Consider the following 230,686-nt stretch of genomic DNA (forward strand, 5'->3'; position numbering starts at 1 on the left):
CGATAACGGTGACGGTACCCTGACGGCAACGGTCGACTACGGTGGCATCGAGCCCTTGTTCGAGAACGTCTACGGCGCCGATGCCGTTGACGCCGCGCTCGCCGGCACCAAGAAGCTCCAGGCTGCCGAGGGCCTGACCCCGGCAGACATCACGGGTAAGTTCACCTTTACCGTGGCCGCCGACGAGGCGGGTGCCCCGATGCCTGAGCGCACGACCGCAACCAACGACGCGGCCGGCAACGTGGACTTTGGCAAGATCCACTTTACGCTCGAGGATCTCAACCGCGCCCTGGGCGTGACGGACGATGCGACCGATAAGGCCGAGCCAGACGAGGCCGACGAGGTCGAGGCCGACGAAGCAGAGGCTGAAGAGGCCGACGCCGACGTTGATGCCAACGCCGACGAGCCTAGCGACGAGTCCAAGCCCGAGGCCCCCGCTGCTCCGCGCTCGCACACCTTTACCTATACGGTGACCGAGTCCGGTAGCGCCCCTGGCGTGACCAACGACACCAACGCCACGCGCAAGGTTTCCTACACCGTGACCGATGACAGCACCGGACATCTGCGCGTCGTGCGCAACGGCGATGACGGCGCTGCCTTCACGTTCACCAACACGTACGGTGTGGCACCCACCGATTCTTCCGTGACCGATCAGGTCAAGACCGTCAAGCGCCTGACCGGCCGCGACCTTGCAGCTGGCGAGTTCACGTTTGAGCTGCTCGAGGACGGCGTGACTGTCGCCAGTGGCACCAACGACGCCAACGGCACCGTTACGCTGAGCCCGATCCATTACGAGGCACCCGGCACGCACACGTACATGCTGCGCGAGGCTTGCCCCAACGCGCTCGGCCTGTACAAGGGCGTCACCTATGACGGCACGACCTACACCGTCGTGACCACCGTCTCCGACAATGGCGACGGCACGTTGACCGCGACGCACAAGCTCGAGGGAACCACCGAGTCGGCTGGCTTTACCAACAAGTATCACGCCATGCCCACGCAGGTTTCCATCGGCGCCATCAAGGTGCTCGAGGGACGCGAGCTCAAGAAGGACGAGTTTAGCTTTAAGCTCGTTGGCGAGGACATCGAGTCCACCGTCACCAACGATGCCGACGGCAAGATCAACTTCGACAAGTTCGAGTACGACGAGCCTGGTACGTACGTCTACACCATCAGCGAGGTCAAGGGCGACGAGGCCGGTATGACCTACGACAAGTCCGTCTTTACCGCGACCGTCAACGTGGTCGACGACGGCGAGGGCAACCTCAAGGCGAACGTCGCCTTTACCAAGGGCGACAAGAGCGTCGAGGGTATCGTGTTCAACAACACGTACAAGAAGCCCGAGACCCCTACGCCGACGCCCGACCCCGGCACGCCCAAGACCGTGACGAACATCGTCAAGACGGTCAAGGGTTTCCTGCCCACCACGGGTGACCAGCAGGCCGCTGCACTGCTCATGGCATTTGTTATTGCCATGGCTGGCGTCGGAGCCCTGGTCTGGGGTATCCGTAAGCGCTAGGCACGCTGGCAGCGCCCGGGGCCAAAAGGCCCCGGGCGGCCGGCGGGGAGCCAGAACATAGCCCCACCCCCCCCCACCCCCAGCCGCCACGGAGACGTCTCCCTTCTCCGTGGCGGCGCTTTTGTGCGTAGGCGAGGAAGGGCCGCTACGAAATCGGCTCATCTACTACGTTTAGTCCCTTACCCCCAACCATGCCAAAAAATGCGAAAACAAAACCGCAGGTAGAACGCCTGCGGTTTTCTGGAAAACGGGGGTATGGTCGGGGGTATCGAGTCAAACGTAGTAGATGGGCCGATTTCGTGGCGGGCGCCGTCAGCCGATCTCCGCGGGCGGAAGAAAACGGATCATTTTGGTCCCGCGAGGCTTGCGGAGGCGCTCGTGCAGGGCCGCCCGAACAAAACTATGCCGGTTTACTACGATGAATTCGACATTCCCGACCATGATTGCATTTTTCTAAATATCACAAACGTTCTACCTGCGGTTTTGCAAGCGCGCAATTTGCCGTGGTCGAAGGTGGGCGATTCATCGTAGTAAACCGGCATAGTTTTGAAATGGCATTAAATCGGTGGCAGCCATTTTGCTATGCCGGAGCGGTTGGTCGTCGGGCAACTACCCTCGCAGGTAGGCGATGGCGATTTGGGTGCGGTTGCGCAGGCCCATTTTTGCCAGAATCGAGCTGATGTGGTTGCGCACCGTGCCTTCGCCCATGTAGGCGGTGGCAGCGATCTCCTTGTTGTCGAGGCCGCGGGCGATGAGCTCGGCGACTTCGAACTCGCGGTCGGTCAGGCCGGCAAAGGCTGCGGGCCGGCGGGGCGTGCCCGCCTCGACGTCCTCCCCATCAAAATCGATGTCCTCGATCGCCTTGCCCTCGAGCACACGTTTACCTTCCATGACCTGCGCCAACGCCGGCGGAATAGCGGCGACATCGGTCTTGATCAGGTAGCCGCGGGCGCCCAGTTTGAGTGCCGACACAATGTACTCGTCATCCGAAAACGTCGTCAGAAACACCACGCGTGCTGCAGGATCACGCTCAAGGATCTCGCGTGCCGCCGATAGACCGTCGCGTCCCGGCATCTGGATGTCGAGCAGTGCGATATCGGGTGCGTGCTCGGCGTAGAGCGCGACCGCGTCGTCGCCATTGGCGCCGGTGCCCACCACCTCAATCTGCGGCTGGGCGCCCAGGATAATCTTGAGCGAATCGACCACCAAGCGGTCGTCGTCGACAACAATGAGCCTCATCGGGCCTCATCTCCTTGCTGTTTGGGAACGGTGGCAAACACACGCCAGCCGCCGGCGCCGGCGCGCGGGCCGGCGGTGAAAGTGCCGCCAAGCGCCTCGACGCGCTCGCGCATGGAGCCGAGCCCCATGCCCTCCGCGGCGCCGCGGCCGCTTGCTTGGACCCCGCCCGTGCCATTATCGGTGACGATGAGCTGGTAAAACGACGGATGCTCCATGCACCGTACGGCGACGGTCTGGGCGCAAGCGTGGCGCATGGTGTTGGAGAGCGCCTCGCGCAGGACCGCCGCAAAGCAGTTGGCGACGTTTGCGGGCGCATGTTCAGCCATAACTTCAAGCTCAATCTGCGGACCGCCGTCCGAACGCGCGCCTTCAACAATGCGTTCGAGCTGCACGGAAAGGTCGACGGCGTTGTCGTTGAGCGCGTGGACGCTGGTGCGCACAAGCTGGAGCGCCTCGTCAACCGTGTGCTTGACGTCGGCGAAATCGGCGGCGACGCCGGGCTCGTCGGCGTGGACCACGCGCAGGGCTTCGGTTTGAAGCGAAGCGCGCGTGAGCTGGTGGCCCACGTTATCGTGGATCTCGCGTGCGATGCGGGCGCGTTCGGCGAGCGTCGCGAGCTCGACTTCGTAGTCCTGGCGGTCGGCGAGGTCGCGGTCGCGTGCCTCGAGTGCCAGGGCGCGTTCTTGCAGCTTGTCGCGGGTGCGACGCATGCGTTCCTGTTCGCGCTCCAGCTGCGCGGTGCGCAGCGACAGCAACGTGGCGGCGACCGAAAGGATGGCGGTTAGCAACAGCGTTCGGGTGATGAGCGCGCCGCCGCGAAGGTCCGCGACGAGCGCAAAGACAAAGGCGACGCCAATGCCCAGCGCGACCCAGGCGTGCTCACGGCGCACCCGCCGCGCGATGTCATAGAGGGCGAGAGGCGCAAACGGCACAAACGGCGGCACGAAAACGGCCGCGATGATGTAAGCGTAACTCGCGGCCTCGCTGGCGCGACGGGCGCGCTCTCCCTGCGCGAGCTCGGCCAGCGAGGTGGTAATAACGCCAAGGCAAAACGCCGCGACCAGGCGAGCGTCCACAGCAAGGCCTGTAGCGGCTGCGATACAGCACGCCAGCACGATCGATTTGTCGAAAAGCCTGTTCATACGGGTATTGTACGCGAAGCTGCGCGTGGTGGAGGGGCCGCCTGGCGCAACTGTGACATTCCTCCCGCGCGGCAAAGCGGGGGGGCCGGCAGGCCGGCGACCAAGACCCCTCCGCACTCGTGACAAAGCTCACTGGTGCGCGCCGCCCGCTCCTGCGATGATGCAATCGTACCGGGCCACGACCAACAGAAGGGCCGCCTCATGACAGACATCGTCCACGTCGAAAACCTCGTTAAGCGCTACGACGACCTTATTGCGCTCGATCACTTTAACCTGAGTATCGCTCCCGGCGAGATCTTTGGCCTGCTGGGCCCCAACGGCTCGGGCAAGACCACGTCCATCAACTGCATCCTGCAGCTGCTCGCCTACGACAAGGGCACCATCGAGCTGTTCGGCGAGCGCATGACGCCCGCCCGCTACGACCTCAAGCGCCGCATCGGTGTGGTCCCGCAGCAAGTTGCGGTGTTCGACGAACTCACGGTGCGCGAGAACATCGACTATTTCTGCAGTCTTTACGTCAACGACCGCAAGCGCCGCCGTGCGCTCGTGGACGAGGCGATCGACTTTGTCGGCCTGGGCGACTTTACCAAGTTTCGTCCCGGCAAGCTCTCGGGCGGCCTGGCGCGTCGTCTCAACATTGCCTGCGGCATCGCGCACAAGCCCGAGCTCATCTTTTTTGACGAACCCACGGTGGCGGTCGACCCGCAAAGCCGCAACGCCATCCTGGAGGGCATCTGCCGCCTGCGCGACGAGGGCGCCACGGTGGTGTATACCAGCCATTACATGGAGGAAGTCGAGCAGATCTGCAGCCGCATCATGATCATGGACGGTGGGCGCGTGCTGGCGCAGGGCACTAACGACGAGCTCAAGCGCATGATTCAGATGGGCGAGAAGATTGTAATCGAGGTCGGCGAGGTTCCGAGTGCGGCGCTCGGTGCCGTCGCAAGCCTGCCGCACGTTCTGGACCTTTCGGCAACGGCGGGACAGCTCACGTTTTCGTGCGAAGCGAGCCCGCACAACCTGACGGACATTCTCGATGCGCTGCGCTCGCATGACGTGCCGCTCGGCCGCATCTATTCCGAACCGCCGACCCTCAACGACGTGTTCCTCGAGATCACCGGCCGCGAGCTGCGCGACTAGGGGGCGGCCATGTTCAACACCATCATCACCACGGTCAAGACGCTGCTGCGCCGGCCGAGCACGTGGGTCTGGGGCGCTCTCTTTCCTATTGCGCTTTCCACGATGTTCATGTTTATGTTTGCGAACCTCAGCTCCGACGGCACGGTCGACCCGGTGCCGGTTGCCGTCGTGGCGGACGAGGCCTGGGATGCCTCGACCTTTAAGGACGTGGCAGCTTCGCTTGCCAAGGCAGGCGACGGCCAGCTGCTCGATGTGAGCGAGTACGAAGACTTGGCTGCCGCGCGCAAAGCGCTCAAGGCCGGCGAGGTCGCGGGCATCTATATGGTCGATGCCGCGGGCACGCCCAGGCTCACGCTGCTATCGAGTTACGACAGCTCGCGCGCCTCGTCGGTGCTCACCGACCGCAGCATCCTTGAAACGGTGGCAAGCTCGTATACGCAAAATGCCGAGCTCATGTCCCAGATTGCCCAGGACAACCCGGCGGCGCTCGCCGATCCGGCGGCGGTTGCGCACGCCCTGTCGCTCGAGGGCGGAACCCGCCGCGTGAGCCTGACTCGTGCCACGCCCGATGGCACGGTCATCTACTATTACGCGCTTTTTGGCCTGGTCGCGATGATGTCTGCCGAGTTTGCCGCCTTGAGCGTCGTCGATTTGCAGCCTAATCTGTCGGGCCTTGGCGCGCGCCGCTGCGTGGGCGGTCTTTCCAAGACGGCGTCGCTGGCCGGCATTTTTGTCGGCTCGTGGCTGGTTTCCTTTGCATCGATGGCGGTTGCGATCGGCTACGTGCGCCTGGTCGTGGGCGTCGACTTTGGCGGGCGCGAGGGGTTGTGCCTGCTGGGCGGGGCTGCATCCGCGCTTGCCGCCACGGGCCTGGGGCTTTTTGTGGGCACGCTTCCCGTTAAGGGCGGCAAGGCGTCCAAGTCGGGCATTCTCACGGGCTTTGCCACCACGTGCGCCCTGTTTGCCGGCCTCTACGGCGAGCCGGCGATGGCGCTTGCCGACGACGTCGCCCGCGCCTGTCCGGTCGAGTGCTGGCTCAACCCCGTCAAGCTCATCTGCGACATGTTCAATCGCCTGTATTTCTTTGAGGACCTGGGGCCCTTCGCTGTTCGCGCCGGCGCGCTCGTCCTGATGGCCCTGGTGTTTGTCGCCGCCGCTACGCTGATCTTTGGAAGGAGCCGCTATGAGCACCTTTAAGACCGCGCTTCGCATGGCGCTGGCGCACCCGTTCTACCTGCTCATCTATACGGTGTTTATCTCGCTGATGGGCGTATTCATCGCGGCTTCGGTGAGCTGGAACTCGTCGCAGCTTACCGAGTACAAGCCCTACGACACCAACGTGATCGTGGTCGACCGCGACAATAGCGACCTTTCGCGGGCGCTTACCAAGCACCTGGGCTCACGCTTTGACCTGGTCACGGGCATCGGCGACGACGCGTACGACCTTGCGGACGCGCTCGCCAAGAGCAACAGCGCCAAGGGCAGTGCCGATTGCGTGTTCTTTATCCCGGAGGGGTTTGAGGACGATCTTGTTGCAGCCGCCCGTGCGGGGGAGGCCCTGCCCAAGCTCGACGTGACCTACGGTTCCGGCACCATGGCGGCGGCGCTCTCGTCTGCCGAGGCCTCGCGCTGGATCTCGCTCGCGGGCGCTGCGGCGGCGCTTGAACCCGCTGCCTCCAACGGTGACGTCGCAAGGGCCGCCGAGCACGCGGCCGCAAAGCGCGCGGAGGTCCAGATCGAGCAGGTCAAGGTCGACTCGACTGCTGCTACCACGCTCGAGTCGTACTTCAACTTTGGCGCGTACGCGATCATCTCGTCGGTCATCGTGTCGGTGGGGCTGGTGTTCTCGGGCATGAACGAGCCCGAGCGCGTGCGCCGCATGGATGCCGGCCCGGTCTCTGAGCGCCAGCGTTCGCTCGCTGTGTTCGCGGCCGCCGCCGTGCTCACCGTCTGCATCTGGCTCGTGTCGAGCATGATGGGCGTCGTGGGCTTTGCCAGCGCGGTTGCCGAGGTCGGCGTGGGTCGCGTGTGCCTGGCGCTGGCGGCAACGTTTGCCCTGGCGTGCACGCCGCTGGCCGTTGGCTTTACGCTGTCGAGCCTGGGCGCGCGCGAGGAGCTGCTCAACGGTGTGGGCAACTTACTCGGCATGCTCATGACGTTTTTGGGTGGCGCCTGGATGCCGCTGTCGCTGATGGGTTCGGCCGTGCAGACGGTGGCGCACTTTGTGCCGACATATTGGGTGAACGACGCGATCGGCAAGGCGCTCGCCGCGGACCTGACGTCCACCGTGCTGGGTGACATCGCCTGCGATCTGGGCGTCACGGTGCTCTTTGCCGCGGCCATCGCCGCCGTAGGCCTAGCCCTCGCCCACAACAAATCCCACGCCTAGCCACCTAGTCATTGGGGACAGTCTTTGCCGATTCGCCGGCAGGGCTGGCAGGGACTGTCCCAATATGTCGGCACTTGGGGACCACTCATTGGGGGCAGACTTAAATGAGCGATTTCACTCATTTAAGTCTGTCCCCAATGAGTAGAAAATAGTTCGCGCACGTCGCTTAAAAATAGTTCGCCGGGGTTTACTATTAGCCTAGAAAAGTAGCAGAAGGCTAACAACGGGGGATAGCATGGCGACAAAGCAAGCCTATGTCCAGGTCAAAGGGCTCAAGAAACACTATGGCGACGGTGATGCACGCCTGACGGTGCTCGACGGCATCGACGCGTCCATCAACCGCGGCGAGATCTGCGTCATGCTGGGGCCCTCGGGCTCGGGCAAGTCGACCTTTCTCAACCTGATCGGCGGCCTGGAGGATGCCGACGGCGGCTCCATCATGGTGGACGGCTGCGATCTCACGGCGCTCAAGCCCGCCGATCTGGGCGAGTACCGACGCCGCGAGCTGGGCTTTGTCTTCCAGTTCTACAACCTGGTGCCCGACCTTACCATCAAGGAAAACATCGAGGTCACGGCGCACCTGTCCAAAAACCCGCTCGACGTCGACGATCTGCTGCGTTCGCTGGGCCTCTACGAGCACCGCAACAAGTTTCCGCGCCAGGTCTCGGGCGGCCAGCAGCAGCGCTGCGCCATCGGCCGTGCGCTCGTCAAAAATCTGGGCCTGCTGCTGTGCGATGAGCCCACGGGTGCGCTCGACTACAAGACATCCAAGGAAATCTTGCGGCTCATGGAGGACGTCAACCGCACCTACGGCTGCACCATCATCATCGTCACCCACAACGCCGCCATCGCGCGCATGGCCAACCGCGTGCTGCGCCTGCGCGACGGCCGCATCGTCGAGGACGAGCTCAACGAGTCGCCCGTTACGGCCGCCGAGCTCGATTGGTAGGCGGCGCCATGACACCTCTCGTAAAACGACTCCCGCGCGAGCTGCGCCGCAATATCGGTAAGTACCTGGGCATCTTTTTGCTTATGTGCGGAAGTATCGCCCTCACGTCGGGCTTTTTGCTCGCGGCGCATTCCATCGGTTGCCTTATCGACGACATGCGCGACGAGTACACGATTGAGGACGGCCGCGTGACCACCTCCTTCGAGGCCACCAAAGACCAGCTCAAGGCAGCCGAGGATGCAGCCGACGACGTCGGCGGCGTCACGCTCTACAAGAATTTCTCCATCGACGCCATCATCAAAAAGACCGCCGGCGACGACGGCACCAAGCGCACGCTGCGCACCTATGCGCACCGCACCAAGGTCGATATCGCGTCCTACTGTGAGGGCAGGCAGCCTAAGGCGGACGATGAGGTGGCAATCGACCGTGTCTTCGCCACCAACAACGACCTTTCCGTGGACGATAAGGTCGAGCTCGAGGGCCGCACCTACACCATCTGCGGCATCATGACCCAGCCCGATAGCCAGGCGCTGTTCCTCAACAATTCGGACTTTACGGTGAACACCATCACCTATGGTGTTGCCGAGGTCACCGACGCCGGCTTTGCCGCGCTCGAGGGTGCCGGTGGCGCACCTGCCTACACCTACTCCTTCACCTTTGCCGATCGCGATCTCTCCACTGCAGATCGCATCGATGCCGAGCAGGATATGGTCGAGGCGCTGACCGACGCCGATGCGCGCGTGGATGACCTCATCGACGCCGATTCCAACCAGGGCATTGGCTACGCGCGCGACGACGTGGACGGCGACTCCATGATGTGGATGACGTTGCTCGACATCATCATCGTGATCATGGCGTTCGTCTTTGTGGTGCTCACCGACGCCACCATCGAGGAGGAGAGCGCCATCATCGGCACGCTGCTCGCCAGCGGCTATCGTCGTCGCGAGATCGTGCTGCACTACCTGGCACTTCCCGCCATCGTGGGCGTGCTCGCGGCGCTTTTGGGCACCGCGCTCGGCGTTGCGTTCTTTACCGAGCCCATGCGCGGTCTCTACTACGGCTCGTACAGCCTGCCGCCCTTCCAGGTGTACTGGAGCTGGGAGATCTTTGTGAAGTGTGCCGTGGTTCCCGCCGCCGCGCTCATTCTCATCACGCTGGTGGGCCTGCTTCGCAAGATGGGCAAGACGCCGTTGCAGTTCCTTCGTCACGAGGCGAGCGGCAAATCGGGCACCAAGCGTGGCCTGCAGCTGCCGGAGCGCATGGGCTTTGTCTCGCGCTTTCGCCTGCGCGTCTTCCTGCGCAACCTGGGTAACTTCGCCACGCTCTTCGTGGGCATTGCGTTTGCCTCGCTGCTGCTGCTCTTTGGCCTGGCGATCCTGCCCACGATGACGCACTATGCGGACAACCTCGAGACGAGCCTGGTCGCCGAGCACCAGTACACGCTCAAGGCGCCGCTGGAGCTCGGGGGCACTGCCGAGGAGCGCGAGCAGTGGTCGGCACTCGAGCGCTTGCAGTCGGTTGACGGCGCGCTGCTTTCTGCCGCCCAGGATGCCGATGACGAGCTTGACGACGCGGCCGATGCGGCGCAGACGGCAGCCGACGCCGCAGCCAGCTCTCCGTCTGCCGAGAGCCTGACCGCAGCGCAGGATGCGCTCGCCAAGGTCCAGGACAAGAAGGATGCGCTCTACGCGCGCCTTGACGATCTTGCCGATGCCCTCGGCTGCAACCGCGACGGGGCTATCGACCTGATCGACAAGGCGTCGAAAATCGACACTGACAACGACGACATTCACCCGGTCAACACGACCGACAACGGTGCGGGCACAATCGCGCAGGCCGAGAAATATGCCGTTTACCAGCTGCAATACGACCGCGGCGATGGTAATGGCGAGGAGACGATTTCCGTCTATGGCATTTCATCTGACTCGCGCTATTGGAAAGACCTCAACGTCGGCGATGGGCGCGTCGTCTTTGGCGGCGGTCTGCTCGATAAGTTTGGCTGGAGCGAGGGCCAGAAGGTCACGCTCAGCGACAAGTACGAGGGCGAGCATTATTCCTTTGAGTACGCGGGCAAGGACTGTGCCTGGGGCTCAAAGTCGGACATGAATATCTATATGAGTATCGATGACTTTAACGAACTGTTCGACAACGATGCCGCCTACTTTAACGGCTATGTGAGCGATGAAAAGCTCGACCTCGATGCGCGCTACTTTGCCGGCGACACCACGCCCGACGACATGCGCGCCGTGGGTGACCAGTTCATCGGCATGATGAGCAAAATGATCGGCATGATGGTTGGGCTCGCGGTGTTTATCTTCCTGCTGTTTATGTACCTGCTGACCAAGGCTGTGATCGACCACAGCGCCCGTTCGATCAGCTACATGAAAGTCTTTGGCTATCGCGATAGCGAGATCTCGCATCTGTACATTCGGTCGATCACGCTGTGCGTGGCGGCGTCGCTCGTGCTGAGCCTGCCGGTCATTATTGGCTCGCTCACGGCCATCTTCCGCTCGATGCTGCTTGCCTACAACGGCAATATCGAGATCTACGTGCCCGCTTGGTCCATGGCGGCGTGCGTGGGCATTGGCTTTGCGACCTACCTGGTCGTGGCGCTGCTACACACGCGCTCTATCAAGCGCGTCAGCCTGGCCGAGGCGCTGAAGGTGCAGGAGTAGTCGTTGGGGACGTCCCTAAAAGACTAGTCGCTGGGGACACTCTTTCGCCACCCGGCAGGAAAGGGGCGTCCCCAACGACTAGGCGCCGCGCTTGACTTCGACCCTACTTCAACGGGTACCATCTCCTATGTCTGTAACGCCATATAGACCGAGGGGATATATCTATGACCGCAACTGCACCCGCAGCGCCCGCTAAGGTGTACTTCACCAACCTGCGCACGCATGCTCGCGAGAGCCAGCTCGACAAGCTCAAGCGTCTCATCCGTCACGCCGGTATTGAGCAGATCGACTTTGAGAACAAGTTCGTCGCTATCAAGATTCACTTTGGCGAGCTGGGCAATCTGAGCTTTTTGCGCCCCAACTACGCCCGCGCCGTCGCGGATGTCGTGAAGGAGCTGGGCGGCAAGCCCTTCCTCACCGACTGCAACACGCTCTATGTGGGTAGCCGCAAAAACGCGCTCGAGCACATCGATACCGCCTACCAGAACGGCTTTACCCCGTATGCCACGGGTTGCCAGATCATCATCGCCGACGGTCTCAAGGGCACCGACGAGGCGCTCGTCCCGGTCGAGGGCGGCGAGTACGTGCGCGAGGCCAAGATCGGTCAGGCGCTCATGGACGCCGATATCGTGATCAGCCTCACCCACTTTAAGGGCCATGAGCAGGCCGGTTTTGGCGGCGCCATGAAGAATCTTGGCATGGGCGGCGGCAGCCGTGCCGGCAAGATGGAGCAACATGCCGCCGGCAAGCCGAACGTCGCGACCGAGCACTGCGTTGGCTGCCGTGCCTGCGAAAAAATCTGCGCGCACGACGCCATCTCGTTTGACGATACCCGCGAGCGCGAGCTTGCCAACGGCAACACCCGCACGGTCCACGTGGCCGCCATCGACCACGATCGCTGCGTGGGCTGCGGACGCTGCATTGCGGCATGCAATCAGGACTGCATCAAGCCCGGCTATGACGCCGCGGCCGACGTGCTCAATTGCAAGATCGCCGAGTACACCAAGGCCGTCGTCGACGGCCGCCCGAGCTTCCATATCTCGCTTGCCATGGATATCAGCCCCAACTGCGATTGCCATCCCGAAAACGACACGCCTATCGTCAACGATATCGGCATGTTCGCGAGCTTCGACCCGGTCGCCATCGACCAGGCCTGCGCCGATGCCGTCATGGCATCCGAACCGCTGCCCAACACCGAGCTCACCGATAGCGCGGCCAAGATGGAGCATAGCCACGAGCATCTGGAGGGCGAACAGGCCAAGGACCCCTTCTGCATCACGCATCCCGACACCGATTGGCGCACCTGCATTGCGCATGCCGAGAAGATCGGCCTAGGCACGAGCAAGTATGAGCTCATCGAGGTCAAATAGAGCCTAGCTATTGAACAAAACAAGCGTTTTTGTAGCGCAACGTTAGCAAAAGCCGCCCGCGAGCACAGCTCTCGCGGGCGGCTTTTTGGAAGTGCTAGGGGGTCAGATAGACCAGTAAACCGTGCTATTCGCCTAAAAATACTCGTCGAGGAAGTTGTTGACCGTATTCCAGTAGAGCTCGGGGTCAACTTGCGCACTCTTGGCGTGGGTGGCGCCATGTATGGTGAGCTTTTGCTTGACCTTGCTGGCGCACGCGTCGTAGTTTTGGTCGAGCATCTCGTACGGCACAAAGGTGTCCTGGTCGCCGTGGATAAACAGCATGGGAACCGTCGCGTGTTTGAGTTGCTCCACGCTGCTCGCCTTATGAAAGTCGTAGCCTGCGCGCACGTTGCACACCAAGTTTGCTACATCGAGCAAGGGAAAGCTGGGCAGGCCGAACACGTCCTTGAGCTGCAGAGAAAACTCGTCCCAAACACTCGTATAGCCGCAGTCCTCGATAATGCATTTCACGTTTGCGGGCAGAGATTCCCCCGCGACGTTCATGGCGGTTGCCGCGCCCATCGACTCGCCAAAGACCAGGATGCGCGCCTCGGGGTCAGCCTGAACGATTCGCTCGATCCATGCGACGATGTCGAGGCGCTCGGGCCAGCCCATGCCGATATAGTCGCCGCCGGAGCGTTCGTGGGCGCGGGCGGCAGGCGCGAGCACGTTCATGCCGCGGTCGTGGAATCGCTTGACGTATCGGGCCATACCGATGGGCTCGTTGGTATATCCATGCAGGCAGACGGCGTAGTCGTGCGTGCTCTCCGAAGCAGCAAAATACCAAGCGGCAAGCTCGGTTCCGTCATCTGCGGTGAGGCTGCTGCTCTCGCGATTCTCTTTAAACCACGCCCGCGCCTCGGTTTCCTCGGCATCCGGCTGCTCACCTTTTTTGTCGTTCTTGCTATCCTGCATCATCTTCATGGTGTACGGCGCTTGGGGGTTCAGGGCAAAGTCAAACAAAAAGTTGCCGGCAAACCCCAGCAGCGCAACGACAACCACCAGTGCAACGATGCCGACTATCTTGAGCTTTCGATGGGAACGTGCGTTTTGAGCCATGCGGTATTCTCCTATAAGATGTTAATACATCAACATTTAATGCAAGCGCATTATGGACGTTCGCCGTTGATGCGTCAACAAGCAAGGAATGGGTAAACAAAGGGTCACATATGGTGCAAATTTCGCACGCACCCAGACGCTTTGATATAGTGTTGAGAACTCTTTACGTTGGAGGATGTAACCGGCATGTCCGATTCGAGCGACAGTTCTAAGCCGCGACCCAAGACCGCGGCCGTTCCACACTACACGGTGGGCGAGGAGATCATGAACTCCGTCACCCATGGTGTCGGCTGCCTGCTGGGTATCGCCGGCCTGGTACTCCTGATCGTATTCGCTGCCCTGCGCGGCGGAGGCCCGGCCCACATGGCCGCGGCAATTGTCTATGGCGTCAGCATTATCCTCGAATATCTGGCCTCCACGCTCTATCACGCGATTCAGCCCGCTCGCGCCAAGCGCGTGTTTCGCATCATCGACCACAGCTGCATCTACCTGCTCATAGCCGGCAGCTATACGCCGTTTTGCCTCATCACGCTCGCAAACGACGGCGGCCCTATGCTGTTCTTTGCCGTGTGGGCCATCGCCATCATCGGCATCGCCCTCGAGTGCTTTATGCGCGAGCGTCAACCGCACTGGGTAAGCGGCCTGGTCTACCTGCTGATGGGCTGGCTCGTCGTCTTTAAGCTGCCCGAGCTCGTGGCGCTGCTGAACCCCGTCGCGCTTGCCCTGCTCGCCGTCGGCGGCGTGTGCTATACCGTGGGCGTGCCGTTCTATATCGCCAAAAACGTGCGCTATCTGCACAGTGTTTTCCACTTGTGGGTGCTCGCCGGCAGCATCTTCCAGTTCATGGCGGTGATCCTCTTCGTAATCTAGCGACCATGCCCACGGCCCCGCTCGTACGGGCGCCGGTGCAATTGCCGTATCCGCCATCAACGTTTTACCCTGACGTCCCGAATCTTGGAGGTTCGAGAAACTCCCGATGGACATAACCATCTCCCTTATTACCACGCTCGTCCTGACGCTTATCAACGGCTACTTCTCCATGTCCGAGATGGCTCTCACCACGGCCAAGCGCGCCGTGTTGGAGCACGATGCCGAGGAGGGCGATAAGCGCGCCGAGCGCGCCGTTCAGCTCGCCGCCGACTCCGATCAGCTGTTGGCCACCATCCAGGTCGCCATCACGCTCGTGGGCTTCGCCTCATCCGCCGTTGCCTCGACGAGCCTGTCCGACCCGCTCGCCACGTGGCTCATGAGCTTTGGCATCGCGCCGCTCTCCGCCATCGCGCGCGGCCTGGCGCCGGTCATCATCACCGTCGCGGTCGCCTTCGTGTCCATCGTGATCGGCGAGCTTGTGCCCAAGCGCATCGGCCTGGCCAATGCCGAGGGCGTGTCCAAGCAGGTCGTGGGACCGTTGTCGTTTTTCCAAAAGATCGCCCGTCCGCTCGTGTGGCTGACTGGCGCTTGCTCCGATGGCCTGGCCCGCCTTCTGCGCATCAAGAGTGCCGACGACCGTCAGAACGTCTCGGAGGAAGAGATCAAGTACATGGTCTCGGAGCAGGACGACCTGCTCGACGAGGAAAAGCGCATGATCCACGAGATCTTCGACCTAGGCGACACCGTTGCCCGCGAGGTCATGGTGCCGCGCGTGGACACCACCATGTGCGAGGACGACGAGACGGTCGCCAGCGTGCTATCCACCATGCGCCAGACCGGCTTCAGCCGCATCCCCGTCTATCACGAGGACCCCGACAACGTCGCGGGCATCGCGCACATCAAGGACCTGATCCAGCCCGCGCTCGACGGTAAGGGCGACCAGCCCATCGCCGGCTTTTTGCGCGACGCCACCTTTGTGCCCGACACCAAGGACATCCTGCCGCTGCTGTCCGAGATGCAGACCTCGCACGACCAGATCGTGGTGGTCGTGGACGAGTACGGCGGCACGGCCGGCATCATCACCATCGAGGACATCGTCGAGGAGATCGTCGGCGAGATCGAGGACGAGTTCGACCCTGACAACAAGTACCTCACGCGCCTCTCGCGCCGTGAGTGGCTCGTCGATGGGCGTTTTTCGTGCGATGACGCGATTGAGCTTGGTTGGCCGCTCGAGGAAAGCGATGATTATGAGACCATCGCCGGCTGGATTTTGGAGCTTTGCGACTCGGTGCCCGACATCGGAGAGGTGTTTGAGGTCGCGGGGTACAAGTTTAAAGTGCAGTCGATGCGTGGCCAGCGCATCTCGCTCATTCGCGTGATCGCTCCGGCCGAAACCGATAAGAAGGATTCCGAGTCTTCGGTAGACGAGCCGACGACGTCGGGTGCGGGTTCCGCGAATCCGCACGACGGCGACGAGTAGGACAAGGAAGAGTAGGGGAGAGTTATGGCAGGCCTGTTCAACATCCTTAAGGTCACCGTCAGTGAGGACAAGATCTGCGCGCATGTGCTGGTGAACCCCGGCATGCCGCTCATGACCTCGGAGGACATCGAGGCCACGGCGCGCGTGTACTACCTGGTGCCCGCGATTGCCAAGCACCTGTGCCTGGGCGATTCCGGCCGCGAGTTCCAGGACTGCATGGGTCAGACCGAGCTCTGCCACCTGCTGGAGCACGTGACGGTCGAGCTCATGAACGAGACCGGTCTTGCCGGTAGCATCTCGTGCGGCCGCACGCGCGTAAGCGAGCATGACGAGCGTGTCTTTGAGGTCGAGCTTTCGTGCCCCGATGACGCACTGGCCATCGGTGCGCTGTCGTCGGCCACCTTTATGATGGACTGGGCGTACCTGCACGCCGACCAGCCGGCTCCCGATGTGGACGGTACGGTCGCGGGCCTGCGCAACCTGGTGCTGGGCATGCGCGCCGAGGCCGAGGGCAAGGATCCTCACGAGGCCGTCGCCGCTGCGAACGGCGAAGATGCTGCCGAGGACGAGGGCGCTGACGAGGGCGCTGACGAGGGCGATGTGCCGGTCGACGCCGAGCCCGTTGCCGATGCGACCGCCGAGCCCGTTCCCACCGAGCCCCAGGGCGTCCCCAACTTTGACGACGAGCCCCAGGTGGCGATTGATACCGAGGGCGCGGTTGCCGAGAACCACGAGGCCTCCGCGGCCGTCTTTGGCGGTGCGGCGACGGTTCCGGCAGGACCTGCGCATGAGGGCGGCCTGCCGCTCGTGGACGGCGCCGGCGAGGACCCGGGTGCCACGGTGGCCATGCCGGCTATGCCTCAGGAGTAGGCCTACGCGTTTATCACCATCACGTACCTGCGTCTTTGCCGTACGCAGATGAGCGGAGCGGCAAGTGATGCGCTGCGGGTATAATGGACAGCATTCAAACGGTGGGCACCGACGTGCCCGCAGGAGAGGAATGATCATGGGTAAGACTTTCAGCTTTGTCTCCGGCGCACTTTTTGGTGCCGCTGCCGGCGCTATTATCGGTGTTGCTCTGGCCCCGCGCTCGGGCGCCGAGACCCGCGCCATGGCTGCCGATATCGCCAACGACGCTTGGGACAATATGCGCGACACCTACGAGCACAGCGCCGAGGAGGCCCGTGCTGCGGTGAATGACTTTGGCCCGATGGTCGACGCCAAGACTGACGACCTGCGCGCCAAGGTCGACCTGGCCCGCGAGCGCATGGACCAGCTGCGCGAGCAGCTCAACGACGCCATTTCGGGTGGCAACGTGACGCCTGCCGCCGACGTCGTGGTCGAAAACGCCGTCGAGGCTGATACCGAGGCTGCGGAGCCCTCGACCGAGGCATAATGCGCGCCGGGGATTTTGTCGGCGCCAAGATCTATCGCAAGCCTACCGAGGACAAGCGCACCAAAAAGGACGGCACGCCGCGCAGCCCTAAAAAGCTCGGAAAGATTCACTTTCCGGTCTTTACCCCGGGCGGTACGCGCGTGGTCGGCTTTATGGTCCGCCAGTCCGATATCGCGGGCATGATCGAGCGTCCCGACCGATTCGTAGCGCTCGACGCCATTGGTGTCTACGAGGGCGCCATTGCGGTCGATGACGTTAAGGACACGTACGATGCCGCCGCCGCCAAGCGCCTCGACATCAACCTGGACGATTGCATCATCTGGGTCGGTATGGACGTGCGCACGGAATCGGGCGACGTCGTGGGCTATTGCTCGGACGTCGAGTTCAAGCCACGCTCGGGCATCGTGCAGGCATTCTATGTGACCGCCGGTGCTGCTTCGAGTGTTTTGGTTGGTGACACGCAGGTGCCGCCGACGATGCTGCGCGGCTACGAGAACGGCGCGATGGTCGTCTCAGACGAGGTCAAGTCGCTCGGGTATTCGGGCGGTGCGGCTGCCAAGGCCGCCGAGGCCAGCGTCGTGGTGGGCGACAAGGTCAAGAAGGGCGCCAAGGTGCTCGACGACAAGGGATCGGTTGCCGTGGACAAGGGCAGTCGCGCACTGGGCAAGCAGCTCGGCAAGACGCGCGGCATGTTCAAGGCCTTTAAGGACGAATACCAAAAGGCGAGCGGAGGCTCGTCAAAAGCTACAAAATAGCGACGTACCAAATGATGGGAGGCAAGCCGGAGACCTGTTGCTCCGGCTTGCTGTGTTTATGGGGGAGGGCACATGCGCCAAAACGGATCCAACTTAAACGGGCGTTCGGGTGCGCGTCCGACGGCGCGCCGCGACCTGGGGCAGCTGCCCAGCGGTCAGCGCCGCCGTCGCCGTAAGCCCGGCGCGATGTACCTCAACCATAGCCGCGGGTTTAGCGACCGCAGCGCGCGCATCGGCAACGGGCGCTCGCCGCGCCGACCGTCCCGTCTGCCCTATGCGCTCATCGCCGTGGGTTGCGCACTCGTACTGTTTATCGCTGCCGTCGTGGGCTACGTCAACCGCAGCGTGGACGTGGAGCTCAACGGCCAGAAGACCGCGGTGCGCGTGGGCTCTACGCTGCAGAATCTCATCGACGACCAGGAGTTGACTGACACCTACGACGCAGGCGACCTGCTGGCCGTCGATGACAGCGTGCTCAAGCGCCATGGCGGCGAAAAGCTGTCGGTTAAGGTGGACGGCAAGCGCATAAAACAGGGCAAATGGGATAGCCGCGAACTTGAGGGTGGCGAGAAGGTGACGGTCAAGGATGGCCGTAACACCTACGAGAAGCATGAGGTTCAGGCTACGGTTATCGAGCCCAAGCTCAAGGTCGAGGGCACGGGCGCTATCGAGTATGTGCAGACGTGGGGCGTTCAGGGCCGCTCCGAGGTGTGGGTTGGTGAGCAGTCGGGCAAGACGCAGGACCGCGGCGAGGTTGTGCCCGCCACCGATTGCGTCGTTGCGTGCGCCAGCGTGGCGCCCAAGGGCAACGAAAAGTACGTGGCGCTGACGTTTGACGAGGGTCCGAGCGGTGCGACCAAGCAGATTTTGCAGGTACTCAAGGAAAAGGGCGTCACCGCGACGTTCTTCCTTTCGGGCGATGCGGCCGAGGCCTCGTCCGCCACGGCCAAGGCGATTGTCGATGCCGGGTGCGAAATCGGATCCAACAGCTACAGCGACGATTCGCTCAAGGGTCAGGACCGTGAGGCGGTACGCGAGCAGATCACGAAAGGCACCGATGCGATTAAGTCGGCGACCGGCGTGAAGACGATGCTGCTGCGTGCTCCCTACGCTGCCTTTGACGAGCAAAACTGGATTGATGCGATGGACCTGGTTTCCGCCGTGGTCTCGTGGAATATTGACTCGGGCGACTGGCTGCTCAACGGTGCCGACGAGCAGGTCTCGACGGTGCTCGATTCGGTGACGCCGGGCAATATTGTGTTGCTGACCGATAACGATGAATGCGCCGAGCAGACGCTTGAGGCACTGCCGCAGATCATCGACGGCCTTGTCGCCGACGGCTACAAGATCGTGACGCTCAGCGACCTGATTAAGACGGACACGTCGCTGAGCAAAAAGCTCACCTCGCTGACGAAGGTCACCATGCCCAAGGACGCCGTGTTCCCCCAACTTGCCGAGGACGATGATACTACAGAGTAGTCATTGGGTAGTCGTTTAAGAACGTCCCCAATGGCTATGTCACGGATGCGTCAGCGTTTGGTATGCCTGCAATGTGCAGCGCATAAATTCGATGCCGCAGGGCGATGCTGATGCTATAGTTACTGCGGTTAATGAGGGTCAAGAGAAAGGTTACAGGTGAAATCCAAACCTCGACCATACAGTCGATGACCCCATGCAGGTGCTTTTTGCGCATGCACGGGGTGTAAGCGTCGAGCGGCGTGCCGCCCGCGCATGCGTATACATATCCAGAAGCCCCCGGACGCCGCACGCGCGGCCGCGTCCGGAGGAATAATGATGGGGAGCACCATTGAATTATCTGAGTGAGATGCTCAAATTGCCAGTCTTGGACGTCGACGGCGAAAAGCTCGGCGTGGTCAACGATTTTGGCATTGCAACCGGCGAAGTTTTTCCGCACGTGACGTCGCTCGCGTTCCGCGGTCCCGGCAAGACGCCGTTCATGATCAGCTGGCGCAAATGGGTCGACCGTATCGACGAGACGGGCGTGTATCTCAATACGTCTGCCACCAATATTCGCTTCTCGTACCTGCAACCGACCGAGCTGTTGCTGGCGCGCGATGTTCTCAATAAGCAGATCGTCGACACGCAGGGCATGAAGGTCGTGCGCGTCAACGACATCAAGTTTTCCATGTCGGGCGAAAATCAGCTGCGTCTGCTGGGTGCCGAGGTCGGCGCCCGCGGTCTGCTACGCGCCATCAGCCCCGCGCTCGAGCACGTCGTCGAGGGCTTTATGAAGCACCTGGGCAAGCCGCTCAGCGAGGATATCATCGCTTGGTCCTACATGGACCTGCTCGACCGCTCGACCAAGAACATTCAACTCTCGGTGTCGCACAAGACGCTCGGCGAGCTGCACCCTGCCGACATCGCCGACATTATCGAGCAGCTCGACCCGCGCCTACGTGCGCAGGTGTTTGCGCAGCTCGATACTGCCCAGGCCGCCGAGGCCATCTCGGAGTTCGATGACGACGAGCTTATGACCGAGATGCTCGAGGGCCTGTCCGACACGGACGCATCGTCGATGCTGGCCATGATGGACCCGGACGACGCTGCCGACCTGATCGACGAGCTCGATTACGAGAAGGCCGAGAAGCTCCTGCGCCTGATGGGTGTCAAGGAGGAGAAGGCGATTCGTAACCTGCTGGGGTATGAGGACAACACCGCCGGCCGCATCATGACCTCGGAGTTTGTCTCCCTGCCCGCCACGGCAACGGTCGGTGACGCCATCGAGGCGATTCGCGAGCTCGACGAAGACTTCGAGAGCGTCTACTACGTCTATACCGAGGATCCGAGCGGCATGCTGACCGGTGTGCTTTCGCTGCGCACGCTGATCGTAGCCGATCGCGACGCCACGCTGGGTCAGCTGGCCTATCGCGACCTGGTCTATGTGTCGCCCGACGAGGACCAGGAAGACGTAACGGACGAGATGACCAAGTATGACCTGGTCGCTATCCCCGTCTGCGACGAGAACCGTCACATCCTGGGTATTGTAACCTTCGACGACGCCATGGACGTTATCGCCGAGGAGCATCAGGAGGACCTGCAGATCGCCGGTGTCGGCTCGGGCGATAGCGCGTCCGACGACTCGACGAACGTGCTCAGCTGGTTCGTGCATCGCCAGTACTGGGTTGTTGTATGGGGCATCGCGTCGTGCATCATGGCGACCGTGCTGGGAACGGCGCTCGGCTCCGCGCATCTGGTGGTGTTTCCCATGTGCGCCATGCCGCTCGTGCTGCTGGCGGCCTCGCGCATGGTGTCGTTCGTCAAGAACTACTTCCTGGAGTATGACGGTCACGACGACGAGCCCAAGCCGTATCTGGGGTTCTTCTTCCAGAGCACGGGCATGGGCCTGATTCTGTCACTCGTGACCTACCTGTGCGCCCAGCTGGTGCGCACCGCTGCGTTCCCCGATGCGTCCATGTTTGAGGAGCAACTCTTTACCGGGTGTTTTAATATCGCTGCCATCATTTGCCTGGTTGGCAACATGAGTGCCGTGATTTACCTGATGGTGCTGTTCTGGCGTGACGAGCATGACCTCAACACGTCGGGCACCGCCATGAACGTCATTGCCGTCATGATCTCGTGTGTGGCGTATTGCATCGCCGCGGTGCTGCTCGCCATGTCAGTCATGGGTTAGGTGGTCGCGTGCAAAATACCAAGCAAAAGTCGGGCACCAAGCAAAAGCTGACCATCGCGGCCATCTTTGGCGCTATGGGTCCCGGTCTGCTGGCGGCGCTTTCGGGCAATGACGCCGGCGGCATTGCAACGTATTCCAGTGCGGGCGCCAGCTATGGCTACAAGATGCTCTGGATGCTTCCCGTCATGACTGTGCTGCTCATCGTGACGCAGGAGACTGCGGCGCGCTGCGGCTGCGTCACGGGTAAGGGCCTGGCATCGCTCATTCGCGAGCGTTTTGGCGTGCGCAAGAGCGTGTTGGCCATGGCAGCGCTGCTGATCGCCAACACGGCTGTGACCATTTCGGAGTTTGCGGGCATCGCCAGCGGCCTTGCTCTCTTTGGCGTGCCGGCGAGCATCTCGGTACCGTTGGTGGCGCTGCTGGTATGGATGCTTACAATGTCGGGTAGTTTCCAGCGCATCGAGAAGATTCTGCTGCTGGTGAGCTGCGTGTTCGTGACCTATATCGTCGCCGCGTTTATGGCTGGCCCCAACTGGGGTGAGGTCGCGGTCGACCTGGTCGTGCCTAACATTCAAAATGACCCCAGCTACGTGTCGCTCGTGGTCGCAACGATCGGTACCACCATCGCGCCATGGATGATTTTCTTGGCGCAGAACAACGTGGTCGATAAGAACGCGGGCGAGGACGATATCGTGCTGCAGCGCATCGATACCGTGAGCGGCTCGCTTGCCGCCGATGTCATTGCCGGCTTTATTATCATCACGACCGGTACGGTGTTGTTCCCGGCGGGTATTCAGATTAGCGATGCCGCCGATGCCGCCCGCGCGCTGGAGCCCATCGCGGGCCAGTGGTCCACGGTGTTGTTTGCCTCGGGCCTGGTCGCAGCGAGCTTTTTGGCTGCCTGCGTGCTGCCGGGCGTTACGTCGAGTGCCATCTGCGAGGCTTTTGGTTGGGAGCGCGGCGCCGATCGCAGCTGGGACGAGGCTCCGGTTTACCGCGGCATCATTACGGCCATCATCGGCATTTCTGCCGTGCTGGTGCTTATGCCCGGTGTCGATCTGTTCCAGATTATGATGACCTCGCAGGTCATCAATGGCGTGCTACTGCCCGTGGTTCTGGTGTTCCAGGTGGTTATCGCCGCCGACCGTCACATTATGGGTGCAAACCGCAACGGTCGCGTGTGGAACGTGCTCACTTGGGCGACTATCGCCGTGATTACGGTGCTGACGGTTGTCATGTTTGTCCTGCAAGCGATGGGCTACAGCGCTTAGCGCCTCTTTTGGACTCCAAACAGGCCGCTGCCATGGGTTACGGCCTGTATTTTGCCTGTTATAGGGGGTTAGTTATATGGCAGTGGACAAAAAATGCCAAATATGAGTACTGTTGCTAAGTGAATAGCATTTACATCCAAGAAGATAATGAACATAGCCGATAGTATGTTCATTAAAATTGGCTCCAATATGCCTTAAACCAGTCAGGTTGGCTGCTTTAGGGGGTTGTAGGGGTCGCTCGGACGTCATTTTGGGTTGTTTTGCCTGCTACTAAAATGGTAACAGTACTCATATTTGCCACTTTTTGTCCACGACCTCTTGGAGTCGGCTCGAAAAGAGTGATTTTGGGTTGTTTGCTGCGGGTGTGGGCTTGGAAACAACGCTCGGGGTGGCGAGGCGCCCAGAATTCGGTCGCAAGGAGGGCGTTCCTCGGCTGTGCCAGGAGTGTCCCTAGGTGCCGGCACATAAGGAACGTCCCTAACTGCCGGAGGGGGTGCCTGCCGTGGCAGGCGCCCCCTCCGGATGTGGGAAGTTTGCGCTGCAGGTTACTTGTCGGTGCCCAGCTTGTGCGGCTTGAGAGCGAGCGCATTGACGAGTGCGTCGGTGGCAGACTTGACGGTCGCCGGCTGCGGATCGTTGACGTGATCCTCGGGATGCACAGGCAGGTCCTTCTTGACTGCATCGTGGATCAAGTTGAGGTACTCAGTCACGCCAGTGGTCGACAGGTGCGTGCCATCGCCATCGAACAGGTCGTTGCGATTGGCACTGTATCCGTACCAGTCGATAACGCGCACGTTCTTGTAGCGCGTAGCGGCGTTGGCGATGGCCTGGTTGGTAGAGCCAACCCACGGCTGCGGGCTGCGCGTGTTCACAAACACCACAATACGCTTATTTCCTGCATCGGCCATGATGGCGTCGATCTGGTCGTCGGTTACCAAGCCATTGGTTCCCAGCGCAAAGACCACGATCTTGCCGGCAAGGTTCTGTTGGAGATAGCCCTCAAATGTCGCGCGGCCCGCATCGAACTGGCGGCCCTTTTCGGCATCGATGTGACTGTGGGGGAACACGCCGTCAAAGGAATCGACGGCGCGCAGCGACACGGAGTCACCGATCATCAGCAGGTCGTAGGAGCCATCGGGGAAGCCGTCGTTGTCCTTGTCGGTGTCGTCGGCTGCCTGTTGGTCCGTTGGCGCGGTGTTCTTGGCTTCCTTGTTGAGGACTTCGGCGCCCTCACCGCTCAGTGCGGAGGTCTCCGGCACAAAGATCAGGCCGCCCAGCGCGATAACAAGCACGATGCCGCAAGTGGCGCACACGGGAATATGCGCGCGCACCCAGTTGGCGGGCGTGGTGGTGCCATCGCGGAATTCGGATACGGTGCGCCCAAAGGCGCCCTTTCTAAACGGCGTCTCGATAAAGCGATATGAGCATTCGGCTACGGCGACCACCAACAACACCTGCAAAATGTACTGCCACCACGGCGTATCGTTGATGTTGGCGACCGGGTTCATGAGCAACAGTAGCGGATAGTGCCACAGGTAGATGCTGTACGAGCGCTTGCCAACCCACACGAGCGGCTCGGCGGACAGTGCACGGGCAACCATTCCCTGGGGCTGCACGCAGGCCGCGATGACCATGAGCGTGAGGATGGAGCATAGCAGCGTGCCGCCGCGATACTGGAACGCGGTGTAGCCGTTGGTGAGCGCGACCATGGCGGCAAGGCCAACCAGACCCACGATGCCCAACACATCGATGGATGCGGGCGAGGACCAAAAGCGCACGAGGGCGCTCGGCTGTGCCGGGACGGTCTCGACTGCGTTGTCGGCCTTCTCGCCAGGCTTGCCCTCGGCGTTCTTGCCGTGCTTGGCGGCCCCGACCAAGCGGTCGAGCCCCAGGCGATGAGCGAGACGCACCGGCGCCAGGTCGCGATCGGGGATAAAGGCCATCCAAGCGCCCAGTAGCAGCGAGAACACGCGGGTGTCGGTGCCGTAGTACACGCGGCTGGGGTCGGCGGCGGGGTTATAGAGCACCATCATGGCGATGGCGGAGACAGCAGCCAGGCCCAGAACCACGCGGCGTGTGTTGGGCTTGCTCATGTGCATGGATACCATAGCGAGCAGCAGCGGGGGCCAAACCAGGTAGAATTGTTCCTCGATGGCGAGCGACCAAAAGTGCGTAAGCGGCGAGGGGTCGCCCAGGGCGTTGAAGTACGAGACGTTTTGGGCAATTTGCCACCAGTTGTTGAAGAACAGCAGCGACGGCAGGATGTCGGGGCGCATCTTGGTGAGCATCACGTGGTTAAAGATGGTGCACAGCGCGCAGGTCACGAACACTACCGTTACCACGGCGGGGACCAGGCGACGGATGCGGCGAATCCAGAAGCTCTTAAGGTCGATGCGGCCGGTCTTAGCGACTTCGTTGAGCAGCAAGCGCGTGATCAGATAGCCCGAAAGCACAAAGAAGATCGTGACGCCAAGCAGGCCGCCCTGAGCCCACGTGAGGTTGAGGTGATAGAGCACCACCGCGACGACGGCAAGCGTGCGCAGACCGTCGAGCGCAGGGATGTAGCGGGACTTGGGGCGAGCAGGCGTCTGCTCCGCGGCGGGAGTGTTGGCGCGGCCCGCGTTGTTGGCAGAAGCGCGATGGGGGCTCGCGGTGCGTCGCGGCTCGTTGGCACGGCGCTCGCCCTTCACGCGTTCGTGCGGCGCCGGCTCGTTGCCCGTGCGGCGTCGACCGCGCGAGCCCGATTGCGAGAGTTGTTCCATAAAACATCATCCAATGACGAGAATAATCAGCACGTATTCATTGTAGCTGCCTGCCCCTGTGAATGCTTGCTGCTGGCGCAAGCTCAAGCGCGCGTCCACATCAAAGTGGACTAAAGTTATAGGGGGTGCGAGAGTGCACAATCGTTGGTCGACGGTGGGCGCAAAGCCTGAAGACGAGGAGGTTTCCATGGCGGATCACAGCATCGTTGCGGTGTTCGGCAGCATGAACATGGACCTTTCGGTGGCGTGCGAGCGCATGCCGCGCGCGGGCGAGACGGTCGATGGCAGCGGTTTTATCACCAACGCCGGCGGTAAGGGAGCCAATCAGGCCGTTGCCGCTGCGCGCATGGGTGCGCGCACGTGCATGATCGGCGCTGTTGGGCGCGATACCTTTGGCGATGCGCTCGTGGCAGGGCTCCAGGATGCCGGCGTGGGCGTTGAGTTTGTGGCGCGTCGCGATGACGTGGAGACCGGTACCGCGACTATCATTCGCTGCGAGAGCGACAACCGCATCGTGCTGTCGCCGGGCGCCAACCATGCGCTTGCGGGCGAGGACGTTGCCCGCGCACTGAGGCGCTTGGTGGCCGACGAGCTCGACGGCGATGCCAGCGAGATTGCCCCGGCTGCTGGCAGCGTCTTTATCGCCCAGGGCGAATGCGATCTGATGGCAACGGCCGCGGCGCTCTCTTGCGCTCACGAGCTGGGGTTCTATACGATCTTTAACCCGGCGCCCGCCTGCGACCTGCCGGCAGGAGCGTGGCCAGCGGTCGACCTGGTCTGCCCCAACGAGACCGAGTGCCAGGTGCTGACGGGCATTCTGCCTACGGATGATGCGAGTTGCGTCGCCGCGCTCAATGCGCTGCTCGACAAGGGCGCCGGGGCTGCGGTCATCACGCTGGGCGGCGCCGGCTCGGTTACGCTCGGCGATGGCGGTGAGCCGCTGCGCATGCCGGCGCTTTCGAGCGCGGTGGTCGATACGACGGCCGCGGGCGATACGTTTATCGGCGCGTTGGCGGCGGCTCGTCTGGAGGGCCTGCCGCTCTTTGAGTGCATGGCGGCGGGCGCTCGCGCCTCGGCGGTGACGGTGTCGCGCCTGGGCGCTCAGCAATCAATTCCCACGCGTGCGGAAGTCGAGCACAAGTTTGGTTTAGACGGTTTGGATGTAGACGGAGAAGCGGAGTAGAACAATGGCAACCAAGAAGCTGATCCTTGATCTGGATATGGGTGTGGATGATGCGATGGCGCTTGCCTATGCCATCGCGAGCCCCGAGGTGGAGCTCGTCGGCATCACCACGTGCTTTGGCAACGTGCGCGTCGAGCAGTCGGCGCACAACTGCTTGGCGGTGCTCGACCTGTTGGGTCGTCCCGAGGTGCCGGTGTACCTGGGCGCCGATCGTCCCATGAAGGCAACCGAACCCTACACGCCGCCGGCGTCCACCGCGCTTATCCACGGCAAGAACGGCATCGGCGGCGCAAGCGTGCCCGCCTCGCCGTACGAGCCGGTGGGCGCGACGTCGGCCGATGGCAATGCGGCGGTCGATTACCTGATTGATGCCGCGCGTACCTATGGGCTCGATCTGGTCTACGTTGCGACCGGCCCGCTCACCAATCTGGCGCTTGCCCTGGAGCGCGATGCGGCGGCGATGATGTCCATCGGCCGCGTGGTCGTGATGGGCGGTGCGCTTACCGTGCCCGGCAACGTGAGCGCGGGCGCCGAGGCCAATATGGCAAGTGATCCCGAGGCGGCCGATGCCGTGCTGCGTTCGGGTCGCAAGCTCACTATGGTGGGGCTGGATGTGACGCATCGCGTGGTGCTCACGCGTCGCGACATTGCCGGCTGGACGGGCTCGGGCACTATGGCTGGCTGCGCGTTTGCGAGCATGGTCGAGCACTATATCGGTTCGTACGAAATGAACGCGCCCTACCTGGGCGGCTGCGCGCTGCACGATCCGCTGGCGGTTGCCGTGGCGATTGATCCCACGCTCGTGGGCGCGCTCGGCTGTAACCTGCGCGTTGACTTGCTGGGCGAGTATCGCGGCCGCACCATCTGCGACGAGCACCGTCTGTCCGATCCGGATAAGAGCGCGCTCGTGGCGCTCACCGTGGACGCCCCACGTTTCCTCGTGGAGTTTAAGGCGCGCATGGCCCGCGTCCTGGGCTAAACGGTTTCTGTGCCCCGTTCCAGATTAGCTACCGAGTAAATACGCCCGTTGGGGGAATAGTCGCGTCGCTTCGCTTGACAACAGGCTAAACTAGCTATTAAACATTTACTATTCTGTTTAGATTGAATTTGCGGTCGTTTAGTTGTCGAGTCACGGGGCGGTCAGGCCACGATGCTCGACCGCGACCGTTACTAGGGGGAACAATGGCCAAAGCAAGTGTTCGCGAGATCAGCCGCATCACCGGTTTTTCGCCTGCGACCGTGTCCAACGCGCTTAACCGCAAGCGCAGCGTGAGCGAGGAGACCGCCAAGGTCATCCTGGAGTGCGCGCAGTCGCTCGGCTATCAGCAGTCGACGCAGCTCGAGAGCATCCAGTTTGTGCTCGCGCGCAAGACGGGCGCCATCCTGGACGAGAGCACCTTTCATCCCGCGGTTATTGAGGGCGTGGAGCGCCAGGCACGTCGCCACGGCATGAGCACGAGCTTTGTCTCGCTCGACTTTAGCGATCTTGACGCCGTGCGCCCGCAGGTCGAGGGCCTGATTGCCGATCCGTCTGCCGCCATCGTGCTGATGGGCACCGAGCTGGGCGAAGAAGACTACGCCCTGTTCGCTAACGCCGCCGCCCACCTGATTGTGCTCGATGGCTGGAGCGACCGCCAGTACTTCGATGCCGTGGTCATTGCCAATACCGATTCGGTGCTGCGTGCCGTGGACTACCTTATCGAGAAAGGTCACAAGCAAATCGGCTATCTGGCGGGCGACCTTCGTATCCGCAACTTTAAGGATCGCGAGCGCGGCTATCGTCAAGCGCTTGAGGACGCGGGCCTTGAGGCCAACCCGACATGGCGCGTCACGCTGGGCACCACGCTCGAGGGCGCTTATCGCGACATGGGCGCGTGGCTCGACAACGCCTCGCACGAAGATCTGCCAACGGCTTTCTTTGCCGAAAACGACGTGCTCGCCGTTGGTGCCATGCGCGCGTTCAACGAGCATGGCATTCGCGTGCCCGAGGATGTCTCGATCATCGGCTTTGACGACCTGTCGCTGGGCGCTTTTTCCAACCCGCCGCTCACCACGGTGCATGTTCCCAAACACGAGGTGGGCGAGATCGCGGTGCGCCGTCTGGTGGGCAACATCCGCAATCCCAAGAGCTATACCTGCAAGACGGCCGTATCGACCTATTTTGTCGAGCGCCAAAGCGTGCGCGAGATCTAGGCAGAACGGCGTTTGATAAGCGATGCCCCCAGCTCGATTTTGAGCGGGTGGTGCTCGGCCTCGTCGATGATCTCGACGAGGCGTCGTGCGGCGATGGCGCCCATATACTGCGAAGGAACGTTGAGCGTGGTCAGCTGCGGCTGCACGTAGGTGCCGCCGATGTTGTTGTCGAAGCCGACAATGCGTACGTCATCGGGCACGCGATAGCCGCGCTCGATGAAGGCTTTCATGGCTCCAATAGCCACATCGTCAAAGACGGCGACGTAGCTTTGGGCAAGGGACTCGCCCGAATCAATAATGTCGAGCATGCCCGAGTAGGCCTCGTCTAGATCGACGGCGAGCTCGTGGATGATGCCGCATTTTTCCGACCCGGCTAGCTGACCGATGGCGTGCTCGTAGGCGAAGCGTCGTTCGGTGAAGTTGCCCAAGGTAATGGGCGTCGTTAACAGGCCGGGGACCGATCCATACTTCGAATACAGGTACTGTACGGCAAGTGTCATACTGGCAGCGTTGTCGATCTTGACCGTGTCGACCCCAACGCTCATGCATGAGTCCAGCAGCAGCAGAGGGCAGTCCAGCGATGCAAACGGCAAAAAATCCGACTCGTACATCTCGGTTGCGAGGATGATGACGCCGTCATATCGTGCCTCGGCGATGTCGGCGATCTGTTGGTGAATGTTTTCGAATGGCGAGTAGTTCACCAGCGAAAACGAGAATCCCGCATGCCTAAGGGCGCCCTCGACTCCGGCGAGCATGTCGGCGAAAAAGGGGCTCGCAAAGATGCGGCGCCGGTTAAAGGCAACCAAGGCAACGGTTCCGCTTCTTTGTCGCTCGAACTTAATCTTGCTAAAGTCGTAACCTAGGGCTTCAGCGGTGCTGAGCACCAGCTGCCGTGTTTTTTCGCTTACGCCGCGTCGATTGTTAAGTGCAAGGGAGACGGCCGCTGCCGAGATTCCCAGCTGATCAGCAATTTGTTTTGCAGTAACGGCCATGGTGGTTCCTAACGATTGTTAACTTAAAACGAGCTTAACATTCGGCTGTTCATTAAGCTAAATATTTAGTAAGTCAACTTAAGAATCGATAGAAGTTAAGTTGCGTCCCCAGTAGAGTTTGTCTCAACAAACGCAACAGCAAGGGGGACGAGATGATCAGCGTTATTTCCGAAATGCCCGTTACGGATGAGAGCTATCCGTTTTCGAGCGCCGAGCGCTACTGTCATCTGAGCGCGCATGGCTACGTCGAGCGCGAATATCGCGTTGACGGCACCGCCAACGTGTATCGCACTGCCGACGAAGATGGCGGCGTAGAGGTCATGACCGCCGATGCCCCCTATTCCAATCGCATTGTTGTCCGCGCACCCAAAGATCCGGCGCAGGCGAGTGGCAACGTGGTGGTCGAGATTATCAACCCCACATCGTTCATGGAAATCGAGCGCATGTGGATTCTGGGCTACGGCGAGTTTGTGCGCTCTGGTGACATCTATGTAGGCATCACCAGCAAGCCCAATACCATCGCCAAGCTCAAGGAATTCAATCCCGATCGCTATGCCTTTATGAATTGGGCGAACCCGACTCCCGAGCGACCCTTCGACTATGATCCGGCCGAGCTCGAGCGCGGCGGCGCACTTCCCGACATGGACATCTCCTACGAGACGGGTCTGTTTTGGGATATGCTGACCGATCTTGCGTGGCTCCTGCGCGAGGACTCCGACCTCAACCCGATCCGCGATTATCCGCACCAGGCGATCTGCCTTACGGGATGGTCCCAGTCAGGCGCCTATCTGTTCCGCTACCTCAACAGCTTTGCCTATCGCGAGGAGGTGCGCCGCGACGGCCGCGTGTTTGACGGCTATCTGTCCGGCGGCGGCATCCATTCGCTGTGCACTCCCGTCAACCAGTATGAGTGCTGCCGGGACTATGCGCATCACCTGATGCGCGTGGAGCACGTCGAGGAGCCGTTCATCGCCCTTCAGACCGAAAGCGAGAACGGTCGCTTTGAGAGTTGGCGCACGCTTATGCCCGATAGCGATGCCCCCGATTTTAAGTACCGGCTGTACGAGGTGACGGGCGCCTCCCACGATACGCAGTGGAGCTATGTCGACTATTACCAGGACGACGAGGATCTTAAGCGTATCGACCACCTGCCGGTGTATGTCGGCAAGCATGCCGAGGCAAACGCCTATCCGTCGCAGTATCTCTTCCACGCTGCCTTCCGCAACCTGTTCCGTTGGGTCCGCACCGGCGCCGCGCCGGCAACGTGCCCGCGCATTGAGCTGGATGCAAACGGCGAGAACGTAAAGGATGCCCTGGGCAACACCAAGGGCGGTCTTCGCACCTGCCTGCTCGAGCATCCGTTTGCCCGTTACTCCAACACGAGCCTGGTCGAGCCGGGTCAGGGCACGGTCGATAAGACGAGCGACAAGGATGGGCTGTTTGGCCACATGGAGTCGTTCTCGGCATCGATGCTCAAGGAGCTGTACGGATCGCTCGAAAACTACCGCGCCCTGTGCGAGCGCGATACGGCGATTGAGGTGTCGCAAGGCTTTGTCTGTGCCGAAGACGCCCGGGCGATCGTTGACTTTGCCGTGAGGTCCGCGAGCGAGCGGGGACTGAACTAGTAGGTATTAAGACCGGAGAGGGGTCTGTAATGGATACTACGTTGAACCAAGACGCTGTCGCCGAGATCTGGCGTCCGGTCGTTCTGACGTTTGAGAGCGCCTGTTCGTTCGACAACCCGTTTTTGGATGTTGAGATTTGGGCGGAGTTTGTCGGTCCGAGCGGCAGGGTGATCCGCCGCGAGGCCTACTGGGACGGCGACCGCACCTACCGCGTCTCGTTTGCCCCGACCGAGCTCGGCGCTTGGAACTATGGTATCGAGGCTCCCGAGCAGACCGGTCTTAATGGCCGTGTGGGCAGCGTCGAGGCTGTACCGTACACGGGCGACCTCGACCTGTATCGCCACGGCTTTATCCGCGTCGCGGACAACCCGCACCTATTTGCCTATTCGGATGGCACGCCGTTTTTTTGGCTCGGCGACACCCACTGGGAGTTTGCCTACCGCGAGAGCTGGGACAAGTCGAACCACCCTGGCATGACGAGCCAGTTCCGCGGCATGGTCGACCTGCGTGCCAAGCAGGGATTTACCGTCTACCAGACCAACTTGCGCTCTGACATGGGCGCAGATGGTCGCTACTGGATTGACGGCGGTATGCCCAAGGGCGCAGAGGATCTGCCCAATGTTGCTTTCTACCGGCAGGAGCTTGATCGCCGCATGGCCTATGTCGCCGATGCCGGTTTGGTCAACGCGCTTGGCCAGGCATGGGCGTTTTCTATTCGCGGCGATCATGGCGTGGAGCATCAAAAGCACCTTGCCCGCTATCTGGTGGCGCGCTATGGCGCATATCCGATGGTTTGGACGCTTGCCGGCGAGGTTGCCGGGTATGGCAAAGAAGATCGAGCCGCTTTGATCGACGGATGGCGTGAGGTCGCCTTGGAGATCGAGGCCCGCGACGGCTATGGCCACCTGGCTACGGCGCACTATACCAACGAGCGCCCCTTTGCCGATTACTACCAGGACGAGGCTTGGATGGACTTTACGCTCAACCAGGCCGGTCATGGCGATTACCTGATCAAGGCGAGCGACTACTTTGACTATCTGGCAGCTCATGACGACAAGCCCTTCGTCGAGGGCGAGGCGCTCTACGAGTTTTGCTCGACGCTCGAGGAAATGGGTACGCGCCTGTGCACCGCAGACATGTTGCGTCGCGTGGCGTATATCTGCATGCAGGCGGGCGGCGCTGGCTATACCTACGGAGCCCAGGGCATCTGGGACAACGTGTGGGAAAGTCCCGAGGAGCTCGATCCCTTTATGGCGATCTTCAACCGCTTTGGCATTACGTGGGCCCAGGCGGTAGGCGGAGAGGGTGCAGTCCAGATGGGCTATATGCGCTCCTTCTACGAAGAAAATCACTTCTGGGAGCTCGCTCCCTACGAAACGACCGATGCGGGCAACCTGTTTGCCAACAAGGCTCCGCTGGCAACCGCCAACCGAGACCTTTCGCGCATCGTCGCGTACTTTGGCGATACCGTGCGCCGAAAGCTTGCTATCGAGGGCGTGCCGACGGGCGCTGCCTATGCAAGCCGATGGTTTAACCCCCGCACGGGCGCATACCGTGACGGCGAGAACGTCTCTGCCGTCACGGACAGCATCACACTGCCTGACAAACCCGAGGTTGGGGATTGGCTCCTCGTCCTCGAGCTCAAGGCATAACCATATTTCCCTTGGTCATAGGCGGGAAAGAGTCGGCCGCAATTTCCCGCTTGACAGCTAGATGAATCGTTTAGAGAGGATCAGTGAACACGAAATGAGCGTTCTCGATTCGATGCAGGGCTTCCTCGAGAAGCACGTGGGCCCCATTGCCCACAAAGTGAGCAGCTTTAAGGTCGTAAAGGGCCTTATGTCCGGCATGATGGCGACCATGCCCGTTACGCTGGGCGTGGCGCTGCTCTCCATCATCAACGGACTGCCGATCCCGCCGCTGCAGGCGTTCCTTACCGGCACTGGCATGTCGGCGACGATTGCCGATGTGTTGGTCGTCACCATGAACCTCGGTGCCATCTACATGTGCGCTTCGGTTTCGTACTCCTACGGCAAGGTGCTTGAGAACAAGGGCCTTACGACGACGGTTGCGTCCATTGGCGTTCTGCTCCTGCTGATCCCGCTGGGCCATGCCGAGGACGGCTCGACCTTCATCACCACCCGTTACCTGGGCAGCTCGGGTCTGTTCGTGGCCCTGCTCGTGGCGCTGATCGTGCCGAAGGCGCTCAACTTCCTTATGAAGCATATCGCCATTCCCATGCCCGATTCCGTCCCGCAGTTCGTCAACGACTCGCTGTCCCCAATGTTCTGCGCTATCGTTATCTTCACCTCGGCCGCCCTGATTAAGTGGGGCATGGGCCTGACGAGCTTCGGCGATGTCTTTACCCTCATCAACACCACCGTTGCTGCGCCCGTTATGTTCCTTGGTTCGAGCCCGTGGGCTGTCGTTATCTACTTTGTGCTGTGCAACCTGCTGTTCTTCTTTGGTATCCACCCCAGTGTCCTGATGAGCGTGTACATGCCGGTTATCAGCGCCTGCGCCTTGGCCAACACCGAGGCATATGTTGCCGGCCAGCCGCTGCCGTACTTGCCGTTCATCATTATGTTCTCCGTGGGTTCTGTTGACGCCTTGGGTATGGAGCTTGCGCTGCTCACGGCCAAGTCCGAGCGTTACAAGGCGCTCTCCAAGATCGCCCTGGTGCCCGCTATCTTCAATATCTCCGAGCCCATCATCTTTGGTACGCCCATTGCCATGAACCCCTATATGTTCATCCCCTACATCCTGCTCAAGCCGGTCGCATGCGCTGTTGCCGCTATTGGCCTGCTGCTGGGTCTTGGCAACGCTTTTAACCCGACGATCAGCATGCCGTTCGTGGTGCCGCTGCCCATCAGCAACTTCTTTTCCGGCGGTCTTGGCCTGGTCGCTATCGTCTGCGGTGCGATTCTCGCCGTTGCCCTGCTGTTTATCCCGTTTGTCAAGATGGCCGACAAGCAGGCCCTCGAGGAGGAGGCTGCTGCTGCAAAGGCTTCTGCCGAGTAGGACATGGTCCATTAGTTCGTAGGTTCGGTCGATCGCGTTGATTGCCGAAACATATAAGTCCCTGTGAGGGGTTACAGGAAAGGAACTGCAATGAAAAACATCGTTCTTATGTGCGCCGGTGGCATGTCCACGAGCATCATCATGAAGAACATCAAGAAGGCTGCCGACGCCGAGGGCTTGGAGTGCGAGGTCTCCGCCCACGCCGTCAGCGAGGCTGCCACCATCGGCCGCAATGCCGACTGCATCCTGCTTGGGCCGCAGGTTGGCTATGCCAAGGACGAGGTCTCTGCCGCGTGCCCCGAGGTACCGGTCGGCGTGATCCCCATGGCCATCTACGGCATGATGGACGGCGTCAAGGCTCTGGCCCAGGCCAAGGAACTGATGGGACTGTAGGTATGACGGCAGAAGAGATTCAGCTTCAGAGCTTTCAGATCATTGCGGGCGTCGGTTGCGCGCGCACCTGCTACATCGATGCGATTCACCTAGCTCGTGACGGCAAGTTCGAAGAGGCCGAGGCGAAGATCGCCGAGGGCCAGCAGCACTATGCCGAGGGTCACGCGGCTCACGGTGGCCTTGTCCAGCAGACTGCAGCTGGCGAGAACCTGAGCATCGATCTTTTGGTTGTCCATGCCGAGGATCAGCTTATGAGTGCCGAGGGCTTTGGCATCCTTGCCAAGGAGTTCGTGGACGTCTATCGCAAGATGGGCGCGTAACCACGGGCCTTGCAGCCAGATTACCCCCGCGGGCGGTGTGCTCGCGGGAATAGGGCGGTATTGATTTCGCGTACATACATATGCGGATAGAGAGGGTCCTTCGGGGCCCTCTTTTTGTTGCCCTTGTATGTTCAGATTGTTTACATACCGTTTAGGCTGATTTCTCTACCGTTTACGAGACTTTCGCGCTAAACTTTTAAACAAAAGAGTAAAATATTTAGTAAACAGAACAAAACGAAACACACATCTGTTTACTGAACATGTGATTAGGGGAGGACGTACATGGATAAGATCAAGCTCGGCTTTGTGCCCACGCGCCGCAGTATCTTTAGCGCGCCGGACGCGATCAAGTATCGCGGCCTGACGGCTGATCGCCTGCGCGAGATCGGCGTCGACATCGTGGATATCGACGACATCAACGACGAGGGCCTGCTATTCGACGACAGCCATATCGCGCCTATCGTCGAGAAGTTCCGCGCCGAGGGCGTCGACGGCATCATGCTCTGCCACGCCAACTTTGGTACCGAGTATGTCTGCGCCCGCCTTGCCCGCGAGCTCGGCTTGCCCGTGCTGCTGTGGGGCCCGCGCGACGAGCGCCCCGAGCCCGACGGCACTCGTCTGCGCGACAGCCAGTGCGGCCTGTTTGCGACCGGCAAGGTCCTGCGTCGCTTCCAGGTTCCCTTCACCTACATGACCAACTGCCGTCTGACCGATCCCGAGTTCGAGCGCGGTGTCTGGGACTTTTTGGCCGTGTGCAACGTGGTCAAGACTTTCAAGCACACCCGCATCCTGCAGATGGCCACCCGTCCGTTCGATTTCTGGTCCACCATGTGCAACGAGGGCGAGCTGCTCGAGAAGTTCAACATTCAGCTTTCGCCCATCCCCATGACCGAGCTTGTCCAGGCCGTGCGCGACGCCCAGGCCGACGAGCAGGCCATGGCAGCCATGCTCACCCACATTGCCGACAGCTTTGAGATCTGCATCCCCGAGGATAAGGTCCCCGCTGTGGCCGGTCTTGCCATTGCCATGAAGCGCTTGGTCGAGAAGTACGGCTGCAACGCCGGTGCCATCCAGTGCTGGAACGCCCTGCAGGACGAGCTGGGCATTATGCCCTGCGCCGCCAATGCCATCCTCAACGAGATGGGTATCCCCGTCGTCTGCGAGACCGATATCCACGGCGCCATCACCGCGCTGATGGTCGAGGCCGCCGACCTGGGCCGTCACCGCGGCATGTTTGCCGACTGGACCGTGCGTCATCCCGACAACGAGAACGGCGAGCTGCTGCAGCACTGCGGCCCCTGGCCCTGCAGCTGCGCGGCCGTCAAGCCCAAGCTCACTTACCCGCTGGCTTTCGATCACCCCGGCGCGCTGACGGCCGAGGCCAAGCACGGCGACCTCACCCTTGCCCGCTTTGACGGCGACAACGGCGAGTACTCGCTGCTGCTGGGCAACGCCCGCGGCATCGACGGCCCGGCCGGCATGGGCACCTACCTGTGGGTCGAGGTCGAAAACCTCAAGCGCCTCGAGGCCAAGATCGTCGAGGGTCCCTACATCCACCACTGTGTCGCCATCCACGCCAACGTGGTGCCGGTGCTCTACGAGGCGTGCAAGTACATCGGCATTGTCCCCGACCTGTACGATCCCATCGAAGAAGACGTCAAAGCTTACCTGCGAGGAGAGTAGAAATGGCAACTATCGAAGAGCTTGAATCCCTGCGTTGGGACCTTCGCCGCGATTGCGTCGATATCATCATGGCTGGCGCCGGCGGGCACATCGGCGGCGACATGTCGGTCATCGATGCCCTCATGACCCTCTACGCCAACCACCTCAACATTTCTCCCGAGACCGTCGACGATCCCAACCGCGATCGCTTCGTGCTCTCCAAGGGCCACGCCATGGAGGCCTACTACGCGGTGCTCTGCCACGAGGGCTATCTTGACCTCGATGACGTCAAGGCCCGCTTCTCCAAGTTCGGCAGCCCCTACATCGGCCACCCCAACAACAAGCTCAAGGGCATCGAGATGAACTCGGGCTCGCTGGGTCACGGCCTGCCCGTGGCCGTCGGGATGGCGCTTGCCGGCAAGATGGATGGCCGCGACTACCGCGTCTACACCATCATGGGCGACGGCGAGCTTGCCGAGGGCTCGGTCTGGGAGGGCGCCATGAGCGGCGGCAACTACCAGCTCGATAACCTGTGCGCGCTCGTGGACCGCAACCGCCTGCAGATCAGCGGCAGCACCGAGGACGTCATGAAGCAGGATTCGCAGGAGGAGCGCTGGGCCGCCTTCGGTTGGAACGTGCTGTCCATTCCGGGCAACGACGTCCAGGCCATCGACGCCGCGCTGACGCTGGCCGCCGAGACCAAGGGTAAGCCCACGGTCATCATCCTCAACACGGTGAAGGGCTACGGCTCGCCGGTTATGGAGGACAAGGCCGCCTGGCATCATCACCTGCCCAACGATGAGGAATATGCCCAGATCATCGCCGATTTCGCTGCCCATAAGGAGGCTATCAATGGCTAACAAGATCGCCAACCGCAAGGTTATCTGCGACACGCTGCTCGAGGCCGCCGCAACCGATAAAGACATCGTCGTCCTGTGCTCCGACTCCCGCGGCTCCGCGTCGCTCACGCCGTTCTTCGATCAGTATCCCCAGCAGTCCATTGAGGTCGGCATTGCCGAGCAGGACCTGGTGAGCATCGCTGCCGGCATGGCCTCGTGCGGTAAGAAGGCCTGGGCCGCCTCGCCGGCGTCCTTTGTGACCACGCGTTCGTATGAGCAGTGCAAGGTCGATGTCTCGTACTCCAACACCAACGTCAAGCTCATCGGCATCTCGGGCGGCGTGTCCTATGGCGCCCTGGGTATGAGCCACCATTCTGCGCAGGATATCGCCGCTATGAGCGCGATTCCCAACATGCGCGTGTATTTGCCGAGCGACCGCTTCCAGACCGCCGAGCTTGTGCGCGCCCTGGTAGCCGACAACAAGCCGGCCTACATCCGCGTGGGGCGCAACCCGGTCGAGGACGTGTACACCGAGGACGAGTGTCCGTTCCAGATGGATCGCGCCACCTGGGTGCGTCGCGGCACCGATGTGACGCTCGTCGCCACCGGCGAGATGGTCCGCCACGCCGTGGACGCCGCCGATCTGCTGGCCGAGCAGGGAATCTCGGCAACGGTGCTCGACATGTACTGCGTCAAGCCGCTCGACGCCGAGGCCGTGATCGAGGCCGCCGGCGCCACGCGCGCCGTCGTGACCGTCGAGGAGCACAGCCCCTTCGGCGGCCTGGGTTCCATGGTCGCGCAGGTCGTGGGCGAGCATTGCCCGCGTCCGGTCAAGTGCCTCTCCCTGCCCGACGCGCCGGTCATCACCGGTACGAGCCCCGAGGTCTTTGCGCACTACGGCCTGACGGGTGCCGGAATCGCGCAGACCGTCGCCGAGTTCTTGCCCGCAGAGTAACTGGAATGTGACAAAGGGACCGCCCCTTTGTCACATTCGTTTTGAAAGGGGTGGCCATGGGCCGCTACATCATCGGAATCGATCAATCCACGCAGGGCACCAAGGCGCTGCTGGTGGACGAGGGCGGCCATTTGATTCATCGTGCCGATCGCTCGCATCGCCAGATTGTCAACGAGGCCGGCTGGGTGAGCCATGATCCAGCCGAGATCGCCGCCAACGTGCTGGCCGTGGCGCGCGCCGTGGTGGAGGAGACCGGGGTCGATCCGGCCGACGTCGCCGGCATCGGCATCTCCAACCAGCGCGAGACCACCGTTGCCTGGAACCGCACGACGGGCGAGCCGCTGTGCGACGCCGTGGTGTGGCAGTGCGCCCGCGCCCGCGAGCTGTGCGACGAGCTGGCCGCGCGCGAGGGCGTGGCCGAGCTGGTGCGCGACACGACGGGTCTAGTGCTCTCGCCCTACTACCCGGCGGGCAAGATGGCCTGGATCCTCGCGAACGTTCCCGCGGCTGCCGAGGCCGCTGCAGCGGGCGAGCTGTGCCTGGGCACCATCGATGCCTGGGTGGTCTGGACGCTCACGGGCGGCGCGGAGTTCCGCTGCGACTGGTCCAACGCCAGCCGCACGCAACTCTTTGACCTGCGCCGTGGCTGCTGGAGCGAGCCGGTGTGCGAGGCCTTTGGCGTTGACGTGGCCTGCCTGCCACAGGTGACCGATTCCGATGGCCTGTTCGGCATGACGGACCTGGGCGGCTTTTTGCCGGCACCCGTGCCCATTCACGGCGTGCTCGGCGACAGCCATGCCGCCTTGTTTGCGCAGGGCTGCCATAGCCGCGGCATGGCCAAGGCGACCTATGGCACCGGCAGCTCGGTCATGATGAACGTCGGCGACGAGTTCGTCGCCAGCTCGCACGGGCTTTCGAGCTCGCTCGCATGGCGCATGGACGGCGTGACCGAGTACGTGCTCGAGGGCAACGTGAGCTACGCCGGCGCCGTCAAGACGTGGCTGCGCGACGATCTGGAGCTCATCAACAATCCCGAGGAAGTCACCGACCTGTGCTACGCCGCCAATCCGGCGAGCCGCGTCTACTTTGTGCCGGCGTTCACTGGCCTGGGCGCGCCGCACTGGGCGAGCGATGCCGAGGGCTGCGTCTTTGGCATGACGCGCACCACGGGCCGTGCGGAGTTCGTAAAGGCCGCCGACGAGTCGATCGCCTATCAGATCTTCGACGTGATCGATGCGATGGTCGAGGATTCGGGCGCGGCACTGGCCGAGCTTCGTGTTGACGGCGGTCCCACGCGCGACGCGTACCTGATGCAGTTTGAGAGCGACCTGGTCGGCTCGCCCATCCGCATTGCGAGCAACGACGAGATGAGCGGTCTGGGTGCGGCTTGGGCCTGCGGCATTGCGCTGGGCATGTACACGCGCGACGTCGTTGACGTCTACGGCGCCCGCGGCATCGTGGAGCCTGCCATGTCTGCCGACGAACGAGCCAAAAAGATCGCCGGCTGGCGCCATGCTGTCGACGCCACAATTGCATACACTGCCTAGGCGGCTGCGCGGCGCCCAAGGATTTTTCTGGGACGGGGATTAAAAACTCATTGATCCCCGTCCTTGGCAGCTCATTTGGGACGGGGCTTTTTTGACTGGTATGATTGGTGCGACCATTCCAACCAGCTAAAAGAGCCCCGTCCTAAATTGACTATCGAGAGGATCTGCCATGGAGCGTATCGCGAGTTTTTCCGTTGACCATCTGCTGCTTGAGCCCGGCGTGTACGTGAGCCGCATCGACCGCGATCCGGCGACCGGCGCCGCCGTCACCACGTTTGACCTGCGCCTGACCACGCCCAACAAGGAGCCGGTCATGAACACGGCCGAGTGCCACACCATCGAGCACCTGGGCGCGACGTTCCTTCGCAATCATGCCGAGTGGTCGAGCCGCATTGTCTACTTTGGTCCCATGGGCTGCCGCACGGGCTTTTACCTGGTTGTTTTTGGTGAGCTGACGAGCGAGGAGATTCTGCCGCTCGTGCGTGAGCTGTTCGAGTTTGTCGCCAGCTTTGAGGGCGATGTCCCCGGAGCCGCTCCCGAAGAGTGCGGCAACTACCTGGACCAGAACCTTCCCATGGCTAACTGGCTCGCGCGTCGCTATCTCGACCGTGACCTGGCCGATATCGACGAGAAGCACCTGCATTATCAGCAGGCATAAGGGCCGCCCTCTGCCTCCAAACCGTTCACACGGAGATATCGACCGTTTAACTGTTTAGAAGTGTTTATTCGAGGTCATTAGCACTAGCTCGCTTAAACTAGTTCTCAGAGTGATATTCAGGCAAGGCTCCTGAAGCAGCATCTGTTGACATTGATTGTCGGATTCTGCTTCGGGAGCCTTGTTCTGTTTAGGGGGGCACATGGAAATTGTTAAACGAATTAATACCAGCGCTGTCCTCTGCGTCGATGGAAATGGCAGACAGTTGGTTGCATTCGGCCGTGGTCTGGGGTTTAAGAATGTCGGAGACGAGGTCCCTCTTTCGGAGATTCAACGAACGTTTTATAACGTTAGCTCTCGCTACATCGCTCTCGTTGACGAGGTCCCCGACGAGCTTCTCGAGCTTACCTCGGATGTTATTGATATGTCGACAGGTTTGCTGCCTTATGAGGTGAGCCCTAATTTGCCATTTATCCTTGCGGACCATATCGCGTATGCGGTTAAGCGCAAAGAGCAAAATATCGTTGTCCGCATGCCTTTATCGTTTGATGTCCGCCAACAATATCCCGTCGAATTTAAAATCGGCGAGTATGCACTTAGGATAATCAGGAAACGTCTTAACGTTAGGCTTCCAGCTCATGAGGCAGTTGGAATTGCCATGGCGTTTATCAATAACATGGCCGATTCGGACTCATGCGAAGTAGTTAAAGAGTTTAGCGCAGATATCTATGATCGTGTTCTGGAGGAGTCAACCGTTGCTGTTGAAAATCGGCTTGGCATTCAAGTTGATCGGGAAGGTTTCGATTACGCAAGGTTCGCAACCCATCTTCAGTACTTATTCAATAGGTTGAACTCTGGCGAAAGCATCGTGAGCGACAACCGCAAGATGTACCTCTCGCTCAAAAAAGAATATCCGGTGGCATCAATGTGCGCCGATGATATTGCTTCTGTTCTCAGCCGACTGACGGGGCGGGAACTTATAGACGAAGAAAGACTCTACCTCATGATGCACATCAATCGAATTGCATCGAAAACAAGGTAATTAGTTGGCAAAGGCGCGCGCTTTGCTGATGGTTACATATAAAACTCAACATGGGAGAAATGGTATTTATGGCAGATACAACCAAGCTCGCTGCCGAGATTCTCGAGATGGTGGGCGGCACAGACAACGTTACATTTGTAGCTCACTGCATGACTCGTTTAAGGTTCAACCTTAAGGACGAAAGCATCGTAGACGATGCAAAAGTCAAGGCGATTGATGGCGTGATCGACATTCGCCATTCCGCGGGGCAATATCAGGTGATTGTGGGACCTAAGGTCGATAAGGTCTATGAAATCGTTGCCAAGGAAACCGGGATTGATGCCGGAGATTCCGAGGCAAGCGAAGGAGAGACTAAGGGCTTTCTGGGAAAGCTAATGAAGTTCATCAGCGGCATCATGATGCCCGTTCTTCCTGCCTTGATCGCATGCGGAATGATAAACGCCATCCTTAGTATTCTGACGACGGCGGGTGCTGTTTCCGCCGAGAGCGGAATATACACTCTGCTGTACGGCATGGGAAATGCCTGCATGTATTTCATGCCCGTTCTTGTCGGATCATCTGCTGCTCAGTTCTTTGGAACCGATCGATATATCGGTGCGGTACTCGGCGCAATCCTGGTTTATCCGACTTTCGTTGCTGCGGCCGGAGCGGGCGATGCGCTGGATCTGCTCGGCATGAAGTTCACAATGGTGAGCTATTCCTCCACGGTGTTTCCTGCTATCGTGGCGGCTTGGTTCGCATCCGTTCTTAATAAGTGGCTGCGGGCGGTTCTTCCCGATGTTGTGGCATTTGCGCTCGTCCCGTTCCTGACGGTTGCTGTTGCCGCCCCCGTCTCGCTCCTTGTGATCGGTCCCGTTATTCAGCAGGCGAGCTCTTTGCTTGCGTCTGCAGTGCTGGCGGTCTATCAGTTCAGCCCCGTTCTTTGCGGCGTTATTCTCGGGCCGATATTCGGTCTCGTTATGATCCCCCTTGGACTCCATTGGGCCCTGATCGTGCTTTCCATCAACAATATTATGACCGTCGGCTCCGATCCTATCCTTGGACTTCTCTGCTGCAGCATGGGTGTTGTCGGCGCTTGTTTGGCGTTTGCTCTCCGCTCGAAGGACCCGAGTGAAAAGAGTCTTGGGTTCAGCTGTGCCATTACGGGCTTTTTCGGGATTACGGAACCGGCGCTGTACGGCATCATCTTGGAGCACAAGAAGATCATTATCGCTTCCATGGTCGCCGGAGCAATCAGTGCTGTTATTCCGGCGATTTTCAACACCTGTACGTTCGTTATGACGTCGAGCGGCATTTTTAGCTTTCCCGGTTATATGGATCCTTCTGGTGATATGAGCAGCCTCATCGGCGCAATTCTTTGCAATGTCGTCGGTTTAATTCTTAACTTCGTTCTCGTTTACATCCTGTATCGCCCTGATGAAGAGGCAGTAGTGGAGTAGACAATTATTCGGGATGTAAGCTGCCGAAAACCCCGCGGCAGATTGCATGTGGTGGGCTTGCCGTTGATTCACGCGAGCCCACCCTCATTTTTGGAGTGACTAGCTATGACAATTACTGCCGATATGACGTTTGGCGAAATCGCGCTCCTTCCTGAGTTCGCTGGCTTTGGCGAGCACCTTATGCTTTGCCGGCCTTTAACTTGGGAGCGCATGTGGAATAAACCCATTGTGTCTCATATGAATTCTGATGCTAATCCATATGAAACTGCTCGTGTTTTGCGTGGATTGAATCGAATTGTCGAGCTCGTGGATGACGGGAGGCAGGTTGCCTACGATATTTGGGATGAAGCCGACTGCATCCGTGATCCGACTCGGCGCAATACGAAACTGTTCTTCTTTCCCGGGAGACCTAGGGCTCCCTTTATCATTGCGGTTTCGGGCGGAGGTTATCAGAGCGTTTGTCATCAAGTGGAAGGCTTTCCCGTTGCCCCCGAGCTCAACGATGCGGGCTATAACGTGTTCGTGCTGTCATACAGGGTGAGGGTCGAGCCTTTGATGCCGCGCCCAATCGACGATTTAAATCGAGCCGTCCGTTTTGTCCTGGAGAATTCAGCGAAATTTAATGTCGCAAAAAGTTATGCAGTTATCGGCTTTTCTGCTGGTGCGCATTTAACTGCCGAGTGGGGGACGGACAACAAGGGATTTGCGTCCTACGGATGCGAGGCGCCAAAAGCCTTGGCCCTGTGTTATGCACCGATTGATCTTCATGGCTTTGAGAACGCATCAGACAATAGATTTCTTGATTCGGTGTGCGGCGGGGCTGGTCGCGACTCGCTCGATGATTTCTGTATTAATCAGCATGTGTGGGAGCAGTATCCTCCGACATATCTTTGGCAATGCGCTGACGATGATATTGTATCGCCCGACAATTATGAAAAGATGGTCGATGCTCTGGATGCAGCTGGAGTACACCATGAGGGAGTCATGTATTCAGAAGGGGGGCACGCATTGATGAAGCCCCATGCGCCGGAGACCGACTACTGGTGTATGAGCGTTATTGAGTTTCTTAAAGATTATCTCGACTAGGAAGCTGCATGTCGCTTTTTGAGCGGGTGATTTCGTCATGCAATGTTTTCGGTATTGATCGTGGTCGTGGATGAATGATGTTCTAGAATGTTCATACTGTCACATAAACGAACAGGAGCGAACATGCATATCTACTCTGTATCAGATCCCGAGTTCAAATCCTATGGTCGAGTGTGGGATGACGTGCCGTCCAACCTGACCGCCCCGCTTGTCGAGGCGCTTGCGGCCACGCCCATCCCCGAGGGCAGCAAGTACGTAGCAAGTGCGCCGGAGCTCGAGGGCGTCAAGGATGCCGGCAAACTGGGCTTTCTCATGTTTGGCGGCCGCCCCTTCCAGCTCGGCTGGTGCAACGGCCACAACACGCAGCTCAACTGCCTGGAGTATCACCGCGCCAGCGAGTTTAACCTGGGCGCCCGCGACTTTATCCTGCTCGTGGCGCATCGCTGGGAGATCGAGGACGGCAAGCTCGACACCGCGTGCGTCAAGGCGTTCCGCGTGCCGGCGGGCAAGGTCGTCGAAGTCTTCAACACCACGCTTCACTACACGCCCTGCATGGTCGACGACGGCGGCTTCCAAGTGATGGTTGCGCTGCCCGCCGGCACCAATGGTCCGCGCCCCGAGGCCGCAGCCGACATGCCCGCGGTCGGCGACAGCTACTGCTACTGGAAGGCCGACAAGTGGGTTCTCTGCCACGCCGACAGCCCCAAGGCTGCCGAGGGCGGCTACGTGGGTCTCGTCGGCAAGAACCTCGACATCACCTGCGACTAGGGGCTTCCTGTTTGTCTCGATCTGTAACATCTGACGGGCCAAATCGTCTCTTCCTGTTACAGATTGAGATAAACCGCAGAGGGTGCCCGAAAGATCTCGATCTGTAACACCAGGCCCGGTTTTGGCGGTCTACCTGTTACAGATCGAGACAAACCTGCCCAAACCACCACAAAGGTGCCTGTCCCCTTTGTGGTGGTTGGCGGTTTGGACGGGCAGGTATCAAAAAGTGTCAGACGGGGGCGGCTGCCGGGCGTCTGTGCGCGAAAAGAAGTGTCGACCTGCGCCGTTGCCGTTGAGTAGCGCGCTGCTTACGGGGATACTGAAGCCACGACAAGCAGCGTGTGAAAGGATTGATGCATGGCTTTCCGTAAAGACTTCCTGTGGGGCGGCGCGACGGCTGCCAACCAGTGCGAGGGCGCTTACGATGTGGATGGCCGCGGCCTGGCCAACGTGGACGTGGTCCCGCACGGCAAGGACCGCTTCCCGGTCTGCCTCGGTGACCTCAAGATGCTCGAATGCGATGCCGACCATTATTATCCGGCGCACGGAGCCATCGACTTCTATCACCACTACAAGGAGGACATCGCCCTCTTTGCCGAGATGGGCTTTAAGACCTTCCGCATGAGCCTGGCCTGGACCCGTATCTTCCCCAACGGTGACGAGACCGAGCCCAACGAGGCCGGTCTGGCCTTCTACGAGGACGTGTTCCGCGAGTGCAAGAAGTATGGCATCGAGCCGCTCGTGACCATCACGCACTTCGACTGCCCGATCCACCTCATCAAGGAGTACGGCGGCTGGCGCAACCGCAAGCTCATCGACTTCTACAAGAACCTCGCGACGGTGCTCTTCACCCGCTACAAGGGCCTGGTCAAGTATTGGCTCACCTTCAACGAGATCAATATGATTCTGCACCTGCCGTTTATGGGCGCCGGTCTGGTCTTTGAGGAGGGCGAGAACCGCGAGGAGGCCAAGTTCATCGCTGCGCACAACGAGCTCGTGGCGAGCGCCTGGGCCACCAAGATCGCCCGCGAGATCGACCCCGACGCGATGATCGGCTGCATGCTTGCCGCCGGCACCTACTACCCCTACAGCTGCCGTCCGGGCGACGTACGCGCCGCACAGCTCGATAACCAGCAGAACTACTTCTTTGTGGACGTTCAGAGCCGTGGCTACTATCCGGCGTGGGCACTCAAGAAGTTTGAGCGCGAGGGCATCGACGTGGGGATGACCGACGAGGACAAACAGATCCTTGCCGAGAACACGGTCGACTTTATCAGCTTTAGCTACTACAGCACCCGCTGCTCCGCCGGTGTCGACAACCCCGATGTCGAGAGGACCCAGGGCAACGCCTTCGCCGGTGCCAAGAACCCCTACCTGCAGGAGAGCCAGTGGGGCTGGGCAATCGACCCCATGGGCTTCCGCATCACGCTCAACGACATGTACGACCGCTATCAAAAGCCGCTGTTTGTGGTCGAGAATGGTTTGGGCGCCAAGGACGTTGTCGAAGAGGACGGCTCCATCAACGACGACTACCGCATCGATTACCTGCGCCAGCACATCCAGGCCATGCGTGATGCCGTGACCGAGGACGGCGTGGACCTGATGGGCTACACATCCTGGGGCTGCATCGACCTGGTGAGTGCCTCGACGGGCGAGATGTCCAAGCGCTACGGCTTTATCTACGTCGACCGCGACGACGCGGGCAACGGCACTCTCAAGCGTTCCAAAAAGAAGAGCTTCGATTGGTACAAGAAGGTTATTGCTTCTAATGGTGAGGACCTTTCCTAAGGAAGCTGAGACACTCGACTTCAGAGTCTCCTGATCAAGGCGCCCGGCGAGCAGTTAATGCTTGCCGGGCGCCTCGCCGTCGGCGGATTTTGGGACATGTGGCCCGCTTTTTGGGCCTGCCTGTCGGTACACTAAAAGCACTATGGGTACCCGCGAGCGACATATCGGCCACGCGGCCGCCCGATCCGCACCCGTGGCGGATCCCAGGGGCGGCAGGCTCTTCGCCATGCCGCGATTCCTTGTTGGTATAACACATCAGGTGTACCGTCACCGCGTCTTTGCTATCGCCGGCGCCATCACCGTGCTGTTCCTCATGCTTTTGGCAGTCTTGCCGGCGCTGTTTGCCTCCGACCCCAAGCTTTCCAACGCCGTGCCCGCCTATAGCGAGGTGTCCGAAGAGGTCGTGGATGCGCTCGTCCACTCGAGCTCTCTCCCGTTGCTTGTCGCCGCAATTATATTTTCGATCTGGGGTATATCGGTCTATCTACGCTGTTTGGACTATGTGTTGCGCCGCCGCCTTGTTGCCGTTGCCACCATCTGCGCCCTCTGGATGATTGAGGTCATCCTCAAATACAAGTCGTTCACACCGTTCTATGCCACCGTGCTGTGGTACCTGTACTACGTGCCCATGACGCTCATTCCGCTGCTCTACCAGCTGTGCGGCCTGCGCCTTGCGGGGCTGGAACAACACCGTGCGGGCCGTCGCTATCGCAGCATCCTGTGGGTCGTGGCCATCCTACTTATCGGTTTTGTGCTCACCAACGATTTCCACCGGCAGGTATTCCACTTTGACCGTGCAAGCGACACCTGGAGCAACGATTACACGTACGGCTGGGGCTATTTCGCCGTCTTAGTGTGGACGGCCTTTGACTTCGTGGCCTTTTTTATCCTGGTTGGTCGGTCCTCATCCTTTCGCATCCAGCGTTTCTCGGGCACGGCGGCGCTCGTACTGCTGGGTGGCGCATTCTTTGCCATCTCGTATGCTCTGCGCGTGCCCTGGGCATGGAGGCTCAACTTTTCGCTCGTCTATTGCGTCTTGTGCGTGGTGGCGATGGAAATCTGTCTCGATTGCGGTGTCATTCCGTCATATCACGACATTGCTGGCATCTTCGATACCTTGCCGCTCGACCTCAAAGTTCTAACGCGCGACCTGCAGGAAGTCTATGCCACACCGGTGTCGAAGCCAATGCCGGCGGGCGTGTGCGAAGAGCTTCGGGCCCAGGAACACGGGCATGCCCATGCCTTTGCCGTGGCGTCCGATCCCGATGTAATGTATCGCGCCTTTCCACTGCTGGGCGGATCGGCCCTGCTTGCCCAAGACGTGTCGGAGCTCAACGAGCTTAACCGTGAACTGGCACATCGTCGCATGGAGCTGCAGCGCCAAAATGAGCTGCTCACGGCCGACTACGATCTTAAGACGCATCTGGCAGATCAAGAGGCCGAGACCTTGCTAGTCCAAGACGTGGACCAGGCGCTTGCCCGCGCGTTCGAAGAGATGTACGACCTGCTGAGCTCGCTGCCACCGTTGACCGACGAGGCGTCTTCACACGAGCGTTACCGCATGCTGCAGCGCGCCAAGATGCTCGTCGCCTATTGCAAGCGCAAAGGGTCGCTCACGTTGGCGCAGCACGGGGAGAGCGGTTTTGATCGCGACCGCATTCAACTCATTGCCAATGAGCTCGCAAGCGACCTGCGCACCATCGATGTCGATTGCGCTTCGATTATCGCCATACGGCGCCCGATGCACGCCAGTACGGTAAGCGCCCTGTACGACTGCGTGTATGACTTTGCGTTTTTTGCCTACACCACCGACCATCCGGCGCTTATGTATCACTTGGGCGACCATGACCGGTGCAGTGTCGAGCTGCGCGCCACGCTTTTTTCCAACGATGATGAAGATCTTTCGCAGACGCCCGCTGCGCAAGAGCTCGAAAGCGCTCTGCAAGGGCGCAACGTGGCATACCGCCTTGAGGGCGAGTCCGGCCAGCTGCGCATGATCGTCTTGATGCCGAGGGCGGGTGAGTGACGATGCAGATTTCGTTCATCCTTCCCCAAATCGTTGCGCTCGATGTTGTCTTTGCCCTGGCTGCGTGTCTGCAGATGATCCACGTCCCGCTCATCGCATCGCGCCGCTCGTCCTATAACCGTAAGGTGATTTGCGCCTACGAGACGAGCCTTGTGCTTCACCTGATGATTTCGGCGCTCATCTTATTCGCGTCGTCTGGCTCGTATCTGGTGGCGCCGCTTGACGTTTGCGCCAGGGCAATGGGCGGAGTGCTGTGGCTCAATGCCGCGATCTTTGCCTATGGCGTGGTCCTTATGGTGCACTATCGTCGCCCTGTCATGCTGGCCGAGCTGCTGCTTGTTGGCGCCGTGACACCGCCGGTGGTTTTTGCCATGGGCTCGGTGTGGGCCGTTGTCCTTATCGCAGAGGGAGCGTTCTTCCTGTTCCGTTCCGTCGCGGCGCTCTTGATGGACGTCCGTAACCGCCAGGAGGATATCACCGCGTTCTCGACGATCGAAACCATCAACGTGATTCCCGTGGGCATCCTGTATCTGGACTCGAGGGGCCGTCCACTGCTCATGAACCGCTGCATGCGCAAAAACCTGGTGGAGCTTCATATGCCCACCGACCTAGGCGATATGAGCGGTACATGGAACGACCTGCGCAAGCTCAGCATGCAAATGCCCGAAAGCAGCCAGAGCCGCGTGCGCATCAATTTGGACCGCTTTGGTGAGGCGCGCGTTGTGGTCGAGGTTTCTCCCGCCGAGATTCGCTTGTTTGTGCACGATGACGTTATGGTTTCTGGCCGCCTCTTCGAGCGCATTATCGGTTTGGATGTAACAGAGTACGCGCATGCTCACGATCGTTTGGCGCAAGCCAACCACCTGCTTGAGCTCGCGGGTCAAGAGCTCCAGGCCCAGATCGAGGAAGTCAAAAAAGTTGCCGACAATGCGGCCTACCTGCGCATGCGCGCTCGCGTGCACGACGTGATCGGGCAGCGCCTGTCCATCCTCCATCGCTATCTGGAGGAGGGGCGCCTGGATGACGAGTCACTCGAGCAGATCGACCCGCTGCTGCGCTCAATCGCTGCCGATCTGCGCAGCGGGGGCGACACCGAACCGGCAGAGCAACTGGGCGATATCGTCCATGCCTTTGGCCTGGTGAGCGTGCAGATCGATGTGGAGGGCGAGCTGCCAAGCGACGTGCGTGTCGCGGCAGCCTTTTTGCAGATTATCCGCGAGGCCTCGACCAATGCCACCAAGCATGCGCAGGCGCATCGGGTCCATGTGCGCTTGTGGCAGGAGGGGACGGATGCTGACGCCGTCGCGCACATGACGATTTCTAACGACGGGTCCCCGGCCCCCGTATCGTATCGCGAGGGAACGGGTATCCCAGGTATGAGGCATGTCGCGCAAGATCTGGGTGGCAGCCTAGAGGTCCACGCCACCCCGCCCTTTACGCTTACGGTATCCATTCCGCTTAACGCCAACGACACGTCCCAAAGGAGAAACTCATGATCCGCGTGTTAATTGTCGAAGATCAGGCCATCCTGCGCGAGAGCCTGGCGCGCTCCGTTGGCGACCAGCCCGATATGACCGTCGTTGCCGCGATCGCCGATGCCTCCGAGGCCTTGGGTGTCGCGCTCAAGGAGCGCCCGGACATGATACTGATGGACGTGTGCACCGAACACGATTCAAACGGCATCGTGGCGGCGGCACGCATCAAGGAGCAGCTGCCCGAGTGTCGCATCATTATCATGACAGGCATGCCCGAGATCACCTTTGTCGATCAGGCCCGCGAGGCGGGCGTCGATAGCTTTGTGTACAAGAACGTCGGTATCGACGAGCTGTTCGCCGTGATGCGCTCCACGTTGGCTGGCTACTGCACGTTTCCCAAGCCGCCCGAGAGCATTTTTTCGGGCACGGCAGCCCTCGACGATGTCGAGCTATCGATTTTGCGCCTTGCCTGCGAGGGCAAAAGTCGTCGCGAGATCGCGGCCGAGCTGTTTATGAGTGAGGGCACCATCAAGCGCCGCATCTCGGAGATCCTGAGCAAGACCGGCTACGACAACATCATGCGCCTGGCCGTGCATGCGGTGACCGAGGGTAGCATCGTTCCCAACATGGAGCGCTAACGCTCGTTACGCATCGGCATAAAAGCGGCGGGGCCGCAGGATCATCTCCTGCGGCCCCGTCTGGTGTGCGCGGATGTGTCCGCCAATCCGCGGCTGTCGTGGTCTACCGCTACGCGATGGTTGCGCTGTAGGAGGCGACGTCCTCGTAGGAATCGGTCAGGTAGGCGTCGATGCCGATGGTCGTGTTGACCAGGTCGTCAAGGCTGTCAAGCTCGCCGCTCGAGAACGTGAATTCCTCGGTGGCGTTGGTGCCGGGCATCAGGTGAGCCGAGAACCAGGGTTCCTTCATGGTGCCGTTGACGTTGGTCTTGCCGGAAGGAGCGTAGAAGGTCAGGTCCTTGTCGCTCTTGTTGGTGATGTTGACGACAAAACCGATGTCGCCCCACTCGTCCTTGAACTTCTCGGTGATGGTTATGGTGCACAGGTCGTCATCGGCAACGGTGACGGCGGGGGAGATTTCAATCTTCTGGACGTCGTCGTCTTCGACGGCCTCGTCGATCTCTTCTTCCTTCTCGGCCGCCTCGCGATCCTTCTTCACCGTGCCGGACAGGTCCTTGTCGGACTTGGTAAAGACAAGATTGCCGTCATCCTCTTCGAGGATGAGCTTGCCGTCCTTGAGCTTCATGTCATGCGACTCGTCTTCGGCGGTGATGGTTACGGTGGTGGCGTCCTTTGCCTCCCATTTAAGGTCGACGACTTCAAGGAACAGGTCGAGGGCGCCTGTACCGTCCTCATCGAGAATCAGGACGCAGTGCACACCCCAATCCTCGAGCATCTTCATGTACTCATCGGTCAGTTCTTCGCCCTCCAGGGTTCCACCCGAGAGTTCCCAGCTGCCGACGAAGTTGGCCTTGGGGTCTTTGCCGCCGCCGCTGCAGCCCGTCAGGGCAAAGGCGAGCGCAAGGACGCATGTCAGAAATGCGAGTACGGACTTTTTGAACGTTGTCTTCATGGTGTCCTCCTTTATCGAACGAAACCCATAGAAGCAAATGCGGGGGTGGCGGATCCCCCGCCAATTACCAGATAGAGGGGCTAGGGCCTGGGCGTTCCGCAGTTGCTGCAGAACTTGCCGCCGTTTTCGCTGCCGCAGTTGGGGCAGAACCACTTGGCCGGTGCCGGGGCGGGTGCGGGACTGCCACACTCGGAGCAGAACTTGCCGGTGTTGGTGGCGCCGCAGCTGCAGGTCCATGTGCCGGCCGCGGGGGCAGCGGCAGGAGCCGGTGCGGGGGCGGGTGCCGGAGCCGGCTGCGGGGCGGCCTGCTGCTGTGCCTGGCCGGCGGCGAACAGCTGGCTGGCGTTCATGCCGCCCATGCCACCTGCCATGCCCATGCCCATAAAGCCTGCCATCGCGCCGTTGGGATTGGCGGCTGCCGCGCGCATTGCGTCGCTCTGGGCGCTGGCAATGTTGGCTGCCGCCATGGTGGGATCGCGCATGACCGCGGCTTTCTGCAGATCCTTGATCATCTGCTCGTCCTCTTGTGAGGCGGCGATGGAGTTGACGCCAAAGCTCACAATCTCGACGCCGCGCAGGTCACGCCAATCGGCAGAGAGGACCTCGTTGAGCGCGCGGGCGAGCTCGGTGGTGTGGCCGGGGATGGCGCTGTAGCGGATGCCCATTTCCGAGATCTTGGCAAAGGCGGGCTGCAGGGCGGTGAGCAGCTCGGACTTAAGCTGGCTGTCGATCTTGTCGCGCGTGTAGCTATCGGTCACGTTGCCGCACACGTTGGTGTAGAACAGCAGCGGGTTGGTGATGCGGTACGAGTACTCGCCGTTGCAGCGCACGGAGATGTCAACGTCCAGGCCAATGTTGTTATCGACCACGCGGAAGGGCACGGGCGAGGCGGTGCCGTACTTGTTGCCGATGATCTCCTTGGTGTTGATGAAGTAGACGCGCTGGTCCTTGCCCGCGTCGCCGCCAAAGGTAAAGCGGCTGCCGATATTGGCGAAGGTCTCCTTGATGGAATCGCCTAGGTTGCCGCTAAAGACGCTCGGCTCGCTGCCGGTATCGAAGACGAACTCACCGGGCTCCAGTGCGACTTCGATGATCTTGCCGTTTTGCACCACGAGCATGCCCTGGCCGTCGTTGACGGCGATGACGGAGCCGTTGGAGATGACGTTGTCCTCGCCGCGCGTGTTGGAGCTGCGGCCACCGGTGCGTTTGCTGCCCTTGCAGGCCAAGACGTCAGCAGGCATCGATTCGCAGTAGATAAATTCCTTCCACTGGTCGGCCATGACGCCGCCGGCAGCTCCCAATCCAGCTTTCAAGAGTCCCATGGTGATCTTCCTTTCTCGTCAAAGGCCGGGTGGTATTGGTTGGATTGCTTAGTCGTCCTTGTCGTCTTTCATGACAACGGTGGTCTCGGTGTGGCTGAAGGTGTCGTGCTTCTCGGTCAGGTCGAGCTCGCCGCAGTACTCGTCGGCGTGGGTGGCCTCGTTGGCCGTCTTGAGCTGGCCTACCAGTAGCACGTCTCCGATAATCACGATGATCAGCGGCGCGATGATGTTGATGAGGATGCCCTCGATATCAAAGGCGAGGTAATCCGGATCGAAGGCGTTCTCGCCCATAAAGAGAATCTGGGAGAGGACAAATCCGATCACAAAGAACAGCACCGAGGCGATGGCGAGCTTGGGCTTGGAGCAGGGGAGCTCGCCGACCAAGCGGCCGGTCTGGCCGTTCATGGCAAACAGGTAGCTCTTGCCGTTCCACGAGGTGGAGAGCATCCAGACGGGGAACAGGGCGTAGTCGCTGTCTTCCCAGGTGTAGTCGAGCTGCTTGCTTTCGACCGTGGCATCGTCGTATTCGTCGACGACGGTCTCGCGCAGGGCCGAGATCGTGCTCTCCTCCATGCGGCGCTCGGCGCGCGCCTTGCACGTCTCGCAATCCTCATCGTAACGGTTGGCGATGTAGCCGGGCATATAGGCGACCGAGAACGGGCGCAACGCGTCGTAGTCAAACGGCTCGATGGCGTCCATGTGGCCGTCGGGCATCTTGGACGATCCGTCGACGGGCACGCGCTTAAACGAGATATTGCCCTTGCGGTAGGCATCGTAGTGGTCGGTGGTCGTGACGGTGCGGTCGGATTCCTCGGTCACGGTCTCGTTGGTCGCGTCAAAGTACACTTCGCCGTCAACGCGGGCGCCGTAGAGCCAAAACGGCACGTAGACACCTTGGACCTCGTCGATGTGGTTGCCGGTGACAAAGCTCTTGGGCAGCAAGATTTTGCCCTTGTAGTGTTCCTTGAGTGCGGCCGTGACGTCGTCGCGCCCGAGCTTAAACGGAATCACCAGGTCGGGCGAGAAGTCGCCAGAGAGCTGGCCGGGCGCCACGGCGGAGTTACCGCAGTACGGGCAGGTGGTGACGGCGACGGTGCCGTCGGACACGAGCTCGGCGCCGCACGACGAGCAGATGTAGCCGGCGTTTTGGGCGAGCTCCTGCACCGCGTCGTCGGCAGCAGGTTTGGGAGCTGCGGCTGCGGCATCGGCTTTGGCATCTGACTTGTCCTGGCGCTCGCGATAGAGGGCCTCGACTTCTTCGACTTCAAAGCGTGAGTCACAGTAGTCGCAGACAAGCTTTTGCTCGGCGCTGGCAAAATGCAGGGGACCACCGCAGGCGGGGCACTGATAGTTAACGCTCTCGAAGGCCATGATCGGTCCTTTCCGTGCCGGAGGCTATGCGCCGATGGCGCCGCCGCAGTATTCGCAGCGCCCACTGGCATCGGGAATGGTGGTTGCACCGCAGAAGGGGCAGGTGACCGCGGTCTTGGGGGCCTTGGCGGCCACGACGCTGTCGCGCGTTTCCTGGCGCAGCTGCACCAGCGCATCGCGGACTTCGGTTGCCTGGCGCTTGGCCTCGCGGTACTCGATGGACCCGCGCTGATCGATGGTGGAGTCGTTCACGCACAGGTTGATCTCGGTAAAGTACGGCGTGTTGACGTGGATGGTCAGATTAAAGTCGTAATCCAGGTCGTAGCGCGGCGGGTTGTAGCTCTCGCGCTCGCCGTCCTTGGTCTCGCGATAGATCTCGGTCCGGTGCTCGTCGATATCCATATCGCAGCCGAGTACCTGTGAGAACTCGATGATGTCGGGATTGGCGTCGCGCCAGCGGCTCTGCGAAGTGATGATCAGCAGGCCCGCGTCCTCATCGAGCATAATGTTGGTGCGCCCGGCCGAGAGTGTGCGCGTGGGGTTGAACGACGCCAGGCGTTCGGCATTGGCCTCGCGGTAGGCGAGTTGCTCGCGGATATCGTCCGCGGTGCTGGAACGATAGCCGCCAAAGAAGGGGGAGAGCTTGCCGACGCACTCTTTGCACAGGTAGCCTTCGTTGATCTTGGTCTTTCCCAAAAGCCCCAGCTCGGTACCGCAAATCGCGCACTCTTTCTTCTCGAACATCTTGTCAAAGAAGCCCATGGCTGCCTCCCATCAACAGGTAGCGTGTGTCACTTTTGATGATGGGCGAGCGCGCGATCTTTCACGATACCCAGACGGCTCAACGAGTCTCCACAACTGGGACAGATGGCCCATTTTTGACCAGTCGCTGGGGACGTACTTAAATGAGTGAAACTACTCATTTAAGTACGTCCCCAATGAGTGCTCGCAGAATGAGAGTGGATAATCTCCCGTTTTTGGCCTGCTTGTGGGCTCAAAGTGGGAGATTATCCACTCTCGTCATTTGGACGTCCAAAAATCCCCGCTCGTTTGGCACTTGGGGACGTTCCTTTTGTGCCGGCACCTGGGGACACTCCTTGCCTGGGGGCTACCTCTAAACGGGAGGCGGCGTCGGCCGCGCAGGGGATCGACCGTTCACCGATTAATGCCGACCGTTCGCCAGGCGCGGCCACAATTCCGCTATTAAAGCGATTCAATGACGCTTAAATAACAGTCAGAGCTCAGCTTGAGTGCGACTCCCTTCGAGGCATGATCGGGCGGCTCGTCGATTTGCGCCCGCGCATGCACGCCATGCGCCGCCGTAGAACGCCGTTGCCGAAGGGAAGAACTGTGAAGGTCGTCAAGCGAATCAACAACAACGCAGTTATGTGCACCGACTCAAAGGGTCGAAGCGTCGTTGCGTTTGGCAAGGGCATCGCCTTCGCTATCGACAAGGAGACGGGCGACCTGCCGCTCGCCGCTATCGAGCGCACCTTCTACAACGTGGACGAACATTACCTGGCGCTTCTCGAAGAGCTATCGCCCCGCGTGCTCGCGGTCTCTGCCGAAATCATTCAGGCCGCCGACCTGGAGCTCCCCTACGAACTCAGTCACAACGCCGTGCTCGCCCTTGCAGACCACATTACTTTTGCCCTGCAGCGCGCCAAGCGCGGCATTACCGTGCAGATGCCGCTCGCCTATGACGTGGCGCAGATGTATCCCATCGAGTACAAGGTGGGCGTTTTTGCCCTCAGGCGCATCTTCGATGGCCTCAATGTGGAGCTTGCAGAGAGCGAGGGCGTGGGGATCGCCATGTGCCTGCTCAACGCGCGTCTGGCACCCGAGAACGAGGCCGAAACCGACGCCGAGGCCCGCGAGGATGAACGTCTCATTGGCGCTATCATCGCAAGGATCGAGAAAACCTACGGAATCGAGGTCGACCGCCACGGCTTTGAGTTTGCACGCTTCGCTACCCATATCCACTATTTGTTTGGGCGTATCCGTACCGGTGAGCCCATGAACACCGACGGCGCGGAGCTTTACGGAACCGTGCGCGGCGAGATGGGCCGTTCGGCTGAGGTTCTCGACTACGCCTGTGTCCTTATCGAGGAACATTTTGGATGCCAGATCAGCGACTCCGAGAAGCTATACGTGCTCATGCACATTCATCGTATCTCGCACCCCCGGGTGTAGATATACCGCAGCAGCGTCGGTTATCGCTGCAGGTAAACCGGCCTGAGGCCGCCGCGAAGCTCCCCATACCCCTTACAAATCGCGGCAGCCGGGCGACGGGTTGTTGAGGGCGCCGTAGAGGTGCCGGCGGGCGGGTCCCGCGAGAAAAGGAGGTCATTATGGCCGACAACAAGAAGATTGCCGAGGACGTGCTTGCAGCCGTCGGCGGCAAGGAGAACGTCTCGGGCGTGACGCACTGCATGACGCGTCTGCGTTTCACGCTCAAGGACAACGGTATCCCCGATACCAATAAGGTCAAGAAGATCAAGGGTGTCATCGGCGCCCAGGAGTCGGGCGGCCAGTACCAGGTCATCATCGGCCAGAACGTGCCCAAGGTCTATGACGAGGTGTGTGCAATGGGCGGCTTTGCCAAGAGCGCCGCAATCGACGAGAACCTCGATGCACCTAAGCAAAAGCTCACGCCCAAGGTGATCGGCAACAACATCCTCAACTACCTGTCCGGCTCCATGGTGGCGTTGATCCCCATCTTGATGGCCGGTGGCCTGTTCAAGTGTATCGGCACTCTCATCGGTCCGCAGGTCTTTAACCTGGTGCCCGAGACTGATCCCACCTACCTGCTGTTCTACACCTACCTGTTTGACGCGGCCATGTACCTGCTGCCGGTCTATCTGGGCTACAGCGCGGCCAAGAAGATCGGCGCCAGCCCCGTTCTCGGCATGTTCTGCGGCGGTATCCTCATCTGCCCCGACATCGTGGCGCTCGCCCAGAGCGGCGAGACCTCGCTCACGGTCTATGGCATCAGCGCTCCGCTGCAGAACTACCAGCAGACCGTCCTGCCGATCTTGCTTTCGGTCGCCGCACTCTACTGGGTCGAGAAGTTTTTTAAGAAGATTGTGCCGGACGTTCTGTCTACCGTCTTTACGCCGTTCTTTACGATGGTCGTTATGGTGCCCATCGAGCTTATCGTGCTTGGTCCTATCGGCAACGAGCTCGGTAACCTGCTCTCCGCCGTCCTCTTTGGTATGGCGGGCACCGGTATCGGCTTCTACATCGCCATGGCCATCGTCGGCGGCCTGTGGCAGCTGTTTGTCCTGACCGGTATGCACATCGCCGTGATCATGCCGGCTCTCGCCACCTTTATGGCGTTGGGCGAGGACAAGTTCATCTTTGTTGCGTCCAACTTTGCCATGATTGCTGTGTGGGGTGCTGTGTTTGGAGCCGCGTTGCGCATTCGCAATAAGGAGGAGAAGGCCCTGACCTTTGGTTATGTCATCTCGGCTATCCTCGGTGGCGTGACCGAGCCCGCGTTGTTTGGCTGCATCATGCGCTTTAAGCGTATGATTCCCTGCATGGTTATCGGCGGCGCCATCTCTGGTCTGCTCGCCGGCATTCTGGGCGTGACGCTGGGCATGCCTGGTGCTAACTCCAACTTCCTGGTGTTCCTGGGCTACCTCACCCCGGGCATGGGCAACCTCATCAACTTTGGCATCTGCTTTGCCGTGGCCTTTATCGTCTCCGCCGTGCTCGCCTTCTTCTTTGGCATCACCGAGGCCGACCAGGCCGAGCTTGACGAGGAGTAACGCTTCCTACAGGTATTTTTCTCCTCTGGGGGACAGTTCAGCGCAAGGGGCACCGCCGGGATATTCCGACGGCGCCCCTTTTTTGGCACTTGGGCGTTCTTGTCTGACTAGTCATTTAAGTACGTCCCCAATGAGTACCCGTAGAATGAGAGTGGATAATCTCCCGTTTTTGGCCTGCTTGTGGGCTCAAAGTGGGAGATTATCCACTCTCGTCATTTGGGTGTCCAAAAATCCCCGCTCGTTTGGCGCCTGGGGACACTCTTTGTCGAATGTGGGCGTCGCCCTTGCTATGCCACGGTCACGGCGACCTGAGCGTAGCGGGTGCAGGGGCGCTCGGCGTGCGTCTGCACGGTGAGGGCGAGCACAAAGCGGTCGCCGGGTCGTGCGTCGGCGGGCACGATGAAAGCGGTGTCTACCGTGCATTCTTGCCACATCGACAGATCCTGGACGCCTGCATAGCTCGACGGGTCTACGGCGACATCCCAATGCGCATCGAAGCCCCTGCCGTCGGGGTCGACGATGGTCGCCGCAAGGTCGATGCGCTCGCTGGCTGCGGCGCTGCGGTCGGCCGTGACCTCGACAACATGCGCCGGATGCGAGCAGATGGCCGGATCATGGGCGCACCATTGCGCGCGGGCGGCAAAGTCTTCCTGATAGGCACGCAGATAGGGATTGAGATTGTCGTCTGAGGGCGTGCCGATGGCGGCAAAACCGTCAGGTGCACTCGCGTCGGGGTGTCCATCAAGAAACATGCGGCCCAGCAGCGTATCGAAGTCGCGGTCGTCGATACCGCGCAGGCCAAACGGAAGCAGTGGAATATAGGTCATGCTGTCGCCTTCGGCCATAAAATCGCCGCGCTCAAACTGCACCGCGGGCATGCCTTCCAGGCCCCAATCCAGACGGGCATGCTTGCCAAACTGAAAGCGCTCGGGCTCGTTTTCGTAGACCTTACCATCGCCATAGAGCATATAGCGTGCCATGAGGGGTCCGTTGCCCTGCGTGAGATTCCGCTCAGGCCAAGGAGCCTTAAACAGCGGCAGCGTATCGGGCTGAGCTGTTTTGGCGTCGAAATAGTTGCCATACATATAGGGCGTACGCCAAAAGATGAGCTCGGGAAAGAGCTCGCGCCCATGGTCGAGCCACGAGTTGTCCTGTCCCACGCCATCGGCAACGCCCATCACGCGCACCTTCTGATAGACCCGCTGCTGTACGGCGGGCCACTCGGGTGTGGCGCGATAACGCTCGGCAATACTCATGAGGGCGCGAACGATCGTATTCATACCACCCCAGCTGAGCAGCCACAGCGTGCGCGGGTCATCGTCCATGATGGCATCGGCGATGACGTGAGACCCTTCAGTCTCCTCGCGCGCATCACCCTCAAAGGCAACATTTCCCACAAAGGTGCGCTCGATCATCTGGGCGGGCGTGGGAAACGGCGGCTCACCGGCAGCGGCCGCATTTGCCTGCAACTGCGGCCAAGCCTGGGCATATTCATTGCTCCAGAGGCTCTCAATCCAATGCTCGGGAAACGGACGATACTCACGAAGCTCCCCTGCCAGTGGATCGGGTTCATGAGGCACAACAGCCCACTCATAAGAGCGCCGCCCTTTGGTCCGCCAATGCGAATTCACCTCGCCGAGCGTATGAACCCCATCCCCAAGAAAGTGATACTGCGAAGCCGTATACACCACAGCCTGAACATCAAGCAAGTTGAGATACAGAGCCAAATGAACAAGCGAGTTCATATCATCGACTTCCATATCAGTGGTAACAATCACTCGAGTCAACTTCTGGGACATAGGAACAGCTCCAATCAAAATCAATTCAGCCAGTTACGCGCAAGGCAAGACGGGACCCACGCCCCCATCGCCCGCGACCCGGCGGCCCGCCGGAAGCGGCCGACCAGCGTTTCGAACAACGTTAACTTAGGGGGCTCTGACCTTTAGTTTTGTAAACATTCCGCAGCGCGAGCCCCGCTTATCCGATGCTCCGAAGGAGCAGGATAAGCGGGGCTCATGCGCGAGGACGTTTACAAAACTAAAGGTCAGAGCCGCCGATGGGATGGTTACCTCGAAACCCTGGCCGACCACTCCCAGCAGCCCACCGGCTCGCCGTCGATGAGTACGTTGCCCCCGTCGAAGTCTTGATAACACAGGTCGTTGAATTGGTGGATCCACACGCCGTGGTTGAACGTCTTTTTGGCCGAGCCGTCGGCTTCGCGATACACGCCGGTCAGGTCTTCGACATGGCTAAAGTAGGTGAGATGCACGTTGGCGCCGGCACCGCGCAGGCGCGCGAACAGCGGCAGCACGGTCTGTTGCGGGTGCACGAGCTCGTCGCCCTTGGAGTGCGTAAACCACAGCGGAGTCTTGGCGAGCGCGGCCACGTCCTCGTCCGTGGCGTTGTACCACGGGGCGCAGCAGGGAAGGCCCGCGGCGAAGAAATCGGGGTAGTCGGCGCACAGGCGCAGGGTCATAAAGCCGCCGTTGGAAAGACCGGCGACCACGATGCGGTCGGTGTCGATGCGGTCGGCATGCTCGGCGACAAACTCGTCGATAAGCGCCTTGAGCACGGAGGAGTAGATGCTCTGGTTGGAGCGACCGAGTTGCTCGACGCCGTTGTCCATCCAAAACGTGGGCGACTGCGGCACGAGCACCCAGGCAAAGCCGCCAAAGTAGCGCTGGATCTGCGCCTGGCTAATGGCCGTCACGCGGTTGCCGATATAGGCGCGCGTAGCGCCTTCGCCTTGCGTGGCGCCCTTGCCCTCGCCGGCGCCGTGCAGATACACCACGAGCGGTGCCTTTTGGGGCACGACCGTCGCCTCGGGCGCAAAGGGGTTGAAGCATGCCGAGTCTTCGGCCTTAAAGCTGGGCTCAAAGAAGCCGTATTCGAGCGCGATGCCGTCAACGGCGGTCTTTTGCGTGGCGTTGCTCCAGCCTTTGAGCGCGGGGCAGATATCGCCACGGCAGGTGTCGAAGACCAGGCCGCAGGTGGGATCGTCGCCGTCGTTGCCGGGAAGAGCTGTGAGCTGCGTGATGCGCAGCTGGTCATCGAGCATGCGCGAGCCCATGACGCCGCCTTCGATGGTCTTGGTCAGGCGCTGCTCGGCGACCTCGAGCGCCACATGGGTGCCCACGGCGAGCTTACGTCCGTTCTCGTCGCACGGATATGCGGCGAGAATGTCGATGTAACCCACGGAGGGCGCGGCATGGTCGGCGCCGCGCTCCTTGCGCATCAGAACCTCGCCCGAGCGCTCGTGACGCTCTACATATATATGGAAGGTGTTCGCGTCGATGTCGTTGGCGCGCACGGTGCAGGGCAGGTCGAGTACGACCTTGCTGATCCAGGGGCCAAAGTCGCCCAAGGTGGTGACGGTTGCGTAGGTACACAATTTGAGCTCCATGAGCTGCCTCCCTTACGCCGCGAATGCCTGGCATCTGCGGCAATACAAACTAAACATGTTTAGTGTAATCTAGAATTGAAGAATAACCAGATGAACTCGGTAAACGGCAAAATTGAACACGTCGTGAACCACTAAACATATGTTTACTAGCTTCTAGCAGGGATTCTGTTGATGAGTTAACAGATCAGTGAGGTGTTCATCAAAATAAAATCCCACGTAAATGGCTATATATCAATAGAGGGTCAAAGAGACCATTTCCCGCCATTCAAATACGTTCACCCCCGATTTCCTACCGTTCACCGGACTGTAGACGGCAAAATTGCCATAAATTCGGCGCTCCGTGTAAACTAAAGCCCGTAAACGTTCAGTAAACACCTTGTTTACAAAAGCGTATCCAAGGGTCCGGCAACCGTAAGGGGTTATAGTCGCCGGGCCAAAGGCGTGCCTAAGCCCAAGGGGGCTGGCACACGAAGATATGGGGAGGGGTCCCATGGCAGTAGATAACAAGCAGATTGCCACCGATGTCCTCGAGCTCGTGGGCGGTGCGGAGAATGTTTCCGTCGCCACCAACTGCATGACGCGCCTGCGTCTGACGCTCAAGGACAACAACAAGGCCGACGTGGAGAAGATCAAGAAGGTCAAGGGTGTTCTGGGATGCCAGTTCGCCGGCAGCCAGCTCCAGGTCATCATCGGCCAGAACGTGCCCAAGGTGCTCGCCGAGTTCGTCGCCATCTCTGGCGTCAAGCAGGGTGCCGCCGTCGACGAGAACCTCGATGCTTCCAAGCAGAAGTTCGAGCTCAAGAACCTGCCGAACATCATCCTTGACTATCTGTCGGGCTCCATGACCCAGCTCATCCCGCTGCTCATGGCCGGCGGTCTGTTCCGTACCATCGCGGCCGTCCTCGGCCCCACCATGCTCGGTGTGCTCTCGGCCGACGACCCGACCTATACGTTCCTCTACACCACGCTGTACGAGGCCACGTTCACCTTTATCCCCATCTACCTGGGTTATGCCGCGGCTAAGAAGCTCGGCGCCAGCCCCGTGCTCGGCATGCTGCTCGGTGGCGCCCTCATGGCTCCTTCCGTGGTGAGCGTCGCCACCCAGGAGGGCGGCGGAATCATCTCCGTCTACGGCATCCAGATCGCCGCTGCCAACTATCAGCAGTCCGTCCTGCCGATCATCCTTTCGGTGCCCGTCCTCTACTTCATCGAGAAGTTCTTTAAGAAGGTCATGCCCGACGTGCTGTCCACGGTCTTCACGCCGTTCTGCACCATGATCGTCACCATCCCCATCGCCTTCATCGTCCTCGCCCCGATCGGCAACGAGATCGGTACGCTGATCGCTAACGCCCTCTTCGGCCTTGCTGACCTTGGCGGCATCGGTATCCTGATCGTCATGGCCGTCCTCGGTGCCTTCTGGCAGCTCTTCGTGGTCTGCGGCATGCACATGCCCGTCATCCTGCTCGCTCAGGTTCAGATCATCGCCGCCGGCTACGATCCCTTCGTCTTCGTTTCCACCAACTGCGCTATGGCCGCTGTCTGGGGCTGCGCCTTCGGTGCCTTCCTCAAGATGAAGAACCCCGACGAGAAGTCCCTTGCCATCGGTTACGTCATCTCCGCCATCGCCGGCGGCGTTACCGAGCCTGCGCTCTTCGGTATCCTCATGCGCTTCCGTCGCACCATGCTCGGCATGTTCATCGGCGGTGCCATCGGCGCTGTGTTCTCCGGCCTCATGGGTGTTACCTACTACCTCGCAGGCGGTGCGTCCAACTTCCTGGTCTTCACCAACTACCTGCAGGGTGGCCAGATGAACACCGTCTGGGCTATCGTCGGTATGGCAATCTCCTTTGTCATCGCCGCTGCCGTCGTCTTTGTCTGCGGCTTCTCCAAGGAGGAACTCGCCGAGATGGAGGCCTAAGGCCAAACCGTTCGGTCACATATGACCTCACCTACACGACAGGGCCCCGTCAGGCGTAAGCCCGGCGGGGCCCTTCTTGCAAGGTAGACTGATGGGGCGGACGGGATTCGCCCGCGAGGGTTTGCCAAGCGGCGGGGGCTTTCGCACGGGGTTACCGCGAAAGCCCCCAGCGGTTCGCAAATCCTTTATCAAACGAAAGGACATGCAGATGAGTTTGGGAAAGCTGACCGTCAACGGTCGCCAGGACGGCTTTTTGTGCGAGGGCAAACCGTTCTTCTGGTTTGCCGATACGTGCTGGAGCGCATTTACGAGCATTGCCGAGGATGACTGGGACTACTACCTGACCCGCCGTGCCGAGCAGGGCATGAATGTGCTGCAGATCAACACGCTGCCGCAGTGGGATCGCTGCTGCCCCGACCTGGGCATTTGGCCCTATGCCAGCGAGGACGGCGTGCACTTTGATTGGTCCCGTCCCAACCAGGCATATTGGGACCGCGCCGCCGCCATGTGCCGTGCTGCCGTCGAGCACGGCATCCGTCCGGCGCTCGTGCTTATGTGGTGCAACTACGTGCCCGGTACCTGGGGTGCCAAGATCGCCGAGCGTTGCGGCGCCGAGGTTATGCCGCGTGAGGAGGTCCGTGCCCACGTTGCCCGCGTCGTCGAGAACCTGGGCGAGTTCAACCCCGTCTACGTGGTGACGGGCGATACCGACTTTGCCGGCGACGAGGCGATCGCCTATTACGAGGACGCGCTCGACGAGGTCGTCAAGCGCGCGCCCGAGGCGCTGCGCACCATGCATATCAACCGCGCCAATCGCACCATTCCGGCGCAGTATCTGGACCGTCTGGACTTTTATATGTTCCAGCCCGGCCACAACTACGAGGGCCAGCCCGAGGCATGGCGTCTGCCGCAGGACTTTATCGCCAACTACCCTAAAAAGCCGATGGTCAACTCTGAGCCTTGTTACGAGCAGATGGGTGCGTCGCGCAATGTGTACTGGCGCTTCACCGCGCAGGATTGCCGCGCGAGCGTATGGTCGTCGATTCTTGCCGGTGCCAGTGCCGGCGTAACTTACGGCGCGCACGGCGTTTGGAACTGGCAGACATCGCGCAGCCAAGGCTCGGTGCTGGGCGAGGGCTTCGACATGCCGTTCCGCTGGCAAGAGTGCCTGCAGTTTGCGGGCGTGTGGGACTTTGGCGCGATTGAGCATGTGCTTGCCGGCCTGGGTGCCACGGCTGCCGACGACGCGCTTGCCGTGGTTCCGGCGCAGGAGCTCCTCGATGACGCGCGCGAGGCCATTCGTGTGGCGCGCGTTGGCGATCGCGTGGTCACGTACCTGCCGCGCACCACGGCGCTCAAGTTTAAGCTCGACGGCGCGCGCGGCTGGACGGCGACGGTCCTCGACATGGAGGACAAGCGCATCGCCAAGCTGCCCGTCCGCGATAACGGTGACGGCACCGTGCGCGTGGCTCAGCATCCCTTTGAGCACGACGCTCTGGTGATCCTGACCCCCGGGCGCTAACGGCTCTTCTCCAACATTTACAACCCAGTCCCTTTCATTAGGCTGCGACGGAATGGTTGCTGCATGACGGCTTTAAGCTGCCAAGGGGAGCCATTCCGCCACGCTCATTGGGGACGTACTTAAATGAGTGGTCTCGTGAGTTTGAGGGCGAGTCGGGCGCTCGATACAAGGTGAGTGTCGTGGACACATGGGGCATGACGGAGGAGGAGCTTCCCGGAACCTTTGAGGGCAAGTTCCGCATCGATCTCCCAAGTAAGCAGTATATGATGCTTCGCCTGACCAAATTAGAGGCGTAAAACAGAGATAATCGGCACCGGGCGTGACTTGCTGCACGACCATCGCAGGGGGGTAGCCCCTGTGATGGTCGCGGCGATGCGCGTCCGGGGCTACGCTTGTAAGGAGTGAACATGCAGGAGTTTTTTGGAATCGATGTGGGCGGTACGGCCGTTAAATGGGCTGTGCTGGGCGAGGATTTTTCCATCCGCGAGCGCGGAAGCCTGCCGACGGGCTTTACCACGGCTGAGGAGACGGTCGCGGCGCTGATCTCGCTCGTCGAGCCGTATCGCGAGCGCGTGAGCGCCGTGGGCGTGAGTGCGCCCGGCGGCATCTACGAGGGAGATGTCACAGGAACGATCCATCGCGGTGGTGCGCTCACGTTTATGGATGGCTGTCCGCTCGGAAAGCTCATGCGCGAGGCACTGGGGGTGCCGATTGCCGTCAATAACGACGGTAAGTGCTGTGCACTCGGTGAGTATGCGGCTGGCGCTCTGCGCGGGACGCGTTTTGGCGTGGTGCTCGCTATCGGCACGGGCATCGGCGGCGGTATCGTCATCGACGGCAAGGTCCTGCGCGGCGCGCACTGCTTTGCAGGCGAGTTCAGCTTCTTGCGCAACGATGTCACGACTGCCGCGAACATGGGAAACTCCTTTGCCGATTCGGGCGGTTGGCGTGCGCTCCGCGATGCTGCCGTTGCCGAGAAGGGCCTGCCTGCGGGTTCTCCGGTGGACGGCCGCCGCGTCTTTGAGTGGATCGCGAGTGGTGACATGGCGGCGCAGCGCGCACTCGACCGCTACGCTCGCGCCTTTGACGGACAGCTCATCAACCTGCAGGCCGTGCTCGACCCCGAGGTCTTTGTGATCGCAGGCGGCATCTCGTGCCATCCCGAGCTCGTTGATGCCCTGCGTGCGCAGATGCCGCTGGCCCTCGCGAGTTACGAAGGGACCCTTGCCGGCATTCCTGTGCCGCAGATAAAGGCGGCCGAGCTCGGCAACGACGCCAACCTTTACGGTGCCGTCCAGGAGGCCATACGCCTGGTGTAGCGCATTGGACATAGTCATTGGGGACGTTCTTGTTTGACTAGTCGTTTAAGAACGTCCCCAATGACTACCCACAGAATGAGAGTGGATAATCTCCCGTTTTTGGCCTGCATGCGGGCTCAAAGTGGGAGATTATCCACTCTCGTCATTTGATTGGCACTTGCGGCACTTGCACTCATTGGGGACGTACTTAAATGAGTGGCAGTTGGGGACACTCTTTGTCGAGCTAGAGACCGCGCGCGCCCCTTCTGGGTCATGCGGCTCAAAATCGCGGCGTCATGCGGACGGCTGGGGTCGAATTTACAGTATTTCGAGCTCGGCTTCGATATTGAGATTGGTTCTTTATTAAAATGGTGTTCCGGACAACAAAGCGGGTGGGGGTTACCATGAGGGACCTGGGAGACACAACCGCATATTTGCGCCGGGGCATGCGGGAGATTCTGTGCCTAGCGCTGTTCTTCTTCACGTTTTTGGCGTGCGAGTATCTCTTTGATGCGCGCATGGTCGAGTTCGTGCCATCGAGTGAGGTCGTCATCTACGAGAGCATCGTTGTCGGCGCGAGCGTGATTGGCTTTTTCGTGCGTCCATTTCTGTACTATCGCTGTCCCCAGACGATCGATGCGACGAGCGATATTACGGGCGTGCTGTTGGTATCGGCGTTGCTGCTGATGATTATGGCAGTGCGGTTTGAGGTAGTAATTGCCGGCGGCCTGGTGGCGTGCTGCGCCCTGGGCTATTGCGGATCGACCGCCCATGCCAATCTTGCGCGGCGTTTTGCGCAGACGCCCTGCCTGGCGCGCGCCGTGGCGGTTTCCTATGCTGTGGGCATTTTGGTGCAGGTGCTCAACCATATGGTGATGCCTGCGGGCATTCCCCAGCAGTCTGTTCTCATTGCCTGTGCGATTGCGCTGGTGGGGCTGCTTCACGGTGTCCGCCGCGCTAAATTGCGTGATGAGCCTGCGCCCGAGTTCGAGGTCGAGATTGCCGAGCTATCGGTCGATGCGTCGGAGCGTGGCGCCAGGTGGCACGATGACCCCGAGGCAAAGGCGGCCTTTCAGGGTGCCGTGGTGCGTCTGACGGTGGCGACCGCTTGCCTCACCGGCGTGTTCGCGGCCCTCAATGCCGGCCTTACGACCTCGCATGCCGCTGGCGCTATCGACCTGGGCGACTGGCCGCGCTTGCTGCTGGTTGTGAGCGCCCTTGCCGCCGGCGTCCTGTATGACCTGCGTGGGCGTTCGTATATGAATATCATCATGACGTGCGCCGCCATGCTGTCCACGCTCTCGTTCTTTGTGCTTATCACCGATGGCAACGGTGGCAACACGCTCGCCGCCACGATTATCTTTTACCTTGGCACGGGCTTTTTCGTGGTGTTCTTCACCACGAAGTTCGCCGCGATTTCGATGTATGCCCGCTGGGCGTATCTGTGGCCGTGCATGGGCCGTGTTATCAACAACGTTTGCTCGATGCTCGTGACGGCTCCGGCGGTGGCGATTATCTCGAGTCAAAACGTGCTGGCGGCTGTGAGCGTCGTGCTCGTGCTGTTTGTCGGCATCGCGATTTCGCTGTTGGGACAGTTTGGACAAGACGGTGAGGGCGAGGCGACGCACGGCGGGCTGGCGCTTGCCACCGACGATCTTGGCGTGAGCTGTGAGCCCGGCCAGGCCGACACGGTGCCCCTGGAGGCGCCGGAGCTTTCGTTTGACGATCGGCTCGATGGCTTCGTTGCCGCCTTTGGGCTCACCAAGCGCGAGCGCGATGTTCTGGAGGCGCTGGTCGTTTCGGACGACAGCGTGCAGGACGTGGCGGCGGCACTCTTCCTTTCGCGCTCCACACTCTATCGCCACATCGCTTCGATCAACAAAAAGACCGGTGCCTCCTCGCGCGTAGCCCTCATCAACTTCTTCTGGTCCTGGACACCCCAAGACTAGCTAACCACCACAAAGGTGACAGGCACCTTTGTGGTGGTTTTTTACCTGCAAAAATATGAATATGAGACATTTGTCACCTGCCGTTTTGGTGCTCAAAGGCATATGAATGTGATGCTGAGCAGAGCAGAACGGAGGGGGTGCACCTATGGCGTCTCGGGATTGCGCGTCTAATAAAATTGCGGGCGCGCTTATCGCCGTGGTGGTCTTTGCCGCGGCGGTGACACTCTTGCGAGTTTACGTTGCCGGCGACCATGGCGCTCAGGGAAAGACTGCCGCGCAAGTGTCGCTCAACGATTGCGCTGCCGTTCCGGTGGCGGTCAAGCTTATCGAGGACGGGGAGGCGCGGACGGTCTATGAGACCGACGATGCCGAACTGGTCGCATCGACCTTTGCTGTGCTCGATGGCTGCACCGTGGGGGATGCGGTGGATGAGCGGACGAGCGATGCCGGCCGAACGCTCGTCTTTGTCTATACGGATGGCTCGGAGCAATCGGTGGAACTTGAGGGCAAAAACATCGTGCTCGATAAGACGGCGTACCGACTTAACGGTGCCGATGAGTTATGGCGGCAGCTTGCCGTGATCAAAAACAGCTAACGAAATTAGGGGTGTACGGGATGAGTGAGTTGAGATTCTGCCCAGCGTGTGGGGCGCAGCTGCTTCGGGTCGCCGGCGTGCCGGTACGATTTTGCCCGGGGTGCGGCGTCCGACTTGAGGGCGTTGTGGGCTGCTCGGGCGCCGTGGGGGCTACAGATGGGGCGACTGCCGATGACGATGCGGACGAAGGCGGCGACCCGAGTGTGGACGCGCCGGCCGATGCGCCGGTGGAGACTGCCGGCGTCGCGTCGTCGTCTCGTGACGCGGCCACGACGGATATGCCTCACATCGGTGACCTTGAGCTTCATGCCGCATGCGATACCTCCGACGGCCAGGCACTCGCGCAGGTGGCGCTGCCGCGGGGCTGGCATATCGAAGAGGCGCATCTTGAGCGCAGCGGCAGTTTCGACTGCCCGATTTCGGTTGGCGTGACGGCGGCGGGTCCGATGGGTGAGCGGATTATGTACCGCTCCGAGCTCTGCTACGTGGATGCGGGCGCCGTTGCCAAGCGTATCCCCACGCAAACCGAACGCAAGGTGTTTGTGCACGTGGAGGCAGCTTGCGACGAGCTGGCTCAGGCCTGTGCGGCACGGCTGGGTGCGCGGGCAGAGGTTGTTGCCGAGCAACCGTACCCATCGAGCGCGGCGGTCGATATCGAGCGCGAGCGTGCCCGCGTAAAGCGCGAGGCGGCAAACGACTTTGCGATCCAGGGCTTTTCGATGGAGCCGAGTGATGTGGTCTATGAGTGCCGCATGCGTCGATATCGGCTCACGGGCGCTCCGGTGCCCACCGAGCTCGCGGTGGCGGCCAAAGTCGAGGGCTATATGTTTTCAATCGGCGGCGTCGCGGGTTCTATGGGCAAAGGTGTTGCCGTTGGGGTCGAGGCGCTGCTGGGCGCGGGCCTTTCGAGTGGACTGATCGGCGGTGTTTTGGGCAAGCGCCTGCGCGAGCGCCAGGCGGCGACAGCGGCGGGACAGGGCGTCGCGCAAGAACAGCCCACGGGTCGAGGCGGTCGCCCGGACGGAGCGTCGTTCGAGCTGGGCGCGGCCGACCTGCTGCAGTGGCGTATCAGGGACAGCTTCTGTTTGGTTGCGCCAGAAGGTCGCCTGGACGAGGCGGCCTCCACGGCGCTTGCATCAATGGCGTCGACCCTGCGGCTCAATCCGGCGATTGCACGCGAAGCGTCAGCTCAAAAGCAACAGATGGTGCTTGAGCAGCGCCAACGCACGCAGATGAACATTGCCCAGCAGCAACAGCAGTTTGCAGCCTGGCAACAGATGCATGCCTCGCAACAGGCGGCGTTCGACAGCTACCAGCAGGCGTGGTTCGATCGCAGCGACCGTCAGCACGCCGCGAATATGGCTGCCAGCGCCGCCAATTTTTCCAGTGCGGGCGTGGGGACGGGCGCCGCCTCGTATTCCGATGCCATTCGCGGGGTCAACCATTACACCAGACCCGACGGCACCGATGTCGAGGTCTCGGTGATGGCCGACCAGGCCTGGGTCAACGGTTCGGGCGATGTGATCGGTACACGCGATGGTTTTGAACCCGGTTTTGGCTGGACGGAACTGCCTCGTCAATAGCGTGGGGTGGCTTATGTGTGAATCGATGCCGGGTGTGTTTCTCGGCATTGTGCTAAAGAACGGGAAAGGAACAATGATGAGGGAGACGGTACTTTCGCGCGCGGCATTTGTCGCGGCGGCGGGAACGGCGCTGCTGACGCTTGTGGGGTGCGGCGGACAGCGGGCGCAGGATGCGACGGGTTTTAACGACGACCGCCCGGTAAAGGACAAGATGGACGCGGGTGCGACGTCGGGCGATTCCGGCGACGCGGACAGCGGCTCGGCGGATGCGTTCGATACGTGGTCGGATGATTGCTGGGATGCGCACCGCAACATCAGCATCGCGGCGCTCCTCGAGCTTAAGGGCTGGCAGTTGCAGGAGTTTGCCTCGCAGCAGGGCTATACCTGGCAAGACGCGCTCGAGATGTACGAGGACGAGGCGGGACACGTGCTCAGCGTCTGCAATATCAGCAAGGACGGCGCGGCCGAATGGCTCGGCGAGGACGAAATCGGAAAGCTCGACAAGGGCGGCACCGGAAGCACCGTGATGTTCACGCTGCAACTTTCGGGCTATTCGAGCTGCGAGGATGTTATCGCGGGCTTTTCCGTGCCGGTCGAGGACCGGGCGCAGATTACTTCGGGCTCATGGATCGCGTGCGTATACGGTTCCAACATGGCGCGGCACGTTGCCATGACGAGCCCGATGGAAAACGGTGACTACCGCTTGGATCTCATTACCGAGGAGGCTATCAAGACCGGTAGGTTTACCCAGGGCGGCGGTGCTCCGACGATAGACGAATTTTGGCAGGAAAAGACTGGACGCGCGCTCGGCTAGGTGCGACGTGGCCAATACCATAGCGAGGAACGAACATGATGAATGAAGTGACGATGAACCGTGCGGCCTTTGTGGCAGGCGCGGGTGCGCTGGCTTGTGCGCTGGCTGGCTGCTCGGGCGGATTGGGCGGCGCGGGCGGTGCCAAGAAGGCGACCACGGCGGACGCCGCCTGTGTAGACGACAACGCCAACGTGACGGTCTATGCTGCGATCAACTTGGACGGCGCCGACCTGGTGCGCCTGCTCAAGCATCAAAACTATGAGTGGCAAGGCGAGAGCGTGGGCTACGGTGCCGCCGATGATGCGGGACTTTTCGCTTTTACCTTTTCTAAGATTTCGGATGACGTGGACGAACTTGCGAACAGCGCGATACCGCTTTCGGAGTCCGAGTACGAGGAACTTGAGCCGGGCGGCGGAGACGATAGCGTGGCGATTTTGCTCTCGGTAGGCGGCTATACGACGGGCGATCGTGCGCTCACCGGCGCAATCGGCGATGCGGCGATAGTGCAGGAGAAGTGCACAATCGACGATTCCGTGTATTGGCTGGTCAAGGCGCTCGACGGCAGCCGTTACGTGATTTCGGCCTACGACACCGAAGATGATGGCGACAGCGCGCATGACATCTATATCTATAGTGAGTCTTTTATTCACACCGGTTATCTGAGCGGCGGCGACCAAATCGATATTGACGAACTCTGGAGCCGCCTGACCAATGCCTCGTAGCGCACCAAAACCACCACAAAGGGGACAGTGAACTGCGCCCCGAAACTTGGACTGAATAAATAGCGACTACGCCGCAAGGGCCCGGTCCCGGAACTCCTCCGGCGTCAGGCCCTTCAATCTTACCTGCCTGCGCCGCGTGTTCCAATGGACTATGTACTCCTCCAGGTCGCGCTTGAAGTCCTCGAAGCTGCCCCACTCCCTGCCGCGGTAGAACTCGTCCTTCACGTGGCCGAAGAGCTGCTCGGTGGCGGCGTTGTCGACGCAGTTCCCCTTGCGCGACATGCTCTGGGTGATGCCCGCCCCCTCCAGCCTGGAGGTGTAGGACTCGTGCTGGTACTGCCAGCCCATGTCCGAGTGCATGGTCGGTGCCGCCCCGTCGGGCAGGGCCTCGAGGAGCCGGTCGAGCATCCTGTGCTGCTGGGCGAGGTCCGGCGAGGTCGATATGTCGCTCGCCACGATCTCCTTCGTGCAGAAGTCGAGCACCGGGGCCCAGTAGGCCTTGGCGCCGGCGACCTTGAACTCGGTGACGTCGGTGCCGAGCTTCTGCCACGGCCCCTCGGCGCCGAAGTCCCTCGCGATGACGTTCTCGAACGTGCTCCCCACGAGCCCCCTGTAGGAGCTGTACCGGCGGCGGGAGCCCCGGCGGCGTATCCCGCACCGGATGCCCATCTCGCGCATCATCTTGAGCACGGTCTTGTCGGCCACGACCGCGCCCAGCTCGGCGCGCAGGCACATGGCTATCTGCCGGTGCCCGCAGCCGTTGGCGGTGCGCGAGAATATCTCGGCCGCGGCGTCGCGCAGCTCGGGCCTGGTCGGCCTCCGCGGGTGCGCCAGCGCGTAGTAGTAGGTCGACCTCCTGAGCCCCGAGCACTCCAGCAGGTGGCGCAGGGAGTGCCCCTCCGCCCTCAGCGCCCCCACCGCCTCGGCCGCCGCCCTGGTCAGAGCCCGTCCCGCTCGACCAGGGCGCGCAATTTTTTTAGGTAGGCGACCTCGGCCTCGAGCCTGCGGCAGCGCTCCTCGAGCTCCTGCTCGCGGGTGCGGGCCCGGGGTTTCGACCTCGACCCCCTCGGCCTGCCCTTCGGTCCGGGCCGCAGCGCCTCGGCGCCGCCCTCGCGGTAGAGCCTGCACCAGCGCTCCAGCGGGGACTTCGACCTGATCCCGAACTCGGCCATGGCGTCGGTCTTCGCCATCCCGCCGTCGACCACGGCCGATGCCGCGGCGACCCTCTGCTCGAATGTGTACCTGGATTGTTTCCCGCCCATGGACAGCAGCGCCTCGCTTCCGAACGCCCGGTATACCCACTGCCATTCTCTCACGGTCTCGCGGGGGACGGACAGGGCCTCGGCCGCCGGTTTGCAGCCGACGCCGGCGTCGAAGAGCTCGACGGCCCGCCTCCTGGACTCCAGGTCGTGCTTCACCCTGAGGTCTATACTCATGGAAAACCTCCCATTTCCCGATGTCCAAGAAATGGGAGGCAGTTCACAGGCACCTTTGTGGTGGTTTTGCCCTTGGGCTGTCTACTGTGGCGGCTCACCGTGCTAAAGCAGCTCGCCGTGGCGGGCGATGTAGCGGCGCTTGGCCAGTTGGGTGAGCGCGATGTAGGCGGCGACAATGCCGATGAGCAGCGCGAAGAAGATTGGCGGCAGCGGCATGAGACCCAGCGCATCGGCGATGGGGCTTGCCGGCAGCCAGGTGACGAGCACCAGGCCCAGCACGGTGAGGAGGCACAGCGCGGGCGCGGCGTGGTCGCGCGGGCGTGGCAGGCGCGGGGAGCGCAGCATGTGGACCACGAGCGTCTGCGACCACATGGACTCGACAAACCAACCGCTCTGGAAGAGCGCCGTAAAGGCCGCCATGCCTGCGACGTCGCCTACAGCGGCAAGCTCTGCCCAGCTTGCGCCCACGGCGGCGGGGCACACCACAAAGAAGAGCGCGGCGAAGGTCACGATATCAAACAGCGAGCTCACGGGACCCAACTCGAGCATAAAGCCCTTAATGGACGCGGCATCCCAGGCGCGCGGACGGGCAGTCCAGGCGTCATCGACGGTGTCCCACGGCAGCGCGATGCATACGATCTCGTAGACGAGCGACAACAGCACCAACTGCAGGGCACTCATGGGCAAAAATGGCAAGAACAGGCTCGCGGCGGTTACGGACAGCACGTTGCCAAAGTTGGAGCTCACCGTGGTCTTGAGGTACTTGAGCAGGTTGCCGTAGGTGCGGCGGCCTTCGATGATGCCGCGCTCGAGCACGCCCAGGTCCTTTTGGAGCAAGATGATATCGGCGGATTCCTTGGCGATATCGACGGCGGAGTCGACCGAGATGCCGCAGTCGCTCGCACGCATCGCGGCGGCGTCGTTGATGCCGTCGCCCATAAAGCCCACGGTGTGGCCGAGTAGCTCGCGCATGACGCGCACCAGGCGCGCCTTCTGCAACGGCGAGAGCTTGGCGAAGAGGTGAGTTTTCTCGGCGCGCTCGGCAAGCTCGGCGTCGTCGAGCGCATCGATCTCGGAGCCGAGCAAGACGTTGCTCGCATCGATGCCGATCTGCGCGCAGACGGTGGCGGCGACGCGGTCGTTGTCGCCGGTCAGGACCTTGACCGCTACGCCCTTGGCCTCGAGGGTGGCGACGGCGCCCGCGGCACTTGCTTTGGGTGGATCGAGGAAGGCCAAAAAGCCCATCAGCACCATGTCGCATTCGTCGGCGATGCCAAACTCGCCCACGCAGCGCGGATTGGTTTTCTGCGCCACGGCAATCACGCGCAGGCCCTCGGCGTTGAGTCCAGCGACCTGCTTGCGAATCTGGGCGAGCTTGTCTTTGGTGAGCGGCTGGGCGATGCCATCGACCTCGACAAAGGAGCAGATCTCGAGCATTTCCTCGGCAGCTCCCTTGGTAACCATCTGGGTTTTGCCCTGGGCGTCGGCGACAACTACGCTCAGGCGACGGCGCGAGAAATCGAAGGGTACCTCGTCGACCTTGGTATAGCGGTCGCGCAGGCTCTGGCCCAGCATGGAATCGGGTGCGACGGTCGAGGGTGTCACATCGGCACGGTCGATTACGGCCAGGTCGATAAGGTTTTTGAGGCCGGTCTGGAAGAAGCTGTTCAAAAACGCATGGCGCAGAACGCGCGCGTCCTCGTTGCCATCGGTGTTGAGGTAGCGCTCGAGCACGATGCGGTCTTCGGTGAGAGTGCCGGTCTTGTCGCAGCACAGCACGTCCATGGCGCCCAGGTTTTGGATCGCTGGCAGCTCCTTGACGATAACCTGGCGACGAGCGAGGTCCTTGGCGCCCTGTGACAGGCTCGTGGTCACGATGACGGGAAGCATCTGCGGCGTGATGCCCACGGCCACGCTCGTGGCGAACAGCAGCGCGTCGATGACGTTGCCCTTGGTGGCGGCGTTGATGGCAAAGACGGCTGGCGCCATAACGAGCATGAGGCGTACGAGCAGCATGGAGACGCTCGACACGCCGCGGTCAAACGCGCTCTTCTCGCCGCGCCCGTTGAGCATCTTGGCGATGCCGCCCAGGTGGGTGTCCGAGCCAGTGGCAACGACAAGCGCCATGGCGGTGCCGTTTTGCACGGAGGTGCCGGTAAAGACGATGTTCTTGCAGGCGGAGAGTGGCAGCGCGGAGCCGTCGGCACCCTCGACGACGGTGATGGCAGTGGTCTTCTCGACGGCCTCGCTCTCGCCGGTGAGTGCGGACTCGATCACAAACAGATCGCGTGCGGTGATGATGCGGGCATCGGCCGGCACCATGTCGCCGGCAGAGAGGCGGATTACATCGCCGGGGACGAGCTCGTCGAAGGGGATCTCGATGCGCTCGCCGTCGCGCAGGGCGGTGCAGGTGTTGGAGACCAGGTCCTTGAGGGCCTCTGCCGCATTGCCGCTGCGGGCTTCTTGGATAAACTTCATGCCGCCCGATACCAGCAGCATGATGCCGATGACGATGACCGTGGAGGGGTCGCGCTGCGGCTCAGGCACGGCGAGCACGTCGATGTAGAGCGAGACCAGCGCGAGCGCGGCGAGGATGCCGGCGAAAGGATCGATGAACGCATCGGCGATGCGGCGGGCGAGCGTCTTGGTCGGTGCCTCGATGGTGTTGGGGCCGGAGGCGTCCAGGCGCTCGGTTGCCTGCTCGGCGGTGAGGCCGTTTGCCGTGGCGTCAAGCAGTACGAGAGCGTCCTCGGCACTATGGGTGGCGGCGAATATGGTGTTCTTGGACAGGCCGGTATGAGCGGCGGGGCGCGCCGTGCGGCGGCGCTTGGAGATGGCTTCGAGTACCGTGGCGGTTTTGAGCATCAGCATAGGGTCCTCCTTGTTGAAGGGAGTTAGCGTACGTGTCGTATTTGCTTCAAAAAACCTAGATGTCGCTCACGTCAAGCTCGCGAACCGCCACAAAGGGGACAGGCACCTTTGTGGTGGTTTTGGCGATTGGTTCGTGGCGCTTATGCGTGTGCGGAATCCTCGCGGCGTGCCGAGGGCGACATGCAGGTTTTTCGACTATGACTGCCTTCCATGGCACACCTCCTTAAGGCCGGGCGCTGCGCGCTTTGGGCATCTCGTACCCGTTTGAATCCGCCCGTATTCTTGATGAGGGGGTTTATCGTGTCAACCCCATTGTTCGGAAAACCATTGCCCCTGACAAAGCCTTTACAGAATGCCGTGGCCTGAAAGCGCACCCGCAACGCGCCCTGCCTGCGCTAAACTGGAAAGCACGTACGCAATTACGAGAGGAGCCCACATGGAGGCTTACAAGCAAGAGTTCATCAAGTTTATGGTCGAGTCCGACGTTCTTAAGTTCGGCAGCTTTACGCTCAAGAGCGGCCGTCAGTCCCCGTTCTTTATGAACGCCGGCGCTTACGTGACGGGCTACCAGCTCAAGAAGCTGGGCGAGTATTACGCCCAGGCCATCCACGATAACTTTGGCGACGACTTTGACGTGCTGTTTGGGCCGGCCTACAAGGGCATTCCCCTGGCCGTCGTGACCGCCATTGCCTACCACGAGCTGTACGGCAAGGAGGTCAAGTACTGCTGCGACCGCAAGGAGGCCAAGGACCACGGCGCCGACAAGGGCAACCTGCTGGGCTACGAGCCCCAGGATGGCGACCGCGTGGTCATGGTCGAGGACGTCACCACCAGCGGCAAGTCCATCGACGAGACCTATCCCAAGGTCAAGGCTGCTGCCGATGTCGAGATCAAGGGCCTCATCGTGTCCCTCAACCGCATGGAGGTCGGCAAGGGCGGCGTGACCACTGCGCAGAAGGAGATCGAGGCCAAGTACGGTTTTCCCGTCGCGAGCATCGTCTCCATGGCCGAGGTCGTCGAGACTCTCTACAACCACGAGATCGACGGCAAGGTCGTCATCGATGACGAGCTCAAGGCCGCCATCGATGCCTACTACGAGCAGTACGGAGCTCGTTAGTTACGCGGTTTTACCAAACCGCGTAACAGCTTGACGCTGCAAACCCGCCAGAACGGCAATCTGCCTTTCAACTTCGGCGGCATGACCAGAAGGTCAATGCCGCCTTGTTTCAAGGCACCTTGCTCGCTCTGGCGGGTTTTCGCTGTCGCTGCCGAAACATCGGCGTTGCCGTGGTAGTCATTGGGGATAGACATAAATGAGTAGTCATTGGGGACGTTCTTAAATGACTACTCAGGATGAGCGTCCAAAAATCCGCGCTCGTTCGATTGGCGCATGTCTACGCAGCGTAGGTTGTCGAGCCTGGCCTTCAAATGGATACTGACTGTCGAACCGGTTCACTCCATTTCTTCAATTTGATTGGACAGCCCATGAACCAGACACGGCAAACCAATGCCTCCCATACTTTTTTGGCAGCGCATGCCATCAAGCAGCTGCGCGAAGAGCGCGGCCTCACCCAGCGCGCCCTGGCGGAAAGCCTTGGCGTGACCGATAAAGCCGTCAGCAAGTGGGAATCCGGCCGCGGCCTTCCCGACATTTCCCTCGTTGAGCCTTTGGCCCAGAGACTCGGCATAAGCGTGGCCGAGCTTTTGGCTGGTGACATTCGGGCCAACGCCAACCGTGCAGGCAATATGCTCAAAGGCGTCTTTTACGTTTGCCCTATCTGCGGAAACGTTGTGCACGCGCTCGGAGAAGGCAGCTTTAGCTGCTGTGGCTCCACGATGTTTCCCCAGGAGGCCGAAGAGCCGGACGCGGACCACGCCTTTTCCATCGAGCGCATCGAGGACGATTGGTACGTCACGCTCGATCATCCCATGACCAAGGATCACTACATTAGCTTTGTGGCATATGCGACTATGGACGGCATCTGCTTTAAGAAGCTCTATCCAGAGCAATCGGTGCAGCCGCGCTTCCATATTACCGGGCGCGGCAGGATATATCTTTACTGCAACCAACACGGACTCTTTACGTCGCTGACGCCTCGCAAATAACGGCTGTCTATCCGCCCTCCTCATGCGTTCCCAGGGGACCCAAAATGAGCGTGGATAATCTCCCGGTTTTGGCCTGTGTGCGGGCTCAAAGTGGGAGATTATCCACGCTCGTTAGGTTAGTGTTCGAAAATCCACGCTCGTTATATTTGGCTGGGCTGCGATGCCTATCTAATCGGCTCGGCGTCTTCCCTGAGAATCGAAAGATACTCCTCATACCCGTACTGCCGGTATCTCTGTCTTGACTCGTCGAGCGGACGGAGGATACCCAATTCTTCAAATGATTTGACGAGCGAGCTCGCGGTACTCCTGCCGATATCGAGTTGGGCAGCGATAAATGCGGTGTCGATGATGGGATGCTCTTCAAGAATGCCCAACAGCCTTTGCCCGTTTGCAGCAGTCCTTCCGAGATTTTCTGTAATGGTTGCTGTGGAACGGTTATGGAGGTCAACAAGGTTTTTTAAAGACCCTACCGAGTCCTTCGCGCTCTCGAGAAGACTGGTGCAGAAAAACTCTATCCATTCCTCGTAAGTGCCTCGCTCCCTTACGGATGTGAGTTGCCGGTAGTACTCGCTTCGATTTTTCTTGAACTGGAACGATGGATAGAACAAGCAAGAATGAAGAACGCCATCATTGATGAGCATAAGTGTAATGAGAAGCCTGCCCAGGCGACCGTTTCCGTCTAGGAATGGATGGGCAGTTTCAAATTGGTAATGGACGAGCGCCGCCCGCACAATCGGATCCATTTCGATTTGAGGCTCATTGATAAAGCTTTCGAGGTCCTGGAGCGTGTTACTCAAATCTTCAATGTTTGGAGGGACAAACGATGCGGTTGCAATGGTGCAGCCTGAGGGGCCAATCCAGTTTTGTGAGGATCGCAGCTCGCCTGGATTCTTCTCCGTTCCGCGCACTCCGTCCAGCAGGACCGCATGAACCTGCCTGAGAAGTCTTGTGCACAAGGGCATCTTTTTGAGCAGTTCTACGCCGCGGTCGACAGCACGGACGTAATTCACGACGTCTGCGAGATCTTTATGATGGAGTTGTGTTTGCGATGGACTAAGTAGGTCGTCAAACGTGCACTGGGTCCCCTCAATTTGCGAAGAAAGGAGTGCTTCTTTGCGCACGTACATTGTCAGATACATGTCGGCGTTGGGAACAAAGTAGAGCATGCCTTCAAGCTCTCCAAGCTTTCGTGAGCATGCGGAAAGTGTGCGATAGGTTTCCTCGGTGAGGTTTAGCTGCCTCAATGATTGCAAGGGCGTTGGCAAAAACGAATAGTAAGCTAATTTCCCCGATAGATTATTGCGGAGCGTTCCCTGGCCGTTCTCCTCGATTTGCATCGCGCCCTCCATATCTTTAATGCCGGAAACTCGTCATTAGGCTAATCATATCAATTCTAATAACGAGTTTATGGCGAAAATAGTTATTAGAGTTGATTTGAATAATCTAATGACGAGAAGCCGTTATTACTTTGGTGCAAGGTGGTCGAGTGGTCCCTCGGGCACAGAGGAAGACGGATCATTCAACATGAGCGTGGATAATCTCCCGGTTTTGGCCTGTGTGCGGGCTCAAAGTGGGAGATTATCCACGCTCGTTATCTGAGTGTCCAAAAATCCACGCTCGTCGCTACTTAAGCCCGGGCAGGCGGGTGTAGGGGAACGAGCGCTCTAAGAACTCGGAGCAGCGGGCGTAATCTTTGGCAAAGTAGCTGCTATAGAGTGAATCGAGCACGTATTGCACGGCGATATGGCTGGCGAACTGCGTGATGCGGTGCGTCATGCTCTCGTGGTCGCTTACCATGAGATAGGCGGCAAAGCCGGGGTGAATGCGGGCACAGTACGGCGTGCCGATGACGATGACCGGGGCATGTCGACTGCTAAGGATCGGCAAGATCTCCCTGAGGTTGGGGGCAAGGCCGCTGTAGGAGATGACGATTGCCACATGGTCGGGACCCGAGGCGAGCGCCGTGCGCACCTGCGCCTCGACGCTGTCGTGGCACGTCGCGCTTTTGCCGGCGGAAAGCAGGCGATCGCGGAACATTCCCGCTGGATACAGGTTATGCGAGCCCGTGTAGATGTCCACGGTGCCGGCGCGCATGATGAGCTTGGCGGCGTGGTCGAGCTGTGCAGGGTCGAGCAGCTCCTGCGTTTCGGCCAAGGTGGTCTGGTAGAGCCCCTCCATGCGTTCCATCACCTGCGCAGGGGTGGAGGTGGCATCGAAGGGAAAGTTGATGTCCACGTCGCGCCGGTTGCCCGCCTCGGTCGCCTGGCGGATGAGCTCGACCTTGAGATCTTTGAAGCCCTCGAGGCCGAGCTTTTTGCAAAAACGGTGCACGCTCGCAACGGAAACGTTGGTGCGCGCGGCAAATTCCTTAATAGAGAGCCCGCGGACGTCTTCGCCCATGGCAAGGGCCGAGATGCCGAGTTGTTGCTCGGTAGGGGTAAGGCCCTGTGCCTCGGAAATCTTGCGTTTGATATCCATGCGAACTCCCACACTCAACAAACCTGCCAAAAAAGGACAGGCTTATTTTGGCAGGTTTTGCCCGCAAAGGGTAACGGGACCGAGGATGCCGCTCGGGGCAATGGGTTCGGTGAGGGCGAAGATGTCGGGAATCGCATGATCGAGCGTGTTGATGACGTCGACGGTGAGTTCGTGCGTGCCGGCAGCAAGCTGGTTGATGGCAAAGCGATAGGGCGGACAGATGCGTGTGCCGAGTGGGTGTCCATCGAGCGTAAGTGTCGCGACTTCGTAGACATCTCCCAGGTCGATTGTGGCATCGGCAAGGTCGTTCGCGAGCTCGAATAACGTGCGGTAGCGGAACGTCCCGCATGCATCGGGGAATCGCTCGGCGGTGAGATCGCACAAGTGCTCGAGTTCCTGCGGGGCGCCAAAGGTTCCGCCGCCGGCAGGGGAGAGGGCGACGGTCCAAGGGCCGTTGATGTCGAGGGCGAGCGCATCGCTCGAGCCCATGTCCGCGCCGTCCCTGGACTCAAGCTCGCCTTCCGTCTCCAAAGCAACGAGGCAGCTCTCGAAGGGTGCGAGCTCAAGCGTTCCGTCAAACGCAACGGGATCGGTGCCATTCAACAGGTCGAGGCGCGTGCCGCAAAGTCGCTCGCCCTGCGCGAGTTTAACTGTGCAGTCGATGCGCTCGTGCGGGTGCTCGTTGACCAGCATGACGTAGGTCTCGCCAGCGTGCTCGTAGCGAAGCGCGCGCAGCCAGGGCTGGGGCGTGTCGGTGGCAACCGTCTGCAGCCCAACGCTCGCCAGCACGCCCGCCATATCGGCAAGCGGAGTCGCTGCAAGTTCACCCAGTTCAACCACGCCATCCGCGTCGTAAAACGCACCAGGCACTTCATCGACGGCGAGAACCATGACGCCCGCCGCCATCATGCACCTTACGGCCTGCGCCGTCGCCGAGCCAATAAATGAAGCTCCTGGCATAACAAATGCCTGGTAGCGGCAGCCGTTAACGGCCAATATCCCGTCGACAATCGAAATCTCGTAACGGTCCTCATCTTCAAAAGCCTCGGCGGGCACAAAATCAAAGTCGATCTGCGCACGCGTGAGCTCGGCTGCCGCGCGCTCGATGGGCATGGCATCGCCCGCCCACTCGGCATCGGCGTGGTACAGGATGGCGACGGGACGCGCGGCGCTGCCTCCCGAAAGCAGCGTGGCAGTGCGGTTCATATAGCTCATGAGCTGGCCAAAGTGCGGCCATTGCGGATTGTTGCCGTGCGCGTAAAAGTGCGGCGGGCAGTCCCAATCGGGGAAGGGCGCCATGCTAAACGCGTGCGGCGTAAACCAGTTAATACCGCGGACGAGCATGTGGTCGGCGATCCATTTCATCTCGCGCAGGCCCTCGTGCCAACCGAAGGCGCCGAAGACCTCGGCCATGCAGCGCCCCTGCTTTTTTGGGTCGAGGCGCGCGGCCGAAGAGCCCAGCTTGGCAAGCGCGTAGGTAAAGAACTCCATGTTCCACGCGCCGCGGAAGTAGCTGTAGCGCCCGTGGTCGATGCCGGGGGCGAGCTGGTTGATGACAACGTCGATGCCCGCCATATCCTGCCCGGCGACCGCGCGGAAGTAGTGTCCGGCGCCCTGGCCCAGGCGCGTGTGGCAACTCTTGTCCTCAATCACATGTCCGATATGCATGACGCCGTGCTCGCGACACCAGTCGCCAATCTGCTCGTCAAAGCATGCACGGTAGAGTTGCGTGGCAATGTCCATGTAGGTGTGACGGACTCGGGCGCCATCTGCCTCGCGTGTCCAAAGGCCGTGTAGCTTGGTGAGCCAGCTCGCGCCCAACGCCTCGTGCAAACGGCGGGCAAGCTCGTCCGACCACGGCAGCGCCAGGTCGCCTCTTCCGATAAAGCTGCTGGTAGAGGCGTCATCGAGGGTGGTTCCCTTTTCGTTCATAAAGCCGGGCTCATCGGTAAAGAAGCCCAGGATGGTGCGGCCGAATTCGTCGCCCAGATGCTCAAACGTGAGCTCGTAGACGGCGTCGATCAGCACACGGCACGAATCGGCGTCGACCATGTTGATGTACTCATCGCGAAAGCTGGTTTTTTGGCTGGTGACGTAGAGCTCGACGGTGGCGATGCCGTCGGGCGCGTCAAAACGCAGGCGGGCGGGGGTGCCGTCGGCCTGCTCAACGGAGAGCTCAAGGTCGAGCGGTGCGCCGGCGGCGTCGAAAGTCGCCGCGCCCACAAAGCGCTCCGTGGGATCCATAAGATTGCCGAGCTTAATGACCGTGGACGGCTGGGGACCAACGACCGTAACCGTGCGATGTTTGAGCACGGTCTTCCTAAGCGCGGGGTCGACGTTCTCGCCCGCAAGCGCGCCGTTGGCGTAGCCCGTGGGGAAATGGGCGTCGTCGAGCAGCCAGATCTTCAACCCCAAGCGCTTGCACTCGCCGATGATAAAACGCAGGTCAGCCCACCAGCCGTCGCGACAAAACTCGGGGTGCGTGCGTGATTCGAGGCAGACCTCGCGGATGTCCGCACCGGCAATCTGCTCCAAGTATTCGGTAATCGTCTCGCGCGCCTCGCCCTTGAGCCACAAGAACGGAAGCACATGGTTGTCGTATGCCGTCATATCCACTCCCCTAAAACCAACCTTTTAAATCGATTGAAGTCAGAGTACGCCGAGCGCGCCGTCCTGCTAATATCAAAACCACAGCAGAATATGACCGAATCAACGATTGTGATGCCATGGATCTTACGCATTTAGACAGCCTTCTGCTCGAGCTGACCGACAGCGAGCGTGCTTACCACGCGGGCGCCCGCTATGACTGGAATGATGCGTTCAGCTGGGGTCATCAGCAGGGTATCGGTGAAAAACATATCCATAAAATCGGTGACCCGACGCAAGCCTTGCACCAAGAAGGCATGCCCGAGGGTCTATCAATCGTGCGCAACTCGCGCTTCAACCCTGTACCGGAGCATGTGCACGATTATGTCGAAATCAGCTATGTCTATCGCGGGCACGCGCCGCAGGTCGTCAACGGCGAACAGCTTACGCTTGCTCAAAACGAGGTGCTCTTGCTCGACGCAGCCTGTCCACATGCCGTGGGCGAGCTCGGCGAGCATGACATTATGCTGAGCATCGTCATCTCGCGGCCGATGTTGCACCGCAGCCTAGAGCAGAGCCTGTCGCCGTCAAGCACCGTCTCGCAGTTCCTCATTAATGCCCTCAATGACGAAACCGACCACCGCGGTCATGTGCATTTCCGCACGGTCAACAGCCGCCGCGTGCGCCGATATATGCAGGAGATGCTGTGTGAGCTTCTGGAGCCGACGGCGGCGAGTCCCCAGATCGTGTCGAGGCTGTTTGAGTTGCTGCTGGTCGAACTTATGCAAAGCTATGAGACATCGCTGCTGCAGGCGGACATGCCCAGGCTGCCTTCGGCGCAGGTCGCGGCCGCCGTGGGATACATCGAGCGCCATGCCTGCGATTGTACGCTCGAGGACGTAGCTCGCCACCTCCATCTGAGTCCCAACTACGCAAGCGCGCTGCTCAAACGGCAGTCGGGGCGCACGTTTATGCAGCTCGTGCAGGAGAGTCGCCTGACACGCGCGGCAACACTGCTCGACGCCGGCTCCACTGCGGAAGCCGCGGCGCGCGAGGCCGGCTACGCCAACATGAGCTTCTTCTACAAAAAGTTTGCCGAGCGCTATGGCTGCACGCCGGCAGCGTATCGCCAGCGTTTGCCCAGATAAAACCGACCAAAATAAACCTGTCCCTTTTTGGCAGGTATCAGGAAGTGTCAGGGGCGGGGTGGCGGCGGGGTGCCGCTGCGAAAAGAAGTGTCGGGTTTGGCACCCCTGCCCCTGCCTGTCGCGTGCGTGGGTAATACTCGGCTTATCGACCCGCGATGTAAAGGAGATGCTCATGGCAAACATCAAGTTCCCCGAGGGTTTCTATTGGGGCGGCGCCACGGCCGCCAATCAGTTTGAGGGCGCTTGGAACGTTGACGGCCGCGGTCCGTCGGTCGACGACCACTTCTTGGGCGGCAGCTACAAGGAGCCGCGCCAGATTACGATCGACATCGACCCCAACCGCTTCTACCCCAATCATGACGGTATCGACTTTTACCATCACTACGAGGAGGACATCGCGCTGTTCGCCGAGATGGGCTTCAACATGTTCCGCATGTCCATCTCTTGGAGCCGCATCTTCCCCAACGGCGACGACGCCGAGCCCAACGAGGCCGGCCTCGCCTTTTACGACCGCGTCTTCGACTGCCTGCGCGCTCACAATATCGAGCCGCTCGTGACCCTGTCGCACTACGAGATGCCCTATCACCTGGTCGAGAAATACAACGGCTGGGCGAGCCGCGAGCTCATCGGCTTCTTTGAGAAGTACTGCCAGACCGTCTTCGACCGCTATCAGGACAAGGTCAAGTTCTGGCTCACTTTCAACGAGATCAACTGCGGCACCCAGGACATGGGCAACCTCTTTGGGACCAGCATGATCCAGGGCTTTGAGGGCCCGGCTTCGGCGGTCCACACCACGCCGCAGGCCCGTATGCAGGCCCTGCATCACCAGTTTGTCGCCAGCGGCCGCGTCGTGCGCTATGCCCACGAGCACTATCCGCAGTTTAAGATGGGCAACATGGACTGCTTCATCCTCTCCTATGCTGCCACGTGCGATCCGGCCGACGTGTTCGCCACGCAGCAGGAGATGAATACCATGAACTGGTACTGCTCCGACGTGCAGGTGCGCGGCAAGTATCCGTTCTATGCCAAGCGCTTCTGGGCCGAGAACGATGTCGAGCTTGTGATGGAGGACGGTGACCTGCAGGATATCGCCGACGGCGAGGTCGATTTCTACACCTTTAGCTACTACATGTCCGGCACCGTGGGCACCCACAAGGATCACGAGATGACCGAGGGCAACATGACCTTTGGCGGCAAGAATCCCTATCTGGAGTCCACCGACTGGGGCTGGCAGATCGATCCGCTGGGTCTGCGCATCGCCCTCAACGAGATTTACGCCCGCTACGAGATTCCGCTGATGGTGGTCGAGAACGGCATGGGCGCCTACGATGAGGTCGAGGAGGACGGCTCCATCCACGACCCGTATCGTATCGCCTACTTGCAGAGCCACGTCAAGGCCATGGGCGAGGCCATTGCCGACGGCGTCGACCTGATCGCCTACACCTGGTGGGGCCCCATCGACCTGGTTTCCGCCGGTACCGGCGAGATGCGCAAGCGCTACGGCTTCATTCACGTCGATAAGTACGACGACGGCACCGGTACCTACGAGCGCCGCCGCAAGGACAGCTTCTACGCCTACCAGAAGATCATCAAGTCCAACGGTGCCGAGGGCCTGGATTAATCGACAATATGAGTGCCACCGGGGAAAAGCGTTGGGATGGGCTCGCGATTCGAGTCCCCACCTTAGCATTTGAACCATTTGGCACTATAATTACCGTAGGCATGCGCATAACGTTGCGCTTAATCAAGAGGAGAAAACGTATGGGTCTGTTTGATATGTTCAAGAAGAAGGCTGAGCCCGCGGCTGCCGCTGCTCCGGCCTCCATCTCTGCTTCTGCCGGCGCCGACGTGCTGTGCTCGCCCGTCAAGGGCAAGGTCATCAAGATGGCCGACGTGCCCGATCCCGTCTTTGGTGGCGAGGTTCTGGGCAAGGGCTGCGCCGTGTGGCCCGAGGACGACCTGGTCTACGCCCCCTGCGACGGCAAGGTGACCGTCACCATGGGTCATGCCGTGGGTCTGCAGTCCGATAGCGGCATCGAGGTTCTGGTGCACGTTGGCGTCGATACCGTCAACATGAACGGCGACGGCTTCGAGGGCTTCGTCAAGGCCGACGACGTCGTGAAGGCCGGTCAGCCCATGCTCAAGATCGACCGCGCCAAGATCGCTGCCGCCGGTTACAAGGACTGCGTCGTCGTAGCCGTGTCCAACACCGCCGAGTTTGCCGATGTCGAACTCGCCGTCGAGGCCGACTCCGCTGTCGCCGCCGGTGACGCCATCGTTAAGGTCGTCCGCAAGTAAACTGCGACATCCAAAGGATGTGCAAGGGTGGTCGGGTTTTCCGGCCACCTTTTTTATTGCACCGCGGGGAAGCGTTTTATTGCACGTTGGGCGGGCTTGCAAACCGTTCGGACGCTAAAACGAACCGACCGCGCCTTCGCGTTGCCGAGGGTGTTAATAAGTGGATAGTATGGGCTTACTTATTACAACGTGCGCCGCGTCTGGGAAGCGCGGTGCCGCTCATTGGGAGGAACAACATGAAAAAGAAGCTGCTGCTTGCGCCCCTCATGGCCGTTTTGGTTGCATGCGTGGTCGTGCTTTCCGGTTGTGGAGGCCCTTCGATCGAGGAACTCATCACCGAGGATCTTACGACTCAGTTTGACGAGGTCAAGAACGGTGGCGACGAGTTCCTTTCTGGTCTGGAGGAGGCTTCGGGCGACGAGTTCGAGCAGCTGGGTATCGATCCCAAGGAGTATGCCAAGACCTATCTCGAAGGCTTTGACTACGAGATCGGCGACGTGACGGTCGACGAGGACAAGGGTGTCGCGACCGCCGAGGTCTCCATCACCTGCAAGTCCATGAACAAGATCGTCGAGGACTTCTCCACCCAGTATCAGGAGAAGGTCGCCGCGCTTGATACGGTTCCCTCCGATGACGAGCTGTACAAGATGGCCGGTCAGGTTATGGTCGATGTGACCAAGGCCACCGAGCCCAGGAAGACCACGGTTATCTTCAAGTACACCTGCAACGACGACGGCGAGTGGTCTGCCGACGACTCCGTCAACTCCGAGATGATGGATGCAATGCTGAGCTAGTTCGTTGCGGCGTTTTACCAAACGCCGCAACTGCTCGACGCTGCAAGCCCGCCAGGGCGGCAATCTGCCTTTCAACTTCGGCGGCATGACCAGAAGGTCAATGCCGCCTCGTTTCAAGGCACCTTGCTCGCTCTGGCGGGCTTTCGCTGTCGTTGCCAAAACAACGGCGTTTCCTTGGCTGGCTTAGGTGGCACTTGTACCTGTGGCGTTGCCATCGCTGCCGAAGATGGCAGTTGGGGACGCTCCTTTTCTGCCGGCAGTTGGGGACACTTCTTTGGTGCAGGGGGCAGCTATAAGAGTCCCGTCCCACATTGGCTACCCGTGGGAGGGATGAGCGGTTACTCGCCCAGAATCAGCGCCGCGAGCTCTGCCTGGGTGTCCACTACGTAGTCGGCGCCGGCGGCTTCCAGCTCTGCACGGCCGCGGAAGCCCCAGCTGACGCCCGCACTCTTAAGGCCAGCGTTGTGGCCGGTCAAAACATCGACATTGGAATCGCCCACATAGAGTGTGGTTGCCGGGTCGGCGCCTAGCTCTTTCATCACATGCAGCGTAACAGGCGCCTCGGGCTTGGGAGGAAACGCATCGACGCGGCCCTGCACCAGCGCAAAGCGCTCGGAACCAAAGTATTTCTCGATAAGCGGAACCGCCGAGACGTGGTCCTTGTTGGTGAGCACGGCAAGCTGCACGCCCGCGGCGCGCAGGCGGTCGAGCATCTCGATAGTACCGGCATAGGGGGCAGTGTGGTCCTCCTTGTGCTCGCCGTAATAGGCCCTAAACTCGGCAAGCGTCTGCTCAAACATACGGCCGTCGCCTGCATACTCGGCGGGCATAAAGCGCTCGACCAGCTTGAGCATGCCGTTTCCCACCTTGTAGCGGTACTCGTCTACGGCAAACGTGGGCCAGCCGTGCATCTCGCAGGTATGGTTGCCGGCGGCCGCCAGGTCCTCGAGCGTGTTGAGAATGGTGCCGTCCAGGTCAAAGATCACATGGGAAAAAGCTGCTGCCATGGGTGCTCCTGCCGCTTGAGTTGTAAAACGCACCCCATGATACTGGGCATGCGTGCCGGGCATGTTTGGAATCTGAATATCTTTAATAGCCCTGAGCCTTTGTCGTTAGCAAATCCTCGGCAGCTGCTCTCCCACGAGCATGTCGAGGATGCGGGTCGAGCCCCAGCCGGTGCGTACGCGCACGGCGGGACGGGCGCCCTCGGCAAGCGGCAGCACGCGGCCGATAATGGCAGCGTTTTCGCCGTAGCAAGCGGCGCGCATGGCGGCCAGCGCGGCATCGGCCTGCTCAGCCGGCACCACGGCAACCATCTTGCCCTCGTTTGCCACCTGCAGCACATCGTAGCCGAGCATCTCGCAGGCTGCCTGCACGTCGGGGCGCACGGGCACGGCATCCTCGTCGACCTCCATGGCAACGCCGCTGGCCTGGGCAAACTCGTTGAGCGTGGATGCCAGGCCGCCGCGCGTGGGGTCGCGGAAGCAGCGGGTGCCGGGGGCAGCGGCGAGCACGTCGGCAATCAGATGGTTGAGCGGTGCGGCGTCGCTTTCGATGGCGCTCGAAAACGCCAGGCCCTCGCGTTGGCTCATGATGGCGATGCCGTGGTCGCCTAGCGTACCCGATACCAGGATGGCGTCGCCGGGCCGGCAGTTGGCACCGCTGAGCGTCACGCCTGCAGGCACCTCGCCCACGCCGGCGGTATTGATATAGACGCCGTCGGCACCGCCACGCTCGACCACCTTGGTGTCGCCGGTGATAATCTTCACGCCTGCCTCATGTGCCGTCTCGGCCATGGTCTGCACGATTTGACGCAGCTTGTCCATGGGGTAGCCCTCTTCGAGGATAAAGCCGCATGAGAGGTAGCGCACGTTGGCGCCCGAGGTCGCGACGTCGTTAACGGTTCCGCACACGGCGAGTCGGCCGATATTGCCGCCGGGGAAGAACTGCGGCGAGACTACAAAGCTGTCGGTCGACATGGCGATGCGCCCGCTCGCGGGCAGCGCAGCGACGCCGGCATCGTTGCCCTCGAGCAGTTCGGGCGACCCAAAGGCATCCAAAAAGACCTCATCGATGATGCGTTTCATCATCTGGCCGCCAGAGCCGTGGCCCAACAGGACAGTGCTATCGGTGGCAGTACGGGACATATCGAAAACTCCAATCGAGGACGGAATTATATGGGTGAGGTGCAGCGTCGACCGGCCCGCCGTTCGTTAGAGCGGCGGAACCCATTAGCCTCGGTAGCGGAAATATGCTGCACAGCTGCCCTCGGAACTCACCATGCAGGGGCCGACGGGATGCTCGGGTGTACAAGCTTGGCCGAACAGAGGGCAGTCGCTCGGCGTAATGGCCCCGCGCAGCACGTCGCCGCAGCGGCACCCACGCGGCTCGACCGTCGTCTCAACGGGCACATCAAAGCGAGTGCGGGCATCAAAGCGCGAGAACTCGGGGCGGATGGAAAGGCCCGAGTTGGCAATCGGCCCCAGCCCGCGCCACGTGGTGTCGCATGGCTCAAACACCTGCTCGACCAGCTGGCGCGCCACGGGGTTGCCGTCTGCGTTGACGCCACGGCGGTAGGCGTTGTCGATTGCGGGCTGCCCCTCAACAACCATCTGGACCAGCATGCAGATGCCCTGCAGAATATCGACCGGCTCAAATCCGGTGACTACGCCTGGGGTATTGAACTCGTCGACCAAAAAGTCAAAGGGGGCTAAGCCCGTGATGGTGGCGACGTGGCCCGGCAGGATAAAGCCGTCGATAGTGGTCTCGGGATCGTTGGCGATGGCGCGCAGCGCCGGCGGCGTGGTCTTATGGGCACAGTAGACCGAGAAGTTCTGCAGCCCGCGCGCGTCTGCCTCCAGGATGGCGGCGGCGATGGTAGGCGTCGTGGTCTCAAAGCCGACGCCCATAAAGATGACCGGGCGATCGGGGTTGTGTTCGGCGATATCGAGTGCATCGAGCGGGGAGTACACAATGCGAATATCGCGCCCCGTCGCCTTTTGCGCGGCGAGCGAGGTAGACGACCCGGGCACGCGCATCATGTCGCCAAAGGTGGTGATGATGGCGCCGTCCATCTTGGCGAGCGCGATTGCATGGTCGATATCGCGGTTGGCGGTAACACAGACGGGGCAACCCGGACCGCTCAGCAGTTTGAGCCCGGCAGGCATAATGGAGCGAAAGCCATAGCGACCGATGCTCACGGTGTGCGTGCCGCAGACTTCCATAAGGTTGATGGCGCGGTCACCGACGAGTTCACGGATGCGCTCGATGAGCTCGCGAGCCAGCTTGGGATCGCGGAATGCCGAAAAGCCGATACCGGAGCGAGCCGGCTGTCCGGCCGCCACTAGTAAGCCTCCGCCGGGTTGGTGGCCAGCTGGTCCTCTTTGGCCAGCTCGGTCATGGTGTTGACCAGGTCGAGCGTCTCCTGCGCCTCCTGCTCGTCGACAATCTGAATGCCAAAGCCGGCGTGCACGAGAATATAGTCGCCTACCTGTGCCGTCGGCACGAGGCGCAGCGAAACGGGGCGCTCGATGCCCATCATGTCGACGGTCGCCTTAAGGTCGTCGTCGCGTTTGACCACTTTACCGGGAACGGCAAGGCACATAATGTTCCCCTTTTATACGTTTTGCGCTGGATAGGCGCCTAATTACCCATCAGTTGATGGTAGCGCTCGCGGGAGTCACGAGCAAACGCGTTACACCTGTGAGACGGCGGCGCACAGACTGGCAAAACAGTCTATCGCGATGTTGTCTGCGCAAGACGAGCGTTTGCGACCGCCGCCTGACCGTAGGCGATGCAGCCGTCATTGACGGGTGCGGTGTGGGAGACAAGGACAGTAAGGCCTGTGCTTTTGAGCTCGCGGGTGAGGAACTGAAGCAGGAGTCGGTTCATGAACACGCCGCCCGAAAGCGCGACGGTGTCGATGCCTTCACGGACGCAGATCTCGCTTGCGATGCGGGCCGACGCGCGTGCGATGGTGACATGGAAGTCGAGCGCGAGCTTGCCGGCGGGCACGCCGGTCCTGATTCCCTCCAAAAGCGCCTCAAAAAGCGGTCTGGAGTTCAGAACATGGCAGTCGTCCGGACGGGATGATTCGGTTACGGAAAAGCTGGCCATATTGCCGGTGGGGCAGGCACTTTCACTACTGAGCGCGCGCCAGGCGGCGGCTTCGAATTCTATGGCGGGTTCGCCCTCGTAGGTTGCCTTGTCGCAGATGCCCAGAATTGCTGCCGCGGCATCAAAGAGACGCCCCATGCTGCTGGTACGCGGGCTGTTGATGCCGCGCTCGATCATGGTGGCTGTCACGCTGCGCGTTTGCTCGTCGAGGCTGTCCAAAAGCCGAGCGGCGCCTGGGTGCTCGAGTAGGCCGAGCTCACTGAGCAGGGCAAAGGCGTTGCGGCGGGCGTCGCGCACGGAGGCCGCCCCGCCGGGGAGCGCCCAGGTGCGCAAATGCGCGGCGCGCTCAAAGCCGCCAAGGCTGGCAACAAGAAACTCGCCGCCCCAAATGGTCCCATCGGTGCCGGCGCCGGTGCCGTCAAAGGCGATGCCAAGGACGCGCGCGTCGGTTGTAAGCTGGCCCGCGGCGATAGCCTCGGCCATTACGCTCGCGATATGCGCATGATGGTGCTGCACCTCGACGAGTGACAGATTGCATTTTCGCGCCTGCTCGCGCGCCCACTGGCTCGATAGATAGCTGGGATGTACATCGCAGGCCAAGGCGGCGGGCGCCAAGTCAAAGAGATCTTCCAAGCGCGTGCGCGCGGCGTTCCAGGCATCGAAGGTCCCGCCGTTTTCAACATCGCCGATATGCTGCGACACAAAACAGGTTGCCTCGCCGTTCGTCCCTTCACGCGTGAGCGCAATCGTGGCCTTTTGTTGTGGCCCGCAGGCGAGCACACAGGACGGAGCGCCGTCGAGCGCCGGCAACGGCAGCGGCTGGGGTGCATATCCGCGAGCGCGGCGAACGGGCATAACGGCGCCGTCGACCACGCGTACCACAGAGTCGTCGTAGCGCGACAGAATTGCGCGGTCGTTACCGAGCAACGCGTCGGCGATGCCGGCGGCAACGAGGTGTTCCCAGGCAAGGTCGTCGTCGGTCTCGATGGGTTCTTCGCTCAGGTTTCCGCTGGTCATGACGAGCGCGTGCATACCGCGGGCTTCTGCCTCGGCAAGCAACAGATGCTGAAGCGGGGTGTAGGGGAGCATAACACCGAGTTCGGGAAGGTCGTGCGCGACGGACGGCGCGAGCGCGAGGGCGTCGGGGGAGCCGCCGCTCTCGCAAACAGCACGTCGGCGCAGCAGCACAATGGGGCGAATGCTGCCGGCCAGCAAGCCGCGTTCAACGTCGTTGACATGGCACAGGCGTTCAACGTCGGCAAGGTCGCGTACCATAACGGCAAGCGGTTTGTTGCTGCGGCGTTTGCGGCGGCGAAGCTCGGCTACCGCCTGCTCGTTGGAGGCGTCGCATGCCAAGTGAAATCCGCCCAGGCCCTTGATGGCGACGATGCCACCAACGGCCAGCAGCTCAACGCAGCGGTCGATAATGGCGTCGCTGGTCTCGCGCGTGGTGCCGACGGCCAGCGGCGCGGCGGCTTCGCCCGGCTCATCGCCCACGCTCGCTTCGCGCCACGTAATGTGCGGCCCGCAATTAAAGCAGGCATCGGGCTGCGCGTGAAAGCGACGGTCGAGCGGATTGGCATACTCCGCGGCACACTCAGGGCACATGGGAAAACGGTCCATCGAGGTAGCCGCTCGGTCATAAGGCAGCGATCGGATGATGGTAAAGCGTGGGCCGCAGTTAGTGCAGTTGATAAAGGGGTAATGATAGCGTCGGTCGGCGGGATCGAACAGCTCGCGCAGGCAATCGTCGCAGGTGGCGATATCGGGCGAGACGAGCGTCGTGTGCGCGGTCTGGTTCTGCGATGCTACGATGCGAAAACCCTCTTCATTGGCGGCATCCCAACCGTTGGCTGCCAGGTCCACAACCTCGACATGCTCTACGCGGGCTGCCGCGGGCGCATGCTCAGAAAGCGCGGCAACAAAAGCATCGAGCGCACCGGCCAGAGCATGCGCTTCGATATGCACGCCGTCGCCCGCGTTGAGCACCCATCCGCAAATGCCATGCGCCATGGCCTCGCGATACACAAACGGCCGCATGCCAACGCCCTGCACAATGCCCGTTACATGAATATGCACATGCCGCATGCGACACCCCTCATCAAAACCGACCAAATAGGGACAGGTGCGCTACAGCCCCAGGCTCTGCTTGGTGGCGGCGCACGTGAGCTCGCCGTGCTTAACGCCGCGCAGGCCCAGCAGACGGTCGGCTAGTTCGTAGACGCGCTCGCCGCGACCCTTGAGCGCCAGAATCTCCAAGCAGTTGTGGTGATCCAGATGCACGTGCATGGTCGATACGATCTCGTCGGTGTAGTCGTGCTGCACTTCGTCCAGACGGCGCGTCAGGTCGCCGGTATGGTGGTCGTAGATCATGGTGAGCGACCCGATAACATGCTCATCGGGCGTGCGCATCTGCTCCTTGGCGATCGAGGCGCGAATCAGGTCGCGCACGGCCTCGGAGCGGTTGGCCACGTCGCCGCGGCGCGCGATCTGTTCGTCAAAACGGCGCAGCAGGTCGTCCGGTGCGGTAACCGAAAAGCGGACCAGCTCGGAGCCGGAACCACTACAGTGGCAGCCCGCGTCACCGTCCGCCCCGTGCGGATGCTCGTGCTCGTACCCGCAGCCGTGCTCGTGTTCGACCACGTTACACCAGCTTCACGGAGCCGACGGAGTTGTGGTCGGCCTCGATGACCTCTTCGTAGCCCTCGAGTGCGTCGTGGGCCTCGTGCAGCGCGGCCATGGTTGCCTCGAGCTTGGCGCCGATGCGCTCCATGTCAAAATTCTCGGTCGCATGCAGCAGCTGATGGCTCCACTCGTGAGCGAGCTCGATGGTGTCGTCGACCTGCTTGACGCTCATGGCAAGCTGGCTCATGTTCATTCCAACGTCATGCATGGGAAATCTCCTTTTGTATGGGGCAGTTCAGTGGTTCAGATTTTACTACGCCCACTCTGTGCGCAGCTGCATAAGAAAACGGGTGCGAGTCTGTGCGACTCGCACCCGTTCACTGGGGGCTGTTTGTAGCTACCATACTATCCGTGGTCGCACGCGCCGCACCCGGCAGTCCGGCGAGCGGTGCAAAACCGCTCATGGACGGCGGGTAAGTAACAAGCGTATTACAGATGCTTCTCCAACAGCGCCTGCAGCCTCGCCTTGGGCAGCGCGCCGACCGAGCGGTCAATCTCCTCGCCGTTCTTAAACACAATCAGCGTGGGGATGCTCATGACGCCATACTTCATGGCCAGGTCCTGGTTGTCGTCGACGTTGCATTTGGCAACGGCAAGCTTGCCCGCCAGCTCATCGGCAACCTCGTCAACGATGGGCGAGAGGGATCGACAGGGCCCGCACCACGGTGCCCAAAAATCGACCAGCACGGGCAGGCTGTCGTTAACGATGGAATCGAAGTTCTCGGGGGTAATCTGATTAATGTCAGCCATGGTGACCTCCATAATGCGACGCGGCTCGGCCGCGTAAAACTCAGTACGACCGTGCTTATACCCAGCCGCCCGCAAAGCAACCACTCGCGGGCGGCTCTTTTATATAATGGTGGGCACGCAAACGATTGGAGAGCGCATGTCCACGTCACAAAGCCAGAAAAAAGAAGCCATCGCCCAGGCGGCCGAGCAGGAGCTCACATCGCTTGCGGTCCGTGGCGTGCGCATCGTGGGCAACGCGTGCTCGCCGATCGTGCTGGTCAAAGGCGATTTGGACGAGGCCGAGCGTTCGGGCGGCGAGCTTGCCGCCGGCCCGGATGGCGCGGCGTTGCGCAAGGCGCTTGGGGCCATCGGCTACGCGCCCGAGGATTTTTGCGTGCTGGCAAGCGTCGCCGGCACAGGTGACGGAGCGGTCACGGTGGGCGAGACTCTGCCGTGCGAACTGTTCCGCGAGGCGCTTGAGGCCTTGGACCCCGAGGCGGTGCTACTGCTCGACAACAACGCGGCTGACGCCATGCGCGAGACCTACGCCGATATGCTCGTGGCGATCGATGACTTCGACACCGCCATGCTCAAGCCCGGCCTGGTCGCCCATGTGCAGGGCCGCCGCGTGCTCGCACTCGACGGCTTTGAGGCGGCACTCACCGACAAGGCCGCTAAGCAGCGCATGTGGGCCTACATCAAGCAGCTGACTCCGGCGGCCGCGCCGCTGTAGCGAGCCCGCGTCGACAAACGACCCCGAGCGGGCGAGCCGTACCCGCGGAACGCAAATCCGTCGCGCCCGCGCCCTTACATCACAGCGCGCAGCTCAAATCGATCGCCGTTAATGCGGAACTGGCAGTTGCCGTTCATGCGCTCCACGGCAAGTTTGATGCTCTTGGTGCCAAAGCCGTGGCCTGCATGCTGGGTCACGGGCATGCCGTCGACCATGCGCGGCGCGCGGTCAAACGTGTTGGAGACTAACAGCAACAGCTGGCCGTCCTCAAGTCGCAGGTCAAGGTCGACGAATCGCTTTCCTTGGGGTGCGGCGCTTGCGGCGGTGATAGCGTTTTCCAAGGCATTTGAGAGCACGCTAAACAGGTCGGCGTCACCTACGTGGATGGTTTCGGGTACGGCGGCGCGCAGGTTGGCGGTAATGTCGTTTCTATTGATATCCGAGTTAAATGACGAAAGCGCGATGTTTACGGTCTCGTTGGCGCAGAAGCGGCGTACGGCGGTGCGGTCGCCGGCTTCGCAGAGTTCGTCGATGCGTTTGAGCGCCTCGTCGGTGTGGCCCTCCTCAATTAAAGCGGCCAGGCCGCGTAGGAAGTGGCGCATATCGTGGCGAAGAACCGACAGCTCGCGTCCAGATTGACGCCAAGCCTCGAGCTCTTTGATGGCGGCGCTGTCGCGGGTTTCGAGCATCCAACGCTCTCGCTCGGCGGTTTCCTTTTCTTCGTATTCGCGCAGGTAAACGGCAAGAAACATAAGATAGAAGGCACAGAGCGCAAATGCCAAAAACTCAACCGTCACCACCGAGCCCGAGTGGAACAGCGTGGTGTAGACGTTGGTGGCGTAGTCAAAGATGTAATAGACGAGCGGCAGGATTAAAAGGATGCCCAGCTCGGTGGGGCTTTTAATCGCCAGGCGGGGTCCAATGTCGCCGGCCCAATGCAGCAGGACGGCAAAGACGCCGAGCGTGGTAGCGATGCGTGCCAGATAGTACGCGATCTGAGAATCGGTTGCGGCAAATGCGGCGATGCCCATCCAATTGCTGAACTGGCAGCTCAGATAGGCGCTGGTGACGCCCAACGTCGCGAGCAGCGGACTCAAGTGGTAGCGCGCGCATAGGTAGACGGTAAGCGGCAAGTGCACGACGAGCGGATAGACCTGACGGGCAAAAAGCTCTCCGCCAACGACATTGGCGATCGAAAAGGCAGCGCCGGTTGCGGCTCCGACCCCCACCAACTCGAGCGCATGGCGTCGATTGATTTCGATACCGCACAACGCCGCCGAAGCAAAGACGCCAAAGAGTAGCGTTGTGGCGTGGTGGATTGCCCAAAGGACCATTTCGACCGAGGAGACCATCAGTGTCTCCCACCCTCAAAGCGCACTGCAAAGTAGGCGTCTTGGAACCCCTGCTTGCTGCTGCGCGACAGCGGAATGCACACGCCGGAGCGCATGACGATGTCCGTGCGATTGAAGTGGTCGATGTTGCGCAAGTTGACCTGGTAGCTACGGTGGCATTTAAAGAAGGTGGCATTTTGCGCCAAACGGTCCTCGACGCTGCGGAACGACTCGAGTGCCTCGATATCGCGTCCGTCGCGCAGGTGGAAGACCACGTGCTTGTTGCGCGCCTCGGCATATTCGATGTCGGACAGGCGCAGGGCGTGGTAGCCAAAGGACGTTTTGATCACGAGCTCGTCGGTTGCCGCCGGGCGCATGCTCGAAAGCTCGTCGAGTAACTGCGTCAGGCGCTCGTAAGTCACGGGCTTGAGCAGATAGTCGAAGGCGCGGACCTCGTAGGACTCCAGTGCAAACTCGGGCGACGAGGTAAGGAACACCAGACGCACGGCGGTATCGGCCTGGCGCAATTCGCGCGCGGTGTCCATGCCGTTGACGAGCGGCATGATCATGTCGAGCAGGATGATGTCGGCGCGCGATGCGGCATGGCGAGCCAGCAGGTCCTCGCCGCGCGTGACGAGCGCAACATCGACCGCCGTGCCCGTCTCAGTCGACCAACGGTCGATCATCCGGTGCAGTCTATCTAGAAAAGCGACATCATCGTCGCAGGCAATAATCTTGAGCATTCTGAGCCCCCTTAGTAATTCGATTTTGCCACATTGGGCGCGTGCCGCTCGCGGGGAGCGCCCGTTCGTGCCTCATGGTGCGCAACTCGTGCCGAGCGGTATTGCGGTGACGAAAGATGCCTCCTGCGCTATCGAGAGCTCGGCTATCCTCAGCTTGCCAGTTCGAAAATGGGCCTGCCGCATGATTGAATCTTTATTTCAACTTTACACCTAGGTTTACAGCTGTCTTGTCAGCTGTAAACCTAGGTGTCATACTAAAGCCCCAAGATTCGCCAAAAGAGAGGGGCCTTGATGGCACAGAGCGCGAACATGGATGCGTCGGAGCTTGCACGCGACATTGCGGCCGGCCTGGCATCGGCAACGACGGCAACGGAGCGCGCGGCATTGGTGCCCGCAGAGCTCGTCGAGGCCATTCAGCAACTTAAAACCCAACGTGACGCGGTGATCCTGGCACACTATTACGTGGCGCCCGAGGTCCAGGCTGTGGCCGATTACGTCGGTGACAGCTTCTATCTGGCAAAGCTTGCCAAGAGCCTGCCGCAGCAGACCATCGTGCTGTGCGGCGTGGAGTTTATGGGCGAGAGCGCCAAGCTGCTCAATCCCACTAAGACCGTGCTGCTGCCCGAGCCGGGCGCGGACTGCCCCATGGCACACATGGTTAAGCGCGAGACGGTCGACGCGGCGCGCGCCGAGTACGGCGACGACCTGGCTGTCGTCTGCTACGTCAACTCCACGGTCGAGATCAAGAGCTGGAGCGACGTGTGCGTCACCAGTTCCAACGCCGTTAAGATCGTGTCCGAGCTGCCGCAGCAGCATGTCCTGTTCATTCCCGACCAAAACCTGGGCCGCTTTGTAGCCGAGCAGGTGCCGCAAAAGCACGTCATCCTCAACAACGGCTACTGCCCGCGCCATCACATCATCACCGTCGAGCAGATCGTCGACGCGACGGAGGCCCACCCCGACGCGCTCGTGCTGGCGCACCCCGAGTGCAAGGCCGACGTCCTGGCCGAGGCCGACTACATCGGCTCCACCGCCGGCATCATCAAGTATGCCGAGGAGTCCGACGCGAGCGAGTTCATTATCGTGACGGTCCGCGGCGTGCTCTACGAGCTCGAGCGCCGCTGCCAGGGCACCGGCAAGAAGTTCTACTTCCCCGCGGTGCAACCCACCTGCGTCAACATGGACCTCATCACGCTCGAAAAGCTCGTGCGCTGCCTGGAGACGGGCGAGGGCGAGGTGCAGATCGGCATGTCGGACGAGGCCACCGACCAGGCCAAACTCACGCTCGACCGCATGCTCGAGTACGCAGCGCGCTAGAACAATGTGGCATGAGGGACGGTCCCTTATGCCACATTACAAGGGAGAGGATTCCTGTGGAAACCAAACAATACCCCGACATGAAGTGCGACGTCGTTATTGCCGGCTGCGGCGTAGCGGGCCTGTATGCGGCTCTCAACCTGCCGACGAGCATGCGCGTGATCATGCTCTCCAAGGGCGCTGTCGACGAGTGCGATTCGATGCTCGCGCAGGGCGGCATTTGCGTGCTGCCCGAGGGCTCGGACTACGATGCCTTCTTTGAGGACACCATGCACGCCGGCCACTACGAGAACCGCCGCGAGAGCGTCGACATCATGATTCGCTCGAGCCGCTCGGTCATCAACGACCTGCTGGCGATGGGCGTGGACTTTGAGCGCAAGGCCGACGGCAGCCTCGACTTTACCCGCGAGGGTGCGCACAGCCGCCCCCGCATTGCCTTCCATGCCGACATTACGGGCAAGGAGATTACGACCAAGCTGCTCCAGGCTGTCCGCAAGCTGGACAACGTGCAGATTCTCGAACACGTTGCCATGACCGACATCCTGACGGGCGAGCGTGATGGCGCCACGGTGTGTGCCGGTGTCGTCGCCGTTCCCGTGGACGAGGACAACTCGGTTCGTCCCGCCGACGAGCTGATAAATGCCGCTGAGGGCGCGCATGCCGGCGAGCCGTTTAAGATCCATGCCCGTCACACGCTGTGGGCAACGGGCGGCATCGGCGGCGTATACGACCACTCGACCAACTATCCGCAGCTCACGGGCGATGCCTGCTACATCGCTCAGGAGCATGGCATTAAGATGGAGCACCTGGACTACGTGCAGATCCACCCCACGGGACTGTTCTCGCCGCAGCCGGGCCGCACCTTCCTGATCAGCGAGAGCTGCCGCGGCGAGGGCGCGATTTTGCTCAACGCCGCCGGTGAGCGCTTTACCGACGAGTTGCAGCCGCGCGATGTGGTCGCCGCCGCTATTCGCGAGCAGATGAAGCAGGACGGTACCGAGCACGAGTGGCTGAGCTTTGCCCCCGTCGAGCGCGATGTAGTGACCGGGCACTTTGCCAACATTCGCGCACGCTGCCTGGAGGACGGCCGTGACATCTTGGACGAGCCCATCCCCGTTACGCCTACGCAGCACTACTTTATGGGCGGCGTGTGGGTCGACAAGGACGGCCGCACCTCGATGCCCGAGCTCTACGCCGCCGGCGAGACGGCCTGCAACGGCGTGCACGGCAAGAATCGCCTGGCTTCCAACAGCCTGCTCGAGGCGCTGGTCTGGGGTCGTCGCTCCGCGTGGTACATGCGTACCGGCGAGTCGCTGGCCGTGGAGCAGGCGGGCGATCCCGCGCTCGATGGCCGTCATCGCGCCCTGAGTGCCGACACCCTGGCAATCGATGATTTGGCCCGTGCCGCCGGCACGCAGGCCGTGGAGGAGTAGACCATGAATCCCATTACCATGAAGCTCGTCGTCGATGATCTGATTCTGCAGGCTCTGCGCGAGGACATTACCTTTGAGGACGTGAGCACGGCGAGCGTGTGCCCCACGGCGCGTCCCGCCACGGTGGAGCTTATCGCCAAGGCCGATGGCATCATCGCGGGACTTGATGTGTTCGCTCGCACCTTCGAGCTGCTGGATTCGCAGAGCTCGGTGCTGTTTGATGTTGCCGACGGTGACGAGGTTCACGCCGGCGACCACGTGGGCCAGGTGCGCGGCGATGCGCGCGTGCTGCTTTCGGGCGAGCGCGTGGCGCTCAACTACCTGCAGCGCATGAGCGGTATCGCTACCTATACGCACAGAATGGCCGCGGTGCTCGAGGGCACCAAGACCGTGCTCGTCGATACGCGCAAGACCACGCCGGGCATGCGCGTTTTCGAGAAGGCCGCGGTCGAGATCGGCGGCGGCAGCAACCACCGTTACAACCTGTCGACGGCCGTCATGCTCAAGGACAACCACATCGACGCCGCCGGTGGTGTGATGCGTGCGATCGAAATGGCGCGCGCCCACGCGTCGTTTACCACGACGGTCGAGATCGAGTGTGAGAACCTGGACATGGTACGCGAGGCCGTGGAGGCCGGTGCCGACATTATCATGTTCGACAACATGACCCACGACGACATGGCTGCCGCGATTGAGCTTATCGCCGGCCGCGCCAAGACCGAGTGCTCGGGCAACGTGGACGCTAACAATATCCGCGCGCTCGCCGACCTAGGCGTTGACTTTATTAGCTCGGGGGCGTTGACGCACTCTGCGCCGATTCTCGACCTCTCGCTCAAGCACCTGCGTCTGTTGGACGGTAAATAATGGACGCCCGTGAGCGTCGCCGTGCCATCATGGGCGTGCTCGAGGGAGCCACGGAGCCCGTTTCGGGCAGCGCGCTTGCCCGCGAGGTTGGCGTGAGCCGTCAGGTCGTGGTTCAGGATATTGCCCTGTTACGTGCCGATGGGCACGATATCGTGGCGACCAACCGTGGTTATGTGCTGCAGGAGGCCCCCAGCAGCCCCGCCGTGCCCACGCGCTTGGTCAAGGTTCGCCACAGCGTGGAGCAGGCAGGCGATGAGCTCACGAGTATCGTCGACGCCGGTGGCGCCGTGCTCAACGTGATCGTCAATCACCGCGTGTACGGTAAGATCACGGCCGACCTGGACATCCGCAATCGTCGCGATGTTGAGCGCTACCTGCACGATATCGAGAGCGGCAAGAGCTTCCCACTGCTGACGGTGACGAGCGGCTATCACTTCCATCGCATTGCGGCGGAAGACGAGCAGACCCTCGACGAGATCGAGGCCATACTCAAGGAGAAGGGCTACCTTGCCGATTTAATGCCTTACGAGGACGATCTATCGTAGCCGACGTTGCAAACGCCCCTAAGCGGCAACCTGCGACGGTGCCTAATTGGTTATCCGCACAAAAAAGGAGGCCTCCGCGGCGATGCGGAGGCCTCCTTTTTGTGCACGGTGTACTTGTGAGTGTGCAAGTGGGGGAGTTATTACTCCTCGACGATCTCGGTGATCGCGCCAGCGGGGCAAGCGTCCTGGCAAGCGCCACAGGCGACGCAGGAGTCCTCGTCAGCGACGGTAGCGACGTCCTGGAGCTCCAGAACGCCAGCGGGGCAGGAGTCGACGCAAACGCCACAAGCGATGCACTCGTCGGCATCAATTACGGGATGAGCCATGGTAGTTTCCTCTCTGTTGACCGACGCTACAGACGATGCGCGCCGGTTTGATTCGGGCAAAAACATACCACGGGAGCGACCGTTTGCAATACCCTCTGGCCGGCATCTTCATACCGTTCGCCGAGTATGCCAAGGTTTACTAAAAAACACGCAGGTGGGGCCATTGAGCTGCGTAAATGTTAGCTATAGGTGACTTGAAATATTGAGCTATTAAGTGCGCCTGCGGAAAGGGCATCCCGTTATTTGGCCGAAAAACGGGTCGCAGCTTCCGGTTGGACCGCCCGGCGGAAACTGTGTCCCAGAATTCGCGCTCAGACCGGGATACCCTTTCCGCAAGGCAGCCCCAGGCACCTTCGGACCCAAACCTCAGCCATCTCTACATAGATCTCAATAGATCTGCCGAGAACTCAAACAGTGCATCTACCTGCGCATTTGAGAACCTAAACTCTCAGAGATAAGAAATCTTATATGAATTGACTTAGATTTTGTATATTCCGGCCCATAAGGGGATACACTACATCCTGAAAGACAAGCCGAAGCGCCGCGCGACAGACCGTCGAGGCGGCGCGAACGCAAAAGAGAGAGGGAATTTCTAATGAGTAAGATTCTTGGTATCGACCTTGGTACTACTAACTCCGCTATGGCCGTCCTCGAGGGCGGTTCTCCGACCATTATCGTGAACGCCGAGGGCGACCGCACCACCCCGTCCGTTGTTGGCTTCCGTGCTGACGGCGACCGCGTCGTGGGTAAGGCCGCTAAGAACCAGGCCGTCACCAACCCCAAGAACACCGTGTTCTCCATCAAGCGCTTCATGGGCCGCAAGTACTCCGAGTGCACCTCCGAGATCAAGACCGTGCCGTATGAGGTCAAGGAGGGCCAGGGTGGCCGTGCCGTCGTCGATATCGAGGGCAAGGACTACACCGCCGAGCAGGTGAGCGCCATGACGCTCGCAAAGATGAAGGCCGACGCCGAGAAGTATCTGGGCGAGACCGTCACCGACGCCGTCATCACCGTCCCGGCCTACTTCAACGACGCCCAGCGTCAGGCCACCAAGGATGCCGGTAAGATCGCCGGCCTCAACGTCAAGCGTATCGTCAACGAGCCGACCGCTGCCGCTTTGGCCTATGGCCTGGACAAGCAGGGTACCGACCAGCGCATTCTGGTCTTCGACCTGGGCGGCGGCACCTTCGACGTCTCCATCCTCGACCTCGCCGACGGCGTGTTTGAGGTTCTGTCCACCTCGGGCGACAACCACCTGGGCGGCGACGACTGGGATCAGCGCGTCATCGATTGGATGGCCGATAAGTTCCAGCAGGAGAACGGTGTCGACCTGCGTCAGGACCCCATGGCCCTGCAGCGTCTGAAGGAGGCCGCCGAGAACGCCAAGAAGGAGCTCTCCGCCGCCCAGCAGACCACCATCAACCTGCCGTTCATTACCATGAACCAGTCCGGCCCGCTGCACCTCAACTATACGCTGACCCGCGCCGAGTTCGAGAAGATCACCCGCGACCTGCTCGAGCGCTGCAAGCAGCCTGTCACCAACGCCCTGCGCGACGCCAAGCTTAAGCTCTCCGATCTGACCGAGGTCATCCTCGTCGGCGGCTCCACCCGTATGCCCGCCGTCCAGGAGCTCGTCAAGACCATGACCGGCAAGCAGCCCAACATGTCCGTGAACCCCGACGAGGTCGTTGCCGACGGTGCTGCCGTCCAGGGCGGCGTGCTCACCGGTGACGTCGAGGGCATCCTGCTGCTCGACGTAACCCCGCTGTCGCTGGGCGTCGAGACCATGGGCGGCATCATGACCAAGATGATCGACCGCAACACCACGATCCCGACCTCCAAGACCGAGGTCTACTCCACCGCTGCCGACAACCAGACCAGCGTCGAGATCAACGTGCTCCAGGGCGAGCGTGAGCTTGCCCGCGACAACAAGTCGCTCGGTAAGTTCCAGCTGACCGGTATCCCGGCTGCCCGCCGCGGCGTGCCGCAGATCGAGGTCACCTTCGACATCGACGCCAACGGCATCGTCAAGGTCTCCGCTAAGGACAAGGGCACCGGCAAGGAGCAGCAGATCACCATTTCCGGTTCCACCGCTCTGTCCGACGACGAAGTCGATCGTATGGTCAAGGACGCCGAGGCTCATGCCGAGGAGGACAAGAAGCAGAAGGAAGAGGTTGAGGTTCGCAACCAGACCGACAGCCTGTGCTACTCCACCGAGCAGACCCTCAACGAGCTGGGCGACAAGGTTTCCGCCGACGTGAAGTCCAAGGCCGAGGCCGCTATTGCCGACGCCAAGAAGGCGCTCGAGGGCTCTGACGTCGAGGCCATCAAGGCCGCTGGCGAGTCCCTGCAGTCCGTGGCCTACGAGCTGGCCCAGGTTGTCTACGCCGACGCTCAGCAGCAGACCGACGGTGCCGCCGGCACCCAGCCTGCCGACGATGACGTGGTCGACGCCGACTACGAGGTTGTGGACGACGAGGACAAGTAATCATGTCCGCCCGTAAAGCTCGCACGGAGGCGGCCGCCGCTGGAGCCGCCCCCGTTGACTCTGAGGAGAAGGACGTGAAGATTCCCGTAGAGGCCGTCGACGATACCGAGGCCAACGAGGCCGAGGCCGCCGAGGCTGCCGAGAACCAGGTAGAGGATTCCAACAAGGAGGCGACGATGACCGAGGACGAGATGGTGGAAGCCGCTATCCGCGCCGGTGAGGAAGCCGCCGACAACGACTTTAAGCTCAAGTTCGAGCAGGCCCAAAAGGAGCTTGCCGACGTGCGTCATGAGCTCGAAGCTGCGGCAGAGGCTCAGAAGGCTGCCGAGGACAAGGCGAAGGACGCCACCGAGCGCACCGCCCGTCTGCAGGCCGACTGGGAGAATTTCCGTCGCCGCACCGCCAACGAGCGCATCGCCGAGCGCGACCGCGCGACCGAGAAGCTTGTCACCGCGCTGTTGCCGGTGATCGACGATATCGAGCGCGCGATCGACCATGCCCGCAGCCAAGAGCTTTCCGACGACTTTAAGCAGTTCGTCGATGGCGTCGATGCGGTGCATGCCAAGCTGCTTGATGTGTTTGCGCACGAGGGCGTTGAGCCCATCGACCCCAAGGGCGAGGCGTTCGATCCGCTCGAGCACCAGGCCGTGGGGCGTGTCGAGGACGCATCGCAGTACGACGAGACCGTCAACGACGTGTACCAGAAGGGCTACCGCATGGCGGACCGCATCCTGCGCTCCGCGATGGTGACGGTGACCTACGGTGGCGAGAAGCGCCCCGCACCGGAGCCCGAAGCGGCGCCCGAGGATGCCGCGGCCGATACGGCCGAGAGCACCGAGGAGTAATTGAGAAGGGCCCCGGGGCAACACCCGGGGCCCTTTCTGGCCTAGTGCCATATGAAAGCATGAGCCGCCGTCTGCATGGACGGCGGACGTAACAGGAGAGGAGCTACGATGGCTGCAGGCAAAACCTTCTATGACATCCTGGGCGTATCCAAGAGCGCCTCCGACAAAGAGATCAAGAGCGCGTTTCGCAAGCTCGCGCAAAAATATCACCCCGATGCCGGCGGCGACGAGGCCAAGTTCAAGGAGATCAGCGAGGCCTACGAGACGCTTTCGGACGAGAAGAAGCGCAAAGAGTACGACCAGATGCTCATGTTTGGCGGCATGCCGGGCGCGGGCGGCGCGTATAGCGGCGGTTACGGTGCCGGCGCGGGCGCCAGCGGCTGGGGCGATATCTTCGACAGCATCTTTAGCGGCAACGGCGCCTGGGGCAGCGATTGGGGCTCGGGCTTTGCCGGGGCTGCGGGCGCTGCCGGTGCCGGCGCGGGTCGCAGCCGCGCGCGCAAGGGCGGCGACCTGTCGCTGACCGTCGATGTGACGGCCGAGGACGCGTTTCGCGGCGTGACGCACAAGGTCACCTATCGCATTCCCTCGACAGGCGAGCAGCAGACCATTACGGTCTCGGTGCCCGCGGGCGCGGTCGACGGCGGCAAGCTGCGCTACAAGCGTCGCGGCGAGTATGGCGTTGCGGGTGGCGAGCGCGGCGACCTGGTCGTGACCACGCATGTGGAGGAGCACCCGCTGTTTAAGCGCAAAGGCGCCGACGTGACCATGGAGGTACCGGTCTCGGTCTACGAGGCGGCGCTCGGCTGCACGGTGGACGTGCCCACGCCCGGCGGTGCGACGGTCCGTTTGAAAGTGCCCGCTGGCACCCAGACGGGCAAGAAGTTCCGCTTTAAGGAGATGGGTGCGCCCGACGTTAAGCACCGTGGCCGCACAGGCGCGCTGCTCGTCGAGATCAAGGTGCAGGTCCCCACGAACCTATCCGATGACGAGCGCGATGCCATGACCAAGCTGCGCGAGGCCGACACGCGCGATTATCGCGAGAAGGTCAACCGTTACAAGGCGACGTACTAGGGCGGTCGTGGCGCACACCCGCGCCCGCGGGCTTATGATGGACGATAACGAGACGGAAAGGGGTCAGGTAGCATGGCCGAGGACAATAGGAACAAACCGCTGTACATGATCAGCGTGGCGGCCGAGTTGACCGGCATGCACCCGCAGACTCTGCGCGTCTACGAGTCCAAGGGCCTGGTGAACCCCCAGCGCTCGGGCGGCAACACGCGCCTGTATTCGCGTGCCGATATCGAGCGCCTGGAGCTCATCAACCAGCTGACCGACGAGGGTATCAACCTTGCCGGCGTGGTGCGCATCCTCGATATGAAGGAGCGCGCCGAGGAGCGCGAGCGCGAGAACGAAAAACTCCGTGCTCGCGTGCGCCAGCTCGAGGACGAGCTGCACGAGTACAAGATGCAGAAGAAGATCACCGCCCTGGCCCCGCGTGACGGCTCGGTTAACCCCGAGCAAGTCATGCGCAAGCTGCTGGGCGCCGGCGGGGATTTGTAGTTACGCGGTTTTTCCAAACCGCGTAACGGCTCGACGCTGCAAGCCCGCCAGTGCGGCAATCTGACGTTCAATCGTCGGTCGCGTACCGAAGTACGCTTCCCTCCTCTTTCACGTCACCTTGCTCGCTCTGGCGGGCTTTCGCTGTCCGCGCCAAAACATCGGCGTTGCCGGAGTGCGGCACGGTAGTCATTGGGGACGTTCTTAAATGACTGGTCAAAGGGGACACTCTTGCGGCACTTGGCACTTGGGGACGTTCCTTTTGTGCCGGCACTTTGGGACACTCCTTGTCAAGAGAGTAGTGCAAGGGGCTCGTCCTGTGCTTTACTGAGATAAAGTGAACGTGCAGATTCGTAACCCACTCGCAACCGTTCTATGGCACGATATTGAACGAATGTATGCTATGCGCCCAAATCGTTTTGGGCAGAGTGGGAGACAGTATGGTCAAGCTGTACGAGGACGGCATCTACCTGCGCGGCGGTAGCGAGGTTGTGCCTGTGGCCGAGGCTGCTGAGCGCGGCATTACGCAGACGCCTGAGGATGCCAAGCGCGGAACCATCGCGTATTCGATCCTCCAGGCACACAATACGTCCGGCGACCCCGAGGCGCTCAAGATTCGCTTCGATGCCATGGCGAGCCATGACATCACCTTTGTCGGCATCATCCAGACGGCGCGCGCCTCGGGCATGGAGCAGTTCCCGCTGCCCTACGTGCTCACCAACTGCCATAACTCGCTGTGCGCCGTGGGCGGCACCATCAACGAGGACGACCACGTCTTTGGCCTCTCGGCTGCCAAGAAGTACGGCGGCATCTTCGTCCCGCCGCACATCGCCGTCATCCACTCCTTTATGCGCGAGAACTTTGCCGGTTGCGGCAAGATGATCCTGGGCTCCGACTCGCACACCCGCTACGGCGCCCTGGGCACCATGGCCGTGGGCGAGGGCGGCGGCGAGCTGGCCAAGCAGCTGCTGCGCGACACCTACGATGTCGCCTACCCCGGCGTCGTCGCCATCTACCTCACGGGTTCCCCGCGCCCCGGCGTTGGTCCGCACGACGTGGCGCTCGCCATCATCCGCGCCGTCTTTGCCAAGGGCTACGTCAAGAACAAGGTCATGGAGTTCGTGGGCCCCGGCATCTCGAGCATGACGACCGACTACCGCAACGGCGTCGACGTCATGACCACCGAGACCACCTGCCTTTCCTCCATCTGGGCAACCGACGAGGACACGCACGCGTTTTTGACCATGCACGGTCGCGGCGACGACTACCGCGAGCTCAAGCCCGCCGATGTCGCCTACTACGACGGCTGCGTCGAGGTCGATCTGTCGAGCATCAAGCCCATGATCGCCCTGCCGTTCCATCCTTCCAACGGCTTTGAGATCGACGAGCTCAATGAGAACCTCGAGGACATCCTTCACGAGGTGGAGCTCGAGGCCGCCAAGATCGGCGAGGGCAAGACGCACTTTAGCCTGCTCGACAAGATCGTCGACGGCAAGCTGCACGTGCAGCAGGGCGTTATCGCCGGCTGCTCGGGCGGCAACTACGACTCCGTGGTCCAGGCTGCCCGCGTACTCAAGGGTGCCAACACCGGCTGCGGCGAGTTCTCGCTGTCGGTCTATCCCACGAGCCAGCCCGTGGCGCTCGAGCTCACGCGTCGCGGCTATATCTACGACCTTATGGAGGCCGGCGCGATCGTGCGCACGGCGTTCTGCGGCCCGTGCTTTGGCGCTGGCGACACGCCCGCCAACAACGGCCTTTCGATCCGCCACACCACGCGCAACTTCCCCAACCGCGAGGGTTCCAAGCCGGGCAATGGCCAGCTGAGCGCCGTGGCCCTGATGGACGCCCGCTCCATTGCGGCGACGGCTGCCAACGGCGGCGTCCTGACGCCGGCGACCGACCTGCCCGAGGACACCTGGGACGAGGCCTGCGAGTACACCTTTGATGACGCGCCGTACAAAAAGCGCGTGTACTGGGGCTTTGGCAAGGCGGAGCCTGCCGACGAGTTGGTCGAGGGTCCCAATATCAAGCCGTGGCCCGCGATGGAGCCGCTCGGCGACGACATCCTGCTCAAGGTGTGCTCCAAGATCATGGACCCGGTCACCACGACTGACGAGCTCATTCCCTCGGGCGAGACGAGCTCCTTCCGCTCCAACCCGCTGGGCCTGGCCGAGTTTACGCTGAGCCGTCGCGATCCGGCCTACGTGGGCCGCTCCAAGGAGGTCGATGCGGTGGAAAAGCGCCGCGTTGCCGGTGAGTCCGCAGGCGACCTGGCGGCGCTCGATGCCGAGCTTGCTGGTGTGTTTGAGGCGCTGGCCGGCGCGGGTGTCGCGGCCGATGCCAAGGCGACCGAGTACGGCTCCATGCTCTACGCCAAGAAGCCGGGCGACGGTTCTGCCCGCGAGCAGGCTGCGAGCTGCCAGCGCGTGATCGGCGGCCTGGCCAACATCGTCCACGAGTACGCCACCAAGCGCTATCGCTCCAACGTGATGAATTGGGGCATGGTGCCCTTCCAGATGGAGGCCGAGCCCAACTTTGAGGTGGGCGACTACGTCTTTGTGCCGGGTATCCGTGCCGCGCTCGATGGCGACCTCAAGAACATTGCTGCCTACGTGGTGTGCGCCGACAGTGCGGTCGAGCAGATTGAGCTCTATATTGCCGATATGACGGCCGAAGAACGTGCCATCGTCAAGGCCGGCTGCCTGATCAACTACAACAAGTTCAAGGCCGCTGCCGAGTAACGCTGCTGTACGCCCCTGCCACACCTTTCCCTCGTGCTCACGCGCTTCGCGAGGGTCGCCCGAAGGAAAGGTGTGGCCGGGGCTACCGCGACGTTCTCGTTGGGTCTTGAGGGACGCTAATAAATAGACCTGCTTGATGCCGCCTCTGTTAATGGGGCGGCTTCTTTTTGTCGAAAACCACCATGAAGGGGGCGGGCACCTTTGTGGTGGTGGGGACGAGCTCGATGTTGTTGTGATCGGTGAGCGGCATGTTAATGGGCGGCTCTACAGAATTTCATCCGGGTTGGCGGGTTTGGTTGTTTTGGGGATGCCGAGTTTGGATGACGCGAAATCGTCAATATTGTCCCCGATTCCGTCTTTGGTGTAGACGGTGACCGTATAGGTGCTGTGCCCGAATTCGCTCTTGTCGCGTATTGCCCAGGCCTGCCAGTAGGCGGCCCCACTTCGACCTTTGATTTTTCCGACACGGCGGAGTTCTGTTCGCTTTAATTGCTGGTCGCTATCGATGGTTCGACCGGCCTCCTCGGTGAGCCCGCACTGCACAAGCAGCTTGTTGAGGACTTGGTTCATATGGCGTTCGTCGGCGTTTGGCATGTAGTCGTAGACGAGGGTGACGGAGGAAAGCGGCTGGTCGTCGATCAAATAATTCATCGTCTGAGGTTCAAGGCAGAAATAGGGAGACTGTCCGTCGATCTGACCGAGCAGCGGTAACTTTGACCGCCAAATTCCGGTGGGAATTCCATCTTCGTAGAACACGCCGCGACAGATAAAGGAGAGCGAGGTGGCACGCGAGCCGGCGTCGACCATTCCGCATAAATCGAAGGGCGAGGCGATACCAAGGGAAAAGGGCGTGGCGACGATAAGGAAGAGCATCACGATGGGTATGGCGAGAATGGCGATGACGTTGCGACCGGTGGAATGAGGCGGCTTCATATGCGCTCCTCGAGACAAAGAGCAGGCAAGCTCAATGACAAATGAATAATCTCAGCTAACAATTTAATTTTAATCTCATAACGTGTGACAGCTGGCCGTCGAAACCGAGAACCACCGCAAAGGTGCCTGCCCGGCGGGTCCTTATTTCGATGGGGCCCAGGTTATTTCATCGTCAAATAGCCAAGTGCGTGCTGAGCCACTGTCGCGCGCTGTCTGTGGATCGGGCTCGCAAGTTTGTTCGTAGGCATCCTCGGTACACCGATCCATAAAATCGACGACTGCCGTCTGGTCGCCTTCCATGACGTAGATCACGTTGCCATCCGAGATATAGACTCCCGGCCCTTCGTTGTCCACGTAGCCGGGGTCGTATGAGACGTTGCACAATCTGCTCCCGTTTGCCGCATCGAGCTCAAGGGTCGAATGATACCCGCCAACCATTTGGCCATTCTTGGCTCGATATGTTGCGGCACTGTACCACCGCTTAAACGTCTTGCCTTTGAGTAAACTGGTTGCCTCGCCGATAAGCTGCTCATCTTTGGTGTAGCGCCTGGCCCCAAGTTCGATACGGGGATAGTTGCTGACCCCAAGCGCTGCGGGCGTACCGTCAAAATCGACGGTGATCGAATCGGGTTTGACGATATCGGTGAGGAGCTCGATGGGATAGCTTACGGTCTCAACCGCCGCCTGCGTCGCAGAGGCGGGGAGAAATGCGAGATAGATAATTCCTACGCCGACTGCGGTAATCGCAAACGCTAAGACGAGCAGACCGATATAGGTGGAGCGTTTCACGGCGGGTACCTCGCAAACAGTATGCATTCATTAAGATAAGTGATACCAGCTTACGACAATATTCAAAAGAAAGCGATCGGTCGAAATGGAGGGGCGAAAAGGCCCTATTTGGCTTCGATTTGACCTCTAATAGGAATATTTGCCCCACTCATTCTAGGCGAGAGGTCAATAATTGAGTCCACGAGTCTTGAGCGATACTATTCTCACTAAACTCACTATTTTCACTATAAGCACTATAAATACGATAGGGAGGACGACGAGAACGTTGTGACGCGCGATAGCTAAGCCTTTTAAGCCGGACTCTGACCTTGAATCTCCGCCTCTATCTGTGCGAACGGGCTATTGTCGGTTCTCGATTCCATCGCTGCGTCCTCGTTGGGTTTTGGGTTCGCCAAACGTAGACTGGGCTTGATGCCTCCTCTTTTAATCGGGGCTGATTCTTCTCTGGACCGCCACAAAGGGGACAGGCACCTTTGTGGCGGCTCGATTCGTCTTAATCTGTAACATCTTGGCCGCTAAAAGTGGGCCTGGTGTTACAGATTGAGATTTTCGATTCGGGTGTCTTCTGTTTGTCTCGATCTGTAACAGTTAGACCCTAATTTGCCGAGTAGATGTTACAAATTGAGACAAACGGGCGCCGCTAGTCATTTCATCTCGATCTGTAACATCTAGGATCAAAAATGGCTGCTAGATGTTACAGATCGAGATGGAAGTGCGCCTGGGCAGCGGCGGGCTGACATCTCAGTACCCTATCCATCAATCACTCAGAAAATCTTATACATAGAGACTTAGATTTATGTATAAGATCGCGCAAAGCTGGCAACAATACTTCTCGAACAACGTGAAGCCGCCCCGTAGGGCGGCCGCCCCAAGAGAGGTGATTCCATGAGAATCGATAAGCTAGCAATGACGTCGCGCGAGGCGCTGCAGACCGCCATGAGCACGGCTGCCGACGCGCAGGCCGGCGCGGTGGAGCCGATTCACCTGCTGTCCGCCCTGCTCGGTGCCGGCGAGCGCAATATCTCCGTGATCATCGAGCGCATCGGCGCCGACCCGGCCCAGCTCGCACGCTCCACGCAGGATGCCATCGACCGCGCGCCCAAGGTTTCGGGCGAGGGCCAGCAGATGGGCCTTTCCAATGAGCTCGTCCGTGTCATCGAGAAGGCCGAGAAGAAGGCCACCAAGATGGGTGACAGCTTTGTGGTGACCGAGCATCTGCTGATGGCGCTTGCCGAGGACAAGGGCGAGGCTGGTCGTGTACTGCGCGACGCCGGCGTCACCAAGGAGCGTATCGAGCAGGTCTACGAGGAGCTGCGTGGCGATGACCGCGTGACGTCTGCCGAGGACAAGACTCAGTTTGAGGCGTTGGAGCAGTACGGTCGCAACATCTGCGATCTGGCCCGCGCCGGCAAGCTCGACCCGGTCATCGGCCGTACCGACGAGATCCGCCGTACCATTCAGGTCCTGTCCCGCCGCACCAAGAACAACCCCGTGCTCATCGGCGAGCCGGGCGTCGGTAAGACGGCCATCGTCGAGGGCATTGCCCAGCGTATCGTGGCCGGCGACGTGCCGAGTACCCTGCGCGATCGCGACCTCATCGAGCTCGACATGAGCGCGCTGGTCGCCGGCGCCAAGTACCGCGGCGAGTTCGAGGACCGCTTGAAGGCCGTGCTCAAGGAAGTACAAAAGTCCGAGGGCAAGGTCATCCTGTTCATCGATGAGCTCCACACCATCGTGGGCGCGGGTGCCACCGAGGGCTCCATGGACGCCGGCAACATCCTGAAGCCGGCGCTTGCCCGTGGCGACCTGCACGCGATCGGAGCGACTACGCTCGACGAGTACCGCAAGTACATCGAGAAGGACGCGGCACTCGCCCGTCGTTTCCAGACGGTGATGGTGAGCGAGCCCACCGTCGAGGACACCATCTCCATCCTGCGTGGCCTTAAGGAGAAGTACGAGATCTTCCACGGCGTGCATATCACCGATAGTGCGCTCGTGGCAGCTGCCGACCTCTCCGATCGCTATATCGCCGACCGCTTCCTGCCCGACAAGGCCATCGACCTGGTCGATGAGGCGGCAAGCCGCTTGCGCATGGAGCTCGACAGCATGCCGGTCGAGATCGACGCCACCACGCGTCAGCTCACCCAGCTGCAGATCGAGGAACAGGCGCTCATGAAGGAGACCGACGACGCCTCCAAGGAGCGTCTGGAGGCCCTGCGCCAAGAGATCGCTGAGGTCCAAGAAAAGCTCAACGTGCAAAAGGCCGGCTGGCTCAACCAAAAGAACGCCATCGACCACGTACAGGAGCTTAAGGGCCAGCTTGACGAGGCCAAGAGCGAAGAGGAGCGCGCGACGCGTAATGGCGATCTGGGCCGTGCGTCCGAGCTGCGCTACTCCGTGATTCCGGGCCTGCAGCAGCAGATTCAGGATTCCGAGGCTGCGCTCGAGGCACAAAAGCAGCAGGACGGCGAGGGCCTCAACGAGCAGGTGACCTCCGATGAGATCGCCGAGGTCGTGAGCGCCTGGACCGGCGTGCCCGTGTCCAAGATGATGCAGGGCGAGCTCGACAAGCTGAAGGGCCTGGAGGGCGAGCTGCATAAGCGTGTCATCGGCCAGGACGAGGCCGTGTCCGCTGTGGCCGCGGCCGTGCGCCGCAGCCGTGCGGGCCTCTCCGACCCGGACAAGCCCATCGGCAGCTTCTTCTTCCTGGGCCCCACCGGCGTAGGCAAGACCGAGCTCGCCAAGGCGCTTGCCGAGTGCCTGTTCGACGACGAGCGCGCGCTCGTGCGTATCGACATGTCCGAGTACATGGAGAAGTTCAGCGTCCAGCGTCTGATCGGTGCGCCCCCGGGATACGTGGGTTACGACGAGGGCGGCCAGCTCACCGAGGCCGTGCGCCGTCGTCCGTACTCCGTAATCTTGCTCGACGAGATGGAGAAGGCCCATCCGGATGTCTTTAACGTGCTGCTGCAGGTGCTCGACGACGGCCGCCTGACCGACGGCCAGGGTCGTCAGGTGTCCTTCAAGAACACGATCATCATCATGACGTCTAACGTGGGCTCCAAGGCTATCGCCGAGCTTTCCGGTAAGGACGAGGAGGAGATGCGCCATCAGGTCGACGCGGCCATGGCTCAGACCTTCCGCCCCGAGTTCCTCAACCGTATCGACGATATCGTGGTGTTCCATCCGCTCGGCATGGCGCAGATTGAGAAGATCGTCGATATCCAGCTCGCCGATGTCCGCGCACGCCTGGCCAAGGAGCGCATGACGCTTGCCATCACCCCGGCGGCCAAGCAGATGCTCGCCGTGGGCGGCCTGGACCCGGTCTTTGGCGCTCGTCCGCTCAAGCGTCTGGTCCAGCGCGAGGTCGTGGATGCCATCGCGGCCGCTATCATCGACGGCACGGTGCGCGAGGGCGATCAGGTGACGGTCGATGTCGACAAGGACGGTGCTTTTACCGTCGTGTGCGATAACACGCCGTCTGCCACCTACGAGGTGCCCGACGCCGAGTAGATTTTTGGGGCCGGCTTTAAACCGCCCCTCATCGCAAAACGCCAAGGGCGGCGGATCCAATCGGGTCCGCCGCCCTTTTTCGTGCGACAATCGATGGTGTTGAACGTGAGTACATGGCAAGGAGCTATGCAGATGACAGACAAGAACAAGACGAACACGCCGGCGACCGATGCCGCACCCGCCGCACCTAAGCCTGCGCCTAAACCGGCGCCCAAGCCGCGCGACCCCTATATCCGCGCCGAGAACGAGGACGATGACGGCTACGATCCCTACAGCGATCGCCGCCCCGAGCGCGAGCCGCTGTTCGAAGCCGACCCGTGGCGCTGAGTGCCACCCAAAAGGCCACTAATTAGTTGCGGTGAAATAGGGACTGTTTTGCGGTTTGACCAGCAAAAACAGTCCCTATTTCACCGCAACTGCGTTAGGGATGTGGGTGTTGGGCGGCTGTCTTCGGCCGGCTAGTCCTGGGCCTTGATGCTCGGCAGGAGAATCTGGGCGAGGTAGTCGGTCTCGAGTTTGGTCGCGGCGTCTGCCTTGCCGTCTTTGCCGACCAGTACGTTCTTGACCTGGCTATAGGTGTAGCGGTTACCGGTCGTGAGCTCGACAAGCTCAATGGCCGTGTCCATGGGGTAGGTTGACACGGGATTCTGCGTCCGTCCGTTGATGGTCTGGGGCACCACGTACGGATAGACGGGGCCGCTGGCGTAGACGGTATAACCGTTGCCTAGATTGGCCGCACCCAAAACCGTATCGCCCTCATCGGGCGTAAAGCTCTCGCCCTCGCGCACCGCGACGAGCGTCACAATCGGCGTATCGCTGTCGCCGGCAAGATAGATGCATAGCGTGCTGCCATTTTGCCAAGTCTCGACCTTGCCGTACCACTCGACGGGGATATCGAGCTGGTAGAGGTCGGTTGCCTTGTGGCGGGCGTCGGCATCACGGGCCGCCTGTGCCTTTTGCGCGCTCACGGCATTGACGGCGGCGTCGCGCCGCGCGGTTGCCGCCTGCTGGAGCACCTTGGCGGTGGCGGCGGAGCTCGCGCCTCCCTCCTCGGCATATTTGGCGGCGGCATCGATCTGGTCGTCGGTTACCGTGTCGGCCGAAGGCACCTTGAGCTTAAAGGCGGCCTGGGCACTTAAATCCTGTCCATCGCTCTTAACGGTGACCTGCGCCTTGGTGGTCGGGACGGTATAGATGGTGCCGTCGGCCGCGATGGGGGAGGCAGCGATGGAGAGCGTGTAATCGCCGGGCAGCAGTTTGATGCCACGGCCGTGCTCGTCAACATAGAGCGTTTCGCTCACGGAGGAGCCATCAGCGTCCTGACCGCTCACCTGTACGGGAATCCTGGAGCCGGTGGAACAGTCGAGGCCCGCGGCGTGCACGCCAATCTGCACCGACATCATCGTGTGTGCACTGGCGGCGACAGCGGCAGCCTGCTCTTGTTGATATCCGTTCCAGGCTGCGTAGCCTGCGCCGCCGGCGACGAGCGCGACGGCCACGACACCGGCAACCATCAGGTTGCAGCGCTTGGGCGACATCTTGCGATGGCGAACCTCGGCTTCGCGTGCCGAGGGAACGGACGGCAGGGGAATATCGCCCATGGCGATGGTCTCGTCCACGGCAGGTGCAGAGCCTAAGCCAGGGAGCTCGCGGGTCAGCGAATCTTCGGCCGGTAAGCTGTCGAGCAAGATGGTTTCCTCGCTCGTGTCGGATTCGGGCTGATTGCCGGCCTCGCTTTCGGTGTCTTCGTGACCTGCCTCATCTTCGGCAGGCTCAACGTCGTCTGCATCCTGATCATCGGGCTGTGCCTCGATTTCTGGCTTATCCTGCACATCAACGCCCGAATCGTCAAACGCAATCTCATCGAGTGAAATCCGGTCTAAGCTCTCCAAGGCCTCAGCGCAAGCTTCTGCATCTTGGGCCGCATCCTCTTGGCCCATCGTCTCATCTTTCATATATCCCCCAAGCTCAATATCGGGACAACAATGTACCCAAAAACGGGACCCCCTAGAGCCGCCACATGATTTGAAATCCGATTTTATATTTGCGCGTGTTTTTGAATAGAGGCGCAACAACAAAAAGCCCCCGGAAAGCGGACAAATCGCTTTCCGGGGGCATGCAATACGTTGCATTGCGCGGAGTCGGCCAGGCGGCTTCACATTCAAGCGGCGTTCGCGCTGGGCATGTTACTCGGCGTGAGCGTAATCCACCTTGGCGCGGCGGGCGGTAGCCTTCTCCCAGTCGCTGGTGCCCTCAAAGACATCCTGCTTGTAGGGGTTGCGGCCGAGCTTCTTGGCGCGGTAGGCGACATAGATGATCGCGGCGATGTTGGCGACCAGCGCGGCGATCGAGACCGCGGTGGCGGCGGCGGGGTCGAGCGTGGAGTGGGTCACAAAGATGGACTCCTCCTGGAAGTACGGGAACACCTGGGCAAACATGCACCAAATGGCCAGCGTAAAGGCGCGGTTCTGGATCCAGCCGCCCTTGTTCCAGATAAAGGCGGCGACGGTGGGCGCCAGCAGCAGCGCAAAGCCGCAGAACCAGGAGTGGGTGGGCAGGCAGTTGTAGGTGTAGCAGAAGTTCCAGATGTCGTAGGCGATGATGTAGACCCAGGTCATGTCGGGCCACAGCATGTCGGTCTTGTCCTCGGAGGCGTAGACGCTCCACCAACCGGTCATGCAGAAGATGTTGATGATACCGGCGATGCCGTTGAACACGTTGTTCCAGCCGGCCAGCTGCGTAGCACCTTCGGAGGTGACCCAGGTGGACTCGCCCAGGACAAAGAAGTGATAGGCGCTCTCAAAGTCGGATACGACGGCGATCATGATGTTGATGGCGACGATCACAAACGGCCACGCGCGGAACCAATGCGCCTTGCCGATCTTGCCCCACTGGTACTTAATGGCAATGAAGCCCCAGCAACCGGCCAGCGCCGCGTATACCTTGGCGTAGTGGAACCAGCTGTTCTGGTACACATGGGTGGGGTTGGTGAGCGCCCACTCGGCACCCTGCGAAACGCCGATGGCGATGGCGACGCAGTAGATGGTCATGGCCAGCGGAGCCACGCCAAAGATGATTGCCGCGCCGAGCTTAGTGCGGCGGCCGACCTCGTTGAGCACGATGAGGCCAATAAAGACCATGGCCCAGCCGGCCCAGTGGATAAGGGTATCGCTACCCCAAACATCGAACAGCATGCTGCTCTCCTTTCACACGCCCGCGGCCCCTCTTCTGATCGCGGGCAGTTTGGCCAAATGTCGTCAGTTCTGGGGCTTGCGCTCCGGATACTTGGCGGTATAGCCCTCGATGTGGAGTGTCGAGGCGATGATTTCCTTGACCGTCTCGTCGGGCACATCGGGGTGCGTGCGGATATACATCAACAACCCCATGATGAGGGTGTAGAACGTCTCGTAGACATGGTCGATGCGTAGCTCATGATGGGCGACAAAATCCACCACGGTGGTGTCGCAGATATACTGCGCCACGCGTTGGACCACGTTGTGCAAAAAGCCGCCGTAGAGCGCGCCGCTGCTGGAGGTCAGGGTGCTCGGCAGTTCGTGGCCGCTGGCGACCAGGCGCTTAAAGAGCGGGGCGACGGTGTCGAGCGCCCCCTCGATGTCGCCAACCGTGCGGCTGGCATTCCACTGCTCGAGCTCGGTAATGAAGCCGTCGATTGCCTCGTCCATGACAGCGGTGACGGCGGCGTCCATATCGGCAAAGTAGTGGTAGAACAATGAACGCGTGCAGCCGGCTCGCTTGGTCACAGCCGATACCGATAGGTGGGACACGCCCAGCTCGGAGCTTACGGTGCGCACGGCATCGAGAATCTCGCGACGGCGTTCGTCGCCCGTCAAGCGCTTTGCCGCGCTATCGGATGCGGGGACGGCATCGACCGCAGAGGTACCTGCTGCGTTGTTGCCCATGTTTTGCCGCCTTTCATCCTCTTTTGCCGGACCGTTCGCCTAACAGTCTTGAATATTGTTGACGGTTCGTCAATACTATTTTTGACACAATGTCAACAATGGCGGGTGAACGGCATGGGGGCATGCCCGGCCTGCAAAAAAAGAGGGGCGCTGCGGTCTCGTCGGGCTGCGGCAAGAGAAGGGACAACCATGATTCTCAACGGACCGGGGATTAGTTACACCGAGCCCGATATCGGCGCGGAGTTTGTGCCGCCGCTGCCGGAGCATCCGCGCGAGGCCATCGTCAAGCTGTGCGAGCACTGCACCAACCGTCTGCTGCATCGCGACGAGCTGCTGGGCTACGAGTACTGGTCGTTTGCCGAGGCCGCAACCGATGAGCAGGCCGAAGTGCTCTGCAAGATGAAGATGCGTCGTCCCTATACGCTGCCCGAGATGGTCAAGCTCACCGGCATGCCCGAGGCCGATATCGAGAAGATGCTCGACGACATGAGCTACACGGGTCTGCTCGAGTACAACTGGGAAAACCCCGAGCGCGCCAAGCAGTGGGTGCTGCCCATGCTGGTGCCGGGTTCCGCCGAGTTCCTCAACATGCGCGTGAGCCAGCTCGAGGAGCATCCGGTCTATGCCAAGTTCTTTGAGCAGGCGTCCAAGGGGCCGCTGTCCCGCGCCACGCCGATGGTGCCGCCCGGAGGCGCCGGTATCGGCATGCACGTCATTCCGGTCGAGAAGGCCATCGACGCCGCAAGCACCTCGGTGCCGATCGAGCATATCGAACATTGGCTCGACAAATACGAGGGTAAGTATGCCGCCAGCACCTGCAGCTGCCGCGCGAGCCGTCGCGTGATGGGTGAGGGCTGCGCCGACGACCCGGCCGATTGGTGCATCGCCGTGGGCGATATGGCCGACTACGTGGTCGAGACCGATCGTGGCCACTATGTGACGCGCGACGAGGTTTACGACATCTTGCGCCAGGCCGAGGACAACGGCTTTGTGCACCAGATCACCAACATTGACGGCGAGAACAAGATCTTCGCCATCTGCAACTGCAACGTCAACGTGTGCTACGCCCTGCGCACCTCGCAGCTGTTCAACACGCCCAACTTGTCGCGCTCGGCCTATGTCGCCAAGGTCGAGAAGGACAAGTGCGTGGCCTGCGGTCGCTGCGTTGAGGTGTGCCCGGCCGGCGCCGCCAAGCTGGGCCAGAAGCTCTGCAGCAAAAAGGCCGGCGGACAGGTGCCCGAGTATCCGCGCCAGGAGTTGCCCGATGCCACCAAGTGGGACCACACCAAGTGGTCGCCCAACTACCGCAACGACAACCGCATCGAGACGCATGAGTCCGGCACCGCTCCCTGCAAGACGGCCTGCCCCGCGCACGTTGCCGTTCAGGGCTATTTGAAGCTCGCGGCTCAGGGTCGCTATGACGAGGCCCTAGCGCTCATTAAGCGCGAGAACCCGCTGCCCGCTATCTGCGGCCGTGTGTGCAACCGCCGCTGCGAGGACGCCTGCACCCGTGGTCGCGTGGACGAGGCCGTGGCCATCGACGAGGTCAAGAAGTTTATCGCCCAACGCGATCTGGACGCCGCGACTCGCTATGTCCCGCCCGTGGTGACGCCGACGCGTGCCGGCGGCTTCGACCAGAAGGTCGCCATCATCGGTGCCGGTCCGGCTGGCCTGTCCTGCGCTTTCTACCTGGCCGAGAAGGGCTACAAGCCCGTCGTGTTCGAGAAAAATGAACGCCCGGGCGGCATGCTCACCTACGGCATTCCCAGCTTTAAGCTGCAGAAGGATGTTATCGAGGCCGAGGTCGAGGTTATTCGCCTGATGGGTGCCGAGTTCCGCTATGGCGTGGAAGTCGGTCGCGACGTGACGCTCGACGAGCTGCGCGCGCAGGGCTTTAAGGCCTTCTACGTTGCCATTGGCTGCCAGGGCGGCCGCCTTGCCGGCATTCCGGGCGAGGATGCCGAGGACGTGACCGTGGCCGTCGACTTCCTTCGCGAGGTTAACAGCGGCAAGATCGATACCCTGTCCGGCCGCACCATTGTGGTGGGCGGCGGCAACGTGGCCATCGACGTTGCCCGCAACGCCTGCCGTCTGGGCTCTGAGCACGTTGAGATGTTCTGCCTGGAGAGCGAGGCCCAGATGCCTGCCAGCGAGGAGGAGCGTCGCGAGGCCATCGAGGACGGTGCGCACATCAGCTGCGGTTGGGGCCCCAAGGAGGTCCATCTGGACGAGGCCGGCCGTGTGTGCGGCATTACCTTTAAGCGCTGCACGCGCGTCTACGATGACGAGGGCCGTTTTGCGCCCGAGTACGACGAGAACGATCTGCGTCGTGTCGATGCCGACCGTGTCGTCATGTCGATTGGCCAGTCCATTGTGTGGGGCGACCTGCTGGCTGGCTCCAAGGTGGAGCTTGGCCGCGGTCAGGGTGCCCTTGCCGATCCTCAGACCTACCAGACCGCCGAGCCAGACATCTTTGTGGGCGGCGACGTCTACACCGGTCCGAGTTTTGCCATCGATGCCATCGCCGCCGGCCACGAGGCCGCCGTGTCCATCCATCGCTTTGTGCAGCCGGGGTCCACGCTCACCATCGGCCGCAACCAGCGCCGCTACACCGCGCTCGACCGCGACGATGTCGTGATCGAGCGCTACGACAACGCGAGCCGCGAGGTTGCCCACGTGGACCGCGAGCGCGAGAAGGCCGCGCCGTTTAGCGAGTACGTCGAGACCTTTACCGAAGAGCAGGTGCGCGCCGAGACCGCCCGTTGCCTGGGCTGCGGTGCCTCGATCGTCGACCCCAACAAGTGCATCGGCTGCGGCCTGTGCACCACCAAGTGCGCGTTTGACGCCATCCATCTGGATCGCGACCGCCCCGAGTGCTCCACGATGGTCAAATACGAGCAAAAGCTCCCCAGCCTGGGCAAGTACGCACTCAAGCGTGCCATCAAGATCAAATTCGGTCATTAGGTTCCGCCGTTCTAACGAACGGCGGCACTGCCGACGCTGCGCGGCGCCCAGACACCCCATCTTGCCCCTCAACTTCGGCGCCGCGGGCAAAAGCCCAGCGGACGCCTTGTTTCGGGGCAACCTGGGGCACCTGGATCGCCGCTCGCTGACGTTTGGCTGACATCGCATCAACCATTGTTGAAAGGTATTCGCCTTGCATGAATTGGGAATCGTCTATCACATCATTCGCGATGTCGAGAATGTGGCTCGCGCCAATGGCGTGCGTCGCGTTTCGAGCGTGACGTTGCTGCTGGGCGAGGTCTCGGGCGTCGTTCCCGACTTGCTGCTCGACGCTTGGCGCTGGGCAGCAGATAAAAAGCCTATCACCGAGGGCTCGGAGCTTATCGTGGAGCCCGTTGAGGCCGTGACACATTGCGAGGCGTGCGGCCGCGACTACGCGACGGTCGAGCATGGCAAGACCTGCCCTTATTGCGGCAGCGGCGAGACATACCTGCTGCAGGGCCAGGAGGTCATGATCAAGCAGATCGAGACCCCCGACGAGAACCCGGCAGGCGCTGCCCCCGACGGCCTCTCCGACGCCCCCGATGCCGTCGACGCCGCCAACCCCCTCCACATCGCCTAGCCCCTAGTCGTTGGGGATGTCCCCAATGACTACTTGCGCTAGAGCATAAGTCACGCTAATAGTCAAGGTATGTCTGTTTAAACAAAATAGCGGCAGTACAAGCGCATTCGCACTTGCTTAAAATCGGTATCAATGAACAGCATGCTTGTATCTGTAAAATACATGACTTGATGAGCGACGCTTTAGTGGGAAATGAGTCGAAAAATAGCAACGTAATCAACTTGTAACAAACCTAGACGTTTAAACAAATAATCTAACCTTTTGCGGATTCAGCTATAATTCCACAATCCAAACAGGTATACTTCGTTCATGTCGTGTAGGAAATACGTAGACAAAAAGGAGGTTATGTGATGGTAAGTATTGTTCTTGCTAGCCATGGTGACTTGGCGGCTGGAATCAAGCAGACGGGCTCGATGGTCTTTGGCGATCAGCCGTCTGTAGCCGTGGTCTCGCTCGAGCCGAGCATGGGCCCCGACGACTTCCGTGCCAAGGTCGAGGAAGCAGTCGCTTCCTTCGAGGACCAGGAGCAGGTGCTCTTCCTCGTTGATCTGTGGGGCGGTACGCCGTTCAACCAGATCAGCGGGCTCATCGAGGGCCACGATTCCTGGGCTATCGTCACCGGTGTCAACCTGCCTATGCTCATCGAGGCATATTCGCAGCGCTTTGACGCAAAGAACACTGCACATGCGATCGCAAAACATCTCGTGACTGAGGCTAAGGCTGGCGTGCGCGTCAAGCCCGAGTCTCTGGAGCCCGAGGAGAAGAAGCCGGCTGCGGCCGCCGCTGCTCCTGCAGGCGCCATCCCTCCGGGAACGGTCATCGGCGACGGGCACATCAAGATCGCCCACGTCCGTATCGACACCCGTCTGCTTCATGGTCAGGTGGCCACCACGTGGACCAAGCAGATCAACCCCAACCGCATCATCGTGGTTTCCGACGGCGTTGCTCACGACGAGCTCCGCAAGACCATGATCGAGCAGGCTGCCCCTCCGGGAGTCCATGCCAACGTCGTGCCCATCAAGAAGATGGCCGAGGTCGTCAAGGACACGCGCTTTGGTGACACCAAGGCCATGCTGCTCTTCGAGAACCCGCAGGATCTGCTCAGGGCCATCGAGGCCGGCGTCGACATCAAGGAAGTCAACATCGGTTCTATGGCTCACTCCAAGGGTAAGGTCGTCGTCACCAACGCCGTCGCTATGGGCGATGACGACGTTAAGACTCTCGAGGCCCTCAAGGCCAAGGGCGTCAAGTTCGAGGTCCGCAAGGTTCCTTCGGATTCCTCCGAGGATCTCGACGCCATGTTGAAGAAAGCTAAGGCCGAACTGGCCGCTCAAGCATAGTAAAGGAGGGTCCGATACATGTCTGCAATCACTATTCTGCTTGTTGCGATTGTCGCGTTGCTTGCCGGTATGGAAGGCATTCTGGATGAGTTCCAGTTCCATCAGCCGCTCGTGGCATGCACGCTTATCGGTCTCGTAACCGGTCACCTTCAGGAGGGCATCCTCCTGGGCGGTTCGCTCCAGATGATGGCCCTTGGCTGGGCTAACGTCGGCGCCGCCGTCGCGCCTGACGCCGCTCTGGCCTCGGTCGCTTCTTCGATCATCATGGTGCTCGCCCTCAACGGCGGCGCCACCGATTCGGCCAAGGCCGTTACCGCCGCCATCGCCGTCGCCGTTCCGCTGTCGGTCGCTGGCCTGTTCCTGACCATGATCTGCCGTACCCTGGCAACCGCTATCGCTCACGCCATGGACGGTTGCGCCGAGAAGGGCGACTTCGCCGGCATCGAGCGCTGGCAGTATGCTGCCATCCTCATGCAGGGCCTTCGTATCGCCATCCCGGCAGTACTTCTGTGCATCATCCCGGCCGAGGCTGTTACCAACGCGCTTAACGCTATGCCCGACTGGCTGTCCGGCGGCATGGCTGTCGGCGGCGGCATGGTCGCTTCCGTCGGTTACGCCATGGTCATCAACATGATGGCCACCAAGGAGACCTGGCCGTTCTTCGTCCTCGGCTTTGTCCTTGCTGCCATCCCTCAGCTCACGCTGATCGCCCTTGGCCTCATCGGCATCTCCCTTGCCCTCATCTACCTTGGCCTTAAGGATCTGGCCAAGCAGGGTGGCGGCATGGGCGGTGGCTCCGGCGACCCGCTCGGCGACATTCTGAACGATTACGAGTAGGAGGGGAGTGATACATATGGCAGAGAACAAGATTCAGCTCACCAAGGCTGACCGCAAGAAGGTTTGCTTCCGTCATCAGTTCCTTCAGGGCTCGTGGAACTACGAGCGTATGCAGAACGGCGGCTGGTGCTTCGCAATGATCCCTGCGATCAAGAAGCTCTACACCAGCAAGGATGACCAGATTGCCGCTCTTAAGCGCCACCTGGAGTTCTATAACACCCACCCTTATGTTTCCGCCCCCGTCATTGGTGTTACCCTCGCTCTCGAGGAGGAGCGCGCCAACGGTGCTCCGATTGACGACGTCGCCATCCAGGGCGTCAAGGTCGGTATGATGGGCCCGCTCGCCGGCGTCGGCGACCCCGCCTTCTGGTTCACCCTTCGCCCGATTCTGGGCGCTCTGGGCGCTTCCCTGGCCCTGTCCGGCAGCATCGCCGGTCCGCTGCTGTTCTTCTTCGCGTGGAACATCATCCGTTACGCCTTCCTGTGGTACACGCAGGAGTTTGGCTACAAGGTCGGCTCCTCCATCGCCAAGGACCTCTCCGGCGGTCTGATGGGCAAGGTCACCGAGGGCGCTTCCATCCTGGGTATGTTCATCATCGGCGCCCTGGTCGAGCGCTGGGTGTCCATCTCCTTCACCCCGGTCGTCTCCAAGGTCACGCAGTCTGCTGGCGCCTTTATCGACTGGGCTAATCTGCCCTCCGGTTCTGAGGGTGTCAAGGAAGCACTGACGATGTATAACTCCATCGGTGCTAACGCCCTTGATCAGGTGAAGGTCACCACGCTTCAGGCTAACCTCGATCAGCTCATCCCCGGCCTTGCCGCCGTGTGCCTGACCCTGCTGGTCTGCAAGCTCCTCAAGAAGAAGGTCAGCCCGATCGTCATCATCCTGGCTCTCTTCGCCATCGGCATCATCGGTCGCGTCTGCGGCTTCATGTAAGCACGTTTCGGCTTAAGACCGAGAATTGCTATGCAAGGGCTTTTGAGCCATTGAAACGGACCGCACCCGGTGGGTACACTGGATGCGGTCCGATTGTTTTATTTGGAGGGCGAGGCGCGCATGGCGCAATCTCAGAACAGCACGGTCGATCTGGCAACGCCGGCAACCTGCCTGATGGGGCTTACCAGCCACGGTAACGTGATGGTGGGCAATAAGGCGTTCGAGTATTACAACGAGCGCAATCCCGAGGATTATATTCAAATCCCGTGGGACGAGGTCGACTATATCGCCGCCGAGGTTTTGCGCGGCACCAAGAAGATCACGCGTTTTGCCATCTTCACCAAGGACAACGGTCACTTTACGTTTTCGACGCGCGACGACAAAGAGACGTTGCGCGCGGTCCGCAAGTACGTCGACGAGGATAAGCTCGTGCGTTCGCCCGACTTTATCGATGTGACGGCCAAGGGCGCCAAGAGCATCCCCTCCGTTATCAAAAACCTCTTCCACAAAGGCAACTAGTCGTTGGGTAGTCGTCTGCGACGCTCTTAAACGACCAGTCATTAAAGAACGTCGCAGACGACTATCTCGAAGAGCGGCTATGCGCTGCATGGTAGTGGCGCAAATCTGCTACACTAGTACAACATGCCTCCGTAGCTCAGGGGATAGAGCACCGCTCTCCTAAAGCGGGTGTCGACGGTTCGAATCCGCCCGGGGGCACCAGAGATTTGCCGAGCCCGGTACCACCACGGTGCCGGGCTCTTCTGGTCTAAAGGCCGGATTCGGACCGTCGACACCCGCGTCACTTATTTCCCCGCGGGGGGGAGTTTTCGAATCCGCCCGGGGGCACCAGAGGAATATCGAGCCCGGTACCGCTACGGTGCCGGGCTCTTCTGGTTTAAGGCATGCCGTAGTATTCGCTGCTTCAGATAAAGAAAGCGCCCGCTTGCTGGGGGAGCAAGCGGGCGCCTGTGAGCGAATATGTTTGCGGCGAGAGCCGTAATGAGCGGTGGGGTGGCGACTAGTTGGTCGTACCGGAATCGTCGCCCGTGCCCGAGCCCGAACCCGAGCCCGAAAGTGCGACCGTCAGCGTAATCGTGCTGTCGGTGGACTGCTTGCCAGTGGGGGAGACGCCCGTAACGGTGGCATCCTCGTTACCGCTTACGGGATTGCCGTTCTGGTCGCAGAAGCCAATGTTATAGAAACCGGCGTTGTTGAGCGCGGTAACGGCGGCGGAAATGCTCTTGCCGTACAGGTTGCCCGGGACGGCGGCCTTGCCGGACTTCTTGGCAATGACGACGGTAATCGTGGCGCCGGGCTTCTGCTTGCCGCTGGGGTTCCAGCTGATCACGGTTCCCTCGGTAACTGAGTCGTTCTCCTGGTAGCTCACGTCGACGCCAAAGCCTGCCATATCGAGGGCGTTGCGCGCCTGGGCCTCGGTCATGTCGGTCAGGTCGGGGACGGACGTGGTATCCGGGCCGCCCGAGACCTTGTACGAGATGGTCGTGCCTTTCTCGACTTCCTTACCGGCTTCGGTGCCCTGCTCAAAGACCTGGCCCTCATCGGCCTCGTTGGCCTCCTCGGAGGCGTTGCCCTTCAGGCCAACGCTTGCCAGCGCGGCTTCTGCCTGGTCCTTGGTCAGGCCGACAAGCCGGGGAACCTCAACCTTCTCGGAGGGCTTGGGGCCCTTGGAGATTACCAGGTTCACCTTGGTGCCCTTGGCCTTCTTGGTGTTGCCGTTGGGCGTCTGCTCGGCGACCTTGCCCTCGTCGACATCGTCGTTGTAGCTTTGGTCGATGGTGCCGACTTCGAGGCCGGCTTCCTTGATCAGCTCGACGGCAGTCTGCTGGTCCTTGCCCAGCACATCGGGCACGGTGACCTGCTCGCCGCCAAAGAGTCCTGTGGCAAAGGCCACCACGATGCCGATGACGGCAACGGCTGCCACCACGGCGGCGATGATCTTGTTCTTGTTGGATTTGGGCTTTTCGACCTCGTAGGAGCCGGTGGAGCCCGAAACCGAGCTACGGGCGGTGTTCTGGCCGCTCACGCCCGAGACGGGACGCACCATGGCGCGCGTCTGATCGGAAAGCTCGCGAGTCTTGGTGGCGCCCAGCTCACCGGGGGCACCGATGATGCGTGTGGGCTCCGAGATGTTTACGGCACGGCCCGACAGGTAGCTGTTGAGCACCTGACGAAGCTCGTCGGCGGTCTGGAAGCGGTTTGCCGGGTCCTTCTCCATGCACTTGAGGATGATGCGCTCAAGGTCGGCGTCGACGCCGGAGTTGATCTGGCTCGGCGGAATAGGTAGCTCATTGACCTGCTTGAGTGCGACCGAGATGGCGTCATCACCGTCAAAGGGCACGCGGCCGGTGGCGCACTCATACATCACGACGCCCAGCGAGTAGATATCCGAGGTGGGGCCGAGGTCCTGACCACGGGTCTGCTCGGGGCTGACGTAGTGGGCGGTTCCCAGCACGTTGTTGTCTTGCGTGAGGTGGCTGTTCTTGGCGCGCGCGATGCCAAAGTCCATCACCTTGATGTTGCCGTCGGGCAGCACCATGATGTTCTGCGGCTTAATGTCGCGGTGGATGATCTCGTGCTTGTGGGCGACCGAAAGTGCAGAGCTGATCTGCGAGCCGATCTGGGCGACCTTCTTGGGGTCGAGGGCGCCGTGGCTCTTGATGCCGCTCTTAAGGTCGGTACCGCGCAGGTACTCCATGACGATGTAATAGGTGTCGCCGTCCTTGCCCCAATCGTAGACGCCCACGATATAGGGGGAGGAGAGACCGGCTGCTGCCTGGGCCTCCTGCTTAAAGCGTGCGGCGAAGGTTGCGTCGCCAGCATACTGCGGCAGCATGATCTTGACAGCAACCGTGCGGTCGAGGACCTGGTCCTGTGCACGGTAGACGGTCGCCATGCCGCCTGTCCCCACCTTATCCTTGAGGAGGTATCTTCCCCCGAGGACCCTCTGTTCCATTCCTGCTCCTAACATAACTATTCGCTCAACGATGTGTGTAGTACCTACGATGTGGCCGCTGGGGCCGTGTGGCGCGTTGCCGCTAACTCTTCGGCCGCGGCGCGCCTCGGGTGTCCGATTCGATCATGGGCATCACGCTCCCTGTGCGGCGAGCGCCGCGGTCAGGACGATGCCGGCGATCTTGGCCGCCTTGACGTCGTGTTTGTCGTAATCCTCCAAGGCCACCGAGATGGCGACCGTGGGTGAATCGTAAGGTGCAAAGCCAACGAACATCGAGTTGACGTTGGTGCCGCCGGTCTCGGCCGAGCCGGTCTTGCCGGCGACCTTGACGCCGGGGACCTGGGCATCGGTGCCGGTGCCGGACTGGACGACGGCAAGCATGGCCTGCTTGACCTGGTCGGCCGTGGCGGAGCTGACGGCCTGACCCAGCGAGCGGGACTGCGTGGTCTTGACCACGGTTCCGTCCGGGGCGAGTACCTGGGCTACAAAGTATGGGTCCATGACCACGCCACTGTTAGCGATGGCGGCGGCAATTACGGCGTTTTGCATGACGGTGGTCTGCGGGCCGGGCGTGTGGTCCATGCCGACAGGCTGGCCGGCGCCGGCCCAGGCGGTCTCCCACTCGGTCATGAGCGACGGGTCGGCCATGATGGAGGCCGCGGAGGTCAGGTCCTGGCCGAGCTTTTGGCCGTAGCCAAAGGCGTTGGCAAACTGCACGAGCGTGTTTGCGCCAACTTCGGTTGCCACCTGGCCAAAGACGACGTTGGAGGACACGGCAAAGGCCTGCTGCAGGCTGATGGTGCCGTAGCTCTCGTTGGCATAGTTGGTGACCGGTGCGTTGCCGATGTCCATGGAGCCGGGCGCCTGGTAGGTGCTGGTAAGGCTGGCGGTACCGGTCTCGAGTGCCGCGGAAAGCGTAACGACCTTAAACGTGGAGCCCGGCGTGTACAGCGCGTCCATGGCGCGATTGTACATAGAGCCGTCCTCGCCGCCGCCCGCCTGCAGCAGGGCGTCGATGTTGGTGTTGTCGTAGGTGGGCGAGCTGGCACATGCGAGCACCGCGCCGGTACGCGGGTCGATGACCACTACAGCGCCCTTAAAGCCCTTGAGCGCCTGCTCGGCCGCCGTCTGGATACGCGAGTCAATGGTGAGCTTGGCGGTGTTGCCCGGCTGGGTCTGGCCCGCGAGCGACGCGATGGCGTTGTTCCAGCTGGAGTAATCCTTAGAGCCGGTGAGCGTGTCGTTCATGACGCTCTCGATGGCAGTGGTGCCATACTGCTGGCTCACGTAGCCAACCACGTGCGCTGCCAGGTTACCGTTGGGGTAGGAGCGTACGTAGGTGCCGTCCTCCTGCTGCAGCGACTCGGCCAGCGTCACGCCATCGGACGTGATGATGGAACCGCGCTGGATGTACTTGGAGCGGGCGATGGTGTGGTTGTTGGTCGGCATGTCCTGATAGTCCTTGGCCTTGATGACCTGGACATAGGTGAGGTTGCCGATAAGGATGGCGAACAGCGCCGTAAAGGCGAGCACCGCACGGGTTAGACGGTTGGCGAGCGCAACGCGGCCGAGCACACCGGATTCAGGCGTGTCGAGCAGGCGACGGCGCATGCGCGAGCCGACGGAATGGCTGCCGCTGCCGTAGGAAGACGAGGTGGCAAAGCGCGTGCCCGTCGGGGCGGCGGCAGATGCGACCTGATCATCGGTGATGGCGGCCATGGTGCCGGTGCCGGTAAGCTCGGCCTCGCGTCCGGTCGCCTCGTCACCGGCGCGCAGCAGGAGCGCGACGATGATAAAGCTCGCCAGCAGAGAGGAGCCGCCCTGGCTCATAAAGGGCAGGGTGACGCCGGTCAGCGGGATCAGGCGGGTTACGCCGCCAACGATCAAGAAGGCCTGGAAGCTGATGGCGGCCGTAAGGCCCGTGGCGCTAAAGGCAGCGAGGTCGGATTTAGCGCGGGCAGCCGTGGTGAGGCCACGCACGGCAAAGAGCATAAACAGGATGAGCACGGCGCCGCCGCCCAAAAGGCCCATCTCCTCGCCGATAGCCGAGAAGATAAAGTCGGACTCGACGACAGGGATGTTGTTGGCCATACCGTTGCCGATGCCAACACCGACCAGGCCGCCATCGGCAAGCGAGAAGAGCGACTGGACGATCTGGTAGCCCTGGCCCTGGGCGTCCTTAAACGGATCGACCCAAACCTGGAAACGCACCTGAACGTGCGATAGGAACTTGTAGGCGCCCACGGCTCCGACGGCTAAGAGCGCAAGGCCGATAACGACATACGAAAAGCGCCCCGTGGCAACGTAGAGCATCAGCAAGAAGATGGTGTAGAACAGCACGGCCGAACCCAGATCGCGTTCGAAGACGACGACGAGCAGGCACACACCCCACACGGCAAACAGCGGCAGCAGCAGTCGCAGGCGAGGGATCTTAAAGCCCAGGATCTTGCGGTTGGAGATGGAGAGCAGCTCGCGGTTCTCGGCCAGGTACCCGGCCAGGAACAGCACGATAAAGACCTTGGCGAACTCGCCGGGCTGGATGGTAAAGCCCGCGATGCGAATCCACAGCTTGGAGCCCGAGATCGTGGTGCCGATAAAGATGGGCAGCATCAGCAGGATGATGCCAATAATGCCAAAGGTGTACTTGTAGCGCATGACCACGTCGAGGTTTTTGACCAGTGCGAGCGTTCCCACCATCAGGGCCACCGAGACAAACAGGATGATGAGCTGTGAGATGGCGAGAGCGGGGGCGAGACGCGTCACGAACGTGATGCCGATGCCCGAAAGCACAAAGACAATGGGCAGGATGGCGGGGTCGGCACCGGGCGCCAAGATGCGCACGGCAATGTGGGCCGCGGCAAAGGCGGCAAAGAGGCCGATCGGTACGGCGAGCGTCTCAAAGGAGATGGCAGCGCCCGCGGTGAGGACGTACATCGCATACAGCAGGATGACGGGGAACGCCGAGGCGATGAGCAAGAGCAGCTCGGTGTTGCGGCGACTCATAAGCGGCACTCCCTTTCTAGTTCTTATCGGAGGCTTCGGCCTCGGCGGACTGTTCGGCGGTTTTCTCGGAATCTGATTCGGAGGTCGATCCCTGATTGGTGTTGTCGCGAATCGTTTGCGCGTCGATCACCTGGCGGGTCTGTTCCTCGTCGATCTGGTGGCGGTACTTGGATATCGTGTCTTGCGCATCGTCGACACTTGTTTGCGGAATGCCCGCCTTGAGGCGGTTTTGCGTGTCTTCGGGCAGGTCGGACAGCTTAATGCTGGTTTCGCTTTCGAGCCAGTGGAGCTTGAGTCCGAGCGGCTTGCCGGGCAGGCCGCGCCAGACGGCGACATTGCCCTGGTAGGTACCCAGGTAGTACGAGCCGGTGACACCCGTGTAGGCCCAGATGCCAGCTGCCAGCACAAAGACGAGGGCCAGGATGGCGGCGATAGTAATGTTGCGGCGACGCACGCGTTGCGCTTCGCGCATAACGCCATCGTCAACCAGGTCAACGACTACTACGGTCACGTTGTCGTGGCCGCCGGCGGCAAGCGCCGCGTCCACTAGGTTGTCGACGCAGATTTGCGCGGTTGAGGACTGCGTGGCGATGTTCTCGATATCGCTATCGGGAATCATGCTCGAAAGGCCGTCGGAGCACAGGATCAGGCGGTCGCCTTCCTCGATATGCAGAGTGAAGTGGTCGGCATACATGGCGGGGTCCGAACCCAGCGCACGGGTGATGACCGAACGGTTGGGGTGGACGCGAGCCTCGTCTGCCGTAATCTCGCCGGCGTCCACGAGCTCCTCCACGTAGGAGTGGTCGCGGGTCACGCGGATGAGCGTGCCCTCGTGGAGCAGGTAGGCGCGAGAGTCACCCACGTGGGCGATGGCGAGCGTGTCGTTTTCGATATAGGCGCAAGTGGCTGTGCAGCCCATGCCGGGCTTGCCCAGGCCGTTCAGGGCCGCCTCGATTACGGCGGCGTTGGCTGCCTCGACGGCTGCGGCCAGGCGTGCTGCGTCGGCGGACTGCGGGGCCGTCTTGGCAATAGTCTCGACGGCGATGGAAGAGGCTACCTCGCCGGCGGCGTGACCGCCCATGCCGTCGCATACGCAAAAGAGCGGCGACTGCACCAGGTAGGAATCCTCATTGTGCGGGCGTACGCAGCCAACGTCGGAGCGGGCGCCCCACATGAGTTGCGTGGTGGTGCCGGCATCATAGGTCGAGTCGGTCTCGATGCGCTCCTCGGTCAGGGGCTCAAAGCTCATGGTCGAGCCGGGGTCTTTGAGCTTGGCCTCAACGGCGGCAACGTCGATCTCGGCTGTGTCACCGGGAGAGACGGTGTCGGTCTCGGCGTTTGATTCGGAATCGCCGGTGTCCGGGGAGCCGGGCTCCTCGGACACGCGGGCGGTCGACTCGTCGTCTTGCGGGCTGACGTCTATAGGCTCGGGCGTCGCAAAGTGCGACGGCGCGGGCATGCTTTGCGACTGGGCGGCGGGCTCGGTCACGGCATCGGACTCGCTTGCGGGCGCAGGCTGCGGGGTCTTGGGTGCAGGGCCGTCCTCGGGGGATGGCCCCGCTTCGGGCGCCGGCGTAGACACGGGCGCAACTTCGGATGCCGGAGCTATGGGAAACGCCGGCGCGGCGGGCTCGGGTGCCGCAAACACCGCAGCGCTCTCGTTGATTGCCGCGGCGACGGGCTCTGCAAAGTGAGCTGGCGCCGAGGTTGCTTCGGGCGCTGTGGGCTGTTCCGCAGCATGTGCGCCGATGGGCGCCGCTACGGCATCCTCTTCGTCCTCGTTATCGGCGAGATCCGAAATATCATGCGTTACATGCGAAAGAGGCAGGGAGAACACGGTGTCCTCGGGTTCCACGGGTGCGGAGCCCGCCGGAGCGGCGTGGGCCGGCGCAGCTGTGGCGGCAGCCGGTGCCTCGGTCATAGTCGCGGACTTGTTCTCCTCGTCGATCATCGACGGTTCACCTTCATGACCACATCGCCGATCTGGACTTCGTCGCCCTCGCGCAGCGTTGCGGGCTCCACAAGCTGGCGGCCGTTGACGAGCGTGCCGTTAAGCGAGTTGAGGTCCTCGATGATGAGCGCCGGGCCCTGCAGCGAAAAGCGCGCATGCGAGGCCGAGACGAATGGTTCGTTGATGCAGATGTCCGAAGATGGCGAGCGACCGACGATGACGGGGCCGAGCATATCTACGTGGATGCCGCGGATACCGCGCGGACCCTTGTCCACATCGATCGTCCAGATAGCCGAGTCGCGGCGCTGTCCGCGCACAAGCCCCACGCCGGTCTTCATGACGGCGAACAGGAAGATATAGAGCAGGGCGACCAGGACGATGCGGCCTGCAAAAAGGACGATATCGATGTTCATAAGCGACTATCCCCTAAATTCAAAGGTGCTCAGGCCAAACGTCAGCAGATCGCCGTTGCGCAGCGGGCAGCGCGTAATGCGGCGGTTGTTGACGAGTGTGCCGTTGGTGGAATTGAGGTCCTCGATCGACCAATCCGAGCCCGTAAAGGTGAGCTGGGCGTGGCGGCGCGACACGTTGGGGTCGCGCAGGGCAATGTCGGAAACTGAGCGCTCGCGACCGATGGTCACCTGTGCGGAGGTGATGCTATGGCTCTCGCCGCTCACGACGTCGACGAGCTGGGCGAGCGGGCGCTGCGGGGCGCGAGTGCTCGCCATGTTGGAGGCGATGCCGGTTGCGGCGCCTAGGCCCACGGCGGCACCGGTCGCGGCGGCTCCGCCCATGCCGGCAAGCGCGTCGCGCGAGATGGTCTGCGGCACCGGGATGGGTGCGGCGGCGGGGTCGGGGACGCTAGGCGCGAAGGGGTCTGCCGTGGCAAGCGGGTCAGGAGTGGCGGCGCGAGGCGTCGGCTGCTGCTGGGGCATGGCGGCGGGGCGCTGCTGCTGCGGGGCAGCAAACTGCTGCTGGCCGGCGCGCGGGGCGCTGGCGGCACGGCTTACCGCGGAGTTGTTCTGGCCCAGGCCGTTTTGATAGGCGCGCTCTTCTTCGTACAGGCGGCCGAGCGTGGGGGCATCGACGTTCTCGGCAAAGACCGAGAACTTGCCGGCGCGCAGCTGCGGATCGATCATAAAGCGCACGAGGGGCTCGCCGACAAAGACATAGCGGCGCTTTTCGGCCTGCGCCTTCACAAACTCGCGGACCTCGCGCGAAAGCTCGGGGTAGAACGGGGCGAGCATGGGATCGTCGTCGGCGGCGATCAGGATGGTATAGAGTGCCGGCGCCGTGTTGACGCCGTTAATCACCAGAGTCTGATCCTCCATGTCGCGAGCGGCCTGCTTGGCAAGCTTCTTAAAGGAGAACGGGGCACGGGTGGCACCGAAGATGCCGGCCACGTGGTCCTCGAAGATGTTCAGGAAGTTCACGAAAGATCACTCTCCGTATAGGTTCTTTGGTATCCGAGCAAATATAGGCATATCCCAACGATTATAGAGGATAGGGTTCCCGCAACTGCCGCCTTGGCGGCGACCGCGGCTGCAAGGCTGGCAATTTCCATATGGTGTGCAAGACAGGATGCCGCTGCGCAGCCGATGCCGGTGACGGCGATGGCGGCGATTGCGGCAAGGTTTGAGCCCCGGTCGGCACGCTTGGCATGGGCATTGAGCAGCGCAGATGACGCCGCGGCAGTTGTCGCGACCAGCACAAAGGCAGCCCAAAGGAGCGGGTCTCCCAGCGCCGCGGCGACATTGCTGAGCCCCAGCACGCCTCCGGCTGAAAGCGCGACCGTGGCCAGACGGGCAAAAAGCACGCCCATGCCCGTTGCCGCGGCGGCGCTTGCCGGGCCGAGCCAAAATGACGCGACGCCGGCGGCGACCCCAGCTGCCAGGAAGGTATTGCCAGTCAGACAGCCAAGCGCGAGTGCACAGGTGAGCGCGGCGCTCGCGGCAGCCTCGGTGCGACCCCAGGCGATCCACCAACCGGACATGGCAGCGGCAAAGATCACCGCGACGGGCAACATCGACAGGATGCCCTGCGCCTGCATGGTGGCGTTGGCCATGAGCACCAAAAAGCCCACGGCCGAGATGGCCGAGCCAATCTGCGGTGCCAAGCCAGCCGCCGCTCCGATCGCGATAGCCGCGACGACCAACCCGGGAAGCGCCGCGACCCCGGCCGTTTGCATCAGCAAAAAGCTAAAGGTGCCGCACGTTAGCGCCGAGATAGCGCGCATGGTGTAGTCGCGCGCATGGCTCCAGCGCGTGCCCGCCCAGCCGAGCGCGGGGTCGACCTCGATGGCGTCGTCCTCGTAGTGCGACGGCTCGATATCGTTGAGTTCCTGCTCGTCATCCGAAAGCTCGCCAACCATTTGCTCCAGACTGCGACGGCCCTCGCGCACGCTGCCCAGACCGGCAAGGAGTTGGTCGCAAAATGCCTCGATGCTGTTGGGGCGGTCCTGCGGCATGGGGGAGAGCGCGCTCATGAGCGCGGCCTCGGCTCCCGGGGGAAAGTGTGGTATCAGCTCGCTGGGATAGGTGGCGCCGCCGATGATGCGGTCGAGCGAGTCGGCGGGCGTGGCCGCCATAAAGGGAGCGCTGCCGCACAAGCCCTCATAGATAACGCAGGCAAGGGCAAAGACATCGGCGCGTTCGTCGACCGTGCCGGTCTCGATATCGAGCTGCTCGGGCGGCATGTAGCCGATGGTGCCGCCGCGCGAGCCGCCAAAGCCACCGGCGGACGACAGTCGCGCCATGCCAAAGTCGGTGAGCTTTACATTGCCCGAGTGGTCGATGAGCACGTTGGCGGGCTTAATGTCCAGGTGGAGTACGCCATTGCTATGGGCGAAGGCGAGCGCCTGACCCAGGGCATCGGCAATGGCTGCGGCCTCGTCAAAGGTGAGCGAGTGGCCGTCCACGCGATGCAAAAACTCGGCCAACGACATACCGTCGACATACTCCATGACCAAGTAGGCATAGGCGGTGTCGTGCGTAAAGTCGATGACCTGCACGATATTGGGATGTTGAAGCATGGCGGCAGTGTGCGCCTCGCGCAGGACATCCATGATGTCGCTGGCGGGCATGCCGGCGCCGTTGATAAGGGGGATGCGCTTAATGGCGACGCGGCGGCGCAGGTGCGTGTCGCGGCAGATCTCGATGGAGCCAAAACCGCCGGTCGCAAGTGTCTCGAGCGGCTGGTACCGCTTGAGCAGCTCGCGAGAGCTGGTGCCCTCCAAAGGAACGTCCGGCGAGAACCGGGCGGTATGTTGCGAGAAAAGCGGCATGGCCAACCCTCGTGCGTTTAAAGTTCGTTTGCGAGTGGCGGGCGCGGAGCCGAGCCGTTCGCGGTGGCATAGATGCTGCTAGTGTAGCACGCTCGGGTGCATGGGGAGGATAGCGGGATGCGAGGCTGCCTGTCTGGTTTGGCCTTAGCGCTTCTTCCTGTTCTTCTTCTGCTTGCGCTGCTTGCCTTTGGTCTCCTGGGGCTTGTCGCCCTGCTTGGCCTCGGCGGCGGCCTTCTCGGCCTTCATTTTCTTCTTCTTGGTCTCGATGCGGAGTTTTTTGTTGATGCGCGCCTTAAGGAAGGGACCGAACTGCTCGGCATCACCGCGGACAAAGGTGTCCTTAGGGATCGTCACGCCCTGGTCGGCGAACATGGCCACAAAGATGCGCTCGCCGTCGAGCACGTGGTCGAGCTTTTCAAACGGGAAGAACTGCGACTTGCCGCTCTTGCCCCATACCATCAGGCCGTCTTCGTTGGCAGCGACGCGGCGATAGCGGCCGCCCATGGACTCGTCGGCCTCGACGGCATCGATAAAGTCGCGGGCGAGCGTGTGGTGAAGGTTTTTGCTCCACCAGGCCAAAAAGGCGCCGAATACGATCAAGACGACGCCAAACTTGATCCAGCTGCCGCCGGCCACCAGCATGCCGATGCCGATGAGCGCGGCAATCGCAGCGGCGACATACAGCGAGCCGCGACGCCTGGGCGAGGCAACCAGGCGGGCGAAGTCGGTGACGAGGTCGTTTTCGTACTGATACTCGTTGAGGTACAGGATGCCGTCGTCGGCCGCGGCCTGCTCCTCGAGCGCGACCTCGACCTGGTCGGCTGCTTCGAAGGGAACGAGGTTGCTCTCTGCGTCTGCCATGCTCTTTGGACTCCTATCGCGGCGGGCTCGCCGTACGGGTTATTATGAATGCAGTATGCCGTGCGACCGCATGGCCGTCGCGGCAACAAGACTCAGTATACCCGGGGGAGCACCCATGGAATCGTTGTACCGAAAGTATCGCCCGCTCACCTTTGACTCCGTGGTGGGCCAGCAGCATATCGTCTCGACGCTCGAGCACGCCATCACCGAGGGGCGCCTGTCCCACGCCTACCTGTTCTGCGGACCGCGCGGCACGGGCAAGACCACCATGGCGCGCATTCTGGCCAAGGCGCTGCTGTGCCGCAATGCCGAGGCGGCGCGCGCCGAGGGTGCAAGCGGCTGCATACCCGACGGTACTTGCGAGGAGTGCGAGCTCATTGCCGAGGGTAACCACCCCGATGTTTACGAGCTCGATGCCGCAAGCCGTACCGGCGTGGACAACGTGCGCGAGGAGATCATCAACTCCGTCAACTTTGCCCCGGTGCGCGGCAAGTACAAGATTTATATCATCGACGAGGTCCACATGCTCACGACGGCGGCGTTCAACGCGCTGCTCAAGACGCTCGAGGAGCCGCCGGCACACGTGATCTTTGTGCTGTGCACCACCGACCCGCAAAAGATTCCGGAGACCATCCTCTCGCGCTGCCAGCGTTTCGATTTCCATCGCATCGGCAATGAGGATATTGAGCATCGCCTGGCATACGTGTGCGAGCAGGAGGGCTTCGATTACGACGACGAGGCGCTGGCCATCGTGGCGCGCCATGCCAAGGGCGGCATGCGCGACGCGCTCTCCACGCTGGAGCAGCTGAGCGTCTTTGGCAACGGTTCTGTGCATGCGGACGACGCCCGCTCGCTTTTAGGCGAGGTTTCGGACCAGATTCTGGGCGAGTTTTCCCGCGCCATTGCCGATCGCGATGTTGCCGAGCTCTATGGACTGATCCGTGCGCAGGTCGAGGAAGGAAACGACCTGCTGGAGCTGACGCGCGACCTGGTGGCGCATGTGCGTGACGTGTACGTTGCCTGCGTTGCCGGTGCCCGTGCCGAGCTGTTTGAGGGCGGCTCCGAGCAGGCCGAGGCGCTTGCTGCCGAGGCCGCTGCCTTTGGCGAGCATCCTGCCGACCGCCTGGCTCGTGTGCTGACAGTGCTCGACGATGCCGCACTGGAGATGAGGGGCGCGAGCGACGTGCGCCTGGTGCTCGAGATTGCCTGCACGCGTCTGGCACGTCCCGAGGCCGATTTGACGATTGAAGCTTTGGCTGAGCGCGTAGCTCGCTTGGAGGCCATGGTTGCCAACGCCGCCGTTCCGGCGAGCGTGGCTGCTGCTCAGGCCGCCGCGCCTGCAGCATCCGTACCCGCTGCTGCCCAGCAGCCGACGCTTATCTCGGGTGCCCGAGCTGCCGCTCCGGCGGCATCTGCTACCCCCGCTGATACGTCCGCGCGCCAGGGTGGTATGCCTTGGGACCGTGGTGCTGCCGCTCCGTCGGCTCAGCCGGCTGCTCAGCCGGCGTCTCGTGCTGCGTCCGCACCGGCGTCCAAGCCTGCGGCGTCCGCGCCCCAGCCCGCCGCTGCCCCGGCTCCCGCACCTGCCACCGCTCCGGCACCTAAGCCCCAGCCCAACACCGCCGCCCAGGTTGCCGCCACCGGTGCTGCCGAGACCCCCGCGGTCGAGGACGCCGGCGAGCTCCAGCGCAAATGGGCCGAGGTCGTCGAGCGCGTCAAGGCTCGTCAGGCCTCCTACGCAGGGCTTTTGCTCAACGCCCGCGCCACGGCCGACGACGGCTCCAAGCTCACGGTCTCGTTCCCTGCGGGCTCGACTTTTGCCATCAAGATGCTCGGTCGCGCCGACACGCAGTCGGTGGTCCTGCCGACGGTCTGCGCGGTCTTCGGTCGTCGCACCGTCGACTATGTTCTGGATGGGGGTGGCACGCCGGCTCCTCAACATGAGGAGCATTCTCCATCTGCACGGGCTGCGGTATCTGCGGACCCGCAACCCGTGTCCTCGGCGGCCCCTGTATCCTCGAGTGCCAGCGCGCCGCAGCAGCAAGCGACGCCGGTAGCGGCATCGACCCCGTCGGCGCCTAAGCCAGCCGCGGCCAAATCGGCTGCTTCGGTCCCCACGCCCAAGCCTGCCGCTGCGCCTGCGCCCAAGTCATCCGACCTGGGCAAGGCCCCCTGGCTGCGCTCGGACAACCCTGCCGGCGCTCCCGCCACGGGCAAGCTCCCGACTGAGCCTGCGCCCCGCGCGCCCGAGCGCGCGTCCGCTCCCAAGGCTCAGCCGTCCGCGCAGTCTGCACCGTGGGAATCCGAGCAGGTGCCCTACGATGACGCCATGGTCGGCGGCTTTGCAGGCGATGCGAGCGGGGACGATCTGCCTCCGTTCGACGTGCCGGCCACGGCGTCCGCGCCCAAGCCCGCTGCGGAGGCACCCGCGGCCCCCGCAAGCGACGACGCCCCCGCGGCTCCCTGGGAGTCCAACCCCGGTGCGGGCAGCCCCTTCGGCCATCAGGGCGCAGCCCCGAGCATCCCGCAGACCGAGGACGAGGCCAAAGACCTCATCCGCAGCGTCTTCGGTCAGGCCACCATCTTCAAACCGGTGGAGTAGCTGCGCAGGCGGGTATACTGCTCAAGAAGAGAACCCTTTGAACGGAGCGAGCTTATGATGTGGGAATATGTCCGCCTTGAGGACGATACGCAGGTTTCGTATTCCGAAGTCCGGGAGGACAACACGGTGAAGGTTGTTGTGGAGCGCCCGCGCGATTGGGGTTTTGACACGGCGGAGTGTATCTTGCCGGCATTCAATTGGGTGTCACACGAGGGCTTTAGCGAAGCAGACCTCAAAGAACTCGATGATTTCGTGCGTAACAATGCCCCGCTCATCCTGCGTTTTGCCTACGAAGGCGGACGAGTCTATGCCTAGCCTGTTTCGACTCGGGCCGTACATCATCTTCTTCTGGACGGGGGAGAACGGCGAACCTGTCCATGTTCACGTTGCGGTCAAGCGCCCCACTGCCGAGGCAACCAAGATATGGCTTACCCGCTCCGGCGGATGCAAGCTGGCCCATAACAAGGGCGATATTCCTGCTCGGGATTTACGCGATATCATGCAGTTTGTTTCATCTAACCATGCGCTGATTTGCAAACGTTGGAAAGAAACAACCGGTGGGCTATCGTTTTACTGCTGAGGGCCACTCATTGGACTTAGGGCCCCTAGCTCTTTAGGGGCGCCTCGTCCGGGCGCATCTGTATTTCGGACATGTGTAGTGTGGTGCCGCGTATGTCGCATTCGAGCAGGCAGGTACGCGATGGCCGGCCTAGGATACTGAGGTCGATACGATACGTCGCATGGCTGTCCGTGTACTCGACTTGCTCGGCGTTAACGGTTGCTCCGATTGCCAAATAAACGCCTGGCTCGGCATCGACAATCTTGAAGTCCTTTATCTTGACCTTGAACTCTTGGTAGAGGGACGGGCTGTTGTAGTAAACAGTTCGGGTTCCATCGGTGCACTCATCGGTCGCTTCCCATTTGACGACGGGCTGGTCCGAGCTGGCTATGAGCAGTTCTGCTCCAAAGGCTATAGCATGGGTGATGACAACCAACAATGCCCAGCCGACAAAGAGATAGAGAACCACATATGCAACGGGGTGTTTTGAGCGGATGTTTTGGAGCGCGTCGGGGGCATTCATGGGGCACCTCCAAATTGCTATCTATGACAATTAAATTATACCCCGTCGTCATGAGCGCCACCTCGAGTAGTGGCTCGGCATTTAGCCATTTAGTGGTACGCATTAAATGTCGGATTCCGGCTCTACGAGATTTAGCTTTCAATATTATGCAGATGCGAATTATTCAACTTTGCATAATCTTGGGGGCGCATCACGCTCCAGGACATGTATATCGACTGAGGTAACACGTCCGCCCCGCTCTCTCGCCGCGCGCCGTGGTACGATTTTTGAGTTTGAAAGTCCCGCCGTGCTCCGGCTGCCCTTGCAGCTCGGCGTGCGGCCGCACGTAAAGGAGCCATCATGGCCGGTATGAACATGCAGCAGATGATGAAGCAGGCTCGCAAGATGCAGGAGCAGCTTGCCGCCGCGCAGGAGAACCTCAAGTCCCAGACCGTCGACGCCTCTGCCGGCGGCGGCATGGTCAAGGTGACCGTTAACGGCGAGATGGAGCTCGTCAACCTCACCATCGATCCCGATGCGCTCGATCCCGAGGACGTCGACATGCTGCAGGACATGATTATGGCTGCCGTCAACGAGGCCGTTCGCGGCGTCAACGAGCTCGCCAACAAGCAGATGGGCGCCATCACCGGCGGCCTCAACATCCCGGGCATGCCGTTCTAAGACGCGCATATATATGAGTGCTAACCATAGCCTGCAAAAATTGCTCGATGAGCTGGGTCGCCTGCCGGGCATTGGTCCCAAGTCGGCCCAGCGCATCGCCTATTACCTGTTGGAGGCCGATGCCGAGGAGGCCCGCCGCCTGGCCGAGGCCATCCTGGAGGTCAAGCAGGAGGTCCACTTTTGCAGCCGTTGCTTTAACTACGCCACGGCCGACGAGTGCTCCATCTGTCAGGATTCGATGCGCGACACCACTCGCATTTGCGTGGTGGGCGAGCCGCGCGATGTCCAGGCGATCGAGCGCACGGGCAGCTACCACGGTCTCTACCACGTATTGGGCGGCGTGATCAGTCCCATGGACAAGATTGGCCCCGAGCAGCTGCACATTCGCGAGCTGCTGGCACGCTTGGGCCACGAGGATATCCATGAGGTCATCATCGCCACCAACCCCAACATCGAGGGCGAGACCACGGCGAGCTATCTGGCCCGTACCATCAAGCCGTTGGGCGTCGAGGTGTCGCGTCTGGCAAGCGGCCTTCCCGTGGGCGGCGACCTGGAGTATGCCGACGAGCTTACGCTTGGCCGCGCCATCGAGGCCCGTCGCGCGATTTAGGTGGCGAGCCTGCTCCTGCCGTATGTTTTCCTCGCGACGCACGGGGTAGCCATAATTTCCCCGTGCGACTGTAAGTTTGTTGTGCAACAAAGATGCTTTGTATCCGCTTATCGCATGGATGCTTCCACTCGCATCCTTAATTTGCCCATTCGTTGCGCAACCTTTTGGGTTCGCTGATACACTCAAATATGGATTCGAATGAATGCGCCGCTCCCGAGCGGCGTGTTTTTCTTGGAGGAGAACGCATGCGGCCCGGTGGCACTCAGACAAAGCGCGGCGCCGCGGTGCGCATACGACGCCGACTGGGCTTGGCGCCGCGGGCGTACGCACTGCTATCGTGCTCGCTGGTGCTGGTCATAGCTGGCGTTTCTGCCTATGGCATGACCGTGCCGTCCATGATACAGGCGCATGCCGCACGCGAACCGCGCGTGGGGCATGAGGTCAAAAGTGACCTGGGCACCACGACTGGATATGCTTGGGCAAGTGTGGTCGCGCATATTGTGTTTGGCACTGACGACGCGGACGGCGCCGAGGCCCCGGACAACGAAGTCACGCTTGCCAATGGCAAAACCATCGTGCTCACCAACACCAAGATCATCGATCGGTTGTCCAACAATAGCGTGGCGGCAACGGTGAATAAGGTCGAGCAGCAGAAGGAGCAGGACGCCCAGCAGTCCGGAAAGCCCGGTAGCTCGGATACTTCTGGCTCTGGCTCGGATTCATCGAGTTCGGGCGGCGGCTCTGGGTCGGGTTCCTCTACCGGAGGGTCTGGAAACGGCGGCTCGACGGGCGGCAACACTGACAACGATGCGAACTCCGGTGGCCTTTCCGCTGCTGAGGAAGAGAGCATTCACAGTTGGCTTGTGACCAAGTACAACATGCTCGACGGCTATGTTTCTCGTGCCAATGACGTGGTTTCGACCTATAACTCTACGGGAGATCCCAGGCCGTGCGACAGCTTGGTCGGGGAGATGTTTGTCATTCGAGCCGAGTTCGGTCGTCAGACATTCTCGCCCCGGTCAAAGTGGTATCAGCAGTATGCCAATCTGTGGGGCTGTTACACCAACCTATGTCAATGGGTCGGCCATTACGGCGATGATGACGTCGCGCTCGGTAACTTCAACAATAACGTGGCGGCGCTTGCCCTATGATGACCGATCTTGCATCCACCACACCACAATCGCTCGGTCGCGATCCCATGGTCGGCCTGCGCCTGGCGCGTGTCGACGGGTTTGAGCCGGCCATTGCGCTCGGTCAGGACGAACTGCCTGCCTATCTGCGTCGTTTTACGATGCTGTTTGCCGACGATGCCACCATGCGCCGTGGCGGTATCGGCCGCGTGACGCGTGCCGTCAACGCCCAAGGCGAGGCCGTGGCACTCAAGCAGCTCATCTTGCCGACGCGCGATGAGTTTGACGACGATGCCGCCCATGAGGCGCTGGTCGCCAAGTTCAAAGCGGCGTTTCGCGAGGAATATGAATGCCATCGCGCCCTTTCGGGTCTTAAGGGCTTTCCCCGCCTCTATGGCTGGGGCGAGGTTGACGGTGTGCCTGCAATTGTCATGGAATGGGTTGAGGGCGAGACGCTTGCCCGCTTGCGTTCGCGACTCGCCGTGGACGATGCCGGCCGCCTATCGCCGCTTGTGGCGGCGCGCTTGGGGCGCGACCTGTTCGACCTGCTCTGCCGCATGAGCCTGGTGGGGGAGGGCTTTGTCCATCGCGATATCTCGCCCGCTAATATTATGGTGTGTACGGCGCGTTTACCGCTTGACCGGCAGCTTGCCGAGGGCACCTTTGACCTGTGCCTGATCGACTTTGGCTCGTCGCTGGCGCTCGAGCCTGCGTCGGCCGTGGCCGGTACCGGCGGCAAGGCATCCTTTACCGAGCGCTATGCCACGCTGCGTCGCGCGACGGTTGCCTACGCTCCGCCCGAGATGCTCACCGATGATATTCCCGACCTGCGCGCTTTGCGTATGTCGCCGGCGATCGACGTCTATGCCGCGGCAAGCACGGTTTACGAGCTCATTGCCGGCGTCGCGCCATACGAAGCCGCGCCGAGCACTTCGGGTTCGCGCAAAAAGACGCGCGACATCGCCAGCCCCTACCGTCTCAAGATGGACACGCGGCCCGACTATCCCATTGGTGCCCATGCGCCCGGTTGCGATTTGACTCAGCTGCTTCGTCGTGAGCCCGATGTGGCGCTCGCCGCGGCCGAGCAGGCCCAGCAGCTAGGGCTTGAGCCGGATTCCGAAGAGCTACGCGATGCGCTGGCGTTTGTCGATGCCCAGCTGTTCGACGTGGTGATGGCCTGTCTGTCCAGCCATCAAAAAGATCGTCCCGAGCCGGCGGCGGTCGAGGCGGCGCTCTCGGCGTTTTGTGACCACTATGCGCAAAATGTCGGTCGTTCGCTCCGCGGCGAGCCGCTCACGCCGTGCCCCATGGATGCGTCTGGCCGCGCGGTTCGTCGCGCGCTGATGGTCGGCGCGACGGTCGTCTGCGGTGTGGTTTGGGCTGTGGTCGTGGTTTCGGCCGCGCTGCTGGCGTCGGGCGCTCGCGTGACGGCGACTTTGGGATCGCTCGTGTGGTCTGGGTCGCTACCGGGCATTATTGCCGCACTGGCGTTGGCGCTGCCAGGCATAGCCGGCGTTGCCGCGGGGGCACTTGCGCGCGATCGGCGCTCGGGCTTCCTGCAGGGTGTGCTTGCGCTTTCTGCCTGCGAGGTTCCGGTGCTGGTTGTGGCTGCATGTAGCGTATTTTCCCAACGCGCCGTGATGGGCGGCCTTGTTGCCGCTCTGGTTGCAACCTATACGCTTACGTGGTTTTTGCTTGCGACGGGCTTTGCCTTTGAACTTCCCGTTTCGGCACCGCGACGCACAAAAGCCCAGATGGCGACTCCGCTTGCCGGTGGAGCCGCAGCTGTCCGTACTTTTGGCGGACCTGTCGAAGTATCGTCCGATTCTATTTCTACGACCAAGGAGGCCTAGGTCATGGCATCTCAAGTTGAGCTCACCCCATGCGGGGCCATGTTTGACATCTTTAAGCGCGCGGCGCATCTGAGCCATATCGAGCTGTGCGGCTTGGTGCTTTCGTCCCGTCCGCTCGCCGACGGCCGCAGCCCGCAGAGCCGAGCCGCCGATCGCTCTTGGGTTTCCCGCTTTATCGTTCGCGCGCCGGTCGGCACGCTTCAGCAGCGCTACTTTGCCGAATACGGTACCTCGGCTGCGCGTATTATGTCGCAACTGGCCCTGCGCCAGCGCAATCCCATGGACTCCACGGCTGTGATCAATATGGTGTGCGGTCCTGCAGGTGAACCGATGGTACGCGCGCTCGAAGAGTGCCACCAGGACACGAATCTCTATCGCAACGCGCTCGATCGCCTGTCCCAGGCGGCGGAACTCATGCCCGCCGAGCGCGCCGAGGCCGTGCTGGTGCTGTTTGTCGCCGTCGGTTGTTCGGCGGATGTGCGGTCCTCGGTGAACTATGCCATCGACTACGCGCACGCGACCTGCGGCGGAGGCACATCCACGCCGCGTTCGCTTGGCATGTCGATGACCGCGGGCGAACGCGAACCCGCCCCGGCGCACCCCTTGGGCTTGCTGCGCGTACAAAACAGTTTTGTCGTGAGCGCCCCGCGCTGGATTCAGCCGAGCGAGCAGGGTGTTGAGATTGGCGCGCTGGCCACTGGTGAGGGCGATATTACCGACGTCGGCGACGATGTCTCGGCCCGCCATGCCCATATCTGGTGCGATGCTCAAAATATCTGGCACGTCGAGGACTTGTCGTCCACCAACGGAACCGTGGTGGTAAACGGGGCCACGCGCGTCTGCATTCAGGTCGAGCCCGGCCGTTCCGCCCAACTCAATCCCGGCGACGAGCTCAAGCTCGGCGAATCCACTACCTACGCCATCCTCTTCGGTGCCCTCTAGCCAGTCCCGCCAAATGGTCCCTCCGTCCCCAAGGGATTATTTTGCTCCCGGCAGTCACCCGAGGTAAACCTTTACCGCCCGCCTATATTTGCCGAAATTACACTTGACGGCGGGGTACAATAAACCCGCATGCGGATTTCCGTTGCGGGCGCTTCCCATCGCCGGGGCGTGCCCGGGAGCATCCGGCATGCGGCCTTTGCGGCGCTCGGTCATGTGCAAGACGGGCGGTCGGGTCTGTGGGGCGCATCAGTTGCCCCTCGCCTCGGCATGTCTTCTCTCCACGCCACGTACCTGCTGCTGAGCCTGCCTGCCAGATGATTGGAAGCAACAGCGTAAATCCCATCACGCCAATATCCCGGCAATCGCCGGGGCCTGTATACCTATATGAGAGGAGAGGGGTATATGGCGCGTAAGTTTAAGTCTATGGACGGCAACGAGGCGGCCGCATATGTTTCGTATGCGTACACCGAGGTAGCGGGAATCTATCCCATTACGCCGTCCAGCCCGATGGCCGACCATGTCGACCAGTGGGCGGCCCAGGGTCGCAAGAACATCTTCGGCACCCCGGTCAAGGTCGTCGAGATGGAGTCCGAGGCAGGTGCGGCCGGTACCGTTCACGGTTCGCTGGGTGCCGGTGCTCTGACCACCACCTACACGGCTTCTCAGGGTCTGCTCCTGATGATCCCGAACATGTACAAGATCGCGGGCGAGCAGCTCCCGGGCGTCTTCCACGTCTCCGCGCGTTGCGTCGCTTCCCACGCCCTGAACATTTTTGGCGATCACTCCGACGTCATGGCCTGTCGTCAGACCGGCTTCGCCATGCTCGCCGAGGGCAACGTCCAGGAGGTCATGGACCTCTCGCCGGTGGCTCACCTTGCCGCCATCGAGGGTAAGACCCCGTTCCTTAACTTCTTCGACGGCTTCCGCACCAGCCACGAGATCCAGAAGGTCGCCATGTGGGACTACAAGGATCTGGCCGAGATGTGCGACATGGACGCCGTCCAGGCTTTCCGCGACCACGCGCTCAACCCTGAGCACCCGCACACCCGCGGCAGCCACGAGAACGGCGATATCTTCTTCCAGAACCGTGAGGCCTGCAACAAGGTCTACGACGAGCTTCCCGCCGTCGTCGAGGGCTACATGAAGAAGATCAACGAGAAGCTCGGCACCGATTACGGCCTGTTCAACTACTACGGCGCTCCCGATGCTGATCGCGTCGTCGTGTGCATGGGCTCCTTCTGCGACGTGCTCGAGGAAGTCATCGACTACCTCAACGCTCACGGCGAGAAGGTCGGCCTGGTCAAGGTTCGCCTGTTCCGTCCGTTCTCCATCAAGCACTTTGTCGACGTTCTCCCCGAGACCGTCAAGAAGATCGCCGTCATGGATCGCACCAAGGAGCCGGGTTCCATTGGCGAGCCGCTCTACCAGGACGTCGTCTCCGCTCTCTACGAGGCCGGCAAGACGGGCATCAAGGTCGTCGGCGGCCGTTACGGCCTGGGCAGCAAGGATACGCCTCCCGCGTCCGCGTTCGCTGTCTTCGAGGAGCTTAAGAAGGACGAGCCCAAGCGCGAGTTCACCATCGGCATCGTCGATGACGTGACCAACCTGAGCCTGCCCGAGGCCGAGGATGCGCCCAACACCGCAGCCCCCGGCACCATCGAGTGCAAGTTCTGGGGTCTGGGTGGCGACGGTACCGTCGGCGCCAACAAGAACTCGATCAAGATCATCGGCGATCACACCGACAAGTACGTTCAGGCCTACTTCCAGTACGACTCTAAGAAGACCGGCGGCGTCACCGTCTCGCACCTGCGCTTTGGTGATTCCCCGATCCGTTCGCCGTACTACGTGACCAAGGCCGACTTTGTCGCTTGCCACAACCCCAGCTATATCGTCAAGGGCTTCAAGATGGTCCGCGACGTCAAGCCGGGCGGTACCTTCCTGGTCAACTGCCAGTGGAGCGACGAGGAGTTCGCCGAGCACATGCCCGCCGTGGCCAAGCGCTACATCGCGAACAACAACGTCAACGTCTACCTGATCGACGCTATCGACCTGGCCGCCAAGGTCGGCATGGGCAAGCGCACCAACACGGTGCTCCAGTCCGCCTTCTTCGCACTGGCCAAGGTCCTGCCCGCCGAGGACGCTCTGCAGTACATGAAGGACGCGGCCACCAAGTCTTACATGAAGAAGGGCCAGGCCATCGTCGACGCCAACCACAAGGCCATCGATGCCGGCGCTACCGCCTTCCGTAAGTTCGAGGTTCCGGTCGACTGGGCTACCGCCGAGGATGCTGCTCCCGTCGAGCTCTCCGAGGAGACCAAGTCCGCCATCGCCCAGCAGGTCAAGAACCTGCTCGAGCCCATCGATCGCATGGATGGCGACAGCCTGCCCGTTTCCGCCTTTGTCGATTGCGCCGACGGCCAGTTTGAGCTGGGCGCCTCCGCATACGAGAAGCGCGGCGTCGCCGTGGTCGTTCCCCACTGGGACGAGACCAAGTGCATCCAGTGCAACCAGTGCGCCTATGTGTGCCCGCATGCCACCATCCGTCCGTTCGCGATGACCGAGGACGAGGCTGCCGCCGCGCCCGAGGCTACCCGCACGCTCGACGCTATGGGCCCCAAGGCCAAGGGCATGAAGTTCACCATGGCTGTGTCCCCGCTCGACTGCATGGGCTGCACCAACTGCGTCAAGGTCTGCCCCAAGGGTGCCCTCGAGATGGTTCCCACCGAGCAGGAGATGGACCAGCAGCCCGTTTGGGACTACATGGTCGAGAACGTCTCCGAGAAGAAGGAGCTCATCGCGGCCAACGTCAAGGGCAGCCAGTTTAAGCAGCCCTACCTGGAGTTCTCCGGCTCCTGCGCCGGTTGCGCCGAGACCGCCTATGCACGTCTGGTGACCCAGGTCGCCGGCGACCGCATGTTCATCTCCAACGCCACCGGCTGCTCCTCCATTTGGGGCAACCCCGCTGCCACCGCTCCTTACTGCAAGGACAAGGACGGTCACGGCCCGGCGTGGAACAACTCCCTGTTCGAGGACAATGCCGAGCACGGTCTGGGCATGGCCGTGGGCTACGAGGCCGTCCAGCACAAGCTGATTGCCGCTACCCAGGACATCATCGCCGCCGATGGTCCGTCCGATGAGCTCAAGGCTGCCGGCCAGGCTTGGATCGACTCCGTCAACGACGCCGAGGCTTCCAAGACCGCTGCCGCTGCCTACGTTGCCGAGCTCGAGAAGTGCGGCTGCGACGCCTCCAAGGCGATCCTCGCCGACAAGGCTTACCTCACCAAGAAGTCCTTCTGGATCTTCGGCGGCGACGGTTGGGCCTACGACATCGGCTTCGGTGGCCTGGACCACGTCCTGGCTTCCGGCCACAATGTCAACGTCTTCGTCTTCGACACCGAGGTTTACTCCAACACCGGTGGTCAGGCCTCCAAGGCCTCGAACCTGGGCCAGGTCGCTCAGTTCGCCGCTGCCGGTAAGGTGACCAAGAAGAAGTCCCTGGCCGAGATTGCTATGAGCTACGGCTACGTCTACGTGGCGCAGGTCGCCATGGGCGCCAACCCGGCTCAGACCCTCAAGGCTATCCACGAGGCCGAGGCCTACGATGGCCCGTCTCTCATCATCGGCTACAGCCCCTGCGAGATGCACTCCATCAAGAAGGGCGGCATGCAGAACTGCCAGGCCGAGATGAAGAAGGCTGTCGAGTGCGGTTACTGGAACCTCTTCCGCTTCAACCCCGAGGCTGCTGCCGGCAAGAAGTTCTCGCTCGATTCCAAGGAGCCCGCGGGCGGCTATCAGGAGTTCCTGATGAACGAGGCCCGTTACGCTTCGCTGACGCGTTCCTTCCCCGAGCGCGCCGAGGAGCTCTTCAAGGAGAACGAGCAGGCCGCTATGGACCGCTACGCTCACCTGCTGAAGCTCAAGACGGTGTACAACGAGGCCTAGGTCTCTCACCGCAGGATCTGAGGGCTGACCTTCGCGGACGTCCTCGGACATGAAAGAACCCCCGCTGCGCACTACGTGCGGCGGGGGTTCTTTCGTCCTGCGGAGTGTCCGCGAAGGTCAGCCCTCAGATCCTGCTACGACTACGTCCTCGGATTGTGTGGGCGGATGAAGGACGTGGCTGAGGGGGCCTTTGGTCCCTTTCGCTGTTTCGCGGCTTTGCCGCGAAAACTCGCGTTACTTTGGGGATGGATGGAGGATTTGGCTGTTGCTGCCTTCTATCCCCGTGCTTTGGGGGTTGGCTGCCTTTTTGGAGCTCATCTATATTCCTTATGCTGGATGAAATGCCCCATGTTTTTGTAAGGGTGCATACTCGTCTTATTAATGCATAGAATCTCGTATAGTGCGAGTAAGATATTACGCTGCCCGTTTTGTGTTTAGCGGAGATATAGGTTGCATAATCTAGTCTAATCCCTGCTCTATTAAAATAAAGTTGCACGTAAATGGCGTAGATATGTCTAAGCTGGGCTTCTTTACGCTGAGCGGGTAAAAATGACCGTTCACCGTTCAACTGTTTTCAAAATGAATAAAATGAGCGATAAAGAGAATATAAACCTTAATAAACTCGCGTATTGCACGGACGCGGGTTATTAATGGGTTGTAGGCCTTTTACAGAAAGGATTCCAGCAATGTCTAAGCCTCTTGGCAAGCCCGATCGTATTGTCGTCGCCCTCGGCGGCAACGCCCTCGGCAACAACCCCGTCGAGCAGATCCAGGCCGTGAGCAACACCGCCCACGCTCTTCTTGGTCTTATCGAGCAGGGTAACGAGATCATCATCACCCATGGCAACGGCCCGCAGGTCGGCATGATCCAGAACGCCTTCGCCGCTGCCCACGACGCCATCGGCACCCCCGAGATGCCGCTGCCCGAGTGCGGCGCCATGTCCCAGGGCTACATTGGCTATCACCTGCAGCAGGGCATTGGCCGCGAGATGCACAAGCGCTATAAGCGTTGGCACGCCGCCACCGTCGTCACCCAGATCGAGTGCGACCCGGACGATCCCGCGTTCAAGAACCCGACCAAGCCGATCGGCCCCTTCTACACCGAGGAGCAGGCCAAGGAGTTCATGGCCGAGGATCCCTCCAAGGTCTTCGTCGAGGATTCCGGTCGCGGCTGGCGTCGCGTCGTCGCTTCTCCCGATCCCAAGAAGATCGTCGAGGCTGACTCCATCCTCAACCTGCTCGACAACGAGTTCATCGTCATCGCCTGCGGTGGCGGCGGCATCCCCGTCGTCCGCGACTACGAGAACAAGGGCTGCTACAAGGGCGTTCCCGCCGTCATCGACAAGGACCTGGGTGGCGAGCTGCTGGCCGAGGACTGCGACGCCGACGTTCTGTTCCTGCTGACCGCCGTTGAGCATGTCGCCATCAACTTTGGCAAGCCCAACCAGGAGGAGCTCGAGGACCTCACCGCCGACGAGGCCGAGCGCCTGGCCGACGAGGGCCAGTTCGGCAAGGGTTCCATGGAGCCCAAGGTCCGCGCCGCCATCAAGTTTGCCCGCTCCCGCAAGGGCCGCACCTGCATCATCGGTGCCCTGGACAAGGCCGCCGAGACCATGGCCGGTCTCTCCGGTACCCGCATTCACGAGTAGCCTCTACTCTGTTGTATCTCTCGTGGGCGCCAGGCAAGACGCCCACAAACTAGCCTCTCTTCATGAGCCCCGCAGTCCGCTCCGACTGCGGGGCTTTTGCTATTCACCTAGACATTGGGCAACCGGCACTTGGGGACGTTTCTTTCCTGCCGGCAGCTTGGGACAGTCCTTAAAGGCTGTCCCCAATGACTAGTAGTAGGCCCACATGGCTTCGACTTCGTTAAGGACCTCTACGACACCCCAGCGGCGGGCGCTGCGGCTGGCCGAGTTGGGATCGAAGACTTCAATCTGGTTGGCGTCGTCAATACCGTAAAGCACAATGTAGTGGCCCACGTTGGTAAAGGTGCCCGGCCGAACGGCGGCGATGACGGGCGCTCCCGAACGCAGCGCCTGAGTCATCGAGTCGCGATCGTTATGGAGTTCCGTTCCGTTAAGTCCCAACTGCCACGCGCCGCTCGTCATAAACGACCATTCGGTTGCACCGGTGGGGGCGTAATTGCCTGCCTCGGAAAGCGCGCACATATCGACGGGGGTCATATCGGTGCGTCCCGTCTTAAAGATATAGACCATGGTGAGGCACGTAGGCCCGCAGGCATTTTGGCGGATGGTGCCGCCGGCGTAAGACAACTCCGACCACGCAGGGTCGATCTGATAGATATGGGGCATCGTGCCGGCTTGCCATTGCGAGCGCGGGGTCGAAAAGGCGAAAGAATAACCGGGCGCGACGGGAGCCTTGAGCAGCTTGTCCTCGGCGGTGGGCTCGAGACCGGCCGAGCCGTGGGACATACAGGAGCTCATAAGCACAAAGACCAGACAGGTGAGGATAGAGCGCAGTGCGAGGCGAAGTCGACGAGCCGGCAGGGCGGGGGCATTCACGTGCGATGTCGAGCGGTAGGGCTTGCCGTCGCGTCCGCCTTGGGGATGCGAAAAGAAGCGGTTGATATGGATGCCAGGCTGACGTGCGCCGTTGCGGCGCAGTTGCGGAACCTCGGCTTGGCGCTGTCGAGTGCGCGCGCCCAAGCGGCTATCTTGCTGTGCGCTTGTGCCCGTGCTCGGACGGCCACTCTGCCGTGTTCTGCTTGTCTGCTGCCGAGACGAAGGCCTGGGTTGCTCTTGAGGGCGTTGCGGATTGCTGCTCGTGGCACTTCTGGGCGTCGGCGTGGTACGGCCAGCAAGGCGAACGCTTTGTCGCCGTTGATCACCGTCGTTGTATCCGTATGCCATTCGTACCGCCTTGTCTCATGTATAACCTGTCTATCCTACAAAAAAGATGTGCAACAAATGGGTCTGCGCGTCAAAAGCTCGGTAAACGGTACGAAAGGCGCAAAACACACGGCCTCAAAAACATCTCTATATGCGTCCGATGAGCGTACGCCCGTCGGACGGGCGGCAACAATGAGTGGCAAACCGTGCCGTTCGTCCCAAAAACGGCGCCGCTCGTTTTACAGTTCTGCCTTCGGTCGAGCCACAAGCGGCGCTGCTGTGCCAAGGCCGTATTGTAAAGCCACGAAATAAAAGCGCGCGGCAAAACAGACCGCGCAAGGGGTGACGTCAAAGAGGCGTCAATAAGGAAAGGAGGGGAACAATGGCGGACAAGAACGCAGAAGTTGCAGTCGAAGGTAACGGCGGCATGAAGAAAACGCTTTCGCTCTGGAACTTCTTCACCATCGGTTTCGGTGCCATCATCGGAACTGGCTGGGTTCTGCAGGTCGGCGACTGGATGGTCGTGGGCGGCGGTCCCGTTCCCGCTATGATCGCATTCCTCTTGGGTGCAATCTTCCTCGTGCCCGTCGGAGCTGTTTTCGGTGAGCTCACGGCTGCTATCCCCATCTCGGGCGGCATCGTCGAGTATGTCGATCGTAGCTTTGGCCGTACGCTGAGCTACATTACCGGTTGGCTCCTGGCCCTGGGCAACGGCATCCTGTGCCCGTGGGAGGCAATCGCCATCTCGACCCTCGTGTCCGAGATGTTCGGCAGCCTGCCCGGTCTTGAGTGGCTGCGTGCCGTCAAGCTCTACACCATCTTGGGCGCCGACGTTTACTTGTTCCCGACGCTAATCGCGCTCGGCTTTGCAGTCTACGTCATCTTCCTCAACTTCCGCGGTGCCAGCTCGGCCGCCAAGCTCCAGGCCTTCCTGACCAAGGCTCTGCTCTGCGGCATGCTGCTCGCCATGGGTGTCTCGCTGTTCACCGGTTCGCCGGAACACGCCATGCCCGTGTTCTCCCAGGTCATCGGTGCTGGCGGCGGCAAGCCCGCTACCGAGGGCACCAGCCTGTTCGCCGGCATCGTGTCGGTCCTGGTTCTGACCCCGTTCTTCTACGCCGGTTTCGACACCATTCCTCAGCAGGCTGAGGAAGCAGCCGAGGGCCTCAACTGGAACAAGTTCGGCAAGATCATCTCCCTGGCCCTGCTGGCCGCCGGCGGCTTCTACATGGTCTGCATCTACTCGTTCGGCACCATCCTCGACTGGCATGAGTTTGTTAAGAGCCCGGTTCCCGCGCTTGCCTGCCTCAAGGGCATCAACATGCTCCTGTACCTGGCCATGCTCGTCATCGCCACGCTTGGACCCATGGGCCCGATGAACTCCTTCTACGGCGCCACGAGCCGCATCATGCTCGCCATGGGCCGCAAGGGCCAGCTGCCCGAGAAGTTCGCCGAGGTCGATCCCAAGTCCGGCGCTCCCAAGCTCGCCTGCGCCGTTCTGGGCGTCATCACCGTCATCGGTCCGTTCCTGGGCAAGAACATGCTCATCCCTCTGACCAACGTGTCGGCTCTCGCCTTCATCTTCTCCTGCGGCATGGTCGCCCTCGCTTGCCTGCGCATGCGCTTCACCGAGCCCGACCTGCCTCGTCCCTACGAGGTGCCCGGCGGCAAGTTTGGCATCAGCCTCGCTGTCGCTGCCTGCGCTGTCATCATCGGCCTGCTCGTGGTCCCGTTCTCTCCCGCCTCCCTCAACATGGTGGAGTGGAGCATCGTGATCGGCTGGCTGGCCGTTGGCCTGGCCCTCATGGCCTTCACCAATTCCCGCAAAAAATAACGCCTAGCCGGGGCGGATCGGGTGCGCGGACCCCTCTCTTCCGCGCACTGAACCCGGCACCACTTGGGTAGCTTTGTGAGGCCATAACCCAACATGGCCTCGCCCACTATATGGATCCATAAGGAGGAACCATGTCCACTAAGTACGCAATCGTTGGCGGCAAGCTCATCGACGGTACCGGTGCCGAGCCGGTCGAGAACTCCCTCGTTCTCGTCGATGACAACGGCAAGATCGAGTACGCCGGCACTATGCAGGACCTTCCCGAGGGCGTTGAGGTTATCGACGCCGCCGGCAAGACCGTCCTTCCCGGCCTGATCGACACCCACCTGCACTTCTCGGGCAACCTGACCGACGATGACACCGACTGGGTCATGCAGCCGCTCCTCGAGAAGCAGGCCGTCGCCGTCAAGCAGGCCTACGACTGCCTCACCCACGGCCTCACCACCGTCTGCGAGATCGGCCGCTTTGGTATCCAGATTCGCGACTGCATCGACAAGGGCGTCTTTAAGGGCCCGCGCGTTCTGGCCACCGGCCTCGGCTTCTGCCGCGTTGCCGGCCACGGTGACTCCCACCACTGCACCCAGGAGCTCAACAAGGAATCCCATCCCTGGGGCGACCAGGTCGATGGTCCTTGGGATCTGCGCAAGGCCGTCCGTCGTCGCCTGCGCGAGAACCCCGATGCCATCAAGATCTGGGCTACCGGTGGCGGCATCTGGCGTTGGGATTCCGGTCGCGACCAGCACTATTGCTCCGAGGAGATCCAGGCCGTGGTCGAAGAGGCAAAGATGGTCGGCATCCCCGTGTGGAGTCACTGCTACAACAACCACGCCGCCGCCTACGATTCCGTTCGCTTTGGCTGCGAGCAGCTGATCCACGGCTTCGATATCGATGAGCGCACCATGGACCTCATGGCCGAGCAGGGCACCTTCTTCACCCCGACGATCGCCTTCCTGCCCACCTGGTACGCCACCTATCCGCCCGTCTACGTCCCCGAGCTGCACGACAAGTACGAGGGCACCCTGGTCGAGAAGGAGCTGCAGCGCAACTACGACTGCCTGCGCGAGGCCAAGAAGCGCGGCGTCGTCATGACGATCGGCTCCGACTCCTTCTCCTTCGTCACCCCGTACGGCACCTGCTCCATCGAGGAGATGTACGAGTTCGTCGACAAGATCGGCTTCACTCCGGTCGAGACCATCACCTGCGCCACCCTCAACGGTGCCAAGATGTGCCACATCGAGGACGAGACCGGTTCCATCGAGGCCGGCAAGTGCGCCGACCTGCTGGTTGTCAACGGTGACGTCGCCGCCGACATCCACGTGCTCAACACCGACAACATGGACGTCATCATGAAGGACGGCTGGATCGTCGAGGCTGGCACTTTTGGTGAGGCTAACAAATACAGCGCCTAAGATACCGTTTGTCGATGGCTTGATGTAAAACACAGTTTTTGATTGCATAATGCAATGGAGAGGGTCGCTTGCGGCCCTCTTTATTGCTATGGGTGCTACGGACAAGAGGGGATGACGGTGGATTTAAACAGGCTGATTCTGGGCAAGAGCTACAACTCTACCAAGGTCTTTCGTACGGCCCAGCATGTGGTTCAGGCCATCCTGCTCGGTGTTGTCGTTCCGGCGCTTATCCTGCTGCTTATCTGGGATTTAACCGATAATCCCAATCCCGTTCCGGGCGTTGTCGTTATTGCCGGCCTGGTCATGCTGTGCTTCTTTTTCTCGTATGTCTTTGTGGTCCCCGACGACCTCACATCGAGCGCAACCGACCGTACGCTCGCCATCGCATCAAAAATATTCGCCTACACGTCGCGCGGCCTTACGCCCGAAGCGGCCCTGGGCGCCTCTAAAATTATCCTGTCCGAGACCATCGCCTCTGCCATCTGCTTTACCGATGGCAAACAGGTGCTGGCAAGCTGGGGCGAGGACTCGGCAAAGTGCCCTGCCGGCACCCCGGTCGTGCTCAAGACCACGCTCAACGTGATCGAGTCCGGCGAACAGAGTGTATTTTCGCGCGACGCCTCCAATGAGACGGGCGGCTATTTTCCCCGTCTGCGCGCCGGCATTGTCGCGCCGCTGACCGTGCGCGGGCATTGCGTGGGCACGCTCGAGCTGTATTACCCCCGCCTGAGCAGCATCGATATGCGCCAGACGGCGTTGGCCTCGGGCTTTGCCGATCTCATTTCCACGCAGCTCGCCAGCTTTGAGCTCGAGCGCCAGGACGAGCTCACGGCCCGCGTGGAGCTTCGCGCCCTGCAGTCGCAGGTCGACCCGCATTTTCTATTCAATACCATCAGCACCATCGTGTCGCTCGTTCGAACCGAGCCCGACAAGGCGCGATCGCTGCTGATCGATTTTTCCAATTATTACCGTCAGACGCTTTCTGACTCCGATACGCTCACCACGCTCGAGCACGAGGTGGAACAGGGCACTCGTTATATCAATCTTATGCAGGCCCGGTATGGCGACGGCCGTCTGCGCGTCTCGGTCGACATCGACTTTGAGGTGCGCGACAGCCTGGTACCGCCGTTTATCTTGCAGCCGCTGCTCGAAAACTGCATCAAGCATGCGCAGCGCGAGACCGAGCCGCTTTCTATTCGTGTTAGGGCTTTTGAGACCGATGACGGCTTGGAGATCATCGTCGAAGATGACGGCATCGGGATGAGCGAAGAAGTCTGCGCGCATCTGTTTGAGCAGCATCGCCGAGAGGAGCCCGAGAGCATTACCGCCGACGGCTCCGTCAAGCGAGGTTGCGGCCTGGCGCTCTTCAACGTGCTTCAGCGCATCCATTTCTTTTACGGAGAAGATTCCGGCATGCGCGTGAAGTCCCAGGAGGGCGTGGGAACGCAGGTCATCGTTGAGTTGAACGGCGAGCCGCATGAGCCGGCGCCGTTGACGGTGTAGTACGCGGTTGGATTGAGAGAAAAAGAGGGGAAGCGCATATGTCCGAAGGCTGGAACATCTTGGTGGTTGATGACGAGCCTCCGATTAGGGCTGAGCTACGCTATCTGTTGGAAAAGGATACGCGTGTGGGTCAGATTGCCGAGGCGGGCAATGTCACCGAAGCCGTGGAGTCGATTCTGTCGAACAAGCCCGACGTGCTGTTTTTAGACATTACCATGCCCGGTCGCTCGGGAATTGAGCTTGCCGAGACGCTGCAGAACCTAAAGACGCCGCCGGTCGTGGTGTTTGTGACGGCATTTGCCGAGTATGCGGCCGATGCCTATAACCTCGATGCTGTCGATTACGTCGTCAAACCGGTCGAGGATGCCCGCTTGTCAAAGGCGCTCGACAAGATTGAGGCTGCCCTGGGTGCTCGCCGTGTCGTTCATGCTCCGCGCCAGCCCTTGCGCCTGACGGTGGATCGCGGGGGCAAAAAGGTGTTCATTCCCGTGGCGGATGTCTGCTACTTTGAGGCGCGCGCCGATTTTTGCAATGCGGTCTGTGCCGAGGCGACGTATCTGATCAATGAGTCGATTTCCTCGCTCGAGCGGCGTCTGGCCTCCGAGGGCTTTATTCGTGTCCACCGCAGCTATCTGGTCAATTTGGAAGACGTGCATAATGTCGAGATCGGCTCCACGGGCCTGATGGAGCTCAGGCTCGATCGCGTAGCCTCAGCAGTGCCTGTGTCGCGTCGTCGCGCTGCCGAGGTTAAGGCGCACCTGGGGCTTGCGTAGGCGGTTCGCATGCCAACGTTTACCGGCGTAGGTTTGGCATGGCCGTGCGGTGGGCATAATGGGTGGCATCGAATGAAATCGAAAGGAACAATATGCCCGCGCTCATTACGCATCATCTGTTTGGCGAGGAAAGCATCGACCGTCTCCCACAGGGCGTTATCACGTCCGACGAGGAGCGCATCGCCTTTATCCTGGGAAACCAAGGTCCCGACCCGTTCTTCTTCCACATCCTGACGCCGCGCGTTTCCGACTGCACGCTGCTGGCGCAGGTTATGCACCGCTCGCGCATGTCGCGTCAGTTCTCGTGCCTGCGCGATGGCGTGTCGCACCTGCTGCCGCGCGATGCCAACCTGGGTCGTGCGTTTGCGCTGGGCCTGCTGTCGCACTATGTGCTCGACCGCAATGCCCATCCCTTTGTCTACGAGCAGCAGTTTGGCATTGTCGAGTCCGCCCCCGAGCTCGAGGCTTCGGGCAGTCAAGTTCACGCCGTGCTCGAAAGCGACTTGGACGTGCTGATGCTGCAGCTCAAGCGCGATGGGGCAACGGTGGAGGATTATCCGCCGGCGGGCGAGATCGTCACTACCGACCGCATCAATCGTGTTGCCGGCGTGCTGATGAGCTACGTCGCCGGGCGCGTGTACGGCATCGATGTCCCGGCGGGGGAGTACGGCGGCGCCGTAGCCGACATGCAGCTGCTCTACCGCACTATCGAGCCGGCCGGTTCGGCCAAGACGCGCGCGATTGCCCTGCTCGAGGGCTTGGTACACGATTATTCGCTGCTCGACGGCCTTGCGCACCGCGTGACGACTGAGCTGCCCGAGCGTACCGGCAATCTGGGCCACTTGGCATGGAAGAACCCCTTTACCGATGAAGTCTCGACCGAGAGCTTCCCCGAGGTTTTTGACCGCGCACTGCTCGATTACGAGCTCACCGTCGCCCGCTTTATCGAGACCGGCGATATGGAAGCCGTGACCAACCACGTCAATTACAGCGGTCGCGTGCTCGGCGCCGACGAAGAGTTCGACCGCGAGGAGTAGGGCTCGTGCGTGCCCCTTTGCCGAATCCTTACCGGCGCCTCTGGACAATTGGGGTACGATGAACTAACTGCATATCGGGCGAATACGAAGGGGCCCTGTCCATGAAATACACCAAGCTCGAGCGTAACTGGGTTATGTACGATGTGGGCAACTCGGCCCTCGTGCTGCTCAATACCTCGGTGGTGCCCATCTACTTTAACGCCATCAATACCGGTGCTTCCTCGGCAGACCTGGTGGTCGCTTGGGGCAACGCGCAGACGATTGCCTCGCTGGTCATTGCCATGCTCATGCCCATTTTGGGCGCGCTTGCCGATTACGCCGGCAACAAGATCAAGTTCTTCCTGGGCTTCTTCCTCACGGGCCTGGTTCTTTGCCTGGCGCAGGCTATCCCCATGTCCGCCATGGCATTTTTGACCGTGTACGTGCTGTGCACCATCGGCCTTAACTCTTCTATGACGTTCTACGACGCCATGCTGCCCGACATTACCACCGACGAGCGCATGGACGCCGTGTCCAGCTCGGGCTATGCCTGGGGCTACATCGGTTCCACCGTACCGTTCATCATCTGCCTGGCGCTTATCATGGGTGGCCCCGCCCTTGGCGTCCCCACCATGCTGGCAACGCGTCTGTCGTTTATCATCACCGGTGCCTGGTGGCTCATCTTTACCCTGCCGCTCATTCGCACCTATAAGCAAAAGTACGGTCGCGAGCGCGGTCCCGAGGACACCATCGGCCACATCGCGGGCGGTGTGTTCTCCGAGGTCGGACACACCATGCGCGAGATCGCCCACAACAAGACCGTGCTGGTCTACATGATCGCGTTCTTCTTCTACATCGACGGTGTGCACACGGTCATCTCCATGGCAACCAGCTACGGATCGGCTCTGGGTATCGACTCGACCCAGCTGGTGCTGGCGCTGCTCGTTACGCAGTTTGTGGCCTTCCCGTCCGCCATTATCTACGGCAAGCTCGCCGGTCGCGTGGGCACACTCAATATGATCTTGGTGGCCGTCGCCGCCTACATGGGCATTGTGCTGTTCGCCGCGTTCTTCCTCAAGACCGCCTTTGAGTTCTGGGTGCTTGCCATTATGGTCGGCCTGTTCCAGGGCGGCGTGCAGGCGCTCAGCCGTAGCTACTTTGGCCGCATTATCCCTAAAGAAAAATCCAACGAGTACTACGGCTTCTTTGACATCTTTGGTCGTTATGCAAGCGTCATGGGCACCTTTCTAGTGTCGGTCGTCACCTCGCTGACCGGCAACCCGTCGCTGGGCGTCCTTTCCATTGGCGTTCTTCTGGTTGTTGGCTTTGTGCTGCTGGTCCGCCTGTCCCGCATGACTCAGGCGGCGGCGTAAGGCAACCGGGCTCAGTACGGCAATTGTGCCTATCTGCAGTACTCTTTTGGAAGTAGCCGCATAAATCATTCTGACTTCCGAGCAATGTTTAGCCCAAGTGGGTATGATGGAATCAGCTAGGTCGCGGGGCGTCGCCTGTGTTTGGCGGCGCCCCGTTTTTGTGTTGCAAGGAGGGTAAAGGTATGAACGCCACGGTTGTGATCCCAACATATTGGGCGGGCGATGATACCCAAGCAAACGCTCCCGGCACCTACGATCACTCGACGCCGCTCAATGCCGCCAACCCGGAGCTCGATCGCTGCCTGACTTCGCTCGAACAGGTGCGAGACATTCCGCGCATCATTCTCTTGGTGGTCTGTCCGGTTTCTGTCACGCCCGACGTATCCCATCGCGTGCGCGAAATCGTTAATGCGCATCCCACACTTAAGGTCACCGTCGTTACCAATACTCAGGCTTCGCGTGTTGCCGACCGCGTGGCGCAGATTGCGCCCAAAGGCTCGGGCGAGTGCGTGAGCCTGCGCGGCTACGGCGCCATCCGCAACATGGGTCTTGCCTGCGCGGCGGTGCTGGGGCACGACGCGGTTGTGTTTTTGGATGACGACGAGACCGTCATCGATGCCGACTTTATGAAGCGTGCGACCTATGCACTGGGCCAACAGACGCGTCAGGGCCTGCCGATTTTAGTCAAGAGCGGATACTTTTACGATCGCGACGGGTCGCCGCTGGCTCCCACGGACAAAGCGGGCATTTGCCATCGCTGGTGGACCAAGCGTATCGAGTTCAATCGCTGGATGAAAAAGGCGCTCTCGGGCACCCGCATCTCGCGTTCCAATTACGTGTGCGGCGGCCTGATGGCCCTGCACGCCCGCGCCTTTACGCGCGTGGCCTTCGACCCGTTTATCACCCGCGGCGAGGATCTGGACTACCTGTTTAACATGCGCATGTTCGGCTATGACGTGTGGTTCGATAACGAGTGGACCGTGCGTCACCTGCCGCCCGAGTCCGAGAAGCGCTCGCCGCGCTTTATGCAGGACGTGTACCGTTGGTACTACGAGCGGGCCAAGCTGACGTTCGCCGCACACCAAAAGGAGCTCATTCCGGTTACCGCCGCATCACTCATGCCCTATCCGGGTCCGTGGATCTCGCGCGAGCTCGACGACCGCGTGCGCAAGACTGCCATGGTTCGCAGCATGTTTACCCGCGAGCACGAGGGGTATCTGCGCATCTGGCGTTACGGTATTGACGAGGCCAAGACCTATGCCCGCCAAAACGCCGCAAGCTACCTGCGTTTTCAGAGTTTCTGGCCCAAGATCATGGACGAACTTTGGCGCGACGCACAACTGATTAGCATCCTGGAGGGGGCTGAATGATCGACCGCCGCGCCCAGCGCGATAATTCAATTTCAATCTTTCGCATCATCGCCGTTGTCTGTGCCGTTTGCGTGTTGGCGTACTTTATCTTTGCCCTGGCGACTGGCATTGAGCCGATTGCCACGGTGATCGCCTGTGCGCTGCTGTGCATCTTCCTGTGCATCTTTATCTATTTGACGCTCAATCCCGATTCGGTACGCTCCCAGTACACCGAGGAGACGCTCTCGGTTGCCTCGGCCATGCTCGAGGACATTAAGGGCGGTCTGACGCAGGAATCGGCGCTTTTGGTGTGCCGGCGTATCCTGCCCGAGACACGTGCCATGACCGTTGCCATCACCGATGAGAGCAACGTGTTGGCCTGCGCGGGCGAGTTCGAGGAAAAGCTGCTGCCCGATTCGCCCATCCACACGCTTGCCACGCGCTACGTCATTGAGCACGGCATCGTGCAGTCGTTCAACCGCGTGGTGGACGTGGTGGGTTCGGATGGCTCGCACAACCATGTTCCCGCCGGTATCATCGCGCCCATCAAGGTGGGCGACCGCACCGTCGGCACGCTCAAGTTCTACTACAAGACCCCGCGCGCCGTAGACCGCACCCAGTATGCGCTTGCCTCGGGTTTTGCCGAGATCCTGTCCACGCAGCTCGCCATCCACGAGCTCGAGGTGCAAAAGGAGCTCACGGCCCGTGCCGAGGTTCGTGCCCTGCAAGCGCAGATCAATCCGCACTTTCTGTTCAACACGCTCAACACCATCGCGTCGTTTACACGCACCGATCCGCTGCGTGCCCGCGAGCTGCTGCGCGAGTTCTCCTCGTTCTATCGCGCCACGCTCGACAACTCGGGGTCGCTTATCCCGGTCTCGCGCGAGGTTGCCCAGACCAAGCGCTACCTGACGTTTGAGAAGGCGCGCTTTGGCGAGGACCGCGTACTGGCGACCTTCGATGTCTCCGAGGATGTTGAGGACACGTTGGTCCCGGCCTTTGTAATCCAGCCCATCGTCGAGAACGCCGTGCGGCATGGTATGGGCGATGACGATGCCCTGCGGATCGATGTGACCGTTCATCAAGACGGCGACGACGCAATCCTGATTGCCGTGGCCGACAACGGCGTGGGCATGGACGAGGGCACCGCCGCCAGGCTGTTTGATGAGCGCTCCGCCCGCCCCGATGCCAGTTCCCCGCAAGGCGGCGGCGCCGGCGTGGCCATGCACAATATTTCTGAGCGCATCCATCGCTTTTATGGACCGCACTCTTATACGCGCGTCGAATCGGCGCCGGGCAAGGGCACCAAAGTGCTCCTGCACCTTGATTTGTCAGAGAGCATCTTTGACATTCAAGAGTAAAATAAAAGGCTATGGGCTCAACGCCAAGCGGCGGATGCCCAGCCTAGTTTGTTGACGAAAGGTTTAATCCCTATGCTGCGTGCGATGATTGTGGATGATGAGGCCCCGGCCCGTTCGGAACTTCGCTTCTTGCTCGAGCAGACGGGCAAGATCGGCACGATCACTGAGGCGTCGAGCGTCCGCTCCGCCATTGAGATGTTGATGGAAAGCCGCGTCGATGTCGTATTTCTCGATATCTCGATGCCCGGTGCTTCTGGTCTGCAGCTTGCCGAGGCACTGCATAAGCTTAAGAATCCGCCGGCGATTGTGTTTGTGACTGCGTATAGCGATCATGCCGTCGAGGCGTTCGACGTAGATGCCGTCGATTACCTAATGAAGCCGGTTGAGGAGGCACGCCTGGATCGCGCGATCGAGAAGGTCATGCAGCGCGCCAAGCCCGTCACGGACAGCAAGGCCACCATCGAGCGCATTCCGGTGGAAAAGGGCGGCCGTAAGGTCCTCATTCCCGTGGATGACATTCGCTTCATCATGGCCAAGGACGATTACTCCTGTATCTATACCGTCGATGATCGTTTTCTATCGACGACTTCGCTGGCGCAGTTCGAGGCCAAGCTTTGCGACTTTGGCTTCTTTCGCGTTCATCGCCGCTATATCGTCAACTTGGCGTGCGTCACGGATGTCGAGACGGTGCCCTCGGGCGCTATCCAACTGGGCATTACGGGCGTCGACGAACGCGTGCCGGTTTCGCGCCGCCGCGTTGTGCCGCTCAAGAAGGCCCTGAGCCTCTAGCACACTGGCCCCGCAGCCCTGTAGACCAATTGTCTGCGGAGCCGTGGGGCTTTTTGTATATACGTCGAATCGGTTTTGCAGAAGGGATCTCATGAACAGTGCAGGCGCCAAGCGCATCGACATCATCTCGGACACCCACGGCTATCTTTCGCCCGCGCTTCTGGACGAGCTCAAGGGCGCAGATCTGATCATCCACGCCGGAGACCTCACCTCAGAGATGGATTACGAGCATCTATGCACCATCGCCCCCGTGCGAGCGGTCCTAGGCAACAACGACTACTACCGCGACTACGGCCCGGATGTAGACCGTCTGGCCATCTTCACCTACGAAGGCCTCAAATTCGCCGTAGCTCACTACCGTGAAGACCTGCCCGTGGGATCCGTAGACGTAGCCATCAACGGTCACACCCACGTAACCAAAGAAGCCCAAGTGGGCCGCTGCCTGGTCCTCAATCCCGGTAGCGCCAGCTACCCCAGAGGCAGCCGAGGCCCCACCATGGCCAGAATGCTCGTCAAGGACGGCAAGATCCTCAGCACCAAGTTTATCGACTTGGACTAACCGCAACAAAAACGGGGGATGCAGATCGCGTCTCCCGTTTTTCTTTGAGCCAAAGGCAGAAGTTCAACAAGATCCATCAGACCAACCCCGCCGCGGAGCACGCGGGCTAGCCGCGCAGCGGCGCACGCCCGCAAAACTGGTTGAACAATGTGACGGCAGGGAGGGTCTCCGGGGCCGGCTGGCGCGGGTTAAGTTTGTCGCGAGTTCCGCACGCAAAGGAAAGCACTTAATGTGCTTTCCGTCTTGCGCAGGACTGTAGAGCAGCAAGCTTAACCCGCGCCAGCCGGCCCCGGAGACCCTCCCGGAGGGCCCACAAAAATATTTTCAAAAAAGTTGTTGCGCGGCGGACGGACTTCTGTGTATACTAATCCCCGCAGCGCACGCGAGCGGAAACAAACGCGAACGACTGCCTGGGGAGTTAGCTCAGTTTGGTTAGAGCGCCGGCCTGTCACGTCGGAGGTCGCGGGTTCGAGCCCCGTACTTCCCGCCAACGCAATTAAAGCCACGTCTTCGGACGTGGCTTTTTGCGTTTGATGCACTTTGTTTCGGTAGAACGATTGCCCTGGTGCATCTTCGCCCAGAATCCCCGCGCCTTCGGGAACGCAAGTAAAATCTAACAAGTATATTTGTCTGAACAACAGCTTTGTTGCGCAACACCTGTTCAACGAGACAGGGGGTTAGGTTATACTAAATTGCACTGTAGGCCGCATCTGATGCATTTCGCTCCAAGCGCGGCACTCAGTGGATATCCGATTTACTATTTGGATGTCCTGCGGTCATTGGTGTCTCGACGTAAGCTCGGCCCCGGAGCTCGTTCGAGCTGTTCCTATTCCTTGAAAGGGGAAAAATGGACATATCGAGGAAGACTGATTACGCCCTTCGCATGCTCGCGATGCTTGCCGAGGACCCGGAGCGTCTGCTTTCTGTTCGCACTGCCGCCGAAGAGGTCAATGTCCCGTATTCGTTTGCCCGTTCGATCCAGCATGGTTTGGTTCAGGCCGGTATTGTGGAGAGCCTGCGTGGCGTCCATGGCGGCATGCGTCTTAAGGTCAGCCCCGACGATGTCACCATCCGCCAGGTCGTTGAGGCCGTTCAGGGCCCCATGGTCATGAACGATTGCACCGCGCCCGATGGCGACTGTGCGCGCATGGGTACGTGCTGCTATCATCCCCTGTGGGCCGGAGCTCAAGCGCTGATGCGTGACTACCTCGATTCCGTTTCGCTGGGCGATATCGTCGCTCACCGCCAGTTCCCGGCCGTCGATTCCAAATTCGCCGACCGCGATGCGTTTCCCGAGTACGCCACCTGTGCGTGCGCTTGCCGGGAGGAATAGCGCCGCATAAGGAGCATAGCCATGATTCAGGACCCCTTTCGTTCGATGATTCGTTCGGAAGGGGTCCTGCGTTATCGCGACCTTCCGTGGCGCCGCACGCGCGACCCGTACATTATTTGGCTTTCCGAGGTTATGCTGCAGCAAACGCAGGTGCCGCGTGTGGAGACGCGTATGCCCGCGTGGCTCGACCGCTTTCCAACCGTGCAGGCGCTTGCCCAGGCCGCGCCTTCCGATGTTTTGGACGCTTGGCAGGGGATGGGCTACAACCGACGCGCCCTGGCGCTCCACAAGGCCGCTCAGCGCGTTGTAGAGGACTGGGACGGGGAGTTTCCACGTGAGACGCGCGACCTGGTCGCCCTGCCCGGTATTGGTCCGGCGACGGCGCAGGGCATCCGGTCGTTTGCGTTCGATCTACCGGGTGTGTATCTGGAGACCAACGTGCGCACGGTCTTTCTGCATCATTTCTTTCCCGATGTACCGGCCGTTCCCGATCGCGAGCTGGTGCCGCTGATTCAGGCCGCCTGTCCGGCGGCTCCCGGCGCGACGGCGGATGAGATCGCTCCCTTTGCCGTGCCGCTCGATGATGCCGACACACCGCGCGCATGGTATTACGCGCTGCTGGATTATGGCGCGTATCTTAAGAAGACGCTGCCCAATCCGTCCAGGCGCTCGGCGAGCTATAGCCGTCAGTCCAAGTTTGAGGGCTCGCGCCGTCAAAAGCGCGCCCATATTGTGCGCATGCTGCTGGCTGCGCGCGATGGGCAGCCGGCGGGCATCACGCTCGCCGAGGCCGTGGCGGGTGTCAACGAAATGGAGGCGGCGGCAGGCCGCGAGCCGGTCGATCACGATCTCGTCGCAGGCATTTTGGCCGACTTGGAGCGTGAGGGCTTTTGCCGCGTGGAGGGCGACCGCTGGCTAAGCGTGTAGCCCACCCGAATCTGAAGAACAGGATTGTAAGGTTTAGATTCTCGAGATGAGGGCATCCTAAAGACAAGGCCGTCCGAAGCCTACGGGCGGTACGTGTTGAAGGGAAGTACACCTATGGATTTTGAGAACTCCCAAACCAAGAAGAACCTCGAGACCGCTTTTGCCGGTGAGTCCCAGGCGCACACCAAGTATCGCTATTACGCATCTAAGGCCAAGAAGGATGGCTACGTGCAGATCTCGAATATCTTTGCCGAGACCGCAGGCAACGAGTCCGAGCACGCCAAGCTGTGGTTTAAGTATCTGCACGACGGCGCCGTCCCCGACACCCTGGATAACTTGCGTGATGCCGCTGCGGGCGAGAACTACGAGTGGACCACGATGTACGACGAGTTTGCCAAGACCGCCGAGGAAGAGGGCTTTGCCGAGATCGCCGCGAAGTTCCGCGGTGTTGCTGCCGTCGAGAAGGCTCACGAGGAGCGCTACAACAAGCTCGTCGAGCGCATTGAGTCGGGCGAGGTGTTCGAGCGCGAGGGCGTAAAGGTGTGGAAGTGCCTGAACTGCGGGCACCTGCATGTGGGTGCCGAGGCGCCCGAGGTGTGCCCGGTTTGTAACCACCCGAAGGCGTACTTTGAGGAGCAGGTGGTGAACTACTAGCGCGTGGCGCTAGCTGCTGCGGAGCGCAGGGCGGGGAAATACCTTTCCCTCTCGCTCACGGCTCCGCAGGGTCGCGCGAGGCAAAGGTATTTCCCGCCCTGCGCTCCGGCTTCGGGTCGTTGCGTGCTCGCTACAGAAAAGCTGATAAAAAAGTTTGTGTGCCGCCCCTATTGGGGCGGCACGTTTTTTGTATGGGGGCTGGTTGGGACGGCGCCGTTCATGGGTGGGGTACACTGGGTAGCGACTTTTAGTTTATCTACTACCTGATGGGGTGTTTTTGTATGGGTAAGAAGTCTCGGGCTCGGGTGGCTGCGGCGGGGACTCGCAAGGATCCTGGTCGTCGGGTTCCTGAGGGCAAAAAGGCCGATCGTGCCGAGAAGGACAAGAAGGTCGGCGCGCATGCTCATCCTGAGTGGGCACCTCATTTGAATACGGCGAGCGAAGACCTGACTGCCAAGCTGTTTACGATGGTCGAGGTCATCTTGGGCGTGGTGCCTGTGGTGGTCATCGGTCTGTTCTTGGCCTCTAAGGATGCCGCGAGCGTGGATAAGCTCACCGACGTCTTTTCTCAGGACCCCTCGATGGTGGTCACGTTTATCTCTGCGTGCCTGCAGCCGTTTGTGGCGTACATGCTGTACATGATTTATCGCAAGTACTGCGAGGGCGATGCGGGCTTTGCCGCCGGCAACCTGATCGGCCTCTTGTGCTCCGAGATTTTGCTGCTCAATATTCCCGGTGTCATCGGCATGGGCATCTTGTTGTGGCGTGTTTGGCGCAACGTTGCCCCGCACTTCGAGAGCTGGCTGTTTGAGCGCCGCGCAATGGGCGTGCTGGTCGATATCGCGGGCTCGCTCGTGATTCTAGCCTTGGCGTTTATGTGCGCCACCGCCGCCCGCGGTCTCGCGGGCATGTAGTCTGTCCTCACCGACCACGGAGCGCAGGGCGGGGAAACCTTTCCCTCTCGCTCACGGCTTCGCAGGGTCGCGCGAGGCAAAGGTTTCCCCGCCCTGCGCTCCGGCGTTGAGTCGTCGTGTGCTCGCTACAGAAAAGCAGATAAGAAGTTTGCGTGCCGCCCCTTATGGGGCGGCACGTTTTGTTTGGGGTCCCTGTCTTCACAATTTCCGTCAAGCTTTTGGTTAGATTTTGGTCAGTTGGCGGGCTGGCGGAAGGGCAAAAGATCATCCGATAAAAAAGCTCAAAGAAAGTGCTGGTAGGGGAGTTGTTGAGGTTTTCGACAGCTTTTGTCAGCAAGAAACTTTGCAGCTATTGCTACGGATTGCGTTGCCGTGGCCTTGGTGGTGCGGGATGCTGGGCGCAAGCGTCGAATGCTCCGATTTTGGAGGCCAGCATGGATCTGTTTCTTGAGACTCCGCAGCAACAAGCCGAACGCATGTTGCGCCAACAGCAACGGCTTATGGAGATGCAAATGCAAGGGGTAGCAGCCCAGCCCCCTGCGCAAAATGCCACGCCCGCGGTTTCGCCTGCGGGCGGATTGGCGCCAGAGAACTATTCCGTACAACAAGATTCATATGCGCAGGAGCTTGCGTTCGACAAGCGCCGCACGCGTCATCGTCGCGTGGGCCAGCGCCTGCGCACGTTAGCGATGATTGTGCTCATTCCGTTAGGACTTGCGGCGATTTTCTTGGTCTCGTATGCGCTCACCTGCATCCTCAACGGTGCTTCGCCCAGCGAAGTGCTCCAACATCTGTCAGCCCTCGGCCAGCGCCTAGGCGATGTCATAACAACCATCCGCGCCGGCTGGGAGAGTTAGCATTCGCCACCATTGGGCTTCTTGGATGCTAGGATTATCGCCTCGAGTGGAATCCTTGCATCTTGCGGGTCAAATCGTGTGACTGAATAGTATTATTGAAGATGAATAATAATAGGAGATACAGGCAATACAAAAAGGAGGTGCTCGGTTGAATCTGACTTTTGAGGGATTTTTGAAAGGCTATTGCCGAGAGCTGTCCGGACAGCAGTCGCTGAGTTTTAGGAAGCTTGTAAAGCAGGCAACAACGGTTGGGCCGCGCGTGGCGGAGCCTCTGTTTTTGCTCGCTTTAGCGCAAGGAAAAGCCGAATACGTTCTGGGTTTATCTGAGGGCTCGTGGATGGAAGAGGATTACCGAGGCGTTTTGTCCTTGTACGATCAAGCGGGTAGCATGGCGTCTCTATGCGCCAAAAGTGAGCTCCCTAACCGTTATGCCAACGTCTGGCGCGCGTATAGAGCGGTGAAGGAAAAGCCAGTGGCGGACAGAAGGATCAACGCCCTGATGCGAAAAAGAACATTGGGAGCGCTAGGGAAGTCGGGCGTAACGCGCTACGGTCTCTGCCGCGATTTGAATCTGAATAAGGGAAACGTGTACGCATACTTAGCCGGTGATGACTCGAAGGTGAGCAGGAAGACAGCGCGCCGCATTATGGAATACGCGGAGGAGAGAAGCGCCCAAGAAGGGGCCGAGCGCCCGGTGCGTGTGGCGGGGTAAGATTGATCGCGGTTTTGATTGATAATCGATTGGGTTTGTTGGGCGGAGTCTATGTCTGCTATTGATATTGCGCTTGTTGTGATTGCCTTGGTGGCGGTGGGAGTTGCTGTGGTTTGCGCCCTGCAGCTTAAGGGCCTTCGTGCCGAGTTGCGAGAGCGTGGCGGCAACGATGCGGAGACGCTCGCGGCGCTCGAGCAGGCCAACAATGCACTCGACGCCCTTAATGTGGCGCTGGCAGAAACGCGCCGCACGGCAAACGCCATCGCGCAGCAGCAGACGACCGACGCCGCTGTGGAGCAGCAACGCTACCTGACCATCGCGCGTGAGTTCTCGCAGGCTGGCGACCGTATGGATGACCTGCGCCGTGAGACGGCTCAGCAGCTCGGCGCCAACCGCGAGGGCATCGAGCACCGCCTGGACAAGGTGCGCGAGACGGTTGATGCCCAGCTGGGCGCCATCCGCAAGGACAACAACGTGCAGCTCGACCAGATGCGCGCGACGGTGGACGAGAAGCTCTCCCGTACGCTCAACGACCGTCTGTCCGCATCGTTTAGGCAAGTGAGCGATCAGCTCGAGGCCGTGTACAAGGGCCTGGGCGACATGCAATCTATCGCTACCGGCGTGGGCGACCTTAAGCGCGTTCTGGGCAACGTCAAGGCGCGCGGCATTTTGGGCGAGGTACAGCTGGGCGCGATCCTGGCGGACATCCTTACGCCCGACCAGTATCTGGAAAACGTCGCCACCAAACCTGGCGCCTCGGAGCGTGTTGAGTTTGCCGTCAAGCTGCCGGTAGACGAGGGCGATCCCGTGCTGCTGCCGATTGACTCCAAATTCCCGGGTGACGCGTACGAGCATCTACTCGACGCCCAGGAGTCGGGCGACACGGAGGCCGTCGCCGCTGCGCGCAAGACGCTTGATGCGATGGTCAAGCGCGAGGCCAAGGACATCTGCGAGAAGTATCTGAGCGTGCCCGCGACGACCAACTTTGGCATTATGTTCGTGCCGTTTGAGGGCCTGTACGCCGAGGTCGTCAGCCGCCCCGGGCTTATCGAGACCCTGGGCCGCGACTATCACGTCAACGTTGCCGGCCCCAGCACCATGGCCGCCATCCTCAACAGCCTGCAGATGAGCTACCAGACGTTTAAGCTGCAAAAGCGCACCGACGACGTGCTGCGCGTGCTCTCCGCCGTCAAGGCCGAGCTGCCGCGCTATCAGGCGGCGCTGCGCCGTGCCCAGCAGCAGATCGAGACCGCGGGCAAAACGGTCGAGGGCATCATCACCACGCGCACCAACGTTATGGAGCGCAAGCTCAAGGACATCGACGCGCTGGAGGATACCGACCAGGCCGACGTGATCTTGGGGCTCACGTCCGCAGGCCAGGAGGACGAGGACTAGCCGAAATGGACGGCGGGGCGCCAGCGCGGACGCGGGCACCCCGCCGCTTTTCGCGTCGCGCTTGCCTGAAGTGCACTTCAGTGTGCAACAATGGCGTTTCGCCCTATCAGACGCGAAAGGAAGCCCATGTCTCAGAGAAGCACCAGTCCGCTCAAGCGCTCTACCGTGCGCCGCACGCTGCGGCGTTTTTGGGACGTCACGCGCACGCAGCCGCTGATCGTCTTTCTCTCGGTGTTCTCGTCGGCGGGCTATATCTTTTTGCTTACGTTTGCCAACACCTACGTGATGGCGCTTATCGTCGACCGTGTCCAGGCCGGCTCCGTGGCAGGCGACCAGGTGTTTGAGGTCTTTGGTCCTTACATTCTGGCGCTCGTGCTCGTTAACCTGGTAGGCCAGATCCTCTCCAAGCTGCAGGACTACACCGTCTACAAGCTCGAGATCGCGGGTAACTACCACCTGGCGCGCCTGTGCTTCGACACGCTCTCCAACCAGTCCATGACGTTCCACACCAGCCGCTTTGGCGGATCGCTTGTGAGCCAAACGAGCCGTTTTATGAGCGGCTACACGGGGCTGGTGGACGTGACGGTGTATTCGCTTATCCCCACCATTACCTCGATCATCTGCACGGTGGCGGCGCTCGCCCCGGTGGTGCCCACATTTACCGCAATCCTGGTGGGCATCATGGTCGTCTACATTGCGTTTGTCTGGCTTATGTACAAGCGCATCATGCCGCTTTCGGCCTCGACGTCCGCCGCGCAGAACAAGCTGTCGGGCGTGCTTTCCGACGCGGTCACGAACATCCTGGCCGTCAAGACCTGCGGGCGCGAGGACTTTGAGCGCGACCTGTTCGATACCGCCGACCGCGCCGCGCGCGATGCCGAGACGGTTTCGATGCACGCCATGATGCAGCGCAACTTTACGACCTCGGGCCTTATCGTCATCACCATGGCCGTGGTGAGTGTGTTCGTCGCGGGCGGCAACGCGTGGTTTGGCATCTCTGCCGGTGCGCTCGTCATGATCTTTACCTATACGTACAACCTCACTATGCGTCTGAACTACGTGAGCTCCATGATGCAGCGCATCAACCGCGCGCTGGGCGACGCCGCCGAGATGACGCGCGTGCTGGACGAGCCGCGTCTGGTGGCAGACGACGAGAATGCCCCCGAGCTCAAGGTGAGCGAGGGCGCAATTGATTTTGAGCACCTGAGCTTTGCATACCGTGATGCCGCGGTGGGCGAGAGCGTGTTCGACGACCTGACGCTCCATGTGGCGGCGGGCCAGCGCGTGGGCCTGGTGGGCAAATCGGGCTCGGGCAAGACGACGCTCACCAAGCTGCTGCTGCGCCTGGACGACGTGCAGGGCGGCTGCGTGCTGGTGGACGGCCAGGACGTCTCGCGTTGCACGCAGCAGAGCCTGCGCCGCCAGGTTGCCTACGTGCCGCAGGAGGCGCTGCTGTTCCACCGCTCCATTCGCGAGAATATCGCCTACGGTCGCCCCGACGCTACCGACGAGCAGATTCGCGAGGCTGCGCGCCTGGCCAACGCGACTGAGTTTATCGACCGCTTGCCCCATGGCTTTGACACCATGGTGGGCGAGCGCGGCGTTAAGCTCTCGGGCGGTCAGCGCCAGCGCGTGGCCATCGCCCGTGCCATCCTCACCGACGCGCCGATTCTGGTGCTTGATGAGGCGACCTCTGCCCTGGACAGTGAGTCCGAGGCGCTGGTGCAGGAAGCACTCGAGAACCTGATGCGCGGGCGCACCTCCATTGTGGTGGCGCATCGCCTGTCCACCGTGGCGGCGCTCGATCGCATCGTGGTGTTGGCCGACGGCGAGATTGTCGAGGACGGCACGCATGCGCAGCTTGTCGAGGCGGGCGGCGAATACGCAAGCCTGTGGAGCCGCCAGACCGGCGCATTTTTGGAGGCTTAAGGCCCCCGTACGTGGGACAATCGTTTCCGTGAAGTTATGTTTCTGCCGAGCCGAGGAGTCGTTATGCCACGCGAGACCAATGCCGCCAAACGCGAACGCGCCATCGAGGTGTGCGAGCGCCTTAACCGTCGCTATGGCCCGGTCGAGTGCTTCTTGGACCACGAGAATCCCTTCAGGCTGCTCATTGCGGTACTGCTCTCGGCGCAGACGACCGACGCACAGGTCAACAAGGTGACGCCGCAGCTGTTTGCCCAGTGGCCCACGCCCGAGGCCATGGCAGGGGCGAGCGTGGCCGACGTGGCGGACACCATTAAGTCGCTCGGCTTTTATAAGAGCAAGGCCAAGCATGCCGTGGAGGCCGCGCAGATGATCGTTGCCGATTACGGCGGCGAGGTGCCGGCCGACATGAAGGAGCTTGTAAAGCTGCCGGGCGTGGGGCGCAAGACGGCGAACATCGTGCTCAACGTTGGGTTTGGCATCGTGGAGGGCATTGCGGTCGATACGCACGTCAACCGCATCGCGCACCGCCTGATGCTGAGCCCCAAGACGCATGCCAAAGAGCCGCTCAAGACCGAGCAGGATCTGCTCAAGATCTTGCCGCACGAGTATTGGGAGTCGGTCAATCACCAGTGGATCACCTTTGGCCGCGAGATCTGCGACGCCCGCAAACCCAAGTGCGACGAGTGCCCGCTGGCAGACCTTTGCCCCAGCGTGCGCGTGACGGGGTAGGGCCCGGCACGTTTTGCAGGCGTCCGAAGGCTTTGGCCAATGTTGCGCAACACATTTGGGCTGCGAAGGCTCAATATGATGGCGACAGATACCGTTTGTTGTGAGGGGATGCCCGAGTATGTTTTGCGCCAAGTGTGGCTCCGAGATGCCCGACGGAACCGATTTTTGCACGAACTGCGGGGCACGCATGGGCGCCGCTTTTCCGGCGGCCGCGCCCGCCGAGCCCGCGCCGATGCCGGCGGCAGGAATGCCTCCCGTGCAGAAGAGGTCGCATAAGCGAGCGGTGATTATCGGCATGTGCGTGGTGGGCGTGCTGGCGGCGGGCGGTGCCGCGCTGGCACTGACCGGCGTGCTGGGTCCGCTTGGGCAGGGCAACTCATCGCAAATTACGGTACTTGGGTCCGACGAGGGTTCGGCCGAGCACAAGGACAAGGGAAGCGCCAAGGAGAAGCCTGCCGAAGAGCAAGAAGAGCCGGAAGAGCCCGAGCAGACCGGCAGCAGTGTAAAAGTTGACCTCAACGACCAGGCAACCTATGCCGCCGCGAACCTGTTCCTATCGAACTTTACGGAGGAGCACTTCGATCGGGACTGGTATCAGGCGGGCGGCTTCGATTCGACTGACGGACTTTCTGATGACGAGAAATACAAGCTGGTTAAGTTTATCTGGTGCCATTTTATTGACAACGCGCCGTATCGAATCGAGAAAGGCGACTATGACAACGGTAATAGTCAGCGTGTGGCGACTGATGTGATCAATAGGGAACTCAACCGCTTGACGGGTCTGACGCTTTCCGATGCCGATATGACTTATGACAGAACGCCGGAGGGGCAGGCGATTCCTGATTCGGCCGAAGCGCATGACGGGTACTTGTATCTGAAGCAGGAATACGGCCAGGGAAATTACAACCCATCGTGTGCCATCGTTACGGGCGCGACTGACCTTGGCGACAACATCTACGAGCTCACCTATGAGGTCTACAGTGCTGGCGGTGCGTTACTTCCTTCCGACATCCCCGAGAGCGCTTACGGCCTGCCAAAGGACCAGTTCATTGCCGCAATTCAAGCGGACGCATCCAGGGGCCGTACTGAGACTTGCACGGTCCGCGTCGCGCAGGGTGACGGCGCTCCGACCTTCACACTGCTTAAAATGGGCGTCTACGACTAGACTCGGCGTATAGCTCACTCTGATAGCGCCAGACGGCTTGCCCGTCTGGCGTTTTTGTTGCGGGGCTGGGCGTACGCTTGAGCTGGAGTCCTCTCCATGCGCTACCATGACAGGCAACGAATTTGACGAACGACCCGCCGAGCTTGCCTCGGCGGGCTTTTGGCGTTGCGATGCCGGAGGAACAGCATGCTCATTCACCGTATAGCCGCGCAGCTCTACACTGCCGAGGCCTTGCAGACCGTCGAGGCCGGACTCGATGCCGGCGAGGACGTGACGCTGGCTGTGTCGCAGTCGGGCCGCACGCTGATGGCGGCCGCCCAGTTTGCGCGCCGCCCGCGTCCCACGGTCTATATCGTGAGTGGCGAGGACGCCGCCGATCGCGCCGCTCGTAGCCTTGCCGCCTACGTGGGCCTGGCGCACGTGTGCCGCTTTCCCGAGCGCAAGGACTACCCCTGGCGCGAGCAGGCGCCCGACGACGCCGTGGTGGCGCAGCGCTGCGAGGCCCTGGGACGCATCGTGCGCGGCGACAGCTGCATTATGGTCGCCTCGGCCCGCGCGCTGCTGCGCTGCGTGCCGCCAGTTGAGAGCCGCTACTGGGAGTCGACGACCTTTGCGGTGGGCGAGGAGATTCCCTTTGACGAGGTGCCGCAGCGTCTGGTGGGCATGGGCTACACAAATGCCGGCGCCGCCGACGCGCCCGGCCTGTTCCGTGTGCACGGTGACACCGTCGAGGTGTTTCCCGCGCAGGAAAAGGCGCCCGTGCGCATTGAGTTTTTCGGCGACGAGATCGATCGCATCCGCCGCATGGTGAGTTCCACGGGGCAGACCATCGGCAACGAGGACAGCATCGAAATCTTCCCCTGTCGCGAGCTGGCGCTCACCGACGAGGCCGTTCACAACATGCATGTGGCGCTCTACCGCGCCAGCCAGGACGACAGTAAGCTGGCGGCGCTGCTCGAGATGGTGGATGCGCGCATCGTCACGCCTGAGCTCGACCGCTTTTTGCCGGTGATGTACGGCCAGACCGTGAGCCCGTTGTCGCACGTGAGCGGCAAGGCGCTCGTGGTGCTGTCCGAGCCGCGCTCGCTGTTCGACGATTGCCTGCGCGCCTACGAGGACATCGAGGCCCGTGCCGGCGAGGCGGGGGTCGACCGTCTGGACGGCCTGTACGTGCGCGCCCAGCAACTCGACTTTGGTTCCCAGCAACGCCTGAACTATGTGAGCCTCATCCGTGCCGGCGGTGCGGTGACGGCCGAACTCAAGATTGAGCAGCCTGCCATCGCAGGCTCGGACAACCGTTTTATGACGCGCATCCAGGAGGTCGTGGGCAAGCGCTATGCCTGCGTGTTTGCCATTCCCGACCGCGGTGCGCGCGAGTCGATGGAGCTCACCTTTGGCGACGAGGGCATTACCTTTGAGGAATCGCTGACCGCGGCGCCCGAAAATGCCGGCGCTATCGGCGACCGCGTGCGCGTGGCAGCGGCGGATTCCGCCGACCGTGCCGCACGCCAGGAGGCCCATGCTTCCATTCGCGAGCGTAAGGCCGATGCGCTCAACGCCCGCTCGCTCGAGGCGGGTGCCGCGCAGGCTGCCGCCGGTGCCGCCGTGCCCACCATCTCGCGCGGGCGCGTGACCTTTGTGGACGCTGCCCTGCCGCAGGGCGTGGTGGTGCCCGACGCCAATTTGGCCGTGTTCTCGATCGCCGACCTCAACGCCCGCATGGATGCCAACCGCGCGCGCAGCCGCCGCAAGGTTGACATTACACAGATCACCTTCCCGTTTAAGCCGGGTGACTACGTGGTGCATGCAACGCATGGCATCGCGCTCTTTAGCGAGATCGCGCGTCAGGAAGTGGGCGGCAAGGAGCGCGACTACTTTTTGCTGGAATACGCCGATGGCGACAAGCTCTACGTGCCGTTGGAGCAGGTTGACCGCATTACGCGCTACGTTGGTCCCGACGGCGATAAACCGCGCCTGACCAGGCTCAACACCGCCGACTGGACGCGGGCCACCAACAAGGCGCGCAAGAATGCCAAAAAGCTGGCGTTTGACCTGGTCGACCTGTATACGCGCCGCTCGTCGATTACCGGTATCGCCTGTCCGCCCGATACGCCCGAGCAGATCGAGATGGAGGAGAGCTTCCCCTACGACGAGACGCGCGACCAGCTGGAGGCTATCGCCGACATCAAGGCGGACATGGAGGCGCCCAAGCCCATGGACCGCCTGCTGTGCGGCGACGTGGGCTTTGGCAAGACCGAGGTCGCCCTGCGCGCAGCGTTTAAGTGCGTTGACTCCGGTCGCCAGGTCATGGTGCTCTGCCCCACGACCATTCTGGCCCAACAGCACTACGAGACATTCTTTGAGCGCTTTGCCCCGTTTGGCCTGGAGGTCGAGGTGCTCAGCCGCTTCCGCACGCCGGCGCAGCAAAAGCGCGCGCTCAAGGCGTTTGCCGAGGGCACGATCGACGTGCTTATCGGCACGCACCGTCTGCTTTCGGCCGATGTGAACCCCAAGAACCTGGGCATGGTGATCATCGACGAAGAGCAGCGCTTTGGTGTGCAGCACAAGGAACAGCTCAAAAACCTGCGCGAGCAGATCGACGTGCTCACGCTCTCGGCAACGCCTATTCCGCGAACCATGCAGATGGCCACAAGCGGCGTGCGCGACATGAGCCTGATCACCACACCGCCGACCGGGCGTCGTCCCGTGATCGTGCACGTGGGGGAGTACGACCCCGACGTGGTGAGTGCAGCGATTCGCCTGGAGGTGGGCCGCGGCGGTCAGGTGTATTACGTGTCCAACCGCGTCAAGACCATCGACGATGCCGTGGCGCGCGTGCACGAGGCTGCGCCCGAGGCGCGCGTGGGCGTGGCACACGGCAAGATGAGCCCGCGCGAGGTCGAGGACGTGATGATCGAGTTCGCGACCAAGAAGATTGACGTGCTCATCGCCACAACCATCGTGGAGAGCGGTATCGACAACGCAACGGCCAACACGCTCATCATCGAGGACTCGCAGCGTCTGGGTCTGGCACAGCTCTACCAGCTCAAGGGCCGTGTGGGCCGTTCTGCCACGCAGGCCTACGCGTACTTTATGTTCCCGGGCGAGCTGCCTCTCACCGAGGAGGCCACGGCGCGCCTGACTGCACTTTCCGAGTTCCAGGACCTGGGTAGCGGCATGCGCATCGCCATGCGCGACCTGGAGATTCGCGGCGCCGGCTCGCTTATGGGCGCCGAGCAGCACGGCAACCTGTCGAGCGTGGGCTTCGACCTGTTTACGCAGATGCTGGGCCAGGCCGTGGCCGAGGCGCGCGGCGATGACGATGCCGGCGTGGAGGCGGCGAGCGTGGGCATCAACCTGCCGGCCGACTACTTCTTGTCCGAGGAGTACATGCCGGCGGTGGACCAGCGCGTGCTCGTGTACCGCAAGCTCGCGGCCGCCGAGGACCTGGAGAGTATCGACGAGGTGCAGGAGGAGACCGAGGCCGCGCACGGTGAGCTGCCGTTGGCGGGGCTCAACCTGTTCAACCGTGCGCGCATCCGTATCCGCGGCGAGCGCCTGGGGCTCGAGAGCGTTACGCTCAGCGGTGGGCGCATTACCTTCCTGGGCGTTGACGTGCCCAAGAAGGTGGCCTTTGAGTTCAAGACCCACTATGGCGCGGTGAACTTTCCCAAGAGCCGCAAACTGTCGGTGCCCTACAAGGCGGGCGCCGGCGCGGGCAGCGGCCTGGGCCGCGGTCTCGACGCCAACGACGGCACCGGCCCGGTGGCGGCCGCGCTTATGCTGCTGCAGCAGCTGGGTGCGTCCGACGATGATTAACGGGTCGATGCTGCAAACGCCCCATTTGGGCACTCTGGTTTCATCGAAAGGAAAGCATGTTCGGGTACATCTACAAGAAAGACGCCGCTGCTATAGCGGTTATCCTTGCCCTTTGCCTGGGCGTGGGCACCTTTTTCGATTACCAAATCTCGAGCGCGCTGTTCAACATCGGCAGCATGTACGGCCGCTTTATCGAGGCCGCCGGCGAGCTGCCGTTTGAGCTGACGGCGAGCATCGCGGGCGTTATGCTCGTGCGCTCGGCACGCCCCGATTCCAAGGCGAGCAAGTGGCTCGCCGCGTTGGGCGTTTTGATCAACGTGGGCCTGGTCGGCTACGAGATTATCGGATCGCTGCGCGTCGGCGGCAAGCTCATCGCGTTTCAGCTGGTACTGACGTTTACGCTGGCCATCGCGGCCAACCTCATCGCCTATCGCCTTACGCGCGACACCGACCCCGACGATCTCACGCGCTGGGCGCTGATGGTGCTTGCCGTGTGGGTCGCTCAGGCCATCATCCTCAACGTCATTGTTAAGCCGTTGTGGTCGCGCCCACGCATGCGCGTGATCGAGGTCACGCCGGGGCTCAATTTTCAGCCGTGGTGGGTGATCGGCAATCCCGACAAGTGGAGCTATATCGCCGCCGGCGTGATCAAGGACGGCTTTAAGTCGTTTGCGAGCGGACACACGGCGCACGCGGCGATCGGCCTTATGCTTGCTGGACTTCCCGCGGCGGCCTTTACGGAAAAGCCTTCGCGTCGCCGCGTGATCTTTTGGGCGGCGGCTGTGGTCGCGGTGCTCGTCGCCTTTGGGCGCATCGTGATTGGAGCACACTTTTTGAGCGACGTGAGCTGCGGTTTTGCCCTAGTACTGGCACTTGAGTGTCTTGCCGCGCGCATTGCCTATCCCAACGGCGTACAATAGCCCCGTTTGAATCATCTGGCTGATGCCCGGTAGGAGAGGATTGCCATGCTCGCGTTCAACAACGACTATTCCCACGGCGCACACCCGGCGGTGCTGCAGGCGCTCGTCGACACTAATATGGAGCCGCAGCCCGGCTATGGTACCGATGCACACACCGAGCGTGCCAAGAAGCTTATCCGCGAGGCCTGTCAGGCCCCCGATGCCGACGTGTTTTTTCTGGTGGGCGGCACGCAGGCCAACGCGACGGTGATCGACATGCTGCTCGCGCCGTACGAGGGCGTCGTTGCTGCTGAGACTGGCCACGTTGCCTGCCACGAGGCGGGCGCCATCGAGTTTGGCGGCCACAAGGTGCTCACCATCCCCGGCTACGAGGGCAAGATGCACGCCGAGGACCTCGAAAACTATATCCAGGTGTTCTACGAAAACGAGAGCTACGAGCACACGGTGTTCCCGGGCGCCGTGTACGTGAGCCTATCGACCGAGTACGGCACGCTGTACTCCAAGGCCGAGCTCGCGGCGATTCACGCAGTGTGCCAGAAGCGCGAGATTCCGCTGTTTGTGGATGGCGCCCGCCTGGCCTATGCGCTGGCAGCCGATGAGTGCGACATTACCCTGCCCGAGCTGGCGCAGCTGTGTGACGTGTTCTACATCGGCGGCACCAAGTGCGGCGCTCTGTGCGGCGAGGCCGTGGTGTTCTGCGGCATGCACGCCCCGGCGCATCCCATTCCGCGTATTAAGCAGCATGGCGCGCTGCTTGCCAAGGGCCGCTTGACGGGCGTGCAGTTTGAGGCGCTCTTTACCGACGGCCTGTATTTTGAGATTGGTCGTCAGGCGATCGAGACCGCTCAGGCGCTGCGCCGTGTGCTGCACGAGCGCGGCTACCAGTTCTTTTTGGAAACGCCGACCAACCAGCAGTTCGTGATTCTGCCCAACGAGGACATGGCCCGCATTCGCGAGCATGCGGCGATCGAGTACTGGGAAAAGTACGACGAGACCCACACGGTGGTGCGCTTTTGCACCAGCTGGGCCACGACGCAGGAGGACATCGACGCGCTGGCGGCTATCCTGTAGCCTGATGTAATGACGAGGGGCCGCCTTGCGCTGGGTTTGGCGCAGGGCGGCCTTTGCTTTTGGGGAGAAGGGTTGTATGACCGAGATGTCCGAGCCGACGATTCGCCTGGCGACGCCCGATGATGCGCCGGCGTTGCTTGCCATCTATGAGCCATATGTGCGCCAGACGGCGATTACCTGCGAATACGAGGTGCCGAGCGTTGAGGAGTTCACCGGGCGCATCGAGCGTACGCTCAAGCGCTATCCGTATCTGGTGATGGAGTTGGACGGGCGTCCGGTAGGTTATGCCTATGCGAGCGCGCTTAACAGCCGCGAGGCATACGACTGGTCGGTCGAGACATCGATCTACCTGGCACGCGATGTGCGCCACGGCGGGCTGGGCCGCAAGCTGCATGACGCGCTCAAGCAATGCCTGGTCGCGATGGGCATCACCAACATGTGCGCCCTCATCGCCGTGCCGCATGACAAGGACGACGAGTACCTGACGCACAACAGTCAGGATTTCCATGCCCATATGGGATATCGCCTGGTGGGCGCCTTTGATCGCTGCGCCCAAAAGTTTGGCCGCTGGTACGACATGTGCTGGATGGAGCTGGTTCTAGCCGAGCGCGTCCCCAACCAGCCCAAACCAACCTGGTTCCCCGCACTTGTCGCTCAAGGTTTCAAACCTACCATTTAGGGACAGGTTTTTGGCTGTCTTGCGGTATCAAATCGCCGCAAGAAATGCAGCGTTCGTACGCTATTTTGACCTGAATCGTCCCTTCGGGACGCCTTGCGAGCTAAGTGAGTAGACTTTTTGGCGCAGGGCAAGCACAAAGCGTATCTGCTTTAGTAAAGCCGCAGGTCACGGAGGTGGCTGTTTTGGGTGTGCTCGGCAGGTCGCGAAAAGTCTACTCACTTAGGTTTACGGTGCTGGATATTCTGAGCAGGAACAGTTGAGCTTGGACGGCGCGTATTGCCAGGCGATGCTGGCACTTGCGCCATTCTGGCTTGAGATTTTATAAAAACCGCAGGTAAAACGTATATTAGTTAGTTTTCGCCTCGTGTAGTGCGCTAACCGATGGGCTCGGTGTATTTGGCGCGGTCGGTGCGTTGGATGCGCTTGGAGACATGGAGCGGGTGACCGTCGGTGTCGTAGACGTAGTCGGTGATCAGGATCAGCGCCTGCCCGCGCTCAACGTTGAGCAAAAACGCCTCGTTTTGCGAGGCATAGCACACCTCAAAGGTCTTGTGCCCCTGTGCCGGCGCGCGATGGAATTCTTTGCGCAGCGTGGCGTAGAGCGAACCGTTGATATCGCGATCGATGAGCGTCTTGAAGCTTGGCGGTAGATAGGTGGTCTCCAGGCACAGCGGCGCGTCGTCCAGGTAGCGCAGGCGGACAAGTTTGACGAGCTTGCTGCCCACGGCGGCGTCAAAGAACTTAGCTATGCTGCCGGCCGCCTTGGCAAAGCCCGAGTCCACGGTGCGCGTGGTGGGCTTCATGCCCTGACCCTGGACCTGTGCCGTGTAGCTCGAAAACACCAGGTTGTTCTCGTGGAGCGCGGGCGTGTCGGCCACAAAGGCGCCGCGCCCGCGCTCGGTGCGCACCAGACTCTCATCAACGAGCACTTTAAGGGCATGGCGCACGGTGCTGCGCGACAGCCCCGATTCGTCCATGAGTTCCATCTCGGACGGCAGCTTGTCTCCGCGCGCGTAGGTGCCGGCGGCGATGCGGTCGCGCAGCATGCCCGCCAAGCGCTCGTATTGGGTCAGTTTCTTTTTAGACGAAGCGTTCATGCGATCAACCTGTATCTAACCTGTATGCGAGTCTAATCAAGCATGTATTCAATACAACAACAAAATCACTGGTAGCCAGTTATCGAAAACTGCATCAGCAAAATTTCTAAGACAAATATAGCATACAACTAATCGACATAGCCAAAACATGTATGTAACTTGTATGCCATCGAGAGCATCAAACGAGAAGAAAGGCTGATGCACGATGACTACTCAGGAACAGGTTAAGGACGTCGTCTCCCAGGTTTTGGCTGACAAGGCGGACAAGGGCGGCATCAAGCGCGTCGTGTGGATTGGCGCCGGCGGATCCAACGGCGGCAACTATCCTGCCCAGTACTTTATGGAGCACGAGGCCACGCAGGTCGTGAGCTCCAGCTACACCAGCAACGAGTTCGTGCACGCCACCCCTGCCTACGTCAACGAGAACACCCTGGCCGTCGTCGTGTCCATGCGCGGCACCAAGGAGACCATCGTCGCCGCCCAGGTCGCCAAGGACCACGGCGCCAGCACCATCGCCATCTATGTCGACGAGTCCGGCCTCACCGAGGTCTGCGACTACAAGGTCCAATATGACAGCCTGGCCGTCGACGAGTCCTGCATGGGCCGCACCAACTCCGCCGTCGTGACCATGGTCGCCATGGAGCTCACGCAGCAGACCGAGGGCTATGCCGAGTACGAGACCGCTATGGCCGCCTTCGACTTGGTCGACCCCATCTATCGCAAGGCCGTCGAGTACACCCGTCCGCTCGCTGCCAAGTGGGCCGAGCAGAACGCCGACAAGCCCTGCATCAACGTCATGGCTCAGGGTCCGCTCTTTGGTGCCGCCTACGTCTTTAGCATCTGCAACGTGCAGGAGATGCTGCAAATCGACTCCTGCACCATCAACACCTGCGACTTCTTCCACGGCCCCTTCGAGATCCTGGACAAGCGTACCTCGCTGTTCCAGCTCATCAGTGTCGGCCGCAGCCGCTGCAACGACGAGCGCGGCATTCGCTTCGTCAACCAGTACGGTGGCGAGCGCGTCTATCAGCTCGATGCCAAGGAGCTTGGCCTCAACGACATCAAGGACAGCGTGAGCGAGTACTTCAACCACCTGATCTTTGCTCCGATTCTCAACAACGTGTACATGCGCGCGCTCTCTGCCGTCACCCACAAGGACTATATGACGCGTCGTTACATGTGGAAGCTCGATTACTAAGGGATAGAGCGGCCTAACAGCCCAAAACTCCTCATAAGTTGCGGTGGAATAGTTCCTGTTGGGGGCGTGAGGCCTCTATTTGAGAACTATTTCACCGCAACTGCTAGAGCGGCACTTGGGGACGTTCCCTTTCTGCCGGCACCTGCGACACTTCCTGTGTCAAGAGTTTTCCCGTTCGCCGATTTCAGTCTTGATAAATGTATATAACGACTATAACGTAGCATGAAACATATTGGAAATAATACCGAGGAGACTGCGTTGAAGAGAAGTAATGTGGGCTATGTGCTGGTGCTGATCGCCGCGCTTATGTGGGGCACCATCGGAATCTTTGTTAACGGAATATCGGCCCTGGGTGTTTCGTCTCAGAGCATGGCGGCTTTCCGTCTGCTGTCGGGTGCCGTCTTAATGGCTCCGGTCTTGGTATTCATGGGCTGCCAGGGAGGTGCTCGTGAGGGAAAAGCCTCGGGTCCCATGGCGCTGTTCAAGGCGAGTCCTAAAGAGCTCGTCCCCTGCGCACTTGTCGGTATCGTCGGTTTGGCCGTCGCCAACACCTGCTATTACGAGTGCATGGGCGAGGTGGGCATGTCCACGGCCTCGGTGCTGCTCTATACCTCGCCGGTGTTTGGCGTCATGCTCGGCCGCGTGCTTTATCGCGAGGGCGTGACCCCCAACAAGCTCGTCGCCATCATCTTTAACATTGTGGGTTGCGTGCTCGCGGTGACGAGCGGCGACCTGTCCGGTTTTCATTTCTCGACTTGGGGCGTCGCGTCGGGTGTGATCGCCGGACTTTGCGGTGCGCTGCTGGCTGTGTTTAGCCGCATGGCCACCAAGACGCTGCATCCGCTGGCAGTTACGTTTTGGGGCTTTGTCTTTGGCGGATGCTTTATGGCTGTGCTTTCTGCTCCGTGGTCCGATGTGGCCGCGGCAATGTCCCCGCAGCTCATTTTGCTGTTCGCGGGCTTTGGCTTTATTCCGACGGCTCTTGCGTACATCTTCTATATGCAGGGCCTTTCGATGGATCTTGAGACGTCGAAGGTGCCGGTCGTGGCTTCGTTCGAAACCGTGGCGACCGTTCTGGTCGGTATTGGCATCTATGCCGAGTCCGCCGGCGCAATCAAGGTCCTGGGCATTGTGCTGGTGCTCGCCTCCATCGTGATCATGAACACCGACTTTTCCAAGCTGCGCAACAGCGCCATTGTCAAACGTATTGTCGAGAGCATGACCTTTAAGCCCAACGCGTGGTGGACGGAGAAATCGCAGGACATGGATCTGTTCCGCGAGCGCACCGGCATCGCGCTGGAGCCCACCGTGCAGGAAAGCCCCTGGTACTTCGTGCGATAGAGGATTTGCGAGGCGTCTGATCGGGTGTCGCCTAGACAGCGTCGGCCTGCCCGGCTCCAACGTTTCAAGTACGTTAAACCCGTCAACGGTCGATTTTCACCCGCGAACGGTCTTTATACTAATTAGCAATATAAGCAACGTATAAGACGTTATAATGACCATAACGAAAAGGAGGAGGCAAGATGAATCAGATCATTCTCGCATCTCATGGCGACCTGGCCGCAGGCGCCAAAGACACGCTCGAGATGGTTCTCGGCGACGTGTCGAACGTCCACGTCGTGTCGCTTGCTCGTGACGACAAGGAGCCCATCACCAATAAGGTTGAGGCTATGATCGCCACGTTCAACGCGGACGACACCGTGTATGTGCTAACCGATATGCTCGGTAGCTCGGTCAACAACAACATGGTCGAGCTTTCCAAGAACGGCACGAAGTTCACGGTTGTCAGCGGTTTCAACATCCCGCTGGCGCTCACGCTCGCTATGAGCCCCGCCCCCGTCAAGGGCGCCGAGCTCGCGGCCCTCATCAACGAGGCCCGCACCGGTCTGACCAACCCCAACGCACCGGTCGAGGTCGCCGCGGCTCCCGCCAAGAAGGCTAAGGCGTCCCGTCACAGCTCCGGTCCCGCCAAGATCGTCCTCGCACGTCTTGACTACCGTCTGCTGCACGGCCAGGTCGTCTTTACCTGGACTACCAAGGTCCAGGCCGAGCGCATCATCGTCGTCGACAACGCTGCCGCCAACGATGACATCAAGAAGGGCGCTCTTAAGCTGGCCAAGCCCCAGGGCGTGCGCCTGAACGTCTTCACCGTCGAGCGTGCCCTCGCCAAGATGGACAAGCTCAACACCCTCGGCGAGCGCGTCATGTTCGTCTTTGGCAACACGGCCGAGATGCTGCAGTTCTGCCAGGGCTACAAGCTCGACGCCATCAACCTGGGCGCCACCGCCAACCACGACGGTGCCGAGCAGGTCGGCGGCAAGGACAGCTCCGTCTTCCTCGACGCCACCCAGAAGGCCGACGTCAACCAGCTGCTCGACATGGGCATCAAGCTCTACGTCCAGCAGACCCCTACGTATCAGAGCGTCGACATCGACGCCAAGCTGTAATCAACCAGGCTTTTGCCTGACTGAAAGGAGAAGGGTATGAATACGTTCATCAGTGCGGTGCTCGTCGGCCTCGTCGGCGTGTTCTGCATGTGGGACTCCCGCCTGCTCGGTCGTCTTAATTTCGAGCAGCCCCTCGTTGGCGCTACGCTCGTCGGTCTGCTGCTGGGCGATGTGCCCACCGGCCTTGCCGTCGGTGCCGCCGTCGAGCTCGTGTCCATGGGCCTGGTGCAGGTCGGCGCCGCCGTTCCGCCCGATATGGTCCTGGGCGGCATCGTGGCCGCCGCCTTCGCGTGCCTGACCGATGCTTCCGCCGAGACCGCCATGACGATCGCCATCCCGGTCGCCGTCCTGGGTCAGCTCCTCGGCATCGTGTTCCGTTCGATCATCGCCGCCCTCACCCATGTGGCAGATAGCGCGATCGATAACGGAAAGTTCAAGACCGCCTACCGTATGCACATCTGCGCCGGCTCCGGTCTGTACGCCGTCATGTACTTCCTGCCGATCTTCCTCGCCGTCTTTGTTGGCACCGACCTGGTTCAGGCCATCGTCAACATGGTTCCCGAGTGGCTGTCCACCGGTCTTAACGTTTCGACCAAGATCATGACCGCCTACGGCTTGGCCCTGCTGCTCACCATGATGATCAAGAAGGGTATGACTCCGTTCCTGTTCATCGGTTTCCTGCTCGCCGCTTACCTCAACCTGTCCGTCATCGCGGTCGCTCTGATCGGTGTGTGCCTGGCTGTCGTCTTCATGGGCTTCAAGTTCAACGGTTCCCATGCAGCCGCCGGTGTCGATTCCGACTACGATCCGCTCGAAGACGACGAAGACTAAGGAGGAACACACTATGGCAACCGCAACCAAGGACGTGTCCCTGAACAAGAAGGTCAGCCAGTTCTTCTGGCGCTCCTGGGCCATCCAGGCTTCTTGGAACTACGAGCGTCAGATGAACATGGGCTTCCTCTACGGCATGGTTCCCACGCTCGATCGCCTCTATCCGGATGAGTCCGACCCCAAGCAGCTCGCTGCTAAGAAAGAGGCTTACCACCGTCACATGGCGTTCTACAACTGCACCCCGCAGACGAGCGCTTTCATCCTGGGCCTCTCCGCCTCCATGGAGGAGGAGTACGCCAAGGATCCCGAGAACTTCGACCCCGATTCGATCAACGCGGTCAAGACCTCCCTCATGGGTCCGCTTTCCGGCATCGGTGACTCCTTCTTCCAAGGCACCATCCGCGTTATCGCCTTTGGTCTGGGCGTTCAGCTGGCTCAGCAGGGCTCCATCATGGGCCCGATCCTGGCCATGCTCATCTCCATCGTCCCCTCCGTGCTGATCACTTGGTTCGCAGCCAAGATGGGCTATCAGGGCGGCCACGAGTACCTGAGCAAGCTTCAGGGCGGCGACCTCATGGAGAAGCTCATGTATGTCTGCGGCATCGTGGGTCTTATGTCCGTGGGCGGCATGATCGCCACACTGATCGGCGCCACCACCCCGCTGCAGTTCGCTGAGGGCACCGTCGTGATCCAGGACATCCTGGACGGCATGATGCCCCAGATGATCTCCCTTGGCCTCACCGGCCTTATGTACTGGCTCATCAAGAAGAACGTCAACACCGGTTGGCTTCTCGTGATCGCCATCGTGGGCGGCATCGCCCTCTCCGCGGCCGGCATCCTGGCCTAGTCGCGACTAAGCGTCTAACCGCTTTCCCCCGGGGGCCTGCCTGGCATCCCATACCCCAGGCAGGCTTCCATCCCCAAATGCGACAAAGGGACAGTCCCTTTGTCGCATCCTCAACGGGCCGGCGACTCGGTCCAAATTACGGTAACCCTGCGTGCGTCCGGCAATGTGGCGCCGCAAAAAATCGAAAGGAATGTGTCAGATGTACGAGATCGACCTTAACCTCCCTAAGCAGATCGTCGCTGACGTCCTGTCCAACCACGAGATCCATAGCGTCGCCTTCGTCGGCTGCGGCGCTTCCATGTCCGACCTTTACCCCGCCAAGTACTTCCTGGCCAACAACACGGACAAGCTGAACGTTCAGATCTTCACCGCTAACGAGTTCAACTACGACACGCCTTCCTGGGTCAACGAGCACACCTTCGTGATCACCTGCTCCCTCGGTGGCTCCACGCCCGAGACCGTCGAGGCCAACAAGACCGCCAAGAAGCACAACTGCCCGGTCGTCTCCCTCACCAACAAGGCTGGCTCCGCTCTGACCGTCGACGCCGACCACGTCATCGTTCACGGCTTCCACGCCAACTACGCTGCCAAGTGCGAGAAGCCTGGCTACGCCATCGCTCTTGCTCTCGAGATCCTTCAGCAGACCGAGGGCTATGACCACTACGAGGACATGATCACCGGCCTCACCAACGTCTTCGATCTCTGCGAGAGCGCCGCTCAGCACTGCAAGAAGCTCGCCAAGAAGTTCGCCGAGGACTTCAAGGACGACAAGATGATCTACTTCATGGCTTCCGGTGCCTCCGAGAAGATGGCTTATTCTCACGCCGCCTTCCTGTTCACCGAGATGCAGTGGATCGACGCCGCCGCCTACAACACCGGCGAGTACTTCCACGGCCCGTTCGAGGTTTCCACCGAGGGTAAGCCCTACGTCTTCTTCATGTCCGATGGCGCCACCCGTCCGATGGACGCCCGCGCCCTCACCTTCCTTGAGCGCATGGGCGCCAAGGTCGCTCTGATCGACTCCAAGGACTACGGCCTGGCTGACGCCGTGCCCGCGAGCGTCGTCACCTACTTCAACCCGCTGCTGCACCTCGCCGTTATGCGCGAGTACGGCAACCAGATCGCCGAGGCCCGTCAGCACCCGCTGACCATGCGTCGCTACATGTGGAAGCTTTCCTACTAATCACAAGTAAGTAGACCTTACGGGTTGATTGAGAGGGGATGGGGTTTGCGCCCCGTCCCCTTTTTTGCTCTGGGGAGGGCGTGTCTGTCGCGTCGAAATCCCAGATAAAACCTACCAAAATAAACCTGTCCCTTTTTGGCAGGTGGGAGGAGATGCGTATGATCAAGGCGGTGCTGTTTGACATGGACGGCGTGCTGGTCGATACCGAGTGGTTCTACAACCGTCGTCGCGTGGCGTTTATGGAAGAGAAGGGCTTCCACTTTGACGAGATCCCCGATCTTTCGGGGTCTAACGAGCCTGCCATTTGGGAGGCGCTGGTGCCCGACGATGTTGAGCTGCGCGAGCGCCTGCGCGTGGAGTACAAGCAGGTCTACAGCCCGGACCATCCCGTTCCGTATGCCGAGCTGCTCAACGAGCAGACAGAGCCGGTGATGCGCACGCTGCACGAGCGCGGCGTGAAGTGCGCCATCGCGAGCTCGTCCTATCGCGAGCTCATTGATGAGCTGGTGGAGATTGCCGGCATCGCCGACGTGCTGGACTACACCATCAGCGGCCACGAGTGCAGCGCGTTTAAGCCCGACCCCGAGATCTACCTGCGCGCCATGGAGGCGCTGGGGGTGGAGCCTGCCGAGTGCCTGGTTATCGAGGATTCGCCGATGGGCATCGAGGCCGGCAAGCGCTCCGGCGCCCGAGTCCTGGCGCTGCGTCCGCACGAGGGCGTCAACCTGGATCAGTCCGCCGCTGACACCATCATCGACAACCTCGACGACATTTTGGCCGCGCTGTAGCGTTGATTCACCGCGAGAAGCGCTGGTTCACGCGTCATTTGCTGCGGATTGGCTTAATTTGGCATCAATTTTGATCCGCTTGGCTTCGATTCGGGCTAAGTGAGTAGACTTTTTGGCGCAGGCGGAGCACAAAACATATCTTCCTTTGTAAAACCGCAGGTCGCAGAGGTTGCTATTTTTGGGTGTGCTCGGCAGATCGTAAAAAGTCTACTCACTTAGATTTTTGCCCTTTGGTCGTGGGGCTGCTGGTCCCGCTTTGGCTGTCGAGGGAGGGTGAGTTGAAGCGCCCCCGTACGCTCCATGCTACAATCGCGGGCATGCCCCACAACTACATCTGCCTTCGAAGGGAGCCTACGTGGCGAACGCCATCGATCAGCTCACGGACCGCGTGCTCGTGCTCGGCCGCCTCACCATCGTCCGCCGCGCCATCACCGCCGTGGCGGTCACAATTTCCGCCGTTCTCCAGACATTCCTGATCCAGGCGTTCATTCAGCCCGCTGACCTGCTTCCGAGCGGCCTCACCGGCGTCGCGGTCCTGCTCGATCGCGTTACCTCGCTGGGCGGCGTTCACATCGACATCTCGCTCGGTATGCTCGCGCTCAACATCCCCGTGGCGCTCCTATGCTGGAGCGGCATTAGCAAGCGCTTCGTCATCTTCTCGATGATGCAGGTCGTGCTCTCGTCGCTGTTCCTCAACGTCTTTCACTTCGCGCCGTTTTTGGGCGACAAGATCATGCTCATCATTTTTGGCGGCGTGGTCTCGGGTCTGGGCGCTGCCATCGCGCTTAAATCCGGCGCATCCACCGGCGGCACCGACTTTATCGCGCTGTGGGTTTCCAACCACACGGGCAAGACCATCTGGGGCGTCATCTTTGGTTTCAACTGCTTTATCCTGGCGATCTTTGGCTTTATGTTTGGCTGGGACAAGGCGGCGTACTCCATCGTGTTCCAGTTTATTTCGACCAAGACCATCGACAGCTTCTATCGTCGCTACGACCGCGTGACGCTGCAGATCACGACGCGCAAGGCGGACGAGGTCATGACCGCCTATGTTGACCATTTTCAGCATGGCATTAGCTGCGCCGAGGTCATCGGCGGATACAGCCGCGAAAAGATGTATCTGCTGCACGCCGTTGTTTCGACCTACGAGAGTCAGGACATTATCAAGCTGGTGTGCGACATTGATCCCGGCGCTGTGATCAATGTGTTCCACACGCTCAACTTTGTGGGCGGCTGGTGGGGCGGTCATGTCGACGAGCCCATGCCCACGGCCGTTCCCGATCCCGACAAGCCCGCGCGCATGGCCAGCAGGCAGGCGCGCCTCAGTGAACAGGACAGCCTGCAGCAGGACGACGGCAAGTAGGGTTTTGGCATTTTGCTGGCCTGGCGCAATCCTGTCCGCTTGAGCCTCCCGAAAGCCTCGCTGCTTTCGGGAGGCCTTCGTTTGCCCAGATAAAACCTACCAAAATGAAGCTGTCGCTTTTTGGTAGGGAGGGTGTATCGTTTTATCAATATGAGGTAACATGAAACTAGACGTTATATACGTATTAGTTATTTCGATATTCCAATAAGAGTGATTAGATATGCCTACGCCCAAAAATGCACCGCTTTACCAGCAGATTTATGACGAAATCAAGGACGCGATCGAGAAAGGTGTTTATGCACCCAAGGAGCGTATTCCGTCCGAGCTTGAGCTAGCCGAGCAGTACGACGTGAGCCGCATTACGGTGCGCCGCGCCGTCGAGGAGCTGTGCTCCGATGGCTACCTGGTTAAGCAGCAGGGCCGTGGCACCTTTGTCTCCACGCCGCACATCAACCGCCAGTTCCACGCTTCGACGCTGCAGACGTTTACCGCGCTGTGTGCCGATAATGACATGAAGGCGGGCGCGCATGTGGTCGATCGCCAGATTGTGCCGGCACGTCAAAACGAGATGGAGTTCTTTGGCCTGCAGAAGGACGCGCTGCTGCTGCACATCAAGCGCGTGCGTACGGCCGACGGCGAGCCCATTTTTGAGGAGAACATCTTTGTGCCGTTTGACGCCTACCGTGAGCTGTTGACGGCCGATCTTGAGGACAAGTCGATTTTTGCCGAGGTCGAGCGTGTTGGCGGAACGCCGATTGTCTCGGTTGGTTACCGCACGGTCGAGGCCGTTCGTGCCAATACCGAGCAGGCGGCCGAGTTGGGCATTGCTCCGCACGATCCACTGCTCAACCTGCGTGCCGGCTTTATCGGCCCCAATGGCGAGCCGGTCCTGATGGGTAAGCAGTACTACGTGGGATCGCGCTACGTTATGGTCATGTAGGGTTGGTTCCGCCGTTCTAACGAACGGCGGACCGGTCGACGCTGCAAGCCCGCCAGAGCGGCAATCTGCCTTTCAACTTCGGCGGCATGATCAAAAGATCAATGCCGCCTTGTTTCAAGGCACCTTGCTCGCTCTGGCGGGCTTTCGCTGACATTGCCAAAACATCGGCGTTGCCGGGCCGGCACTTGGGGACGTTCCTTTTCTGTCGGCACCTGGGGACACTCCTTAGTCGTTGGGTGTTCCTATAGTTTTGTCAACCGTCGGGGCTACTCCCGGTAGGGCACCCGGTCGCGCATCACGGCGTATATCGCCCTGAGCCGCTTCCTCGCGACGGCCTTGAGCGCCCGCCCGTGTCCCATGCCCCGCGCCCTGCAGGCCCGGTAGTACTCGCCGTAGCGCCCCGAGGACCTCACCAGGCTGTTGCACGAGAAGATCAGCAGGGACTTGAGCCTCGCGTCGCCGCGCCTGGACGCCCCGACCGACCTCACCGACGTGCCGGAGCTCCTCACCCTCGGGGCTATGCCGCAGTACGAGGCCAGGCGGTCGTGGTCCGGGAACCTCCCGATGTCGACCGACACCGCGAGCTGCGCCGCGGTCCTCGGGCCGATGCCGGGCACGGTGAGCAGGCACGCGTAGGTCTCGTCGCCCTCGAGCAGCGCCGCCGTCTCGGCCTCGAGGGCCCCGGCCTCGTCGAGGGCCTCCGATATCCGGGCGGCCAGGAACCTGACCTGCCTGTTCTCGGCCTCGACGAGCGCCGGCGGGGGCGCGGTGGAGGCGGCCGCGGCCTCCCCGGCGGCCTCGGCCCGCGGGCCCCCGGCCCCGGAGCGGGCGATCCCCCACGCCCCGCCGAACCCGGCGAGCAGCTCCAGCCACCGCCGGTCCGACAGGTCGACCGCGGCCTCGAGGGCCGGGCAGGACTCGAGCAGCACCGCGCGCAGGCGGTTCTTGTCCCTGGTCGCGCAGGCGACGACGTGGTCGCGCTGCGACGAGAGGGCGCGGGCGGCCTCGAGGGCCTCGCCGCGGCCCGGGACCCCCGACAGGGAGTCCGGCACGCCCAGGGCGGTCCGCGCGATCACCGCGGCGTCGCGCTCGTCGGTCTTGGCCTCGCCGGCGAACAGGCCCGCGGCGCGGCTGGCGGCGAGCCCGGGCAGGTAGGCGACCCCGAGCCCCGCGGCGCGGGCCCGCCTCGCGGCGAGGGACCCTATGTTGCGGAACTGGTCGACGACGACGAGCGTGCCGGCGGGCGCGGAGGCGAACAGCGCGTCGAGCTCGGCCTCCCTGTTGCGGACGGGGGCGCTGGCCAGCACCTCCCCGTCGCGGTCGATCAGGCAGGCCCAGTGCGATGACTTGCCGACGTCCAGGCCGAGCACGGCCGCGGGCCTGGTGGATGGCGCTTTCACGGTGGTATCCTTCCGGTAGTCGTTCGACCGGATGGCCTCCCCCTCGGCACTCACATTACCAGCCGCGGCACCTGCCCGGCACTTTCCTATCAGCCGTCGGGGGCGGCGCGTCCCGCGCCGGCAGCACCCAACGGGCCCTCCCGGGGGGCAGGGACGTTCGGCCGTGCGCGGGCGCCCGGTCGGCGGCCCGTTCTGGGCGCGCCTCAATCGTAGCCCGAGACGGTCCCGGGCTGACAATTTCGACTGTAATGGACGTTCTTAAACGACTGATCATTCAAGAACGTCCCCAATGACTACCCGCAGAATGAGCGTGGCTGACAGCCGGGCGACGCCGGTCCGCGTGGCGGCGTATAATCGGCGGCAGATGACTTGGACGTTAGGAAACCATGACCGATAGCATGCAGCAGATGGCGCTCGACACGCTCGGCGCCTATTTTGGCTACACCTCGTTTCGCCCGGGGCAGGACCGCATGGTGGATGCGATTCTTGCTGGCCGCGATGCGCTCGGCGTTATGCCCACAGGCGCCGGCAAGTCTATCTGCTACCAGGTCCCCGCGCTCATGCTGCCCGGCATCACCTTTGTGGTGAGCCCGTTGCTGTCGCTTATGGAGGACCAGACCCGCGCGCTGCTCGCGGCGGGTGCGCGCCCCAGTTATCTCAACTCCAGCCTTACGCCGGCTCAGCAAAATACCGTGCTCAAGCGGGCGCGCGAGGGCCGCTATCAGCTTATGTACGTGGCACCCGAGCGTCTGCTCGAGCCGCGCTTTTTAGCCTTTGCGCAGGAAGCCGCGGCGGACGGTGGCATTGGCGTGCCGCTCGTGGCCATTGACGAGGCCCACTGCGTGAGCCAGTGGGGCCAGGATTTTCGTCCCGCCTACCTGCAGATTCGTGAGTTTATCGATTCGCTGCCGCGGCGCCCCATCGTGGCGGCCTTTACCGCCACGGCGACCGAGCGTGTACGCGCCGATATCCAGCAAATGCTCGGCCTGCAAAACCCGGCGACCGTGGTGACGGGCTTCGATCGCAAGAACCTCTACTTTGGTTGCGAAGAGATGGGCGACAAGGCCAAGACCGCGTGGGTGCGCGACTATGTGATCGCGCATTCGAGCGAGAGCGGCATCGTGTATTGCTCGACCCGCAAGACGGTCGACGCGCTGGCCGCGGAGCTTGCCGAGGCACTGGGCCCCAGCGGCATTCGCGTTGGCCGCTACCATGCCGGCATGGGCAACGACGCCCGCCGCCAGAGCCAGCGTGCCTTTATCGACGACGACATTCAGGTGATGGTTGCCACCAACGCCTTTGGCATGGGCATCGACAAGCCCAACGTGCGCTATGTGATTCACAACAACGTGCCCGAGAGCATCGAGGCCTACTACCAGGAGGCTGGCCGCGCCGGCCGCGATGGCGACCCGGCCAGCTGCCACCTGCTGTGGAACGGCAACGATTTTCGCATGCGTCGCTTTTTGATCGACCGCGGCGATGCTGCCGACGAGGCGCTCGACGACGAGCAGCGCGCGTGGGCACTCCAGAACCGTTATCGCCTGCTCAGCCAGATGGAGGGCTACTGCAATACCACCGGCTGCCTGCGCGAATACATGCTGCGCTACTTTGGCGACGAAGCCGCGGCCGAGCATGCGGTTGTGGCTGCTGCGGGCGGCACCGCAGACGACGCCGAGGGCTGCGGCAACTGCAGCAATTGCCTCACGCAGTTCGAGGTCGAGGATGTCACCGATATGGCCCGCGCCGCCGTGCGCTATGTGGCTACGCGACCCATGCGCTTTGGCAAGTCGCTCATCGCCGATGTGCTCCACGGCGGCAACACCGAGCGCATTCGCCAGATGCATCTGGACGAGGACCGCGGCTACGGTGAGCTGTCGAGCGAATCGGTCGGGCGCATCAAGGACATCATCGGCCAGCTGTGCGGCCGCGGCTACCTGGCCACCTCGCAGGGGCAGTACCCGGTCGTGGGGCTGGGCCCGCGTGCCACCGAGGTCGAGGATGAGGCGTTTGCCTTTACCGTTAAGCGTCGCGCGTCCAAGCGCAAGGTCTCTGCCCGCGCCCGCCGTGCGGTGGATCTGCTGCGCGAGGAGGCCGAGCTGGATCAACGCCCGCGCGTGGGCGACGATGCCGAGCTGTTCGAGCGCCTGCGTGCCCTCCGCAAGGAGATCTCTGCGGAGCTGGAGATGGCGCCGTATATGGTCTTTTCCGACAAGGCCCTGCGCGGCCTGTGCCGCCTGCGCCCGCAGACGCGCGACGAGCTGATCCAGGTCAACGGCATTGGCGAGAAAAAGGCCGACGCCTTTGGCGAGCAGTTTATGGCGGCGATTGAAGAGTTTGAGTCCGAGCATGCGCGGGATGGAGCGTAACGATGGTAGCCGATAGCAAGACCGAACGTTCCGAGCGCGCCGAGGTGTCCGCCGTGCCGCTGTACCAGCAGGTCATGGACGACCTAAAGGGCGAGATCGCGCGCGGCGTGTACGCTGCCGGCTCGCGCATTCCTTCCGAGATGGAGCTCGCGAAGTCCTACGGCGTGGGGCGCGTCACCGTGCGTCGCGCCATCGAGGAGCTGTCGCGTGCGGGGTATCTCAACCGCCAGCAGGGGAGGGGCACCTTTGTGTGCGCTCCCAAGCTCAAGCGCAAGATTCGCCAGAAGGGTGACGTCCAGAGCTTTACTGAGGGTTGTGCTGCCAACGACATGGTGCCGGGTGCGCGTCTGGTGTCGCGCACGGTGGTCGCGGCGACGCACGAGGACGCGGCGTTCTTTGGCGTGGAGCCCGGCTGCGAGCTTATCGTGGTCGAACGCGTGCGCACAGCCGACGGCATCCCTGTCATGCTTGAGAACAACGCCTTTGTGCTGGCCGACCATCCCTATCTGCAGACGCTTGCCGACAAGGACCTCACGGACAATTCCATCTTTGCGCTCGTCGCCGAGCATTCGGGTCGCGCGCCGCTCAAGTCCGACCCCTGCACCGTGGAGATTGCGCTGGCGGATGCCCAGGCGGCTCCGCTGCTGGAGGTGCCGGTCGGCGAGCCGCTCTTCTATATGGAGGCCTACTTTACCGACGCCGGCGGGCGCTCTCTACTGCTCGGCCGCCAAAAGATCGTGGGCTCGCGCTACGTGTTCGACATCTAACATCCACAGATAGAACAACATAGAACAAGTTTGGCGAAATGGCTTCACGAGCGTCATCGTGCGTGCTATAAATAGGACAACATAGAACGACAGCAGGTACGATCCGCCGTCGCTCAAAGCCGCCCCACAAGGAGGAACATCAGGATGAACGCACATGATCTGGTTCAGGAAATCATCGAGCGCAAGGGCAAGATTGAGAACGTCTTTTGGATTGCTTGTGGCGGTTCGATGATCGACCTGATGCCGGCCAACGAGCTGCTCAAGCGCGAGGCCACCACGTTTACCTCGACGGTCTACACGGCACGCGAGTTTTGCCTGATGGCCCCCAAGAGCCTTGGCGAGAAGTCGCTCGTTATTGCCTGCAGCCACAGCGGCAACACGCAAGAGGTCGTCGACGGCTGCGAGACGGCGCTGGCGGCCGGTGCCGAGGTCGTTGCCCTCACCGACTGCGAGGGCTCCAAGATCGACAACGGCAAGTGGACCACCTGGGTCTACCCCTGGGGCGAGGGCGTGCCGCAGGCCGAGGTGCCTCAGGGCATCGGCGCTCTGATCGCCGCCGAGCTGCTCGACCAGCAGGAAGGCTACGAGGCACTCGCCGACATGTACGAGGGCCTAAAGCAGATGGATGCGCTGCTGCCCGCCGCCCGCGAGAAGGTCAACGCCGAGCTGGGCGCCCGCTTTGCCGAGCTCTGTCAGCAGCACAAGTTCTTCTATATCCTGGGCTCCGGACCCAACTTTAGCCAGACCTACGCCATGGCCATCTGCTCGCTCATGGAGATGCAGTGGCAGCACTGCTGCTACATCCACTCCGGCGAGTACTTCCACGGTCCCTTCGAGGCCACCGAGCCCGGCGTGTTTTACTTTGTGCAGCTTGGCGCAGGGGAGTGCCGCCCCATGGAGGAGCGCGCTCTTGCGTTCCTCAACACGCACACCGATACGGTTATGGTGCTCGACGCGCTTGAGTACGGCGTGGGCGAGGTGCCTGCCAGCGTGCGTTCGTTCCTGGAGCCGATCTTCTTCTACAACATGAGCTGCGAGCTGCGCGCCGCCCGCGGCAAGGTGTTTGACCACAGCCCCGAGGTTCGTCGCTACATGGGCATCGAACAGTACTAGGTACCGGGAATTATCTTTTTTGACGGGGTTTGCGCTGCGCGCGGGCCCCGTTTTGCGTTGTGGCGGCCGGATTCGTGTCTGCGCGAAAACGAAGGTGAATACTTTTCCGCGAAGTGAACGACCTATTTTGGGCCCCCGAAGCATCCACACTTTTTGACGCCAAAACTGCAGGAAAAACTTGGCGAAACCGCAGGAAGCGGCGTCTGAAAAGTGTCGATGCTTCGGGGGCTCGTTTTTGCTCGTTCACTTCGCGGAAAAGTATTCACCTTCGATTCGCAAGGGCACTGTGTGAGTCAAAAAAAGCGGGCCGCGCCGGGGATTTCCGGCGCGGCCCGCTTGGTATCGCGCTTAGATTCGCGAGATTGCGGCAGCCAGCGGCCTACTTTGCGTCGTAGGCCTCGGCGTCCCACCAGTCGAGCTGGGCGATGTTGTCGCGGATGTGCTGGCAGCTCTTGTGGAAGCCCTCGAGCTCATACTCGGACAGGTCGAGCGTGTAGACCTCTTCGACGCCCTCGGCGCCGATCACGCACGGCAGGGAGGTAAAGATGCCCTCCTCGTCATACTGGCCGGTCATGAGCGTGGAGGCGGAAAGCACGGCGTGCTCGTTGTGCAGCACGGCAGCGCAGACGCGCGCGGCGGAGTTGGCGACGGCGTACTCGGTGCACTGCTTGCCCTGGTAGGTCACATAGCCGCCCTTGCGCGCGAGCTCCTCGACCTCCATGTGGTCAAAGGCGTACTTGTCGGGGTTCTCGGCCTGAAGCTCGTTGAGGCTCTTGCCGGCGATGGTCGCGGCCTTAAAGGCAGCCAGTTGGCTAAAGCCGTGCTCGCCGATCATGTAGGCGTCGATGGACTTGGGGCTCACGCCGACCTTCTTGGAGATCTCGGTGCGCAGGCGGGCGGAATCCAGGCCGCAGCCCGAGCCGATGATCTTCTTGGGATCGTAGCCGGTCAGGTGCCACAGCTCGGTGCACACGACGTCGCAGGGGTTGGAGATGCTTACGAAGATGCCGTCAAAGCCGGCGTCGACGATGCGCTTGGCAAAGGTGCGGGCGGCGTCGGTGGTAAAGAACAGCTCGCCGTCGCGGTTGCCGGCGGCCAGCGCGACCTTGCCGGCGGCGTTGACGATGACGTCGCAGCAGGCCAGCTCCTCGTAGTGGTCGTAGCAGTTGACGATCTTGGTGTTATACGGGACAAACGAAAGGGAGTCGCGCAGGTCCTGGACCTCGGACGTCACCTTGGCCTCGTTGATATCGCACAGGTACAGCTCGTCGGCAATGCCCTGCATGAGCAGGCTGTTGGCGACATGTGCTCCTACGTGGCCCTGGCCGACCACACCGATCTTACGCGTCTGGTACATATATGTATCCTTTCGGCCGAGTTTTTCGCGTCGAACCATTGTAGCGTCCAGCTGCCACTTTGCTAGACTAAAGCGCCGTAGATTTTTGGGACATGCCTTAATCTCTACTTTTGGAGTGATTTGGGCCGCTGACGGCATCGCTGGTCGATGTGCTCGCGCGGATGGGGCCGCTCGTTGTACCATAGCTGCAACTGACTCGTAAGGAGCATCCATGCCCATTCGTATTCCCGACGCCCTTCCTGCCGCAGCGCAGCTTGAGAGCGAGAACATCTTTGTCATGACCGAGTACCGCGCGCTGCACCAGGACATCCGTCCTCTGCGCGTGCTCATCCTCAACCTCATGCCCACCAAGATCGCCACCGAGACGCAGATCATGCGCAAGCTCTCCAACACGCCGCTACAGGTGGAGGTGGACCTGCTGCGCACCAAGACGCACGAGGCCACGCACGTGAGCGCTGGCCACCTGGAGACGTTCTACCGCACGTTCGACGACATCCGCGACATCCACTACGACGGCCTGATCATCACGGGCGCGCCGGTGGAACAGATGCCGTTCGAGGAGGTCGACTACTGGCCCGAGCTCTGCCAGATTATGGATTGGTCCACCACGCACGTGCACTCTACGCTGCACATTTGTTGGGGCGCGCAGGCGGGCCTGTATCACCACTACGGTATCCAGAAGCACGACCTGCCGGCAAAGGCGAGCGGCGTGTTCGAGCATCATCTGGTGAAGCCGCAAAGCCCGCTGGTGCGCGGCTTCGACGACCGCTTCTATGCCGTGCATTCGCGCAACACCGATGTGCGCCGCGAGGACGTGGAGGCCGAGCCGCAGCTTGAGGTCGTGGCCGTGTCTGACGAGGTGGGCCTGTACATCGTCAAGTCGACCGATAGCCGCCGCTTCTTTGTCTTTGGCCATCCCGAGTACGATACCGACACGCTGCGTCTGGAGTACGAGCGCGATGTGAAGCGCGGACTCAACCCGGAGGTGCCGGCGCATTACTTCCCAGGTGACGACCCCACCGCCGAGCCGCGCAACGTCTGGCGCAGCCAGGCTCAGCTGCTCTACACCAATTGGCTCAACTACTACGTCTACCAGACCACGCCCTACGATCTAGCCCGCGCCGGCGAGGAGCACTAGGCTGTCGGGAGGTACGCTGGCATTTAGGCGCTGACGATGTTGGGCAGCGGCAGATCGTGGGCGTCGGTGGGAACGTGGTCGACACGCTGCTCGTCAAAGGCGATGCCGACGATTTGACATGCGGGCGAGAGCATGGGCAGGTAGCGGTCGTAGCAGCCGCCGCCGTAGCCCAGGCGCGCGCCGGTGCGGTCGAAAGCCACGAGCGGCACGACAACCATGTCGAGCTCGGCGGCGGGCACGATGGGGAAGTGGTCGCTGTCGACGTCCGTGGCTGCGAAGGCCCGCGTAGGGTGGGCGATAAACGGGGCCTCGGACGCATCGCCGGCAGAGACTGCCCGCATGCACATGCACTGGCCACAAGCCATGGCGTCTGTTGCCGAGAGCATGCACGGATAGGCCACGCGCCAGCCGCGTTTGGCGGCCGCAGCGGCAAACGCGGCAGGGTTGACCTCGGAACCCATCGCGGCATAGACGGCAACGGTGCGCTGGCCCGCAGCGCCGCTGGACTCCAGCAGCTCAACAAGCCGCGCGCATACAACAGCAGACTTCGCCGCCCGAACATCCAAATCAATAGCATCGCGCCGAGCAATCACCGCCCGCCGCAACTCAGCCTTATCCATCCCAGCCTCATCTCCCAAACCTACCAAAAAGGGACAGGTTTATTTTGGCAGGTTTTATCTGGGCAAACGCGATATGGGCAGTAAAGCCACCGCAAATATGCCTGTGAACTGCGCCCTTTGTGGTTGTTTGGGCCTATGCGTTAATGCTATAACGCCGCAGCGATTGCTTCAGTCACAAACTTATTGAGTGACTCACCCTTCTTTGCCGCTGCCAGCGCTGCTTGCTTGTGGAGCTCAGAGCCCGTTCTTACGTTGAACGACCCCTTAAAAGCCCGCTCAGGTTCCTTGCCCTTCTCGGCGCAAAACTCAAGGTAATCGTCGACGGCGTCGTGGAAGCATTGCTCCACTTCTTCAGCCGTGGAGCCTTCAAATACGATTGCGTCTCTAATGCCGGTGACCATACCTGTGAGCACATGCTGTTCGGCATCGAACTCGACTGGGGCGAAATAGCCCTTGTATGCCAAAACGTTACTCATGACTACCTCCGACATCTTGCAGAAATCGAACGATGTTTCGAATGGTCCCCGCTGTCAATTCGTCAGATGGATGTGGCACGTGCATTACGAACATCCTGCCATCTGATGGCCTGTAGAAGCGAACGCGCGATCCGGATGTCTTGCCTTTGCTGTCCATTTCAAAGCCATATGAAGCCATGACTTTTAAAAAATCGGTATACCGATATGTCGAAGGGCAGCTAAGCAGTTGGGCGATGAGTTTATCGATCCGAGTCATCCCGCCTCACATTCTGCAACTATATCCTAGTTGCAATTTAAGTCCGATGCAAGCACCCCTACTATAGAACATGTGTACGTATAGAACAAGTGTTCGAACTAACACAAAGGCACCTGTGAACTGCGCCCCTTTGCGGTGGTTTGGGCTGAATGATGCGCAACAAGGGCTGCATTTTTGGGTTTACCGTCATGGTGGAAGGAATGAACCGAAAGGAGCCCGCCATGTTTTGTCGCTCGTGCGGCACGCCGCTTGTCGACGACGCCCTCTTTTGCCCCGTATGCGGTGCGCCCGTAGCACCCGACCAGGTCGCGGCCACGCGGCAACCCCAGCCTGCCACGCCCGCTCCTCAGCAATACGTGCCCGTGCAGCAGTCCGTGCGGCGCAAGCGTTCCAAGAAGCCCCTCATCGCCCTCGCCGCGGTACTTGTCGTGGCGGCGGGCATCGGTGGCGGTGCACTGTTCTACTTTACGCGGATTGCGACCACGCCTATCGACGAGAAGACCTTCCCGGATAGCGGCATGCGTGCGCTTGTCTCGACCAAATACGACACTAACGGTGACGGCTGCATCTCACGCGACGAGGCCAAGGCGGTGACGTCGGTCGAGCTGGATGGCATCACGTCGACGCAGGGCCTAGGCAAGGTGTTCCCCAACGTTACCAGTGTGGAATACGGCGGGGACAAACTCGTCAACCTGGACCTCTCGGGCTGCGGAGACCTTAAAACCGTCGAGCTTAACTCGGCGAGTAATGTCACCGCCGTTAACCTGGACGGTTGCGACAATATCGAAAAGCTCGACCTTTCAAATGCCGGGGAGCTCAAAAGCGTCGATCTTTCGGGCAAAAAGAAGCTCGCCACGTTGGAACTGCCGCAGGATACGAAGGTTAGCGGCATTAAGGACACGCAGCTTGACGAGCTGTGGCTGCCGGTGTCCTACGAAGGCACCGATAAATCGGACCAGTACGGCGATATCTACGAGATCGAGCGTGACGAGAACGGTTACGTCACGGGCTTCACGTCTGCCGTCAAGCAAGGTGGCGGCGTAAGCTACAGCGTTGAGCATGACGAGACGCATCGTATCTCTGAGATTGAGGAAGATCTGGCGGGCGGTTATGCGAACGTCAACACGTTTACGTACGACGCCGACGGCAACGTCACGCGCATCGACTGCGATGCCGACGTGAGCGATTCGTCGAGCACCACGACGTTTACCTACGACGCGGACGGAAACCTGATCAACGAGACGACCCATGCGGGTTACGGCGAGAGTACGAGCACGTATGTCTACCAGGACGGCAACATGGTGACCAACACCGATACCAGCCCGGCCAATCCTCGGACGGTCGTGTATTCGTATGGATACGACAAGGATCGCGTGACGTCCTTTACGCTGGACAGTCAGGGCGACACCGTGGGCACCAGGTGGACAATCACCGCGGGCTACGAGTATGACAAGGACGGCAACATTTCGCGTATCTCGCCTGTGGCATATGACTCGCACGGCAACGACTACGGTTCGCTGAGCTCGTACGCAGCGGTGGATTATTCGTACAGCGATGGCAAGCTCGACAGGATCGATTCCGAGCGCGGCGGCTATGCGGAGTTCTATTACGACGACCACGGCAATCTGACGTCGGTCGACGAGTATGCCGGTCGCGGTTCGGATGCCGAGTTTGAGTTTGAGCATGAGGTCGAGTACCAGCGCTACTTCTGCAGCAAGCACGAGAAGAACAAGCCGGAGGAGTGGATTCGTCTGGATGCAGAGTACGACGTCGACCAGGGTAGCTGGAGCAATGACTCCGATTACGGTCGTGAGTGCTTTGCAACCATGTACAAGCTCGATTCGCTGGCAGCCAGGCTGAACCCGTTTCTCAAGTAGCAGCTCGCTCGCAAACCACCCAAAGGGACAGACACCTTTGGGTGGTTTTTGCTGAAGGGCGGGTGTCTGCGGCTCTTTGTCTCAATCTGTAACAGTAACTCGGCAAAAATGGGCCTAGCTGTTACAGATCGAGACAAAGAGCCGGCGTCATTCGGAAACGTCTCGATCTGTAACAGCTGGAGCCGATATTGCCGCCTAGATGTTACAGATCGAGATAAAACTGGTGGGACGGGCTGAGCTGTCCCGCCCAAGCGGCGGAAAAAGAAAAGGTAGATTTTCAGGCATGCCCCAAAAATCTACCTTTGTGGTTAGCCCAGCAGGTCGACGACGTTAAAGCCGGCGTTGCTCTTGGCGATGACGTCGCGGCCGCCAAAGACACAGGTTGGCGATGCGGCTGCGATGCGCGTCACATCGGCGCCGAGCGAGCGCAGCTCAGCGGGTGTGGCCGCGAGCATCTGGGCGCGACGCTCCTCGCGCGCGTGCGGGTCGAGCCCGGCCAGGTAGGTCGTATTGCGGCGCTTGGTGAGCGCGTACGGCTTCACGGGCGCGTCCATGCCGCTCACGCAGCTCACGATAAAGCCCTCGAAGGCGGCCTCGTCGGGCTCAAAGCTGCCGAGCCATTCGCCTGCGCGCGCCACACGCTCAATCGAGGGGTCGATTGCTGGGTCGCGGTAGGTGTAGAACGCCGTCTGACGCTCGCCGGCCGCGCGGAATCCGCAGCCGTACGCACCGCCCTTCACGCGGATCTCGTTCCACAGGTAGTCGTAGGAGAGCGCGTTGGCGGCAACCGCCCAGGCGCCCGTCACGTTGATGCCCAGGCGACGCGGGTCGCACGCGCTTGCCGCAAAGCAGATTTCGCTGGGGATAACGAACGCCTCGTGACGGTCGTGCGGCTCCGGCACCACGAGCGTGCCGCTGGCAGCGCCGTCGCCAGCGGCAAGCCCCAGGTCGCCCGCGGCGTCCCAGTACGCGTCAAAGTCCTCGTCGCTGCCGGTAAAGCTCGCCATGCAGCCATCGGCCACAAAGATGCGGTCAGCCAGCTCGGCAAGCTTGGCGCGCAGGTCGTCCAGTCGCTCGTCAAAGTGCTCGAGCAGATCGCGCAGGAACAGGTAGAAGTCCACGCCCGAAAGCTGCTCGCGCACCACGGCCGAAGGCGAACTGTAGCTCATCGCGCGACCGAGCGCCGCCGAGTGTCCGTTGTTGATAAAGCCCTGCTCAAGCCCAATGCGAATCTGCGTGAGCACGTCGCGAACGCGGTCGGCGTCAGCATCGAGCAAAAGCGTGCTCGACCACACCTCGCGCGGCAGGCTCGCCAGCGCGTCGATCTTTTCGGACAGGGCGCCGGCGCTCACCAGCAGGTAGGGGCGCACGCCGTCCACGTCGGGCTGGGTCATGACCTCGGTCGTAAAGCTCAAAAAGCCCAGCTTGCCGGCGAGCAGGTTGTCGAGTTCCTCGGCCGAATGCTCGCGCGTGGGCAGCTGTTTGAGCAGGCGGCAGAGCAGCGTTACGTAGGGCAGGTCCTCAAATGCGACGCAGCTCAGGTCGAAATACTGCATGGCATAGGCCAGGCGGTTGGTGGGGATGCCGTGGCGCAGGCAGGGGATGGGCGCGGTCGTGTCCACAACGAGCGGCGGCTCGGGGCGCGCCTCGCCAATGTCGGACACGCGCAGGCGCGGCAGCGTTGCCTTGTCCTCGGGCGTGTCCTCCGCCTCCTGCGCGGCACGCAGCACGGCCGTGCGCTCGACCACCTCGGCCAGCTCGGCATCGGTCATGGCGTCGCGCTTGGCAGTCAGCTCGGCGGCTTCGGCACCCTCCGCACCCTCGGCAGCGTCTACCGGAACCAGTTCGACCAGCGCCATGTGGTTGTTCTCCAGCACCAGCTCGCGCAACAGGTCCTCAAAGTAAGTGCCGTTCAGCTCGCCGCGCAGCTCCTCGTACACCGGGCCATACTTGAGCGCCAGCGTCGCGGCGTCGTCATCGTAGAGCCACGTGCTCAGCGCGTCGCACGCAATGGCCACGCCGTCGGCGATGCCATAGTCGCGTTGGCGCAGGTCGTACTCGTTGCTGCTGATGATGGCCTCCAGGCGTTCGCGCGGAACGCCATGCTCGCACAGGTCGCGGCAGGCGTCTTGGAACACGCGACGCAGCTCGCGCGCCACGCCGGGCTGCGCGTTTTGCAACATGATGAGCTCGTAGGGCTGCAGGCTCTCGGCCGCGGTGTAGCTCACCACGTTGCCGCCCAGGCCGGCGGCCAGAATGGCCTTCTTAACTGGCGCTTCGTTGGAGCCCAGCAGTGCCTCGAACAGGATGTCCGCGGCGATCGTGCGCTTGCGGTCGAGCGCGCTGCCCAGCACCAGACCCAGGCCTACCAAGGCGTTCTCGGGCGTGGTGGCCATCTCGACGCGCTTATACTCGCAGGTCACGGGTGCCTGCACGCCCAGCGGATTGGGTGACAGCACGGACGGGTCCTCGCCGGCGGCAACGGCTGCGTCCATGCGGCGGCTCGCGGCGCTCGGCTGCGACAGGTAGCGCTCGTCCAAAAACGCCAGCGCGCGGTCCACGTCCAGGTCGCCGTAGAGCGTTATATAAGAGTTAGAGGGATTGTAGTGGCGCGCGTGCGTATCCAGGAACTGCTCGTAGGTGAGCGCAGGGATTGCGCGTGGGTCGCCGCCGCTCTCGTGCGCATAGGCGGTGTCGGGATAGAGCGCGGCGTTGACGGCGTCGTCCAGCACACTCATGGGGTCGGACAGCGCGCCCTTCATCTCGTTGAACACCACGCCGTTATAGCGCAGCGTGCCCTCGCGCAGGCTCGCGGAGCTGCCGTCGCCCTCGCCCTCGGCGCCCTCTGGCAGGTCCAACTCGTAGTGCCAGCCCTCCTGCTCAAAAATGGTGGGCTTAGTGTAGATGGCCGGGTTGAACACCGCGTCCAGGTACACGTCCATCAGGTTGTACAGGTCCTGCTCGTTGGTGGTGGCAACGGGGTAGATGGTCTTGTCGGGGTAGGTCATGGCGTTGAGGAACGTCTGCATGGAGCTCTTGATCAGGTCGACAAACGGCTCCTTGACGGGAAACTTGGCCGATCCGCACAGCACCGAGTGCTCAAGAATATGGAACACGCCGGTGGAATCGGCCGGCGGCGTCTTAAAGCCAATGGCAAAGGCCTTGTTTTCGTCGTCGCACGCCAGGTACAGCAGGCGAGCGCCCGAGGCAGTGTGGCGCAGCACGTAGGCGTCCGAGTCGAGCTCGGGCACGGTCTCGCAGCGCTCGACGGCAAAGCCGTGGCAGGTGGTGCCGGGCACCAGCAGCGCGGCAGCAGCGGCGCGCGGGTCGGTTGAGGTAGTGGACATATGTAGTCTCCTTTGACGCCCCAGCGGGGGCGAATCGAGTCGAATCCTCGAGAGTATACCCATATGGGGCCGCGGCTCTGCAGCGAACTGAAGACGATGCCAGCGGATTGGCATGGGCCCCGCGTGTCCCGCCAAATGAGCGTGGATTTTCGGACGAAATAATCCGTCGCAGGCCCAAATGCCGTCCAATTATCCACTCCCGCACACCTTTCGTCTCCAACCGTGAGATGAGAGATAGACGAGAGGCGTATACGAAAGATGGCTGTACAGCAAAGAGCCAAACAATAAATAGTGCTGTTAATAGTGCTGTTTGGTTGGTGATTGTTTTTTCAGTAAAAACACTTACGAATAAAGCAAGTTGCAAACAGCTGCCCCCTTATTTCGTGCTCATTTTTAAGGCGAGAAATTGCCGTCATATGATCGGACGAGTTACAACGATTGCGATTTAGTATTTGGCGCGGATGCGGTCGATTTCGATGAAACGCTAGTTGACCACGCGGTAGATTGCACTTTCTCCCAGACGCCCCGGCAATGCGCAATAAGCCAGATAACAAAGCGATTGCCGGCGCGTCTATCCATGGGGAATTCCGGGAAAGCTTCTGCGGACAGTCAAAAGATTCGTCGGCCCCAAGCGGATTAAAGGTATTTGCATAAGACGTCATTTAACTAGGGACGATGCATATTGAATCGTTCAATGAACTTGCACGCTGTGTCCAACAATGCCGAGTGTTGTTTTAAGGGGCTTGATGAAAGAACAGAATCAAAATACTACTTGCATAGTTAGTTATATAAAGTATTATAACGTTATGGGATGAATGAAGGGTTCATCTAAGTGAGTTAGGAGTAAGGGATGTTCAATTTCGATGAGCCTCGTTACGAGAAGGTTGTGAGCGATGCCCTCGCTCTCCGTCCTCAGATCGAGGCTGCCGTGGACAAGGTCTGCGAGCAGGGCTATTCCAACATCTTCTTCATCGGCTGCGGCGGCACCTGGGCCCACACGCTCCCGATGAAGTACTGGGTCGAGACCACCACGGCCGACGTCGACGTCCACTGCGAGATCGCCGCCGAGTTCCTCGCATGCCCGCCCAAGGCCTTCAACAAGGACTCGGTCTGCGTCTTCTCCACCCGCACCGGCACCACCCCCGAGATCATCGAGGCCGCCAAGTTCTGCCAGGAGCAGGGCGCCCGCACGCTGATGTACGTCTCCAACGACAACACCCCGGCCACCGAGTACGCCGACTACAAGTTCTTCAGCTTCGCCGAGGACGACGTCCTGTGCGAGGCCATCTACACCTACCAGATCACGCTGGTCGCCCGCTTCCTCAAGAACGCCGGCGCCTTCCCCAAGTACGACACCTTCATGGAGGAGTTCGGCAACATCGCCCCGTACCTCATCAAGGCCAAGGACGCCCAGGACGAGCGCTGCGCCGCCATGGCCGAGGACTTCAAGGACACCGACTACCACATGGTGATCGGCTCCGGCATGCTCTGGGGCGAGGCCTACGACTACGCCATGTGCATCCTCGAGGAGATGCAGTGGATCAAGACCAAGTCCATCCACGCCGCCGAGTTCTTCCACGGCACCATCGAGCTGTGCGAGGAGGGCACGAGCCTCATCATGCTCTACGGCGAGGACGACACCCGCAAGCTCATGGACCGCGTGGACAACTTCACCCACATGCTCGCCGACGAGAAGGGCGTCAACGTCCGCGTGAACAAGTTCGACACCGCCGAGGTCGAGCTGCCGTTCAGCGACCCCGAGTTCCGCAAGATCGTCTCCCCGATGGTCACCTACACCATCACCGAGCGCCTGAGCTGCCATCTCGAGCACGTCCGCAACCACCCGCTCACCACGCGTCGCTACTATCACCAGATGAACTACTAAAGCAGCTTTCAACGGCCGTTATTTTGCTCGGAAATAATTCGTTATGTTGCGTTCGTAAAACAATGCAAACAAATGTCGCAGTCTCGTTCTAGGGAGCCATGCCGGAGCTGGCCGCTTGAGGTCGTATTTGCTTGGACTCGACCATGCGGCTCGTTGGCATTTCACGGTAGCGACTTCAAGGAGAAGAGGGGCATTTTTGCCAAATGCCCCTCTTGTTTTCGCCACAAGTGGCATTCGACACCTTCATATGAAGTGATTGATATTGTAGACGGTTCAAAAATAAGATTGAACCGTCTATTTCTTTCAAAATAATACGTAATAGGTTATCTTATAACGTATAGAAGTTTCATAGAATGTTGTACGGAGAACGTTATGATTAACCCAACTAGTGCTGTACCGCTATATGTACAAGTTGCTGATGATTTGCGTCGCCGTATTGAGATGGGCGAGTTTTCCGAAAGTGGCGTGTTGCCTAGCGAAAATGGTTTTTGCGAAGAATACGAGGTTAGCCGTGCGACGATACGGAAGGCAATTCAAACTCTTGTGGATGACGACGTGCTTGATACGCGTCATGGCAAGGGCACATTTATCCGGCAGCCTAAAATCGTCTCGAGCTTGAGCACGTTTAAGGGTTTCACTTATTTTTGCCATGAAAATAATATCGAAACCTCGTCTCGTGTTCTCGCTCTTCAGGAGGTCGAGCCGCCCGTTGCCGTCCGTCGTCATTTGCGAATGGAAGAGAATGAATCTGCGGTTTACCTCAAACGCGTGAGGTCAATTAACCACATAAATGCAATGATTGAACATATTTATCTTCCAGTAAAGAACTTCGGGTTTTTACTGGGTGTCGATATGGAGAACGCATCACTTTATGAAACGATTGAGAGAGAGACGGGGCTGCGACTAGAGGATAATTGTTTCCCGTCTATTGTGCTTGAAGCAGGGCTTGCTACGGATGAGGAGAAGCGCATCCTTAATATCGCAGGAGAAGCTGCGATGTTTATATTGAGTGAGACCGTTTATATGAGCACTGGTAAGCCAGTGCACTTTACTAAGCAGGTGATGTTGGGTGATTATTTCAAATACTTCTTTTCGATTAAGGCTAATCAACTCGGCATCAACTGGCAGGGACTTGAAGCCGTTGAGTGCAGAAAGCAATAGGTTGAATAATGGTTAAAGTGGAGAGCGCTGTTCCATTGTATAAGCAGATCGTTCACGATCTTGTGAGTCGAATAGAAAGTGGCGTATATAGCGAAGGGGATAAGCTTCCTACTGAGACGGAGCTTATGGAGGAATATGGCGTTAGTCGTATTACCGTTCGATCGGCAATCAAGGAACTAGAGGATGCCGATATCGTTGAGCGCACGCGAGGGAAAGGGACTTTTGTTACCACGACACGCAATGCCTATGCAGCCGATGACCAGGAAAGCTTCACCCATTCCTGCATTCAAGAAAATAAAAAGCCTTCTACCGTAGTGCTCGAAGTAGCTTGGATTTATCCTACGCTGCGCGACGTGCGTTTTCTTCAGGTCCAGGAGGACGAGAATATTCTTCAGACTAGACGTTTGCGCTTAGTCGATGGCGTGCCAACGATGTTGGAAACCAATAGCTACACTCCTTCTCTTGCCTTTTTGGAACATGAAGATTTATCGGGTTCTCTACTTGAGGTGCTGGGAAGACGCCATATCGAACTTGGCAATAACGAGCGAACGTTGCAGGTGTGCTTTGCAAGTGCTTACGAGGCAGAACATTTGAATGTAAAGCCGGGATCTGCCCTTTTATTATTTGTAGATAAGCGTTGCAGCGCGCAGGGAGTGCCATTGTTTATTTCGCGGCAGGTGTACTGCACTGAGCGCTTAAAGTTTTATCTCTAGCGAAAGCCAAACCCCGGATCTTTCTTAACCGAATAACAAGAGATTGAAAACGCCCCGACAAAGGGGCGTTTTTTTGCCGTTTACGGGCGAATTATTACCGCTTAGGAAGCTTGATTGATCTGTCTTGACAAAGCAAAAGTTTCGAGGATACTGTAGATAACAATACAAAATATAACGTTCTATTAACAGATGATTGACTGAGATTGGGAGATAAATGAGGAAGTTGCTCTTGGCCAGCCATGGGCCACTTGCTAGAGCGATGCGTGAAACGCTCCAGCTATTTTGCGGTGAAGATCCTCGCGTTAAGGTGCTATGCGCATATGTCGATGAGGACACGATGGATGTAAACGAGTTGATAGATTTTTGGGACCGTTCTCGCGACCCAGCAGACCAGTGGATTGTCATCACTGATGTCTATGGTGGGTCAGTGAATAACGCTTTTATGGAAAGGTTGGGTGACGATTCTCTAAGGCTCATTGCCGGCATGTCGCTACCACTAGTGCTCGAAGTGTTTTCGAAATTGAGCACACTTGATGACGCCGAGCTCGCTGCATTGGTTTCAAGTGTCCGCCAAAAGGGCACATGCCTATGTTCGCTGCCAAATTCGGTAGAAGAAGACGAGGATTTTTGAGAAAGGAACAAAGATGATTAAGCTGCTGAGAGTTGACCATCGCTTGCTTCATGGTCAGGTTGCCATGACTTGGACGCAAGAGCTTGACACCAATTGCATTTTGATTGCCTGCGATGCGGTTGTGAAAGATGACGTGCGCAAGACGACGCTTAAGCTGGCACGTCCGGCAGGCGTCAAATTGGTTATCAAATCGGTCGATGATTCTATCGAGGCTCTTAGGAGCGGTGTGACCGATAAGTACCGTTTGTTCATTGTCGTTGAAAGCATCGAAGATGCTTACCGCCTGGCAAAGGGCTACAGCGAAATCGAGCATATCAACATTGGAGGAACGAAGCCGCGTGAGGGTGCAGATGTACGCCTATCTTCAACGGTTTTCGCTACCGATCGCGACGTGGAGCTTCTACATGAGCTCAGTGATGCCGGAATCGAGGTGGAGATCAGGCAGGTACCTAGAGACGAGAAGATTTTGATTTAAGCACATACAATAGAAAGGGGATCCCTCATGTTGACTCAAGCGATCCTTATCGGCCTCGTCGCAATGTGCGTGACATTTGAGTGGGCACTTGGCACTTGCCTTGCTTCTCGCCCGATTGTCACGGGCGTCCTCATCGGTCTTGTGATGGGTGATTTGCAGACGGGCATTATTGTCGGCGCCACGCTTGAAATGGTGTTCATTGGATCGGTTACCATCGGGGCGGCCGTTCCGCCTGACGTTATCACCGGTGGTATTTTGGGCACTGCCTTTGCAATTTCGACGGGTCAAGGCGCTGAAGTTGCGCTGACGCTCGCTTTCCCGATTGCGTCGCTTTATCTCATCATTGATAACGCGCTTACGCTGATCGTGATGCCGTTTTTCGTCCATAAAGCGGACGACTGTGTGGCAAAGGGCGACCTCAAAGGTATGGAGCGGATGCATCTGCTTGGTGGATTCATCGTCAAATCGCTTCCTCGCTTTTTCGTGTGCTCCCTTGCTTTCTATCTCGGAACGCCGGTTATGAACGCGGTGCTTAACGCAATTCCCGAGTTTGTAAGTAACGGCCTGGTTATTGCGGGTGGATTCATCCCTGCGCTCGGCATTGCACTGCTCGCTTCAATGATTGTCAACAAGCAGACTGCTATTTTCTTCGTGCTCGGGTTTGCGCTCTGTGCCTACATGAGCATTCCAATCCTTGGTATTGCCATCATTGGGCTTTGCCTCGCAGTAATCCTCGTGGTGGTCCAGCCAAACTTCATTGCTCAGACGCCACAGCTTAGTTCGGAAGGGAGCTTCGACGATGACGACTTCTAATGACACCAGTTCCAACAAGATTACAAAGCGTGATCTAAAATCGGTATTTTTCCGTTCGCTTACGATGGAGTACTCCTGGAACTACGAGCGCCAGCAGCACATGGGATACTGCTTCTCTATGCTTCCCATCATTCGTCGCGTGTATAAGAATAAGGATGACCAGGCTGCTGCTGCTAAGCGTCACATGGAGTTCTTCAACACCACTCCTTATGTCTCAACATTAATTCTGGGCATTTCGGCAGCGATGGAAGAGGCAAACGCTAACGAAGAGGATTTTGACGAATCCTCCATCAACAGCGTAAAGGCCGCTCTTATGAGCCCGCTGGCCGGCATCGGTGACTCTCTGTTCTGGGGAACGTTGCGTGTCATCGCCACTGGCTTGGGTGTGTCGCTTGCTATGCAGGGTAACATTCTCGGCCCGCTTCTCTTCCTTGTCGTATTCAATGTTCCGCATTATCTGATTCGTTGGTTCTGCCTTAAATGGGGCTATGGATTCGGAACCAGTTTCTTGAGCAAGATCGAGAAATCTGGTCTTATGCCAAAGCTCACTATGGGGGCTGCAATTCTCGGTCTTATGGTTATCGGCGCTATGGTGCCCAACCTTGTATCGGTCAGCGTGGCTGGTTCTCTCGGTACCGGCGACAGTGCGCAGACTATCCAAAGCATCATCGACGGTATCATGCCGAGCCTGCTGCCGCTGCTTGTGACACTTGGAGTCTACGAACTCGTCCAGCACAAGGTCAAGATTGCTTGGATTCTCGTTATTCTCATGGCGGTTGGTATCGTCGGCTCCTTCTTCGGAGTGTTTGCAATCTAAATAGTTGATTTCGCCGTCTGGCCCAATTGAATTAGAAAGGTATATCTCATGGTTTCATTTGATGAACAGGCAATTCTCGATAACGGTGCTTATATCTACAATCAACGTGCCGAAATTGAACGCATTGCTGACGAAATTTGCGAAAAGGGTTTCGATTCGATTTTCTTCACCTCGTCAGGTGGCTCGCTTGCGATGATGCAGCCGTTTGACTATATGGTTTCTGTTATGTCCGATATTCCCGTCCAGTCCCAAGTTTCGGCAGATTTCCTCACGGTTGGCAATCGGCGCATCGGTAAGGGGACCTTGGCGTTCATGGCGTCCAAGTCGGGCGACACCAAAGAGACGGTCGCGGCGGCAAAGGCGGCAAAAGACGCAGGCTGCACCATTGTCTCTACGCTTGGCGTGGACGGTTCACCGCTTGGTGAACTTTCCGATTATGGAGTGATCTATAAGCAGGGCCGTCCTATGGAGCTCGTGCTGTACTTTCTGATTGGAAAGATTCTCAAGAACAGGGGCTTTTTCGATGACTACGATCGCTTTGCTGATGAGCTTGTGAATCTCCCCGCTGCTCTCGTTTCCGTCGGCAAGAACGCTGACGAGATGGCTCGCGCATATGCTCTGAAGCACAAGGACGATCCGTATCAGATTTGGATTGGTTCTGGCAATCTGTGGGGCCCCACGTATTCGTTTGCCATGTGTGTGCTCGAGGAGTCCCAATGGCTGCGCACCAAATCCGTTACATCGCCTGAGTTCTTCCATGGCACTATCGAACTTGTTGAGCCGGGCGTTTGCGTCGCGCTTGCAATGACGGAGGCGCAGACTAGGCCTCTTGATGAGCGCGTTGCACGCTTCTGTAAGCAATATGCGGATGATTTCACCGTATTCGATACACATGATTATGAGTTGCCGGGTATCAGTGATGAATTCCGCTGGATGCTTTCTCCGGTGGTGCTCAATGCCATTCTCTCGCGTGTGAGCAAGAATTTCGAGCAAATTCGTGACCATTCGCTCGACATCCGCCGTTATTACCGCAAGGTCGAGTACTAATAAAGACCGTATGTGATGGGAGGCGTTGAGGTGAAAATCGCAGCAATTGGTGACAACGTTATTGATCGCTATCTCAACAAAGACGTTATGTATCCTGGTGGCAATGCCGTAAACGTCGCTGCCCATGCAAGCATGCTTGGCGCACAGGCAGCGTATATTGGGGAGATCGGCAACGACCTGGGAGGGCGAATAATCACCGATGCCCTTTCTTCGCTGAACGTTGACCTTTCGCAATCATCTATGCCTGAAAAAGCGACAACCAAGACTTGCGATGTAAATGTTTACAACGGTGAACGTGTCGAAGTTGGTTACGATACGGGGGCTTGCTGGGCGCACAAAACCCATATCACCGATTCTGATGTCAAGTTTCTTCAGGGATTCGATGCGGTTTTTACCAGCGTCAATGCAAAGCTGCAGGATGATGTGCACCTAGTTCAAGATCTACCCGCTGTGGTGGTTTACGACTTTTCCGTTAAAGATAAGTATCGAACCGACGCATATTTCGATCTTGTTTGCCCTGCTACAACTCTTGGTCTGTTTTCCTGTTCCGGCGAGAGCGATCAACAGATTCAGGTTCTATTGAAGAGGGCCATAGAGCATGGTTGTCGCTACACGATTGCTACACGGGGATCTGCAGGGCCTGTGTTCTTTGACGGTTCCCGATGGTACCAGGGAAATATAAGACCCGTAGATGCGCTTGACACCATGGGCGCGGGAGATTCGTATATCACTGCGTTTGTTGTGAGCTGTCTCTCGCGTGGCTGGAGTAAAAAGCAACCGCTCGATGCGGAGATCATTCGGGATGCAATGGAATTCGCTGCTGACTATTCAGCTAAGAATTGCCTTAAACCCGGCGGCTTTGGATTCGAGCATAAACTCGCCGAGATGAAAGACGGCCAAGCTTCCATTTCCTAGAAAGGTATTTTTTTAGGTCATTAAGTATTAATACGTAGTGAAATGACAAGTTGTCAATTGAAACGAATTTCACTCTATTAAACGAAGGGATATTAGATATGTTCAATTTCGATGAGCCTCGTTACGAGAAGGTTGTGAGCGATGCCCTCGCTCTCCGTCCTCAGATCGAGGCTGCCGTGGACAAGGTCTGCGAGCAGGGCTATTCCAACATCTTCTTCATCGGCTGCGGCGGCACCTGGGCCCACACGCTCCCGATGAAGTACTGGGTCGAGACCACCACGGCCGACGTCGACGTCCACTGCGAGATCGCCGCCGAGTTCCTCGCATGCCCGCCCAAGGCCTTCAACAAGGACTCGGTCTGCGTCTTCTCCACCCGCACCGGCACCACCCCCGAGATCATCGAGGCCGCCAAGTTCTGCCAGGAGCAGGGCGCCCGCACGCTGATGTACGTCTCCAACGACAACACCCCGGCCACCGAGTACGCCGACTACAAGTTCTTCAGCTTCGCCGAGGACGACGTCCTGTGCGAGGCCATCTACACCTACCAGATCACGCTGGTCGCCCGCTTCCTCAAGAACGCCGGCGCCTTCCCCAAGTACGACACCTTCATGGAGGAGTTCGGCAACATCGCCCCGTACCTCATCAAGGCCAAGGACGCCCAGGACGAGCGCTGCGCCGCCATGGCCGAGGACTTCAAGGACACCGACTACCACATGGTGATCGGCTCCGGCATGCTCTGGGGCGAGGCCTACGACTACGCCATGTGCATCCTCGAGGAGATGCAGTGGATCAAGACCAAGTCCATCCACGCCGCCGAGTTCTTCCACGGCACCATCGAGCTGTGCGAGGAGGGCACGAGCCTCATCATGCTCTACGGCGAGGACGACACCCGCAAGCTCATGGACCGCGTGGACAACTTCACCCACATGCTCGCCGACGAGAAGGGCGTCAACGTCCGCGTGAACAAGTTCGACACCGCCGAGGTCGAGCTGCCGTTCAGCGACCCCGAGTTCCGCAAGATCGTCTCCCCGATGGTCACCTACACCATCACCGAGCGCCTGAGCTGCCACCTCGAGCACGTCCGCAACCACCCGCTCACCACGCGTCGCTACTACCACCAGATGAACTACTAATCCTTTCAAATTGCTGCTGTTGCCTGCAGGCGAGCTGTTCTGAACGTCTCGCCTGCAGGCTTATTTCTGGGGTTAATCAGAATAGTTGCCCAGTACCTCCTAGTTGCGCTGGTCGCATTATGGCGTCTATGGACGAGTAAGCATTTGGCATTACGATGCTTGGTCGTCCGCTGTTTACGAGCCTGTTTGTCGGCTTGATCCTTGGCGATGTCCAGCAGGGAGTTATCGTCGGCGCTGCTTTGGAGTCTATGTTCATGGGCGCCATCATGGTCGGCGCGGCGGTTCCTCCCGAGGTCTATGCCTCCGGCGTGCTTGGCTGCGCGTTTGCCGTCATTACGGGTACGGGCACGGCAACTGCCGTCGCGCTCGCCCTTCCCGTCTCCGTCTTCCTTCTCTACTCCGTGATTAACTTTGCAACGCGTATCGTCGCCGCCCATCTGGGATACGACCTGGGAACCAAGTTTTTGCAGCAGTCCGAAGAGAACAACCTTATGTCTCGCATGACGCATGCTGCCGGTGTCCTCGGAATGACCGTTATCGGCGCCATGATTGCGGCGCAGGTCTCACTGTCCACTGCTTTGACCTTCGACGTGGGTGGTTCGGAGATTGTCCTGCAGGATCTGTTCGATTCGATCTTCCCCGGTCTGCTGCCCTTGCTGGCAACCTTTGCCTGCGTCGCCCTCTACAAAAAGGGCGTCAAGACCATTTGGATCATCTTGGGCATCTTTGCGATCTGCATTATCGGAACGGGCTTGGGAGTGTTCGCGGCGGCGTAATGTTGACTGCTATGCTCGCGCGTTGGATAACTAACTGACCGTTTGAAAACGGGGCTCGGCGTAAGGCCGGCCCCGTTTTTTTGTTTGAGGGATTTTCCGACCGTCCAATAATCCAGGCCCATGCATCACTCACGTATCTCTCATCTCTCACTCATCTCTAATATGAGAGATAACAGAAAGATGAGAGATAATTACGAGAGATAACTGAGAGACGAAGGAAATCTATTCGCGGCATTCTTCGCAGAACCGAGCGAAAGGACGTGCAGATGAACGAAAACGAACTGACCGGTCTGCTCGAGTCTTTAAGGCGCATGGGCTCGGACGATCTTAACGTTGAGGCCAAGGAGAGCGCCACGACGCTTTCCCGCGACGTATGGGAAACGGTCAGCGCTTTCGCAAACACCGCCGGCGGCATCATCGTACTCGGAGTGAGTGAGCGCGCGGGTTTTGTCCCAGTTGCAAACTTTGAGACCGAGAAAGTGCTCAACCAATTCGTGGCGGGCATGGGCGATGCCGGCGGTCGCGGAAAGCTGGCCAATCCGCCCAAATACACCATTGAGCGCGTGGAGCTCCAGGGCACCGTGGTTCTGGTCATCACGATTGAGGAGCTCGACCCGTCGAGCAAGCCTTGCTATGTCATAGAGCGGGGCGCTCAAGGTGGCAGCTACAAACGCATCGATGACAAAGATGTCCCGCTTTCGTCGACCGAGGTTTTGGCACTGTCGTCATATGAACGGACGAGTCCTAGCGATCGCGATGCGGTGCTCGGCACGAGTGTGGGCGATCTCGACGAGTCGCTGGTCGACCGCACGATAGAGCGTGCCTATTCGTTGACACCTCGAGCGATGCGCGGTGCGGCGGACAAGAAGACAAAGATGGAGCGTCTGAATTTCCTCGACTTCCAGGGCAATGTTACCAAGGCCGGCCTCCTTGCCGCGGGCGTTTACCCTCAGCAGTTCTATCCCAAGCTCTTCATTGATGTGGCTGTCCACGTGGGAACTCGAAAGGGAGCTGCGGGGCCACTAAGGTTTATGGACCGCACAATCTGTGAGGGAACGCTGGGCGAGATGATCTCGGATGCTGTCGCGGCCGTCGCCAAGAATTTGCGGCGAACCTCGACCGTCCAAGGCGTCTCGCGCGTCGACTCGCTGGAGATTCCCGAGGAGGTTCTGCGCGAGGCAATCGCCAACGCCGTAATCCATCGAGAATACGGGGATCGGTTCTGTGGACAATCGATTGCCGTCGACGTCTTTGACGATCGTGTCGAGGTGACGAATCCTGGCGGCCTTTACGGGGGAAAGACTCGCGAGAACTTGTTTGACGGCAGCTCCCGATGCCGTAACGCGACGCTCGTGAAGCTCATGTCGATTGTCCCGCTGCCGGATGGCGCAGGTTCGCCGGCTGAGGGCAATGGCTCGGGCATCCCGATGATGATCGATGCCATGCGCGCGCATGGTCTGGCCGAGCCCCTGTTCTGCCCGGGGTTCGATCGGTTCAAGGTCGTACTTTACCGTTCAAAGATCGAGCCGGTCGATCATGGCGGGGGCTTAATTGTGACGGCACTCAAACACTACGGCGAGCTGGGGACGCGTGAGCTGGCAGAACACACGGGGCTTACAATTTCCCAGGTTAGGTCGCGCGTCAACGCGCTCATTGCTCAAGGCGAGCTTGAGCCCACGGCGCCGGCGACGAGCCGCAACCGCAAGTATCGACTGTCAGAGCGCGCGGAATAAATGCGTTAGTGGACGAGGCGACCCAATAATCGACCCTCAATTGGCGCCCACTAAGGTAAAGCGGTTGTTGCTCAGTCGACGGTGATGCTAAAGACTCGGCTTACGCCGGCATGGCCCCGAACCCGTCCATCAAGAACAGCCTAAGAACCAGCTTGATGGCATATCCCGGTTTGACTTCTGCCGCGTCAAAGACGTGGCGCTCGGCGAGCTCGCTGCAGTATGCGTAGATGTCGCGGATAAGGTCCGCGCCCGAAAGCGTAAACATGTAGCCTGCGTCCGAAAGCGCATTGGGTGCGGCGGGCAACTTGGCCATGTGGCAGAACGTTTGCAGGTCGGGCGCCATAACATTCTGGTAGTCGAGGTGGCCGCTGGCATCCTGTGCGGCAAGCTCCAATTGGCGCACAAAATCCAGTGCCGCCGCTAACACAAAGCTCGGCGTAGGCGCATTGACGTCCTGAGTGGTCGCCACAAGCCTGCCCGCCGCCTGCGTGACAAGCCAGGCGACCTCGCGCTGGCAACGCACAGCCTTGCGCGTAACCGGCTTGATGGACGAAGAAGAAACGCTTCCCTTAGGCGGATTCGAAGCAGCCATAAGACCCTCCCATGAACAATCCGGCCCAACAAGCCCGGATGAAACACGTGCTACATCAGTATACAGGGGAGTGGGATAGCGGGGTACAAGCGCGCCAGCGACAAACCGAGGGCATCAACGATGTGCCGATCGCGGAATGAGATCTCGTAATAATTGACTCTCGGCCATATTATTGAGGGGCACGACTCGCTTTCGTATGGTTGTAGGTGCTGACGATGAACGACATTGACCTTGCTGTTCCGTTGATGGATGGACCAAGCTATGACCGTGCCTGCAGTCTCGTTCCTTCTGAATACGTTGAGGCATGGGAGTGGTTTCTGGGTGAGGAGCAGCGCGACGGCGTTTGGACCAGCCTTCCGCACCACACCAAGAAAGATAGCCCTCAGTATCAGTATCGTTTGAGAATTGGCTCGGACTTCTTTCCCGTAACGCGGGATTCAGGGATCTTCTGGCCGGGCCAGGATCGGGTGAAGCAAGACCCAAATAAGATCTTTGCGCTTTCGGTCCATAACTCTAAAAAGAGCTTCTACACCGATGTGCCTCCGCTCTATTTGGACGATGGTACGTGGGTCATTAAGTACTCGGTTCAAGCGCCGGGTACCGTTGGTTTTCGAGACCAGAATTACAACCGTAAAATGCTCAACTGCATGGAATGTGGCGTTCCAGTCGGAGTCATATTTGCAACCGAGGTGGGCTATAAGGTGCTCGGCCTTGCGTTTGTTGAGCGGTTCGAGCCCGAAAACGGATGGTTTGTTCTGCACGGTCCTGTTCATAAAGGCGGACCGGACCATCGTTTTGCGCCCGATATGAGTTACCTGAAGCGCATGCCCGTCGATATTGAGTTTGCCGGACAGGGTGCGACCGACGACGAAAAGGTCCGCTATGCGTTAAGGCGCGAGCGATTGGGGCAGCAATGGTTTCGCAAGCAGCTCGTTGCTGCCTATGACGGCCGTTGCGCGGTGTCGGACTGCGGCGTCAGCGAAGCTCTGGAGGCTGCACATATCGAGAATTACTCGGGACCCAAATCGCAGGTTGCCAGCAACGGCATTCTGCTTCGGCGCGACCTTCATTCCCTATTTGATGCTCACCTGATTTCGTTTGAGCCTGTTAGCGGCGAATATCGGCTGTGCGGATCGTACCTGCTGGATAAGACCGACTACGCTTCCTTTGCGGGTGCGACGCTAAGGCAGCCGAATGAGCGTCAGTGGCGACCCAATACGGTGTTTCTTGAGGCCCATCGCATTGAGTTCGATCGCTCGGAAAAGAAGCGTGAAAAGGCGGGGCTTCTGCCGTATTAGCGTATTTGGCTTTGGCATTCTTTGACGATCGTGTTGTTTGATCGGATCGCGTGGCGATGCAATCTCGCGCACGCCCGCCGGTGCATGCTCTTCCTGATTTGCATAGCGAGAGGGGAGCGTGTATGAGCTGGCGAGGCGATATTGCGATGGGGAAGTACGGAAAACTGCCGTGTGCCCTTATCGACAACAATATGTTTCCGAGCGTAGAGGTTGATTTCGGGTCGTTTGTCGTCGCCTGCCCTTGCTGCGGCTCGCAAATACCGTGTCTCGACATTCGGTTCATCGATGCGCGCGACAGACTCAGCGACGAAGTGAGAAAACGGACAGGCGTTCATATGCCGGTGTATCCGGAGAAATGCCCTGTTTGCGGCCTCGATATCGTGTATGACGTTTGCGACGAGGGATAAGTGATGCGGAGGAGCTGGCTGTGAAGGCATCTCCTATCCCTACAAATAAACCCCCTCACCGAGTTGCCTGTGGAACTCGGCGTGATGGTCGCGTGCCCAAGTAAAGAGCGCCTGGTCAAAGTCGGTGCGCGTGGCCGGGACGCCAAAGACGCCGGCAACTTCGACGCGCACAAACTCCAGTGCCGGCAGCTTGTTGATGGCGGTGAGGGCAAACGGGGACGAGGGCTCCTCGAACAGATAGCGGCTGCCTTGCAGCGCGTCGCAACTGGTGCACGTGTTGCCGAGCGACGGGGCTTTGGAAGTTCGCGCGCCTACGGGCTTGTAACCGCAGCGCTTATGAAGGTAGTCGCGGATCTCGCCCGGCACGCAGCCAAGAGCGGGCACGATGGCGAGTGCGTTGGCGTTGGCCGTGTCGATGGCAATGTGCCCGGCTTCGTTGGGCGCGTGCGCGATGGCGATGCTCTTGTCGTTATCGGTTCGATAGGGAATGCCGAAGGCCGCGACCGAGGTCTCTTTGTGACACTTCCAGCACTCGCGCTTGCCCAGTACTAGATATATATACGGCGCTGAGGGGTTGGATCGGTCAACACCGGGCAGCCACTCGGCAAAGGGCTCGGGGTTGACGCCACTGGGTACATACCAGATCTTCTTGGTCCGGTCCCATTTGGCGCCCAGCGCCTTGGCTTCTTCTTTGTGCGAAAAGGGGACATCGAGCTCGGTGCGCATGGCGGCTCCTTGGTGCTGCAGGTGCAAGTGGCTCAAGGATACCGCAGGGCGCAGACATCGCGGCGTTTTGCTGAGAAGTTGCGGTGCGGGCTGATTGGTTATGCCGATGGATAGATCGGCAAGTAGATGGTCGGCTTTTGGCCAGTTGGGCGGTTGGAGCAGCTTGCGGCGCAGTTTTGTGCCTGGCTATTGTTGATGTTGGGGTATTGAGTTTGTTTGGCTGCCATTCGTCAGGTGAATTGATGTTACGTTGCGATGACGGTTGGAGCTGCCAGCGGATTTGGCGGCATAAAACAAAACAGCTCAGAGGACATAGCCTCTGAGCTGCGAACATTTGGTGGGCGTTAGAAGATTTGAACTTCTGACCTCTTCCGTGTCAGGGAAGCGCTCTCCCCCTGAGCTAAACGCCCGATCAAGGGTGCGCAAGTGCGCAAGGGATAATATAACGGAGCCTGAACTCGGTGGCAAGAACATTTTTAAAAATGCTTACATTGTGGAATACGGGGGCTTTGTCATATCCATTTCAAAAGAGCCTGCTGCCGCGATTTGGCTGTCGCATAATGCAAGGCCATTGCGGTATCGAGCTATGGAAAGACGCCTGCGGAATTGTCCTACCGATAAGCGGACAAGCCTCCAGCTGGTGCCTTCGCCGTGGTAAGGTAAGCCGAATTGTTTCCAGGCCGTTTCGGGGGAGTGGAATGAGCAAAGAGCGTGTCGAGCAGGTCGAAGGCGCAGGGGCTTCGGTGCCGATGACCGATATATCGAACATTGATGTGCCCGAGGGCACCGATGAGCTCAGCCGCAGCACCCGCCGTGCCTGGCGCGAGCGCCTTAACGATGCGTCGTCGCGCAAGATGGCGTTGGGCGTGTTGGCTACGCTGGTGGGCGGTTCGTTTTGGGGCTTCTCGGGCACCAGCGCGAGTTTTCTGTTCGATACCTATCACGTCGACACCTTGTGGCTTATGAGCGTGCGCCAGATTCTCGCCGGTCTACTCTTTATGGCCGTGGTTGTTACGCGCGACCGTGAGCGCCTGATTAAGCTCTGGACCACACCCGCCGATCGCAAGCAGCTGCTGCTCTTTACCGCCTTTGGCCTGTTGTTCAACCAGTTTTGCTATCTTTCGGCCGTGCGCCTGACGAACGCCGGAACCGCGACGGTGCTCCAGTGCCTGCAGCTCGTTATCATCATGGGCTACGCCTGCGTGACCGATCGCCGCAAACCGCGCATGCGCGAGGTTATCGGTATCGGCCTGGCCCTTGGCGGCACGTTTTTGATCGCCACCGGCGGCGACCCCACGAGCCTGAGCATCTCGCCGCTCGGTCTGGTGGCGGGTCTTATGTGCGCGGTGAGCGCCACCTGCATGGCGGTGATTCCCGCCAAGATTCTGCCCGAATACGGCAGTCCCATCGTCACGGGCTCGGCAATGCTCACGGCGGGCGTGATCTCATGTGTCTTCGTGCAGCCCTGGGCGCATGTGCCGGCACTCGACGCTGCCGGCGTCGAGGCGCTCGCGGTGTTCGTGGTTATCGGCTCGTTTTTTGCTTACATGCTCTATATGCAGGGCGTTAAGGACATCGGCTCGGTGCGTGCGAGTCTCATCGGAACCGTGGAGCCCGTCTCGGCGACCATCACCAGCGCCGTTATGCTGGGCACGGTGTTTTTGCCGACCGACCTTATCGGCTTTGCCATGATCATCGTGATGATGTTCCTCACGGTGTAGCTGGCGCCGCTGCCAAGACGGAAAAGGTGTTGTGCCGCATTTTCGCCAATTGATGTCCGTGTCTGGAGTTTAGCTGTCGATGCTCAAAATGCCATAAACTAGTAACGTTATGGACTTTTTCATTGCGACTCAATTGCGAGGATTTCTTTATGGCTGGTAATCACTTTAAGGGCAGCGATAGCGGCCGTCCTGCAGTTCCGCCGCGTCCGAACGGGGCTGGTAAGGCCGGCACGCCGGGCGGCGCTGGACAGGGCGGTTCCGGTAAGCGCGTGTCCCCGGGCGAGACAGCGATGTTTACCGCTCTGTACGAGCAGTCTCAAAAGGCAAAAAAGACCGGCCGTGCAAGAGGGAATGTCTTTGCGGGCGGTGCAACCTCCACGTCGCAGCCGAGCGGGGCTCCTTCGGTACCCGCGAACAACGCAGGTGCTGCCAACGCCGCGAATGCCGCCGGCAACGTTAATGCCGACAAGGCCGCCAACAATACTCCCTCTGCCGGTGGCGCGGGGCTTACGGGTAACCTTGGCACGATTTACACCGGCGCCTCCGAGACTGGCACGTTCGCCCGCCTGGATGATAGCGGTGCCGAGTTTGCGGGCTCGGGTTCCAAGGAAGATTATTACGATTTTGGTTTGAACTACGGTGGCGACGCTTCGCCGAGTTCGACCTCTGACGGTCTGGTCCGTCATCGCCATCGCAAGGGCGAGCGCAAAAAGCGTCACACCGGCGCCATTATTGCCGTTGTAGTCGCGGTGCTTCTCGTTGCGCTTGGCGCAAGCGGCTTTATGCTGCTTAACTCGGCAAAGACCGTAAAGAGCGAAGCGAAGGAGGCTGTCGAGATCGTCGGTGGCCTTAAGGACAAGGTCACGTCGGGCGATTTTTCGACGCTGCCTGACGACGCGAAGAAGATCGATGAGCTCTGCGACAGCATGAAGGCGGAGACCTCGAGCCCGCTGTGGACGGCGGCATCGTTTATCCCGGTGTATGGCAGTGACATCAACGCAGCCCGCACCATGATCGACGCCCTGTCCGATGTCTCGAGCAACGCGCTGGTTCCCATGGCCGACAACCTTTCGCAGGCCACGCCCGGCAAGCTGTTCCAGGACGGCATGATTAACGTGTCCGCGCTGCAGGCGGTCGCCGATTCGCTTTCCAGCAGCTCGAAGGTGTTCAAGAGCGCCAACGAGAAGGTCCAGGGCATTGGCGATACTCATATTTCCCAGGTGACCGAGCTGGTCGATAAGGCCAAGGACGGCTTTGCCACCCTCAACGGTGCGGTTGACGCGGCGGAGAAGGTCGCCCCCGTCCTTCCCCAGATGCTTGGCGCCAACGGCCAGACGCGCAACTACCTTATGTACGCCATGAACAACGTCGAGATTCGTGCTTGCGGCGGCTTTGGCGGTTCGCAGGGCCTGATTTCGGTCACTGACGGCCAGATGTCGATTGGCGAGTTTGTTCCCCGCATTGGACTCAGCGAGGATGAGGCAGTCGAGAGCGTCGACGAAGAGGATGAGGCGCTGTTCGGCAACCACAGTAACCTGTACAACTCGGGCAATACCTATTCGCCTGATTGGCCCCGCAACTCGCAGCGTGTCGCCGCGCTGTGGAAGTCCCAGTATGGACAGGACGTTGATGGCGTCATCGGTATCGACCCGGTGTTCCTGCAGTATCTGCTGGGCCTGGTCGGTAATGTCTCGCTGCCCGACGGAACGGTTGTCGACGGCACCAACGCCGCAAAGGTCCTCATGCACGATGTGTACTGGAACTATCCGGTCGAGGAGTCGGACGGCATCTTTGCATCCGTCGCCAGCGCTGCCTTCGACAAGATCCTTGGCGGTATCGGCGATGTCGATGTTACGAAGCTTGTCAGCGCCGTTGAGCGCGGTGCCGAAGAGGGCCGCCTGATCGCGTGGATGAGAAACGATGATGAGCAGAATGCCATCAAAGAGACGGGCATTGACGCTTCGCTGCCCGATCCGGATGACCCGAGTGCCGATCCTGTTGCCGGCGTTTACTTTAACAACCTGAGCTTCTCCAAGCTCGACTGGTACCTGAACGCCGATACGCAGATTGGCCAGGGCATCAAGAACGGTGACGGCACGTGCTCCTATCGCATCACCGTTACCCTGACGAACATCATGACGCAGGAGGAGGCTGGCAAGCTGCCCGACTACGTTGCGGCGAGCGCACCCGATGCCGCGCGTGACGACGAGCGTCTGAATGTCTCGTTGTTTGCCCCGACGGGCGGCAACATTACTGATCTGACCGTCGAGGGCACCCAGTTTGGTCTTGGTGCCGCTACGTGGCATGGAATCCCCTTCTATTCGGGCACCGTTGACCTGCATGCTGGCGAGACGACGACGATCACGTATACGCTGACCACGTCGGCCGAGGCGGGGGACAAGCCGCTTACGCTGCGTCAGACTCCTACATGCCAGGCGGCTCGTGACAGCGCGTCGGCGTAGGGTTTTTCTGGTAGCGCAGATAATCGAGTACCATTTTGGGGCGGACAGGCAATCTGTCCGCCCCTATTTTGTAAGGAGAGCGCATGAAGTACTTTGGCACCGACGGCTTTCGCGGTGAGGCCAACGTTGGGCTGACGGTAGAGCACGCTTATAAGATTGGCCGTTTTGTGGGCTGGTATTACGGCGCCAATCGCAGTGCTAAGGCGCGCGTGATCGTGGGCAAGGACACACGTCGCTCGAGCTATATGTTTGAGGCGGCGCTGGTGAGCGGCCTGGTCGCGAGCGGTGCGGACGCCTACATGCTGCACGTGATCCCCACTCCGGGCGTGGCGCATCAGACCGTGGAGGGCTGCTTCGATTGCGGCATCATGATCAGTGCGAGCCACAACCCGTTTTGCGATAACGGCATTAAGCTCGTCAACAGCGACGGCTTTAAGATGGACGAGGACGTGCTGGAGCTCATCGAGGACTATATCGATGGCAAGAGCGAGGTGCCGCTGGCAACGGGCAACCACATCGGTGCCACGGTGGACTACATGCAGGGCCGCAACCGCTACATTGCTTCGCTCATCGCCAGCGCGAACTTTTCGCTGCAGGGCGTCAAGATCGGCATCGACTGCGCCAACGGCTCGGCGTCCTCGGTGGCCAAGCCGGTGTTTGACGCGCTCGGCGCCGACGTGCGCGTGATCAATGCCGCGCCCGATGGTTTTAACATCAACGTCGACTGTGGCTCCACGCATATGGAGCGCCTGCAGCGCCACGTGGTGGAGCAGGGTCTGGACGTGGGTTTTGCTTACGATGGCGATGCCGACCGCTGCTTGGCCGTGGATGAGCGCGGGCGCGTGGTCGACGGCGACCAGATCCTGTACGTGTGCGGCGTGTATCTGAACAAGCACGGGCGACTCTCGGGCGGTACCGTGGTGCCGACGATTGCCAGCAACTTTGGCCTGATCAAGTCGTTGGAGCTTGCCGGTCTGAGCGCCGTGACCAGCGGCGTGGGCGACCGTCACGTGTATGCCAAGATGCGCGAGGGCGGTTACAGCTTGGGCGGCGAGCAGACGGGCCATACGATCTTTGGCGATATCGAGCGCACGGGCGACGGCATTATGACTTCGCTGCGCGTGATGGAAGTGATTCGTGCCGAGCGCGAGACGCTCTCGCAGCTCACGGCTCCGTGCAAGCTGCTGCCGCAGGCGCAGGTGGCCGTGCACGTGGCGGACAAGGACGCCGCGCTCGAGAACATGGGCGTGCAGAACGCCATCGCCGAGGCCGAGGCTGCGCTGGCAGGCGAGGGCCGCGTGCTTGTGCGCAAGAGCGGAACCGAGTCTGTGATTCGCGTTTTGGCCGAAGCCCCCGACCAAGCCGCCGCCGACGCCGCCATGAAGCGCATCGCCAACGCGCTCGAGGCTCTGTAGTTACGCGGTTTTACCAGTCATTGGGGACGTTCTTAAACGACTAGGTGGAAAGGGGACGATGCGGATTGGTTCCGCGGCGTCCCCTTTGCGTTGGCGTGTCGGTTATGCCTTACAGCTCGTAGAGCGTGGTGAACTTGTCCTGCAGGTAGCTGCAGTAGTAGCGGGCATCGAACGCCATGCCGCACGCACCCTTGATGAGCTCCGGCGCGTCCTTGGCGCGGCCCCACTGCCAAATGTGCTCGCCCAGCCAAGCGCGGACGGGCGCCAGATCGCCGCTCGCGCAGGCACCGGTAAGGTCGACGCCGTCGCGGCACATGGCCGGCACAAACATGGCGTCGTAGGCGCTGCCCAGCGCATACGTGGGGAAGTAGCCAAACGAGCCACCGCTCCAGTGCGTATCCTGCAGGCAGCCGTGCGTGTCGTCGGGAACGGGAATGCCCAGGTACTCATCCATAAAGCGATTCCAAAGCGCGGGGATGTCCTTGGCCGTGGCCTCGCCGGCAAACAGCATGCGCTCGATCTCGTAGCGCACCATAACATGCAGCGGATAAGTGAGCTCGTCCGCCTCGGTGCGGATCAGCGACGGCCGTGCGATGTTCACGGCATGGTAGAGCGTATCCTCGTCCACACTGCCATAGACCTCGGGCGCGTGACGGCGCAGCACCTCGAGCAGCGGGCCCATAAAGGCGCGGCTGCGACCCACGGTGTTCTCGAAAAAGCGGCTCTGGCTCTCGTGGATGCCCATGGAAGTGCCGCCCTCCAGGCGGGTGCGCGCATAGGCAGGATTGACGCCCAGCTCGTACATGGCGTGTCCCGCCTCGTGGATGATGCTGTAGACGTTGGAGATGCAGTCGTCCTCGTAGATGTGCGTCGCGATGCGCGCGTCGCCCACGGCAAAGCCCTCGCTAAACGGGTGCTCGGTAAAGGCAAGCGTGGTGTCGTTCAGGTCCAGGCCGACGAGCTTCATAAGGTCGAAGCTCATGGCGCGCTGGGCGGCCTCGGGCACGCGGGCGTGCAAAAAGTCGGCAGCGGGCTGCTGGCCGCGCTCGCCGATGGCGTGCACGAGCGGCACGACCGTCGCCTTGACCTCATCGCAAAACGCATCGAAGCTCTTGGCGGAAAGGCCGCGCTCGTAC

General features: G+C 60.7%; 189 protein-coding genes and 3 tRNA genes (2 of these 192 cut by a window edge). 138 read left to right on the top strand and 54 right to left on the bottom strand.

Annotation, left to right across the window (positions count from 1 at the left end; translation table 11 throughout):
• Positions 1–1,519, top strand: the 3' portion of a protein-coding gene (locus CSV91_RS08045) for a Spy0128 family protein (RefSeq protein ID WP_099432459.1). Its footprint begins 5,051 nt before the window's first position; only the last 1,519 of its 6,570 coding nucleotides appear in the window; the start codon falls outside the window, past its left edge; its stop codon occupies positions 1,517–1,519.
• A gap of 609 nt (positions 1,520–2,128) precedes the next feature.
• On the opposite strand, the gene CSV91_RS08055 is transcribed toward CSV91_RS08045, so the two are convergent.
• The gene (locus tag CSV91_RS08055; RefSeq protein ID WP_099432461.1) at positions 2,129–2,758 is read right to left on the bottom strand and encodes a response regulator; all 630 of its coding nucleotides are present in this window, start codon (positions 2,756–2,758) and stop codon (positions 2,129–2,131) included.
• The gene (locus CSV91_RS08060) at positions 2,755–3,900 is read right to left on the bottom strand and encodes a sensor histidine kinase (protein ID WP_099432462.1); all 1,146 of its coding nucleotides are present in this window, start codon (positions 3,898–3,900) and stop codon (positions 2,755–2,757) included. The genes CSV91_RS08055 and CSV91_RS08060 overlap by 4 nt, the downstream gene beginning before the upstream one ends.
• A 201-nt stretch (positions 3,901–4,101) precedes the next feature.
• Between CSV91_RS08060 and CSV91_RS08065 the strand changes: the two genes are divergently transcribed.
• The 6 genes from CSV91_RS08065 (at position 4,102) to CSV91_RS08090 (ending at position 12,423) form a co-directional block, all read left to right on the top strand.
• Positions 4,102–5,040 (top strand): ABC transporter ATP-binding protein, encoded by a 939-nt coding sequence (locus CSV91_RS08065; protein ID WP_055251488.1) that lies wholly within the window; start codon positions 4,102–4,104, stop codon positions 5,038–5,040.
• A gap of 9 nt (positions 5,041–5,049) precedes the next feature.
• On the top strand, positions 5,050–6,237 hold the full coding sequence (locus tag CSV91_RS08070) for an ABC transporter permease (RefSeq protein ID WP_099432463.1): 1,188 nt from the start codon (positions 5,050–5,052) through the stop codon (positions 6,235–6,237).
• Entirely contained in the window at positions 6,224–7,429 is a 1,206-nt protein-coding gene (locus CSV91_RS08075; protein WP_099432464.1) for an ABC transporter permease, read from the top strand. Before CSV91_RS08070 ends, CSV91_RS08075 begins: the two co-directional genes overlap by 14 nt.
• 235 nt (positions 7,430–7,664) lie before the next feature.
• Complete coding sequence (locus tag CSV91_RS08080) at positions 7,665–8,378, top strand: ABC transporter ATP-binding protein (protein ID WP_099432465.1); 714 nt, start codon at positions 7,665–7,667, stop codon at positions 8,376–8,378.
• An 8-nt stretch (positions 8,379–8,386) separates the two neighbouring features.
• Positions 8,387–11,053, top strand: a complete 2,667-nt coding sequence (locus CSV91_RS08085) for an ABC transporter permease (protein WP_099432466.1) — start codon at positions 8,387–8,389, stop codon at positions 11,051–11,053.
• 164 nt (positions 11,054–11,217) lie between these two features.
• Positions 11,218–12,423, top strand: a complete 1,206-nt coding sequence (locus CSV91_RS08090; RefSeq protein ID WP_099432467.1) for a DUF362 domain-containing protein — start codon at positions 11,218–11,220, stop codon at positions 12,421–12,423.
• Between the two features lie 132 nt (positions 12,424–12,555).
• On the opposite strand, the gene CSV91_RS08095 is transcribed toward CSV91_RS08090, so the two are convergent.
• Positions 12,556–13,521 carry an alpha/beta hydrolase gene (locus CSV91_RS08095; RefSeq protein ID WP_099432468.1) on the bottom strand — a complete coding sequence of 322 codons (966 nt, stop codon included), beginning with the start codon at positions 13,519–13,521 and terminating at the stop codon, positions 12,556–12,558.
• A gap of 186 nt (positions 13,522–13,707) precedes the next feature.
• Here CSV91_RS08095 and trhA point away from each other — a divergent pair, with 186 nt between their 5' ends.
• From trhA to CSV91_RS08135, 8 genes are all read left to right on the top strand, one after another.
• On the top strand, positions 13,708–14,391 hold the full coding sequence (gene trhA / locus CSV91_RS08100) for a PAQR family membrane homeostasis protein TrhA (protein WP_172622469.1): 684 nt from the start codon (positions 13,708–13,710) through the stop codon (positions 14,389–14,391).
• A gap of 106 nt (positions 14,392–14,497) precedes the next feature.
• Positions 14,498–15,871 (top strand): hemolysin family protein, encoded by a 1,374-nt coding sequence (locus CSV91_RS08105; RefSeq protein ID WP_099432469.1) that lies wholly within the window; start codon positions 14,498–14,500, stop codon positions 15,869–15,871.
• Between the two features lie 24 nt (positions 15,872–15,895).
• The gene (locus CSV91_RS10165; protein ID WP_232049593.1) at positions 15,896–16,741 is read left to right on the top strand and encodes a cyanophycin synthetase family protein; all 846 of its coding nucleotides are present in this window, start codon (positions 15,896–15,898) and stop codon (positions 16,739–16,741) included.
• A gap of 136 nt (positions 16,742–16,877) precedes the next feature.
• Positions 16,878–17,267: a YtxH domain-containing protein gene (locus CSV91_RS08115; RefSeq protein ID WP_099432470.1), complete on the top strand. Its 390-nt coding sequence runs from the start codon at positions 16,878–16,880 to the stop codon at positions 17,265–17,267.
• The gene (locus CSV91_RS08120; RefSeq protein WP_055252569.1) at positions 17,267–18,022 is read left to right on the top strand and encodes a PRC-barrel domain-containing protein; all 756 of its coding nucleotides are present in this window, start codon (positions 17,267–17,269) and stop codon (positions 18,020–18,022) included. The genes CSV91_RS08115 and CSV91_RS08120 overlap by 1 nt, the downstream gene beginning before the upstream one ends.
• Positions 18,023–18,094: 72 nt before the next feature.
• Positions 18,095–19,501: a polysaccharide deacetylase family protein gene (locus tag CSV91_RS08125; RefSeq protein ID WP_232049594.1), complete on the top strand. Its 1,407-nt coding sequence runs from the start codon at positions 18,095–18,097 to the stop codon at positions 19,499–19,501.
• 328 nt (positions 19,502–19,829) lie between these two features.
• Positions 19,830–21,674: a magnesium transporter gene (locus CSV91_RS08130; RefSeq protein ID WP_099432471.1), complete on the top strand. Its 1,845-nt coding sequence runs from the start codon at positions 19,830–19,832 to the stop codon at positions 21,672–21,674.
• 74 nt (positions 21,675–21,748) lie between these two features.
• The gene (locus tag CSV91_RS08135; protein ID WP_099432833.1) at positions 21,749–22,945 is read left to right on the top strand and encodes an Nramp family divalent metal transporter; all 1,197 of its coding nucleotides are present in this window, start codon (positions 21,749–21,751) and stop codon (positions 22,943–22,945) included.
• A 545-nt stretch (positions 22,946–23,490) separates the two neighbouring features.
• Here the strand turns inward: CSV91_RS08135 and CSV91_RS08140 are convergent.
• Entirely contained in the window at positions 23,491–25,707 is a 2,217-nt protein-coding gene (locus CSV91_RS08140) for an acyltransferase family protein (protein WP_099432472.1), read from the bottom strand.
• Positions 25,708–25,894: 187 nt separating this feature from the next.
• On the opposite strand from CSV91_RS08140, the gene CSV91_RS08145 reads away from it, so the two are divergent.
• The 3 genes from CSV91_RS08145 to CSV91_RS08155 all read left to right on the top strand — a co-directional run bounded on the left by CSV91_RS08145 (position 25,895) and on the right by CSV91_RS08155 (position 29,083).
• Positions 25,895–26,890: a ribokinase gene (locus tag CSV91_RS08145; protein ID WP_099432473.1), complete on the top strand. Its 996-nt coding sequence runs from the start codon at positions 25,895–25,897 to the stop codon at positions 26,888–26,890.
• Positions 26,891–26,894: 4 nt separating this feature from the next.
• The gene (locus CSV91_RS08150; protein WP_099432474.1) at positions 26,895–27,869 is read left to right on the top strand and encodes a nucleoside hydrolase; all 975 of its coding nucleotides are present in this window, start codon (positions 26,895–26,897) and stop codon (positions 27,867–27,869) included.
• Positions 27,870–28,072: 203 nt separating this feature from the next.
• Positions 28,073–29,083 carry a LacI family DNA-binding transcriptional regulator gene (locus tag CSV91_RS08155; protein ID WP_099432475.1) on the top strand — a complete coding sequence of 337 codons (1,011 nt, stop codon included), beginning with the start codon at positions 28,073–28,075 and terminating at the stop codon, positions 29,081–29,083.
• On the opposite strand, the gene CSV91_RS08160 is transcribed toward CSV91_RS08155, so the two are convergent.
• Positions 29,080–30,075 carry a LacI family DNA-binding transcriptional regulator gene (locus CSV91_RS08160; protein WP_099432476.1) on the bottom strand — a complete coding sequence of 332 codons (996 nt, stop codon included), beginning with the start codon at positions 30,073–30,075 and terminating at the stop codon, positions 29,080–29,082. The two genes, CSV91_RS08155 and CSV91_RS08160, sit on opposite strands and share 4 nt — an antisense overlap.
• Before the next feature lie 152 nt (positions 30,076–30,227).
• Here CSV91_RS08160 and CSV91_RS08165 point away from each other — a divergent pair, with 152 nt between their 5' ends.
• The 18 genes from CSV91_RS08165 to CSV91_RS08250 all read left to right on the top strand — a co-directional run bounded on the left by CSV91_RS08165 (position 30,228) and on the right by CSV91_RS08250 (position 51,354).
• The gene (locus CSV91_RS08165) at positions 30,228–31,700 is read left to right on the top strand and encodes an alpha/beta hydrolase domain-containing protein (RefSeq protein WP_099432477.1); all 1,473 of its coding nucleotides are present in this window, start codon (positions 30,228–30,230) and stop codon (positions 31,698–31,700) included.
• Positions 31,701–31,729: 29 nt separating this feature from the next.
• Positions 31,730–33,352, top strand: a complete 1,623-nt coding sequence (locus tag CSV91_RS08170; RefSeq protein WP_099432478.1) for an apiosidase-like domain-containing protein — start codon at positions 31,730–31,732, stop codon at positions 33,350–33,352.
• 94 nt (positions 33,353–33,446) lie between these two features.
• Complete coding sequence (locus CSV91_RS08175; RefSeq protein ID WP_157758016.1) at positions 33,447–34,721, top strand: PTS sugar transporter subunit IIC; 1,275 nt, start codon at positions 33,447–33,449, stop codon at positions 34,719–34,721.
• 90 nt (positions 34,722–34,811) lie between these two features.
• On the top strand, positions 34,812–35,114 hold the full coding sequence (locus CSV91_RS08180) for a PTS sugar transporter subunit IIB (RefSeq protein WP_099432480.1): 303 nt from the start codon (positions 34,812–34,814) through the stop codon (positions 35,112–35,114).
• 2 nt (positions 35,115–35,116) lie between these two features.
• Positions 35,117–35,434, top strand: a complete 318-nt coding sequence (locus tag CSV91_RS08185; protein ID WP_099432481.1) for a PTS lactose/cellobiose transporter subunit IIA — start codon at positions 35,117–35,119, stop codon at positions 35,432–35,434.
• A gap of 282 nt (positions 35,435–35,716) precedes the next feature.
• Positions 35,717–37,117, top strand: a complete 1,401-nt coding sequence (locus CSV91_RS08190; protein WP_099432482.1) for an L-fucose/L-arabinose isomerase family protein — start codon at positions 35,717–35,719, stop codon at positions 37,115–37,117.
• 2 nt (positions 37,118–37,119) lie between these two features.
• Positions 37,120–37,956 (top strand): transketolase, encoded by an 837-nt coding sequence (locus CSV91_RS08195; RefSeq protein WP_197736868.1) that lies wholly within the window; start codon positions 37,120–37,122, stop codon positions 37,954–37,956.
• Positions 37,949–38,890 carry a transketolase family protein gene (locus tag CSV91_RS08200; RefSeq protein WP_099432483.1) on the top strand — a complete coding sequence of 314 codons (942 nt, stop codon included), beginning with the start codon at positions 37,949–37,951 and terminating at the stop codon, positions 38,888–38,890. Before CSV91_RS08195 ends, CSV91_RS08200 begins: the two co-directional genes overlap by 8 nt.
• Positions 38,891–38,946: 56 nt before the next feature.
• A complete protein-coding gene (locus tag CSV91_RS08205) occupies positions 38,947–40,437 on the top strand; it encodes an FGGY family carbohydrate kinase (protein ID WP_099432484.1) in 1,491 nt (496 codons plus the stop codon).
• A 169-nt stretch (positions 40,438–40,606) separates the two neighbouring features.
• Positions 40,607–41,095: an S-ribosylhomocysteine lyase gene (locus CSV91_RS08210; protein ID WP_099432485.1), complete on the top strand. Its 489-nt coding sequence runs from the start codon at positions 40,607–40,609 to the stop codon at positions 41,093–41,095.
• A gap of 199 nt (positions 41,096–41,294) precedes the next feature.
• Positions 41,295–42,134 carry a PRD domain-containing protein gene (locus CSV91_RS08215; protein ID WP_099432486.1) on the top strand — a complete coding sequence of 280 codons (840 nt, stop codon included), beginning with the start codon at positions 41,295–41,297 and terminating at the stop codon, positions 42,132–42,134.
• 68 nt (positions 42,135–42,202) lie between these two features.
• On the top strand, positions 42,203–43,573 hold the full coding sequence (locus CSV91_RS08220; protein ID WP_172622470.1) for a PTS transporter subunit EIIC: 1,371 nt from the start codon (positions 42,203–42,205) through the stop codon (positions 43,571–43,573).
• 105 nt (positions 43,574–43,678) lie between these two features.
• Positions 43,679–44,659, top strand: a complete 981-nt coding sequence (locus tag CSV91_RS08225) for an alpha/beta hydrolase (protein WP_099432488.1) — start codon at positions 43,679–43,681, stop codon at positions 44,657–44,659.
• Positions 44,660–44,782: 123 nt separating this feature from the next.
• The gene (locus CSV91_RS08230) at positions 44,783–45,427 is read left to right on the top strand and encodes a DUF4867 family protein (protein ID WP_099432489.1); all 645 of its coding nucleotides are present in this window, start codon (positions 44,783–44,785) and stop codon (positions 45,425–45,427) included.
• A 357-nt stretch (positions 45,428–45,784) separates the two neighbouring features.
• Positions 45,785–47,215: a 6-phospho-beta-glucosidase gene (locus CSV91_RS08235; protein WP_099432490.1), complete on the top strand. Its 1,431-nt coding sequence runs from the start codon at positions 45,785–45,787 to the stop codon at positions 47,213–47,215.
• A gap of 226 nt (positions 47,216–47,441) precedes the next feature.
• Complete coding sequence (locus CSV91_RS08240; protein WP_157758017.1) at positions 47,442–49,241, top strand: histidine kinase N-terminal 7TM domain-containing protein; 1,800 nt, start codon at positions 47,442–47,444, stop codon at positions 49,239–49,241.
• Positions 49,242–49,243: 2 nt separating this feature from the next.
• Positions 49,244–50,737: a sensor histidine kinase gene (locus CSV91_RS08245; RefSeq protein WP_099432492.1), complete on the top strand. Its 1,494-nt coding sequence runs from the start codon at positions 49,244–49,246 to the stop codon at positions 50,735–50,737.
• A complete protein-coding gene (locus CSV91_RS08250; protein WP_099432493.1) occupies positions 50,734–51,354 on the top strand; it encodes a response regulator transcription factor in 621 nt (206 codons plus the stop codon). The genes CSV91_RS08245 and CSV91_RS08250 overlap by 4 nt, the downstream gene beginning before the upstream one ends.
• Before the next feature lie 109 nt (positions 51,355–51,463).
• On the opposite strand, the gene CSV91_RS08255 is transcribed toward CSV91_RS08250, so the two are convergent.
• From CSV91_RS08255 to CSV91_RS08270, 4 genes are all read right to left on the bottom strand, one after another.
• Positions 51,464–52,306 carry a hypothetical protein gene (locus CSV91_RS08255; RefSeq protein WP_099432494.1) on the bottom strand — a complete coding sequence of 281 codons (843 nt, stop codon included), beginning with the start codon at positions 52,304–52,306 and terminating at the stop codon, positions 51,464–51,466.
• 80 nt (positions 52,307–52,386) lie between these two features.
• On the bottom strand, positions 52,387–53,628 hold the full coding sequence (locus CSV91_RS08260) for an SPFH domain-containing protein (protein WP_089573532.1): 1,242 nt from the start codon (positions 53,626–53,628) through the stop codon (positions 52,387–52,389).
• A 48-nt stretch (positions 53,629–53,676) separates the two neighbouring features.
• On the bottom strand, positions 53,677–54,999 hold the full coding sequence (locus tag CSV91_RS08265) for a hypothetical protein (RefSeq protein WP_099432495.1): 1,323 nt from the start codon (positions 54,997–54,999) through the stop codon (positions 53,677–53,679).
• A 24-nt stretch (positions 55,000–55,023) separates the two neighbouring features.
• Positions 55,024–55,761 carry a DUF4428 domain-containing protein gene (locus CSV91_RS08270; protein ID WP_099432496.1) on the bottom strand — a complete coding sequence of 246 codons (738 nt, stop codon included), beginning with the start codon at positions 55,759–55,761 and terminating at the stop codon, positions 55,024–55,026.
• A gap of 588 nt (positions 55,762–56,349) precedes the next feature.
• Here CSV91_RS08270 and CSV91_RS08275 point away from each other — a divergent pair.
• Both CSV91_RS08275 and CSV91_RS08280 read left to right on the top strand, forming a co-directional pair.
• Positions 56,350–57,192, top strand: coding sequence for a PRD domain-containing protein (locus CSV91_RS08275; protein WP_172622471.1), 843 nt, complete (start codon positions 56,350–56,352; stop codon positions 57,190–57,192).
• Between the two features lie 158 nt (positions 57,193–57,350).
• Positions 57,351–58,772: a PTS transporter subunit EIIC gene (locus CSV91_RS08280; RefSeq protein WP_099432498.1), complete on the top strand. Its 1,422-nt coding sequence runs from the start codon at positions 57,351–57,353 to the stop codon at positions 58,770–58,772.
• Positions 58,773–59,059: 287 nt separating this feature from the next.
• Here CSV91_RS08280 and CSV91_RS08285 read toward each other — a convergent pair whose 3' ends face one another.
• Together CSV91_RS08285 and CSV91_RS08290 are read right to left on the bottom strand one after the other, a co-directional pair.
• Positions 59,060–60,571 carry a nucleoside hydrolase-like domain-containing protein gene (locus CSV91_RS08285; protein WP_099432499.1) on the bottom strand — a complete coding sequence of 504 codons (1,512 nt, stop codon included), beginning with the start codon at positions 60,569–60,571 and terminating at the stop codon, positions 59,060–59,062.
• Positions 60,572–60,837: 266 nt separating this feature from the next.
• Positions 60,838–62,175, bottom strand: coding sequence for a prolyl oligopeptidase family serine peptidase (locus tag CSV91_RS08290; protein WP_099432500.1), 1,338 nt, complete (start codon positions 62,173–62,175; stop codon positions 60,838–60,840).
• Between the two features lie 490 nt (positions 62,176–62,665).
• Here CSV91_RS08290 and CSV91_RS08295 point away from each other — a divergent pair, with 490 nt between their 5' ends.
• From CSV91_RS08295 to CSV91_RS08330, 9 genes are all read left to right on the top strand, one after another.
• Positions 62,666–64,093: a PTS transporter subunit EIIC gene (locus tag CSV91_RS08295; RefSeq protein WP_099432501.1), complete on the top strand. Its 1,428-nt coding sequence runs from the start codon at positions 62,666–62,668 to the stop codon at positions 64,091–64,093.
• 208 nt (positions 64,094–64,301) lie between these two features.
• The gene (locus CSV91_RS08300; protein WP_099432502.1) at positions 64,302–65,615 is read left to right on the top strand and encodes an apiosidase-like domain-containing protein; all 1,314 of its coding nucleotides are present in this window, start codon (positions 64,302–64,304) and stop codon (positions 65,613–65,615) included.
• Between the two features lie 107 nt (positions 65,616–65,722).
• Positions 65,723–65,911: a DUF5605 domain-containing protein gene (locus tag CSV91_RS10225; RefSeq protein WP_117778724.1), complete on the top strand. Its 189-nt coding sequence runs from the start codon at positions 65,723–65,725 to the stop codon at positions 65,909–65,911.
• Between the two features lie 111 nt (positions 65,912–66,022).
• Positions 66,023–66,934 (top strand): ROK family protein, encoded by a 912-nt coding sequence (locus CSV91_RS08305; RefSeq protein ID WP_099432503.1) that lies wholly within the window; start codon positions 66,023–66,025, stop codon positions 66,932–66,934.
• 383 nt (positions 66,935–67,317) lie between these two features.
• A complete protein-coding gene (locus CSV91_RS08310) occupies positions 67,318–68,862 on the top strand; it encodes a helix-turn-helix transcriptional regulator (protein ID WP_157758018.1) in 1,545 nt (514 codons plus the stop codon).
• A gap of 145 nt (positions 68,863–69,007) precedes the next feature.
• Positions 69,008–69,457 carry a hypothetical protein gene (locus CSV91_RS08315; RefSeq protein WP_099432505.1) on the top strand — a complete coding sequence of 150 codons (450 nt, stop codon included), beginning with the start codon at positions 69,008–69,010 and terminating at the stop codon, positions 69,455–69,457.
• A 20-nt stretch (positions 69,458–69,477) separates the two neighbouring features.
• Positions 69,478–71,040 carry a TFIIB-type zinc ribbon-containing protein gene (locus CSV91_RS08320; protein WP_147579401.1) on the top strand — a complete coding sequence of 521 codons (1,563 nt, stop codon included), beginning with the start codon at positions 69,478–69,480 and terminating at the stop codon, positions 71,038–71,040.
• 76 nt (positions 71,041–71,116) lie between these two features.
• Entirely contained in the window at positions 71,117–71,854 is a 738-nt protein-coding gene (locus CSV91_RS08325) for a hypothetical protein (RefSeq protein WP_099432507.1), read from the top strand.
• A 35-nt stretch (positions 71,855–71,889) separates the two neighbouring features.
• On the top strand, positions 71,890–72,576 hold the full coding sequence (locus CSV91_RS08330) for a hypothetical protein (RefSeq protein WP_099432508.1): 687 nt from the start codon (positions 71,890–71,892) through the stop codon (positions 72,574–72,576).
• A gap of 66 nt (positions 72,577–72,642) precedes the next feature.
• Here CSV91_RS08330 and CSV91_RS08335 read toward each other — a convergent pair whose 3' ends face one another.
• The 3 genes from CSV91_RS08335 to mgtA all read right to left on the bottom strand — a co-directional run bounded on the left by CSV91_RS08335 (position 72,643) and on the right by mgtA (position 76,883).
• A complete protein-coding gene (locus CSV91_RS08335) occupies positions 72,643–73,494 on the bottom strand; it encodes an IS3 family transposase (protein WP_099431659.1) in 852 nt (283 codons plus the stop codon).
• A gap of 20 nt (positions 73,495–73,514) precedes the next feature.
• Positions 73,515–74,012, bottom strand: coding sequence for a helix-turn-helix domain-containing protein (locus CSV91_RS08340; RefSeq protein ID WP_099431658.1), 498 nt, complete (start codon positions 74,010–74,012; stop codon positions 73,515–73,517).
• Positions 74,013–74,114: 102 nt separating this feature from the next.
• On the bottom strand, positions 74,115–76,883 hold the full coding sequence (mgtA, locus tag CSV91_RS08345; protein WP_099432509.1) for a magnesium-translocating P-type ATPase: 2,769 nt from the start codon (positions 76,881–76,883) through the stop codon (positions 74,115–74,117).
• Between the two features lie 436 nt (positions 76,884–77,319).
• On the opposite strand from mgtA, the gene pyrE reads away from it, so the two are divergent.
• Positions 77,320–78,000: an orotate phosphoribosyltransferase gene (gene pyrE / locus CSV91_RS08350; RefSeq protein ID WP_089573524.1), complete on the top strand. Its 681-nt coding sequence runs from the start codon at positions 77,320–77,322 to the stop codon at positions 77,998–78,000.
• Here pyrE and CSV91_RS10060 read toward each other — a convergent pair.
• The gene (locus CSV91_RS10060; protein WP_147579402.1) at positions 77,997–78,194 is read right to left on the bottom strand and encodes a hypothetical protein; all 198 of its coding nucleotides are present in this window, start codon (positions 78,192–78,194) and stop codon (positions 77,997–77,999) included. The two genes, pyrE and CSV91_RS10060, sit on opposite strands and share 4 nt — an antisense overlap.
• A gap of 174 nt (positions 78,195–78,368) precedes the next feature.
• Here CSV91_RS10060 and CSV91_RS08355 point away from each other — a divergent pair, with 174 nt between their 5' ends.
• The gene (locus CSV91_RS08355; RefSeq protein WP_055250846.1) at positions 78,369–78,989 is read left to right on the top strand and encodes a helix-turn-helix domain-containing protein; all 621 of its coding nucleotides are present in this window, start codon (positions 78,369–78,371) and stop codon (positions 78,987–78,989) included.
• Between the two features lie 164 nt (positions 78,990–79,153).
• Here the strand turns inward: CSV91_RS08355 and CSV91_RS08360 are convergent, their stop codons facing one another.
• From CSV91_RS08360 to CSV91_RS08370, 3 genes are all read right to left on the bottom strand, one after another.
• Positions 79,154–80,326 (bottom strand): Fic family protein, encoded by a 1,173-nt coding sequence (locus CSV91_RS08360; RefSeq protein ID WP_172622473.1) that lies wholly within the window; start codon positions 80,324–80,326, stop codon positions 79,154–79,156.
• Positions 80,327–80,612: 286 nt separating this feature from the next.
• On the bottom strand, positions 80,613–81,467 hold the full coding sequence (locus CSV91_RS08365; protein WP_099432511.1) for a MurR/RpiR family transcriptional regulator: 855 nt from the start codon (positions 81,465–81,467) through the stop codon (positions 80,613–80,615).
• A 42-nt stretch (positions 81,468–81,509) separates the two neighbouring features.
• On the bottom strand, positions 81,510–84,077 hold the full coding sequence (locus CSV91_RS08370; protein ID WP_099432512.1) for a glycosyl hydrolase: 2,568 nt from the start codon (positions 84,075–84,077) through the stop codon (positions 81,510–81,512).
• Between the two features lie 116 nt (positions 84,078–84,193).
• Between CSV91_RS08370 and CSV91_RS08375 the strand changes: the two genes are divergently transcribed.
• The 4 genes from CSV91_RS08375 (at position 84,194) to CSV91_RS08390 (ending at position 88,293) form a co-directional block, all read left to right on the top strand.
• The gene (locus tag CSV91_RS08375; RefSeq protein ID WP_099432513.1) at positions 84,194–85,201 is read left to right on the top strand and encodes an AraC family transcriptional regulator; all 1,008 of its coding nucleotides are present in this window, start codon (positions 84,194–84,196) and stop codon (positions 85,199–85,201) included.
• Positions 85,202–85,373: 172 nt separating this feature from the next.
• Positions 85,374–86,822 carry a glycoside hydrolase family 1 protein gene (locus CSV91_RS08380; protein WP_099432514.1) on the top strand — a complete coding sequence of 483 codons (1,449 nt, stop codon included), beginning with the start codon at positions 85,374–85,376 and terminating at the stop codon, positions 86,820–86,822.
• 140 nt (positions 86,823–86,962) lie between these two features.
• Complete coding sequence (locus CSV91_RS08385; RefSeq protein ID WP_055310775.1) at positions 86,963–87,499, top strand: PTS sugar transporter subunit IIA; 537 nt, start codon at positions 86,963–86,965, stop codon at positions 87,497–87,499.
• 236 nt (positions 87,500–87,735) lie between these two features.
• Positions 87,736–88,293, top strand: a complete 558-nt coding sequence (locus CSV91_RS08390) for a hypothetical protein (protein WP_099432515.1) — start codon at positions 87,736–87,738, stop codon at positions 88,291–88,293.
• 338 nt (positions 88,294–88,631) lie between these two features.
• Here the strand turns inward: CSV91_RS08390 and CSV91_RS08395 are convergent, their stop codons facing one another.
• The 8 genes from CSV91_RS08395 to trxA form a co-directional block, all read right to left on the bottom strand.
• Positions 88,632–89,300: an HAD family hydrolase gene (locus CSV91_RS08395; protein WP_099432516.1), complete on the bottom strand. Its 669-nt coding sequence runs from the start codon at positions 89,298–89,300 to the stop codon at positions 88,632–88,634.
• 105 nt (positions 89,301–89,405) lie between these two features.
• Complete coding sequence (hypE, locus tag CSV91_RS08400) at positions 89,406–90,440, bottom strand: hydrogenase expression/formation protein HypE (RefSeq protein WP_099432517.1); 1,035 nt, start codon at positions 90,438–90,440, stop codon at positions 89,406–89,408.
• Positions 90,441–90,524: 84 nt separating this feature from the next.
• Positions 90,525–91,637: a hydrogenase formation protein HypD gene (hypD, locus tag CSV91_RS08405; protein ID WP_232049596.1), complete on the bottom strand. Its 1,113-nt coding sequence runs from the start codon at positions 91,635–91,637 to the stop codon at positions 90,525–90,527.
• Entirely contained in the window at positions 91,637–91,897 is a 261-nt protein-coding gene (locus tag CSV91_RS08410) for a HypC/HybG/HupF family hydrogenase formation chaperone (protein ID WP_099432518.1), read from the bottom strand. The genes hypD and CSV91_RS08410 overlap by 1 nt, the downstream gene beginning before the upstream one ends.
• A 131-nt stretch (positions 91,898–92,028) precedes the next feature.
• Positions 92,029–94,497 carry a carbamoyltransferase HypF gene (gene hypF, locus CSV91_RS08415; RefSeq protein ID WP_099432519.1) on the bottom strand — a complete coding sequence of 823 codons (2,469 nt, stop codon included), beginning with the start codon at positions 94,495–94,497 and terminating at the stop codon, positions 92,029–92,031.
• A gap of 42 nt (positions 94,498–94,539) precedes the next feature.
• Positions 94,540–95,052: a nickel-responsive transcriptional regulator NikR gene (nikR, locus tag CSV91_RS08420; protein ID WP_197736869.1), complete on the bottom strand. Its 513-nt coding sequence runs from the start codon at positions 95,050–95,052 to the stop codon at positions 94,540–94,542.
• A 1-nt stretch (position 95,053) separates the two neighbouring features.
• Positions 95,054–95,302, bottom strand: a complete 249-nt coding sequence (locus tag CSV91_RS08425; protein ID WP_099432520.1) for a hypothetical protein — start codon at positions 95,300–95,302, stop codon at positions 95,054–95,056.
• Positions 95,303–95,523: 221 nt separating this feature from the next.
• On the bottom strand, positions 95,524–95,844 hold the full coding sequence (gene trxA, locus CSV91_RS08430) for a thioredoxin (protein ID WP_022093990.1): 321 nt from the start codon (positions 95,842–95,844) through the stop codon (positions 95,524–95,526).
• Between the two features lie 136 nt (positions 95,845–95,980).
• On the opposite strand from trxA, the gene CSV91_RS08435 reads away from it, so the two are divergent.
• Positions 95,981–96,556 (top strand): hypothetical protein, encoded by a 576-nt coding sequence (locus CSV91_RS08435; RefSeq protein ID WP_099432836.1) that lies wholly within the window; start codon positions 95,981–95,983, stop codon positions 96,554–96,556.
• Between the two features lie 74 nt (positions 96,557–96,630).
• Here the strand turns inward: CSV91_RS08435 and CSV91_RS08440 are convergent, their stop codons facing one another.
• Positions 96,631–97,908, bottom strand: coding sequence for a sensor histidine kinase (locus CSV91_RS08440; protein WP_099432521.1), 1,278 nt, complete (start codon positions 97,906–97,908; stop codon positions 96,631–96,633).
• Positions 97,908–98,630, bottom strand: a complete 723-nt coding sequence (locus tag CSV91_RS08445; RefSeq protein ID WP_099432522.1) for a LytR/AlgR family response regulator transcription factor — start codon at positions 98,628–98,630, stop codon at positions 97,908–97,910. The genes CSV91_RS08440 and CSV91_RS08445 overlap by 1 nt, the downstream gene beginning before the upstream one ends.
• A gap of 291 nt (positions 98,631–98,921) precedes the next feature.
• Here CSV91_RS08445 and nadA point away from each other — a divergent pair, with 291 nt between their 5' ends.
• From nadA to CSV91_RS08465, 4 genes are read left to right on the top strand one after another with little or no spacing between them, the layout of a single operon-like run.
• Entirely contained in the window at positions 98,922–99,947 is a 1,026-nt protein-coding gene (nadA, locus tag CSV91_RS08450) for a quinolinate synthase NadA (protein ID WP_099432523.1), read from the top strand.
• A gap of 56 nt (positions 99,948–100,003) precedes the next feature.
• Positions 100,004–101,380, top strand: a complete 1,377-nt coding sequence (locus tag CSV91_RS08455; protein ID WP_232049597.1) for an L-aspartate oxidase — start codon at positions 100,004–100,006, stop codon at positions 101,378–101,380.
• Positions 101,381–101,383: 3 nt separating this feature from the next.
• The gene (nadC, locus tag CSV91_RS08460) at positions 101,384–102,244 is read left to right on the top strand and encodes a carboxylating nicotinate-nucleotide diphosphorylase (RefSeq protein WP_099432524.1); all 861 of its coding nucleotides are present in this window, start codon (positions 101,384–101,386) and stop codon (positions 102,242–102,244) included.
• Positions 102,244–102,789, top strand: a complete 546-nt coding sequence (locus CSV91_RS08465) for a transcription repressor NadR (RefSeq protein WP_099432525.1) — start codon at positions 102,244–102,246, stop codon at positions 102,787–102,789. The genes nadC and CSV91_RS08465 overlap by 1 nt, the downstream gene beginning before the upstream one ends.
• A gap of 140 nt (positions 102,790–102,929) precedes the next feature.
• On the opposite strand, the gene CSV91_RS08470 is transcribed toward CSV91_RS08465, so the two are convergent.
• A complete protein-coding gene (locus CSV91_RS08470; protein ID WP_006235216.1) occupies positions 102,930–103,115 on the bottom strand; it encodes a DUF362 domain-containing protein in 186 nt (61 codons plus the stop codon).
• 595 nt (positions 103,116–103,710) lie between these two features.
• Here CSV91_RS08470 and dnaK point away from each other — a divergent pair.
• The 5 genes from dnaK to CSV91_RS08495 all read left to right on the top strand — a co-directional run bounded on the left by dnaK (position 103,711) and on the right by CSV91_RS08495 (position 110,749).
• Entirely contained in the window at positions 103,711–105,603 is a 1,893-nt protein-coding gene (gene dnaK, locus CSV91_RS08475; protein WP_099432526.1) for a molecular chaperone DnaK, read from the top strand.
• A gap of 2 nt (positions 105,604–105,605) precedes the next feature.
• A complete protein-coding gene (locus tag CSV91_RS08480; protein WP_099432527.1) occupies positions 105,606–106,448 on the top strand; it encodes a nucleotide exchange factor GrpE in 843 nt (280 codons plus the stop codon).
• Between the two features lie 108 nt (positions 106,449–106,556).
• A complete protein-coding gene (locus CSV91_RS08485) occupies positions 106,557–107,522 on the top strand; it encodes a DnaJ C-terminal domain-containing protein (protein ID WP_099432528.1) in 966 nt (321 codons plus the stop codon).
• Between the two features lie 72 nt (positions 107,523–107,594).
• Positions 107,595–108,011: a heat shock protein transcriptional repressor HspR gene (locus tag CSV91_RS08490; protein WP_006235210.1), complete on the top strand. Its 417-nt coding sequence runs from the start codon at positions 107,595–107,597 to the stop codon at positions 108,009–108,011.
• Between the two features lie 437 nt (positions 108,012–108,448).
• Positions 108,449–110,749, top strand: coding sequence for a hydratase (locus CSV91_RS08495; protein WP_099432529.1), 2,301 nt, complete (start codon positions 108,449–108,451; stop codon positions 110,747–110,749).
• 264 nt (positions 110,750–111,013) lie between these two features.
• Here the strand turns inward: CSV91_RS08495 and CSV91_RS08500 are convergent, their stop codons facing one another.
• Positions 111,014–111,682, bottom strand: coding sequence for a hypothetical protein (locus tag CSV91_RS08500; RefSeq protein WP_099432530.1), 669 nt, complete (start codon positions 111,680–111,682; stop codon positions 111,014–111,016).
• 141 nt (positions 111,683–111,823) lie between these two features.
• Complete coding sequence (locus tag CSV91_RS08505; RefSeq protein WP_099432531.1) at positions 111,824–112,471, bottom strand: hypothetical protein; 648 nt, start codon at positions 112,469–112,471, stop codon at positions 111,824–111,826.
• Between the two features lie 885 nt (positions 112,472–113,356).
• On the opposite strand from CSV91_RS08505, the gene clpB reads away from it, so the two are divergent.
• A complete protein-coding gene (gene clpB, locus CSV91_RS08510) occupies positions 113,357–115,984 on the top strand; it encodes an ATP-dependent chaperone ClpB (RefSeq protein ID WP_099432532.1) in 2,628 nt (875 codons plus the stop codon).
• Positions 115,985–116,116: 132 nt separating this feature from the next.
• Complete coding sequence (locus CSV91_RS08515) at positions 116,117–116,311, top strand: hypothetical protein (RefSeq protein WP_232049598.1); 195 nt, start codon at positions 116,117–116,119, stop codon at positions 116,309–116,311.
• A gap of 131 nt (positions 116,312–116,442) precedes the next feature.
• Here CSV91_RS08515 and CSV91_RS08520 read toward each other — a convergent pair whose 3' ends face one another.
• The 3 genes from CSV91_RS08520 to CSV91_RS08530 all read right to left on the bottom strand — a co-directional run bounded on the left by CSV91_RS08520 (position 116,443) and on the right by CSV91_RS08530 (position 119,904).
• Positions 116,443–117,939, bottom strand: a complete 1,497-nt coding sequence (locus CSV91_RS08520; protein WP_147579403.1) for a hypothetical protein — start codon at positions 117,937–117,939, stop codon at positions 116,443–116,445.
• A gap of 231 nt (positions 117,940–118,170) precedes the next feature.
• The gene (locus tag CSV91_RS08525; RefSeq protein WP_099432535.1) at positions 118,171–119,178 is read right to left on the bottom strand and encodes a DUF5692 family protein; all 1,008 of its coding nucleotides are present in this window, start codon (positions 119,176–119,178) and stop codon (positions 118,171–118,173) included.
• Between the two features lie 63 nt (positions 119,179–119,241).
• Positions 119,242–119,904 (bottom strand): TetR/AcrR family transcriptional regulator, encoded by a 663-nt coding sequence (locus CSV91_RS08530; RefSeq protein ID WP_099432536.1) that lies wholly within the window; start codon positions 119,902–119,904, stop codon positions 119,242–119,244.
• Between the two features lie 189 nt (positions 119,905–120,093).
• On the opposite strand from CSV91_RS08530, the gene CSV91_RS08535 reads away from it, so the two are divergent.
• From CSV91_RS08535 to CSV91_RS08565, 7 genes are all read left to right on the top strand, one after another.
• Positions 120,094–122,868 (top strand): FAD-dependent oxidoreductase, encoded by a 2,775-nt coding sequence (locus CSV91_RS08535; RefSeq protein ID WP_172622475.1) that lies wholly within the window; start codon positions 120,094–120,096, stop codon positions 122,866–122,868.
• Positions 122,869–123,061: 193 nt separating this feature from the next.
• Positions 123,062–123,490: a hydrogenase maturation nickel metallochaperone HypA/HybF gene (locus CSV91_RS08540; RefSeq protein ID WP_099432537.1), complete on the top strand. Its 429-nt coding sequence runs from the start codon at positions 123,062–123,064 to the stop codon at positions 123,488–123,490.
• Positions 123,491–123,840: 350 nt separating this feature from the next.
• Complete coding sequence (locus tag CSV91_RS08545) at positions 123,841–124,830, top strand: PTS sugar transporter subunit IIB (protein WP_099432538.1); 990 nt, start codon at positions 123,841–123,843, stop codon at positions 124,828–124,830.
• Between the two features lie 18 nt (positions 124,831–124,848).
• On the top strand, positions 124,849–125,667 hold the full coding sequence (locus tag CSV91_RS08550; protein WP_099432539.1) for a PTS mannose/fructose/sorbose transporter subunit IIC: 819 nt from the start codon (positions 124,849–124,851) through the stop codon (positions 125,665–125,667).
• A gap of 16 nt (positions 125,668–125,683) precedes the next feature.
• Positions 125,684–126,604: a PTS system mannose/fructose/sorbose family transporter subunit IID gene (locus tag CSV91_RS08555; RefSeq protein ID WP_022094170.1), complete on the top strand. Its 921-nt coding sequence runs from the start codon at positions 125,684–125,686 to the stop codon at positions 126,602–126,604.
• 120 nt (positions 126,605–126,724) lie between these two features.
• On the top strand, positions 126,725–127,123 hold the full coding sequence (locus CSV91_RS08560; protein WP_006235193.1) for a DUF956 family protein: 399 nt from the start codon (positions 126,725–126,727) through the stop codon (positions 127,121–127,123).
• Between the two features lie 125 nt (positions 127,124–127,248).
• Positions 127,249–127,324, top strand: a tRNA-Arg gene (locus CSV91_RS08565).
• A 298-nt stretch (positions 127,325–127,622) separates the two neighbouring features.
• Here CSV91_RS08565 and pknB read toward each other — a convergent pair.
• From pknB to CSV91_RS08600, 7 genes are all read right to left on the bottom strand, one after another.
• Positions 127,623–129,578 carry a Stk1 family PASTA domain-containing Ser/Thr kinase gene (gene pknB / locus CSV91_RS08570; RefSeq protein WP_099432540.1) on the bottom strand — a complete coding sequence of 652 codons (1,956 nt, stop codon included), beginning with the start codon at positions 129,576–129,578 and terminating at the stop codon, positions 127,623–127,625.
• A 132-nt stretch (positions 129,579–129,710) separates the two neighbouring features.
• Positions 129,711–132,581 carry an FtsW/RodA/SpoVE family cell cycle protein gene (locus tag CSV91_RS08575; protein ID WP_099432541.1) on the bottom strand — a complete coding sequence of 957 codons (2,871 nt, stop codon included), beginning with the start codon at positions 132,579–132,581 and terminating at the stop codon, positions 129,711–129,713.
• Between the two features lie 16 nt (positions 132,582–132,597).
• Positions 132,598–134,532 carry a Stp1/IreP family PP2C-type Ser/Thr phosphatase gene (locus CSV91_RS08580; protein WP_099432542.1) on the bottom strand — a complete coding sequence of 645 codons (1,935 nt, stop codon included), beginning with the start codon at positions 134,530–134,532 and terminating at the stop codon, positions 132,598–132,600.
• Positions 134,529–134,945, bottom strand: coding sequence for an FHA domain-containing protein (locus CSV91_RS08585; RefSeq protein ID WP_006235180.1), 417 nt, complete (start codon positions 134,943–134,945; stop codon positions 134,529–134,531). The genes CSV91_RS08580 and CSV91_RS08585 overlap by 4 nt, the downstream gene beginning before the upstream one ends.
• Before the next feature lie 6 nt (positions 134,946–134,951).
• Positions 134,952–135,965 (bottom strand): FhaA domain-containing protein, encoded by a 1,014-nt coding sequence (locus tag CSV91_RS08590; protein ID WP_099432543.1) that lies wholly within the window; start codon positions 135,963–135,965, stop codon positions 134,952–134,954.
• Positions 135,962–137,815, bottom strand: a complete 1,854-nt coding sequence (locus CSV91_RS08595) for a serine/threonine-protein kinase (RefSeq protein ID WP_099432544.1) — start codon at positions 137,813–137,815, stop codon at positions 135,962–135,964. The genes CSV91_RS08590 and CSV91_RS08595 overlap by 4 nt, the downstream gene beginning before the upstream one ends.
• A gap of 144 nt (positions 137,816–137,959) precedes the next feature.
• Positions 137,960–138,676: a hypothetical protein gene (locus CSV91_RS08600; RefSeq protein ID WP_147579404.1), complete on the bottom strand. Its 717-nt coding sequence runs from the start codon at positions 138,674–138,676 to the stop codon at positions 137,960–137,962.
• A gap of 115 nt (positions 138,677–138,791) precedes the next feature.
• Between CSV91_RS08600 and dnaX the strand changes: the two genes are divergently transcribed.
• Genes dnaX through CSV91_RS08615 form a run of 3 tightly spaced genes read left to right on the top strand, consistent with a single transcriptional unit; the run spans position 138,792 to position 141,858 of the window.
• Entirely contained in the window at positions 138,792–141,278 is a 2,487-nt protein-coding gene (dnaX, locus tag CSV91_RS08605; RefSeq protein ID WP_172622476.1) for a DNA polymerase III subunit gamma/tau, read from the top strand.
• A 54-nt stretch (positions 141,279–141,332) separates the two neighbouring features.
• The gene (locus CSV91_RS08610) at positions 141,333–141,593 is read left to right on the top strand and encodes a hypothetical protein (protein WP_099432547.1); all 261 of its coding nucleotides are present in this window, start codon (positions 141,333–141,335) and stop codon (positions 141,591–141,593) included.
• Positions 141,586–141,858, top strand: coding sequence for a DUF4160 domain-containing protein (locus CSV91_RS08615; protein ID WP_099432548.1), 273 nt, complete (start codon positions 141,586–141,588; stop codon positions 141,856–141,858). Before CSV91_RS08610 ends, CSV91_RS08615 begins: the two co-directional genes overlap by 8 nt.
• Before the next feature lie 25 nt (positions 141,859–141,883).
• Here the strand turns inward: CSV91_RS08615 and CSV91_RS08620 are convergent, their stop codons facing one another.
• Positions 141,884–142,360, bottom strand: coding sequence for a hypothetical protein (locus CSV91_RS08620; protein WP_099432549.1), 477 nt, complete (start codon positions 142,358–142,360; stop codon positions 141,884–141,886).
• A gap of 339 nt (positions 142,361–142,699) precedes the next feature.
• Between CSV91_RS08620 and CSV91_RS08625 the strand changes: the two genes are divergently transcribed.
• The 7 genes from CSV91_RS08625 to arcC all read left to right on the top strand — a co-directional run bounded on the left by CSV91_RS08625 (position 142,700) and on the right by arcC (position 153,146).
• Positions 142,700–143,020 (top strand): YbaB/EbfC family nucleoid-associated protein, encoded by a 321-nt coding sequence (locus CSV91_RS08625; protein ID WP_006235174.1) that lies wholly within the window; start codon positions 142,700–142,702, stop codon positions 143,018–143,020.
• A 13-nt stretch (positions 143,021–143,033) separates the two neighbouring features.
• Positions 143,034–143,630 carry a recombination mediator RecR gene (gene recR / locus CSV91_RS08630; RefSeq protein WP_099432550.1) on the top strand — a complete coding sequence of 199 codons (597 nt, stop codon included), beginning with the start codon at positions 143,034–143,036 and terminating at the stop codon, positions 143,628–143,630.
• Positions 143,631–143,875: 245 nt separating this feature from the next.
• The gene (locus tag CSV91_RS08635) at positions 143,876–144,781 is read left to right on the top strand and encodes a hypothetical protein (protein ID WP_099432551.1); all 906 of its coding nucleotides are present in this window, start codon (positions 143,876–143,878) and stop codon (positions 144,779–144,781) included.
• Positions 144,778–146,613, top strand: coding sequence for a serine/threonine protein kinase (locus tag CSV91_RS08640; protein WP_099432552.1), 1,836 nt, complete (start codon positions 144,778–144,780; stop codon positions 146,611–146,613). The genes CSV91_RS08635 and CSV91_RS08640 overlap by 4 nt, the downstream gene beginning before the upstream one ends.
• A gap of 3 nt (positions 146,614–146,616) precedes the next feature.
• Entirely contained in the window at positions 146,617–147,555 is a 939-nt protein-coding gene (locus CSV91_RS08645) for an FHA domain-containing protein (RefSeq protein WP_022094220.1), read from the top strand.
• A gap of 402 nt (positions 147,556–147,957) precedes the next feature.
• Positions 147,958–151,497: a pyruvate:ferredoxin (flavodoxin) oxidoreductase gene (nifJ, locus tag CSV91_RS08650; protein ID WP_099432553.1), complete on the top strand. Its 3,540-nt coding sequence runs from the start codon at positions 147,958–147,960 to the stop codon at positions 151,495–151,497.
• A 686-nt stretch (positions 151,498–152,183) separates the two neighbouring features.
• Positions 152,184–153,146, top strand: a complete 963-nt coding sequence (arcC, locus tag CSV91_RS08655; protein ID WP_099432554.1) for a carbamate kinase — start codon at positions 152,184–152,186, stop codon at positions 153,144–153,146.
• A 189-nt stretch (positions 153,147–153,335) separates the two neighbouring features.
• On the opposite strand, the gene CSV91_RS10175 is transcribed toward arcC, so the two are convergent.
• The gene (locus CSV91_RS10175; protein WP_232049599.1) at positions 153,336–154,166 is read right to left on the bottom strand and encodes a C39 family peptidase; all 831 of its coding nucleotides are present in this window, start codon (positions 154,164–154,166) and stop codon (positions 153,336–153,338) included.
• A gap of 565 nt (positions 154,167–154,731) precedes the next feature.
• Between CSV91_RS10175 and CSV91_RS08665 the strand changes: the two genes are divergently transcribed.
• The 25 genes from CSV91_RS08665 (at position 154,732) to CSV91_RS08785 (ending at position 183,419) form a co-directional block, all read left to right on the top strand.
• Positions 154,732–156,183 carry an APC family permease gene (locus CSV91_RS08665; RefSeq protein WP_099432555.1) on the top strand — a complete coding sequence of 484 codons (1,452 nt, stop codon included), beginning with the start codon at positions 154,732–154,734 and terminating at the stop codon, positions 156,181–156,183.
• A 131-nt stretch (positions 156,184–156,314) separates the two neighbouring features.
• Positions 156,315–157,592, top strand: coding sequence for a metal-dependent hydrolase family protein (locus CSV91_RS08670; protein WP_055310078.1), 1,278 nt, complete (start codon positions 156,315–156,317; stop codon positions 157,590–157,592).
• Between the two features lie 117 nt (positions 157,593–157,709).
• The gene (locus CSV91_RS08675) at positions 157,710–159,095 is read left to right on the top strand and encodes a sensor histidine kinase (RefSeq protein ID WP_232049600.1); all 1,386 of its coding nucleotides are present in this window, start codon (positions 157,710–157,712) and stop codon (positions 159,093–159,095) included.
• A 38-nt stretch (positions 159,096–159,133) separates the two neighbouring features.
• Positions 159,134–159,868 (top strand): LytR/AlgR family response regulator transcription factor, encoded by a 735-nt coding sequence (locus CSV91_RS08680; RefSeq protein WP_099432557.1) that lies wholly within the window; start codon positions 159,134–159,136, stop codon positions 159,866–159,868.
• 92 nt (positions 159,869–159,960) lie between these two features.
• Entirely contained in the window at positions 159,961–160,905 is a 945-nt protein-coding gene (locus CSV91_RS08685) for a zinc dependent phospholipase C family protein (protein ID WP_099432558.1), read from the top strand.
• Positions 160,906–161,006: 101 nt separating this feature from the next.
• Positions 161,007–162,257: an MFS transporter gene (locus CSV91_RS08690; protein WP_099432559.1), complete on the top strand. Its 1,251-nt coding sequence runs from the start codon at positions 161,007–161,009 to the stop codon at positions 162,255–162,257.
• A 182-nt stretch (positions 162,258–162,439) separates the two neighbouring features.
• Positions 162,440–163,627, top strand: coding sequence for a glycosyltransferase (locus CSV91_RS08695; RefSeq protein ID WP_099432560.1), 1,188 nt, complete (start codon positions 162,440–162,442; stop codon positions 163,625–163,627).
• Complete coding sequence (locus tag CSV91_RS08700) at positions 163,624–164,967, top strand: histidine kinase (RefSeq protein WP_099432561.1); 1,344 nt, start codon at positions 163,624–163,626, stop codon at positions 164,965–164,967. The genes CSV91_RS08695 and CSV91_RS08700 overlap by 4 nt, the downstream gene beginning before the upstream one ends.
• A gap of 72 nt (positions 164,968–165,039) precedes the next feature.
• Positions 165,040–165,756: a LytR/AlgR family response regulator transcription factor gene (locus CSV91_RS08705; RefSeq protein WP_099432562.1), complete on the top strand. Its 717-nt coding sequence runs from the start codon at positions 165,040–165,042 to the stop codon at positions 165,754–165,756.
• A gap of 91 nt (positions 165,757–165,847) precedes the next feature.
• The gene (locus CSV91_RS08710; protein WP_099432563.1) at positions 165,848–166,315 is read left to right on the top strand and encodes a YfcE family phosphodiesterase; all 468 of its coding nucleotides are present in this window, start codon (positions 165,848–165,850) and stop codon (positions 166,313–166,315) included.
• A gap of 412 nt (positions 166,316–166,727) precedes the next feature.
• Positions 166,728–166,805: transfer RNA gene (locus tag CSV91_RS08715), tRNA-Asp, on the top strand.
• 357 nt (positions 166,806–167,162) lie between these two features.
• Positions 167,163–167,648: an RrF2 family transcriptional regulator gene (locus CSV91_RS08720; protein ID WP_099432564.1), complete on the top strand. Its 486-nt coding sequence runs from the start codon at positions 167,163–167,165 to the stop codon at positions 167,646–167,648.
• Between the two features lie 21 nt (positions 167,649–167,669).
• A complete protein-coding gene (locus CSV91_RS08725; RefSeq protein ID WP_099432565.1) occupies positions 167,670–168,575 on the top strand; it encodes an HhH-GPD family protein in 906 nt (301 codons plus the stop codon).
• A 114-nt stretch (positions 168,576–168,689) separates the two neighbouring features.
• Positions 168,690–169,229 carry a rubrerythrin gene (rbr, locus tag CSV91_RS08730; RefSeq protein ID WP_055252097.1) on the top strand — a complete coding sequence of 180 codons (540 nt, stop codon included), beginning with the start codon at positions 168,690–168,692 and terminating at the stop codon, positions 169,227–169,229.
• A gap of 281 nt (positions 169,230–169,510) precedes the next feature.
• Complete coding sequence (locus CSV91_RS08735; RefSeq protein WP_147579405.1) at positions 169,511–170,143, top strand: hypothetical protein; 633 nt, start codon at positions 169,511–169,513, stop codon at positions 170,141–170,143.
• Between the two features lie 434 nt (positions 170,144–170,577).
• Entirely contained in the window at positions 170,578–171,000 is a 423-nt protein-coding gene (locus CSV91_RS08740) for a hypothetical protein (RefSeq protein ID WP_099432567.1), read from the top strand.
• Positions 171,001–171,148: 148 nt separating this feature from the next.
• Positions 171,149–171,712 carry a transcriptional regulator gene (locus CSV91_RS08745; RefSeq protein WP_099432568.1) on the top strand — a complete coding sequence of 188 codons (564 nt, stop codon included), beginning with the start codon at positions 171,149–171,151 and terminating at the stop codon, positions 171,710–171,712.
• 51 nt (positions 171,713–171,763) lie between these two features.
• On the top strand, positions 171,764–173,107 hold the full coding sequence (locus tag CSV91_RS08750; RefSeq protein WP_099432569.1) for a DNA recombination protein RmuC: 1,344 nt from the start codon (positions 171,764–171,766) through the stop codon (positions 173,105–173,107).
• A gap of 126 nt (positions 173,108–173,233) precedes the next feature.
• A complete protein-coding gene (locus tag CSV91_RS08755; RefSeq protein ID WP_099432570.1) occupies positions 173,234–175,036 on the top strand; it encodes an ABC transporter ATP-binding protein in 1,803 nt (600 codons plus the stop codon).
• Positions 175,037–175,099: 63 nt separating this feature from the next.
• Positions 175,100–175,765 (top strand): endonuclease III, encoded by a 666-nt coding sequence (gene nth / locus CSV91_RS08760; RefSeq protein WP_099432571.1) that lies wholly within the window; start codon positions 175,100–175,102, stop codon positions 175,763–175,765.
• A 118-nt stretch (positions 175,766–175,883) separates the two neighbouring features.
• Positions 175,884–176,930 (top strand): zinc ribbon domain-containing protein, encoded by a 1,047-nt coding sequence (locus CSV91_RS08765; protein ID WP_099432572.1) that lies wholly within the window; start codon positions 175,884–175,886, stop codon positions 176,928–176,930.
• A gap of 186 nt (positions 176,931–177,116) precedes the next feature.
• Positions 177,117–180,749, top strand: a complete 3,633-nt coding sequence (gene mfd, locus CSV91_RS08770; RefSeq protein WP_099432573.1) for a transcription-repair coupling factor — start codon at positions 177,117–177,119, stop codon at positions 180,747–180,749.
• A 56-nt stretch (positions 180,750–180,805) separates the two neighbouring features.
• Entirely contained in the window at positions 180,806–181,669 is an 864-nt protein-coding gene (locus tag CSV91_RS08775) for a phosphatase PAP2 family protein (protein ID WP_099432574.1), read from the top strand.
• A gap of 45 nt (positions 181,670–181,714) precedes the next feature.
• Positions 181,715–182,740 carry a threonine aldolase family protein gene (locus CSV91_RS08780; protein ID WP_099432575.1) on the top strand — a complete coding sequence of 342 codons (1,026 nt, stop codon included), beginning with the start codon at positions 181,715–181,717 and terminating at the stop codon, positions 182,738–182,740.
• Between the two features lie 76 nt (positions 182,741–182,816).
• Positions 182,817–183,419 (top strand): GNAT family N-acetyltransferase, encoded by a 603-nt coding sequence (locus CSV91_RS08785; RefSeq protein WP_099432576.1) that lies wholly within the window; start codon positions 182,817–182,819, stop codon positions 183,417–183,419.
• A gap of 374 nt (positions 183,420–183,793) precedes the next feature.
• Here the strand turns inward: CSV91_RS08785 and CSV91_RS08790 are convergent, their stop codons facing one another.
• Positions 183,794–184,516, bottom strand: coding sequence for a GntR family transcriptional regulator (locus CSV91_RS08790; protein WP_099432577.1), 723 nt, complete (start codon positions 184,514–184,516; stop codon positions 183,794–183,796).
• A 205-nt stretch (positions 184,517–184,721) separates the two neighbouring features.
• Here CSV91_RS08790 and CSV91_RS08795 point away from each other — a divergent pair, with 205 nt between their 5' ends.
• The 9 genes from CSV91_RS08795 (at position 184,722) to CSV91_RS08835 (ending at position 194,113) form a co-directional block, all read left to right on the top strand.
• On the top strand, positions 184,722–185,714 hold the full coding sequence (locus CSV91_RS08795) for an SIS domain-containing protein (protein ID WP_099432578.1): 993 nt from the start codon (positions 184,722–184,724) through the stop codon (positions 185,712–185,714).
• 258 nt (positions 185,715–185,972) lie between these two features.
• On the top strand, positions 185,973–187,055 hold the full coding sequence (locus tag CSV91_RS08800) for a DMT family transporter (RefSeq protein ID WP_157758019.1): 1,083 nt from the start codon (positions 185,973–185,975) through the stop codon (positions 187,053–187,055).
• Positions 187,056–187,237: 182 nt separating this feature from the next.
• Positions 187,238–188,161 carry a PTS mannose/fructose/sorbose transporter subunit IIAB gene (locus CSV91_RS08805; RefSeq protein WP_099432580.1) on the top strand — a complete coding sequence of 308 codons (924 nt, stop codon included), beginning with the start codon at positions 187,238–187,240 and terminating at the stop codon, positions 188,159–188,161.
• Positions 188,162–188,197: 36 nt separating this feature from the next.
• On the top strand, positions 188,198–188,992 hold the full coding sequence (locus CSV91_RS08810; protein WP_006235136.1) for a PTS mannose/fructose/sorbose/N-acetylgalactosamine transporter subunit IIC: 795 nt from the start codon (positions 188,198–188,200) through the stop codon (positions 188,990–188,992).
• Between the two features lie 13 nt (positions 188,993–189,005).
• Entirely contained in the window at positions 189,006–189,839 is an 834-nt protein-coding gene (locus CSV91_RS08815; RefSeq protein ID WP_035136780.1) for a PTS system mannose/fructose/sorbose family transporter subunit IID, read from the top strand.
• Between the two features lie 199 nt (positions 189,840–190,038).
• Entirely contained in the window at positions 190,039–191,022 is a 984-nt protein-coding gene (locus CSV91_RS08820; RefSeq protein ID WP_232049601.1) for an SIS domain-containing protein, read from the top strand.
• Positions 191,023–191,180: 158 nt separating this feature from the next.
• Entirely contained in the window at positions 191,181–191,810 is a 630-nt protein-coding gene (locus tag CSV91_RS08825; protein WP_157758020.1) for an HAD family hydrolase, read from the top strand.
• A 355-nt stretch (positions 191,811–192,165) separates the two neighbouring features.
• Positions 192,166–193,173: a YitT family protein gene (locus tag CSV91_RS08830; protein ID WP_099432583.1), complete on the top strand. Its 1,008-nt coding sequence runs from the start codon at positions 192,166–192,168 to the stop codon at positions 193,171–193,173.
• A gap of 220 nt (positions 193,174–193,393) precedes the next feature.
• Positions 193,394–194,113 carry a GntR family transcriptional regulator gene (locus CSV91_RS08835; RefSeq protein WP_099432584.1) on the top strand — a complete coding sequence of 240 codons (720 nt, stop codon included), beginning with the start codon at positions 193,394–193,396 and terminating at the stop codon, positions 194,111–194,113.
• Positions 194,114–194,379: 266 nt separating this feature from the next.
• Here the strand turns inward: CSV91_RS08835 and CSV91_RS08840 are convergent, their stop codons facing one another.
• On the bottom strand, positions 194,380–195,513 hold the full coding sequence (locus CSV91_RS08840) for an IS110 family RNA-guided transposase (protein WP_099432585.1): 1,134 nt from the start codon (positions 195,511–195,513) through the stop codon (positions 194,380–194,382).
• Positions 195,514–195,899: 386 nt separating this feature from the next.
• On the opposite strand from CSV91_RS08840, the gene CSV91_RS08845 reads away from it, so the two are divergent.
• The 3 genes from CSV91_RS08845 to CSV91_RS08855 all read left to right on the top strand — a co-directional run bounded on the left by CSV91_RS08845 (position 195,900) and on the right by CSV91_RS08855 (position 199,759).
• Positions 195,900–197,879, top strand: coding sequence for a RecQ family ATP-dependent DNA helicase (locus tag CSV91_RS08845; RefSeq protein ID WP_099432586.1), 1,980 nt, complete (start codon positions 195,900–195,902; stop codon positions 197,877–197,879).
• A gap of 2 nt (positions 197,880–197,881) precedes the next feature.
• Entirely contained in the window at positions 197,882–198,646 is a 765-nt protein-coding gene (locus tag CSV91_RS08850; protein ID WP_099432587.1) for a GntR family transcriptional regulator, read from the top strand.
• Between the two features lie 144 nt (positions 198,647–198,790).
• Positions 198,791–199,759, top strand: coding sequence for an SIS domain-containing protein (locus tag CSV91_RS08855; protein ID WP_099432588.1), 969 nt, complete (start codon positions 198,791–198,793; stop codon positions 199,757–199,759).
• A 379-nt stretch (positions 199,760–200,138) separates the two neighbouring features.
• Here the strand turns inward: CSV91_RS08855 and CSV91_RS08860 are convergent, their stop codons facing one another.
• Entirely contained in the window at positions 200,139–201,116 is a 978-nt protein-coding gene (locus CSV91_RS08860) for an L-lactate dehydrogenase (protein WP_099432589.1), read from the bottom strand.
• Positions 201,117–201,327: 211 nt separating this feature from the next.
• On the opposite strand from CSV91_RS08860, the gene metA reads away from it, so the two are divergent.
• The gene (gene metA / locus CSV91_RS08865; RefSeq protein WP_099432590.1) at positions 201,328–202,254 is read left to right on the top strand and encodes a homoserine O-acetyltransferase MetA; all 927 of its coding nucleotides are present in this window, start codon (positions 201,328–201,330) and stop codon (positions 202,252–202,254) included.
• 23 nt (positions 202,255–202,277) lie between these two features.
• Here metA and CSV91_RS08870 read toward each other — a convergent pair whose 3' ends face one another.
• The 3 genes from CSV91_RS08870 to CSV91_RS10285 form a co-directional block, all read right to left on the bottom strand.
• Complete coding sequence (locus CSV91_RS08870; RefSeq protein ID WP_099432591.1) at positions 202,278–202,874, bottom strand: 5-formyltetrahydrofolate cyclo-ligase; 597 nt, start codon at positions 202,872–202,874, stop codon at positions 202,278–202,280.
• 146 nt (positions 202,875–203,020) lie between these two features.
• Complete coding sequence (locus tag CSV91_RS08875; RefSeq protein ID WP_099432592.1) at positions 203,021–203,350, bottom strand: type II toxin-antitoxin system HicB family antitoxin; 330 nt, start codon at positions 203,348–203,350, stop codon at positions 203,021–203,023.
• Complete coding sequence (locus CSV91_RS10285; RefSeq protein ID WP_099432593.1) at positions 203,343–203,606, bottom strand: type II toxin-antitoxin system HicA family toxin; 264 nt, start codon at positions 203,604–203,606, stop codon at positions 203,343–203,345. The genes CSV91_RS08875 and CSV91_RS10285 overlap by 8 nt, the downstream gene beginning before the upstream one ends.
• Before the next feature lie 221 nt (positions 203,607–203,827).
• Here CSV91_RS10285 and CSV91_RS08885 point away from each other — a divergent pair, with 221 nt between their 5' ends.
• Complete coding sequence (locus CSV91_RS08885; RefSeq protein ID WP_172622477.1) at positions 203,828–205,483, top strand: zinc-ribbon domain-containing protein; 1,656 nt, start codon at positions 203,828–203,830, stop codon at positions 205,481–205,483.
• Between the two features lie 308 nt (positions 205,484–205,791).
• Here the strand turns inward: CSV91_RS08885 and CSV91_RS08890 are convergent, their stop codons facing one another.
• Entirely contained in the window at positions 205,792–208,830 is a 3,039-nt protein-coding gene (locus CSV91_RS08890) for an insulinase family protein (RefSeq protein WP_099432595.1), read from the bottom strand.
• An 850-nt stretch (positions 208,831–209,680) separates the two neighbouring features.
• Here CSV91_RS08890 and CSV91_RS08895 point away from each other — a divergent pair.
• From CSV91_RS08895 to CSV91_RS08950, 12 genes are all read left to right on the top strand, one after another.
• The gene (locus CSV91_RS08895) at positions 209,681–210,715 is read left to right on the top strand and encodes an SIS domain-containing protein (RefSeq protein ID WP_099432596.1); all 1,035 of its coding nucleotides are present in this window, start codon (positions 209,681–209,683) and stop codon (positions 210,713–210,715) included.
• A gap of 372 nt (positions 210,716–211,087) precedes the next feature.
• Entirely contained in the window at positions 211,088–211,876 is a 789-nt protein-coding gene (locus tag CSV91_RS08900; RefSeq protein WP_099432597.1) for a GntR family transcriptional regulator, read from the top strand.
• Positions 211,877–211,884: 8 nt separating this feature from the next.
• Positions 211,885–212,589, top strand: coding sequence for a GntR family transcriptional regulator (locus CSV91_RS08905; protein WP_055287651.1), 705 nt, complete (start codon positions 211,885–211,887; stop codon positions 212,587–212,589).
• Positions 212,590–212,803: 214 nt separating this feature from the next.
• Positions 212,804–213,220 carry a PTS sugar transporter subunit IIA gene (locus tag CSV91_RS08910; RefSeq protein WP_055287649.1) on the top strand — a complete coding sequence of 139 codons (417 nt, stop codon included), beginning with the start codon at positions 212,804–212,806 and terminating at the stop codon, positions 213,218–213,220.
• A gap of 13 nt (positions 213,221–213,233) precedes the next feature.
• Positions 213,234–213,695 carry a PTS sugar transporter subunit IIB gene (locus CSV91_RS08915; protein ID WP_099432598.1) on the top strand — a complete coding sequence of 154 codons (462 nt, stop codon included), beginning with the start codon at positions 213,234–213,236 and terminating at the stop codon, positions 213,693–213,695.
• A gap of 27 nt (positions 213,696–213,722) precedes the next feature.
• Entirely contained in the window at positions 213,723–214,508 is a 786-nt protein-coding gene (locus CSV91_RS08920; protein ID WP_055310757.1) for a PTS mannose/fructose/sorbose/N-acetylgalactosamine transporter subunit IIC, read from the top strand.
• The gene (locus tag CSV91_RS08925) at positions 214,495–215,325 is read left to right on the top strand and encodes a PTS system mannose/fructose/sorbose family transporter subunit IID (protein WP_055310758.1); all 831 of its coding nucleotides are present in this window, start codon (positions 214,495–214,497) and stop codon (positions 215,323–215,325) included. Before CSV91_RS08920 ends, CSV91_RS08925 begins: the two co-directional genes overlap by 14 nt.
• Before the next feature lie 48 nt (positions 215,326–215,373).
• Positions 215,374–216,372, top strand: a complete 999-nt coding sequence (locus CSV91_RS08930; RefSeq protein WP_099432599.1) for an SIS domain-containing protein — start codon at positions 215,374–215,376, stop codon at positions 216,370–216,372.
• A gap of 30 nt (positions 216,373–216,402) precedes the next feature.
• Positions 216,403–217,287: a PfkB family carbohydrate kinase gene (locus CSV91_RS08935; protein ID WP_099432840.1), complete on the top strand. Its 885-nt coding sequence runs from the start codon at positions 216,403–216,405 to the stop codon at positions 217,285–217,287.
• Positions 217,288–217,385: 98 nt separating this feature from the next.
• The gene (locus tag CSV91_RS08940) at positions 217,386–218,420 is read left to right on the top strand and encodes an SIS domain-containing protein (protein ID WP_099432596.1); all 1,035 of its coding nucleotides are present in this window, start codon (positions 217,386–217,388) and stop codon (positions 218,418–218,420) included.
• Between the two features lie 155 nt (positions 218,421–218,575).
• Positions 218,576–219,196 carry a PTS system mannose/fructose/sorbose family transporter subunit IID gene (locus CSV91_RS10180; RefSeq protein WP_172622478.1) on the top strand — a complete coding sequence of 207 codons (621 nt, stop codon included), beginning with the start codon at positions 218,576–218,578 and terminating at the stop codon, positions 219,194–219,196.
• Between the two features lie 266 nt (positions 219,197–219,462).
• Complete coding sequence (locus tag CSV91_RS08950; RefSeq protein WP_099432600.1) at positions 219,463–220,929, top strand: ATP-binding protein; 1,467 nt, start codon at positions 219,463–219,465, stop codon at positions 220,927–220,929.
• Positions 220,930–221,029: 100 nt separating this feature from the next.
• Here CSV91_RS08950 and CSV91_RS08955 read toward each other — a convergent pair whose 3' ends face one another.
• Positions 221,030–221,521 carry a hypothetical protein gene (locus tag CSV91_RS08955; RefSeq protein WP_099432601.1) on the bottom strand — a complete coding sequence of 164 codons (492 nt, stop codon included), beginning with the start codon at positions 221,519–221,521 and terminating at the stop codon, positions 221,030–221,032.
• 215 nt (positions 221,522–221,736) lie between these two features.
• Here CSV91_RS08955 and CSV91_RS08960 point away from each other — a divergent pair, with 215 nt between their 5' ends.
• Entirely contained in the window at positions 221,737–222,819 is a 1,083-nt protein-coding gene (locus CSV91_RS08960; RefSeq protein ID WP_099432602.1) for an HNH endonuclease, read from the top strand.
• Positions 222,820–222,941: 122 nt separating this feature from the next.
• Entirely contained in the window at positions 222,942–223,226 is a 285-nt protein-coding gene (locus tag CSV91_RS08965) for a hypothetical protein (RefSeq protein WP_099432603.1), read from the top strand.
• Between the two features lie 39 nt (positions 223,227–223,265).
• Here the strand turns inward: CSV91_RS08965 and CSV91_RS08970 are convergent, their stop codons facing one another.
• Both CSV91_RS08970 and CSV91_RS08975 read right to left on the bottom strand, forming a co-directional pair.
• Complete coding sequence (locus tag CSV91_RS08970) at positions 223,266–223,952, bottom strand: DUF5710 domain-containing protein (RefSeq protein WP_099432604.1); 687 nt, start codon at positions 223,950–223,952, stop codon at positions 223,266–223,268.
• A 335-nt stretch (positions 223,953–224,287) separates the two neighbouring features.
• Positions 224,288–224,362: transfer RNA gene (locus tag CSV91_RS08975), tRNA-Val, on the bottom strand.
• Between the two features lie 288 nt (positions 224,363–224,650).
• On the opposite strand from CSV91_RS08975, the gene CSV91_RS08980 reads away from it, so the two are divergent.
• The 3 genes from CSV91_RS08980 (at position 224,651) to glmM (ending at position 229,550) form a co-directional block, all read left to right on the top strand.
• Positions 224,651–225,673, top strand: a complete 1,023-nt coding sequence (locus tag CSV91_RS08980) for a DMT family transporter (RefSeq protein ID WP_172622479.1) — start codon at positions 224,651–224,653, stop codon at positions 225,671–225,673.
• Positions 225,674–225,822: 149 nt separating this feature from the next.
• Positions 225,823–228,135, top strand: a complete 2,313-nt coding sequence (locus CSV91_RS08985; RefSeq protein ID WP_099432605.1) for a DUF4012 domain-containing protein — start codon at positions 225,823–225,825, stop codon at positions 228,133–228,135.
• Between the two features lie 83 nt (positions 228,136–228,218).
• Positions 228,219–229,550, top strand: a complete 1,332-nt coding sequence (glmM, locus tag CSV91_RS08990) for a phosphoglucosamine mutase (protein WP_099432606.1) — start codon at positions 228,219–228,221, stop codon at positions 229,548–229,550.
• A 109-nt stretch (positions 229,551–229,659) separates the two neighbouring features.
• On the opposite strand, the gene CSV91_RS08995 is transcribed toward glmM, so the two are convergent.
• Positions 229,660–230,686, bottom strand: partial view of a carboxypeptidase M32 gene (locus tag CSV91_RS08995; protein WP_099432607.1) — the 3' portion only. Its footprint extends 548 nt past the window's final position; 1,027 of the gene's 1,575 nt are visible here — the last part of the coding sequence; its start codon lies beyond the right edge, outside the window — the gene reads right to left on this strand; its stop codon occupies positions 229,660–229,662.

Origin of the sequence: Collinsella aerofaciens (assembly GCF_002736145.1) — a bacterium.
GTDB lineage: Bacteria > Actinomycetota > Coriobacteriia > Coriobacteriales > Coriobacteriaceae > Collinsella > Collinsella aerofaciens_A.

Excerpts from the sequence above, each read along its gene's own strand:
- CSV91_RS08055 (WP_099432461.1), bottom strand. The coding sequence starts at position 2,758 with ATGAGGCTCATTGTTGTCGACGACGACCGCTTGGTGGTCGATTCGCTC.
- CSV91_RS08060 (WP_099432462.1), bottom strand. The coding sequence starts at position 3,900 with ATGAACAGGCTTTTCGACAAATCGATCGTGCTGGCGTGCTGTATCGCA.
- CSV91_RS08065 (WP_055251488.1), top strand. The coding sequence starts at position 4,102 with ATGACAGACATCGTCCACGTCGAAAACCTCGTTAAGCGCTACGACGAC.
- CSV91_RS08070 (WP_099432463.1), top strand. The coding sequence starts at position 5,050 with ATGTTCAACACCATCATCACCACGGTCAAGACGCTGCTGCGCCGGCCG.
- CSV91_RS08075 (WP_099432464.1), top strand. The coding sequence starts at position 6,224 with ATGAGCACCTTTAAGACCGCGCTTCGCATGGCGCTGGCGCACCCGTTC.
- CSV91_RS08080 (WP_099432465.1), top strand. The coding sequence starts at position 7,665 with ATGGCGACAAAGCAAGCCTATGTCCAGGTCAAAGGGCTCAAGAAACAC.
- CSV91_RS08085 (WP_099432466.1), top strand. The coding sequence starts at position 8,387 with ATGACACCTCTCGTAAAACGACTCCCGCGCGAGCTGCGCCGCAATATC.
- CSV91_RS08090 (WP_099432467.1), top strand. The coding sequence starts at position 11,218 with ATGACCGCAACTGCACCCGCAGCGCCCGCTAAGGTGTACTTCACCAAC.
- CSV91_RS08095 (WP_099432468.1), bottom strand. The coding sequence starts at position 13,521 with ATGGCTCAAAACGCACGTTCCCATCGAAAGCTCAAGATAGTCGGCATC.
- trhA (WP_172622469.1), top strand. The coding sequence starts at position 13,708 with ATGTCCGATTCGAGCGACAGTTCTAAGCCGCGACCCAAGACCGCGGCC.
- CSV91_RS08105 (WP_099432469.1), top strand. The coding sequence starts at position 14,498 with ATGGACATAACCATCTCCCTTATTACCACGCTCGTCCTGACGCTTATC.
- CSV91_RS10165 (WP_232049593.1), top strand. The coding sequence starts at position 15,896 with ATGGCAGGCCTGTTCAACATCCTTAAGGTCACCGTCAGTGAGGACAAG.
- CSV91_RS08115 (WP_099432470.1), top strand. The coding sequence starts at position 16,878 with ATGGGTAAGACTTTCAGCTTTGTCTCCGGCGCACTTTTTGGTGCCGCT.
- CSV91_RS08120 (WP_055252569.1), top strand. The coding sequence starts at position 17,267 with ATGCGCGCCGGGGATTTTGTCGGCGCCAAGATCTATCGCAAGCCTACC.
- CSV91_RS08125 (WP_232049594.1), top strand. The coding sequence starts at position 18,095 with ATGCGCCAAAACGGATCCAACTTAAACGGGCGTTCGGGTGCGCGTCCG.
- CSV91_RS08135 (WP_099432833.1), top strand. The coding sequence starts at position 21,749 with ATGGGTCCCGGTCTGCTGGCGGCGCTTTCGGGCAATGACGCCGGCGGC.
- CSV91_RS08140 (WP_099432472.1), bottom strand. The coding sequence starts at position 25,707 with ATGGAACAACTCTCGCAATCGGGCTCGCGCGGTCGACGCCGCACGGGC.
- CSV91_RS08145 (WP_099432473.1), top strand. The coding sequence starts at position 25,895 with ATGGCGGATCACAGCATCGTTGCGGTGTTCGGCAGCATGAACATGGAC.
- CSV91_RS08150 (WP_099432474.1), top strand. The coding sequence starts at position 26,895 with ATGGCAACCAAGAAGCTGATCCTTGATCTGGATATGGGTGTGGATGAT.
- CSV91_RS08155 (WP_099432475.1), top strand. The coding sequence starts at position 28,073 with ATGGCCAAAGCAAGTGTTCGCGAGATCAGCCGCATCACCGGTTTTTCG.
- CSV91_RS08160 (WP_099432476.1), bottom strand. The coding sequence starts at position 30,075 with ATGGCCGTTACTGCAAAACAAATTGCTGATCAGCTGGGAATCTCGGCA.
- CSV91_RS08165 (WP_099432477.1), top strand. The coding sequence starts at position 30,228 with ATGATCAGCGTTATTTCCGAAATGCCCGTTACGGATGAGAGCTATCCG.
- CSV91_RS08170 (WP_099432478.1), top strand. The coding sequence starts at position 31,730 with ATGGATACTACGTTGAACCAAGACGCTGTCGCCGAGATCTGGCGTCCG.
- CSV91_RS08175 (WP_157758016.1), top strand. The coding sequence starts at position 33,447 with ATGAGCGTTCTCGATTCGATGCAGGGCTTCCTCGAGAAGCACGTGGGC.
- CSV91_RS08180 (WP_099432480.1), top strand. The coding sequence starts at position 34,812 with ATGAAAAACATCGTTCTTATGTGCGCCGGTGGCATGTCCACGAGCATC.
- CSV91_RS08185 (WP_099432481.1), top strand. The coding sequence starts at position 35,117 with ATGACGGCAGAAGAGATTCAGCTTCAGAGCTTTCAGATCATTGCGGGC.
- CSV91_RS08190 (WP_099432482.1), top strand. The coding sequence starts at position 35,717 with ATGGATAAGATCAAGCTCGGCTTTGTGCCCACGCGCCGCAGTATCTTT.
- CSV91_RS08195 (WP_197736868.1), top strand. The coding sequence starts at position 37,120 with ATGGCAACTATCGAAGAGCTTGAATCCCTGCGTTGGGACCTTCGCCGC.
- CSV91_RS08200 (WP_099432483.1), top strand. The coding sequence starts at position 37,949 with ATGGCTAACAAGATCGCCAACCGCAAGGTTATCTGCGACACGCTGCTC.
- CSV91_RS08205 (WP_099432484.1), top strand. The coding sequence starts at position 38,947 with ATGGGCCGCTACATCATCGGAATCGATCAATCCACGCAGGGCACCAAG.
- CSV91_RS08210 (WP_099432485.1), top strand. The coding sequence starts at position 40,607 with ATGGAGCGTATCGCGAGTTTTTCCGTTGACCATCTGCTGCTTGAGCCC.
- CSV91_RS08215 (WP_099432486.1), top strand. The coding sequence starts at position 41,295 with ATGGAAATTGTTAAACGAATTAATACCAGCGCTGTCCTCTGCGTCGAT.
- CSV91_RS08220 (WP_172622470.1), top strand. The coding sequence starts at position 42,203 with ATGGCAGATACAACCAAGCTCGCTGCCGAGATTCTCGAGATGGTGGGC.
- CSV91_RS08225 (WP_099432488.1), top strand. The coding sequence starts at position 43,679 with ATGACAATTACTGCCGATATGACGTTTGGCGAAATCGCGCTCCTTCCT.
- CSV91_RS08230 (WP_099432489.1), top strand. The coding sequence starts at position 44,783 with ATGCATATCTACTCTGTATCAGATCCCGAGTTCAAATCCTATGGTCGA.
- CSV91_RS08235 (WP_099432490.1), top strand. The coding sequence starts at position 45,785 with ATGGCTTTCCGTAAAGACTTCCTGTGGGGCGGCGCGACGGCTGCCAAC.
- CSV91_RS08240 (WP_157758017.1), top strand. The coding sequence starts at position 47,442 with ATGCCGCGATTCCTTGTTGGTATAACACATCAGGTGTACCGTCACCGC.
- CSV91_RS08245 (WP_099432492.1), top strand. The coding sequence starts at position 49,244 with ATGCAGATTTCGTTCATCCTTCCCCAAATCGTTGCGCTCGATGTTGTC.
- CSV91_RS08250 (WP_099432493.1), top strand. The coding sequence starts at position 50,734 with ATGATCCGCGTGTTAATTGTCGAAGATCAGGCCATCCTGCGCGAGAGC.
- CSV91_RS08255 (WP_099432494.1), bottom strand. The coding sequence starts at position 52,306 with ATGAAGACAACGTTCAAAAAGTCCGTACTCGCATTTCTGACATGCGTC.
- CSV91_RS08260 (WP_089573532.1), bottom strand. The coding sequence starts at position 53,628 with ATGGGACTCTTGAAAGCTGGATTGGGAGCTGCCGGCGGCGTCATGGCC.
- CSV91_RS08265 (WP_099432495.1), bottom strand. The coding sequence starts at position 54,999 with ATGGCCTTCGAGAGCGTTAACTATCAGTGCCCCGCCTGCGGTGGTCCC.
- CSV91_RS08270 (WP_099432496.1), bottom strand. The coding sequence starts at position 55,761 with ATGGGCTTCTTTGACAAGATGTTCGAGAAGAAAGAGTGCGCGATTTGC.
- CSV91_RS08280 (WP_099432498.1), top strand. The coding sequence starts at position 57,351 with ATGGCCGACAACAAGAAGATTGCCGAGGACGTGCTTGCAGCCGTCGGC.
- CSV91_RS08285 (WP_099432499.1), bottom strand. The coding sequence starts at position 60,571 with ATGTCCCAGAAGTTGACTCGAGTGATTGTTACCACTGATATGGAAGTC.
- CSV91_RS08290 (WP_099432500.1), bottom strand. The coding sequence starts at position 62,175 with ATGGAGCTCAAATTGTGTACCTACGCAACCGTCACCACCTTGGGCGAC.
- CSV91_RS08295 (WP_099432501.1), top strand. The coding sequence starts at position 62,666 with ATGGCAGTAGATAACAAGCAGATTGCCACCGATGTCCTCGAGCTCGTG.
- CSV91_RS08300 (WP_099432502.1), top strand. The coding sequence starts at position 64,302 with ATGAGTTTGGGAAAGCTGACCGTCAACGGTCGCCAGGACGGCTTTTTG.
- CSV91_RS08305 (WP_099432503.1), top strand. The coding sequence starts at position 66,023 with ATGCAGGAGTTTTTTGGAATCGATGTGGGCGGTACGGCCGTTAAATGG.
- CSV91_RS08310 (WP_157758018.1), top strand. The coding sequence starts at position 67,318 with ATGAGGGACCTGGGAGACACAACCGCATATTTGCGCCGGGGCATGCGG.
- CSV91_RS08315 (WP_099432505.1), top strand. The coding sequence starts at position 69,008 with ATGGCGTCTCGGGATTGCGCGTCTAATAAAATTGCGGGCGCGCTTATC.
- CSV91_RS08320 (WP_147579401.1), top strand. The coding sequence starts at position 69,478 with ATGAGTGAGTTGAGATTCTGCCCAGCGTGTGGGGCGCAGCTGCTTCGG.
- CSV91_RS08325 (WP_099432507.1), top strand. The coding sequence starts at position 71,117 with ATGAGGGAGACGGTACTTTCGCGCGCGGCATTTGTCGCGGCGGCGGGA.
- CSV91_RS08330 (WP_099432508.1), top strand. The coding sequence starts at position 71,890 with ATGATGAATGAAGTGACGATGAACCGTGCGGCCTTTGTGGCAGGCGCG.
- CSV91_RS08340 (WP_099431658.1), bottom strand. The coding sequence starts at position 74,012 with ATGAGTATAGACCTCAGGGTGAAGCACGACCTGGAGTCCAGGAGGCGG.
- mgtA (WP_099432509.1), bottom strand. The coding sequence starts at position 76,883 with ATGCTGATGCTCAAAACCGCCACGGTACTCGAAGCCATCTCCAAGCGC.
- pyrE (WP_089573524.1), top strand. The coding sequence starts at position 77,320 with ATGGAGGCTTACAAGCAAGAGTTCATCAAGTTTATGGTCGAGTCCGAC.
- CSV91_RS10060 (WP_147579402.1), bottom strand. The coding sequence starts at position 78,194 with ATGTCTATCCCCAATGACTACCACGGCAACGCCGATGTTTCGGCAGCG.
- CSV91_RS08355 (WP_055250846.1), top strand. The coding sequence starts at position 78,369 with ATGAACCAGACACGGCAAACCAATGCCTCCCATACTTTTTTGGCAGCG.
- CSV91_RS08360 (WP_172622473.1), bottom strand. The coding sequence starts at position 80,326 with ATGCAAATCGAGGAGAACGGCCAGGGAACGCTCCGCAATAATCTATCG.
- CSV91_RS08365 (WP_099432511.1), bottom strand. The coding sequence starts at position 81,467 with ATGGATATCAAACGCAAGATTTCCGAGGCACAGGGCCTTACCCCTACC.
- CSV91_RS08370 (WP_099432512.1), bottom strand. The coding sequence starts at position 84,077 with ATGACGGCATACGACAACCATGTGCTTCCGTTCTTGTGGCTCAAGGGC.
- CSV91_RS08375 (WP_099432513.1), top strand. The coding sequence starts at position 84,194 with ATGGATCTTACGCATTTAGACAGCCTTCTGCTCGAGCTGACCGACAGC.
- CSV91_RS08380 (WP_099432514.1), top strand. The coding sequence starts at position 85,374 with ATGGCAAACATCAAGTTCCCCGAGGGTTTCTATTGGGGCGGCGCCACG.
- CSV91_RS08385 (WP_055310775.1), top strand. The coding sequence starts at position 86,963 with ATGGGTCTGTTTGATATGTTCAAGAAGAAGGCTGAGCCCGCGGCTGCC.
- CSV91_RS08390 (WP_099432515.1), top strand. The coding sequence starts at position 87,736 with ATGAAAAAGAAGCTGCTGCTTGCGCCCCTCATGGCCGTTTTGGTTGCA.
- CSV91_RS08395 (WP_099432516.1), bottom strand. The coding sequence starts at position 89,300 with ATGGCAGCAGCTTTTTCCCATGTGATCTTTGACCTGGACGGCACCATT.
- hypE (WP_099432517.1), bottom strand. The coding sequence starts at position 90,440 with ATGTCCCGTACTGCCACCGATAGCACTGTCCTGTTGGGCCACGGCTCT.
- CSV91_RS08410 (WP_099432518.1), bottom strand. The coding sequence starts at position 91,897 with ATGTGCCTTGCCGTTCCCGGTAAAGTGGTCAAACGCGACGACGACCTT.
- hypF (WP_099432519.1), bottom strand. The coding sequence starts at position 94,497 with ATGCGGCATGTGCATATTCATGTAACGGGCATTGTGCAGGGCGTTGGC.
- CSV91_RS08425 (WP_099432520.1), bottom strand. The coding sequence starts at position 95,302 with ATGCATGACGTTGGAATGAACATGAGCCAGCTTGCCATGAGCGTCAAG.
- trxA (WP_022093990.1), bottom strand. The coding sequence starts at position 95,844 with ATGGCTGACATTAATCAGATTACCCCCGAGAACTTCGATTCCATCGTT.
- CSV91_RS08435 (WP_099432836.1), top strand. The coding sequence starts at position 95,981 with ATGTCCACGTCACAAAGCCAGAAAAAAGAAGCCATCGCCCAGGCGGCC.
- CSV91_RS08440 (WP_099432521.1), bottom strand. The coding sequence starts at position 97,908 with ATGGTCTCCTCGGTCGAAATGGTCCTTTGGGCAATCCACCACGCCACA.
- CSV91_RS08445 (WP_099432522.1), bottom strand. The coding sequence starts at position 98,630 with ATGCTCAAGATTATTGCCTGCGACGATGATGTCGCTTTTCTAGATAGA.
- nadA (WP_099432523.1), top strand. The coding sequence starts at position 98,922 with ATGGCACAGAGCGCGAACATGGATGCGTCGGAGCTTGCACGCGACATT.
- nadC (WP_099432524.1), top strand. The coding sequence starts at position 101,384 with ATGAATCCCATTACCATGAAGCTCGTCGTCGATGATCTGATTCTGCAG.
- CSV91_RS08465 (WP_099432525.1), top strand. The coding sequence starts at position 102,244 with ATGGACGCCCGTGAGCGTCGCCGTGCCATCATGGGCGTGCTCGAGGGA.
- CSV91_RS08470 (WP_006235216.1), bottom strand. The coding sequence starts at position 103,115 with ATGGCTCATCCCGTAATTGATGCCGACGAGTGCATCGCTTGTGGCGTT.
- dnaK (WP_099432526.1), top strand. The coding sequence starts at position 103,711 with ATGAGTAAGATTCTTGGTATCGACCTTGGTACTACTAACTCCGCTATG.
- CSV91_RS08480 (WP_099432527.1), top strand. The coding sequence starts at position 105,606 with ATGTCCGCCCGTAAAGCTCGCACGGAGGCGGCCGCCGCTGGAGCCGCC.
- CSV91_RS08485 (WP_099432528.1), top strand. The coding sequence starts at position 106,557 with ATGGCTGCAGGCAAAACCTTCTATGACATCCTGGGCGTATCCAAGAGC.
- CSV91_RS08490 (WP_006235210.1), top strand. The coding sequence starts at position 107,595 with ATGGCCGAGGACAATAGGAACAAACCGCTGTACATGATCAGCGTGGCG.
- CSV91_RS08495 (WP_099432529.1), top strand. The coding sequence starts at position 108,449 with ATGGTCAAGCTGTACGAGGACGGCATCTACCTGCGCGGCGGTAGCGAG.
- CSV91_RS08500 (WP_099432530.1), bottom strand. The coding sequence starts at position 111,682 with ATGAAGCCGCCTCATTCCACCGGTCGCAACGTCATCGCCATTCTCGCC.
- clpB (WP_099432532.1), top strand. The coding sequence starts at position 113,357 with ATGAGAATCGATAAGCTAGCAATGACGTCGCGCGAGGCGCTGCAGACC.
- CSV91_RS08515 (WP_232049598.1), top strand. The coding sequence starts at position 116,117 with ATGACAGACAAGAACAAGACGAACACGCCGGCGACCGATGCCGCACCC.
- CSV91_RS08520 (WP_147579403.1), bottom strand. The coding sequence starts at position 117,939 with ATGAAAGATGAGACGATGGGCCAAGAGGATGCGGCCCAAGATGCAGAA.
- CSV91_RS08525 (WP_099432535.1), bottom strand. The coding sequence starts at position 119,178 with ATGCTGTTCGATGTTTGGGGTAGCGATACCCTTATCCACTGGGCCGGC.
- CSV91_RS08530 (WP_099432536.1), bottom strand. The coding sequence starts at position 119,904 with ATGGGCAACAACGCAGCAGGTACCTCTGCGGTCGATGCCGTCCCCGCA.
- CSV91_RS08535 (WP_172622475.1), top strand. The coding sequence starts at position 120,094 with ATGATTCTCAACGGACCGGGGATTAGTTACACCGAGCCCGATATCGGC.
- CSV91_RS08545 (WP_099432538.1), top strand. The coding sequence starts at position 123,841 with ATGGTAAGTATTGTTCTTGCTAGCCATGGTGACTTGGCGGCTGGAATC.
- CSV91_RS08550 (WP_099432539.1), top strand. The coding sequence starts at position 124,849 with ATGTCTGCAATCACTATTCTGCTTGTTGCGATTGTCGCGTTGCTTGCC.
- CSV91_RS08555 (WP_022094170.1), top strand. The coding sequence starts at position 125,684 with ATGGCAGAGAACAAGATTCAGCTCACCAAGGCTGACCGCAAGAAGGTT.
- CSV91_RS08560 (WP_006235193.1), top strand. The coding sequence starts at position 126,725 with ATGGCGCAATCTCAGAACAGCACGGTCGATCTGGCAACGCCGGCAACC.
- pknB (WP_099432540.1), bottom strand. The coding sequence starts at position 129,578 with ATGGAACAGAGGGTCCTCGGGGGAAGATACCTCCTCAAGGATAAGGTG.
- CSV91_RS08575 (WP_099432541.1), bottom strand. The coding sequence starts at position 132,581 with ATGAGTCGCCGCAACACCGAGCTGCTCTTGCTCATCGCCTCGGCGTTC.
- CSV91_RS08580 (WP_099432542.1), bottom strand. The coding sequence starts at position 134,532 with ATGATCGACGAGGAGAACAAGTCCGCGACTATGACCGAGGCACCGGCT.
- CSV91_RS08585 (WP_006235180.1), bottom strand. The coding sequence starts at position 134,945 with ATGAACATCGATATCGTCCTTTTTGCAGGCCGCATCGTCCTGGTCGCC.
- CSV91_RS08595 (WP_099432544.1), bottom strand. The coding sequence starts at position 137,815 with ATGCCGCTTTTCTCGCAACATACCGCCCGGTTCTCGCCGGACGTTCCT.
- CSV91_RS08600 (WP_147579404.1), bottom strand. The coding sequence starts at position 138,676 with ATGGCAGACGCAGAGAGCAACCTCGTTCCCTTCGAAGCAGCCGACCAG.
- dnaX (WP_172622476.1), top strand. The coding sequence starts at position 138,792 with ATGGAATCGTTGTACCGAAAGTATCGCCCGCTCACCTTTGACTCCGTG.
- CSV91_RS08610 (WP_099432547.1), top strand. The coding sequence starts at position 141,333 with ATGATGTGGGAATATGTCCGCCTTGAGGACGATACGCAGGTTTCGTAT.
- CSV91_RS08615 (WP_099432548.1), top strand. The coding sequence starts at position 141,586 with ATGCCTAGCCTGTTTCGACTCGGGCCGTACATCATCTTCTTCTGGACG.
- CSV91_RS08620 (WP_099432549.1), bottom strand. The coding sequence starts at position 142,360 with ATGAATGCCCCCGACGCGCTCCAAAACATCCGCTCAAAACACCCCGTT.
- CSV91_RS08625 (WP_006235174.1), top strand. The coding sequence starts at position 142,700 with ATGGCCGGTATGAACATGCAGCAGATGATGAAGCAGGCTCGCAAGATG.
- recR (WP_099432550.1), top strand. The coding sequence starts at position 143,034 with ATGAGTGCTAACCATAGCCTGCAAAAATTGCTCGATGAGCTGGGTCGC.
- CSV91_RS08635 (WP_099432551.1), top strand. The coding sequence starts at position 143,876 with ATGCGGCCCGGTGGCACTCAGACAAAGCGCGGCGCCGCGGTGCGCATA.
- CSV91_RS08640 (WP_099432552.1), top strand. The coding sequence starts at position 144,778 with ATGATGACCGATCTTGCATCCACCACACCACAATCGCTCGGTCGCGAT.
- CSV91_RS08645 (WP_022094220.1), top strand. The coding sequence starts at position 146,617 with ATGGCATCTCAAGTTGAGCTCACCCCATGCGGGGCCATGTTTGACATC.
- nifJ (WP_099432553.1), top strand. The coding sequence starts at position 147,958 with ATGGCGCGTAAGTTTAAGTCTATGGACGGCAACGAGGCGGCCGCATAT.
- arcC (WP_099432554.1), top strand. The coding sequence starts at position 152,184 with ATGTCTAAGCCTCTTGGCAAGCCCGATCGTATTGTCGTCGCCCTCGGC.
- CSV91_RS08665 (WP_099432555.1), top strand. The coding sequence starts at position 154,732 with ATGGCGGACAAGAACGCAGAAGTTGCAGTCGAAGGTAACGGCGGCATG.
- CSV91_RS08670 (WP_055310078.1), top strand. The coding sequence starts at position 156,315 with ATGTCCACTAAGTACGCAATCGTTGGCGGCAAGCTCATCGACGGTACC.
- CSV91_RS08680 (WP_099432557.1), top strand. The coding sequence starts at position 159,134 with ATGTCCGAAGGCTGGAACATCTTGGTGGTTGATGACGAGCCTCCGATT.
- CSV91_RS08685 (WP_099432558.1), top strand. The coding sequence starts at position 159,961 with ATGCCCGCGCTCATTACGCATCATCTGTTTGGCGAGGAAAGCATCGAC.
- CSV91_RS08690 (WP_099432559.1), top strand. The coding sequence starts at position 161,007 with ATGAAATACACCAAGCTCGAGCGTAACTGGGTTATGTACGATGTGGGC.
- CSV91_RS08695 (WP_099432560.1), top strand. The coding sequence starts at position 162,440 with ATGAACGCCACGGTTGTGATCCCAACATATTGGGCGGGCGATGATACC.
- CSV91_RS08700 (WP_099432561.1), top strand. The coding sequence starts at position 163,624 with ATGATCGACCGCCGCGCCCAGCGCGATAATTCAATTTCAATCTTTCGC.
- CSV91_RS08705 (WP_099432562.1), top strand. The coding sequence starts at position 165,040 with ATGCTGCGTGCGATGATTGTGGATGATGAGGCCCCGGCCCGTTCGGAA.
- CSV91_RS08710 (WP_099432563.1), top strand. The coding sequence starts at position 165,848 with ATGAACAGTGCAGGCGCCAAGCGCATCGACATCATCTCGGACACCCAC.
- CSV91_RS08720 (WP_099432564.1), top strand. The coding sequence starts at position 167,163 with ATGGACATATCGAGGAAGACTGATTACGCCCTTCGCATGCTCGCGATG.
- CSV91_RS08725 (WP_099432565.1), top strand. The coding sequence starts at position 167,670 with ATGATTCAGGACCCCTTTCGTTCGATGATTCGTTCGGAAGGGGTCCTG.
- rbr (WP_055252097.1), top strand. The coding sequence starts at position 168,690 with ATGGATTTTGAGAACTCCCAAACCAAGAAGAACCTCGAGACCGCTTTT.
- CSV91_RS08735 (WP_147579405.1), top strand. The coding sequence starts at position 169,511 with ATGGGTAAGAAGTCTCGGGCTCGGGTGGCTGCGGCGGGGACTCGCAAG.
- CSV91_RS08740 (WP_099432567.1), top strand. The coding sequence starts at position 170,578 with ATGGATCTGTTTCTTGAGACTCCGCAGCAACAAGCCGAACGCATGTTG.
- CSV91_RS08750 (WP_099432569.1), top strand. The coding sequence starts at position 171,764 with ATGTCTGCTATTGATATTGCGCTTGTTGTGATTGCCTTGGTGGCGGTG.
- CSV91_RS08755 (WP_099432570.1), top strand. The coding sequence starts at position 173,234 with ATGTCTCAGAGAAGCACCAGTCCGCTCAAGCGCTCTACCGTGCGCCGC.
- nth (WP_099432571.1), top strand. The coding sequence starts at position 175,100 with ATGCCACGCGAGACCAATGCCGCCAAACGCGAACGCGCCATCGAGGTG.
- CSV91_RS08765 (WP_099432572.1), top strand. The coding sequence starts at position 175,884 with ATGTTTTGCGCCAAGTGTGGCTCCGAGATGCCCGACGGAACCGATTTT.
- mfd (WP_099432573.1), top strand. The coding sequence starts at position 177,117 with ATGCTCATTCACCGTATAGCCGCGCAGCTCTACACTGCCGAGGCCTTG.
- CSV91_RS08775 (WP_099432574.1), top strand. The coding sequence starts at position 180,806 with ATGTTCGGGTACATCTACAAGAAAGACGCCGCTGCTATAGCGGTTATC.
- CSV91_RS08780 (WP_099432575.1), top strand. The coding sequence starts at position 181,715 with ATGCTCGCGTTCAACAACGACTATTCCCACGGCGCACACCCGGCGGTG.
- CSV91_RS08785 (WP_099432576.1), top strand. The coding sequence starts at position 182,817 with ATGACCGAGATGTCCGAGCCGACGATTCGCCTGGCGACGCCCGATGAT.
- CSV91_RS08790 (WP_099432577.1), bottom strand. The coding sequence starts at position 184,516 with ATGAACGCTTCGTCTAAAAAGAAACTGACCCAATACGAGCGCTTGGCG.
- CSV91_RS08795 (WP_099432578.1), top strand. The coding sequence starts at position 184,722 with ATGACTACTCAGGAACAGGTTAAGGACGTCGTCTCCCAGGTTTTGGCT.
- CSV91_RS08805 (WP_099432580.1), top strand. The coding sequence starts at position 187,238 with ATGAATCAGATCATTCTCGCATCTCATGGCGACCTGGCCGCAGGCGCC.
- CSV91_RS08810 (WP_006235136.1), top strand. The coding sequence starts at position 188,198 with ATGAATACGTTCATCAGTGCGGTGCTCGTCGGCCTCGTCGGCGTGTTC.
- CSV91_RS08815 (WP_035136780.1), top strand. The coding sequence starts at position 189,006 with ATGGCAACCGCAACCAAGGACGTGTCCCTGAACAAGAAGGTCAGCCAG.
- CSV91_RS08820 (WP_232049601.1), top strand. The coding sequence starts at position 190,039 with ATGTACGAGATCGACCTTAACCTCCCTAAGCAGATCGTCGCTGACGTC.
- CSV91_RS08825 (WP_157758020.1), top strand. The coding sequence starts at position 191,181 with ATGATCAAGGCGGTGCTGTTTGACATGGACGGCGTGCTGGTCGATACC.
- CSV91_RS08835 (WP_099432584.1), top strand. The coding sequence starts at position 193,394 with ATGCCTACGCCCAAAAATGCACCGCTTTACCAGCAGATTTATGACGAA.
- CSV91_RS08845 (WP_099432586.1), top strand. The coding sequence starts at position 195,900 with ATGACCGATAGCATGCAGCAGATGGCGCTCGACACGCTCGGCGCCTAT.
- CSV91_RS08850 (WP_099432587.1), top strand. The coding sequence starts at position 197,882 with ATGGTAGCCGATAGCAAGACCGAACGTTCCGAGCGCGCCGAGGTGTCC.
- CSV91_RS08855 (WP_099432588.1), top strand. The coding sequence starts at position 198,791 with ATGAACGCACATGATCTGGTTCAGGAAATCATCGAGCGCAAGGGCAAG.
- CSV91_RS08860 (WP_099432589.1), bottom strand. The coding sequence starts at position 201,116 with ATGTACCAGACGCGTAAGATCGGTGTGGTCGGCCAGGGCCACGTAGGA.
- metA (WP_099432590.1), top strand. The coding sequence starts at position 201,328 with ATGCCCATTCGTATTCCCGACGCCCTTCCTGCCGCAGCGCAGCTTGAG.
- CSV91_RS08870 (WP_099432591.1), bottom strand. The coding sequence starts at position 202,874 with ATGGATAAGGCTGAGTTGCGGCGGGCGGTGATTGCTCGGCGCGATGCT.
- CSV91_RS08875 (WP_099432592.1), bottom strand. The coding sequence starts at position 203,350 with ATGAGTAACGTTTTGGCATACAAGGGCTATTTCGCCCCAGTCGAGTTC.
- CSV91_RS10285 (WP_099432593.1), bottom strand. The coding sequence starts at position 203,606 with ATGACTCGGATCGATAAACTCATCGCCCAACTGCTTAGCTGCCCTTCG.
- CSV91_RS08885 (WP_172622477.1), top strand. The coding sequence starts at position 203,828 with ATGTTTTGTCGCTCGTGCGGCACGCCGCTTGTCGACGACGCCCTCTTT.
- CSV91_RS08890 (WP_099432595.1), bottom strand. The coding sequence starts at position 208,830 with ATGTCCACTACCTCAACCGACCCGCGCGCCGCTGCTGCCGCGCTGCTG.
- CSV91_RS08895 (WP_099432596.1), top strand. The coding sequence starts at position 209,681 with ATGTTCAATTTCGATGAGCCTCGTTACGAGAAGGTTGTGAGCGATGCC.
- CSV91_RS08900 (WP_099432597.1), top strand. The coding sequence starts at position 211,088 with ATGATTAACCCAACTAGTGCTGTACCGCTATATGTACAAGTTGCTGAT.
- CSV91_RS08905 (WP_055287651.1), top strand. The coding sequence starts at position 211,885 with ATGGTTAAAGTGGAGAGCGCTGTTCCATTGTATAAGCAGATCGTTCAC.
- CSV91_RS08910 (WP_055287649.1), top strand. The coding sequence starts at position 212,804 with ATGAGGAAGTTGCTCTTGGCCAGCCATGGGCCACTTGCTAGAGCGATG.
- CSV91_RS08915 (WP_099432598.1), top strand. The coding sequence starts at position 213,234 with ATGATTAAGCTGCTGAGAGTTGACCATCGCTTGCTTCATGGTCAGGTT.
- CSV91_RS08920 (WP_055310757.1), top strand. The coding sequence starts at position 213,723 with ATGTTGACTCAAGCGATCCTTATCGGCCTCGTCGCAATGTGCGTGACA.
- CSV91_RS08925 (WP_055310758.1), top strand. The coding sequence starts at position 214,495 with ATGACGACTTCTAATGACACCAGTTCCAACAAGATTACAAAGCGTGAT.
- CSV91_RS08930 (WP_099432599.1), top strand. The coding sequence starts at position 215,374 with ATGGTTTCATTTGATGAACAGGCAATTCTCGATAACGGTGCTTATATC.
- CSV91_RS08940 (WP_099432596.1), top strand. The coding sequence starts at position 217,386 with ATGTTCAATTTCGATGAGCCTCGTTACGAGAAGGTTGTGAGCGATGCC.
- CSV91_RS10180 (WP_172622478.1), top strand. The coding sequence starts at position 218,576 with ATGCTTGGTCGTCCGCTGTTTACGAGCCTGTTTGTCGGCTTGATCCTT.
- CSV91_RS08950 (WP_099432600.1), top strand. The coding sequence starts at position 219,463 with ATGAACGAAAACGAACTGACCGGTCTGCTCGAGTCTTTAAGGCGCATG.
- CSV91_RS08955 (WP_099432601.1), bottom strand. The coding sequence starts at position 221,521 with ATGGCTGCTTCGAATCCGCCTAAGGGAAGCGTTTCTTCTTCGTCCATC.
- CSV91_RS08960 (WP_099432602.1), top strand. The coding sequence starts at position 221,737 with ATGAACGACATTGACCTTGCTGTTCCGTTGATGGATGGACCAAGCTAT.
- CSV91_RS08965 (WP_099432603.1), top strand. The coding sequence starts at position 222,942 with ATGAGCTGGCGAGGCGATATTGCGATGGGGAAGTACGGAAAACTGCCG.
- CSV91_RS08970 (WP_099432604.1), bottom strand. The coding sequence starts at position 223,952 with ATGCGCACCGAGCTCGATGTCCCCTTTTCGCACAAAGAAGAAGCCAAG.
- CSV91_RS08980 (WP_172622479.1), top strand. The coding sequence starts at position 224,651 with ATGAGCAAAGAGCGTGTCGAGCAGGTCGAAGGCGCAGGGGCTTCGGTG.
- CSV91_RS08985 (WP_099432605.1), top strand. The coding sequence starts at position 225,823 with ATGGCTGGTAATCACTTTAAGGGCAGCGATAGCGGCCGTCCTGCAGTT.
- glmM (WP_099432606.1), top strand. The coding sequence starts at position 228,219 with ATGAAGTACTTTGGCACCGACGGCTTTCGCGGTGAGGCCAACGTTGGG.